The organism is Bradyrhizobium sp. 76 (assembly GCF_023073025.1).
Classification (GTDB): Bacteria; Pseudomonadota; Alphaproteobacteria; order Rhizobiales; family Xanthobacteraceae; genus Bradyrhizobium.
Genome location: NZ_JADPIS010000103.1, coordinates 227,718 through 455,504, shown reverse-complemented (window position 1 = coordinate 455,504; position 227,787 = coordinate 227,718). Strand labels below are relative to the sequence as shown.

General features: G+C 64.5%; 203 protein-coding genes, 3 tRNA genes and 1 pseudogene (2 of these 207 running past the window's edge). 87 read left to right on the top strand and 120 right to left on the bottom strand.

What is annotated here, in order from left to right; genetic code table 11:
- Positions 1-170, bottom strand: partial view of a sulfate transporter family protein gene (locus IVB48_RS28440; RefSeq protein WP_247405117.1) — the 5' end (the start) only. Its footprint begins 571 nt before the window's first position; only the first 170 of its 741 coding nucleotides appear in the window; it begins with the start codon at positions 168-170; its stop codon lies beyond the left edge, outside the window.
- 192 nt (positions 171-362) lie between these two features.
- Between IVB48_RS28440 and IVB48_RS28435 the strand changes: the two genes are divergently transcribed.
- Both IVB48_RS28435 and IVB48_RS28430 read left to right on the top strand, forming a co-directional pair.
- Positions 363-1,556 (top strand): CoA transferase, encoded by a 1,194-nt coding sequence (locus IVB48_RS28435; protein WP_247405114.1) that lies wholly within the window; start codon positions 363-365, stop codon positions 1,554-1,556.
- Entirely contained in the window at positions 1,553-2,497 is a 945-nt protein-coding gene (locus IVB48_RS28430) for a hydroxymethylglutaryl-CoA lyase (protein ID WP_247285068.1), read from the top strand. Before IVB48_RS28435 ends, IVB48_RS28430 begins: the two co-directional genes overlap by 4 nt.
- 192 nt (positions 2,498-2,689) lie before the next feature.
- Here IVB48_RS28430 and nikR read toward each other — a convergent pair whose 3' ends face one another.
- Together nikR and IVB48_RS28420 are read right to left on the bottom strand one after the other, a co-directional pair.
- Positions 2,690-3,127: a nickel-responsive transcriptional regulator NikR gene (nikR, locus tag IVB48_RS28425; protein ID WP_247405467.1), complete on the bottom strand. Its 438-nt coding sequence runs from the start codon at positions 3,125-3,127 to the stop codon at positions 2,690-2,692.
- Between the two features lie 60 nt (positions 3,128-3,187).
- Entirely contained in the window at positions 3,188-5,623 is a 2,436-nt protein-coding gene (locus IVB48_RS28420) for a heavy metal translocating P-type ATPase (protein ID WP_247405111.1), read from the bottom strand.
- A 50-nt stretch (positions 5,624-5,673) separates the two neighbouring features.
- Between IVB48_RS28420 and IVB48_RS28415 the strand changes: the two genes are divergently transcribed.
- Positions 5,674-5,949, top strand: a complete 276-nt coding sequence (locus IVB48_RS28415; protein WP_007598521.1) for a metal-sensitive transcriptional regulator — start codon at positions 5,674-5,676, stop codon at positions 5,947-5,949.
- A 106-nt stretch (positions 5,950-6,055) separates the two neighbouring features.
- Here IVB48_RS28415 and IVB48_RS28410 read toward each other — a convergent pair whose 3' ends face one another.
- A complete protein-coding gene (locus IVB48_RS28410; RefSeq protein WP_247405110.1) occupies positions 6,056-7,024 on the bottom strand; it encodes a YiiX/YebB-like N1pC/P60 family cysteine hydrolase in 969 nt (322 codons plus the stop codon).
- A 192-nt stretch (positions 7,025-7,216) separates the two neighbouring features.
- On the opposite strand from IVB48_RS28410, the gene IVB48_RS28405 reads away from it, so the two are divergent.
- Positions 7,217-8,605 carry an FAD-dependent oxidoreductase gene (locus IVB48_RS28405; protein ID WP_247405107.1) on the top strand — a complete coding sequence of 463 codons (1,389 nt, stop codon included), beginning with the start codon at positions 7,217-7,219 and terminating at the stop codon, positions 8,603-8,605.
- A gap of 143 nt (positions 8,606-8,748) precedes the next feature.
- Here IVB48_RS28405 and IVB48_RS28400 read toward each other — a convergent pair whose 3' ends face one another.
- The 3 genes from IVB48_RS28400 to pheS are packed head-to-tail and all read right to left on the bottom strand — an operon-like array spanning position 8,749 to position 13,029.
- On the bottom strand, positions 8,749-9,519 hold the full coding sequence (locus IVB48_RS28400; RefSeq protein ID WP_247405104.1) for a sulfite exporter TauE/SafE family protein: 771 nt from the start codon (positions 9,517-9,519) through the stop codon (positions 8,749-8,751).
- A gap of 22 nt (positions 9,520-9,541) precedes the next feature.
- Positions 9,542-11,950 (bottom strand): phenylalanine--tRNA ligase subunit beta, encoded by a 2,409-nt coding sequence (gene pheT, locus IVB48_RS28395; RefSeq protein ID WP_247405101.1) that lies wholly within the window; start codon positions 11,948-11,950, stop codon positions 9,542-9,544.
- Complete coding sequence (pheS, locus tag IVB48_RS28390; RefSeq protein WP_106944075.1) at positions 11,947-13,029, bottom strand: phenylalanine--tRNA ligase subunit alpha; 1,083 nt, start codon at positions 13,027-13,029, stop codon at positions 11,947-11,949. Before pheS ends, pheT begins: the two co-directional genes overlap by 4 nt.
- A gap of 150 nt (positions 13,030-13,179) precedes the next feature.
- Here pheS and IVB48_RS28385 point away from each other — a divergent pair, with 150 nt between their 5' ends.
- A complete protein-coding gene (locus IVB48_RS28385; RefSeq protein ID WP_247405098.1) occupies positions 13,180-13,590 on the top strand; it encodes a hypothetical protein in 411 nt (136 codons plus the stop codon).
- A 1-nt stretch (position 13,591) separates the two neighbouring features.
- Here IVB48_RS28385 and rplT read toward each other — a convergent pair whose 3' ends face one another.
- Entirely contained in the window at positions 13,592-13,951 is a 360-nt protein-coding gene (rplT, locus tag IVB48_RS28380; RefSeq protein ID WP_247405095.1) for a 50S ribosomal protein L20, read from the bottom strand.
- Between the two features lie 80 nt (positions 13,952-14,031).
- A complete protein-coding gene (rpmI, locus tag IVB48_RS28375) occupies positions 14,032-14,232 on the bottom strand; it encodes a 50S ribosomal protein L35 (RefSeq protein WP_007598540.1) in 201 nt (66 codons plus the stop codon).
- A 270-nt stretch (positions 14,233-14,502) separates the two neighbouring features.
- Between rpmI and IVB48_RS28370 the strand changes: the two genes are divergently transcribed.
- Positions 14,503-14,907: a hypothetical protein gene (locus IVB48_RS28370; RefSeq protein WP_027566193.1), complete on the top strand. Its 405-nt coding sequence runs from the start codon at positions 14,503-14,505 to the stop codon at positions 14,905-14,907.
- A gap of 156 nt (positions 14,908-15,063) precedes the next feature.
- Here IVB48_RS28370 and infC read toward each other — a convergent pair whose 3' ends face one another.
- The gene (gene infC / locus IVB48_RS28365; RefSeq protein ID WP_155809540.1) at positions 15,064-15,603 is read right to left on the bottom strand and encodes a translation initiation factor IF-3; all 540 of its coding nucleotides are present in this window, start codon (positions 15,601-15,603) and stop codon (positions 15,064-15,066) included.
- A 249-nt stretch (positions 15,604-15,852) separates the two neighbouring features.
- Between infC and IVB48_RS28360 the strand changes: the two genes are divergently transcribed.
- Both IVB48_RS28360 and IVB48_RS28355 read left to right on the top strand, forming a co-directional pair.
- Entirely contained in the window at positions 15,853-16,689 is an 837-nt protein-coding gene (locus IVB48_RS28360) for an alpha/beta hydrolase (protein ID WP_247405093.1), read from the top strand.
- A 149-nt stretch (positions 16,690-16,838) separates the two neighbouring features.
- A complete protein-coding gene (locus IVB48_RS28355; RefSeq protein ID WP_247357395.1) occupies positions 16,839-17,306 on the top strand; it encodes a nuclear transport factor 2 family protein in 468 nt (155 codons plus the stop codon).
- Between the two features lie 17 nt (positions 17,307-17,323).
- On the opposite strand, the gene IVB48_RS28350 is transcribed toward IVB48_RS28355, so the two are convergent.
- From IVB48_RS28350 to IVB48_RS28340, 3 genes are all read right to left on the bottom strand, one after another.
- Positions 17,324-18,121, bottom strand: coding sequence for an acyl-CoA thioesterase domain-containing protein (locus IVB48_RS28350; RefSeq protein ID WP_247405090.1), 798 nt, complete (start codon positions 18,119-18,121; stop codon positions 17,324-17,326).
- A 184-nt stretch (positions 18,122-18,305) separates the two neighbouring features.
- On the bottom strand, positions 18,306-19,496 hold the full coding sequence (queG, locus tag IVB48_RS28345; protein ID WP_247405087.1) for a tRNA epoxyqueuosine(34) reductase QueG: 1,191 nt from the start codon (positions 19,494-19,496) through the stop codon (positions 18,306-18,308).
- Positions 19,445-20,137: a glutathione S-transferase family protein gene (locus tag IVB48_RS28340; protein ID WP_007598553.1), complete on the bottom strand. Its 693-nt coding sequence runs from the start codon at positions 20,135-20,137 to the stop codon at positions 19,445-19,447. The genes queG and IVB48_RS28340 overlap by 52 nt, the downstream gene beginning before the upstream one ends.
- 169 nt (positions 20,138-20,306) lie before the next feature.
- On the opposite strand from IVB48_RS28340, the gene IVB48_RS28335 reads away from it, so the two are divergent.
- Positions 20,307-21,113, top strand: coding sequence for an undecaprenyl-diphosphate phosphatase (locus tag IVB48_RS28335; RefSeq protein WP_027566187.1), 807 nt, complete (start codon positions 20,307-20,309; stop codon positions 21,111-21,113).
- A gap of 67 nt (positions 21,114-21,180) precedes the next feature.
- Here the strand turns inward: IVB48_RS28335 and IVB48_RS28330 are convergent, their stop codons facing one another.
- Complete coding sequence (locus IVB48_RS28330; RefSeq protein WP_247405084.1) at positions 21,181-22,146, bottom strand: complex I NDUFA9 subunit family protein; 966 nt, start codon at positions 22,144-22,146, stop codon at positions 21,181-21,183.
- Positions 22,147-22,306: 160 nt separating this feature from the next.
- Between IVB48_RS28330 and IVB48_RS28325 the strand changes: the two genes are divergently transcribed.
- Positions 22,307-22,393, top strand: a tRNA-Leu gene (locus IVB48_RS28325).
- Between the two features lie 301 nt (positions 22,394-22,694).
- On the opposite strand, the gene IVB48_RS28320 is transcribed toward IVB48_RS28325, so the two are convergent.
- Positions 22,695-23,156, bottom strand: a complete 462-nt coding sequence (locus IVB48_RS28320) for a lysozyme inhibitor LprI family protein (RefSeq protein WP_247405081.1) — start codon at positions 23,154-23,156, stop codon at positions 22,695-22,697.
- A 563-nt stretch (positions 23,157-23,719) separates the two neighbouring features.
- Between IVB48_RS28320 and IVB48_RS28315 the strand changes: the two genes are divergently transcribed.
- From IVB48_RS28315 to IVB48_RS28270, 10 genes are all read left to right on the top strand, one after another.
- On the top strand, positions 23,720-25,243 hold the full coding sequence (locus IVB48_RS28315) for a hypothetical protein (RefSeq protein WP_247405078.1): 1,524 nt from the start codon (positions 23,720-23,722) through the stop codon (positions 25,241-25,243).
- Positions 25,240-26,754, top strand: a complete 1,515-nt coding sequence (locus IVB48_RS28310) for a 4-amino-4-deoxy-L-arabinose transferase (RefSeq protein WP_247405075.1) — start codon at positions 25,240-25,242, stop codon at positions 26,752-26,754. Before IVB48_RS28315 ends, IVB48_RS28310 begins: the two co-directional genes overlap by 4 nt.
- Positions 26,755-26,873: 119 nt before the next feature.
- Positions 26,874-27,488 (top strand): ribonuclease D, encoded by a 615-nt coding sequence (locus tag IVB48_RS28305; protein WP_007598566.1) that lies wholly within the window; start codon positions 26,874-26,876, stop codon positions 27,486-27,488.
- Between the two features lie 144 nt (positions 27,489-27,632).
- On the top strand, positions 27,633-28,361 hold the full coding sequence (lptC, locus tag IVB48_RS28300; protein WP_027566182.1) for an LPS export ABC transporter periplasmic protein LptC: 729 nt from the start codon (positions 27,633-27,635) through the stop codon (positions 28,359-28,361).
- Positions 28,362-28,366: 5 nt separating this feature from the next.
- A complete protein-coding gene (locus tag IVB48_RS28295; RefSeq protein WP_247405072.1) occupies positions 28,367-29,077 on the top strand; it encodes an LptA/OstA family protein in 711 nt (236 codons plus the stop codon).
- A 279-nt stretch (positions 29,078-29,356) separates the two neighbouring features.
- Positions 29,357-30,355, top strand: a complete 999-nt coding sequence (lptB, locus tag IVB48_RS28290) for an LPS export ABC transporter ATP-binding protein (RefSeq protein WP_027514739.1) — start codon at positions 29,357-29,359, stop codon at positions 30,353-30,355.
- A gap of 91 nt (positions 30,356-30,446) precedes the next feature.
- Positions 30,447-32,060 (top strand): RNA polymerase factor sigma-54, encoded by a 1,614-nt coding sequence (rpoN, locus tag IVB48_RS28285; RefSeq protein WP_247405068.1) that lies wholly within the window; start codon positions 30,447-30,449, stop codon positions 32,058-32,060.
- An 80-nt stretch (positions 32,061-32,140) separates the two neighbouring features.
- A complete protein-coding gene (gene raiA / locus IVB48_RS28280) occupies positions 32,141-32,746 on the top strand; it encodes a ribosome-associated translation inhibitor RaiA (protein WP_027566178.1) in 606 nt (201 codons plus the stop codon).
- A 238-nt stretch (positions 32,747-32,984) separates the two neighbouring features.
- Positions 32,985-33,446 carry a PTS IIA-like nitrogen regulatory protein PtsN gene (ptsN, locus tag IVB48_RS28275; protein WP_027514736.1) on the top strand — a complete coding sequence of 154 codons (462 nt, stop codon included), beginning with the start codon at positions 32,985-32,987 and terminating at the stop codon, positions 33,444-33,446.
- Positions 33,447-33,548: 102 nt separating this feature from the next.
- Positions 33,549-34,661 carry a tetratricopeptide repeat protein gene (locus IVB48_RS28270; RefSeq protein WP_247405065.1) on the top strand — a complete coding sequence of 371 codons (1,113 nt, stop codon included), beginning with the start codon at positions 33,549-33,551 and terminating at the stop codon, positions 34,659-34,661.
- 202 nt (positions 34,662-34,863) lie between these two features.
- On the opposite strand, the gene IVB48_RS28265 is transcribed toward IVB48_RS28270, so the two are convergent.
- The 8 genes from IVB48_RS28265 to IVB48_RS28230 all read right to left on the bottom strand — a co-directional run bounded on the left by IVB48_RS28265 (position 34,864) and on the right by IVB48_RS28230 (position 42,126).
- Positions 34,864-35,136: a DUF1150 domain-containing protein gene (locus tag IVB48_RS28265; protein ID WP_007598581.1), complete on the bottom strand. Its 273-nt coding sequence runs from the start codon at positions 35,134-35,136 to the stop codon at positions 34,864-34,866.
- 51 nt (positions 35,137-35,187) lie between these two features.
- Positions 35,188-35,613: an Hsp20 family protein gene (locus IVB48_RS28260; protein ID WP_007598583.1), complete on the bottom strand. Its 426-nt coding sequence runs from the start codon at positions 35,611-35,613 to the stop codon at positions 35,188-35,190.
- Positions 35,614-35,910: 297 nt separating this feature from the next.
- On the bottom strand, positions 35,911-36,990 hold the full coding sequence (locus tag IVB48_RS28255) for a sn-glycerol-3-phosphate import ATP-binding protein UgpC (protein WP_247405062.1): 1,080 nt from the start codon (positions 36,988-36,990) through the stop codon (positions 35,911-35,913).
- A gap of 5 nt (positions 36,991-36,995) precedes the next feature.
- Complete coding sequence (gene ugpE, locus IVB48_RS28250) at positions 36,996-37,844, bottom strand: sn-glycerol-3-phosphate ABC transporter permease UgpE (protein WP_027514732.1); 849 nt, start codon at positions 37,842-37,844, stop codon at positions 36,996-36,998.
- A complete protein-coding gene (gene ugpA / locus IVB48_RS28245) occupies positions 37,844-38,725 on the bottom strand; it encodes a sn-glycerol-3-phosphate ABC transporter permease UgpA (RefSeq protein ID WP_027566174.1) in 882 nt (293 codons plus the stop codon). Before ugpA ends, ugpE begins: the two co-directional genes overlap by 1 nt.
- 47 nt (positions 38,726-38,772) lie before the next feature.
- Entirely contained in the window at positions 38,773-40,089 is a 1,317-nt protein-coding gene (gene ugpB / locus IVB48_RS28240; RefSeq protein ID WP_027566173.1) for a sn-glycerol-3-phosphate ABC transporter substrate-binding protein UgpB, read from the bottom strand.
- A gap of 219 nt (positions 40,090-40,308) precedes the next feature.
- A complete protein-coding gene (locus IVB48_RS28235; RefSeq protein WP_247405059.1) occupies positions 40,309-41,526 on the bottom strand; it encodes a CaiB/BaiF CoA-transferase family protein in 1,218 nt (405 codons plus the stop codon).
- Positions 41,527-41,700: 174 nt separating this feature from the next.
- Positions 41,701-42,126, bottom strand: a complete 426-nt coding sequence (locus IVB48_RS28230; RefSeq protein WP_247405056.1) for an organic hydroperoxide resistance protein — start codon at positions 42,124-42,126, stop codon at positions 41,701-41,703.
- A gap of 154 nt (positions 42,127-42,280) precedes the next feature.
- Here IVB48_RS28230 and IVB48_RS28225 point away from each other — a divergent pair, with 154 nt between their 5' ends.
- A complete protein-coding gene (locus IVB48_RS28225) occupies positions 42,281-42,742 on the top strand; it encodes a MarR family transcriptional regulator (RefSeq protein WP_247285089.1) in 462 nt (153 codons plus the stop codon).
- A 17-nt stretch (positions 42,743-42,759) separates the two neighbouring features.
- On the opposite strand, the gene IVB48_RS28220 is transcribed toward IVB48_RS28225, so the two are convergent.
- From IVB48_RS28220 to IVB48_RS28210, 3 genes are all read right to left on the bottom strand, one after another.
- Positions 42,760-43,002 carry a GIY-YIG nuclease family protein gene (locus IVB48_RS28220; RefSeq protein WP_247405054.1) on the bottom strand — a complete coding sequence of 81 codons (243 nt, stop codon included), beginning with the start codon at positions 43,000-43,002 and terminating at the stop codon, positions 42,760-42,762.
- 135 nt (positions 43,003-43,137) lie between these two features.
- A tRNA-Ala gene (locus tag IVB48_RS28215) sits at positions 43,138-43,213 on the bottom strand.
- A gap of 66 nt (positions 43,214-43,279) precedes the next feature.
- Complete coding sequence (locus tag IVB48_RS28210; RefSeq protein WP_007598417.1) at positions 43,280-43,690, bottom strand: TIGR02300 family protein; 411 nt, start codon at positions 43,688-43,690, stop codon at positions 43,280-43,282.
- Between the two features lie 172 nt (positions 43,691-43,862).
- Between IVB48_RS28210 and aroA the strand changes: the two genes are divergently transcribed.
- The 12 genes from aroA (at position 43,863) to IVB48_RS28150 (ending at position 56,055) form a co-directional block, all read left to right on the top strand.
- Positions 43,863-45,200: a 3-phosphoshikimate 1-carboxyvinyltransferase gene (aroA, locus tag IVB48_RS28205; protein WP_027566168.1), complete on the top strand. Its 1,338-nt coding sequence runs from the start codon at positions 43,863-43,865 to the stop codon at positions 45,198-45,200.
- The gene (gene cmk, locus IVB48_RS28200; RefSeq protein ID WP_027514724.1) at positions 45,197-45,835 is read left to right on the top strand and encodes a (d)CMP kinase; all 639 of its coding nucleotides are present in this window, start codon (positions 45,197-45,199) and stop codon (positions 45,833-45,835) included. The genes aroA and cmk overlap by 4 nt, the downstream gene beginning before the upstream one ends.
- A 267-nt stretch (positions 45,836-46,102) precedes the next feature.
- On the top strand, positions 46,103-47,809 hold the full coding sequence (gene rpsA / locus IVB48_RS28195; protein ID WP_027566167.1) for a 30S ribosomal protein S1: 1,707 nt from the start codon (positions 46,103-46,105) through the stop codon (positions 47,807-47,809).
- A 332-nt stretch (positions 47,810-48,141) separates the two neighbouring features.
- Positions 48,142-49,122: a signal peptide peptidase SppA gene (sppA, locus tag IVB48_RS28190; protein ID WP_247405051.1), complete on the top strand. Its 981-nt coding sequence runs from the start codon at positions 48,142-48,144 to the stop codon at positions 49,120-49,122.
- A gap of 172 nt (positions 49,123-49,294) precedes the next feature.
- Positions 49,295-49,600: an integration host factor subunit beta gene (locus IVB48_RS28185; protein ID WP_007598410.1), complete on the top strand. Its 306-nt coding sequence runs from the start codon at positions 49,295-49,297 to the stop codon at positions 49,598-49,600.
- A 71-nt stretch (positions 49,601-49,671) separates the two neighbouring features.
- Positions 49,672-50,064 carry a lipopolysaccharide assembly protein LapA domain-containing protein gene (locus IVB48_RS28180; protein ID WP_247405046.1) on the top strand — a complete coding sequence of 131 codons (393 nt, stop codon included), beginning with the start codon at positions 49,672-49,674 and terminating at the stop codon, positions 50,062-50,064.
- A gap of 81 nt (positions 50,065-50,145) precedes the next feature.
- Entirely contained in the window at positions 50,146-50,817 is a 672-nt protein-coding gene (locus IVB48_RS28175; protein WP_027566164.1) for a phosphoribosylanthranilate isomerase, read from the top strand.
- Complete coding sequence (trpB, locus tag IVB48_RS28170) at positions 50,814-52,031, top strand: tryptophan synthase subunit beta (RefSeq protein ID WP_027514720.1); 1,218 nt, start codon at positions 50,814-50,816, stop codon at positions 52,029-52,031. Before IVB48_RS28175 ends, trpB begins: the two co-directional genes overlap by 4 nt.
- Positions 52,028-52,864 (top strand): tryptophan synthase subunit alpha, encoded by an 837-nt coding sequence (gene trpA, locus IVB48_RS28165; protein ID WP_247405043.1) that lies wholly within the window; start codon positions 52,028-52,030, stop codon positions 52,862-52,864. Before trpB ends, trpA begins: the two co-directional genes overlap by 4 nt.
- Before the next feature lie 137 nt (positions 52,865-53,001).
- Positions 53,002-53,943, top strand: a complete 942-nt coding sequence (accD, locus tag IVB48_RS28160) for an acetyl-CoA carboxylase, carboxyltransferase subunit beta (protein WP_247285096.1) — start codon at positions 53,002-53,004, stop codon at positions 53,941-53,943.
- A complete protein-coding gene (locus tag IVB48_RS28155) occupies positions 53,940-55,283 on the top strand; it encodes a folylpolyglutamate synthase/dihydrofolate synthase family protein (RefSeq protein WP_247405040.1) in 1,344 nt (447 codons plus the stop codon). The genes accD and IVB48_RS28155 overlap by 4 nt, the downstream gene beginning before the upstream one ends.
- 31 nt (positions 55,284-55,314) lie before the next feature.
- A complete protein-coding gene (locus IVB48_RS28150; RefSeq protein ID WP_247405037.1) occupies positions 55,315-56,055 on the top strand; it encodes a metallophosphoesterase family protein in 741 nt (246 codons plus the stop codon).
- A gap of 24 nt (positions 56,056-56,079) precedes the next feature.
- Here the strand turns inward: IVB48_RS28150 and IVB48_RS28145 are convergent, their stop codons facing one another.
- The 12 genes from IVB48_RS28145 to ubiE form a co-directional block, all read right to left on the bottom strand.
- Entirely contained in the window at positions 56,080-57,093 is a 1,014-nt protein-coding gene (locus IVB48_RS28145) for an ATP-dependent DNA ligase (RefSeq protein ID WP_247405464.1), read from the bottom strand.
- 141 nt (positions 57,094-57,234) lie between these two features.
- Positions 57,235-57,555, bottom strand: coding sequence for a thioredoxin (gene trxA, locus IVB48_RS28140; RefSeq protein WP_007598398.1), 321 nt, complete (start codon positions 57,553-57,555; stop codon positions 57,235-57,237).
- Positions 57,556-57,618: 63 nt separating this feature from the next.
- Positions 57,619-61,128 carry a double-strand break repair helicase AddA gene (gene addA / locus IVB48_RS28135; protein ID WP_247405034.1) on the bottom strand — a complete coding sequence of 1,170 codons (3,510 nt, stop codon included), beginning with the start codon at positions 61,126-61,128 and terminating at the stop codon, positions 57,619-57,621.
- Positions 61,122-64,268 carry a double-strand break repair protein AddB gene (gene addB / locus IVB48_RS28130; RefSeq protein WP_247405031.1) on the bottom strand — a complete coding sequence of 1,049 codons (3,147 nt, stop codon included), beginning with the start codon at positions 64,266-64,268 and terminating at the stop codon, positions 61,122-61,124. The genes addA and addB overlap by 7 nt, the downstream gene beginning before the upstream one ends.
- Positions 64,269-64,492: 224 nt before the next feature.
- Positions 64,493-65,215, bottom strand: coding sequence for a nucleotidyltransferase family protein (locus tag IVB48_RS28125; protein ID WP_247405028.1), 723 nt, complete (start codon positions 65,213-65,215; stop codon positions 64,493-64,495).
- A 124-nt stretch (positions 65,216-65,339) separates the two neighbouring features.
- Positions 65,340-65,657, bottom strand: coding sequence for a PilZ domain-containing protein (locus IVB48_RS28120; protein WP_018455771.1), 318 nt, complete (start codon positions 65,655-65,657; stop codon positions 65,340-65,342).
- Between the two features lie 115 nt (positions 65,658-65,772).
- Entirely contained in the window at positions 65,773-67,305 is a 1,533-nt protein-coding gene (tsaE, locus tag IVB48_RS28115; protein WP_247405025.1) for a tRNA (adenosine(37)-N6)-threonylcarbamoyltransferase complex ATPase subunit type 1 TsaE, read from the bottom strand.
- Entirely contained in the window at positions 67,302-69,806 is a 2,505-nt protein-coding gene (locus IVB48_RS28110) for a PAS domain-containing sensor histidine kinase (protein WP_027566152.1), read from the bottom strand. The genes tsaE and IVB48_RS28110 overlap by 4 nt, the downstream gene beginning before the upstream one ends.
- A gap of 189 nt (positions 69,807-69,995) precedes the next feature.
- Positions 69,996-70,454 (bottom strand): dUTP diphosphatase, encoded by a 459-nt coding sequence (dut, locus tag IVB48_RS28105; RefSeq protein ID WP_247405021.1) that lies wholly within the window; start codon positions 70,452-70,454, stop codon positions 69,996-69,998.
- Positions 70,375-71,913: a bifunctional phosphopantothenoylcysteine decarboxylase/phosphopantothenate--cysteine ligase CoaBC gene (gene coaBC / locus IVB48_RS28100; RefSeq protein ID WP_247405017.1), complete on the bottom strand. Its 1,539-nt coding sequence runs from the start codon at positions 71,911-71,913 to the stop codon at positions 70,375-70,377. Before coaBC ends, dut begins: the two co-directional genes overlap by 80 nt.
- Positions 71,914-71,969: 56 nt before the next feature.
- Positions 71,970-73,544: a 2-polyprenylphenol 6-hydroxylase gene (gene ubiB / locus IVB48_RS28095; protein WP_247405014.1), complete on the bottom strand. Its 1,575-nt coding sequence runs from the start codon at positions 73,542-73,544 to the stop codon at positions 71,970-71,972.
- Positions 73,541-74,302 carry a bifunctional demethylmenaquinone methyltransferase/2-methoxy-6-polyprenyl-1,4-benzoquinol methylase UbiE gene (ubiE, locus tag IVB48_RS28090; RefSeq protein ID WP_027566148.1) on the bottom strand — a complete coding sequence of 254 codons (762 nt, stop codon included), beginning with the start codon at positions 74,300-74,302 and terminating at the stop codon, positions 73,541-73,543. Before ubiE ends, ubiB begins: the two co-directional genes overlap by 4 nt.
- A gap of 81 nt (positions 74,303-74,383) precedes the next feature.
- Here ubiE and mutM point away from each other — a divergent pair, with 81 nt between their 5' ends.
- Both mutM and IVB48_RS28080 read left to right on the top strand, forming a co-directional pair.
- Positions 74,384-75,265, top strand: coding sequence for a bifunctional DNA-formamidopyrimidine glycosylase/DNA-(apurinic or apyrimidinic site) lyase (gene mutM, locus IVB48_RS28085; RefSeq protein WP_247405012.1), 882 nt, complete (start codon positions 74,384-74,386; stop codon positions 75,263-75,265).
- 6 nt (positions 75,266-75,271) lie between these two features.
- Positions 75,272-75,838 carry a GNAT family N-acetyltransferase gene (locus tag IVB48_RS28080; RefSeq protein WP_247405011.1) on the top strand — a complete coding sequence of 189 codons (567 nt, stop codon included), beginning with the start codon at positions 75,272-75,274 and terminating at the stop codon, positions 75,836-75,838.
- A 106-nt stretch (positions 75,839-75,944) separates the two neighbouring features.
- On the opposite strand, the gene IVB48_RS28075 is transcribed toward IVB48_RS28080, so the two are convergent.
- The gene (locus IVB48_RS28075; RefSeq protein ID WP_247405008.1) at positions 75,945-76,688 is read right to left on the bottom strand and encodes a ParA family protein; all 744 of its coding nucleotides are present in this window, start codon (positions 76,686-76,688) and stop codon (positions 75,945-75,947) included.
- Positions 76,689-76,926: 238 nt separating this feature from the next.
- On the opposite strand from IVB48_RS28075, the gene ggt reads away from it, so the two are divergent.
- On the top strand, positions 76,927-78,606 hold the full coding sequence (gene ggt / locus IVB48_RS28070) for a gamma-glutamyltransferase (RefSeq protein ID WP_247405005.1): 1,680 nt from the start codon (positions 76,927-76,929) through the stop codon (positions 78,604-78,606).
- Between the two features lie 67 nt (positions 78,607-78,673).
- On the opposite strand, the gene IVB48_RS28065 is transcribed toward ggt, so the two are convergent.
- Positions 78,674-80,032 (bottom strand): serine protease, encoded by a 1,359-nt coding sequence (locus IVB48_RS28065; RefSeq protein WP_247405003.1) that lies wholly within the window; start codon positions 80,030-80,032, stop codon positions 78,674-78,676.
- Positions 80,033-80,266: 234 nt separating this feature from the next.
- Between IVB48_RS28065 and moeB the strand changes: the two genes are divergently transcribed.
- Positions 80,267-81,070, top strand: coding sequence for a molybdopterin-synthase adenylyltransferase MoeB (moeB, locus tag IVB48_RS28060; RefSeq protein ID WP_247405001.1), 804 nt, complete (start codon positions 80,267-80,269; stop codon positions 81,068-81,070).
- 9 nt (positions 81,071-81,079) lie between these two features.
- Here the strand turns inward: moeB and IVB48_RS28055 are convergent, their stop codons facing one another.
- Entirely contained in the window at positions 81,080-82,087 is a 1,008-nt protein-coding gene (locus IVB48_RS28055) for an aldo/keto reductase (RefSeq protein ID WP_247404999.1), read from the bottom strand.
- 115 nt (positions 82,088-82,202) lie between these two features.
- On the opposite strand from IVB48_RS28055, the pseudogene IVB48_RS28050 reads away from it, so the two are divergent.
- A pseudogene (locus IVB48_RS28050) lies at positions 82,203-83,110 on the top strand (LysR family transcriptional regulator).
- Between the two features lie 140 nt (positions 83,111-83,250).
- Here the strand turns inward: IVB48_RS28050 and IVB48_RS28045 are convergent.
- Positions 83,251-84,252, bottom strand: coding sequence for a D-glycerate dehydrogenase (locus tag IVB48_RS28045; protein ID WP_027514698.1), 1,002 nt, complete (start codon positions 84,250-84,252; stop codon positions 83,251-83,253).
- Positions 84,253-84,578: 326 nt separating this feature from the next.
- On the opposite strand from IVB48_RS28045, the gene IVB48_RS28040 reads away from it, so the two are divergent.
- Positions 84,579-85,109 (top strand): SH3 domain-containing protein, encoded by a 531-nt coding sequence (locus IVB48_RS28040; protein ID WP_007603917.1) that lies wholly within the window; start codon positions 84,579-84,581, stop codon positions 85,107-85,109.
- Positions 85,110-85,252: 143 nt separating this feature from the next.
- Here the strand turns inward: IVB48_RS28040 and irrA are convergent, their stop codons facing one another.
- On the bottom strand, positions 85,253-85,744 hold the full coding sequence (gene irrA / locus IVB48_RS28035) for an iron response transcriptional regulator IrrA (RefSeq protein ID WP_018455787.1): 492 nt from the start codon (positions 85,742-85,744) through the stop codon (positions 85,253-85,255).
- A 354-nt stretch (positions 85,745-86,098) separates the two neighbouring features.
- Between irrA and fabA the strand changes: the two genes are divergently transcribed.
- The 3 genes from fabA to fabI all read left to right on the top strand — a co-directional run bounded on the left by fabA (position 86,099) and on the right by fabI (position 88,861).
- Complete coding sequence (gene fabA / locus IVB48_RS28030) at positions 86,099-86,620, top strand: bifunctional 3-hydroxydecanoyl-ACP dehydratase/trans-2-decenoyl-ACP isomerase (RefSeq protein WP_007603915.1); 522 nt, start codon at positions 86,099-86,101, stop codon at positions 86,618-86,620.
- Between the two features lie 39 nt (positions 86,621-86,659).
- On the top strand, positions 86,660-87,883 hold the full coding sequence (gene fabB / locus IVB48_RS28025; RefSeq protein ID WP_026233025.1) for a beta-ketoacyl-ACP synthase I: 1,224 nt from the start codon (positions 86,660-86,662) through the stop codon (positions 87,881-87,883).
- 177 nt (positions 87,884-88,060) lie between these two features.
- Positions 88,061-88,861: an enoyl-ACP reductase FabI gene (fabI, locus tag IVB48_RS28020; protein ID WP_247404996.1), complete on the top strand. Its 801-nt coding sequence runs from the start codon at positions 88,061-88,063 to the stop codon at positions 88,859-88,861.
- Here fabI and IVB48_RS28015 read toward each other — a convergent pair.
- The 4 genes from IVB48_RS28015 to IVB48_RS28000 all read right to left on the bottom strand — a co-directional run bounded on the left by IVB48_RS28015 (position 88,858) and on the right by IVB48_RS28000 (position 91,897).
- Positions 88,858-89,454, bottom strand: a complete 597-nt coding sequence (locus IVB48_RS28015; protein WP_247404993.1) for a glutathione S-transferase family protein — start codon at positions 89,452-89,454, stop codon at positions 88,858-88,860. The genes fabI and IVB48_RS28015 overlap by 4 nt on opposite strands.
- A 101-nt stretch (positions 89,455-89,555) precedes the next feature.
- Positions 89,556-90,392, bottom strand: coding sequence for a hypothetical protein (locus IVB48_RS28010; protein ID WP_247404991.1), 837 nt, complete (start codon positions 90,390-90,392; stop codon positions 89,556-89,558).
- Between the two features lie 106 nt (positions 90,393-90,498).
- Positions 90,499-90,963 (bottom strand): GNAT family N-acetyltransferase, encoded by a 465-nt coding sequence (locus IVB48_RS28005; protein WP_247404988.1) that lies wholly within the window; start codon positions 90,961-90,963, stop codon positions 90,499-90,501.
- Positions 90,964-90,970: 7 nt separating this feature from the next.
- Complete coding sequence (locus IVB48_RS28000; RefSeq protein WP_247404985.1) at positions 90,971-91,897, bottom strand: hydrogen peroxide-inducible genes activator; 927 nt, start codon at positions 91,895-91,897, stop codon at positions 90,971-90,973.
- A 114-nt stretch (positions 91,898-92,011) separates the two neighbouring features.
- Here IVB48_RS28000 and katG point away from each other — a divergent pair, with 114 nt between their 5' ends.
- The gene (katG, locus tag IVB48_RS27995; protein ID WP_247404982.1) at positions 92,012-94,180 is read left to right on the top strand and encodes a catalase/peroxidase HPI; all 2,169 of its coding nucleotides are present in this window, start codon (positions 92,012-92,014) and stop codon (positions 94,178-94,180) included.
- A 76-nt stretch (positions 94,181-94,256) separates the two neighbouring features.
- Here katG and pnp read toward each other — a convergent pair whose 3' ends face one another.
- From pnp to rimP, 8 genes are all read right to left on the bottom strand, one after another.
- Positions 94,257-96,410 (bottom strand): polyribonucleotide nucleotidyltransferase, encoded by a 2,154-nt coding sequence (pnp, locus tag IVB48_RS27990; RefSeq protein ID WP_247404980.1) that lies wholly within the window; start codon positions 96,408-96,410, stop codon positions 94,257-94,259.
- A gap of 377 nt (positions 96,411-96,787) precedes the next feature.
- Positions 96,788-97,057 carry a 30S ribosomal protein S15 gene (rpsO, locus tag IVB48_RS27985; protein WP_094976105.1) on the bottom strand — a complete coding sequence of 90 codons (270 nt, stop codon included), beginning with the start codon at positions 97,055-97,057 and terminating at the stop codon, positions 96,788-96,790.
- 2 nt (positions 97,058-97,059) lie between these two features.
- A complete protein-coding gene (gene truB / locus IVB48_RS27980; RefSeq protein ID WP_247404977.1) occupies positions 97,060-98,178 on the bottom strand; it encodes a tRNA pseudouridine(55) synthase TruB in 1,119 nt (372 codons plus the stop codon).
- Entirely contained in the window at positions 98,175-98,606 is a 432-nt protein-coding gene (gene rbfA / locus IVB48_RS27975) for a 30S ribosome-binding factor RbfA (protein WP_027514691.1), read from the bottom strand. Before rbfA ends, truB begins: the two co-directional genes overlap by 4 nt.
- A 156-nt stretch (positions 98,607-98,762) precedes the next feature.
- On the bottom strand, positions 98,763-101,462 hold the full coding sequence (gene infB, locus IVB48_RS27970) for a translation initiation factor IF-2 (protein ID WP_247404974.1): 2,700 nt from the start codon (positions 101,460-101,462) through the stop codon (positions 98,763-98,765).
- Positions 101,463-101,542: 80 nt separating this feature from the next.
- On the bottom strand, positions 101,543-102,217 hold the full coding sequence (locus IVB48_RS27965) for an RNA-binding protein (RefSeq protein WP_247404971.1): 675 nt from the start codon (positions 102,215-102,217) through the stop codon (positions 101,543-101,545).
- 22 nt (positions 102,218-102,239) lie between these two features.
- The gene (gene nusA, locus IVB48_RS27960) at positions 102,240-103,850 is read right to left on the bottom strand and encodes a transcription termination factor NusA (RefSeq protein ID WP_106943804.1); all 1,611 of its coding nucleotides are present in this window, start codon (positions 103,848-103,850) and stop codon (positions 102,240-102,242) included.
- A 2-nt stretch (positions 103,851-103,852) separates the two neighbouring features.
- Positions 103,853-104,632, bottom strand: coding sequence for a ribosome maturation factor RimP (gene rimP, locus IVB48_RS27955; RefSeq protein WP_247405461.1), 780 nt, complete (start codon positions 104,630-104,632; stop codon positions 103,853-103,855).
- A gap of 363 nt (positions 104,633-104,995) precedes the next feature.
- On the opposite strand from rimP, the gene IVB48_RS27950 reads away from it, so the two are divergent.
- On the top strand, positions 104,996-106,078 hold the full coding sequence (locus IVB48_RS27950; protein WP_247285123.1) for a DUF2336 domain-containing protein: 1,083 nt from the start codon (positions 104,996-104,998) through the stop codon (positions 106,076-106,078).
- Here the strand turns inward: IVB48_RS27950 and IVB48_RS27945 are convergent.
- From IVB48_RS27945 to murJ, 16 genes are all read right to left on the bottom strand, one after another.
- Entirely contained in the window at positions 106,075-106,785 is a 711-nt protein-coding gene (locus tag IVB48_RS27945) for a tRNA (guanine(46)-N(7))-methyltransferase TrmB (protein WP_247404967.1), read from the bottom strand. The genes IVB48_RS27950 and IVB48_RS27945 overlap by 4 nt on opposite strands.
- On the bottom strand, positions 106,782-107,939 hold the full coding sequence (locus IVB48_RS27940; protein WP_247404964.1) for a M20 family metallopeptidase: 1,158 nt from the start codon (positions 107,937-107,939) through the stop codon (positions 106,782-106,784). The genes IVB48_RS27945 and IVB48_RS27940 overlap by 4 nt, the downstream gene beginning before the upstream one ends.
- Before the next feature lie 85 nt (positions 107,940-108,024).
- Positions 108,025-108,438, bottom strand: a complete 414-nt coding sequence (locus IVB48_RS27935; protein ID WP_007598327.1) for a helix-turn-helix transcriptional regulator — start codon at positions 108,436-108,438, stop codon at positions 108,025-108,027.
- A gap of 210 nt (positions 108,439-108,648) precedes the next feature.
- The gene (lnt, locus tag IVB48_RS27930; RefSeq protein WP_247285126.1) at positions 108,649-110,262 is read right to left on the bottom strand and encodes an apolipoprotein N-acyltransferase; all 1,614 of its coding nucleotides are present in this window, start codon (positions 110,260-110,262) and stop codon (positions 108,649-108,651) included.
- On the bottom strand, positions 110,259-111,377 hold the full coding sequence (locus IVB48_RS27925) for a hemolysin family protein (protein WP_027514682.1): 1,119 nt from the start codon (positions 111,375-111,377) through the stop codon (positions 110,259-110,261). The genes lnt and IVB48_RS27925 overlap by 4 nt, the downstream gene beginning before the upstream one ends.
- 1 nt (position 111,378) lies before the next feature.
- Positions 111,379-111,888 carry an rRNA maturation RNase YbeY gene (gene ybeY / locus IVB48_RS27920; protein ID WP_018455806.1) on the bottom strand — a complete coding sequence of 170 codons (510 nt, stop codon included), beginning with the start codon at positions 111,886-111,888 and terminating at the stop codon, positions 111,379-111,381.
- A 61-nt stretch (positions 111,889-111,949) separates the two neighbouring features.
- The gene (locus tag IVB48_RS27915; RefSeq protein WP_081747794.1) at positions 111,950-113,008 is read right to left on the bottom strand and encodes a PhoH family protein; all 1,059 of its coding nucleotides are present in this window, start codon (positions 113,006-113,008) and stop codon (positions 111,950-111,952) included.
- A 4-nt stretch (positions 113,009-113,012) separates the two neighbouring features.
- The gene (gene miaB / locus IVB48_RS27910) at positions 113,013-114,401 is read right to left on the bottom strand and encodes a tRNA (N6-isopentenyl adenosine(37)-C2)-methylthiotransferase MiaB (RefSeq protein ID WP_247404961.1); all 1,389 of its coding nucleotides are present in this window, start codon (positions 114,399-114,401) and stop codon (positions 113,013-113,015) included.
- Positions 114,402-114,590: 189 nt separating this feature from the next.
- A complete protein-coding gene (locus IVB48_RS27905; protein ID WP_247404957.1) occupies positions 114,591-115,271 on the bottom strand; it encodes an HAD family hydrolase in 681 nt (226 codons plus the stop codon).
- Entirely contained in the window at positions 115,271-115,726 is a 456-nt protein-coding gene (locus tag IVB48_RS27900; RefSeq protein ID WP_007598312.1) for a Fur family transcriptional regulator, read from the bottom strand. The genes IVB48_RS27905 and IVB48_RS27900 overlap by 1 nt, the downstream gene beginning before the upstream one ends.
- A gap of 38 nt (positions 115,727-115,764) precedes the next feature.
- Positions 115,765-116,250 carry a ribosomal protein S18-alanine N-acetyltransferase gene (gene rimI, locus IVB48_RS27895; protein ID WP_247357440.1) on the bottom strand — a complete coding sequence of 162 codons (486 nt, stop codon included), beginning with the start codon at positions 116,248-116,250 and terminating at the stop codon, positions 115,765-115,767.
- Positions 116,247-116,942: a tRNA (adenosine(37)-N6)-threonylcarbamoyltransferase complex dimerization subunit type 1 TsaB gene (gene tsaB, locus IVB48_RS27890; RefSeq protein ID WP_247285131.1), complete on the bottom strand. Its 696-nt coding sequence runs from the start codon at positions 116,940-116,942 to the stop codon at positions 116,247-116,249. The genes rimI and tsaB overlap by 4 nt, the downstream gene beginning before the upstream one ends.
- Positions 116,943-117,115: 173 nt before the next feature.
- Positions 117,116-117,685: a NifU family protein gene (locus tag IVB48_RS27885; protein ID WP_247404955.1), complete on the bottom strand. Its 570-nt coding sequence runs from the start codon at positions 117,683-117,685 to the stop codon at positions 117,116-117,118.
- A gap of 173 nt (positions 117,686-117,858) precedes the next feature.
- Positions 117,859-118,353: a universal stress protein gene (locus tag IVB48_RS27880; protein WP_247404952.1), complete on the bottom strand. Its 495-nt coding sequence runs from the start codon at positions 118,351-118,353 to the stop codon at positions 117,859-117,861.
- A gap of 107 nt (positions 118,354-118,460) precedes the next feature.
- Complete coding sequence (gene trpS, locus IVB48_RS27875; protein ID WP_247404949.1) at positions 118,461-119,513, bottom strand: tryptophan--tRNA ligase; 1,053 nt, start codon at positions 119,511-119,513, stop codon at positions 118,461-118,463.
- A 73-nt stretch (positions 119,514-119,586) separates the two neighbouring features.
- A complete protein-coding gene (gene murJ, locus IVB48_RS27870; protein ID WP_247404945.1) occupies positions 119,587-121,137 on the bottom strand; it encodes a murein biosynthesis integral membrane protein MurJ in 1,551 nt (516 codons plus the stop codon).
- A 125-nt stretch (positions 121,138-121,262) separates the two neighbouring features.
- Between murJ and IVB48_RS27865 the strand changes: the two genes are divergently transcribed.
- On the top strand, positions 121,263-122,264 hold the full coding sequence (locus IVB48_RS27865; RefSeq protein WP_247404941.1) for an adenosine kinase: 1,002 nt from the start codon (positions 121,263-121,265) through the stop codon (positions 122,262-122,264).
- 149 nt (positions 122,265-122,413) lie between these two features.
- Here the strand turns inward: IVB48_RS27865 and IVB48_RS27860 are convergent, their stop codons facing one another.
- Together IVB48_RS27860 and IVB48_RS27855 are read right to left on the bottom strand one after the other, a co-directional pair.
- Positions 122,414-124,108 carry an AMP-binding protein gene (locus IVB48_RS27860; RefSeq protein ID WP_247404936.1) on the bottom strand — a complete coding sequence of 565 codons (1,695 nt, stop codon included), beginning with the start codon at positions 124,106-124,108 and terminating at the stop codon, positions 122,414-122,416.
- A gap of 78 nt (positions 124,109-124,186) precedes the next feature.
- The gene (locus tag IVB48_RS27855) at positions 124,187-125,380 is read right to left on the bottom strand and encodes a serine hydrolase domain-containing protein (RefSeq protein ID WP_247404933.1); all 1,194 of its coding nucleotides are present in this window, start codon (positions 125,378-125,380) and stop codon (positions 124,187-124,189) included.
- 347 nt (positions 125,381-125,727) lie between these two features.
- On the opposite strand from IVB48_RS27855, the gene IVB48_RS27850 reads away from it, so the two are divergent.
- Both IVB48_RS27850 and IVB48_RS27845 read left to right on the top strand, forming a co-directional pair.
- Positions 125,728-126,048 (top strand): hypothetical protein, encoded by a 321-nt coding sequence (locus IVB48_RS27850; protein WP_027566114.1) that lies wholly within the window; start codon positions 125,728-125,730, stop codon positions 126,046-126,048.
- Between the two features lie 122 nt (positions 126,049-126,170).
- On the top strand, positions 126,171-127,664 hold the full coding sequence (locus tag IVB48_RS27845; protein ID WP_247404930.1) for an NAD-dependent succinate-semialdehyde dehydrogenase: 1,494 nt from the start codon (positions 126,171-126,173) through the stop codon (positions 127,662-127,664).
- 119 nt (positions 127,665-127,783) lie between these two features.
- Here IVB48_RS27845 and IVB48_RS27840 read toward each other — a convergent pair whose 3' ends face one another.
- From IVB48_RS27840 to IVB48_RS27830, 3 genes are all read right to left on the bottom strand, one after another.
- On the bottom strand, positions 127,784-130,000 hold the full coding sequence (locus tag IVB48_RS27840; protein WP_247404927.1) for a SulP family inorganic anion transporter: 2,217 nt from the start codon (positions 129,998-130,000) through the stop codon (positions 127,784-127,786).
- 295 nt (positions 130,001-130,295) lie between these two features.
- Positions 130,296-131,210, bottom strand: coding sequence for a phosphoribosylaminoimidazolesuccinocarboxamide synthase (locus IVB48_RS27835; protein ID WP_247404925.1), 915 nt, complete (start codon positions 131,208-131,210; stop codon positions 130,296-130,298).
- A gap of 77 nt (positions 131,211-131,287) precedes the next feature.
- Positions 131,288-132,205 (bottom strand): pirin family protein, encoded by a 918-nt coding sequence (locus IVB48_RS27830; protein ID WP_247404922.1) that lies wholly within the window; start codon positions 132,203-132,205, stop codon positions 131,288-131,290.
- A gap of 269 nt (positions 132,206-132,474) precedes the next feature.
- Here IVB48_RS27830 and IVB48_RS27825 point away from each other — a divergent pair, with 269 nt between their 5' ends.
- Complete coding sequence (locus IVB48_RS27825) at positions 132,475-133,536, top strand: helix-turn-helix domain-containing protein (protein ID WP_247404919.1); 1,062 nt, start codon at positions 132,475-132,477, stop codon at positions 133,534-133,536.
- Positions 133,537-133,681: 145 nt separating this feature from the next.
- Positions 133,682-135,103, top strand: a complete 1,422-nt coding sequence (locus IVB48_RS27820; RefSeq protein WP_247404915.1) for a serine hydrolase — start codon at positions 133,682-133,684, stop codon at positions 135,101-135,103.
- A gap of 3 nt (positions 135,104-135,106) precedes the next feature.
- Here IVB48_RS27820 and IVB48_RS27815 read toward each other — a convergent pair whose 3' ends face one another.
- On the bottom strand, positions 135,107-136,474 hold the full coding sequence (locus IVB48_RS27815) for an MmgE/PrpD family protein (protein ID WP_247404912.1): 1,368 nt from the start codon (positions 136,472-136,474) through the stop codon (positions 135,107-135,109).
- Between the two features lie 122 nt (positions 136,475-136,596).
- On the opposite strand from IVB48_RS27815, the gene IVB48_RS27810 reads away from it, so the two are divergent.
- A complete protein-coding gene (locus IVB48_RS27810) occupies positions 136,597-137,712 on the top strand; it encodes an FUSC family protein (protein ID WP_247404909.1) in 1,116 nt (371 codons plus the stop codon).
- 1 nt (position 137,713) lies between these two features.
- Here IVB48_RS27810 and IVB48_RS27805 read toward each other — a convergent pair whose 3' ends face one another.
- The 11 genes from IVB48_RS27805 to rpsT form a co-directional block, all read right to left on the bottom strand.
- Positions 137,714-138,364 (bottom strand): 2-hydroxychromene-2-carboxylate isomerase, encoded by a 651-nt coding sequence (locus tag IVB48_RS27805; RefSeq protein ID WP_247404906.1) that lies wholly within the window; start codon positions 138,362-138,364, stop codon positions 137,714-137,716.
- On the bottom strand, positions 138,361-138,849 hold the full coding sequence (locus tag IVB48_RS27800) for a DUF2867 domain-containing protein (protein ID WP_247404903.1): 489 nt from the start codon (positions 138,847-138,849) through the stop codon (positions 138,361-138,363). The genes IVB48_RS27805 and IVB48_RS27800 overlap by 4 nt, the downstream gene beginning before the upstream one ends.
- Positions 138,846-140,240 (bottom strand): MATE family efflux transporter, encoded by a 1,395-nt coding sequence (locus tag IVB48_RS27795; protein WP_247404899.1) that lies wholly within the window; start codon positions 140,238-140,240, stop codon positions 138,846-138,848. Before IVB48_RS27795 ends, IVB48_RS27800 begins: the two co-directional genes overlap by 4 nt.
- 250 nt (positions 140,241-140,490) lie before the next feature.
- The gene (gene murA, locus IVB48_RS27790; protein WP_247404896.1) at positions 140,491-141,786 is read right to left on the bottom strand and encodes a UDP-N-acetylglucosamine 1-carboxyvinyltransferase; all 1,296 of its coding nucleotides are present in this window, start codon (positions 141,784-141,786) and stop codon (positions 140,491-140,493) included.
- A gap of 271 nt (positions 141,787-142,057) precedes the next feature.
- Positions 142,058-144,493, bottom strand: a complete 2,436-nt coding sequence (gene gyrB, locus IVB48_RS27785) for a DNA topoisomerase (ATP-hydrolyzing) subunit B (RefSeq protein WP_247404892.1) — start codon at positions 144,491-144,493, stop codon at positions 142,058-142,060.
- Positions 144,494-144,774: 281 nt separating this feature from the next.
- Positions 144,775-146,943: a hypothetical protein gene (locus IVB48_RS27780; protein ID WP_247404890.1), complete on the bottom strand. Its 2,169-nt coding sequence runs from the start codon at positions 146,941-146,943 to the stop codon at positions 144,775-144,777.
- Between the two features lie 125 nt (positions 146,944-147,068).
- Positions 147,069-147,806 (bottom strand): hypothetical protein, encoded by a 738-nt coding sequence (locus IVB48_RS27775; protein WP_247404887.1) that lies wholly within the window; start codon positions 147,804-147,806, stop codon positions 147,069-147,071.
- Positions 147,807-147,924: 118 nt separating this feature from the next.
- Positions 147,925-149,061, bottom strand: coding sequence for a DNA replication/repair protein RecF (recF, locus tag IVB48_RS27770; RefSeq protein ID WP_247405457.1), 1,137 nt, complete (start codon positions 149,059-149,061; stop codon positions 147,925-147,927).
- 109 nt (positions 149,062-149,170) lie between these two features.
- On the bottom strand, positions 149,171-150,289 hold the full coding sequence (gene dnaN, locus IVB48_RS27765) for a DNA polymerase III subunit beta (RefSeq protein WP_007598262.1): 1,119 nt from the start codon (positions 150,287-150,289) through the stop codon (positions 149,171-149,173).
- Positions 150,290-150,570: 281 nt separating this feature from the next.
- Positions 150,571-151,983 (bottom strand): chromosomal replication initiator protein DnaA, encoded by a 1,413-nt coding sequence (gene dnaA / locus IVB48_RS27760; RefSeq protein WP_026233035.1) that lies wholly within the window; start codon positions 151,981-151,983, stop codon positions 150,571-150,573.
- A gap of 1,264 nt (positions 151,984-153,247) precedes the next feature.
- Positions 153,248-153,514, bottom strand: a complete 267-nt coding sequence (gene rpsT, locus IVB48_RS27755) for a 30S ribosomal protein S20 (RefSeq protein WP_007598259.1) — start codon at positions 153,512-153,514, stop codon at positions 153,248-153,250.
- Positions 153,515-153,953: 439 nt separating this feature from the next.
- Here rpsT and IVB48_RS27750 point away from each other — a divergent pair, with 439 nt between their 5' ends.
- The 3 genes from IVB48_RS27750 to IVB48_RS27740 all read left to right on the top strand — a co-directional run bounded on the left by IVB48_RS27750 (position 153,954) and on the right by IVB48_RS27740 (position 156,106).
- Positions 153,954-154,271 (top strand): hypothetical protein, encoded by a 318-nt coding sequence (locus IVB48_RS27750; RefSeq protein ID WP_007616084.1) that lies wholly within the window; start codon positions 153,954-153,956, stop codon positions 154,269-154,271.
- Positions 154,272-154,434: 163 nt separating this feature from the next.
- Complete coding sequence (gene msrA, locus IVB48_RS27745) at positions 154,435-155,091, top strand: peptide-methionine (S)-S-oxide reductase MsrA (protein WP_247404884.1); 657 nt, start codon at positions 154,435-154,437, stop codon at positions 155,089-155,091.
- Positions 155,092-155,362: 271 nt separating this feature from the next.
- Positions 155,363-156,106: a polysaccharide biosynthesis/export family protein gene (locus IVB48_RS27740; RefSeq protein ID WP_027566096.1), complete on the top strand. Its 744-nt coding sequence runs from the start codon at positions 155,363-155,365 to the stop codon at positions 156,104-156,106.
- Positions 156,107-156,130: 24 nt separating this feature from the next.
- Here IVB48_RS27740 and IVB48_RS27735 read toward each other — a convergent pair whose 3' ends face one another.
- The 4 genes from IVB48_RS27735 to IVB48_RS27720 all read right to left on the bottom strand — a co-directional run bounded on the left by IVB48_RS27735 (position 156,131) and on the right by IVB48_RS27720 (position 158,712).
- Positions 156,131-156,613 (bottom strand): hypothetical protein, encoded by a 483-nt coding sequence (locus tag IVB48_RS27735; RefSeq protein ID WP_247405454.1) that lies wholly within the window; start codon positions 156,611-156,613, stop codon positions 156,131-156,133.
- Between the two features lie 140 nt (positions 156,614-156,753).
- Positions 156,754-157,428 carry a dienelactone hydrolase family protein gene (locus IVB48_RS27730; protein WP_247404881.1) on the bottom strand — a complete coding sequence of 225 codons (675 nt, stop codon included), beginning with the start codon at positions 157,426-157,428 and terminating at the stop codon, positions 156,754-156,756.
- 159 nt (positions 157,429-157,587) lie between these two features.
- Positions 157,588-157,923, bottom strand: a complete 336-nt coding sequence (locus IVB48_RS27725) for a hypothetical protein (protein ID WP_247285157.1) — start codon at positions 157,921-157,923, stop codon at positions 157,588-157,590.
- A gap of 24 nt (positions 157,924-157,947) precedes the next feature.
- Positions 157,948-158,712 carry an alpha/beta fold hydrolase gene (locus IVB48_RS27720; protein ID WP_247404880.1) on the bottom strand — a complete coding sequence of 255 codons (765 nt, stop codon included), beginning with the start codon at positions 158,710-158,712 and terminating at the stop codon, positions 157,948-157,950.
- 306 nt (positions 158,713-159,018) lie between these two features.
- Here IVB48_RS27720 and IVB48_RS27715 point away from each other — a divergent pair, with 306 nt between their 5' ends.
- The 3 genes from IVB48_RS27715 (at position 159,019) to IVB48_RS27705 (ending at position 163,148) form a co-directional block, all read left to right on the top strand.
- Positions 159,019-159,510: a (2Fe-2S)-binding protein gene (locus IVB48_RS27715; protein ID WP_007616069.1), complete on the top strand. Its 492-nt coding sequence runs from the start codon at positions 159,019-159,021 to the stop codon at positions 159,508-159,510.
- Positions 159,507-161,789, top strand: coding sequence for a molybdopterin cofactor-binding domain-containing protein (locus IVB48_RS27710; RefSeq protein WP_247404877.1), 2,283 nt, complete (start codon positions 159,507-159,509; stop codon positions 161,787-161,789). The genes IVB48_RS27715 and IVB48_RS27710 overlap by 4 nt, the downstream gene beginning before the upstream one ends.
- Before the next feature lie 264 nt (positions 161,790-162,053).
- A complete protein-coding gene (locus IVB48_RS27705; RefSeq protein WP_027566090.1) occupies positions 162,054-163,148 on the top strand; it encodes an HD domain-containing phosphohydrolase in 1,095 nt (364 codons plus the stop codon).
- Positions 163,149-163,328: 180 nt separating this feature from the next.
- Here IVB48_RS27705 and IVB48_RS27700 read toward each other — a convergent pair whose 3' ends face one another.
- The gene (locus IVB48_RS27700; protein ID WP_247404874.1) at positions 163,329-164,909 is read right to left on the bottom strand and encodes an ATP-dependent acyl-CoA ligase; all 1,581 of its coding nucleotides are present in this window, start codon (positions 164,907-164,909) and stop codon (positions 163,329-163,331) included.
- A 181-nt stretch (positions 164,910-165,090) separates the two neighbouring features.
- Positions 165,091-165,510 carry a VOC family protein gene (locus tag IVB48_RS27695; RefSeq protein ID WP_204513070.1) on the bottom strand — a complete coding sequence of 140 codons (420 nt, stop codon included), beginning with the start codon at positions 165,508-165,510 and terminating at the stop codon, positions 165,091-165,093.
- 125 nt (positions 165,511-165,635) lie between these two features.
- Here IVB48_RS27695 and IVB48_RS27690 point away from each other — a divergent pair, with 125 nt between their 5' ends.
- A complete protein-coding gene (locus tag IVB48_RS27690; protein WP_247404870.1) occupies positions 165,636-166,610 on the top strand; it encodes a tripartite tricarboxylate transporter substrate binding protein in 975 nt (324 codons plus the stop codon).
- Between the two features lie 166 nt (positions 166,611-166,776).
- On the top strand, positions 166,777-167,055 hold the full coding sequence (locus tag IVB48_RS27685; protein WP_247404867.1) for a DUF3551 domain-containing protein: 279 nt from the start codon (positions 166,777-166,779) through the stop codon (positions 167,053-167,055).
- Between the two features lie 76 nt (positions 167,056-167,131).
- Here IVB48_RS27685 and IVB48_RS27680 read toward each other — a convergent pair whose 3' ends face one another.
- A complete protein-coding gene (locus IVB48_RS27680) occupies positions 167,132-168,376 on the bottom strand; it encodes a serine protease (RefSeq protein WP_247404864.1) in 1,245 nt (414 codons plus the stop codon).
- Between the two features lie 201 nt (positions 168,377-168,577).
- On the opposite strand from IVB48_RS27680, the gene IVB48_RS27675 reads away from it, so the two are divergent.
- The 5 genes from IVB48_RS27675 to IVB48_RS27655 all read left to right on the top strand — a co-directional run bounded on the left by IVB48_RS27675 (position 168,578) and on the right by IVB48_RS27655 (position 171,544).
- Entirely contained in the window at positions 168,578-169,195 is a 618-nt protein-coding gene (locus tag IVB48_RS27675; protein ID WP_027566084.1) for a hypothetical protein, read from the top strand.
- The gene (locus IVB48_RS27670) at positions 169,182-169,556 is read left to right on the top strand and encodes a transcriptional regulator (protein WP_007616058.1); all 375 of its coding nucleotides are present in this window, start codon (positions 169,182-169,184) and stop codon (positions 169,554-169,556) included. The genes IVB48_RS27675 and IVB48_RS27670 overlap by 14 nt, the downstream gene beginning before the upstream one ends.
- 30 nt (positions 169,557-169,586) lie before the next feature.
- Positions 169,587-170,330, top strand: coding sequence for a di-trans,poly-cis-decaprenylcistransferase (locus IVB48_RS27665; RefSeq protein ID WP_027566083.1), 744 nt, complete (start codon positions 169,587-169,589; stop codon positions 170,328-170,330).
- A gap of 122 nt (positions 170,331-170,452) precedes the next feature.
- Positions 170,453-171,001: a GNAT family N-acetyltransferase gene (locus tag IVB48_RS27660; protein ID WP_247404861.1), complete on the top strand. Its 549-nt coding sequence runs from the start codon at positions 170,453-170,455 to the stop codon at positions 170,999-171,001.
- A gap of 57 nt (positions 171,002-171,058) precedes the next feature.
- Entirely contained in the window at positions 171,059-171,544 is a 486-nt protein-coding gene (locus IVB48_RS27655; protein WP_247404858.1) for a cyclic nucleotide-binding domain-containing protein, read from the top strand.
- Here IVB48_RS27655 and IVB48_RS27650 read toward each other — a convergent pair.
- A complete protein-coding gene (locus tag IVB48_RS27650; protein ID WP_247404856.1) occupies positions 171,483-172,310 on the bottom strand; it encodes a metallophosphoesterase family protein in 828 nt (275 codons plus the stop codon). The genes IVB48_RS27655 and IVB48_RS27650 overlap by 62 nt on opposite strands.
- Before the next feature lie 219 nt (positions 172,311-172,529).
- Between IVB48_RS27650 and IVB48_RS27645 the strand changes: the two genes are divergently transcribed.
- Together IVB48_RS27645 and IVB48_RS27640 are read left to right on the top strand one after the other, a co-directional pair.
- Positions 172,530-173,216 (top strand): DNA-3-methyladenine glycosylase I, encoded by a 687-nt coding sequence (locus tag IVB48_RS27645; protein WP_247404853.1) that lies wholly within the window; start codon positions 172,530-172,532, stop codon positions 173,214-173,216.
- Positions 173,217-173,470: 254 nt separating this feature from the next.
- Complete coding sequence (locus IVB48_RS27640; protein WP_007598221.1) at positions 173,471-173,764, top strand: hypothetical protein; 294 nt, start codon at positions 173,471-173,473, stop codon at positions 173,762-173,764.
- 113 nt (positions 173,765-173,877) lie between these two features.
- Here IVB48_RS27640 and dinB read toward each other — a convergent pair whose 3' ends face one another.
- A complete protein-coding gene (gene dinB / locus IVB48_RS27635; protein WP_247404849.1) occupies positions 173,878-174,981 on the bottom strand; it encodes a DNA polymerase IV in 1,104 nt (367 codons plus the stop codon).
- Between the two features lie 122 nt (positions 174,982-175,103).
- Between dinB and IVB48_RS27630 the strand changes: the two genes are divergently transcribed.
- Positions 175,104-175,313: a hypothetical protein gene (locus IVB48_RS27630; RefSeq protein ID WP_007616043.1), complete on the top strand. Its 210-nt coding sequence runs from the start codon at positions 175,104-175,106 to the stop codon at positions 175,311-175,313.
- A 51-nt stretch (positions 175,314-175,364) separates the two neighbouring features.
- Here IVB48_RS27630 and IVB48_RS27625 read toward each other — a convergent pair.
- From IVB48_RS27625 to IVB48_RS27580, 10 genes are all read right to left on the bottom strand, one after another.
- Positions 175,365-175,441: transfer RNA gene (locus IVB48_RS27625), tRNA-Arg, on the bottom strand.
- Positions 175,442-175,515: 74 nt separating this feature from the next.
- The gene (locus tag IVB48_RS27620) at positions 175,516-176,571 is read right to left on the bottom strand and encodes a diguanylate cyclase (RefSeq protein ID WP_247404845.1); all 1,056 of its coding nucleotides are present in this window, start codon (positions 176,569-176,571) and stop codon (positions 175,516-175,518) included.
- A gap of 1 nt (position 176,572) precedes the next feature.
- Complete coding sequence (locus IVB48_RS27615; protein ID WP_247404842.1) at positions 176,573-179,683, bottom strand: EAL domain-containing protein; 3,111 nt, start codon at positions 179,681-179,683, stop codon at positions 176,573-176,575.
- Between the two features lie 136 nt (positions 179,684-179,819).
- Complete coding sequence (locus IVB48_RS27610) at positions 179,820-180,905, bottom strand: branched-chain amino acid ABC transporter permease (RefSeq protein ID WP_247357479.1); 1,086 nt, start codon at positions 180,903-180,905, stop codon at positions 179,820-179,822.
- Positions 180,902-181,912: a branched-chain amino acid ABC transporter permease gene (locus IVB48_RS27605; RefSeq protein WP_247404839.1), complete on the bottom strand. Its 1,011-nt coding sequence runs from the start codon at positions 181,910-181,912 to the stop codon at positions 180,902-180,904. Before IVB48_RS27605 ends, IVB48_RS27610 begins: the two co-directional genes overlap by 4 nt.
- Positions 181,909-182,631 carry an ABC transporter ATP-binding protein gene (locus tag IVB48_RS27600; RefSeq protein WP_247404837.1) on the bottom strand — a complete coding sequence of 241 codons (723 nt, stop codon included), beginning with the start codon at positions 182,629-182,631 and terminating at the stop codon, positions 181,909-181,911. The genes IVB48_RS27605 and IVB48_RS27600 overlap by 4 nt, the downstream gene beginning before the upstream one ends.
- Entirely contained in the window at positions 182,628-183,419 is a 792-nt protein-coding gene (locus IVB48_RS27595) for an ABC transporter ATP-binding protein (RefSeq protein WP_247404834.1), read from the bottom strand. The genes IVB48_RS27600 and IVB48_RS27595 overlap by 4 nt, the downstream gene beginning before the upstream one ends.
- A gap of 214 nt (positions 183,420-183,633) precedes the next feature.
- Entirely contained in the window at positions 183,634-184,818 is a 1,185-nt protein-coding gene (locus IVB48_RS27590) for a substrate-binding domain-containing protein (protein ID WP_247404831.1), read from the bottom strand.
- 218 nt (positions 184,819-185,036) lie between these two features.
- Entirely contained in the window at positions 185,037-186,773 is a 1,737-nt protein-coding gene (locus tag IVB48_RS27585) for an EAL domain-containing protein (protein ID WP_247405449.1), read from the bottom strand.
- Positions 186,774-186,981: 208 nt separating this feature from the next.
- Entirely contained in the window at positions 186,982-187,947 is a 966-nt protein-coding gene (locus tag IVB48_RS27580) for a sensor histidine kinase (protein ID WP_027566067.1), read from the bottom strand.
- Between the two features lie 195 nt (positions 187,948-188,142).
- Between IVB48_RS27580 and IVB48_RS27575 the strand changes: the two genes are divergently transcribed.
- Positions 188,143-188,985: a glucose 1-dehydrogenase gene (locus IVB48_RS27575; protein WP_247404828.1), complete on the top strand. Its 843-nt coding sequence runs from the start codon at positions 188,143-188,145 to the stop codon at positions 188,983-188,985.
- Positions 188,986-189,034: 49 nt separating this feature from the next.
- Here the strand turns inward: IVB48_RS27575 and IVB48_RS27570 are convergent, their stop codons facing one another.
- Both IVB48_RS27570 and IVB48_RS27565 read right to left on the bottom strand, forming a co-directional pair.
- Positions 189,035-190,411 (bottom strand): cytochrome P450, encoded by a 1,377-nt coding sequence (locus tag IVB48_RS27570; protein WP_247404825.1) that lies wholly within the window; start codon positions 190,409-190,411, stop codon positions 189,035-189,037.
- Positions 190,412-190,473: 62 nt separating this feature from the next.
- A complete protein-coding gene (locus IVB48_RS27565) occupies positions 190,474-191,709 on the bottom strand; it encodes an LLM class flavin-dependent oxidoreductase (RefSeq protein ID WP_247404822.1) in 1,236 nt (411 codons plus the stop codon).
- A 234-nt stretch (positions 191,710-191,943) separates the two neighbouring features.
- Here IVB48_RS27565 and IVB48_RS27560 point away from each other — a divergent pair, with 234 nt between their 5' ends.
- A complete protein-coding gene (locus IVB48_RS27560; protein WP_247404819.1) occupies positions 191,944-193,356 on the top strand; it encodes an MFS transporter in 1,413 nt (470 codons plus the stop codon).
- 141 nt (positions 193,357-193,497) lie between these two features.
- A complete protein-coding gene (locus IVB48_RS27555) occupies positions 193,498-194,658 on the top strand; it encodes a PHB depolymerase family esterase (protein WP_247404815.1) in 1,161 nt (386 codons plus the stop codon).
- 1 nt (position 194,659) lies between these two features.
- Here IVB48_RS27555 and IVB48_RS27550 read toward each other — a convergent pair whose 3' ends face one another.
- On the bottom strand, positions 194,660-194,962 hold the full coding sequence (locus IVB48_RS27550) for a hypothetical protein (protein WP_245286135.1): 303 nt from the start codon (positions 194,960-194,962) through the stop codon (positions 194,660-194,662).
- A gap of 195 nt (positions 194,963-195,157) precedes the next feature.
- Here IVB48_RS27550 and IVB48_RS27545 point away from each other — a divergent pair, with 195 nt between their 5' ends.
- Complete coding sequence (locus IVB48_RS27545) at positions 195,158-195,538, top strand: helix-turn-helix domain-containing protein (RefSeq protein WP_247285180.1); 381 nt, start codon at positions 195,158-195,160, stop codon at positions 195,536-195,538.
- A gap of 4 nt (positions 195,539-195,542) precedes the next feature.
- On the opposite strand, the gene IVB48_RS27540 is transcribed toward IVB48_RS27545, so the two are convergent.
- On the bottom strand, positions 195,543-196,223 hold the full coding sequence (locus IVB48_RS27540) for an MBL fold metallo-hydrolase (RefSeq protein WP_247404813.1): 681 nt from the start codon (positions 196,221-196,223) through the stop codon (positions 195,543-195,545).
- Positions 196,224-196,394: 171 nt separating this feature from the next.
- On the opposite strand from IVB48_RS27540, the gene IVB48_RS27535 reads away from it, so the two are divergent.
- Positions 196,395-197,996: an alpha-amylase family glycosyl hydrolase gene (locus IVB48_RS27535; RefSeq protein WP_247404810.1), complete on the top strand. Its 1,602-nt coding sequence runs from the start codon at positions 196,395-196,397 to the stop codon at positions 197,994-197,996.
- 26 nt (positions 197,997-198,022) lie between these two features.
- On the opposite strand, the gene IVB48_RS27530 is transcribed toward IVB48_RS27535, so the two are convergent.
- Positions 198,023-199,720: an alpha-amylase family protein gene (locus IVB48_RS27530; RefSeq protein ID WP_247404806.1), complete on the bottom strand. Its 1,698-nt coding sequence runs from the start codon at positions 199,718-199,720 to the stop codon at positions 198,023-198,025.
- A 239-nt stretch (positions 199,721-199,959) separates the two neighbouring features.
- Here IVB48_RS27530 and IVB48_RS27525 point away from each other — a divergent pair, with 239 nt between their 5' ends.
- Positions 199,960-200,448, top strand: coding sequence for an MmcB family DNA repair protein (locus IVB48_RS27525; RefSeq protein ID WP_247404803.1), 489 nt, complete (start codon positions 199,960-199,962; stop codon positions 200,446-200,448).
- 263 nt (positions 200,449-200,711) lie between these two features.
- Positions 200,712-200,966 (top strand): hypothetical protein, encoded by a 255-nt coding sequence (locus IVB48_RS27520; RefSeq protein ID WP_027566055.1) that lies wholly within the window; start codon positions 200,712-200,714, stop codon positions 200,964-200,966.
- A gap of 169 nt (positions 200,967-201,135) precedes the next feature.
- Here IVB48_RS27520 and IVB48_RS27515 read toward each other — a convergent pair whose 3' ends face one another.
- A complete protein-coding gene (locus IVB48_RS27515) occupies positions 201,136-201,690 on the bottom strand; it encodes an ActR/PrrA/RegA family redox response regulator transcription factor (RefSeq protein WP_007598178.1) in 555 nt (184 codons plus the stop codon).
- Positions 201,691-201,793: 103 nt separating this feature from the next.
- Complete coding sequence (locus IVB48_RS27510; RefSeq protein ID WP_247285183.1) at positions 201,794-203,104, bottom strand: ActS/PrrB/RegB family redox-sensitive histidine kinase; 1,311 nt, start codon at positions 203,102-203,104, stop codon at positions 201,794-201,796.
- A gap of 105 nt (positions 203,105-203,209) precedes the next feature.
- Between IVB48_RS27510 and IVB48_RS27505 the strand changes: the two genes are divergently transcribed.
- The 4 genes from IVB48_RS27505 to IVB48_RS27490 all read left to right on the top strand — a co-directional run bounded on the left by IVB48_RS27505 (position 203,210) and on the right by IVB48_RS27490 (position 207,336).
- On the top strand, positions 203,210-204,013 hold the full coding sequence (locus IVB48_RS27505; RefSeq protein ID WP_007616003.1) for an ABC transporter ATP-binding protein: 804 nt from the start codon (positions 203,210-203,212) through the stop codon (positions 204,011-204,013).
- On the top strand, positions 204,010-204,828 hold the full coding sequence (locus IVB48_RS27500) for an ABC transporter permease (protein ID WP_247404800.1): 819 nt from the start codon (positions 204,010-204,012) through the stop codon (positions 204,826-204,828). The genes IVB48_RS27505 and IVB48_RS27500 overlap by 4 nt, the downstream gene beginning before the upstream one ends.
- Before the next feature lie 121 nt (positions 204,829-204,949).
- On the top strand, positions 204,950-206,278 hold the full coding sequence (gene phaZ / locus IVB48_RS27495; RefSeq protein ID WP_027566053.1) for a polyhydroxyalkanoate depolymerase: 1,329 nt from the start codon (positions 204,950-204,952) through the stop codon (positions 206,276-206,278).
- Positions 206,279-206,496: 218 nt separating this feature from the next.
- The gene (locus IVB48_RS27490; RefSeq protein WP_247404797.1) at positions 206,497-207,336 is read left to right on the top strand and encodes a SprT family zinc-dependent metalloprotease; all 840 of its coding nucleotides are present in this window, start codon (positions 206,497-206,499) and stop codon (positions 207,334-207,336) included.
- 253 nt (positions 207,337-207,589) lie between these two features.
- On the opposite strand, the gene IVB48_RS27485 is transcribed toward IVB48_RS27490, so the two are convergent.
- A complete protein-coding gene (locus IVB48_RS27485; RefSeq protein WP_247404794.1) occupies positions 207,590-209,803 on the bottom strand; it encodes a penicillin-binding protein 1A in 2,214 nt (737 codons plus the stop codon).
- 167 nt (positions 209,804-209,970) lie between these two features.
- Between IVB48_RS27485 and IVB48_RS27480 the strand changes: the two genes are divergently transcribed.
- Positions 209,971-210,396, top strand: a complete 426-nt coding sequence (locus IVB48_RS27480) for a DUF1330 domain-containing protein (RefSeq protein ID WP_219679800.1) — start codon at positions 209,971-209,973, stop codon at positions 210,394-210,396.
- Positions 210,397-210,512: 116 nt separating this feature from the next.
- Here the strand turns inward: IVB48_RS27480 and IVB48_RS27475 are convergent, their stop codons facing one another.
- The 3 genes from IVB48_RS27475 to IVB48_RS27465 all read right to left on the bottom strand — a co-directional run bounded on the left by IVB48_RS27475 (position 210,513) and on the right by IVB48_RS27465 (position 213,777).
- Positions 210,513-211,739 carry an ABC transporter substrate-binding protein gene (locus IVB48_RS27475; RefSeq protein WP_007615994.1) on the bottom strand — a complete coding sequence of 409 codons (1,227 nt, stop codon included), beginning with the start codon at positions 211,737-211,739 and terminating at the stop codon, positions 210,513-210,515.
- Between the two features lie 232 nt (positions 211,740-211,971).
- The gene (locus IVB48_RS27470; RefSeq protein WP_247404791.1) at positions 211,972-213,198 is read right to left on the bottom strand and encodes an ABC transporter substrate-binding protein; all 1,227 of its coding nucleotides are present in this window, start codon (positions 213,196-213,198) and stop codon (positions 211,972-211,974) included.
- Between the two features lie 135 nt (positions 213,199-213,333).
- A complete protein-coding gene (locus tag IVB48_RS27465) occupies positions 213,334-213,777 on the bottom strand; it encodes a DUF1304 domain-containing protein (RefSeq protein WP_247404788.1) in 444 nt (147 codons plus the stop codon).
- A 9-nt stretch (positions 213,778-213,786) separates the two neighbouring features.
- On the opposite strand from IVB48_RS27465, the gene IVB48_RS27460 reads away from it, so the two are divergent.
- Positions 213,787-214,317: a methylated-DNA--[protein]-cysteine S-methyltransferase gene (locus IVB48_RS27460; protein ID WP_247404785.1), complete on the top strand. Its 531-nt coding sequence runs from the start codon at positions 213,787-213,789 to the stop codon at positions 214,315-214,317.
- 132 nt (positions 214,318-214,449) lie between these two features.
- On the opposite strand, the gene IVB48_RS27455 is transcribed toward IVB48_RS27460, so the two are convergent.
- The gene (locus IVB48_RS27455; RefSeq protein ID WP_027566047.1) at positions 214,450-217,239 is read right to left on the bottom strand and encodes a [protein-PII] uridylyltransferase; all 2,790 of its coding nucleotides are present in this window, start codon (positions 217,237-217,239) and stop codon (positions 214,450-214,452) included.
- Positions 217,240-217,426: 187 nt separating this feature from the next.
- Here IVB48_RS27455 and IVB48_RS27450 point away from each other — a divergent pair, with 187 nt between their 5' ends.
- From IVB48_RS27450 to IVB48_RS27430, 5 genes are all read left to right on the top strand, one after another.
- Complete coding sequence (locus tag IVB48_RS27450) at positions 217,427-218,398, top strand: aliphatic sulfonate ABC transporter substrate-binding protein (RefSeq protein ID WP_247404783.1); 972 nt, start codon at positions 217,427-217,429, stop codon at positions 218,396-218,398.
- Positions 218,399-218,662: 264 nt separating this feature from the next.
- Positions 218,663-219,508 carry an ABC transporter permease gene (locus IVB48_RS27445; RefSeq protein WP_247404779.1) on the top strand — a complete coding sequence of 282 codons (846 nt, stop codon included), beginning with the start codon at positions 218,663-218,665 and terminating at the stop codon, positions 219,506-219,508.
- Between the two features lie 4 nt (positions 219,509-219,512).
- Positions 219,513-220,298, top strand: a complete 786-nt coding sequence (locus IVB48_RS27440; RefSeq protein ID WP_247404777.1) for an ABC transporter ATP-binding protein — start codon at positions 219,513-219,515, stop codon at positions 220,296-220,298.
- Positions 220,299-220,367: 69 nt separating this feature from the next.
- Complete coding sequence (locus IVB48_RS27435) at positions 220,368-220,877, top strand: OsmC family protein (protein ID WP_027566043.1); 510 nt, start codon at positions 220,368-220,370, stop codon at positions 220,875-220,877.
- A 71-nt stretch (positions 220,878-220,948) separates the two neighbouring features.
- Positions 220,949-221,746 (top strand): hypothetical protein, encoded by a 798-nt coding sequence (locus IVB48_RS27430; RefSeq protein WP_247404774.1) that lies wholly within the window; start codon positions 220,949-220,951, stop codon positions 221,744-221,746.
- Positions 221,747-221,851: 105 nt separating this feature from the next.
- Here the strand turns inward: IVB48_RS27430 and mutS are convergent, their stop codons facing one another.
- Positions 221,852-224,590, bottom strand: coding sequence for a DNA mismatch repair protein MutS (mutS, locus tag IVB48_RS27425; protein WP_247404771.1), 2,739 nt, complete (start codon positions 224,588-224,590; stop codon positions 221,852-221,854).
- A gap of 216 nt (positions 224,591-224,806) precedes the next feature.
- On the opposite strand from mutS, the gene pcaF reads away from it, so the two are divergent.
- The 3 genes from pcaF to pcaH all read left to right on the top strand — a co-directional run.
- Positions 224,807-226,015 (top strand): 3-oxoadipyl-CoA thiolase, encoded by a 1,209-nt coding sequence (gene pcaF, locus IVB48_RS27420; RefSeq protein ID WP_247404768.1) that lies wholly within the window; start codon positions 224,807-224,809, stop codon positions 226,013-226,015.
- Positions 226,016-226,152: 137 nt separating this feature from the next.
- The gene (locus tag IVB48_RS27415; protein ID WP_247404765.1) at positions 226,153-227,085 is read left to right on the top strand and encodes a dioxygenase; all 933 of its coding nucleotides are present in this window, start codon (positions 226,153-226,155) and stop codon (positions 227,083-227,085) included.
- Positions 227,086-227,138: 53 nt separating this feature from the next.
- Positions 227,139-227,787: the 5' portion of a protocatechuate 3,4-dioxygenase subunit beta gene (gene pcaH, locus IVB48_RS27410; RefSeq protein ID WP_247404763.1), read on the top strand. Its footprint extends 53 nt past the window's final position; only the first 649 of its 702 coding nucleotides appear in the window; the start codon lies at positions 227,139-227,141; its stop codon lies beyond the right edge, outside the window.

The window sequence follows — 227,787 nt, the reverse complement described above, 5'->3', positions numbered from 1 at the left end:
AGGCCTTCCAGCCAGGCCTCGCCATAGGTCGCAAACCAGCTCAGGAGCCGCTGCAAGCCGATCGCCAGCACGATGATCAGCACCAGTGCGACGCCGATCGACCGCCACAGGATCGAGCGCATCGGCGGCGAAATCATTTGCGACAGCGCCTTGACGGCGGCATCCAGCATGGGAGTTCCTCTCACGACATCACCCGCGAGAGGTAGACACCCCGGGCCACTTCGGCAAGGGAGATCGACGGCACCGCTTATGGCCGGATTGACCGCTGGCATCAACGAAGCCACGATGAATTCGGCAAGACCGTTGCTTCACCAACCCGCTTGACAACACGCGGAACCAGCCGCGCAAAGGAACAGGCTCATATGGCGATGGAAGAATCGGCGGCCGGATTGCCGCTCGCAGGCGTGCGCGTCGTCGAGATGACCCACATGGTCATGGGCCCGACCTGCGGCATGATCCTGGCGCAGCTCGGAGCCGATGTGATCAAGGTCGAGCCGCCCGCGGGCGACAAGACCCGAAGCCTGGGGGGCATGGGCACGGCCTTCTTCCCGTTGTTCAACCGCGGCAAGCGCAGCGTGGTGCTGGATTTCGAGAAGCCTGAGGATCACGACACCATGCACCGGCTGCTGGCGACGGCCGACGTGTTCCTGGAAAATTTTCGCGACGGCCAGCTTGAGAAGCAGGGGCTTGGCGCCGACGAACTGCGCCGCCGGCATCCAGAGCTGATCATCGCCGGCCACAAGGGTTTTCTCTCGGGTCCCTACGAGCACCGCCCCGCGCTCGACGAGGTCGTGCAGATGATGGCGGGCCTTGCCGCCATGACCGGCACCAGCGAAAAGCCGCAGCGCGTCGGCTCGTCCGCCAACGACATCATGGGCGGCATGTTCGGCGTGATCGCGATCCTCGCGGCGCTCTATCAGAAGCGCGGTGGAAAACGCGATGGCGCCGACATCCGCATCGGCCTGTTCGAGAACTGCCTGTTCCTGGTTGCCCAGCACATGGTCGAATACGAGATGACCGGCAACAAGCCGCGCTCGATGCCGGAGCGCGAGCATGCCTGGCCGATCTACGACATCTTCGAGACCGCCGGCGGCGAGCGCATCTTCATCGGCGTCGTCACTGAAGGCCATTGGCAGAGCTTTTGCCGCGAGTTCGGCCTGACTGAATTCCTCGATGATCCCACCTTGCGCACCACGACCGATCGCATCCTGGCGCGCGGGCGGATCATTCCGCGCGCCGCCGGGATCATCAGGCAATGGGACGTGGCAAAACTGTCGCAGAGGCTCGATGCGCTCAACATCTGCTTCTCGCCGATCAACCGTCCCGAGGATCTCTTCACCGACCCGCATGTGCTGCGGCCGGGTGGGCTCGTCAACAATGTCACCGCCGACGGCAAGCCGTTCCGGGTGCCGGCGCTGCCGATCGAATGGAACGGCAGCCATATCGGCGAAGGCCTGAACGTCGCGCCGCTCGGCGCCGACACTGCGGCCGTTCGCGCCGAGATCGACACCGAAAGCAAAGACGTCACGTCAAAAACAACAGGGAGGCGCGGATGAGCCGGATTCAGGAGATTTACCCCGCAGAGCGCGTCAGCCTGCGCGAAGTCGGCCTGCGCGACGGGCTCCAGCTCGTGAAGAAAATTCCGTCGACCGACGCCAAGCAGCGCTGGGTGCGCGAGGAATATGCCGCCGGCGTGCGGCATTTCGAGGTCGGCTCGTTCCTGCCGGCAAAGACGTTTCCGCAATTCGTCGATGTTCGTAATGTCGTCGCGACCGTCGCTTCATTGCCCGGCGCGCATGGCATCGCGCTTGCGCTCAACGAGCGCGGCGTCAACGAGGCGCTGGAATCCGGCGTCGGCGAGATCGCCTCGGTGGTCTCGGCAACGGAAGAGCACAGCCAGGCCAATGCGCACCGCTCGCGCGAGTCCGCCATCGCCAATCTGAAACGCCTGTGCGAGCTGCGCGATGCCACCAGCCACAAGCCGCTCGTCAACGCGGCGATCTCGATGGCGCTGGGCTGCTCGATCACCGGGGCGGTTGACCCTGCGGAAGTGCTGCGGCTGGTCGACAAATGCCTGGAGGCTGGTGTCGATTTCGTCGGCATCGCCGACACCGTCGGCTATGCCGGGCCGAAGCAGGTGGCGGAGCTGACGCGCGCCGTGGTGAAGCTTGCAGGGTCAAAGCCGATCTGCATCCATCTCCACGACACCCGCGGCATGGGCATCGCGAACGCGGCCGCCGCGCTCGACGAAGGCGCGCGTATCCTCGACGGCTCGCTCGGCGGCCTCGGCGGCTGCCCCTTCGCGCCCGGCGCGACCGGCAATGTCGTGTTCGAGGATCTCGTCTTCCTATGCGAGAGCAAGGGTTTTCCGACCGGCATCGATTTGGAGAAACTGATCACGGTGCGCAGGATCCTGCGCGAGGAGATGCCGAACGAAACGCTGTATGGCGGCATCGCGCGGGCCGGGTTGCCGGGTGGGAATGCGAAGGCAGCTTAAATCCGCAAGCGGAATGCTCTTCCCTTCTCTCCTTGTGGGAGAAGGTGGCGCGAAGCGCCGGATGAGGGGTTTCTCTCCGCGAGCTCGAAGAGGAGTAGTCGCGGAGACATACCCCTCACCCGTCTCGCCGCTTCGCGGCGAGCCACCCTCTCCCACAAGGGGAGAGGGGAACGCACCGTCTATTCGGCAAATCTACTCATGCCGGTGCGCCTGCTTCCGCGCCTTCGCCTGCTTACCGTCCCCCGTCGGAATCATCACCACACGGCCATAACGCACGCCGCGTTCGGCGATGATGTGGTCGGCGAAATGTCTGACCTCGGAGGCGTCGCCGCGCAGTGCCGTCATCTCCATGCAATTGGTGTCGTCGAGATGGACGTGCAGCGTCGCCAGCGCGAGGTCGTGGTGACCATGGAATTCCTGCACCAGGCGTTTTGAGAGATCGCGGGCGGCGTGGTCGTAGACATAGACGAGACCGGCGACGCAGGGCCCGGCCTGTGCGGTGTCCTCGCTGCTCTGTTGCAAGCCGGCGCGCGCGAGATCGCGGATGATCTCGGAGCGGTTCTGGTAGCCGCGCGCTTCCGCCGCAGCGTCGATCTCTGCCAGCAGATCGTCTTCGATCGTGATCGTAATTCACTGCATCAAGATGCTCCCTCCCAAGCTCGATGCCATTTTACACGGATTCCGCGACGCTCACAGCCGCGTTGCCCGCAGCCGCAGCGCGTTCCCGACCACGCTGACCGAGGACAGCGCCATCGCGGCCGCGGCGATGATCGGCGACAGCAGCACGCCGAAAGTTGGATAGAGGATGCCGGCCGCGATCGGAATGCCTGCGGCGTTGTAGATGAAGGCGAAGAACAGGTTTTGCCGGATGTTGCTCATCGTCGCCTGCGACAGTTTTCGCGCCCGCACGATGCCGGTGAGATCGCCCTTCAGCAGCGTGACGCCGGCGCTCTCCATCGCCACATCAGTGCCGGTGCCCATGGCGATGCCGACTTCGGCAGCGGCCAGCGCCGGCGCGTCGTTGACGCCGTCACCGGCCATCGCGACGCTGCGGCCGGCCTTCTGCAGCTTCGTCACCACCGCGCTCTTCTGGTCCGGCAGCACCTCGGCCTCGACATCGGCGATGCCGAGCCTGCGCGCCACGGCTTCCGCCGTGGTGCGGTTGTCGCCGGTCAGCATGATGACCTTGATGCCCTCGGCCGCCAGTGCCTTCAGCGCCTCCGGGGTCGAAGCCTTGACCGGATCGGCGATCGCGAACAGGCCGGCAAGCCGGCCGTCGACGGCCATGTTGATCACGGTCGCACCATCGCCGCGCAGCCGTTCGGCCTCGCCATCGAGGGTTTTGGTGTCGACGCCGATCGACGTCAGATATCGGGCATTGCCGAGCACGATGGTTTTGCCATCGACCTTGCCGGTCGCGCCCTTGCCGGTCGGCGAATCGAATTGTTCGACCTGGCCCAGCGCGAGTTGCTTCTCCTTCGCCGCGCGCATGATCGCGTCGGCCAGAGGATGCTCGCTGGCGCGCTCGACGCTGGCGGCCATGCGGAGGATATCATCTTCCGCAAAACCGGCAGCCGGCACGATCGCGACCACCTTCGGCTTGCCCTCGGTCAGCGTGCCGGTCTTGTCGACCACCAGCGTGTCGATCTTCTCCATCCGCTCCAGCGCCTCGGCGTTCTTGATCAGGACGCCTGCTTGCGCGCCGCGGCCGACGCCGACCATGATCGACATCGGGGTCGCCAGGCCAAGCGCGCAGGGGCAGGCGATGATCAGCACGCTGACGGCGGCGACGAGGCCGAAGGCCAGCCGCGGCTCCGGCCCGAACCAGGCCCAGGCCGCGAAGGCAGCGACCGCGACCGCAATCACCGTCGGCACGAACCAGCCCGCGACCTGGTCGGCGAGGCGCTGGATCGGCGCCCGCGAGCGCTGTGCGTCCGCGACCATCTGCACGATCTGCGACAGCAGCGTCTCACGCCCGACCTTGTCCGCGCGCATGATGAAGCTGCCGGACTGGTTGAGCGTGCCGGCGATCACCTTCGCGCCGGTCTCCTTGGTGACCGGCATGGATTCGCCTGTGACGAGCGACTCGTCGAGCGAGGAACGGCCTTCCAGAATGATGCCGTCGACCGGCACTTTCTCGCCCGGACGCACGCGCAGGCGGTCACCGGCATGAAGTGCGTCGATCTCGACCTCGTGCTCGCTGCCGTCAGCATCGACGCGGCGCGCGGTCTTCGGGGCGAGCTGCAGCAGCGCCTTGATCGCACCCGAGGTCGCGTCGCGTGCGCGCAGCTCCAGCACCTGCCCGAGCAGCACCAGCACAGTGATGACCGCCGCGGCCTCAAAATAAACCGCGACCGCGCCTTCATGGCCGCGGAAGGTGGCCGGAAAAATCTGCGGCGCGATGGTGCCGATCAGGCTGTAGACATAGGCAACGCCCGTGCCCATCGCGACCAGCGTGAACATGTTGAGGTTGCGCGTCAGCAGCGACTGCCAGCCGCGGACGAAGAACGGCCAACCGGCCCACAGCACCACGGGCGTGGCGAAGACGAGCTGGATCCAGTTCGACAGCGTCGCATCGATCCAGTTGTGCGGGCCCGCGAGATGGCCGCCCATCTCCAGCACCACTGCCGGCAAAGCCAGCGCGCCGCCGATCCAGAACCGCCGCGTCATGTCGGCAAGCTCGGGATTGGGGCCGGTCTCCAGGCTCGCCACTTCCGGCTCCAGCGCCATGCCGCAGATCGGACAGCTTCCGGGCCCGGCCTGGCGGATCTGCGGATGCATCGGGCAGGTGTAGATCGTGCCCGCCGGCATCTCGGGCTCGGGCGTCTTGTCCTTGGCGAGGTACTTTGCGGGATCCTCGGCGAATTTGGTGCGGCAGCCGGCCGAGCAGAAATGGAAGGTCGCGCCGTGATGGTCGAAGCGGTGCTTGGACGTCGCGGGATCGACGGTCATGCCGCAGACGGGATCGCGGACTTTTGCCGCGGCGCCGTGGTCATGCGCGTGATCGCCGTGCGCGCCGCAGCAGGAGGCAGCGGCGGGCTTGTCAACCGGGTCAACTTTACTGGAACAGCCGCATCCGGAATGTGTTTCCGGCTTGTGATGGTGTTCGTGTTCGGCGTCGTTCATTGCCACGCTCCGGCCTTGCAAGTTATACCCTGGGGGGGTATATAGTCCGCATGCGCAAGGACATCAAGGCATCCGTCGGAAAACGGCTCGGCCGGATCGAGGGGCAGGTTCGCGGCCTCTCGAAAATGGTCGAGGAAGACCGCTATTGCATCGACATCGTCACGCAGATCTCGGCGGTGCGCGCCGCGCTGCGCCGGGTCGAGGAAGAGGTTTTGAAAGATCACGTCGCCCATTGCGTCGAGCATGCGATCGCGAGCGGCGACAAGGCCGATCAGCGCGAGAAGATCGCAGAGCTGATGGCGGTGATTGGGCGGGCGGAGCGGTAGGTCGCCGTCATTGCGAGGAGCGTAGCGACGAAGCAATCCAGACTGTTCGGGCAGAGACGGTCTGGATTGCTTCGCGCCGCTCGCAATGACGATGTTGGAGGGACGGCTAGGCCGCCATCTCCAACGCGTATCCTTGCGCGCGGTACTTTGCGAGATCGTTCAGCAGCACAAAATGCTCGGAGAAGGCAACGCTCATCTCCGCGGCCGCCTCACGCATCACTTCTTCAGCCGGAACCGGCGCCTCTTCGTCAATCGCTTCAGGAACGAGCGGCGGCGCACTGAACGTTTCTGGAAACACACCGAAGGTGCCGGCTACCTCCTCGAGCGGCTTCTGCTTGTCGGCCCAGTGCAAGGCGGTGTAGTCGAAGCCGTGCACGATGGTGGGTTTGACGACTTCGAAATAGGGCGAGATGTCGAAGTCGCGGGGCATGTAGAGCGAGGAATCGCGGATGTGCAGGATCTCGCGGCGGGCAGCACGGCTGCCGGCCTTGGTGATCTTGGGCAGGATCGGGTAACGCACGGCGTCGAACGCCTGCGCGATCAGGGCCGAGCAGATGATCTTGGTGGGATCGCCCGAGCCGATCGAGATCATGCGGCGCCGCCAGCGCTGCGGGATCGGCAGCGGAAACAGAAAGCGCATCAGGTCGACGATGTTCTTTGTGTCGTAGCCGAAGCCGATGCGGTTGATCGCATAGCGGCAGACCGTGGTGCGGTCCTCATAGGACAGCCCGACCGGGCGGCAGACGCGGGTGTGATAGGGGAAATATTTCGACAGCGGCGCGGAGGTGACGCCTTCGCCGATATTGGCCTCGATCAGCACGTGCGGCTCGCCGTCGGGCTCTTCCGCGCCCTCGATCGGGCCGACATAGAGTGCGCCGTGGGACCAGGTCGACTGCGTCAGATATTTGATGATGCCCGAGATGCGGTTGTTGCCCTCGACCAGCAGCACGTCGCCCGGCTCGATGACGCCGCGCAGATGCTCGGGGTCGCTCGGCGTGAACGGCTCATAGCCCGGCACCTCCTTCGAGAGGTACGCGGCAATCAGCTTGCCGACTGAATCAAGGACCGTCCCCATTTCAAAACTCCCCCACGGCCTTTTCCGGCCGTCTTTTTCTCTTCTCTACCATGGTCTGAACGTGTTGCAATTCGGTTCATCGCTCTGTGACATCAAGCACGATTGATTCACCATGATGGTTGCCGCGCAACATCAGATACGGCAAGGTTCGCTAGCTGTTCCCGTTTGCTGCAAGTCTCCGGAAACCATGCCATGACAATCACGCGCCGCAGCTTCCTATCGGCATCGGCGGGCCTTGCCGCGACGCCGGTCCTGCGCGCAACCGCCGCAACCCTGCCGCGGGAGGCTGACATCGTCGTGATCGGTGCGGGCGCGGCCGGAATTGCCGCGGCGCGGCGCATCATGGCGGCCAATCGCAAGGTCGTGGTGGTGGAAGCTGCGTCGCAGATCGGCGGCCGCTGCATCACGGATACGATCACCTTCGACACGCCGTTCGATCGCGGCGCGCGCTGGATGCACAATCCCGACACCAATCCGATGATCCGGCTGGCGCGCAGCGCCGGGCTCGACGTTCTGCCGGCGCCGTCAGGCCAGAAGATGCGCATCGGTCGCCGCAACGCACGCGCCGGCGAGACCGAGGAGTTCCTGGCGGCGCTGGTGCGCGCCAACCGCGCCATCGACGAGGCCGCGCGCGGCAAGCTTGATACCGCCTGCGCCTCGGTGCTGCCGAAGGACCTCGGCGATTGGGCCGGCGCGGCCGAGTTCATGCTGGGCGCGAGCTTCGCCGGCAAGGACCTGAAGGAGTTGTCTGCGATCGACAAGGCGCGGGCACAGGATCGCAACGCCGCGATCGCCTGCCGCCAGGGCTTGGGGACCCTGATCACCAAACTCGGTGAGCAGGCGCCGGTCGCGCTGTCGACGCCGGCGAGTCGGATCGTCTGGAGCAATCGCGACGTCAGCGTGGAGACACAGGCCGGCAGGATCGCCGCCCGCGCCGCCATCATCACGGTCTCGACCAATGTGCTGATTTCGGGCGCGATCAAGTTTGGGCCTGACATTCCCAAGCGTACGCTCGATGCCGCGTCAAAGCTTACGCTCGGAAGTTATGATCACATCGTGCTGCAACTGCCGGGCAATCCGCTCGGCCTGTCGCGCGACGACATCCTGATCGAGCAGAGCAATTCGACGCGCACGGCGCTGATGTTCGCCAATATCGGCGGTTCCTCGCTATGTTCGATCGATGTCGGCGGCTCGTTCGGCCGCGATCTCACCCAGCAAGGCGAGAAGGCGATGACGGCCTTCGCCAGAGAATGGATCACGAAGCTGTTCGGCAGCGAGGTAGCCGCCGCCGTGCAGAAAGCCAGCGTGACGCGCTGGAACGCCTCGCCGTTCGTGATGGGTGCGATGTCGGCGGCCTCGCCCGGCGGTCAGCTCTCGCGAAGAATCCTTGCCGAGCCGATCGGCAACATGTTCCTCGCCGGCGAAGCCACGCACGAGACGCTGTGGGGCACCGTCGACGGCGCCTGGGAAAGCGGCGAGCGGGCCGCGGACGCGGCCTTGCGCAAGATCGGCGCGCTCAAGGACGAGCCGGCCGATGTCCCGACGCAGTCGACGAAGAAGCGCAGAGCGCCGCGGCAATAGGGCAATTGAGTCATCGTCGTCCTGGACAAGCGCAGCGCAGATCCAGGACCCATGACCCCAGGAAGTGGTTTGGCGAAAGCCTGGGGTTATAAACGCTGACCGGGGTAATGGGTCCTGGCTTTCGCCAGGACGACAATTGATGGCTACCGCAACACCCCATCCAGCACCGGCAGTCCTGCAATCACGGCCACCGCGATCAGCGCGTAGCAAATGGCGCGAAACACTTTCTCGCTGGCACGGCCGAACAGCGACGCACCGAAGGCGACGCCGATCGCATAGACCGGACCGACGATGAGCGAAAGCACGAGCGACTCGCGGCTGATCAGGCCGGTGGTCGCGTAACTGATCATCGAGAAGAAGTCCGACGCGCCGAAAAACAGCAGGATGTTGGCGCGCGCGATGATCGGGGCGATGGGGCGGCCGAGCCAATAGCCGACGATCGGCGGGCCGCCGGTCTGGGCGAGGCCGCTGCAGAAGCCGGAGAGGCTGCCGATGCCGACCGAAAGCCAAGCGTGGTCCTTGCCGCGATAGCGCCAGCCCGACAGCAACAGAAGCAGCAGCGCGGCGACGAAGCAGGAGATGATCCATCTCGTCGTGACGGGTTCGAGCACGCTGAGGAAATAGGTGCCGACGGGGACGCCGACCAGCGCGCCCAGCACGATCACGGCGGTGGCCTTGCGGTCGGCCTTGCGCCAGGCGTCGGGCAGCAGCGGCGCGGCCGCGACGAAGTCGATCACGAGGAGCAGTGCGGCAACCAGACGCGGCGCCGCGATGCTGCTCGCCAGCGGCATGAAGATCAGGGCCGAGCCGAAGCCCGAGAAGCCGCGCGCGGTGCCCGAAACGAAAGCGACGGCGCAGAGCGCCATCGCAACGGTGAGGCTGACGTCCTTTGGAAGAAAGTCAGTGAGACTCATGCTCTAGATTTCTCGAGCATGATCATGCTCTCAAAGTGCCGCCGGTCTTCTTCGTCACCTCCGCCACGATCTTCGCGGCGACGGCCTCGATCTCCTGGTCGGTCAGGGTCTTTTCGCGCGGCTGGATCGTTACCGCGATGGCGATCGACTTCTTGCCATCGTCGATGCCCTTGCCTTCGTAGACGTCGAACACGTTCACGGCGGTGATCAGCTTCTTGTCGACGCCCTGAGCCGCGCGCACGATCTCGCCGCTCTTCACGGTGCGATCGACGATGAAGGCGAAATCGCGTGAGACCGGCTGGAATGCCGACAGCTCGATCACGGGCTTGGCACGGGTCGGCTTCTTCTTCGCCTCGGGGATGCGGTCGAGGATCACCTCGAATACCATCAGCGGGCCGCCGGCACCGAGCGCCTCGAGTGCGCGCGGATGCATCTCTCCGAAATAACCCAGCACGTTCTGCGGCCCGATCTGGATCGTACCGGATCGCCCGGGATGCAGCCAGGACGGGCCGCCCGCGACGATCTGAAGCGCCTGCATCGGTGCCCCTGCGGCGGCGAGCACCGCGAGCGCATCGGCCTTGGCGTCGAACAAGTCAGCCTGCGCCGAACCCGACCAATGCCGTCCCAGACCTTGCGACGACGCAAAGCCGCGGCGGGCGCCGCTTGCCGCCATGAATTGATCCTGCGGCCGATCGCCCTTGAACACCTGCCCGACCTCGAACAGCGCGACATCGCCAAAGCCGCGATCGGCATTGGCCTGCGCCGCCGCGATCAGGCCCGCCAACAGGGTCGGGCGCATGTCGGACAGATCCGACGCGATCGGGTTGGCGACCTCGAGTTCGCGCTGGCCGCCGCCGAACAGCTTTGCGGCGGACTTGGTGATGAAGGACCAGGTCACCGCTTCGATGATGCCGCGGCTCGCCAGCGCGCGCCTGGCGCGGCGGGTGCGGAGCTGGAGCGGGGTCAGCACGGGTTTGCGTGCGTCCTCGCCGCGCTCGAACGGCGTCATCGGCACCTTGTCGACGCCGTGGATGCGGACGACTTCCTCGACGATGTCGGCCTTGCCGTGCACGTCGGTGCGCCACGACGGCACCGCGACCTTCACGACCGGGCCCGGGCCCGCCATCATGAAGCCGAGATGGGTCAGGATGCGCTTCATCTCCGGCATCGGCACTTCGATGCCCGAGAGCCGCTTGACCTCGGTGACCGGAAAATCGATCACGCGGTCGTCGCCGAAGGTCTTGCCGACAACGACGTTCTCCGACGGAGTGCCGCCGCACATCTCCATCACCAGTTTCGTCGCGAGCTCCAGCCCCGGCACCATGAAGGCCGGATCTACACCGCGCTCGAAACGATAACGCGCGTCCGAATTGATGCCGAGCTTGCGGCCGGTCTGGGCGATGTTGATCTCGTTCCACAGCGCCGATTCGATCAGCACGTCGGTGGTGGTCTCGTCGCAGCCCGAGGCCTCGCCGCCCATGATGCCGGCGAGCGATTCGACGCCGTGCTCGTCCGCGATCACGCAAATCGCGGGATCGAGATTGTAGCTGCGGCCGTCGAGCGCGAGCAGCGTCTCGCCGTCACGGGCGCGGCGCACCACGAGATTGCCCTTCACTTTCTTCGCGTCGAACACGTGCAGCGGCCGCGCGCGGTCGTAGGTCATGAAGTTGGTGATGTCGACCAGCGCGTTGATCGGGCGCAGGCCGATCGCGGTCAGCCGCTTCTGCAGCCATTCCGGCGACGGTCCGTTCTTCACGCCACGCACGAGCCGTAGTGCAAAGCCCGGGCACAGCGCGGCGTCCTCAACCGTGACCTTCACCGGGCAGGGGAATTCGCCCTTGATCGGCTTGATGGTGGGGTCCTTGAACTTGCCCATGTCGGCGGCGGCAAGATCGCGCGCGATGCCGTGCACGCCGGTGCAGTCCTGCCGGTTCGGGGTCAGATTGATCTCGACCACGGGATCGCCGAGGCCGGCCCATGCGGCGTAAGCAGCGCCGATCGGCGCATCCGCGGGCAATTCCATGATGCCGTCATGGTCGTTGGAAATCTGCAGTTCGGCCGCCGAGCACAGCATGCCGCGGCTCTCGACGCCGCGGATGGTGCCGACCCCGAGCGTGATGTCCTTGCCGGGAATGTAGGTGCCGGGCGGCGAAAACACGCTGACGAGACCCGTCCGCGCATTCGGCGCGCCGCACACCACCTGCACGGGCGCTCCACCGTCGCCGGTGTCGACCATGCACACGCGCAGCCGATCCGCATTCGGATGCTGCTCGGCGGATATCACCTTCGCGATGGTGAAGGGCTTCAGCGCCTTCGCCTTGTCCTCGATGTTCTCGACCTCGAGCCCGATCATGGTGAGCTTCTCGGCGAGCTTGTCCAAGGGCTCGTCGGTGTCGAGATGTTCCTTCAGCCAGGCGAGGGTGAATTTCACGAGCTCAGCCCTCCCGCGAGCGTGGGTACTTCCAGCGGCTTGAAGCCGTAATGGGACAGCCAGCGGACGTCGCTGTCGAACAGCTGGCGCAGGTCGGCGATGCCGTATTTCAGCATGGCGATGCGGTCGATGCCCATGCCCCAGGCGAAGCCTTGGTACTCGTCGGGATCGATGCCGCAGGCGCGCAGCACGTTCGGATGCACCATGCCGCAGCCGAGAATCTCGAGCCAGTCCTCGCCCTCACCGAAGCGGATCTCGCCCTTGTCGCGGCGGCACTGGATGTCGACTTCCAGCGACGGCTCGGTGAACGGGAAGAACGAGGGCCGGAAGCGCATGTTGATGTGATCGACCTCGAAGAACGCCTTGCAGAACTCGTGCAGGATCCATTTGAGGTGGCCGAGATGGGAGTGCTTGTCGATGACGAGGCCTTCGACCTGGTGGAATTGCGGCGTGTGGGTCGCATCCGAATCGATGCGATAGGTACGGCCCGGGCAGATCACGCGGATCGGCGGCTTCTGGCTCAGCATGGTGCGCACCTGCACCGGCGAGGTGTGGGTGCGCAACAGCATGCGGGAGCCGTCCTCCTTCGGATGGAAGAAGAAGGTGTCGTGCATCTCGCGCGCGGGATGGCCTTCCGGAAAATTCAGCTTGGTGAAGTTGTAGTCGTCGGTCTCGATATCCGGGCCTTCGGCGACCGAGAATCCCATGTCGGCAAAGATCGTGGTAAGCTCGTCCCAGACTTGGCTCAGCGGATGGATGCGGCCGGCCTCGGCCGGCGCATCGCGCAACGGCAGGGTGACGTCGATGGTTTCCGACGCAAGCCGCGCGTCGAGCGCCGCCGATTTCAAGACGTCGCGCCGCGCGGCGAGCGCTTCGGTGACCTTGTCCTTGGCCTGGTTGATCGCAGCGCCCTGGGTCTTGCGCTCGTCCGGCGACATTTTTCCGAGCGTGGCAAGCAGCGCCGAGATCGAGCCCTTCTTGCCGAGGGCTGCGACGCGTACCGCTTCGAGGGCGGCCTCGTCGCCGGCGGCGGCGATCTGGTCGAGGATGGATGTTTCGAGCGTTGCGAGGTCGGACACGGTCAAATCCCTGCTGCCAAATTCGGCTGGGTTGTCGCCGCCCGAAGGCCGTAACGTCAAGCGAAAAGCCGGTCATTCGGGCTGACGAGCGGCTGGGTTGAACCTCGCGCGGGAGGCTGGCACCAAGGGGGATACGAGGAGGCTTTCGCGATGCTCTCAAGATCCGGTCTGGCTGCTCTCGCCGTCGTTCTCTTGGTCGCGAGCACCCCGGCGCGCGCCATGGTCTGCATGGAGAAATCCATGACGCTGGACGAGGTCGTCGACACCATCGCTGCCCAGAAGGGCTGCGAAAGTGCGATGAAGGTGTTTCAGGATTGCCAATTGACCGCGAGCGGCGATGTCCAGCTCGGCGCCGCCGTCGAGAAGAAATGCGAGGCGGACTTCATGCCCGGCCTCAACATTGCGCGGAAACGGGCTTACCAACGCGAGCTGCGCGTGTGCGACCGCAAGTACCGGAATAAATCCGGCACCATGTATCTGTCGTTCACAGCATTCTGCCGGGCGGAGATCGCCCAGCGCTATTCGCAACGCGCGCTGAAGGCCGGCGGAGCCGGCCGTTAGCTCAGGCCGCCAGAGCGGCCTTGGCCTTCTCGGCGATCGCCTGGAACGCTGCGGGCTCGCTGATCGCGAGATCCGACAGCACCTTGCGGTCCACGGTGATCCCGGACTTGGCCATGCCGTCGATAAAGCGGCTGTAGGTCAGGCCGAACGGACGCACGGCAGCGTTGATGCGCTGGATCCAGAGCGCGCGGAACGTCCGCTTCTTGCGCTTGCGATCACGGAAGGCATACACGAGAGCTTTCTCGACCGCCGGCTTGGCGGTGCGGATCGTGTTCTTGCGGCGGCCACGGAAACCCTTGGCGGCCTTGTAGACTTTCTTGTGCTTGGCGTGGGCGGTCACACCGCGTTTGACGCGAGCCATGACAAAAATCCTTCAGAAGTGACTTGATGTTCGGATCGCCGCGAAAGCTGCGGCGCGGGTGGCAATGATCGTGGACGCGATCAGGCGTTCGGCAAGAAGTACTTCTTGACGTTGTCGCCGTCGGTCTTGAACAGCACGGCGGTGCCGCGCAGCTGCCGGATCTGCTTCTTCGTCCGCTTGATCATGCCGTGACGCTTGCTGCGATGAGCGAACATCACTTTGCCGGTGGCAGTCACCTTGAAGCGCTTTTTAGCGCCCGATTTGGTCTTCAGCTTGGGCATTTGGCTCTCCTAATGGCCATAGAAATCCGCCCGCGAAGGCGGCTGGCCGTCAAAATGCTCGTTAGAGCGTTGATTGTGCTCAGGTTTTACGAACAAGCGCGAAACCCGCACGGACACCGCCACGGCAGCCCTTAATCAGCCGGGCAATGAAGGCTGGGCTTATGACAGAGGACGGGCGAATTGGCAACGATGAACCGGTGGAACCTAGCCGCCGACTATCCGGAATTGCTAACCTCATGTCCGAGCCGTGTCGCCCGGAGCAGGATTAAAATGCCCTATTTTTCCCAATCGCTTCCGTCTTTGACGGATGTCGCTCGTCCGCGCCGCCTGGCGCTGTTGGCTGTGCTCGCCATGGCTGCGTTTCCGTCGACTGCCGATGCTCGCATCCGCGGCTATGACGGCGTCTGGAACGTCACCTTCGCCACCACCCGTGGCAATTGCAGCTCCGGCTACAGCGTTCCCTTCACCGTCGCCGGCAGTCGGGTGTCGTCCGCCGGCGGTGGCCGGGTCTCCGGCAAGGTCAATCGCAGCGGTGGCGTCGCGGTCGAGGTTTCGGTCGGGGCGTCCCATGCCAGCGGCGGCGGCCGGCTCGCCGGCGCGGCCGGGACCGGCTCCTGGCACGGCATCATCTCCGGCGACCGCTGCAGCGGCATCTGGCAGGCGACAAGGACGTAATTCGAGCGAGCCATCTCCGCGATGGAGGTGCGCTCCCTCTCCCGCAAGCCGGAGAGGTCGCAGCGGTGCTCGCGGCTCGAATATCCGACAAAAAAACAAAACGGCCCGCCGGAGATCCGGACGGGCCATTGAATTCTTCAGCCTAAAGAACCGGCGTCAGCGCGGCGCCAGAACCATGACGACCTGACGGCCCTCGAACCGCGCGTCCTGCTCCACCTTGGCGAGCTCGGCGACGTCGGTCTTGATCTTGTCGAGCAGCTTGGTGCCGATCTCCTGGTGCGCCATTTCGCGGCCGCGATAGCGCAGGGTGATCTTGACCTTGTCGCCTTCTTCGAAGAACCGCTGCATGGCGCGCATCTTCACTTCGTAATCGTGGTCGTCGATCATCGGGCGGAGCTTGATCTCCTTGATCTCGACGATCTTCTGCCGCTTGCGGGCTTCAGTGGCTTTTTTCTGCGCGGCGTACTTATACTTCCCGTAGTCCATGATCTTGCAGACGGGAGGGCTGACGTTCGGCGAGATCTCGACCAGATCCATGCCGGCTTCCTGGGCCAAGCGGATAGCCGCGACGGTCTCGATGGTGCCCTTGTTGTCACCGGTCTGATCGATCAGCTGGATCTGCGCATTGCGAATATCGTCATTGATGCGCGGCCCGTCTTTGGCGGCAGTGGGCGGGGCTTTATTTGGACGGCGAATGGGTGGTTCTCCAAAGTTATGAAAAGAGGCGGCTATTTTGCAGGAAGATACGGTTGCCGGCAAGCAATCGCTCGTGCGGCGGTCGAAAAAGCCTCAAATGCGAGGCATTTTGGCCACGGCGGGGCACGCAGAGGGACATAGACACCTTGCTTCTGTTCCGCAAGCGTCCCAAAGGGCCAATGACGACGTCCAGCTGCGCTGCGGAGCACGTCCGGACAGCTCAAACCGCACAGCCAGAGTAAACGTTCCATGAATCACCCAATTCCCGATGCCGTGCTCGACTTCATCGATGTGGGCGAAGGCCCCTCCGCACGCCGGATCGCGGTGCGCCGCCGCGCGGCCCAAAAATCTGGTCAAGAATCTGATCAAGAATCTGGTCCAGAACCTGGTCAAGGACCGGGACTGGTCTGGCTCGGCGGGTTCAAATCGGACATGCGGGGCAGCAAGGCCGTGGCGCTGGACGAATGGGCCCGGGACCACGGCCGCGCCGTGGTCCGTTTCGATTATTCCGGCCACGGCGAATCCGGCGGCGATTTCGCCGACGGAACCATCGGGCGCTGGCTCGAGGAAAGCGTCGCGGTATTCGAGCGATTCTGCGACGGCCCGCAAGTCCTGATCGGCTCGTCGATGGGCGGCTGGATGGCGCTGCTGCTCGCGCGCGAGATCAAAAAGCGTTCTGGCAAGGCCTCGCTGGCGGGCCTGGTGCTGATCGCGCCGGCGCCGGACTTCACCGAGGAACTGATGTGGAAGAATTTTCCGGCCGCGGTGAAGAAAGAAATCGAGACCAAAGGCGTCTGGCTGAGACCATCGGATTATGGCGACGGCTCGCCCTATCCGATCACGCGAAATCTGATCGAGGAGGGGCGCAACCACCTCGTGCTCGGCAGCGCCATCGATCTCGGCTGTCCCGTCCGCATCCTGCAAGGTGCGCAGGATCCTGACGTGCCCTGGCAGCACGCGTTCGCGCTGACCCATCGCCTGCCGGCCGACGACGTCGTGCTGACCATGATCCAGGACGGCGATCACCGCCTCTCGCGCCCGCAGGACATCGCCCGCATTCTTGCCGCCGTGGCCGAGATCGGGTGAAATCGCCACCTAGCACTCGGTGTCATCGCCCGACTCGATCGGGCGATCCAGTATTCCAGAGGCGCTCGTGCTCAAGCCGAGAAGCCGCGGCGTACTGGATGCCCCGGTCAAGCCGGGGCATGACTGAGAATGGGAGGGGAGAATCGCCGATGACCACCACCGCCATGCTGCGCGCGTTCTGCGACGCCGTCGAACAACGCAACGGAAAAGCCTTCGCGGATCTCTTCACCGAGGACGGCGTCTATCACGACGTGTTCTATGGCGCCTTCGCCGGCCGCGAGAAGATCGCCGCGATGATCGACGACTGGTTCTATCGCACGGCGACCGACTTCCGCTGGGACATGCACGACCCGGTGTCAAACGGCACCACGCTCTATACGCGCTACACGTTCAGCTATCGCTCCACCTTGCCGGAGACTAATGGCGCGCGGGCGATGTTCGAGGGCGTGGCGATCATGACGCTTCGCGACGGCAGGATCGTCAGCTATCACGAGGTCGCCAACACGGCGCCGGCGTTTGTCGATCTGAAGTTTGCGCCGGAACGGATTGCGAAGATCGTCGCCAGGCAAGGCGCGGAGCTCAAGGCGCGGCCTGAGATGAAGCGGCATCTCGCCTAGCCGTCGTTCTTGCGCACCTACCGTTTCGACGGATTTACCATCGGCTTGCGCTGCGCCAGCGCGGCGACCGTGGCGGTGCCGATCGGGCCCTGCTCGTCATAGAGCCAGCATTCGCCGATCGCGACACCGTCGGTGGCCTGGTGGTTCACCACCTCGAAGCCGATCCAGCTCGTCACCGGCAGGCGGTGCAGATAGATTGTGACGTCGCTGTTGATGTAGCCGAGCCCCTTGTCGCCGGCGTTCGCGAACGGACTGGCGAAGTCGGCGCCGGTGGCGACATGGACGAACGGCGTCATCGGCACGCCCGCGACCAGCTCGCGCACCTCGCTCATCCAGAGTTTTCTCGGCCCGAGCGAGCCCATCTGGCCGACAATCGGTCGCGTGGTCCATTTGCCGTTCATGCCGAGCCTGGGATCGGTCGGCTTGGGAATGTCGGCCGGCTTCGGCACGTCCCAGTTCGGCGGCGACCAGACATTGCCGTCCGGATCCTGCGTTCGCCGCAACAGCTGGCACGAGGCGCGCGCCATGCCGATGCCGCCGGAAAAGAACTCCGCTTCCACGACGCGGATGCGCATCCCGTCGCGCACCAGCCGTGTCGTCACCTCGATCGGCTTGTCGATGGTCGGCAGCCGAAACATATCCACGGTCAGCCGCGCCGGCACGAATTCGGGGCCGGAATGGCGCTCCTCGATGGCGAAGCCGAGAAGGCCGACGATGACGCGTCCGTGCAGCGATTTCGGATCCCACGGGCCGTTGGCGACTTCCGTCGGGTGGAATGTGTCGCCGTCGCGGGTGAAGAAAGGCATGTTTGTCATGATGCGCGAGCTTGAAGGAACGTGTGGGGAAATCAAGGGTGGCGAGAGCGTGCCTGCTCGCCACAACAACAGGTGTCATCGCCCGGCTTGACCGGGCGATCCAGTACTCCGAGCTGGCAGTGATTGAATCGATGGGCCGCGGCGTACTGGATGCCCCGCTTTCGCGGAGCATGACAGCGGAGGATTAGGGGGCGGTGCGCCACTCCTCACGCACGCTTTCGTCGCTCTCGCCAGCAATCGCATTCGTCCTGATCGCCTCGAACTCATCCCGTGGCATCAACTGCCCCAGCGCCCACACCGCAGCCCCGCGCACCAGCGCGCTCTCATCGCCCAGCAATCGCCGCGCCTCGTCCGCCAGCGCGATATCACCGGAGTTGCCGATCGCGATCAGCACGTTGCGCAAAAAGCGGTCGCGGCCGATGCGCTTCACCGGAGACTTCGTGAACAGCGCACGGAACGACGCGTCGTCGAGCCGCGCGAGCTCGGCAAGACCTGGCGCGCGCAAAGCGTCACGTGCGGCGAGCTTGGCCTCACGGCCTTCCTGCGCGAACTTGTTCCAGGGACAGGCGGCGAGGCAATCGTCGCAGCCATAGATGCGGTTGCCGATGCTTTTGCGAAATTCGCGCGGGATAGGTCCCTTGTTCTCGATGGTGAGATACGAGATGCAGCGCCGCGCATCGAGCTTGTAGGGCGCGGGGAAGGCCGCGGTCGGACAGATGTCGAGGCACGCCCGGCACGAGCCGCAATGATCGATCTCGGCGTCGTCGCGCGGCAGTTCCAGCGTGGTGTAGATCGCGCCGAGAAACAGCCATGAGCCGAATTCGCGCGAGACCAGATTGGTATGCTTGCCCTGCCAGCCCAGACGCGCGGCTTGCGCCAAGGGTTTCTCCATCACGGCCGCGGTGTCGACGAACACTTTCACTTCGCAAGGCGTCACCTCACGAGTTGCGGTCGCGACCAGCCATCGCGCCAGTGCCTTCAGGCGCTTCTTGATGAGGTCGTGATAGTCGTCGCCTTGCGCATAGACCGAGATCGCCGCGCGCGTGCGCTGTTGCAGGATCGCGAGCGGATCCTGATCGGGGCCGTAATTGACGCCGAGCATGATGACGCTGCGCACGTCCTCCCACAGCCCGCGCGGATCGACCCGGCGCTCCGGCTGCGCGGCGAGCCAGTCCATGTCGCCATGGCCGCCGGATGCGATGAATTCGAGAAAATGTTGTCCGGCGCTCTCGATCGTGCCGGGCTCTGTGATGCCGATGCAGTCGAAGCCGAGCGCGCGGGCCTCGTTTGCCAGCGCCGTCTTCAGTTCGGTCGGATCGGAGTTCAGAAGTCGAGGTCCACGTAGGTCCGCGACGCCGGCACTCCGGCCAGCCATTCGCTCAAGAGCGGACGGAACGACGGGCGGGATTTCACCCGTGCGTACCACGCCTTTGCCGCGTCGTCCTCGCTCCATGGCACGTCGCCCAGATAGTCGATCGCCGAGAGGTGCGCCGCGGCGGCGAGATCCGCGTAGCTGAGCCGGTCGCCGGCGAGGAAATTACGCGTCTGCGCCAGCCAGCCGATATAAGCCAGATGATAGCGCACGTTGGCCTTGGCGGCGCGCATCACGTCGGCCGAGGGCGGGCCGCCACCATTGTCCTCGCTCATGAAGCGCTTGTAGATGCGCTCCGTGACGAGCGGGTGGGAGACTTCCTCGAAGAACTTTTCGTTGAACCAGGCCATCAGCCGGCGGACCTCGACGCGCTCGCCGATCGTGTCCGGCATCAGGCGCTTCAGTCCCATCTCGGAGCCATAGGCCTCGTCGACATATTCGGCGACGATCGCCGCGCCCGGGATCGGCGGCTGCTCGTCGTCCACCAGAACGGGCGTCGTGCCCGCCGCATTGAGCAGCAGAAACGCTTCGCGCCGCTCCCAGCTGCGCTCTTCGATCAGCTTCAGCTCAAGCCCGTATTCTCCCGCGATCAGGCGGATGAACCGCGAATGCGGGCAGAACGGATGATGAAACAGCGTAAACATGAAGCCTTTGACTATGTGATGGTGCTTAAGAATCCATCAATGTTTGTGCGGCGCCACACTAGTCATTCAAAACCGCGAAGCAAGGGCGCGCCGCCGCATTTTGCGATTGCAGCAAGGGAGCGGATGGGCGAGAAGAGCCCCGCTTTTCCAGCCGAAATGGACCGTAAATATGTCAGATGCAATACGGGCAGTGATCCTCGGCATCATCGAGGGTGTGACCGAGTTCCTTCCCGTGTCCTCGACCGGCCATTTGCTGCTCGCGGAGCGCTTCTTCCATCTCGGCGAGGGCGCGTTCTGGGATTCGTTTACGGTCCTGATCCAGCTCGGCGCGATCCTCGCGATCGTCGTGTTGTACTTCAAGAAATTGTGGGACGTCGCGATCGGCATGTTCACGGGCGACGCCTACGCACGCCGCTTCGTGATCGGCGTGCTGGTGGCGTTCCTGCCCGCTGTCGTCGTCGGTCTCGTCGCCGGCAAGTACATCAAGAGCATGCTGTTCAATCCGTGGGTGGTGTGCTTTTCGCTGATCGTCGGCGGCGCCATCCTGCTCTGGGTCGACAAGCTCGATCTCAAGGCGCGCGAGCACGACGCCACCCGGTTTCCGCTGCTGATGTATCTCTACATCGGCATCGCGCAGTGCATCGCGATGATCCCGGGCGTGTCGCGCTCCGGTGCCAGCATCGTCGCGGCTATGTTCCTCGGGGCCGACAAGCGCGCGGCGGCGGAGTTCTCGTTCTTCCTCGCCATTCCCACCATGATCGGCGCGTTCGCCTACGATTTCTACAAGAACCGCTCCGAGATGACGATGGACCACATGGGCATCGTCGCCATCGGCTTCGTGGTGTCGTTCGTCACCGCGATCATCGTGGTGAAGACGTTCCTGGAATACGTCACCCGCCACGGCTTCGTGGTGTTCGCGTGGTGGCGCGTGATCGTCGGCACGCTGGGCCTGATCGCGCTGGCGCTGGGGCGGTAGACCCGAACGTCAAACAACGGCAGTCCGGACGCTGAAGTTCGTCATGCCCGGATGACGGCGGGGATGGTTACGCGCTCTTGCGCTGGAATTGCCCGGCGGCGCGGAAGCGCCAGAGATATTGCGGGGCGATCGCTTCAAGCGAGTCGGGCGTGATGCCCAGGCCTTCCAGTGTCAGGCCTGCGGACTTCGCCGCGTCCGACACGACATTGTCGCGCGCGAGCAGCGTGACCTGGTCCGGCGTCAGCTTCAGCGCGCCCGGCGCGAATTGCAGGAAGTTGGCCTTGAAGCGGGCGAGGCCAAACGGCAGCGGCATCAGCATCGGCTTGCGATCGGCAATCTCGAGAATGGCCTCGATGATCTCGCGCATGGTCAGCACTTCCGGGCCGCCGAGCTCGTAGGTTGCGCCCGCCTTGGCCTTGCCGTCGACGGCATCCGCGACCGCGGTGGCGACGTCGCCGACATAGACCGGCTGCATCTTGGTGTCGGCGCCGATCAGCGGCAGCACCGGTAACATCCGCGCCAGCGCCGCGAAGCGATTGGTGAACTGGTCCTCGGGGCCGAACATCACGGAGGGGCGGAAGATCGTCGCCGACGGCACCGCGGCCAGGACCGCGGCTTCGCCGGCCGCCTTGGCTCTGGCATAACGCGAGGGCGATTCCGCGTCGGCGCCGATCGCCGAGACATGGATCAGCTGTGCCCCCGCGGCCGCGGCCGCCTTGGCGATGGTCTCGGCGCCCTTGGCCTGGACGGCGTCAAAACTCTGCGCGCCACCCTCGGCGAGGATGCCGACCAGATTGACCACGACATGCGAATCACGCAGTGCCGCCTCGATCGAGGCCGGATAGCGCACGTTCGCCTGCACGGTGTGGACCTGCCCGACCTTGCCGGAGGGCTGGAGGTATCCGGCCAGCTCCGGCCGCCGCACCGCGACCCGGACCCGGTAGTCGCGCCGGCACAGTGCGCGGACCACATTCCGGCCCAAAAACCCCGATCCGCCGAAAACCGTGACGAGCGTGTCCAGATTCGATGCCATGGGATCCATTCCTGGGTCATTCCTGCGGGAAGAGTGCGTCTCGTCAGGCTTGTATCGGGCCGGTTTGCGATGCGCAATCCGCATCCCGAAGCGGGGTTCAAGCATGAATTGACAACCGCGTCACCGAACCGTAGTAACCGCCTCCGTGCCTAACCGGCATGCCCAGGTGGTGGAATTGGTAGACGCGCTGGCTTCAGGTGCCAGTGGCTTAACGGCCGTGAAGGTTCGAGTCCTTTCCTGGGCACCACCTCCTACTCAAGCGATTGAAATCGCTTTTGCAGGGAATTTGAGCTGCTGACCGGTACACAAAACCGAGGCACGGCGCTCATGGCTTACCGAATGGCCTACATCGCTTGTCGGGTCGGCTCGGATCGCAGGCGATCTGGAGGCGGCTGGCTTCAGTCGTTCAGGCAAGCGCTCCGTGCCGAAAGCCATTGCCCGGATGCTAGGTGAGCTATGAACGACGTCCACCGCGCTCGCGGCCGAAGCCGTCGTCGCTATGTGGGAAAAGGTCGGCAAAGCTGATGACCCCAACCGCCTAAGAGGTCTCAGTGCTCGTTGACCGCAGCGCCGAGCTTGATCAGGCTCAGCGAGCGGTTCGCGGTCTCGCGCAGGCGGCAGTAGCTCGCGCTGCCCCGGTACATGCCGGGATCGACTTTGTCGAAGACCGCGCAGAAGCCATCACGCGACGCGGCGAAAGTTTTCTGCGACTCATTGACCGCCTTGATCACGTCGGCGAACCCGCCGGCCTGAACCTTCTTTAGCGCCTCATTGGTTTTCTGCGTCCAAATGGCGAGTTCGCGCGCCGCGCAGGCTTTCCATTTGGCGACATCGTCATTCGCGCCCTCTGCCGCTTTGATGCAGGGGTCGGCGACGAGCCCGACGCACGCGCCGCCGAAACCGTCGGTTTTCTCCGCGGTCTTCAGGCAGCCATCGATCACCGCAAGTTCGGCTGGCGCGATGCCTTGGGCGAAAGCCATCGATGCGAGCGGGAGGCTTGCGGCGAGCATCGCGGCGGCAAGTTTGAGCTTCATTGGAGATCTCCGTTCGGCGCATCGAAAATATGGAACACAATACCACTGCGAGCACATGAAGCTCAGCGAGACGGTAGACCGGCGGCTGTGGCGGAAGGGCCGGACGGCGAGGACGAAGGGAAAACGAGGGGGTATGCGGCTTCGGCTACGCCCTCTCCAATCAATGCCTTTGAATGCGCCTTGACCTGACTTACGAGATTTTCGACCAATAGGTGATGCATGCAACTTTGGTCATCGAAGGCCCAGCGTTGGTTCACCTGAATGTGGAACAGGAGCTACGCTGACGAATAATGACGGCGCGACCGGTTACGGCACGCACGGGCTCTGCCTCTTGGGTGTTAAAATTTTCAAGTCGGAACAGCCGCTTGGAGGTTTTCGAAGCCGGCCGTCGGGCCGATTTTCATTCCGCAAAACCCCATCGATTGCACCGTCCGAATTTACCCGACTTTAGACAAACTGGCCCTAAGTCAGCGGGCAGGCTCGCATCCGGCCGTCGGCGAGCACGGAGCCATCGGGCTCGCTTTGTCGTGAGGGAAACGGTGGATCAGCACCAGGTCTGGCACGAGCCGGCATTCGACAAGGTTGCGAACGCGATCAGCCCGTTCTTCCTGAGATCGGGAATTTATCTGTTCCTGATCTCGTTCATTTGCCTGTTCTACGTCTTGAACGCACCGCTTCTGCTCGGTCATTACGATCTGGGCTGGCATCTCGCGGCCGGAGATCTCATCCGGGAACGCAACGCCATCCCGCTCCACGACCCCTGGTCGTTCACCCACGGCGACAAGCCGTGGCTCAATCTGTCCTGGCTCTGGGACGCGCTTGCCAGTGCGTCGCTTCAATACGCGGGCTTCGGCGGCCTCGTCCTGTCGACGGTGGCCTGTGGTGCAGCGATTGCCGGCATCCTGACTGCGATCTCTCTCGGCTACGGTGCGTCGGCGATTGCGGTTTGCGTGGCAGTCTTCCTGGCCTGCCTGCTCTATCCCGCCTACGAAGTTGCGCCGAACATGTATCTCGCGGTCGCGCCGAATACATGCACGATGCTGTTCTGCGTTGTCTTCTATCGCGAATGCCTGCGACGTACGCGATGGTTCGTGCTTCCCGTGTTGATGGCGTTTTGGGCCAATCTGCACGGCGGTTTTCTGCTCGGGTTTTTCGTGATTGGCGTCTTCTGCGGCGCCGCCTTGCTCAGAGCGTCCTGGGCCGATCTCAGGGTCCTTGCTCTCGCCGGGATCGGGTGCCTCGCTGCGACATTCGTCAATCCGCTCGGCTGGAATATCTATGCCGGTGCCGCCGCGACGATGGGGCACTTCGTCCAGGGTAATATTACCGAATGGCGGTCCTACTACGACAACATTGAAATACCCGGCAGCATTCCGGGCATCCTGTACATGCTGGCCTTCGTCGCGCTCGAGCTTCGCTACAGAAACTCCAGGCCAGTCCCGCTCGAACCGAGATTGATGTCCTGGCTGTTCCTGATTCTGGGACTGTGTCAGTTCAGGTACATCGCGTTCTTCTTCATCTTCTCGACTGTGCCGATGGCGCTTCACCTTAGCCGCTTGCTGCCTCGGCGTCTCACCGCTGTTGACGTGCGTGGAGCGTTGCTGGCCGCCGGCATCGTCGGTCTCGGCAGCCTGCCGCTGGCCTATTTGCGCGTTGCGCCCGCGCTCGCACTTCCGACGATGCTGTCGAGCGAAGATGCCGGCTATCTGCAAAACAATTTCGCCAATGCGCGGGTCCTGAACCATTGGAACGTCGGCGGCTACCTGATTTTCGCCACGCACGGCACCGTTCGCCCGTTCGTCGATGGCCGCGCCGCGACCGCCTATCCGGACGATTTGCTGCACGACTATTTCAAGCTGGTGAGCTGGGAGATCGACGAAGCGGCGTGGGACATGGTGCTCGATAAATACCGGATCGACGCCGTGCTGTGGGTCAAGGCGCACGAACAGCTGCGGCAGTTCCTGGTGGAGCGGCGAGGCTGGCGCGAGCAATACACCGGCGCTTACGTGACCGTTTACGTCAGGCCCCAATCCAGTTTGGCTGGCGAAGCCAAAACACAATGACGACCAGCGCCGCAGCTCTGCCCGCGATCGCGCCCGCCGCCAAAGCCGAAAGCTTCGCGACGCGGTACGGCGCCTTGTGCGCATTGCTGCTACTGGCTGCGGCAGTCCGGCTGCCGCTCGCCTTTTGGCCGAACATCGTTCACGTCGACGAGCTCTATCAATATCTGGAGCCGGCCTGGCGCCTGCTTGGCCACCAGGGTGTCGTCACCTGGGAATGGCGCGACGGCATCCGGAGCTGGTTTCTGCCGACCTTGTTCGCAGGGCCGGTCGCTCTCGGCGACTGGCTTGCGCCGGGCGGGTGGGGTGCCTTCGTCGTCCCTCGCCTGGTGGTCGGGCTTGCCTCGCTGTCGATCGTCGTCACGGCCTGGCATTTCGGCGAACGCATCTCCAGGTCGCATGCCATCGTTGCGGCGTTTGCCGCCGCGGTCTGGTTCGAGTTGGTCTATTACGCGCCCCACACGCTGAGCGAACCGCTGGCGACGGCCGTGATCCTGCCGGCGGCCTATCTGCTGACGGGCGAGCTCGCGCGCAACCGGCTCTTCACCGCAGGCGCATTGCTCGCTCTCGCCTGCGTCTGGCGCTTTCAATATGTGCCGGCTTGCGCGGTGTTTGCGTTGGCGGCGTGCTGGCGCGACCCGCGAAACGCGATCGCCCTGGTCGCGGGTGGATGCGTGGTCCTGGTGCTGTCCGGCGCCATCGACCTGGCCCACGGCTCAGCGCCGTTTGCGTGGCTCGTCCGGAATATTCAGCAAAACCTCCTGCATGACCGCGCATCGGAATTCGGTGACGCGCCGGCGGCCGCCTACGTTCTGCAGGCTTCAATTCTGTGGTCGGGCACGACGCTGCTGATGCTGGTGGCGCTCTGGCGGGGCTGGCGACATGCCCCCCTTTTGATCGTCGCGGCCGTCGTCAACGTCGCGTTTCACAGCATGATCGTGCACAAGGAATACCGCTTCATTTTCCTGTCGATCGCCCTGCTGATCATCGCGGCGGGGCTTGGCTCCGCCGATTGGGTCCAGATGATGCGCCGGCAGAACCCGTGGCGCTCACTTGCCGTCGTATGTGGCGGCTGGCTGCTGCTCTCGCTCGGTCTGTCGGGCGCAACGCTCATCATGCGTGACAACTGGATGCGCGGCATCGGCGTGGCCCAGCTGATGGCGGAGCTCGAGGCCGATCCTGAATTTTGCGGTCTGGCCCTGTACGCGATCAACTATCCCTTTGTGCCCGGACGCGGGCAGCTCGCGGCCCGCCGACCGATCTATTCCCTTTATCGGGACGACCCCCTGGCCAAGGGGCGACTTCCGGCTGTGGTGAAGACGCACCAGGCCGGGTTCAACCGCATCATCGGCCCGGCGAGCCTGGCCAGCGAATTGCCGGCGGATTTCTCGCCACGAAGTTGCGCAATGATGAGCGATGACAAGCCGGCCTGCGTCTTCGCGCGACGCGGGGCTTGCGATACGCCCGCCAGCCCGTTCGGCGTCAACGACGTACTCGTGCGCCTGAACTACTAGCCGCGCCTGATGCTTGCGCCGGCGGCTGCCAGCGGATACATCGCGGCCGGCCCTCGCCAGCGTCTGTCCCGGGGATTAGCCTGCAAAAGCGCACCGATTCGATTGAGGTTTGAAACGCCATGACCGTACGCCTGCACCGCGGCGACCTGCCCGATCTGTCCCGCTACACCGGAGCGGTCGCGATCGATACCGAAACCATGGGCCTGAACCCGCATCGCGACCGGCTCTGCGTGGTGCAGCTCTCGCCCGGCGACGGCAGCGCGGACGTGGTGCAGATCCCCAAAGGTCATACCGACGCACCGAACCTGAAGGCGCTGCTGGCCAATCCCGCGAACACGAAAATCTTCCACTTTGCGCGGTTCGACGTCGCGGTGCTGTATCAGACGTTTGGTGTCATGACCGGGCCGATCTACTGCACCAAGATCGCCTCCCGCCTGATCCGCACCTATACCGACCGCCATGGTCTCAAGGACCTCGTGCGCGAGGTGCTCAATGTCGATCTCTCCAAGCAGCAGCAATCGAGCGATTGGGGTTCCGACAGCCTGACCGAGCCGCAGCTCGCCTACGCCGCCTCCGACGTGCTGCATCTGCACGGCTTGCGCGAGCGGCTCGATGCCATGCTGGCGCGGGAAGGCCGCACGGCGCTGGCCAAAGCCTGTTTCGACTTCCTGCCGACCCGCGCCTTGCTCGATCTCCAGGGCTGGGCCGAAGAGGACATTTTCGCGCATTCCTAGCGTTTCGCGTAGCAGCCGGGTGGGGCGGTCGCCCCGTTTCAGACACTTTCGTAACAGCCTGTCGCTGGCTGCATATTTTGGCGTTGCCGGCTACAATGGGGCGCCCGCCAGCCGGACAAGGCGGGCGACACCTCAGGAGCCCAGGTGAATTCGGCCCATAATGTCACCTACGATGCCGCGCTTGCGGCGAAGTTCGCCAGCGCGGCGCGCCACAGCCGCTTGGTGCGGATTCTGCGCGTCGCGGTGCCGGCGACGGTGGCTGCGGCGATGGGTCTGCTCGTCCTCATCTCGACCATCTTCAACCCGTTCCAGATCCCCGTGAAGCTCGACTCCGGAAATCTCGTGGTGACAGGCACCAAGATCACGATGGAATCGCCGCATATGTCCGGCTTCACCCCGGACCAGCGGCCCTATGAGCTCTGGGCCAAGACCGCGACCCAGGACATCACCGATCCCGATCATGTCGATCTCCATGATTTGCGCGCGAAGGTGCTGATGGAAGACCAATCGACCCTGTTCCTCGATGCCCGCACCGGAAGGTTCGACAACAAGCAACAGCAGCTCGACCTGCACAAGGACATCTTCCTGCGCACCTCGACCGGCTACGAGGCGCGGCTGAACTCGGCCTTCGTCGACATGGGCAAGGGTACGGTTTCCTCGGATGAGCATGTCGACGTCAAGCTGACCAACGGAACGCTGACCGCTGATCGGCTGCGGATCACGGAGGGCGGCGACGTCATCCGCTTCGAAGGCAATGTGGTGATGCACCTCGACAAGCTGGACGATCCCGCCGCCGCTCAGCCTGCGCCGGCCGAACCCGCGCCGGCGGCGAAGACACGTACGCCCCAGAACAAGTCCGCCAATTCAAAGTGATTTTCATGATCAGGTTTTTCCCGCGCAACGACGACAAGCGGCGCGTCATCCCCGGTGCGGCCGCGCTCGCCGTCGGCATCGCACTGATTGCAACGGGTGGGGCAAGCGCGCAGAGCACGATGCAAGGCGTGCCCAACGCGATGCAGGGCTTCTCGCAGAACCGCGATCAGCCGATCCAGATCGAAGCCGCCTCGCTGGAGATGCGCGACAAGAAAAAGGAAGCGACCTTCTCCGGCAATGTGAAGGTCATCCAGGGCGACACCACCATGACCTCGAAGACGCTGGTGGTGTTTTACGATTCGGGCGGCGACAAGCCCGCCACGCCACAGCCTGCGGCAAAGGCGGCAAAGGGGGCGCCGATGCAGTCGGCGACGCCGGGGCCGGGCGGGAACTCCTCGATCAAGCGGCTGGAGGCGCGCGGCAATGTCGTCGTCACCCAGAAGGACCAGGTGGTGACGGGCGAGACCGCCGTGTTCGACACCCGCACCAACCTCATCACCATGCTTGGCGGCGTCGTCTTGACGCAGTGCAAGAACGTGCTGCGCGGCGACCGGCTGGCGGTCGACATGACCACGGGCGTGTCGCGTGTGGAATCCGACAGCGGCCGGGTGCAGGCGCTGCTGCCGCAGGGCGGCGGCAATGATTGCGGATCCGGAGGCGCGGGCAAGCCCGGCGCGGGACCTCTGCAATTGCCTGGCGCAAATAAGCCCAAATAAGTCCAGTTAAGTCCAAGCCAGGCAAAGTAAATTTGAAGAATGATTTCAGATGTTTGGCTCGATCACTCCCGATCCGAGGTTGAAGCTTGCCCGTCGAGACTGTATCTAGCGCAAAGGGCTTTCGAAGCGGGGTTCGCCGCTTTTCGGGCGTGTTTCACTGGGCATGAGACATCCCTTCATTCATGCTGCGTCGGCGAATCCTGAGGCCGGCGCGGCAGATCGCGCGAATACCGGGCAGGATCGTCGCGCAGAATCGTCGCGAAAGGCTAGAAGGCGGGGATGGTCGATCTCTTCAGCATGTTCCGTCGGCGCCCCGCCAAACGCGGCCGGCCAGGATTTGCGCGCCAGGACATCACCGCGCTCGGTGACAGCGTCGGCGGTCTCGTGGCCAGCCCGGTCAGGGACGCGCCGCCGATCGCCCGTAACCAACCGATGCATGCACCCGATCAATTCCAGGGCGACTATCAGGCCGAGCCGCCCCGGGCCCAGGCGGTTCACCCCGTGAGGGCTGCCGGCAGACCTAACGGTTCCGGCGGGCCTCAGCTCTTGAAGCGCCCGGGCTTTCTGGCTGTGCATAGCGTGGAAAAGAGTTTTGGCAGCCGCCAGGTCGTGCGCGGCGTCAGCATCTATGTGCGCCGCGGCGAAGCGGTCGGCCTGCTCGGGCCCAACGGCGCCGGCAAGACCACCGTGTTCTACATGATCACCGGCCTGATCAAGGCCGATCGCGGTGCGATCGAGCTCGACGGCCACGACGTCACCAAGCTCCCGATGTATCAGCGTGCGCGGCTCGGCATCGGCTATCTGCCGCAGGAAGCCTCGATCTTCCGCGGTCTCACCGTCGAGCAGAACATCCGCGCCGTGCTCGAAGTAGTCGAGCCCTCGCGCAAGAAGCGCGAGCAGCAGCTCGACTCGCTCCTCGACGAATTCAACATCACGCGCCTGCGGAAATCGCCGTCGATCGCGCTGTCCGGCGGTGAGCGGCGCCGCGTCGAGATCGCGCGTGCGCTGGCGACGCGTCCGAACTACATGCTGCTCGACGAGCCCTTTGCCGGCATCGATCCGATCGCGGTCGGCGACATCCAGGACCTCGTCCGCCACCTCACCAACCGCGGCATCGGCGTGCTGATCACCGACCACAATGTGCGTGAGACGCTCGGCCTCACCGATCGCGCCTACATCGTCTATGCCGGTGAGATCCTGACCGAGGGGAGCCCGGATGAGATCGTGGCCGATCCGGACGTGCGCCGCCTTTACCTTGGCGAGGAATTCCGCCTCTAGCCCGTTTTTCCAATTCGTCAAGACGTGTACATCGGGCTTGGACTAGGATAAGCAAAAATCGGACCAACTTCTTGGGATCGGTTCTTGCTTCATGGCGCTTTCGCAGAGATTAGAGTTCCGGCAATCGCAGTCGCTGGTCATGACGCCGCAGTTGATGCAGGCGATCAAGCTGCTGCAATTGTCCAATCTCGATCTCACGACCTTCGTCGAGGAGGAACTCGAGCGTAACCCCCTGCTGGAACGGGCCAATGACGAGCCGCCCGCGGGCGAGGGCCCGGCCGAGACCGGCCAGTTCAACGACAGCGACGGCGGCCACAACGACGAGCCGGGCGGCGGCCCGGGCGAAGCGTTCGAGCCCGGCCAGGAAGAGTGGATGTGCAAGGATCTCGGCACCCGCGCCGAGATCGAGCAGACCATGGACACCGGGCTGGACAACGTCTTCTCCGAGGAACCGGCCGAGGCGGCCGCCCGCACTGCCCAGGATGCGGCGCCGACCACCTATACCGAATGGGGCGGCGGCGCCTCCGGTGACGAGGACTACAATCTCGAAGCCTTCGTCGCCGCGGAGATGACGCTCGGCGACCATCTCGCCGAGCAGCTCTCGGTTGCCTTCACCGGGGCCGCGCAGCGCATGATCGGCCAGTATCTGATCGACCTCGTCGACGAGGCCGGCTATCTGCCCCCGGATCTCGGCCAGGCCGCCGAACGGCTCGGCGCATCGCAACAGGACGTCGAGAACGTTCTTGCCGTCCTGCAAAAATTCGATCCGCCCGGCGTCTGCGCGCGCAGTTTGAGCGAATGCCTGGCGATCCAGCTCCGCGAGCTCGACCGGTACGATCCCGCGATGCAGGCCCTGGTCGAGCATCTCGATCTCCTCGCCAAGCGCGACGTCGCGGCCTTGCGCAAGCTCTGCGGCGTCGACGATGAGGACATCGCCGACATGATCGGCGAGATCCGCCGGCTCAATCCCAAGCCCGGCATGAAGTTCGGCACGGCCCGGCTCCAGACCATGGTGCCCGATGTCTATGTCCGTCCGGGTCCCGACGGCGGCTGGCATGTCGAGCTCAACAGCGACACCTTGCCGCGCGTGCTGGTCAACCAGACCTACTATTCGCAGCTCTCGAAGAAGATCGGCAAGGACGGCGACAAATCGTATTTCACCGACGCGCTTCAGAACGCGACCTGGCTGGTGCGCGCGCTCGACCAGCGCGCCCGCACCATCCTGAAAGTCGCAACCGAGATCGTGCGCCAGCAGGACGGCTTCTTCACCCATGGCGTGGCGCATCTGCGACCGCTGAATCTGAAGGCCGTCGCCGACGCCATCCAGATGCATGAATCCACGGTGTCGCGCGTCACCGCCAACAAATACATGGCGACCAATCGCGGCACGTTCGAGCTGAAATATTTCTTCACGGCCTCGATCGCCTCGGCCGATGGCGGCGAGGCACATTCGGCCGAAGCCGTGCGTCACCACATCAAGCTGCTGATCGATGCGGAGGCGCCGTCCGCGATCCTGTCCGACGACACCATCGTGGAACGCTTGCGCGGCTCGGGCATTGATATCGCCCGCCGCACGGTCGCGAAGTACCGCGAAGCCATGCGCATTCCTTCCTCGGTGCAACGCCGTCGCGACAAGCAGAGCGCTCTTGGTAACGTCCTCTCCACCGCCATGGCCGATCGCTCCCGCAATCCCGAACCGGCCTGATTGCGCCGGCGCCAAATCGCGCTACTCTCGATCTGCTATCGGGCCCGATCCTGGCCAGGCACGAACCAAGTGAGGTTCACATGACTCTCCGCATCTCGGGAAAGAGCGTCAACGTCGGCGAGGCCCTGCGCGGCCGTGTCACCGACCGTACTGAAGAGGTCCTGCGCAAATATTTCGACGGCAATTATTCCGGCCACATCACGCTGAGCAAGGACGGCTTCGGCTTCCGCACCGACTGTGCGCTGCATCTCGATTCGGGAATCACGCTCGAGGCCGATTCGAACGCACCGGATGCCTATGCCAGTGCCGACCAGGCGCTGGTGATGATCGAGAAGCGGCTCAAGCGCTACAAGAGCCGGCTCAAGGATCGCTCCGCCCGCAAGGCCCATGTCGCCTCCGCGGCGCTGGCCGCGATGGATGCCACCAGCTACGTGCTGGAAGCCCCGGGCGAGGGTGAGGACGAGGACGAGATCACCGGCTACAGCCCCGTCATCATTGCCGAGGCCACGACCTCGCTGAAGCCGCTGTCCGTCAGCGAAGCGGTCATGGAACTCGACCTCAGCGGGGCGCCCTGCCTGGTGTTTCAGCACGGCTCCTCGGGCCGAGTGAACATCATTTACCGCCGGGCCGACGGCAATGTCGGCTGGATCGATCCCCCGGGGGCCAAGGCGGATGGCAAGGCCTGAGGCCGCGGGCGACGCCCTGGGGCCCCCGCGCCGGGGGCCCCTTTCCGCCTTAACAATGACCGGGGCAAAGCTGCACGCGGGAGTTGGCACCGGGATTGCGTTGGAGTAGAAGCCCCCCACATCAGGGGCGAGCTAAGTCCGCCTCCTGCTTCAACTTCTTGACGTCGGCCCGCCCAGGTTCTTTGTCCAGGCTGGCCAATTCGGAACCTGACGTTTTCATTCACCTCGGAAGACTTCCATGCCGATTACCGATCTGGTCGCGCCCGAGGCGATTCTCCCGGCATTGAAGGTCAACAGCAAGAAGCAGGCGCTTCAGGAACTGGCGGCCAAGGCCGCCGAGTTGACCGGGCAGAACGAGCGTTCCGTGTTCGAGGTGCTCCTGCAGCGCGAGAAGCTCGGCACCACCGCGGTCGGCTACGGCGTCGCCATTCCCCACGGCAAGCTGCCCAAGCTGGAAAAGATCTTCGGCCTGTTCGCGCGCCTCGATCGTCCGATCGATTTCGAATCGATGGACGGCCAGCCGGTCGACCTCGTCTTCCTGCTGCTCGCCCCCGAAGGCGCCGGCGCCGATCACCTCAAGGCGCTTGCCCGCATCGCCCGCCTTTTGCGCGACCAGGACATCGCCAAAAAGCTCCGCGCCTCGCGCGACGCCCAGGCGATCTATTCCGTGCTGGCGCTGCCGCCGGCAACTGCGGCGTAACCCTTCTCCCTCGAACCGACGCAGCGCCGTCCGCGACTTATTGGGCAGCCGGGCGTTGCGATATGTCGTCTCCGGCACGTTTCGGCGCGGGGATTTTGCAAGATGATTTGCGGTTCGATCGGGCGGGTTTTTGGTCTGCTTTGCTCCATCACCATTGTCGCCACCGCCATGGCCCGCGCCGACGAGGCGTCCAACGACCGCGTCATCGCGGAGAAGACCGAGATCATCGCAGCCGACGCAACCAATGCGGTTGCTTACGAGCTGCGCGGCGAAGCCTACTACATCAAGCACGACTGGAATCGCGCCTTCGAGGATTGCAGCGCCGCGATCCGGATCGATCCGAATTTCGGGCGGGCCTATCACTGCCGCGGTCGCGCCTATTCTGCCAAAGGCGATCGCGAGCACGCCATGATCGATTACAACGAGGCCATTCGCCTCGACCCAAATTATGGGGCGTCCTACACCTCGCGCGCCGAGGCGTATTTCAGCAGGGGCGATTTCGATCGCGCGATCGCCGGCTTCACCGAGGCCATCGAACGCAGCCCCAAGCAGGCTTACCGTGCGCTCGTCATGCGAGGGGAGGTGTATGCGGCGAAGGGCGACACCGATCACGCCGTCGCCGATTACAGCGAGGCGATGCAGCGCAATCCGGTCGCCGCTTGGCCCTACGAGTTGCGAAGCACCGTCCGCCTCAACAAGGGTGAGATCGATGCAGCTCTGGACGACTGCGACAGCGCCGTCCGCCTGGAGCCCGGAAGTGCCGGCGGCCACTATTGCCGGGCCATGGTGTTCCTGAAGAAGGACGACGCCGACAGCACTATCCGGGAGCTGGATGACGTTACCAGGATTAGGCCGTCTTTCGAAAAGGCCTATCTGGTTCGCGGCGTCGTCCTGCACGGGAAGGGCGACGACAAACGCGCCCTTGCCGATTTCGACGAAGTGATCCGATTACGGCCGGGGAATTCGGAAGCCTACAGCAGTCGCGCCGGTCTGTTTCGGGACATGGGACAGCACGATCGCGCGCTCGCCGACTACAACGAGGCGATCAGGCTCGATCCGAAAAGTCAGCTCGCCCTGGTCAACCGCGCTCTCCTCTACATGATGATGTCCGACGCCAAACATGCGCGCGCGGATTTCAACAGCGTGCTCGCGCTGCCACTGAGCGACAAATGGGCCGTGGATACGGCGCGCGAAGGACTTGGCTTTGTGAAGTGACGGCGCGCTCTCGGTTCCGTCATTGCGAGGAGCTCTTGCGACGAAGCAATCCAGGCTGCCTCCGCGGAAAGATTCTGGATTGCTTCGCTGCGCTCGCAATGACGACGTGGAAACTTCATCAGCCGAAATAAAACGGGCACGCCTTCCTGCGAAGGCATGCCCGCTTGAAACTCTATTCGTGCGACGTGCGACGTGCGCGTGCTCAGTGCACGCTCACCGCTTGCAGCTCGTTGCTCCAGGCATTTGCGATCGCGGCTTCGCGGCTGTCGGTCAGCATGATCGGCGTGCCGTCGGCGGCGTGGAGCGCGAAGAGCTTGAGGCCCGGCGCGATCTTCGGCGCTTCGGGAAACAGGCCCGGCACATCCTCGGAGCGGATCTGCTTCACATAGGCGATATGGCCTTCGCCGAGGGTTGCCAGCGTCTCCGGCGAGACGTTCTTGGCTTCGTATTCGAACGCAACGTGACCTTCACTCATGGTCTCGACTCCTTCACAGAAACTAAGCGGTCGAGTCCGCTACTCGTTCCATTATTCGTGCTCATTGATAGCGATTGTCTTAACGATCCTCTCCGGTTCCGGCCGGGCAAGATCGATCGCCAGTAATCCGTTCTTCAGATCCGCACCCAGCACCAGCATCCCCTCCGCCAGCACGAAAGTGCGCTGGAAGTGGCGCGCGGCGATGCCGCGATGGATGTATTGCCGGGTCTTGTCGTCCTGCTGCCGCCCGCGAATGACGAGCTGGTTTTCCTCAATGGTTACATCGAGTTGGTCGCGGGTGAATCCGGCGACCGCCAGCGTGATTCGCAACCGCTCGGGCTGGCCCTCCGACCGGTCGCACCTCTCGATATTATAGGGAGGGTAACCGTCGGCACCTTTGACGACCCGATCGAGCACGCGCTCGATCTCGTCGAAGCCCAGAAGGAACGGACTGGAAAGCGTGGGAACACGAGACATAGTTTACAAAGTCCTCTCGAAGCGACTTTGGTGCATCAGGGCCCGTACAGGCACCCCTTGATCAGCAATATGGGCATATCCGCGTGTGGGTTCAAGGACGTAGCCGGGGGCTGTGGATTGGCAGCTGACCCGCTCTGCCATGCAGAAAGGCTGACTTGCCGTCATGGCGCGAAACGCCTGCGACAAGCCCGGCACGACGAAATTGCGGCGCGATTTTTCTCAACGAAAACAAACCCCCTTCTACTGTGCATGGGGTTGTTTTCGCGTTTTTTTAATCGACGGCTCCGCGGAACCCGGTCAGGCCTCGATCCGCGTCCGGCCGTCGCCGCTGAACAGATGCAACTTTTGGCGCATTGCCGCGACGCGGATCTTCGCGCCGATCGGGGGCGCCTCGGAGCCGGGAATGCGGACGATGACCTCGCCGGGCGGCAGCTCGCCGGGGTTGGCGGCGATGCGCTGCTCGTCCTGAGCCCGCGTGCCGTAGACGAAGGTTTCGGCGCCGACGCGCTCGATCGCTTCAACGGTGAGCGGGAGCGCGACGCCGCCGGCCGGGGTCTGGTCGGTGATGACGAAATCTTCCGGGCGAATGCCGAGGATGCCGGCGTCGGTGCTGCCGAGCTGCGACTTGATCTCGTCGGCGCGGATCGACATCAGATTCATCGGCGGTGCCCCGATGAAGGAGGCGACGAAAGTCGTCGCCGGCTTCTCGTAGATCGCCAAGGGATTGCCGACCTGCTCGACCTGACCACCATTCATGACCACGAGAACGTCGGCGAGCGTCATTGCTTCCAGCTGGTCGTGGGTGACGTAGATCGACGTCGTGCTGAGCCGGCGCTGCAATTTGCGGATCTCGACGCGCATCGCGATGCGCAGCTTGGCATCGAGGTTCGACAGCGGCTCGTCGAACAGGAACACCTTTGGCTGGCGCACGATGGCGCGGCCCATGGCGACGCGCTGGCGCTGGCCGCCGGAGAGCTGGCGCGGCTTGCGCTCCAGCATCGAGGTGAGCTCGAGCACGCGCGCGGCTTCGTCGACGCGGGTCTTGACCTCGGCCTCCTTCATGCCGCGGTTGCGCAGGCCGTAAGCCATGTTGTTGAAGACGCTCATATGCGGATAGAGCGCGTAGTTCTGGAACACCATCGCGATGTCGCGATCGGCAGGCTCGATCTGGTTGACGATGCGGCCGCCGATGTCGATCTCGCCGCCGGTGACGGTTTCGAGCCCTGCGACCATGCGCAGCAATGTCGACTTGCCGCAGCCGGAGGGACCGACCAGCACGCAGAACTGGCCGTCGCCGACGTCGACGTTGACGCCCTTGATGGCCTCGAAGCCGCCGGGATAGGTCTTGCGGACGTTGCGCAGGGTGACGTTAGCCATGGGATCTACTTTTCCGTCTCCACGAGTCCGCGCACGAACAATTTCTGCATCACGACGACGACGAAAACCGGCGGCAGCATCGCAAGCACGGCGGTCGCCATCACGATCGGCCATTCGGTCAGCGCGTCGGTGGTGGTGATCATCTTGCGGATGCCGACCTGGATGGTCTGCATGTCGTCGCGGGTGGTGATCAGCAGCGGCCAGAGGTATTGATTCCAGCCGAGGATGAAGAGGATCACGAACAGCGCCGCCATGTTGGTGCGCGACAGCGGCAGCAGCGTGTCCCAGAAGAAGCGCAAGGGGCCGGCGCCGTCGATGCGGGAGGCCTCCAGCAGCTCGTCGGGCACGGTCATGAAGAACTGGCGGAACAGCAGCGTCGCGGTGGCCGAGGCGATCAGCGGCAGTGAGAGGCCCGCATAGCTGTCGAGCATGTGCAGATCTGCGACGATCTTGTAGGTCGGATAGATGCGGACCTCGACCGGCAGCATCAGGGTGATGAAGATGATCCAGAAGATCGGCATCCGGAACGGAAAGCGGAAATAGACGATCGCATAGGCCGAGATGATCGAGATCGCGATCTTGCCGACCGCGATCAGCAGCGCCATCACCAGCGAGTTCAGCATCATGTTGCCGACGGGCTCGCGGGTCGATCCGCTCGTGCCGACGAAAATGGTCTGGTAGTAGACCTCGAAGAAATGACCGCCCGGCAGCAGCGACATCTGCCCGTTGGCGATCAGCGCGTTGTCCTGGGTCGAGGCGACGAACGCGATGTAGACCGGGAAGGCGACGACCGCGATCCCGATCCAGAGGATGATGTGGGCGATGTAGCGCCGGAAGCCCTCTTCCTCGACCATCAGTAGGTCACCTTGCGTTCGACGAAGCGGAACTGGATTCCGGTCAGCACGATCACCATGACCATCAGGATCACCGACTGCGCCGCCGAGCTGCCGAGATTGCCGCCGAGCAAGCCGTCGGAATAGACCTTGTAGACCAGCGTGACCGTCGACGTTCCGGGACCGCCGCGGGTCATGGTGTCGATGATGCCGAACGTGTCGAAGAAGGCGTAGACGATGTTGACCACCAGCAGGAAGAAGATGGTCGGCGACAGCAGCGGGAAGGTCACGGTCCAGAACCGCCGCATCGGACGGGCGCCGTCGATCGCGGCGGCCTCGAACACGCTCTTCGGGATCGCCTGCAGGCCGGCGAGGAAGAACAGGAAATTATAGGAGATCTGCTTCCACGCGGCGGCGAGGATGATCAGCGCGGCGGCCTGGTCGCCATCGAGCAGCGGATTCCAGTCGATGCCCATGTTGCGCAGGTAGCGCGAGAGCACGCCGAGCGAGGGATGCAGCATGAAGATCCAGAGCACGCCGACCACGGGCGGCGCCACCGCATAGGGCCAGATCAGGAGCGTGCGGTAGAGCATCGAGCCACGCAGCGGCTTGTCCGCCATCACGGCGAGCAGCAGCGCGAAGGACAGCGACGAGACGGCGATGGCGAACGAGAACAAGAAGGTTCGGACGATCGCCTCGAAATAGGCCGCGTCCTTGAACAGCTCGACGTAATTCTCGAACCAGACAAAGGTGGTCGACAGCCCGAACGCATCCTGGAGCAGGAAGGACTGGATCACCGCCTGCAGGGCCGGCCAATAGAAGAAGATCAGGACGATCGCGAGCTGCGGCGCAACCAGCGCGTACGGTAACAGCCTTGACTGGAAAATGGCTTGCTTTTGCATGATGCCAGCAGAGCGGCAGGCCGGGTCGCGGCCTGCCGCTCATTGCCTCACTTGACGGCGGTCTTTTCGAACTGCCGCAGCATCGTGTTGCCGCGCTCGACGGCGGCATCGAGCGCCTGCTTGGCGGTCTTCTTGCCGGCCAGCGCCTGCTCGATCTCTTCCGACCAGACGTCACGCAGCTGCACCATGTTGCCGAGGCGCAGGCCGCGCGAGTTCTCGGTCGGCTCCTTGTTGGTCAGCTCGAGCAGCGGGGTCTCGAGATAGGGCTGATCCTTGTAGAAGCCCTCTTCCTTCGCCTTGGCATAGGCCGCCTTGGTGATCGGCAGGTAGCCCGAGGCCTTGTGGATATAGACCTGGCGGTCGGTGTCCGAGAGGAAGGTCAGGAACTTTGCGACGCCCTTGTATTCCTCGGCCGACTTGCCGCCCATCACCCAGAGCGAAGCGCCGCCGATGATCGAGTTCTGCGGTGCGCCCTTGACGTCGGGATAATACGGCATCGGCACGGCGGTGAAGGCGAACTTGGCCTGCGCCTTGACGTTGCCGAAGAACGCCGACGATGTCAGGTAGATCGGGCACTCGCCGGAAGTGAAGCGACCCTCGCCGGTGTTGGTGCGGCCGGCGTAGTCATAGGTCTTGGTCTTCTGCAGCTCGACCAGGGTTTCGAGATGCTTGACCTGAAGCGGTCCGTTGAACTCGAGCACGGTGTCGAAGCCGTCGAGGCCGTTGGCCTTGCTGGCGAGCGGCACGTTGTGCCACGCCGAGAGCTGCTCGAGATTGACCCAGGTGATCCAGGAGCCCGAGAAGCCGCAGGTGTCGTGACCGGCAGCCTTCAGCTTCTTGGCGGCCTCGAACGTTTCGGGCCAGGTCTTCGGAATCTCGACGTTCGCCTTCTTCAGCTCGTCGAGGTTGACCCACATCACGGTCGAGGACGAGTTGAAGGGGAAGGACAGCATCTCGCCCTTCGACGTCGAATAATAGCCGGTGATGGCGGGCAGGTAGATCTTGGGGTCGAATTTCTCGCCGGCGTCGGCCATCAGCTTGTAGACGGGCTTCACGGCGCCGGTCGCGGCCATCATGGTCGCGGTGCCGACTTCGAACACCTGCATGATATGCGGGGCGTTGCCGGCGCGGAACGCCGCGATGCCGGCGTTCATCGTATCGGGATAGTTGCCCTTGTAGGTCGGGATCACCTTGTAGTCGCTCTGCGACGCGTTGAAGTCGGTGGCGAGCTTGACGATAACGTCGTTGTTGGCGCCGGTCATCGCGTGCCACCACTGGATTTCGGTCACGGCCAAGGCCGGTGAGGCCGATAGTCCAACCGTGAGTGCAATAGCGGCAGCCGCTCCAAAGTGTCGAAGAGCCATCAAGTAAACCTCCCTTGGGCCGTCAAAAATGATCGCTTGCGCTAGCAGCGCCATATGACGTTCACATGACTGTGTAAGCGGCCGAAACGAAAGCGGCAAGCGCTGGAAAAGGGAAGCTGTCAAATAGGCGAATGCCGCGCGCGCAGCGTCCTCCGTTCGCGATGCACAGAGCGCCCGCACCGCAGTGCGGCATTGCCGTCGGATGAGGAAGGCGAGGCGCTAGCGCTTGCGCTCGGGTCCGCAGACCGTGCCCTGCTCGACCATCGCGTCGATCTCGGACCTGGAGTAGCCGAATTCGCCCAGCACCTCGGCCGCGTGCTGGCTGAATTTCGGCGGCAGGCGCCGCAGGCTCGGCTTGCTGCGATCGAGCCGGATCGGGGATGCCACGCCCTTGTACCAATCCTTCTCGATGATATCGCCGCGCGCGATCGTGTGCGGGTTGGTCAACGCCTGGTCGATCTTCTGCACGGGGCCTGCGGGCAGGCCCGCGGCGAGCAGGCGATTGCACAGCGGCTCGGCCTCGTGCTGGCAGAACACCGCGGCGAGCTCGGCCCGCAGTGCCTCGCGATTGGCGATGCGGTCCTTGTTGCGCGCAAAGCGCGGATCGGTGCCGAGCTCGGGCTTGCCGATCTCCTTGGCGAGCTTGCGGAAGGTGCCGTCATTGCCGACGCCGATGAAGATGTTGTCGGTCTTGGTCGGGAAGATCGCATAGGGCACGAGGTTGGGATGCTCGTTGCCGGTGAGCGACGGCGGCTTGCCATGCATGAAATAATTCGCGGTGTGCGGATGCATGATGGCGAGACCGGTCTCGTACAGCGTGGTCTCCAGGAACTGGCCCTGGCCCGAGCGCTGCCGCTCCGACAGTGCCATCAGGATGCCGATCGCCGCATAGAGGCCGGTGCCGATGTCGACCAGCGGCACGCCGATCCGCATCGGTCCGCTCTCGGGCGAGCCGGTCGCCGCGATCATGCCGGTCATGGCCTGGATGATGGCGTCATAGCCGGGATTGCCGCCGCGCGGGCCGTCGGCGCCGAAGCCGCAGATCCGGCAATGCACGAGCCGCGGAAATTTTTCCCGCAACACCTCGTTGCCGATGCCCCATTTCTCCAGCGTGCCCGGCTTGAAGTTCTCGATCAGGACGTCGGCGCTCTCCAGCATCTTGAGCAGCACGGCCCGGCCGCCCTCGGAGGCGAGGTCGAGGCCGATCGAGCGCTTGTTGCGGTTGATGCCGATGAAATAGGCCGCGTCTTCTTCGTGGAAAGGAGGGCCCCAGTCGCGCACCTCGTCGCCGGCGGGCGGCTCGACCTTGATCACGTCGGCGCCATGGTCGGCGAGGATCTGGGTGCAATAGGGACCCCCGAGCACGCGCGTGAGATCGATGACGCGCAGGCCGCTCATTGCGCCCGTGGCAGCTCCAGAACTGGCGGCTTCAGTCATCCCTTCGCGTCCCCTGTGTCGATGTGATCACAGGCCTAACGAGGTTCGTCCGGACCGGCAATGGCTTCCCGCGTAGGGCGTCATGCAGGCCGCTCGCCGCAATCCCGCGGGATGGCAAATCATGGGAAGCGGCCGGTCCGAGAGGATCCCGGGCCAGCCGCTTCAGCTACCCGATCAGACGACCGTCAGGCGAACGTCGACATTGCCGCGCGTCGCGTTGGAATACGGGCACACCTGGTGCGCCTTCTCGACCAGCGCCTCGGCTTCCGCGCGGGCGAGGCCCGGCAGCGAGACGGCAAGGTCGATGTCGAGACCGAAGCCGCCGGCCGCGCGCGGGCCGATGCCGACGGTCGAGGTCACGGAGGCGTCGGCCGGAACCTTGGGTCCTCCCTGCGAGGAGACGAACTTCATCGCGCCGATGAAGCAGGCGGCATAGCCCGCCGCAAACAGCTGCTCGGGATTGTTGCCGGCGCCGCCGCCGCCGCCGAGTTCCTTCGGCGTGGTGAGCTTGACGTCGAGCGCGCCGTCGAGGGTCGCGGCATGGCCGTCGCGGCCGCCGGTGGCCTTTGCGCTGGTCTTGTAGAAAACGTTCACTGACATTTTCGTCTCCCTGTGTTTCTCGGGTGGGGTGCGATCCTTATCGCAAACAATTAGATTGTGCGCAATTGAAATTATAAGGCCTCACATTTAATTGTTCGCAATTGAATATGCCGCCGGCCGGCTCCAGAATGGAGCAAGTCCCGTGAGATTCTCGATGCCCCGGAAACATTCGGCAGCGGACGCGCCGCTTCGCCTCGATAACCAGATCTGCTTCGCGGTCTATTCGGCCGCGCATGCCTTCAACCGCGTCTACAAGCCGCTGCTGGACCGGCTCGGCCTGACCTATCCGCAATACCTGGTGATGCTGGTGCTGTGGGAGCGCGACGACGTGCCGGTGAAGAGCATCGGCGAAAAGCTGCACCTGGATTCGGGCACGCTGACGCCGCTGCTCAAGCGGCTCGAGGCGGCCCATCTCGTCAAGCGCACGCGCTCGAGCGAGGACGAACGTCAGGTGCTGATCGCGTTGACGCCGCAGGGCCAAGCCTTGAAGGACAAGGCGCGGGCCGTGCCGCAATCGATCCTGGCGGCGACGGACTGCTCAGTCTCGGAACTGGTCGCGATGAAGGACGAGATCGTGGCGCTGCGCGATCGGTTGAATGCGGTGATTGGGGAGTAGGGGTTAGGTTTGCGTGCTTAGGACAGCCGCTTCTTTGTGAACGCCCGGCCGGAGTGAGACTTCAGGTACGCTTCAAAGGCGAGCGCTTTGTGCTTGTCAGGGAAGGCGCAGTACCAGATCAGCTTCCAAGGCTTGAACTTGGCGGTGTGGGTGGATTTGCCAGCATTGTGCTCTGGAATCCGGCGCTTCAGATCTTCCGTAGCCCCAACGTATTCCTGCTCAGGAAATTCGATGCTGCGGAGGATGTAGACGTGCCACATTGACGATTATCGCCTGGGCAGCCGCTGTGTCGAAGTCTCACCAGTCCGTCTTCGCCCTTCGGGCTTCGCCGGACACCACGCTTCGCCCTTCAGGCTGTGCGCGGCTGCGCCACGCGTAGCCTGAAGGGCGAAGCGTGGTGGAGCCAGGCGGGATCGAACCGCCGACCTCTTGCATGCCATGCAAGCGCTCTCCCAGCTGAGCTATGGCCCCTTAACCGTCCGACGCGCCTTGGGCGACGCGTCGGGAAAGACCCAGAACCACAGTTCTGGAATTATCTCAAGTCTCTTCGTCACCGCCGACATCACCAATGATGTCGGTCACGTCCTCGTCGCCTTCTTCGTCGTCGGCGATAAAGGTCGAATCGTCGTCGTCATCGTCCTCGATGGTCTCATCGACTTCGATGTCGTCCTCGGATTCGGGTACGACGGCCTTGACCTTGCCGGTGTTCTCCTCGGCATCGGCCTCCTCGAGCGAGACCTCCTCGACCTCCGCCGGCTCCGGCGTGGCGTCGGCGGCAGCGGCTGCGTGGCGGGCTTCGGCGCCGCGGGGAGCGCGAGCCGGCGCGATGGGCGCGATCGGCACGACTTCACCGGTATAGGGCGAGATCACCGGATTCTTGTTGAGGTCATAGAACTTTTTGCCCGTGGTCGGGCAAATACGTTTAGTTCCGAGTTCGGACTTGGCCACGGCAGAGGAATCCTGGAAATGTCTGAAAAGCGGTGCTTCACTTGGCTAGTTGGCGGCCCGCTGTCAATAGCGCATTGCGGGAGAACGACATGCCCGTGACGGCGGGGAGACCATGTGATACCTGCCCCGCGAGTCCCGCAGGGATGTTCCGGGCCTATCCAAGGACACAAACTTGACCGATTCCGACAAGCCGACGCCGCTCCAGTCGCGCGCCAGCGGTCCCCTGACCGGGAAAGTACGGGTGCCCGGAGACAAGTCGATCTCCCACCGTGCCCTCATCCTCGGCGCGCTCGCGGTCGGAGAGACGCGGATTTCGGGCCTCCTGGAGGGCGAGGACGTCCTCAACACCGCCAAATCCATGCAGGCGCTTGGCGCCAGGGTCGAGCGCACCGGAGATTTCGCCTGGAAGGTGAACGGTGTGGGTGTCGCGGGCTTCGCGGAGCCCAAAGTGCCGCTGGATTTCGGCAACTCCGGCACCGGCTGCCGGCTCGTCATGGGCGCCGTCGCCGGCTGCCCGATCTCTGCGATTTTCGACGGCGATGCCTCGCTGCGCACCCGGCCCATGCGCCGGATTCTGGACCCGCTGGAAAAGATGGGTGCGAAGGTCGTCTCCGGCGGCGAGGGCGGCCGCCTGCCGCTGACCGTCCAGGGTGCGCGCGATCCGCTGCCGATCACCTACAAGACCCCGGTCGCCTCGGCCCAGATCAAATCCGCCGTGCTGCTCGCGGGTCTGGCCGCGCCGGGCACCACGACCGTCATCGAGACCGAGGCCAGTCGCGACCACACCGAACTGATGCTCAAGCATTTCGGCGCCGAGATCACCTCGGTGCAGGAAGGTCAGCACGGCCGCCGTATCACGCTCGTGGGGCAGCCTGAGCTGCATGGCGCCAATGTCGTCGTGCCCGCCGATCCCTCATCGGCGGCGTTCCCCATCGTTGCTGCGCTGATCGTCGAAGGTTCCGACCTCGTCCTGTCCGATGTCATGACCAATCCGCTGCGCACCGGTCTTTTCACCACCCTGCGCGAAATGGGTGCCTCGATCGAGGAAAGCGAAGTTCGCGGCGACGCCGGCGAGCCGATGGCGAAGCTGCGCGTACGCGCCTCGAAATTGCGCGGTGTCGAAGTGCCGCCGGAGCGCGCACCGTCGATGATCGACGAATATCTGGTGCTGGCGGTAGCGGCCGCCTTTGCCGAGGGCACGACCATCATGCGCGGCCTCCAGGAGCTGCGCGTCAAGGAATCCGACCGTCTCGAAGCCACTGCCGCCATGCTCCGCGTCAACGGCGTCAAGGTCGAGGTCTCCGGCGACGATTTGATCGTCGAAGGCCGCGGCCACGTTCCCGGCGGCGGCGTTGTGGCCACCCACATGGACCATCGCATCGCGATGTCCGCGCTGGTGATGGGCTGCGCGTCGGACCAGCCGGTGACCGTCGACGACACGGCCTTCATCGCCACCAGTTTTCCGGATTTCATCCCGATGATGCGTTCGCTTGGGGCCGAGTTTTCATGATCATCGCCATCGACGGGCCCGCGGCGTCGGGCAAGGGCACGCTCGGCAAGCGCCTCGCCCACCATTACGGCTACCGTCATCTTGATACCGGCGTGATCTATCGCGCGGTGGCCTATTCCCTGATGCAGTCCGGGCATGATCTCCGGGACGAGGCAGCCGCGGTCGCTGCGGCGCTGGAACTCGATCCCGAGAAGTTCGGCAATCCCGCCCTGAAGACCCAGAAGGCCGGCGAGGGCGCCTCCATCGTCTCGGCGATCCCAAGGGTGCGCGAGGCCCTGGTCAGCTTTCAGCGGCAATTCGCCGCCGATCCGCCCGGCGCCGTGCTCGACGGTCGGGATATTGGAACCGTGATCTGCCCCCATGCCGACGTGAAGATCTTCGTCGTGGCCGACCCCAAGGTCCGCGCCCGCCGCCGGACCATGGAGGCCAAGGCGCGGGGCGAGGAGGCCGACGAGGCGGCCGTGCTCGCCGACATCATCCAGCGCGACGAACGCGACAAAAACCGGGCGATCGCGCCCCTGAAGCCGGCCGCGGATGCTTACTTGCTAGATAACTCCCAACTGGATATAGAAGGCGGCGTCCGGGCCGCCATCGACATTATCGAGGCCGTCCGAGCGGGCCGGTCGCGGGGTTAAGCCGCTGCCGTCATTGGAGGAAGCGCCCGCTCCCGCTCTTTGAGGTCGATACTCTCGGTCCCTGCTTGGGGCCGACGCGATCCAGGTTCCGGACAAAAGATTTCCACGTATCGAATGCGCGGGCCTCAGCCGGCCCGCTTCCGCTGTTCCGCCCTCCAGGTCGGAGCAGCGAGCGGTCGCTCGAAGGTTCTGCGGACCTTCCGACACTGCGCGTACGGTGCGCCCAAGAACCCAACGGCCGGCATGACATCCGCAACTGGAGAACAAATGGCTTCGACTTCTGCTGATACCTATAGCCCGTCGCGCGACGATTTCGCCGCGATGCTCGACGAGTCCTTCGCAGGCGGCAACCTGCAGGAAAGCTCAGTCATCAAGGGCAAGGTTGTTGCAATCGAAAAGGACATGGCCGTCATCGACGTCGGCCTGAAGACCGAGGGCCGCGTTGCCCTGCGCGAATTTTCCGGCCCCGGCCGCGACAGCGAGCTCAAGGTCGGCGACGAGGTGGAAGTGTTCCTCGACCGGATCGAGAACGCCCTCGGCGAAGCCGTGCTGTCGCGCGACAAGGCGCGCCGCGAAGAGAGCTGGGGCAAGCTCGAGAAGGCCTTCCAGAACAACGAGAAGGTCAACGGCGTCATCTTCAACCAGGTCAAGGGCGGCTTCACTGTCGACCTCGACGGTGCCGTGGCCTTCCTGCCGCGTTCGCAGGTCGACATCCGTCCGATCCGCGACGTTGCGCCGCTGATGAACAACTCGCAGCCGTTCCAGATCCTCAAGATGGACCGTCGCCGCGGCAACATCGTCGTGTCGCGCCGCACGGTTCTCGAAGAGACTCGCGCCGAGCAGCGTCAGGAGCTGGTGCAGAACCTCGAAGAGGGTCAGGTCATCGACGGCGTGGTCAAGAACATCACCGATTACGGTGCGTTCGTTGATCTCGGCGGCATCGACGGTCTGCTGCACGTCACCGATATCGCGTGGCGCCGCGTCAACCATCCGACCGAAGTGCTCTCGATCGGCCAGACCGTGAAGGTCAAGATCATCAAGATCAACCACGAGACGCACCGCATCTCGCTGGGCATGAAGCAGCTGTTGGACGATCCGTGGCAGGGCATCGAAGCCAAGTACCCGCTGGGTGCCCGCTTCACCGGTCGCGTCACCAACATCACCGACTACGGCGCGTTCGTCGAGCTCGAGCCGGGCATCGAAGGCCTGATCCACGTCTCCGAGATGTCGTGGACCAAGAAGAACATGCACCCCGGCAAGATCGTTTCGACCTCGCAGGAAGTCGAAGTGCAGGTGCTGGAAGTGGATTCCGTCAAGCGCCGCATCTCGCTCGGCCTCAAGCAGACCATGCGCAACCCGTGGGAGGTCTTCGTCGAAGGTCACCCGACCGGTTCGACGGTCGAGGGCGAAGTCAAGAACAAGACCGAGTTCGGTCTGTTTCTGGGCCTCGAGGGCGACGTCGACGGCATGGTCCATCTCTCCGACCTCGACTGGAAGCAGCCGGGCGAGCAGGTGATCGACAACTACAAGAAGGGCGACATGGTGAAGGCCGTGGTGCTCGATGTGGACGTCGAGAAGGAGCGTATTTCGCTCGGCATCAAGCAGCTCGAAGGCGACCCCTTCGCCGAGCCGGGCGATGTCAAGAAGGGCGCGGTCGTGACCTGCGAAGTGATCGAAGTGAAGGAGAGCGGCATCGAGGTGAAGATCACCGGTACCGACTTCACCACTTTCGTGAAGCGCTCGGAGCTCGCCCGTGACCGCAACGATCAGCGCGCCGAACGCTTCGCCGTCGGCGAGAAGGTCGATGCCCGCGTGATCCAGTTCGACAAGAAGGCCCGCAAGGTCCAGGTGTCGATCAAGGCGCTCGAAGTCGCCGAAGAGAAGGAAGCCATCGCGCAGTACGGCTCCTCCGATTCGGGGGCGACGCTCGGCGACATCCTTGGCACCGCGCTCAAGAACCGCGACACCAAGTAAGCGAAACGCAGGTTTCGTTGCATCAAAGCCCCGGCGCAAGCCGGGGCTTTTTTGTTGCTATCGTCGTCCCGGCGAAGGCCGGGACTCATACCGCGTGACCTATCGATGATGGGCGTTAGGAGTGCCGAGGCCACGGGTCTTCGCCAAACTACTCCCTGTGGTTATGGGTCCCGGCCTTCGCCGGGACGACAATGAGTGTGTCGCTACGTCGTGGCCCATGCCGCAGCCGGCCTTGTTTTCTTCTAATTGCGCCGCAATTGATGTATCCAGATAAGCCAATGCTGACGCTGCGACGGCACAACGCGCTTGGCCTTTCATTTGGAGATATTGAGATGTCGCTCGATTCGGACATCATCGTCGATCGCCGCAGGATCCGCCGCAAGCTGACGTTCTGGCGCGTATTGGCCGCGCTGATCGCGGTCGCGGCGATCGCAGGTTTCGCGCTGGTCGCGACGCCGGGTGCGCGCGGCACGTTCGCGTCCGCCGGCTCGATCGCGCGGGTCCAGATCGACGGCCTGATCCGCAGCGATTCCGATCGCACGCAGGCGCTGGAACGGCTGGAGAATTCGCAGGCTGCCGCCGTCATCGTTCACGTCAATTCGCCGGGCGGCACCACCGCCGGCTCCGAGCAACTCTATGATTCGCTTGTACGGCTGAAGGCAAAGAAGCCGCTCGTCGTGGTCGTCGAAGGCCTCGCCGCCTCCGGCGGCTACATCACCGCGATCGCGAGCGATCACATCATCGCCCAGCAGAGCTCGCTGGTCGGCTCGATCGGCGTGCTGTTCCAATTCCCGAACGTCTCGGAGCTGTTGAAGACCGTCGGCGTCAAGGTGGAGGAGGTAAAATCCACGCCGCTGAAGGCCGCGCCCAACGGTTTCGAGCCGACCAGCCCCGAGGCACGGGCGGCGCTCGATGCGCTGGTGAAGGATTCCTATGCCTGGTTCAAGGGATTGGTGAAGGAGCGGCGTGGCATGGATGACACGCAGCTCGAGAAAGTGGTTGATGGCCGTGTCTTCACCGGACGCCAGGCCATCGATCTCAAGCTGATCGATCAGATCGGCGACGAGAAGACCGCGGTGACCTGGCTGGTCGAGCAGAAGGGCGTCAAGAAGGGGCTCTCCGTGCGCGATTACAAGCTGCAGCCGCGCTTCAGCGATCTGCCGTTCCTCAAGACGGCGGCCGCAGTGACGCTGGAAGCACTGGGTTTAGGCTCGATTGCGCATCAAATCGCGCAAACCGGCGTCGTGCAGGCGGTTGATCGGCTCGGAATGGATGGAATGCTCGCCTTGTGGCAGCCGGCGGCGTCGAACTGACCGGAACCGGGCGAGCCCCAGAGGTTTTTCCCGTTCGGCGCGTGCAGGGCCAGCCTGCTTTTTCGGCATTTGTCACGTATTTTCACGACGCTCAACCTTCATTTAGCGTCTTGACAGATCACGGTATTTTCACGGAAATGGTCGTCCGCACGCTCCCGGGTCCTATCTCTCGATGATCAAATCCGAACTTGTTCAGCGTATCGCCGAGCACAACCCGCATCTGTACCAGCGGGATGTCGAGAACATTGTGAATGCGATTCTCGAAGAGATCGTAGCGGCTCTCGCGCGCGGTGATCGCGTCGAGTTGCGCGGCTTCGGTGCCTTCTCGGTCAAGCATCGCCCTGCACGCGCAGGGCGCAATCCGCGCACGGGCGCCCATGTGCCTGTCGATCAGAAGAGCGTTCCGTTCTTCAAGACCGGCAAGGAAATGCGCGAACGGCTGAATCGCGACCATCCGGATCCAGGCGCGCCAGACTGAGGTCCACCTCAGGGTTTCCCGCGGTCGCGAGCGATGCGGCCGCAACCTTGATTCAAGGCGAGCGAGCCGTGATGCGAAAATTCCTGACCGCGCTGGTCGTGATTCCGCTGGGCCTGATCCTGATGGTCTTTGCCGTGGCCAACCGGCATTTCGTCACGGTCTCGTTCGATCCCTTCGTTTCCAACGACCCGTCATTCTCTGTCACGCTGCCGCTGTTCCTGCTCCTGATCGTGGTGGCAGCGCTCGGAGTGGTCGCGGGTGGTTGTGCCGTCTGGTTGGGCCAGCGGCACTGGCGGCGTGCGGCGCGCCGGCATGACGCGGATGCCCGGGCCGCGCGAGGCGAACTGGCTGATCTGCGGGCCCAGTCTGCCGCAGTAAGGCCTGAGTCCCAGCGCCTCCCCGTTCCCTCCGGGGTGGGGCTTTACGGGTCCGTCGGGCGAGACAAGCAGCGCGCGACGTTGTAGAAGCGGCCGCAACCGAAAAGCCCGTTTTCCGGCCGCGGACCTGCGGCCTCCATTTGCTTTGAGCCCATATCCGTCGAGAACATGTCCTTGCTCGTCAAAATCTGCGGCCTGTCCACGCCCGAGACGCTCGAAACGGCGCTCGAGGCGGGTGCCGACATGGTGGGGTTCGTGTTCTTCCCGCCGTCGCCGCGACATTTGTCGCTGGAAGCCGGCCGGGAGCTCGGCCGGCAGGTGAAGCGGCGCGCGCTCAAGGTCGCGCTCACCGTCGATGCCGACGATGCCACGCTCGACAACATCATGGACGCGCTGTCGCCGGACATGTTCCAGCTTCATGGCACGGAGAGCGTGGCCCGGCTGCGCGACATCAGGCAACGGTTCGGTCGTCCGGTGATGAAGGTCGTGCCGGTCGCAACGTCGGCCGATCTCGCCGTGCTGCCCGGTTACGCAGAGGTTGCCGAACGCATCCTGTTCGATGCGCGCGCACCGAAGGACGCAACGCGGCCGGGCGGCCTCGGTGCACCGTTTGATTGGCATCTGCTCGGAAACCTGGAGCTCGCGGTGCCGTATATGGTCTCGGGCGGCCTCAGCGCCGACAACGTCGCCGAAGCCGTTCGCGTCACCCGGGCCGGTGGCGTCGACGTCTCCTCCGGTGTCGAGAGCGCCCCAGGCGTGAAAGACCCCGAGATGATCAAGGCCTTCATTCGCGCCGCGCGCGCAAGCCAAGATGCAAGTCAAGAGTTGAGCGTCCGATGAATGTTGTAAAACCCAATTCCTATCGCAGCGGCCCCGACGAGCGCGGCCATTTCGGCATTTTCGGCGGACGCTTCGTTGCCGAAACCCTGATGCCGCTAATCCTCGATCTGGAGAAAGCCTACACCGAGGCCAAGGCCGACCCGGCCTTCCAGACCGAGATGAACGGCTATCTCAAGAATTATGTCGGCCGGCCCTCGCCGCTCTATTTCGCCGAGCGTCTGACCGAGCATCTCGGCGGCGCGAAAATCTACCTCAAGCGCGAAGAGCTCAACCACACCGGCTCGCACAAGGTGAACAACGTGCTCGGCCAGATCATGCTGGCGCGACGCATGGGCAAGAAGCGCATCATCGCCGAGACCGGCGCCGGCCAGCACGGTGTCGCCACCGCGACGCTGTGCGCGCGCTTCGGCCTGGAATGCATCGTGTACATGGGCGCCGTCGACGTCGAGCGGCAGCAGCCCAACGTCATCCGCATGGAGATGCTGGGCGCGACGGTCATTCCAGTGCAGTCGGGCACGCGCACGCTGAAGGATGCCATGAACGAGGCGCTGCGCGACTGGGTCACCAACGTGCACAACACGTTTTACTGCATCGGGACGGTCGCGGGTCCGCATCCCTATCCGACGCTGGTGCGCGACTTCCAGTCGATCATCGGCAACGAGACCAAGGCGCAGATGCAGGAGATCGAAGGCCGGCTGCCGGATTCGCTGGTCGCCTGCATCGGCGGCGGCTCCAACGCCATGGGCCTGTTCCATCCGTTCCTCGACGATTCCACCGTCGAGATCTTCGGCGTCGAAGCTGCGGGCCACGGACTGACGCAACTGCATGCGGCATCGATCGCCGGCGGCCGGCCGGGCGTGCTGCACGGCAACCGCACTTATCTGCTGATGGATGCGGACGGCCAGATCCAGGACGCGCATTCGATCTCCGCCGGCCTCGACTATCCCGGCATCGGCCCCGAGCACTCCTGGCTGCACGAGATCGGCCGCGTGAACTATCTCTCCGCGACCGACGACGAGGCGCTCGCAGCGTTCCAGTTGCTGTCAAAGCTGGAAGGCATCATCCCCGCGCTCGAGCCGGCACATGCCATCGCCAAGGTGATGGAGCTCGCGCCGAAGCGGACAAAAGATCACCTGATGGTCGTCAACCTCTCCGGCCGCGGCGACAAGGACGTCCCGCAGGTCGGCGACATCCTGCGGGGCAAGAGCAAGTGACCACGCGTATCGACACCCGTTTCGCCGAGCTGAAGAAAGCCGGCCGCGCGGCCTTCGTCACCTTCGTGATGGCCGGCGATCCCGATCCGGCGACCTCGCTCGAGATCATCAAGGCGCTGCCGAAAGCGGGCGCCGATGTGATCGAGCTCGGCATGCCCTTCACCGATCCGATGGCTGACGGCCCGTCGATCCAGGCGGCAGGCCTGCGCGCGCTCAAGGCCGGCATGACGCTGAAGAAGACGCTCGATCTCGTGCGCAGCTTCCGCAAGGACGACAACACCACGCCGATCGTGCTGATGGGCTACTACAACCCGATCTACATCTATGGCGTCGACAAGTTCTTAGGTGATGCGAAGAGTGCCGGCATCGACGGCCTCATCATCGTCGACCTGCCGCCGGAAGAGGACGACGAGCTCTGCCTGCCCGCGATGAAGGCCGGCCTCAATTTCATTCGGCTTGCAACGCCGACGACCGACGACAAGCGTCTGCCGGCGGTGCTCGCCAACACCTCGGGCTTTGTCTACTACGTTTCGATCACCGGCATCACCGGCGCTGCGGCCGCGGACTCCACGGCCGTCGGCGAGGCAGTTGCCCGTATCAAGCGGCACACAAAACTGCCGGTCTGCGTCGGCTTTGGCATCCGTACACCGGAGACCGCCCGCGCGATTGCCTCGCATGCCAATGGCGCCGTGGTCGGCACCGCGCTGGTCGATGCCCTCAAGAACAGCCTCGATGCGGACGGGCACGCCACCGGCAAAACCGTCAACGCCGTCGCCGAGCTGACCGCGGCACTGGCCCAGGGCGTCAAAGGCGCGCAACAGGCGGCGGAATAGGCCATAATTCCGCTGCCAAGTCCGACGAGCAAGTCCGAAGAGCAAGGCGGACGATCCGGCGGCTTGCCGGGCCGGGTCCCGGCCGCCATATATCCCTTCAGGTGGTCCCCAGGCGGGATCGCACATCGGAGCAAACCATGAACTGGCTTACCAATGTGGTCCGGCCGAAGATCCGCAACATGCTGCGGCGGGAGACGCCGGAGAATCTGTGGATCAAGTGCCCGGATTCCGGACAGCTCGTGTTCTACAAGGACGTCGAAGCCAACCAGTTCGTCATTCCCGGCTCGAACTACCATATGCGCATGAACGCGGTGGCGCGTCTGAAGTCGGTTTTCGACAATGAGACCTGGTACGACGTCGCGCTGCCTGACGTCACGCCCGATCCGCTCAAGTTCCGTGACGAGAAGAAGTACGTCGATCGCATCAAGGATGCCCGCGCGCGGACCAATCTGAACGACGCGATCAAGGTCGGCTACGGCAAGCTCGAAGGTGCCGCCGTCGTTGTCGCCGTGCAGGATTTCGACTTCATGGGCGGCTCGCTCGGCATGGCCGCGGGCGAAGCCATCGTGCGCGGGCTCGAGCTCGCGGTCGAGAAGAAGTCACCCTTCATCGTGTTCGCCGCCAGTGGTGGCGCGCGCATGCAGGAAGGCATCCTGTCGCTGATGCAGATGCCGCGCACCACGGTCGCGGTGCAGATGCTGCGTGAAGCAAAACAGCCCTACATCGTCGTGCTGACCAATCCGACCACCGGCGGGGTCACCGCATCCTATGCGATGCTCGGCGACGTGCAGATCGCCGAACCGGGCGCGCTGATCGGTTTTGCCGGCGCGCGCGTGATCGAGCAGACCATTCGCGAAAAGCTCCCCGAGGGTTTTCAGCGCGCCGAATACCTCAAGGAGCACGGCATGATCGACATGGTCGTGCACCGCCACGAATTGCGTCCGACCCTGGCGCGGCTCTGCCGACTGTTGACCAGGGCGCCGGCGCTTGAGACCGCGTCAAAGCCGGTGCAGCCGGTCGTCAGTCCGGCGCAGATCGTATCGGCTCCCGAAACGGCGCCGGCCGCGCCGCACGCGTGAACGCTTCCTCCGACCGCGCAAAGCCGCCGCTCGACGAATTGATCGGGCGGCTGTCGGCCCTGCACCAGAAACGCATCGATCTCGGGCTGGAGCGGATGCACCGCCTGCTCGAGCGGCTCGGTCACCCTGAGCGCAAGCTGCCGCCGGTGATCCACATCGCCGGTACCAACGGCAAGGGCTCGACGCTCGCTTATCTGCGCGCGACGCTGGAGGCCGCCGGCCTGCGCGTCCACGCCTACACGTCGCCCTATCTCGTTCGCATCAACGAATGTTTCCGGCTCGGCCGCGTCGGTGGCGGTGTGCTGGTCAGCGACGACGAATTGCGCGCGGCGCTGGAACAGGTCGAGCGTGTCAACGCCGGTGAGCCGGCCACCGTGTTCGAGCTCAAGACGGCGGCGGCATTTCACCTGTTCGCGCAGAACCCGGCCGATGTGGTTCTGCTGGAGGTCGGCCTTGGCGGCCGGCTCGATTCCACCAACGTGGTTGACGCGCCGGCGGCCTGCGTGATCACGCCTGTCAGCATGGACCACATGGATTTCCTCGGCGACACCTTGACCTCGATCGCCGGCGAAAAGGCGGCGATCATCAAGCGCGGCGTGCCGGTCGTTTGCGCGGAGCAGTCGGCTGAGGCGATGGCCGTGATCGAGGCGCAGGCCAAGCGCATGCGCGCCCCATTGTTTGCCGCGGGCGAGAGCTGGCACGTCAACGTCGAAAACGGGCGGCTGGTTTATTCCGATGAGCGCGGCTTGATGGATCTCACCGCGCCGCGCCTGTTCGGGCGCCACCAGTTCGACAATGCCGGCCTCGCCATCGCGACGTTGCGGGCCACCAACGCCTTCAAGGTCAACCAGGCGGCGTTCGAGGCCGGGATCGTCGGTGCGGAATGGCCGGCGCGGATGCAGCGCATTGCGTCTGGAGAGCTGCTCGCTTGGGGGCCGCAGGGATCGGAGATCTGGCTCGACGGCGGCCACAATGCGGAAGGCGGCCGCGTCGCGGCGGCCGCACTCGGCGATCTCGAAGAGCGGGTGTCGCGGCCGCTGGTCGTGATCGCCGGCATGATGGCCAACAAGGACGCGCAGAGTTTTCTCGCCAATTTCGCCGGTCTGACCCGCCACATCATCGCGGTGCCGATTCCCGACACCGACAACGCCATGCCGGTCGACCGCCTCACGGATGCCGCCCGCAGCCTCGGCATGCGCGTCGAGCCCGCGCCCGGCGTCGAGGCCGCACTGCGCGCCCTGGCGAAGCTCGCCTACGAAGTGCCGCCGCGCATCCTGATCACCGGCTCGCTCTATCTCGCCGGCCACGTGCTCGCCATCAACGGCACACCTCCTTTATAGTCTTCGCTCCATCCGGGCTACAGGAAGACCCATGCGTTTTGCCGCGATTGCCGACGTCCACGGAAACTACCTTGCGCTGGAAGCTGTGCTCGCCGACATCCGCGCGCAGGGCGTCTCCGACATCGTCAATCTCGGCGATATGCTCAGCGGCCCGCTCGATGCGCGCCGCACCATCGAGATCCTGATGAAGCTCGACGCCGTGCACGTGCTCGGCAATCATGACCGCTATCTGCTCGACCGTCCTCCGGAGAAGATGGGCTCGTGGGATCGTCCGGCCCATGCAGCGGTCAATGCCGCGCAACTCGACTGGCTGCGCGCGCAGCCAATGACGCGCGTGTTTCGCGAGCAAGTTTTCATGTGTCATGCGACGCCCGACAATGACGAAGTCTATTGGCTCGATACCGTGCATCCCGACGGCGCGGTGGCGCTGTCGCCGCTCGATCGCATCGAAGAGTTTGCGCAAGGTATCGCGCAATCGCTGATCCTGTGCGCTCACACCCATCTCGCCCGTGCCGTACGACTTCGCGACGGAAGGCTGATCGTCAATCCCGGCAGCGTCGGCGGCCCGGGCTTCCGTGACAAGCATCCGTTCCCGCATGTCGTCGAGGCCGGCACGCCGCACGCGCGCTATGCGATTCTCGAGCTGACCGATGGCGCCTGGCAGGTCACGTTCCGCCATGTCGTCTACGATCACGAGATGATGGCCGCGCTCGCTCGCCGCAACGGCCAGCCAGAGTTGGCAAACGCGCTGGCGACGGGATGGCTCGGATAGTTGTCGCTCCATCTGGGCTACCGGCTACAGCTGTTTCAACAGCTTTATCGGGTCCACCACCTTCTGCTTCAGCTGCTCGAAGCTGCATTGCCGCGGGGCCTTGTCGGGGCGCCAGCGCAGGATCGAGGTACCGTGGCGAAAGCGGTCGCCGCTGAAATGGTCGTAGCAGACCTCGATCACGAGCTTCGGCTTGAGCGGACACCACTTCGCAGACCGCTCGGTGGACCAGCGGCTCGGCCCGCCCGGCGCGTTGCCGGTGAAGCCCGGCTCGCCGATCAGCGCCTCTAACCGATCGGTCAGGTCAGGCTTTTCCGTCGCCTTGATTGCCGAGGTGAAACCGACATGGTGCAGGAGACCTCCGTCGTCATAGAGTCCGAGCAGCAGCGACCCGACCACCTTGCGGCCGGCGATCTTGTTGGTGGCATAGCGGAAGCCGCCGACCACGCAATCGGCGCTGCGGAATTTCTTGATCTTCTGCATGCCGTCGCGATTTCCCGCCTGGTAGGGCAGGTCGACGCGCTTGGCGATGACGCCGTCCGAGCCGCCACCGGATTGCGCCAGCCACTTTTTCGCAATGGCGTAGCTCGTCGTCGCCGGTGAGAGGCGGAAGATGCTGCCTTTCAGATTGGCTTTGGCAAACGCTTCCAGCGCCGGCCGTCGTTCGCTCAGCGGCTGCTCGGCAAGCTGTTTCTCCCTGGTCGTCGCAAGCAGATCGAAGCCGAGATACAGCGCTGGCGTTTCCTGCGAGAGCTTTTTCACGCGGCTCGCGGCAGGGTGAATGCGTTGCAGCAGCGCGTCGAAGGAAAACCCCTTGCCGTGCGGCACGACGATCTCGCCGTCCAGCGTGAAGCGATCCGCCTTCAGCTTCAGCGCCGCGGCGACGATCTCGGGGAAATAGCGCGCGAGGTCTTCGCCGGATTTCGAGCGCAGGTCAATGCTGCCGCCGTTGCGCGACAGCAGGCAGCGGAAGCCATCCCATTTCGGCTCGTATTGCCACTCCTTGCCGCGCGGGATCGCATCGACCGAGCGCGCCTCCATCGCCACGAGAGATGTCGATTTTCGCGCGCGTCTTGCAGGGGGAGGCACAGGCAGGACTCGTCTTACGCTGGAACTGTCCCATCAACGCAAAACGGCCGGCTTTCGCCGGCCGTTTCCAAAAATAATTTCGTGCGAGGCGGATCAGACCGCGGAGGTGATCCACTGCTGCAGCTTCGCCTTCGGCGCAGCGCCGACCTGACGAGAGGCCATCTCGCCGCCCTTGAAGATCATCAGGGTCGGGATCGACATCACGCCATATTTCGACGCGGTCTTCGGGCTCTCGTCGACGTTGAGCTTCACGATCTTGACCTTGTCGCCCATCGCGCCGGCGATCTCGTCGAGCGCGGGTGCGATCATGCGGCAGGGGCCGCACCACTCGGCCCAGAAATCGACGACCACGGGGCCGTTTGCCTTGAGCACTTCGGCTTCGAAATCGGTGTCAGAAACCTTACCAACGGCCATGGGAGTACCTCGTACCTGAGAGAAGGGCGCGACGGGAATCGCGCCCGAGATCATGGCGTCAACCTATGAATGGCTCCTTGCCGGGTCAAGGACGCTCACACCGAGATGAAGAGATGCCAGCGCCGCGTCCAGCGCGGGAGCCGAAATCTCCATATATTCAAGGGCCTCGGTCCAGAGTAGGACGGCGCGGACCGGCTTTTGGGGATAAAGCCGCGATAGCACCGCCCGATATAGCGCCAGCTGCCGGACATAGGCGGCGGGAGCCGCGGCGGCGCTCTTGGGAGCCGCCTGATTGGTCTTGAAATCGACGATCAGGACCTCATCCGGTCGAACGACCAGCCGGTCGATCTGGCCGGACACCAGCGCCGGGGCGTGGCCCGGCCGTTCCAGCCGGCCGACGATCGCGACCTCCGCCCGGCTGCCGGCGGCAAACACCGGCGCAAACCGCGGCTCGGCGATCAAGGCGAGCACCTTATCGGCCAGCGCGGTCCGGTCGGCCTCCGCCCAGTCCGCGGCATTGCGCGCCAGGAAGCCGAGCGCGGCCTCGCGCCGGCGCTCAGTGGCGATGTCGGGGAGCGATTGCAGCAGCCGATGCACCAGCGTGCCGCGTTGCAGCGCGAGCGCGCGGGACTGCACTGATTCGCCCGACAGCACGGCGCGGCCTTCACCGGACGGCTGGCCGGAGGGGCGCACCGGATCGTCGTCGATGGTCTCGCGCGGTGCTGGCGTCCGCAGCCAGTCCGGAAGCGCCGTCCCCTGGTCCAAGGACGCCGCGGGCGTGCCCAGCGCCACGACATCCTCCGGTCGGGAGAAGCGCGTCACCTTTCCCAGCGGCGTCTCGATCGTCTCTTTCGCCAGACCCGAGCCGGCGAGCCCGGTGTCGACGAGATCGTACCAGCTCAGCTTGCGGACCGTCTTCATGTTGCCGGGCATGCAGCCGCCGACGATGAGCCGGTCGGCGGCGCGCGTCATCGCAACGTAGAGCAGGCGGCGATATTCGTCCTCGGTCTCCTCGAGCATCGCCTTGCGGGCGTCGGCGACGGGCTTGGGATCGTCCGCCTTGCGTCCGGCCCAGACCACCACCTCGCCGCCATTGCCGCGCGGGACCTGGATCAGCCGGAGCCGCTGCGAATCCGCGGGCGACGATGTGGTGTCGACCATGAACACGACCGAGGCCTCCAGGCCCTTGGCGCCGTGCACGGTCATCACCCGCACCTCGTCGCGCGAGATCTCCATGTCGCGCTTCACCTCGGTATCGGCCGAGCGCAGCCAGGCCATGAAACCCTGCAGCGAGGCCGGCGCCTTGCGCTCGTAGTTCAGCGCCAGCTCAAGGAATTCGTCGAGCGCATCATTGGCCTCATGACCGAGCCGGCGCAGCATGCGCGCGCGTCCGCCGTCGCCCCCGAGCAGCCAGGCGTAAAAGGCGAACGGCGTCTCCTCGCGGGCTCGGGTTTCGCAGGCTTCGAGGCGTCGCGACGCGGCAGCGAATTTCTCGCTTGTCGCGGCATGCTCGCCAAGCGCGCGGCGCAGCGATCCCTTGCGATCCCAGGCCAGCTGGAACAGATCGTCGTCATCGAGCCCGAACAGCGGGCTCTTCAGCGCCACGGCGAGCGCGAGATCGTCCTGCGGCAGCAGCAGCGCATCGGCGAGGTTCATCAGGTCGATGATTCCGATGTGCTCGGTGAGCTTCAGCCGGTCGGCGCCCGCGACCGGAACATTGGCGTGCTTCAGGGCCTGGATCACCGCATCGAACGCATTGCCTCGCCGGCGCACCAGGATCAGCATGTCGCCATAGCGCAGGGGACGCCGCTCGCCCTCGTGTCCCGTCAGCGTTCCGCTCTCGACCAGCCGCTTGATTTCGGTCTGGATGCGGCGCGCAAGCTTGACCTCGGGGCTGGTGGCGGCGACGCCGTCGAACGGCGCGCGCCAGCCCTCGATCTCCTGCCTGTCGTCGGCCTCCGCAAGGTCCCACAGCTCGATTACGCTGGGGCCGGCATCGCCGAGTGCATTGTGCAGGGGATGACCGGTCTCGACCGAATGGATGCTCTTGTAGATCGCGGGCTCGCGGAAGACGTGGTCGACCGAATGCAGGATCGCGGCGCCGGAGCGGAAGGAATAGGTGAAGGCGACCGGATCGAATTTCAGTCCGGCGGCCGTGAACTTGCGGTGCAGCTCGCGCCGGCGCGCGTCGAATTCTCGGGGCTGAGCCCCCTGAAACGAGAAAATCGACTGCTTCTCGTCGCCGACAGCGAAGACGGTGCGGTTCAGGCCCTCGCGCGCACCTTCGCCGGCGGTGAACTCCGAGATGATGTGCGCGACGATGTCCCATTGCCGCGGACTGGTGTCCTGGGCTTCGTCGATCAGCACGTGATCGACGCCGCGGTCGAGCTTGTAATGCACCCAGCCGGAGGAAACGCGGTCGAGCATCGCGAGCGTCTTGTCGATGAGATCGTCATAGTCAAGCAGACCGCGCTCCTGCTTTTCGCGGCGGTAGTTTGCGGCAGCCGCCGTCGCGATATGCAGCAGGGCGGCGGTGCGGTCCCGCATGGTCACCGCACGGCGCTTCTCGACCAACCCGCTGACGCGCTGCGCCTCGTTCTCGAACAGGCGGGCGACGGACGGGTTGTGATCGCAGAACTTCTTGGTCAGCACCGCCTTGCGCGGCAGCTTTTCGTCGGTCAGGAAAACGCTGAGATAGGCATCGACCTGCGCGCCGCCGGAAAACACCTTTGCCTCGCGGAGCCGGCAGGCCTGGTCGTTGTCGGACTTGCTGCCGTCCTCCAGCGCAAAGGCGATGTCATCCCAGCGCGATCGCGGCAGGAACGGACCGTCGACAATCTCGGTCTCGACGTCCTCGATCCGATCGTTTGCGTCCACGCCCAGCGCGGCCGCCATCTGCGCCGCAGCCAGCTCCGCGCTGCCGGCTTCGTCGGTCCAAGCCATGAAGTGATCGCGGCTCAGGCAAGCCTCGCGCACCACCTCCTTGAAGGTGACATCGGCGGCGCTCGCCATCGCGGTCAGCAGCGCGCGGCCGGTGATGCTGTCGGGGTCGCGCGCGGCCTCCAGCAGCACCTTCAGATTGGCGCGTTCCATCATGTCGGTCTGGTCGCGCTCGTCGATCACGGCGAAGCGCGCCGGCACGTTGGCCTCGAACGGAAACTGCTGAAGCAGGCGGGTGCACAGCGCGTGGATGGTCTGCACCTTCAGCCCGCCCGGCGTCTCCAGGGCACAGGCGAACAGCTTTCGTGCGTCGCGCCGCAATTTTGCAGTGGGGTGCGGGATGCCGACCGCGCGGATTGCTGCATCGAGTGCCGTATCGTCGAGTGTCACCCAATGCCCGAGCGTGGTGAACACGCGCTCGGCCATGTTGGCGGCGGCCGCCTTGGTGAAGGTGATGCAGAGAATCTTTTCCGGCGGCACACCCGCGAGCAGCAGGCGGATCACCCGCTGCACCAGCACATGGGTCTTGCCCGAGCCGGCATTGGCCGAGACGAAGGCCGATGCGGTCGGGTCCGATGCGCGCGCTTGCCTGGCGCGCACCTCATCCGGGATGGGGCGCGGTGCCTTCACCATTCCTCGATCCCCAATCCGCCGGCCGCGGACCATTCCTTGATCCGGGCAAGATCGTCATAGGCGCCGTAGCGGTTGGTCCACATCGGCAGGTTCAACGAGGTGTAGGGCTGGTTCTCGTCCTCAAAGGCGCGAATCAGCGCCTCGAGCTTGGCCCTGGCCTCGGCAGCCGCGGTGTCCGGCGGCTGCGGCTCGTCGCCTTGCCTATACCTAAGCTCGAGAATGCGTTCTTCGCCCGGCGGATTGTTGCCGCTCAGGCGAACATAGACGAGCTGGCTCACGGACGCGCCGGCGTCGATGTCGGGAAAACCGCCCTCACGCAGGATTGCGGCTTCCAGCGTGAGCTGCGGCGACAGGCCCATGCGGACCTGCTTGCCGGTCGGTGGCTGGCCGGTCTTGTAGTCGAGGATGGCGTAGCCACCGCCCCGGCGCCGCTCGATGCGGTCGGCGCGCGCGGAAAGGATAAAGCTGCGCTCACTGTCGAGCTGAATTGAGATCTTGCCCTCGGTCTCCGCGGCGATCGCCTCGATCGCGTCGCGCCGCGCCGTTTCCCATTCGCCGAACCAGCGCGCGATGCGCTGGAAGCGCGGCCACCACAGCGCCCGCGCCTCGGGTCGCTCCATCAGCGGCGCGAAGTATTTTTCGCCGATCGCGCGCAGCACCCGCGCGGGATCGTCGGGCAGATTCGTGGCGTAGCGTTCCGTGAACTCCCCGAGCGCATCGTGGATCGCCGAGCCGCGGTCGGCGGCCGACAGCGGCATGTCGACGGGATCGAGCGCGTCGAGCCGCAAAATGTGTTTTGCGTAGATCGTATAGGGATCGCGCAGCCAGTCCTCGATCCCAGTCACAGACATCCTGAGCGGGCGGGTCGCGCGCGGCGGTCGCGGCTCGGGCTGCTTGATCGGCCTCACCTCGTCGGGCTGGTCCAGCGCGGCTGCGAACTGCACGTATTTCTCGCCCGCGCGAATCGCGGCCTTCCAGTGCGCATCGCCCGCGACGGCCTCTAGCCGGTGCAGGAAGCGCGAGGCGACCGCCGGAGCACCGCCAGCCTTCGCGGAGTGGGTGAGGATGACCTCGTCGCCGCCGAGCAGTTGCGCAAAATCATGCGCGGAGAGGCCGATACGGCGTTCCGGCAGATCGAGGCCCAGCTCGTGCCGCATCGGCCGGCTCAGCCACGGATCGATGCGCGGCGCCGGTGGCCAGACCCCCTCGATCAGCCCGCCGACGATGATGCGGTCGGCCTGCATCAGGCGTGATTCCAGCGGGCCGTAGATCTGAAGCCGCGCGCCCGGCCTGTCCTGCCGCCGCACCGCGCGATCGCTGAATGCGGTCTGGAACACGTCCGCGTAGTCGGGCAGCGTGACCATCAATCCGCTGGTCGTGCCGCCGCGCAGGAGATCGTCGAAGGCGCTCGCGAGCGCGAGGCCTTCGCGCTCCTCGAACGCCAGCGGGATGCCCTGCTCATCGCGCGACAGCTCGATTATGATCTCGCGATGCCGATGCGCGAGCTCGGCGAAGTCATACGGCTTTGATGAAGCAAGACTCTCGATCGGCGCCAAGGCTTGTCGCAAACCATCGATCAGCGCCTGAATACGATCGAGGTCTTCCGCCTTGAGACGTGCACGCGGCTCGGCCTTGTGCAGTGCGGAGACCTCGCTGCGCCACAGCTTTGCCAGCTCCTCGCGGAATCGATTGAACTCGCGCAGCAGGCCGGCGGTGCCCGCAGGCGGCCGCGTTCCGCGCAACAAAGCGAGCTCCAGGCCTTCGATCGCCGCCTTCCATGCACCAGGTGCCCGGCCGAGCCGGCACAGCGGATGCTTCAGCATCGCCAGCAGCGTCGGCGGCTCCAATCCCTTGGTCGCCGCCTCCGCTGTCAATCGCGCAAAGACGCCGGCGGAGGTTTCCATCAGGACGTCGCCGCCGGAATCATCGAATGCGAGATCCCATCGGCTCAGCGCGGCCATCACGCGCCGCGCCAGCGCGCGATCGGGCGTGACAAGCGCCGCGGATTTGTCGAGGTGCCGCGCCTCGCGCATCGCGATCGCGATGGCGAGCGCTTCCATTTCAGGGTTGGGAGCTTCGACAACCGCGAGGTTCTTCATGCCGCCGGTGATCTTTAAGGCCACATCCGGCTGCTTCAACCGGTCGTGCCAGATCTCGGTCTTGGCCGACGGTCGCATCGATTCCGAGGCGAGCAGATCGCGGCCGTCTTCCGCCGGAGGCTTGAGGATATCGACGTCGCTGCGCTTGATGCCAAAACGATCCAGCAGCGCGTGCATGGCGTATTGCGGATGGTTCGAGACCGGATGCTCCGCGAACTTGCCGAGCGAGTCGCGGACGCCGCCGATGCTGCGCCAGGCATCGTCGTCGAGATCGGTGTCGAGGCCGGGCAGCACCACGGCGCCATGCGGCAGCGAGGCGACTGCGTGGAGAAATCTTGCCGTGGCTGGCATCGAGCCGGTCGAGCCGGCCGCGATCACGGGGCCATGGTGATGCGCGGTCAGCCGCTTGGCTTCGGCATCGATCAGAAGGTCGCGGCGGGCAGCGGGCTCGATCCGGTTGATCTCGGCGAGATGACCGGGCCAGGCGATGCGCGCGATGCGCAAAAATTCAAGCGAGTGCTGCCAATACCGATCGAGCATATCGGGCACGAGGCCGTCGAGCGCGCTCCAGTCGACGCCGCGCGTGACTATGTCGTCGATCAGCCGCGCGAGATCGGACGCCAGTGCCAGCGTCGAGGCGGGGCCGCCGACGACGAGCGGAGACAGCACCGGGCCCTTGGCCCAGGCCGCGACGAGCTGCGCCAGTGTCAGCCGCCGTTCGAGCTCGCCGAGCCGCGGCGGAATATCGAGCGGCGTTGCGCCGGAAAACTGTTCGCCCTCATCGGCGAATGCGAGCTCATCCTCGTCGATGTCGCCGAGCGCGACGATGCGCGGCAGCACGACGGCGTCCGCCTTCATCTCGTCGAGGAAAATCTCGCGGACGACGCGCATGGCGCGTCGTGTCGGCAGGTACAGCGTGGCATCCGCCAGCCGTGCCGGCTCCTTGCGCGCCTCAAAGCCGTCGACCAGCCGACCGTCGAGCAAGCTTGCGACGACGGTGCGCAGAAACGGAACTGAGACTGGAACGCTGAAAACGCGCATGAGCTGCCTGATTCGGGAATCAGGCGCCAATATAGGGAGGCGGACTCAAATGGATATGGGCGGAAGGGAGATAGTCCCCGCTGTTCGCCGGACCAATACAGGTGAGGTAGGGTGGGCAAAGGCGCGACGCGCCGTGCCCACCATGTTTCCGCGAGCAGCTTAGATGGTGGGCACGCTTCGCTTTGCCCGCCCTACGGCACCGCGTCCGGGACAATAGCGCAGCCCTACGCCACGCTCTCCAGAAACGCCTCTTCCGCCGCGTGCACGGCATCGGGCGTGCCGACATGCATCCAGACGCCGTCGAGGCGAAGGCCGAACAGCCGCTCCTGCTCGTTGGTACGGTCGAACATCTTGGTCAGCGAGAACTCGCCCGTGGGGGCATCGGCGAAGATCGACGGCGACAGGATCGCTGCGCCGGCATAGACGAACGGAACGACTTCTTTTTCCTTGCGCTTGCGCAGGGCGCCGTCGGCCAGCATGCCGTAATCGCCGCGGCCGCTATAGCCGATGCTGGTCGCCGTCGGCGCCATCAGGAGCAAAATGTCCATCCGCGCGGGATCGAAGTTTTCGGCGAGCCGCGTCAGGTTCGAGCGCACGCCGTCGATCCATAGCGTGTCGGAATTGACGTGAAAGAACGGTGCGTCCCCGAGCAGCGGCAGTGCCTTGGCCACCCCGCCGCCGGTGCCGAGCACCTGGTCGCGCTCGTCCGAGATGGTCACGCGCGGATGCTGGCGGGATGCGGTGTGATCGATGATCTGGTCCGGCAGGTAGTGCACGTTGACCACCGCCTCGCTCACGCCGGCCTGGCCGAGCTTGTCGAGCACGTGGTCGAGCAGCGGCTGGCCGGCCACCGGAACCATCGGTTTCGGCATCTTGTCCGTCAACGGACGCATGCGCAGGCCGAACCCTGCGGCGAGCACCATGGCTTTGGTCGGTTTGACGGACATCCTTCGCTTTCTCAGATCTACTGATTTCGCGTTCGCAGCAATCCTAACACGAGGTTCGACTGACCGCACCGCGTCTTAACCGCCTTAACCACCTGCCATGACGCTTGTACGACGGGTGTTGCCGTTACGCCCCGATGGATGTGGAACGCGCCTTTTTCTTCTTGTCGCCGAGCTTGAGAAAGTTGACGCCGATCTGGTCGCCATTGACCCAGGCAAGCTCGCAGCGTCGGTACGCAAGTCCGGTGGACGACAGCAGCAGAAAAAACTCCTTCAGATGCAAGCCTTCGACCGAGCCGTCGATGGTCAATTTGGCGCCGCTGTCGGAGACGTCCTCCATGGTGCAGTCGCGCCGCCAGGTGCCGTCGATACCCATCATCTGGGCCGCGATCCCGCGCTCGAAAACAACCCGGCTGTTGCCGCGCTGGTCCGTCTTCACCGCCATCTGCCCTGCTCCAGCCCCGTAATCATCCGGCTGCTCCGCCGCCAGATTACCGGCGTCTTGGCTAACAGTCGGTAAATCGGGTTCCAAATCAGCCGTTTCAGCCTTTACTAGCCTTTCAGCCTTGGGCCGGGCCTTGGGGCGGCGGGACGTTGGCGACATACCAGTCGCGCAGATGGGCCAGCGCGGGATGCGCCAGGGAGCGCTGGAGATAGGTCCAGATCCGCGGCTGGTGACGCAGATAATGCGGCTTGCCGTCGCGGCGGTTGAGGCGGGCGAAGGTGCCGAGCAAGCGCGTGTTCCGCTGCGCCGACATGATGGCGTAGAGCTCGGCGAAGCCGGCCGCGTCGAAGCTCGCGTCGCTCGCGCGGCGAGCCTTGATGTAGCGCGACAGCAGTGTCAGTTCGATCGCCTCAGGCACGTCGATGCGCGCGTCCTGGAGCAGCGACACCACGTCGTAGGATTGCGGCCCCAGCACGGTGTCCTGGAAGTCGATCACGCCGACGCGTTCGATGCCGGTGCGATTCCCGAGCCAGATCAGGTTCGGCGAGTGATAGTCGCGGATGATCCAGGTCTTCGGCGAGGCCTGCGGTTTCTTCAGCAGCTCGCGCCACATCGCGAAAAATGCGGCGCGCTTCTCGTCGTCGAGCGGCGCATTGCGATCGGGCAGGTACCATTCCGGCATCAAGCTGATTTCGATCAGCAGCGCTTCGGTATCGAAGACGGGAATGGCGTAGGTCTGCCCGCCGAGCGGCAGCGTTTCCGGCAGCGTCTTGCCGTGCAGCACGGCTAGTAAATCGGCCGCGGCTTCGTAGCGTTCGACGATCGGGCGCGGCGGATCGCCCTCGATCACGCCTTCGCTGCCGAAGTCTTCGCTGATCAGGAATCCATGGTCGAGGTCGGAATGATGGATCGCGGGCGCGGAGATTCCTTGCGCGCGCAGGCCCTCGTCGATGGCGACGAAGGGTTTGATGTTTTCGGCGAGATGCACCGCGGCGCTGTAGGATTTTCCGTTGTACATCGCGGCACCATCCGGGCGCTGCGGAGAATTCATGAGGATGACGATTTGGTCGTCGCGCAGCAGCCGCGCATAGGAGCGGGTCGAGGCGTCGCCCGCCATGCGCTTGCGCGTTGCCTCCATGTAGCCGGATGCATCGAGGAATTCGCGCAGCGCCTGCAGCCGCGCGACGGTGGCGGCAGCCTTGCCATGGCCGGTGATGTCGGCGGCGCGTGCATTCGAGCCCAATGCCGGCCGGTGCGTCAGCGCGATGTCGATGCGGTCTTGAGGCATCGCCGACGGTGCGCGCTCCGGCCATTCGATCAGGACGAGGGTTGCTTCCGGCAGCGGCGCCAGCCCTATCTCTTCGAGCTCGCTCTCGTCCTCGACGCGGTAGAGGTCGGCATGCATCACCGGGAATGGCGGCAGCTCGTAGCCCTGCACCAGCGTGAAGGTCGGGCTCGGCACTTCCAGTGCATCGTCGCCGGCGAGGTAGCGGATCATGGCACGCGCCGCCGCGGTCTTGCCGGCCCCGAGATCGCCGGTGAGCGTGATGACATCGCCGGGGCCGACCAGCAGCGCGAGGTCGGCCATCAGCTGCGCGGTGGCCGTCTCGTTGTGGAGCGCGACGGAGAATGTGGTTGGCGCAGTCATTCGGCGGCGTCGCGATGCGCCGCCTGGTCGGTCGGGAAGTCACAGATCACGACCGTGCCCCTGCCCACGATCGAATCGACCCGGATATTGCCGCCATGCAGCTCGACGAAGGAGCGCACCAGCGACAGGCCGAGCCCGGCGCCGCGGTGACGCGAGCCTTGCGAGCGGCTTTCGAACCAGTTGAACACCTTGTCCTTCATGTCGGCAGGTATTCCAGGCCCGGAATCTGTCACAGTGAAGACCACACTGCGTTCGGTGCGGCGGGCGCTGATGCCGACGGTGGAATCCGGTGGAGAAAACCCGACGGCGTTGGCGAGGAGGTTATAGAGCACCTGCACCACGCGCTTCTCGTCGCCGGTGAAGTTGCCGACATCGGGCGCGATCTCGACCTTGAGGCGGATGCGGTCGGTGGCGAGCCGGTCCTGGAGACCCTCGGCCGCGAGCTCGATGGTCTTGCTGACGTCGACCGGGCCGAGTTCCAGCTTCATGGCGCCGGCGTCGATGGTGGCGAGATCCAGGATGTTGTTGGTCAGCGCCAGCAGCGCATTGGTCGATTTGGTGACGTAGTCGAGATATTCGGCCTGTTTCGGCGTCAGCGGCCCGGTCGAGGGATCGCTGAGGAAATGCGCGAAGCCGATGATGGTGGTGAGCGGCGAGCGCAGCTCGTAGGAGACGTGGTGGACGAAATCCACCTTCATCTGGTCGGCCGCCTCCAGCGCCTCGTTGCGCTCGCGCAGCGCGCGCTCGACATTCTCGGTGTCGGTAATGTCCTGGAACGTCAGCATCGTGGCGCCGTCGTGCAGGGGCCGGATCATGCCGTCGAGCACGCTGCCGTCCTTGCGCTCCAGCTTCAGCGGAATGTCGGCGCGGCTCTCGATCGAGGTGACGGCCTCGCGGATCTGTCGCCAGACGACCGCGTCGTCGAATAGCTGATGGCACCAGCCCTCGACCGTCTGGATGTGCGGCTCGTCGCGCATGGCGTCAACGGACAGCTTCCACATCCGAACGAAGGCCGGGTTGAACAGCTGCGCCTTGCCGTTGCTGCCGAACACCGCGACGCCCTCGGCCAGGCTGTCCAGCGTTTCGCGCTGGACCCGGATCATGCCGTCGAAGCGGCGGGCGAGCTCGAGGCTCTCGGTGACGTCGTCGAACAGATAGGTGACGCCGCCTTCGGGGTTCGGCGTGGTAACGACGGAGAGCGCGCGGCCGTCGGGCAGGTACCAGGTGTCCTTGGCAGCCTCGACCGCGCGATAGGCCTCGTGCAGCTTGGCCTTCCAGGCGCGGAAGTCCGGCTGTTCCGGCAATTTGCGCGCGGCGCGGAGCTTGTCGAGCACGCTGGAATCATCGGGGTTGGCGTCGAGAAAGGTACGGTCGAGGTCCCACAGCTGGCGGTAGGAATCATTGTAGAAGGCGAGCCGGCGCTGGCCGTCGAACACGGCGACGCCGGAGGAGAGCTGGTCGAGCGTGCGGCGATGCGCTTCCGCCATCCGCACCAGCGCTGAGCTCAACGCATCCGCCTCGCTGGCATCGATGGCAACGCCGACATTGCCGCCGCCGACATTGACGGCGCGCACGTCATAGATGCGCCGCTCGCCGCCGATCACGATCGGCAGGCGCGAGGTGAAATTGGCCGCTTCCTTCAGCCCCCGCTCCATCGCGCTCCGGTCGGCGCTGTCGAGCAGCTCGAGCTTGCGCTCCTGGGCGTCGGTGATGCTGGCCGCCTCGGTCGCGCGGACATAGGCGGGGTTGGCGTAAGCCAGCGCGCCGTTCTCGCCCTTGGCCCAGATCGGCCAGGGTGCGGCGGTCGCGAAGCCGCGCAGCATCTCCGTCTCGTCGGAGAGGGCCTTGTAACGCAGATTGGTCTCGGCCAGATCGCGGCGGAGCCCTGAGAGTTCGCGAATCCTGACGATGGCCTGGCCGCCGATGGCGCGGCCGATGGCCTCCAGCGTGTGGCCATGCGCGGTGGTGAGCGTCAGCTGGAACCCGTCGCCGCGGTCGCGCAGCGCGTCGACGGCGTGGTCCATCCGGAGCGCCGGTTCCGGCGGCAACCAGGTTCCAAACGCCAGCACGCGCTGTGGAGAGGAGTCGCGCGGCAGCACCATGGAGGTGTCACCGGAGATCTGCGCGCGATTGTCGCCGGCCGGCCAGGAGATCAGGATCTGCGGCTCGGCAAACAGCAATGCGCCGAATCGGTCGGCCTGGAGCTGGAGTTCCCCGATCCGTGCGCGCAGCCGCGCCTCGTTTTTCGCCGTGCGAACGCGCGTGCGCATCAGGAGGATCGCGGCCACCACCGAGAAGCCGAGCAAGGCCAGCGCGGTAGCCAGCACCGCGAGCTCCTGCCGGTTGAAATCCAGCAGCGTTGAGAGTGTGTCGACGAGGTCGGCGGCCTCAGCCGGCGCAGCCGGCAGCAGCGCTGCGAGAGCGCTTCCCAACAAGCCGTTGCGCACGAGCGATGTGCACGACAGCAGCGTCCGACGCATCGACACGATCACGCCTGACATAGTTGCCCCAAGATCGCACGAATTTGCGCGCGGCGACCCCCGTCGCGCGCGAATCAAACGACAATACCCTCACCGTGACTCCACCGGTAAGAGTCCAGATCGTGAACGCAAAGGCGGTCCCAAAAAAATGCGGGGCGCGGTGTTCCAATTCACGTAGTTCCTCGGGTGATTCGGCCGGATGTGCCGCGCCTAGCGGCCGGTCGAGCCGAATCCGCCGGCGCCGCGGTCGGTCGCCGACAATGTCGCCACGGGAATGAGCGTAGCCTGCACCATTGGCGCGATCACCATCTGCGCGATGCGCTCGCCGCGCTTGACCACGAAGGCGGTCTGGCCGTGATTGATCAGGATCACCCTGATCTCGCCGCGATAGTCCGCGTCGATCGTGCCCGGCGAGTTCAGCACGGTGACGCCGTGCTTGGCGGCAAGGCCCGAACGCGGCCGCACCTGCGCCTCGTACCCGGGCGGCAACGCGATCGCGAGTCCCGTCGGCACCAGCGTGTATTGGCCGGGCGCGAGCGTCAGGGGCTCGTTCTCGGCTACCGCCGCCATCAGGTCGAGACCGGCGGCATCATTGGTCTGATAGGCCGGCAGCGGCAGCCCCTCCGCATGGGGCAGGCGTTGCAGTTCGACGGTGACTTTGGTGCTCAAGATGCGGGCTCCCGGATTTGCCGGTCACGCTTTTTGCGATATGCGCGACCAGTTCAATGGCGACCTGTTCCTTGGTCATCACCGGCCAGGAATCAACTGCAATCTCGCGATCCTTCTCATCGTTCTTCTCACTGTTCCTGCGACTGATGAGGTGCACGGTGTTGCGGTCCCCGCCCATCACCCCGGTTGCGGGGGAGACGTCGTTGGCGACAATCCAGTCGCAGCCCTTGCGGGCAAGCTTCGACTTGGCGTTGTCGATGAGGTGCTCGGTCTCGGCGGCAAAGCCGATCACCAGCGGCGGCCGCTTGTCGGTCAGTTTCGAGATCGTCGCGAGGATATCGGGGTTCTCGACCAGCTGGAGCGGCGGCATGCCGGCCGAAGTCTTCTTCAGCTTCTGCTCGCCTTCGTTGACGACCCGCCAGTCGGCTACGGCGGCGGCGAAGATCGCGATGTCAGCGGGCAGCGCGGCCTGCACCTGCTCCAGCATCTGCCGTGCCGATTCCACATGCTTGACCGTCACGCCCTGGGGATCGCTGAGATCGACCGGGCCGCTGACCAGGATCACCTCGGCGCCTGCGGCTTGTGCGGCGGCGGCGATCGCAAAGCCCTGTTTGCCGGAGGACCGGTTGGCGATGTAGCGCACCGGATCGATCGGCTCGTGGGTCGGACCAGCCGTGATCAGCACGCGCTTGCCGGCGAGGGGGCGCGGCACTGGCGGCCGCAGCAGGCGCTCGGCGGCGGCCGCAATTTCGATCGCCTCGGACATGCGGCCAATACCGGCTTCACCTGCTTCCGCCATCTCGCCGGAATTCGGCCCGATCAGCATCACGCCGTCGCGTTGAAGCTGCGCGACGTTGCGCCGCGTCGCCGCGTTGTTCCACATCAGCGGGTTCATCGCCGGCGCCAGCAGGACCTTGCGGTTGGTCGCGAGCAGGATGGCGCTGGCGAGATCGTCGGCATGACCGTTGGCGATCTTGGCCATCAAATCCGCGGTCGCGGGCGCCACCACGATCAGGTCGCACTCGCGCGCGAGGCGGATATGACCGGCGTCGAACTCGCTCTGGGGATCGAACAGGTCGGTGTAGACGCGCTCATGCGAGAGCGCGCTCACGGCCAGCGGCGTGATGAATTGCTGCGCCGCCTTGGTCAGCACGCAACGCACCTCGATCCGCCGCTCCTTGAGCCTTCGGATCAGGTCGAGCGATTTGTAGGCCGCGATCCCGCCGCCGATGATCAGGGTGACGCTGGCTTCTGGAGCGGCGCCGGTGCGTTGGGGCAGCGGCGTGGCCGAGGCCGCGGGCGGCGCCGTGAATGGCGTCAGGGGCTCCTCGCGGCCCTCGATCAGCTCCCCGAGGATGACCCGGACCTCTTCCTCGACCGACCTGCGGTTCTTGGCCGAGCGCAGGCGGAGGAAGGTTTTGACGTTCTCGTCGAGCTTGCGGATGGTCAGACTTGCCATGGCACTCTCCGGCGCGAAATGATGGCGATGCTATCATTCGCATGATTGCACTGCAATCAAAGATTCCGGACGGCGATCAGGATGCCGATGAAGGTCGCGGCGATGATCCAGAGCGCCACGGTGCGCCAACGGTTCTTGCGGCCCTCGCTGCGGCCCATCGCCGCGATGCTCTCCGGCGACAGCCGGATGCCCTCCCGGGTCATCGTCTCCAGCTGTTCGAGCACCGCAACCGAGCGCGCGGCGATATCAGGCAGACGCATCAGGATGCGCGCGAGATCACCGGTGCCGGAGATCGCGCCCTGAACCCGGCCGATCGGACCGAGATTGCGCTCGATCCATTCCCGCACCACGGGGTCGGCGACCTTCCAGATGTCGAGCTTGGGATCGAAGCCGCGTGCCACGCCCTCGACCACCACCATGGTCTTCTGCAGCAGGATCAGCTCGGGCCGCGTGGTCATGTCGAATAGGCCGGTGACCTCGAGCAACAGCGTCAGCAGCCGCGCCATCGAGATCTCTTCCGCCGTGCGGTTGTGAATGGGCTCGCCAATGGCGCGGATCGCTTGCGCGAAGTTCTCGACCGAGTGATGCGCGGGCACATAGCCTGCCTCGAAATGCACTTCCGCCACACGACGATAGTCGCGGGTGATGAAGCCGAGCAGGATTTCGGCGAGGAAGCGCCGCTCCTTCATGCCGAGCCGGCCCATGATGCCGAAATCAACCGCGACGAGGCGACCCGCGTCATCCAGGAACAGATTGCCCGGATGCATGTCGGCGTGGAAGAAGCCGTCGCGCAGCGCGTGGCGCAGGAAGCTCTGGATCACCTTGCGGCCGAGATCGGGCAGGTCGACCTGCGACTCGGCCAGGCGCTTGTGATCGTTCAGCGCGATGCCGTCGATCCACTCCATCGTCAGCACGTTGTGCGTGGTACGGTCCCAGTCCACGGTCGGCACCCGGAAATCAGGATCGTCGCGCGTGTTCTCCGCCATCTCCGACAGCGCCGCGGCCTCGAGGCGCAGGTCCATCTCCATCGCGACCGAGCGCGACATGGTGTTGATGACTTCGATGAGGCGCAGGCGCCGCGCCTCGGACGAATAGGATTCGGCCTTGTAAGCGACGAAGAAGAAGTCGGAGAGGTCGCGGCGGAAGCGAGCGGCCACGTTGGGGCGCAGCACTTTCACGGCGACCGCCTTGCGGATGCCGTCGCGCAGGACTTCGCCGCGATGCACCTGTGCGATCGAGGCCGCTGCGACCGGCGCGCTGAGGCTCACGAACACATCGGTCAGCGGCCGTTCCAGCGAAGTCGCGATCGCAGCCTCCGCTTCGGCTTGCGAAAACGGCGGCAAGCGGTCCTGGAGGCTTTCGAGGTCGCGCGCCATGATGACGCCGACGACGTCGGGACGGGTCGCCAGAAATTGACCGAGCTTGAGATAGGCCGGGCCCATCCGGGTCAACGCGCGCGACAGCCGCGGGCCCTGCTTCGGACCGCGCCGCTCGATGATGCGCGCAAGTTTCAGCGTGAGCTGTCCGTGCGGCGGTACCAGACTCGGATCGACGGCGCCGAACACGCCCTCGCGCGCGAATACGAACGCGGCGCGCATCAGGCGCGCACTATGGGTTATGGCAGAGATCACAAACGCCAGCCCGAATGCAGTGCGACGATGCCGCCGGACAACATCTGCCAGTTCACGCGGGCGAAGCCGGCGTTGCGGATCATGTCGGCGAAGGCGTTGGGTCTTGGAAACTTGCGGATCGACTCGACCAGATATTGGTAGGACTCGGCGTCACCCGTGATCATGCGGCCGAGCGGCGGGATCACCTTGAACGAGAACAGGTCATAAAGGCGATCGAGCCCGGGCATCTCGACGGTGGAGAATTCCAGACAGAGGAAGCGGCTGCCTGGCTTGAGCACGCGATAGGCTTCGGCCAGCGCAAGGTCGATCCGCGGCACGTTGCGAATGCCGAAAGCGATCGTGTATGCGTCGAAGCTGCGGTCGGCGAAGGCGAGCGCTTCGGCATTGCCCTCGACGAAATCGACCTGGGTCTCGAGATGCCGCTTCGCGGCGCGCTCGCGGCCGACCTCCAGCATCCCGGAATTGATGTCGCAGACGGTGGCATGGAAGCCCGCGCCTGCGGCCTTGGCGGCGCGGAACGAGATGTCGCCTGTGCCGCCGGCAACGTCGAGCAGCGCGAACGGCCGGTCGCCTCTGGGCGGGTCGAGCGCGGTGATCATGATGTCCTTCCAGACCCGGTGCAGGCCACCGGACATCAAATCGTTCATCAAATCATAGCGCGACGCCACACTGTGAAACACATCGTTCACCAGCGTCTGCTTGTCGCCCAGGGGAACGTCCCTGAAGCCAAAATGCGTGGTTTCGCCCGGCCGATCCATTACTCTACTCCACGAGGCGGACCATAGCGCGCCCGCCGCAATGGCGCTATCACACCGCCCTCATAAGGTGAATGCCTGACCATGCCCGAATTGCCCGAAGTCGAGACCGTCCGCCGCGGCCTTCAGCCTGTCATGGAGGGTGCGAAAATCCTGGTCGCGGAGGCCCGCAGGCCCGATTTGCGCTTTCCCTTCCAGCCCGACTTCGTGGCCCGACTGAAGGGGCAGGTCGTCACTGGGCTCGGCCGCCGTGCAAAATATCTCCTGGCCGATCTCGCCTCCGGCGACGTGCTGTTGATGCATCTGGGCATGTCGGGCTCGTTTCGCGTCATCAAGCCGGACAACGAGGTAGCGCCCGGCGAGTTTCACTATCCGCGAGCGAAGGACTCCACGCACGATCACGTGCTGTTTCGGATGTCCTCCGGGGCCGACATCATCTTCAACGATCCGCGCCGCTTCGGTTACATGAAAGTGATCGCGCGCAGTGCCCTCGACGACGAGCCGCTGTTGCGCGGGCTCGGCCCCGAGCCGCTCGGCAACGAATTCGACGCAGCGATGCTGGCGCGGTCCTGCGCTGGCAAGACCACGAGCCTGAAAGCCGCGCTGCTCGATCAGCGCGTGGTCGCCGGGCTCGGCAATATCTATGTCTGCGAAGCCCTGCATCGCTCGCATCTGTCGCCGCGCCGGATCGCCGCGACGCTGTCGACCAAGAAGGGCGAGACCACCGACCATGCGAAGCGACTGGTCGGCGCGATCCATACCGTGCTGAACGACGCCATCAAGGCCGGCGGCTCCAGCTTGCGCGATCATCGCCAGACCTCGGGCGAGCTCGGCTATTTCCAGCACTCGTTCAAGGTCTATGACCGCGAGTGCGAAAAATGCACGACGCCGCGATGCGGCGGCACCGTGAAGCGTTTTACGCAGAACGGCCGGTCGACCTTCTGGTGTCCGAAATGTCAGAAATAGTCGGCCATGCAGACGCCGCAGCTTGAAACCGAACGGCTTATCCTGCGGCCTCTGGCACTATCCGATGTGCCGGCGATCCAGCGCCATTTCGACAACTGGAACATCATCCGGCATCTCTCCACCATCGTGCCCTGGCCATATCCGGCCGATGGCGCGGAGAGCTTCGTCAGGATGCAGCTCGACAAGATCTTAGCCGGCGAGGAGATCCATCTCTGGGTGCTGGTGCTGAAGGGCGGCGACGGCGAGGCAATTGGAAACATTCATCTCCGTCCCCGCGCGGAGGGCCTGAAAGGCAATCGCGGCTTCTGGCTGGCGGAGCCCTACTGGCGGCGCGGGTTGATGACGGAGGCGATCACCGCGGTAAACAACTTTGCGTTTCTCACGCTCGGCCTCGATCATTTCTACGTCTGCAACGCCGCCACCAACGAAGCCTCACGGAGGGTGAAGCAGAAGACCGGCGCCGAGTTCGTCGGGTTCATCGAGCTAGCCCATCACGGCGGACAGTCGAAGGCCGAGAAGTGGATCGTGCGGCGTGAGGCCTGGTTGCGCGAGAGGGCTGCCGTGGAACGATAAAAACGCGAAGCGAAACAATCCGGCCGGGCTGGTGGCCGGATTGCTTCGTCGCTGAGGCCCTTCCGGATGGCGAAGAGCCCGGCTGACGTCTGAGCGATTGCCCCGCTCAGGACGCCAGTGTCGTGGTCTCGTCCGCCGCGAGTTCGGCGGCGACGTACAGCACGCCGTCCGCGGCCGAGATGACCTGGTCGATCAGGACATTGGTCGTGGCGGCGAGTTCGAGCCGGGTCTCGATCCAGCGCCAGAGGCCGCGGATCTCGTCGGCCGATTTGCCGTTCGGCGCGAACTCGCTGACGGCGAGGCCGCTCGCAAGCGAGTCCTGATGATCGTTGCGCATCACGATGAGGGGGCGTGCGAGCACGTCGGCAAGATCGAGAGCTGCTTCCTCGGCGAGCGCGTTGGCCGCGTTGTCGATGCGCTGGCCGCGGATCGGCGTCTGGTTCAGGATGAAGCTGTAAGGCCGCTTCCAGGCGCGCGCGACGCTGAGTGTCGAAATGGTCGCCTCGATGTCGGCGACGCTCGGGCGCGCCGGAATCAGGCAGAGGTCGGAATGGCGGATCGCGGCGGTGGTGGCGGCGCTGAGGCCGGCGGCGGTATCGACGATCGCGAGCTGGAGGCCGCTGTCGGCCAGCATCCTCAGGCGCGGCTCGATTTCGGCGGCGTGATAGATCGGCTCGACGACGAGATCATCTGTAGTGCGGCGGCGCTGCCAGTTGGACAGTGTGCCCTGCGGGTCGGTTTCGATCAGGCGAACGGTGAAGCCGGCCTGCTTGGCTGCCAGCGCGAGGCCGATGGCGAGCGTGCTCTTGCCGCTGCCACCCTTTTGGGTGGCCAGTGCGATCGTGTGCATTGAAGATCAATCCTTTGGAGTGCTTGGGCCAGGGAAACGCCACGCGAACGTGCATCGATCTCGATGCTGAGCTCTTCTCGCTCAGGACGTGCCGGCCCGATCCAAAGGGGATCGCGGAGGTCCGAATCAGCAGGAACGATGATGGCGGAAGCGGGAATGCCAGCGAATCCGTACCATTACTGGACCCGTACTCGTACGTGTGCTGTGCTTGATACCGTGAGTAAGAAGGACAAGAGGCATGGGCGGAAACTGGCGCGACCGGACGGCGACGAATTTCGAATGCCAGAAGATGCCTGCGGTATCGAGCCGCGGCATGGTGGTCAGCAACCATCCACTGGCCTCGAGCGCCGGCGCGGAAATGCTGGCCGCCGGCGGCAACGCCGTCGACGCCGCGATAGCGACCCTGTTCACGCTGACCGTGGTCGAGCCGATGATGGTGGGCATCATCGGCGGTGGCATGGCGCACATCCGGCTCGCCGACGGCAGCCACCGTTTCATCGACGGGCAGAGCACCGTGCCCGCGGCGGTGCTTGACACCAGCTACACCCCGACGCCGGGTTCCGCGCATGACGTGTTCGACACCGTCGGCAATGAAAATCTCAACGGCCCAAAGGCGGTCGCCACACCGGGTTCGCTGAAAGCCTGGTGCGAGACGCTGCGCCGCTTCGGCACCATGAGCCTCGCCGACGTCATGCAGCCCGCGATCAAGCACGCCGCGCGGGGCTATGCGGCGACACCCTATCTGCACGAATGCATCAGCGAGAGCGCCGCCGAGATGCGCAAGGACAAGCCGATCGCGGCGATTTACTTGCCTGATGGAGAGCCGTTGAAGGTCGGCGAGCGCGTGGTACAGGCCGAATATGCCGAGACGTTGCGGCATATCGCCGACCACGGTGAAAAGGCGCTCTATGAGGGACCGCTTGGCGACATCCTGGTCGATTATATGGAAAAGGCCGGCGGCTTCATCCGGCGCAACGACCTCACCAGCTACAAGACCGTCGAACGGCAGCCGATCCGCGCCGATTACCGAGGCTGGACCATCTTTGGCCCGCCGCCGCCCGCGGCCTCGGGCGTGCATATCGCGCAGATGCTGAACATCCTGGAGGGTTACGACATCGGCAGCCTCGGCTTCGGTACGCCCGAGACCATCCACTATCTTGCCGAGGTCCTGAAGATCGCATTCGCCGATCGCGCCGCTGCCAGCGGCGATCCTGATTATGTCGGCGTCCCCGTGGAGCGGCTGACTTCGAAGGCGTATGCCGAGGAGCGCCGCGCTGCGATCGATCCGGCACGGGCGCAGAGCTGGGGCGCCGGCGTGTCGCAGCTTGAAGGCGCTCACACCACGCACATGACGGCGGCTGATGCGTTCGGCAACGTGGTTGCGACCACGCAGACCATCAACAATCTGTTCGGCGCCAAGATCATGATCCCGGGCCTCGGCGCCATCGCCAACAACTACATGAACCTGTTTGATCCGCGTCCAGGCCACGCCCTGTCGCTGGCGCCGGGCAAGCGGGTGACGACCTCGATGTCGCCGATGATGGCGCTCCGTGACGGAAAGCTGCGCTACGCGCTGGGCCTGCCCGGGGGAAAACGAATCTTCCCGAGCGCGATGCAGGCACTGGTCAATTTGATCGACCACGGCATGAGCTTGCAGGAAGCGGTCGAGGCGCCGCGGGTCTGGACCGAAGGCAATGCGCTCGAAGTCGAACAGAACGTACCGGAGAGCGTGCGCGCGAAGCTCGACCGCCTCGGCCACAAGGTGCAGCCTGTCGCGACAGTCGCCGGCGGCATGAACGGTATCGCCTTCCACGACGACGGCACCATGATCGGCGCCGCCTGCTGGCGTGCGGACGGCACGCCGGTCGGGATTTCCGGCGGTCTCGCGAAGGCCGGGATCAGATTCAGGCTGAGCTAATGGCGCGCTGGGTCGCGAGCTCGGTCAGCTCTTCCGCTCGTGGAGAGGTTGCGCACCTTCGGCGAGCTTACTTCCGCACGCAGATCACGCGCACGACGGCGGCTTTCGCATCCGTCGAGGTGCCGTTCGCGGTGACACCGTTTGTCTTCAGGAAATCGCGCACCGTCTCCGCGGAGACCATCACCGCCTGCGACGCCGGTACCGACGTCGCGGCGCCCGCAACCATCGCCGGCTTCAACAGCGCGATGCCGGCGAACTTGCCGTCGCCGTCGATGGCGGCGCTGCCGGAAAATCCGACCGCGGGCGGTGGTGACAGCGCTGAATCACTGCCACCGACAGATGCCAGCGCAGCCTTGAGGCTCGACGCAACGGCGGCTCCGCCCTGGCTCTGCGGATCCGCGATACCGATGATATCGACGCTCGTCTTCGCCGCGCCACTGCCGAGGCTGAACGGCTTCAGGCCGCGGGCGCCGTAGATGTGGAGCAGCGCCAGATCGTGCTCCTTGTCCTCGGCGAGACGGTCGGCGCTGCCATAGCCGGCGACCGTGATCGCGAGACAGGAATCGGTGACGAGGCGGTCGGTGACGATCGCGCCATCGTCGCTGACGACGAGGCCGGTGCCATATTCGACCGTCTTGCGCGGCGGCGGCCCGACCTGTGGCCCCGACGGGAATGCATTGAACGCGCTCGACATCGCGATCACGACCGGCTCGACCGTGTTCTCGGTCGCCTGGTCGTAGAGGATCGTCATGATGCGAACTTCATCACCCCTGGAGGTGCCGCGCATGTAAAATTTCTTCAGACCCTGCAGACCCGACAGCACGAAGAAGTCGGGCTTCACCACGGTGTAGTCGACCTTGCGACCCGGCTCTTTCTTCTCCGCTTCGGCAAGCTTGGCCGTGGTCGGGTTCGCCTCCTTGCGGCGGCTGAGCAGCACCTGCACCGTTCCAGTGGGAGAGGTCCATTTCGAGCCGTTGGCGTCGGTCGCCTGCTGCGGCACCAGTTTTGAGGGAATGCCAAGCCGCGCGCCGCTGGTCATCTCCGTTACAATCTTCCAGCCGACGCTCTCCTGTTTGCGGCGCGCGGTCTCGGCGAGCGCGGCGCGTTCCTGCGGATTGAGCACGCCGGTCGGCTTGCCGCCCTTCGCCTTCTGATACTCCTTGATCGCCTCGACCAGGCGCGCGCTGACGTCGCCGGTGATGGCGCCGTTATATTGGCCGACCCAGGCAAGGTCGGACTGCAGCGATAGCCGCTCCGCCTGCGCCATGGCATCGGCCGTCGCAGCCGGCGTCTGCAAAGCAGGAGGCCGGATCGGAACGGTCTGGACCGGCTTCGGCTTGGTGCCGGGGATCTGCGGTGTCGTCATCTGGGCGCGTGCGCCTGTCGCAGCCGCAAACATCAGTGTTGCCGCAAGCATCGATCTCATAACAAATCCAGCCAGCCCATTGAACGCAATGCCATTGAAGCACATCTCGTTGGTCGCGAACAATCTCGGGGTGGTTCAGCCGGGCGATAGAGGCCACGGACTCAGGCCCTCATCCTGAGGAGCGGCCTCAAGGCCGCGTCTCGAAGGATGGCTCCGGGCGATATGGGGCCAGCATGGTTCGAGACGCGCGTTCCGCGCTCCTCACCATGAGGGTTGAGAGAACGAAGGATAACGATGCTGAGCCCGGACGAACTCGAACGTTATGCCCGCCATATCGTGCTGCGCGATGTCGGGGGTCCCGGCCAGGCAGCGCTGAAGCGGGCCTCCGTGCTGGTGATCGGCGCTGGCGGGCTTGGTGCGCCCGCCTTGATGTACCTTGCGGCCGCCGGCGTCGGTACGCTCGGCGTGGTCGATGACGACGTGGTATCGCTGTCGAACCTCCAGCGCCAGGTCATTCACACCACGCCCGATATCGGCCGGCACAAGGTCGAGAGCGCGGCCGAACGGATCTCGGCGCTTAATCCGCATGTCCGCTTCGTCGGTCACGCCACCTGGCTCAATGCCGACAATGCGCTGGCGCTGATCGGCGACTATGACCTGGTGCTCGACGGCTCCGACAATTTCTCGACCCGCTATCTGGCCTCGGACGCCTGCTTCTTCGCCAAGAGGCCGCTGATCACGGCGGCGCTCGGCACCTTCGATGGCTCGCTGACCACCATCCGCGCGCATGAGAAGAACGAGCAGGGCGAATTCAATCCGACCTATCGCTGCCTGTTCCCGGAGGCGCCACCGCCCGGGACCGTGCCGGCCTGCGCCGAAGCCGGCGTCATGGGCGCGCTGGCGGGCGTGATGGGCTCCATGATGGCGCTGGAGGCGATCCGCGAGATAGTCGGCTTCGGCGACGGCTTGGTTGGCCGCCTCCTGATGATCGATGCGCGCGCGATGCGCTTCGAGACGCTGCGTTACGCGCGCGATCCAGCCAATCCGCTCAATGGCGATGGGCCTGTGATCACTGACCTCAGCGCCCATCGCACCTGATCGCAGCCGCTACGCCGTGGCCGGCTTCTCGCTGTCGAGATGCGCCATCTGCTCGGCCGCGTAACGCGTACCGGCGGCGACATCGGGCGGGAAGGCCTTTGCCAGCACCGCGAGATGAGCTGGCGTCAGCGTGACCTTGGCCGCACCAAGTGCCTCGCTGAGGCGGTTGCGGGTGCGGGCGCCGACCAGCGGCACGATCTCCTTCCCTTGCGCCGCCACCCAGGCGATCGCGACTTGTGCCGGCGTCGCGCCAATCTCGGTGGCGATGGCGCGCAGCTGCTCCACCAGTGCGAGATTGGCATCGAGATTCGATCCCTGGAAGCGCGGCGTCATCAGCCGGTAGTCCTTGCCTGTGTTGCCGGAGTCCTTCGACCAATGGCCGCTGATCAGGCCGCGTGCCAACACGCCGTAAGCAGTGATGCCGATGCCGAGCTCGCGGCAGGTCGTCAGGATGTCGCGCTCGATGCCGCGCTCGATCAGCGAATATTCGATCTGGAGATCGGCGATCGGGTGCACGGCATGCGCGCGGCGGATGGTGTCGGAGCCGACCTCGGACAGGCCGATATGTTTGATGTAGCCGGCCTTCACGAGATCGGCGATGCCGCCGATAGTCTCCTCGATCGGAATGTTGGGATCGAGCCGCGCCGGGCGGTAGACGTCGATGTAGTCGGTGCCGAGCCGCTGCAGCGAATAGGCCAGGAAGTTCCTCGTTGCAGCCGGCCTCGTGTCCATGCCGGTGAATTCGCCGGCAGGACCGCGCAGCGCACCGAATTTGACGCTGATCTGCACCTTCTCGCGCGGCACGTCCTTGAGCGCTTCGCGCACCAGCATTTCATTGTGGCCCATGGCGTAGAAATCGCCGGTGTCGACCAGGGTGATGCCGGCATCCAACGCGGCGTGGATCGTGGCGATGCTCTCGCCGCGATCGGCGGGGCCGTAGACTTCGGACATGCCCATGCAGCCGAGACCGAGAGCGGAGACGGTGAGGCCGGTTGAACCGAGTTTGCGCTGTTCCATGATGGCTCTCCTCGAAAAGGCGCTGACTGCGCCGCGTGACGAGGCCTGATATGCACCTGATCGATTGCGCCGATAAGCTGGACAATCGAGAATGGCTTGTTCACATTAGCGAACAATGGCTGAGCCCGACCTGCGTGATCTCGACGTCTTCGTGGCGGTCGCCCGCACCCGCAATTTCCGGCGCGCGGCGATCGATATTCGCGTGTCGGTGTCAAGCCTTAGCCAACGATTGCGGGACCTCGAAGAGCGCCTCGGCGTCCGCCTGATGAACCGCACCACCCGCAGCGTCGCCCTGACCGAGGCGGGCGAGCTGCTACTGTCGTGCGTGGCGCCGGCGCTGCGCGATGTCGGCGACGCCCTCGATCAAGTCCGCGGCCTGCGCGAGGTGGCCTCGGGCCGGCTACGCATCAACGCACCGCCGCCCGCGGTCGATCTCGTGCTGGCGCCGATGATCGGGCCGTTCCTCAAGGCTATCCCCAGGTCGACCTCGACGTCGTCTCCGAGAGCGGGTTCGTCGACATCGTCAGCGCGGGCTTCGATGCCGGCGTGCGCTATGGCGAGCATCTGGCGCAGGACATGGTGGCGATCTCGCTCAGCGGCCCGCAGAGCTATGTCGTGGTCGCTTCGCCCGATTACCTCGCGCGCCGCGGCAAGCCTGAGCATCCGAAGGATCTGCTCGACCACGATTGCATCCGCGCCCGCTACTCCAGCGGTGTCATGCATGATCTGGAGTTCGAGAAGGCGGGACAGCTGGTGAAAGTCGATCCGCCGGCAAAGCTGATCTCGACCAACATGGGCCTTTCCATGCGCGCTGCGCTCGACGGCGCCGGTGTCTGGGCGACGCTCGATGGATATGTCGGCGAAGCCCTGAAGTCGGGCGCGCTGGTCAGGCTGCTCCAGGACTGGTGCGAGCCGTTTCCGGGCCCGTTCCTGTATTATCCAAGCCGGCGCCAGACGCCGCCGGCACTGCGGGCCTTCATCGATTTCGTTGCCGACTGGCGCAAGCGCAACGCCCGGGGATAGCAGACCCTCATGGTGAGGAGCGCGGAACGCGCGTCTCGAACCATGAAGGCCCGGATCTCGCCTGCGGCCATCCTTCGAGACGATCGCTACGCGGTCTCCTCAGGAGGAGGCAGGAGAGCTTATCGCGCAGTCAGTTGAACTCAGAGCATGCTCGGCAGCACGCGATCCGGCGGCTTGTGGGCGTCGAGGAAGGTGCGGATGTTGATGATCACCTTCTCGCCCATCTCGACGCGGCCCTCGATCGTGGCCGAGCCCATATGCGGCAGCAACGTCACCTTGCCGGCCTTGGCGAGCCGCACCAGCTTCGGGTTCACCGCGGGCTCGTGCTCATAGACATCGAGGCCGGCGCCGCCGATCTCGCCGCCTTCGATCAGCTTGATCAGCGTGTCCTCGTCGGTGACCCCGCCGCGCGCGGTGTTGACGATGTAGGCGTCCTTGCGGATCAGCTTCAGCCGGCGCGCCGACAGCAGATGGTAGGTCGCCGGCGTGTGCGGACAGTTCACGGAGATGATGTCCATCCGCGCCAGCATCTGGTCGAGGCTTTCCCAATAGGTCGCGCCCAGCTCTTCGGCGATCTTCGGCGCCACCGGCCGGCGGTTGTGGTAGTGGATCTGCAAGCCGAAGGCGCGGGCGCGGCGTGCGACCGCTTGGCCGATGCGGCCCATGCCGATGATGCCGAGGCGCTTTCCGCCGATGCGATGGCCAAGCATCCAGGTCGGCGACCAGCCGGGCCAGGGTTTTCCTTCCGTCAGGATCGAGGCGCCTTCGATCATCCGCCTGGGCACGGCGAGGATCAGTGCCATGGTCATGTCGGCGGTGTCTTCTGTAAGGACTTTCGGCGTGTTGGTGACGGTGATGCCGCGGGCATGCGCGGCCTCGACATCGATGTTGTCGACGCCGTTGCCGAAATTCGCGATCAGTTTCAGCCTGCAGTCGGGCTGGTTGACGATATCGGCGGAGATGTGATCGGTCACGGTCGGAACCAGTACGTCGGCGGTACGGGCGGCTTCCGCGATCTGCTCGGCCGACATCGGCGCGTCGTCGAGGTTGATCCGCGCGTCGAACAGCTCGCGCATCCGGGTCTCGATCGAGTCCGGAAGCTTGCGCGTCACGACGACGAGGGGCTTTTTCTTCACCGACATGTCCTGCCCTCATGAGGCATTGCGAGCCGCCTCTGTCGCCAAAGGCCGGCCGTTGAGGCCTCATTAACCCGGTTGTTCGACACTGCCTTTGCCGTGTCGTCCCCGGCGTTTCCTTCAAGCTCTCCCGACATTTCCGGCCGGAAAATCGGGACAAACCGGTTGTTCAGACGTCCGTCCTCTCTAGCAGAAGGCCGGGCCAAGACAAGAACCACGGGCAAAGGGCTCGGGAACACCCGCGTGGGGCGGGTCAGGGGCGACAGCGGCCTGGTTTTGGAATTTTGGGGTGAGGGCCCGGCTCGGCCGGACCTTCGACAGGAGACGGGTTGATGGCGTTGGGGCGTTTTTGTTCGGTGATGGCGCTCGTTTGCACCTGGTTGAGCGCTTCGGTCAGTCCCGGGCATTCGGCAAAGGACAGCACACCCCAGACGGCCTCGGGCCTCCCGGTGCCGCGCTACGTCAGCCTGAAATCGGATCACGTCAACGTCCGCGCCGGACCGACCAAGGACAATGACGTCGCCTGGGTCTACACCCGCTCCGGCCTGCCGGTCGAAATCACCGCGGAGTTCGAGAACTGGCGCCGGGTACGCGATTCCGAGGGCGCCGAGGGCTGGGTCTATCACTCGCTGCTGTCGGGCCGCCGCACCGCGGTCGTCACGATGAAGCACAAGGACGAGCTCGCGCCGATATACGATCGCGCCGATCCCGACAGCGCGGTCGCGGCCAGGCTCCAGGCCGGTGTCGTCACCCAGGTGAAGAAGTGCAGTGCAAACTGGTGCCGCGTCAGCGGAAACGGCTTTGACGGCTGGATCCAGCAGGAACGCCTCTGGGGCGTTTATTCAGACGAGCAGGTGAACTGACGTTGGGCGGGAGCGGAGCTGTTGCTCCACCGTCATGCCCGGGCTCGTCCCGGGCATCCGCGTATTTTGACGCCTGACCGAGTAACGTGGATGGCCGGGACAGGCCCGGCCATGACGATCAAATCAGCAATTCAGGATAGATCTCAGCGCTTCTTGCGCAGCCGTACGACCATGTCGATGCGGGCGATCTCGTAACCCGCGGGCACCTCCGGCATCTTGGACAGCGCCAGATGCGGATCCTCGATATCGACCAGCTCATGGCTGTTCTCGAGGTAGTAGTGATGGTGGGTCGTGACGTTGGTGTCGAAATAGGTCTTGGTGCCGTCGACGCTGACCTGACGCAGCAGACCGGCGTCGGTGAGCTGGTTCAGCGTGTTGTAGACGGTCGCCAGCGAGACCGGCACCTTGGCCAGCGTCGCTTCTTCGTAAAGCATTTCAGCCGTGAGATGACGTGCACCCTTGCCGAACAGGAGCCAGCCGAGCGCCATGCGCTGGCGGGTCGGGCGAAGGCCGGCGGACTGGAGCATTTCGTTGACGTCGTGCCACGGGCAACCGGTCAAAGCCGGCTGGCGGCCGGACATAAGAGCCGCCGCATGGGCCTCTTCGTCGCGATGGGGCGCGTTATTTTCGTTCATTTCCAGCTTCGGGCACGCGTGAACACTGTCGTTCTCCAACATATATGGAGAGATAGATGCAGATGCAAGTTTCTCGCAACTAGAGTGGTTCTAATCAAGCAGGGAACCGGCGTGGCGGCCCGTCATTTTACCTTCATGAGAGCGCTTTGCTACCCGAAATGGCCTGTGTTAGAGAGCCCGCGGTTCCGCTTAACCGATTTTGGCGCGACCCGGCATTGAAGCCGCTCGCTATCCATCCGGGGTCCTTCGGTATTCTCGTCTGACAATGGCAACAGATGTTGCTTTTCGAACAGGATGGGGCCCATTTTCGCCGGAAACGCCGCTCAGTCGGGGTTAGAACACAAAGGCTTCCGCATGCTGAACAGGCGCAACGGTTACGAATATGAAGATCTGCTGGCGTGTGCCCGCGGCGAGATGTTCGGCCCTGGCAATGCGCAATTGCCGTTGCCGCCGATGCTCATGTTCGACCGCATTACGGACATCAGCGAGACCGGCGGTGAATTCGGCAAGGGGGTGGTGCGCGCCGAGCTCGATGTGAAGCCCGACCTCTGGTTCTTCGGCTGCCACTTCAAGAACGATCCGGTTATGCCCGGCTGCCTCGGGCTCGATGCGCTGTGGCAAATGGTCGGCTTTTATCTGGGCTGGAGCGGCGGTGAAGGTCGCGGTCGCGCGCTTGGCCTGAACGAGCTGAAGTTCAGCGGCCAGGTGCTGCCGGAGGCCCGCAAGGTTGTGTACAACATCGACATCAAGCGCGTGATGCGCTCAAAGCTGGTGCTCGGTATCGCCGACGGATGGCTTTCGGTCGATGACCAGATTATCTATCGCGCGAAGGATTTGAAGGTCGGCCTGTTCAAGCAGGGCACGAGCCTGGGCTGAGCGCATCACCACGAAGACAACGATTGAGGCGAGGCTGTCATGAGGCGGGTTGTGGTCACCGGGATGGGCATTGTCTCCTCCATCGGAAACAACACCCAGGAAGTGCTTGCGAGCCTTCACGAGGCGAAGTCGGGCATTTCGCGGGCTGAGAAATATGCCGAGCTCGGCTTCCGTTCGCAGGTGCAGGGTGCGCCGACGCTCGATCCTTCGACGGTGGTCGACCGCCGTGCCATGCGTTTCCTCGGTCAGGGTGCGGCGTGGAATCACGTCGCGATGGAACAGGCGATCCAGGATTCCGGCCTCTCGCCTGACGAAATTTCCAACATTCGCACCGGCATCATCATGGGCTCCGGCGGCCCGTCGGCGCGCACCATCGTCGAGGCCGCCGACATCACCCGCACCAAGGGACCGAAGCGCGTCGGGCCGTTTGCAGTGCCGAAGGCGATGTCCTCCACGGCCTCCGCGACGCTTGCGACCTGGTTCAAGATCAAGGGCGTGAACTATTCGATCTCGTCGGCCTGCGCCACGTCGAACCATTGCGTCGGCAACGCCTATGAGACGATCCAGATCGGCAAGCAGGACGTCATCTTCGCCGGCGGCTGCGAGGAGCTGGACTGGTCGCTGTCGGTGCTGTTCGACGCCATGGGCGCGATGTCCTCGAAGTACAACGACACACCTGCCACGGCCTCGCGTCCCTACGACGTCAACCGCGACGGCTTCGTGATTGCCGGCGGCGCCGGCGTGCTGGTGCTGGAAGAGCTCGAGCACGCCAAGGCGCGCGGCGCGCGCATTTACGGCGAGATCGTCGGCTATGGCGCGACGTCCGACGGCTACGACATGGTCGCACCATCAGGCGAGGGCGCCGAGCGCTGCATGCGCATGGCGATGTCGACTGTGAAGACCAAGGTCGACTACATCAATCCGCACGCGACATCGACCCCGGCCGGCGATCCGCCGGAGATCGACGCGCTCCGCAGGGTGTTCGGAAGTGGCGAGAAGTGCCCGCCGATCTCGGCGACCAAGGCGCTGACCGGTCACTCCCTGGGCGCAACCGGCGTGCAGGAAGCGATATATTCGCTACTGATGATGAACAATGGTTTCATCTGCGAGAGCGCCCACATCCAGGAGCTCGACCCCGTGTTCGCCGACATGCCGATCGTGCGCAAGCGCATCGACAACGTCAAGATCGGCACCGTGCTGTCGAACTCCTTCGGCTTCGGCGGCACCAACGCCACGCTGGTGTTCAGCCGGCTGGATGCGTGATCTTGGGACGCTGTCATGCCCCGCCTAGTGCGCAATTGCGCCCGGGGGACGGGGCATCCAGTACGCCGCGGCTTCTCAATTTATCACGAACGTCTCTGGAATCCTGGATCGCCCGCCCCAGTGCGCAAGCGCGCACAAGGCGGGCGATGACCCCGGAATAGTGGGAGCAAAGAGCCAATGGAAGGTTTGATGAAAGGCAAGCGCGGTCTGATCATGGGCATCGCCAATGATCATTCGATCGCCTGGGGCATGGCGAAGACGCTGCATGCCCATGGCGCCGAGCTCGCCTTCACCTTCCAGGGCGAGGCATTGGGCAAGCGCGTCAAGCCGCTGGCGGAGCAGCTTGGCGTCGACATGGTGCTGCCCTGCGACGTCGAGGACATCGCGAGCGTCGACGCTACATTCACGGCCTTGCGCGAAAAGTGGGGCCGGCTGGATTTCGTGATCCACGCGATCGGCTTCGCCGACAAGAACGAGCTCAAGGGCCGTTACGCCGACACCAGCCGCGAGAATTTTTCGCGCACCATGGTGATCTCCTGCTTCTCCTTCACGGAAGTGGCAAAACGCGCCGCCGAGCTGATGACGGAGGGCGGCAGCATGATCACGCTGACCTTCGGCGCCTCGGAACGCGCGATGCCGAACTACAACGTGATGGGCGTGGCCAAGGCGGCGCTGGAAGCCTCGGTGCGCTATCTCGCCTCGGACTTCGGACCGCGCGGCATCCGCGTCAACGCGATTTCCGCAGGCCCCATCCGCACGCTCGCCGGCTCCGGCATCGGCGAGGCGCGCGCGATGTTCGCCTTCATGCAAAAACATTCGCCGCTTCGCCGCGGCGTCACGCTCGACGAACTCGGCGGCTCGGCGCTGTATCTGTTGTCGGATCTCTCCGGCGGCGTGACCGGCGAGATCCACTATGTCGATTCCGGCTACAACATCGTCCTGATGCCGAGGCCGGACGATATGGAGACGGAAGACTAGCCTGCCGCGATCTTCTCCGCGCGCTGGAACGCCGGCCTCGCCATGCAGCGCGCGAGATAGGCATCGAAGGCCGGGCGCGACGGCACCATCTTGAACAGGCGCACCGCAAAGTTCAGGCCCGATCCGATCGTGATGTCGGCGGCGGAAAATTCCTCCCCGAGGATCCACGGTCCCCTCGCGAGTGCGGCTTCCAGCACGTCGAAGACCTGCGTCGCGCTGCCCCAGGCCGCGGTCGAGGTCGGGATCTCGATCTTGGTGAAGATCTGGATGATGGCGGGTTCGATGCAGCCCGGCGAGAAGAACAGCCATTGCAGGTAACGCGCGCGGCGCGGATCGGTCACGGCTGGCGCCAGCTTGGTCTCGCGATAGCGATCGGCAATGTAGGCGCAGATCGCGGCGGCTTCGCCGAGCGCGGCATCGCCGTCGGTCAGCGCCGGAACCTTGCCCATCGGATTGACCTTCAAATAGTCCGGCGCCTTCTGCGCGCCGGTCGAGATGTCGGTCAGCAAGCGCTCATAAGGCAGACCGCTTTCTTCCATCAGCCAGAGCGTCGTGAATGAGCGCGAACGGGGCGACCAATAGAGCTTGATCATGGGAGCGGACCTTTCATCGCTGGGAGCCGAACGGCACACAGTTCATGGAGCGTTTGCCGCGCACTCGCAACGTACACCGCTCAGGCCCAGAATGCTCCGGCTCAGTCTTCCTTGAGATAGCCGGGGAGGCCGCGGTCGAGCCTGTCTGCGACGAGTGTTCGTGTCCTCTCGCGCAGCGCCGCGTTGGCTGAAGCTGCCGCGGGCGGGTCGGGGAATAGCGAGTTGTCGAGCTTGGTGAGCGGGTCTTCGGTCAATCGCATACTTGCAGCGAAGTTCGCGCTGAAATTCACAAAGGGGCGCTTGATCTCCTCATAGCTTCGGCCGTCGATCAGGTTAATCGAGATGTTGGCGAACAAATGCGAATGCCGGATCAGATTTCCGAGCCCCTGATTGAATGTGCCGATGCCGTTTAACATCAGGCGGGTGCCCGGCAATTCTCCCTTGTACGTGGTCGCAACCAGATAGCGATCGCAGCTCCCGTTCGGAGTGATGCCGCGCACGATCGCTGGCAGGCGTTCGTTGGGATCGGGAATGAATCGCGATTTCGGATTGTAGAAGGGTTCGAAGGTTCCCTTGGGGTAGGCGATCCTGCGAACACCGGGATCGCCACCCGTTGCGGCTTTAACCCGCGCAAACACGAGATCGTCGAGACCCCAGTCGATGGAAACTTCGGTCTCCTCGTTCTCGAAAATGGTCAGCCCGAATTTCTGGACGGAATAGCGCTCGCCGATCACCGAGATCACGCCAAGCCGGCACGGGCCGCTCTCGATCGCGACCGGCTGCTTCGCCACCGGTTTGGCCTTCGGCGCGGCCTTCTTGGCGGCTGGTTTTGCAGGTGCGGCGGCTGCGGGAGATGCGGTGGTTGCGGAAGGGGTTTGCGCTGTTGCCGGAGCCAGAAAGGACAGCAGGACGAGCACTGAGGCAGCAAATCGAAACATGGATTCCAGAGGATTAGCGGCAGGGGGCCATCAGACAGGTGGACATCGGACGCGCCACATTAGATTGGGACCATGACAACCGCAAGCTGCAGCCGGAGAACCCCGCCTACCCGACGCGTCCCGGCCGCTTCCACCGATAATACTTCATCACAAACCCGTTCGACGGCTCGATCTCTTCCTTCTCGAACAAAAAACCCTCGCGCTCGTACCAGCGCCAGGCTTTTTCGTTCTCGCGGACGCAGCGCAGATACATCTCGTCCGGCATTTGCGTGCGCGTGAAGGTGAGCAATTGGCGGCCGAGCGATTGGCTCTGATAGGCGGGCGCGACAAACAGCATGTCGAGATAGAGTTTTGGCAAATGCAGCGCCAGCATTGCGGCGATCGTGCCGTTGTCGTCGGCGACGAAGAGGCTCCAGCCGTCCTCGATCTCGCGCCGGATGCGTGCACGCAGGTTTGCCAGCAGGAAGTCGCTCGTCTCGCCGAGCCCGGTCGAGACCCAGCTCTCCATCCAGACACGGCCGATCTCGTCGTACTCGTCTGTGCGGGCCGGGCGGATGATGGGATGCGACATCGAGGCCTCAGGTCGGCTTGCTGCGCACGGATGGACGCGCGCGCACCTGGCCCGCCGACAGGCACACCACCTCGGAGATTTGCAGGAGCTGCCGCGCCAGCGGGCTGGTCTTGCGCCAGACCATGCCAATGGTGCGCGACGGCTGCGGGTCGCGGAAGCGCGTCAGCGAGACCGAGGCCGATCGCGTCTCCACCGACACGGCCATCTCCGGGATCAAGGTGACGCCGATGCCGGCGCTGACCATCTGGACCAGCGTCGACAGCGAATTGGCATCCAGCATCTCGCGCGGCGGCGCCGATTGCATGTTGCAGAATGACAGCGCCTGATCGCGGAAGCAGTGCCCCTCCTCCAGCAGCAGCAGCCGCATTTCGCGCATCATCTCCCGCGATGGTGCCGGCGTTCCCTCATCCGCGCTCGGCCGCACTAGCAGGAATTTTTCCTCGAACAGGGCGACCTCGGTGAGCGAGGGCTCGGACACCGGCAACGCGACGATGGCGGTATCGAGCCGACCTTCCACCAGTTCCTGGATCAGCCGCGGCGTCATCGTCTCGCGCACGCGGATGTCGAGCTGCGGATGCATGCGCGTCAGATTCTTGGTGATCGTCGGCAGCAGATAGGGCGCGATCGTCGGAATCATGCCGATGCGAAGCCGTCCGGAGAACCGGTCCTGCGAGGCGCGGGCGAAATCGCCAAGCTCGTCGACCGAGCGCAAGATGTCGCGGACGCGCTGCGCGAGCTCCTCGCCAAACCGGGTCAACGCCACCTGCCGGGCGCTGCGCTCCAGCAACAGGCCGCCGAGCGCCTCCTCCAGCTCCTTGATTTGCATCGACAGGGCGGGCTGCGAGATCGAGCAAGACTCAGCCGCGCGGCCGAAATGACTGTGACGCGCCAGGGCGTCGAAATACCGGAGCTGGCGCAGCGTGAGGTTTAGCATCAGAAAATCTTATCGCTGCGATCATTAAAGTCAACTTCCCCTGATCGAACGTGAAGCTTAGAGTGCTTTTACCTGGTCAAAGGCGCGAGTTCGACGCCACCAGAGGAGGTATTCATGGACGACACTTCAAAGTGCCCGTTTTCGGGTGGAAAACGTGTGCCGGCGAACCGCGATTGGTGGCCGACCCAGCTCAGCATCGAGATGCTGCACAAGAATTCCCCCAAGTCCGACCCGATGGACAAGGACTTCGACTACGCCAAGGAATTCAAGTCGCTCGACCTGAATGCGGTCATCAAGGACCTGACGGCTTTGATGACAGACTCGCAGGAATGGTGGCCCGCCGACTTCGGTCACTACGGCGGCCTCATGATCCGCATGGCCTGGCATAGCGCGGGCACCTATCGCACCACCGACGGTCGCGGTGGCGCCGGCGCCGGGCAGCAGCGTTTCGCGCCGCTCAACAGCTGGCCCGACAACGCCAACCTGGACAAGGCCCGCCGTCTGCTCTGGCCGATCAAGCAGAAATACGGCCGCAAGATCTCCTGGGCCGATCTGATGGTGCTGGCCGGCAACGTCGCGCTGGAGTCGATGGGCTTCAAGACCTTTGGCTTTGCCGGCGGCCGCGTCGACGTCTGGGAGCCGGAAGAGCTGTATTGGGGTCCGGAAGGGACGTGGCTGGGCGATGAGCGCTACAGCGGCGAACGCCAACTCGCCGAGCCGCTCGGCGCGGTGCAGATGGGCCTGATCTACGTCAATCCGGAAGGCCCGAACGGCAAGCCGGATCCGGTAGCCGCGGCCAAGGACATTCGCGAGACCTTCGCCCGCATGGCGATGAACGACGAAGAGACCGTCGCGCTGATCGCCGGCGGCCACAGCTTCGGCAAGACCCATGGTGCCGGCGATCCGTCGCTGGTCGGACCGGAGCCGGAAGCGGGCGCGCTCGAGGATCAGGGCCTCGGCTGGAAGAGCAAGCACGCGTCGGGTCACTCGGGCGATTCCATCACCAGCGGACTCGAGGTGACATGGACGACGACACCGACCAAGTGGAGCAACAACTTTTTCGAGAACCTGTTCAATTTCGAATGGGAGCTGACGAAGAGCCCGGCCGGTGCGCAGCAGTGGACGGCCAAGAACGCCGATGCCATCATTCCCGACGCCTTCGACAAGTCGAAGAAGCACCGGCCGACGATGCTGACGACCGATCTCTCGCTGCGTATGGATCCGGCCTATGAGAAGATCTCGCGCCGCTTCCTGGAGAATCCCGATCAGTTCGCGGACGCCTTCGCCCGTGCCTGGTTCAAGCTCACCCATCGCGACATGGGTCCGGTCGTGCGCTATCTCGGCCCGCTGGTGCCGAAGGAAACGCTGATCTGGCAGGACCCGATCCCCGCCGTGAATCACGAGCTGGCCAGCGAGCAGGATATCGCCTCGCTGAAGACCAAGATCCTGGCCTCGGGTCTGTCGGTCTCGGAGCTGGTCTCGACCGCATGGGCGTCGGCCTCGACGTTCCGCGGCTCGGACAAGCGCGGCGGCGCCAACGGCGCACGCATTCGCCTCGCCCCGCAGAAGGACTGGGAGGTGAACGAGCCGGCTCAGCTCTCGAAAGTCCTGGGCAAGCTCGAAGCGATCCAGAAGGACTTCAACGCGTCATCCGGTGCGAAGAAGGTCTCGCTGGCGGACCTGATCGTGCTCGGCGGCACCGCCGCGGTCGAGAAGGCGGCGAAGGATGCGGGCGTCGACGTCAAGGTCGGCTTCACGCCGGGCCGCATGGATGCCTCGCAGGAGCAGACCGACGCCGCTTCGTTTGCTCCGCTGGAGCCGCGGGCCGACGGCTTCCGCAACTTCATCGGGAAGCGGCAGCAATTCATGATGCCCGAGGAGGCTCTGGTCGATCGTGCGCAGCTGCTCCGCCTTACCGGCCCGGAGATGACGGCGCTCGTCGGCGGTCTGCGCGTGCTCGGCGCCAATGCGAACGGTTCGAAGAACGGCGTCCTCACCTCGAAGGTGGGAACGCTTAGCAACGACTTCTTCGTCAACCTGCTCGACATGAGCACGCAGTGGACGCCGGCCGGCACCGACGGCACCTATGAGGCCCGCGACCGCAAGACCAACGCGGTGAAGTGGACCGGCACGCGCGTCGACCTGATCTTCGGCGCGCACTCGCAGCTTCGCGCCTACGCCGAGGTCTATGCCACGTCGGATTCCAAGGAGCAGTTCGTCAAGGACTTCGCCAAGGCCTGGACCAAGGTGATGAACCTTGACCGGTTCGACATCGCGGCCTGATTCCAAAGCTCGGCAAGCGACAAACAAAAAGGGCGGCCGCGAGGCCGCCCTTCGTGTTTCTGGCAGGTGGCGAGATTTACTCGCCGGCCGCTTCGCGCGCGGGCTGCTGGCTCTCGCCCTTGCCCTCGAGGTCTTCGCCGGTCTCCTGGTCGACGACCTTCATCGACAGGCGGGTCTTGCCGCGGTCGTCGAAGCCGAGCAGCTTGACCTTGACCTTGTCGCCTTCCTTGACGACGTCGGAGGTCTTCTGCACGCGCGCCGAGGCGAGCTGGCTGATGTGGACGAGACCGTCCTTGGAGCCGAAGAAGTTCACGAAAGCGCCGAACTCCATCACCTTGACGACGGTGCCGTCATAGATCTGGCCGACTTCCGGATCGGAGGCGATCGACTTGATCCACTTGATCGCGGCCTTCATGGCCTCGCCGTCGTTGGAGGCGACCTTCACGGTACCGTCGTCCTCGATATTGACCTTGGCGCCGGTCTTCTCGACGATCTCACGGATCACCTTGCCGCCGGTGCCGATCACTTCGCGGATCTTGTCGGTGGCGATCTTGAAGGTCTCGATGCGCGGCGCGTATTCGCCGAGCTCGGCACGGGCGTTGGTGAGCGCCTTCGACATCTCGCCGAGGATGTAGATACGTCCATCCTTGGCCTGGCCGAGCGCGACCTTCATGATCTCCTCGGTGATGCCCTCGATCTTGATGTCCATCTGGAGCGAGGTGATGCCCTGCTCGGTACCGGCGACCTTGAAGTCCATGTCGCCGAGATGGTCCTCGTCACCGAGGATGTCCGAGAGAACCGCGAAGCGCTTGTCTTCGAGGATCAGGCCCATCGCGATGCCCGCGGTCGGCCGCTTCAACGGCACGCCGGCGTCCATCAGCGCGAGCGAGGCGCCGCAGACCGATGCCATCGACGAGGAGCCGTTGGATTCGGTGATCTCCGACACCACGCGCGTGGTGTAGGGGAATTCGTGATGCGGCGGCAGCACCGGATGGATCGCGCGCCAGGCGAGCTTGCCGTGGCCGATCTCGCGGCGCTTGGTGCCGCCGAGGCGGCCGGTCTCACCGACCGAGTAGGGAGGGAAGTTGTAGTGCAGCAGGAACGTCTCTTTGTACGTTCCCGACAGCGCGTCGATGTACTGCTCGTCCTCGCCGGTGCCGAGCGTGGTCACGACCAGCGCCTGGGTCTCGCCGCGGGTGAACAGCGCCGAGCCGTGGGCGCGAGGCAGCACGCCGACTTCGGCGACGATGTTGCGCACGGTCTTGGAATCGCGGCCGTCGATGCGCTTGCCGGTGTCGAGAATGTTCCAGCGAACGATCTTGGCTTCGAGCTCCTTGAACACGCCGCCGATGCGCAGCTTGTCGTATTTCGGCTCCTGCCCTTCCGGGAAGTAGTGAGCGATCACCTTTTCCTTGACCTTGCCGACCGCGGCGTAGCGATCCTGCTTGACCGGAATGGCGTAGGCGGCGCGCAGTTCCTGCTCGACCATGCCGAGCATTTCCTTTTCGAGCGCCGAATTGTCGATCGTGGTGACCTCGCGCGGCTCCTTCGCTGCCTTTTCGGCCAGCTCGATGATCGCGTTGATCACCGGCTGGAAGTGGCGGTGACCGAACATCACGGCGCCGAGCATGATCTCTTCGTTCAGCTCCTTGGCTTCCGATTCCACCATCAGCACGGCGTCTGCGGTGCCGGCGACGACGAGGTCGAGCTGGGTGTCGACCATCTCGTCGAGTGTCGGGTTGAGGATGAACTCGTCATTGGCGAAGCCGACGCGCGCGGCGCCGATCGGGCCCTTGAAGGGGGCGCCCGACAGAGTGAGCGCAGCCGATGAGGCCACCAGCGCGACGATATCGGGATCGTTCTCCATGTCGTGCGAGAGCACGGTGATGATCACCTGGGTCTCGTTGCGCCAGCCGTCGACGAACAGCGGACGAATCGGACGGTCGATCAGGCGGGAGACCAGCGTCTCCTTCTCGGTCGGACGTCCCTCGCGCTTGAAATAGCCGCCGGGAATGCGGCCGGCTGCGTAGGTCTTCTCCTGGTAGTCGACGGTCAGCGGCAGGAAGTCGACGCCTTCGCGCGGCGACTTCGCGGCAACGACGGTGGCGAGCACCACGGTCTCGCCGTAGGTCGCGACAACGGCGCCGTCGGCCTGGCGGGCGATCTTGCCGGTTTCGAGCTTGAGAGGGCGCCCACCCCAGTCGATCTCGACTGAATGCTTATTGAACATAGAGGTCTTCTTTCATGGGTTCTCGAAAGAAGGACGGGTCGAAAAACAAAAACCATGCGCAAGATTGCGGGACGTTGATCGAAGCGGGCGATCAGCGTCCTGCGATCCTGCCATGGTTTTTGGATTTCGGATGGCGTCCATCCCTTCGGGTCATACGGGCGCCTTGCCCGTTGTGCCCAGCCGCCGGATTGCTGCTGGACTGTCAGTCGGCACGAACGCGAACGCCGAAGCTCGGTGCTCGCCTATCATGCCCCGGATGCTCGCCGTCAACGGCTTGCATCCGACGCGCACGCAGCATCGACGAAAAACCTTTAAACAAACGCTTTCGTTCGAAATCACGCGCGAAAACGCGCGCCGTTTGGCGCGCGCAGGAACTCTTAACGACGAATGTTGTGCTTCTCGAGCAGCGACTTGTAGCGCGCCTCGTCCTTCTTCTTCACATAGTCGAGGAGCGAGCGGCGGGTCGAGACCAGCTTCAAGAGGCCGCGACGCGAATGGTTGTCCTTCACGTGGGTCTTGAAATGGTTGGTGAGGTTGGCGATGCGTTCCGACAGGATCGCGACCTGAACCTCTGGCGAGCCGGTATCGCCGGCCTTGTTGGCATTCGTCTTGATGACTTCCGCTTTGCGTTCTGCGGCAATCGACATCGTCAATTTCTCTCGTTGCGATCGGCGCTGGCAGTCAGGCCGGTCAGGTTGAACACACGCTTGGGGATGATTTCGCCATTGCCGACTTCGGCAAGCGCGAGAAGCCGGCCTGCCACCGTGACATAGACTGTGCCGCTACAAGTGGGCGCATCCCGTCCGCGCAACAAAACGGCCTGGCCCCGATGGAGCCTTGCCGCATCAGCCCGAGTGACGGCCAGTGCCGGGATGTCGTCCAGCGCGGTCTCAACGGGCATAAGCGCGTCGGCGAGGCTACCCTCGCCGGACGCGGCTCTATCGCACAAAGCCTCCAACTGATCCAGCGGAATCATGTCGTTCTCGCCAAATGGGCCGACCAGGGTCCGCCGCAGCGCGCAGATATGGCCGTAAGTGCCGAGAATCCGGCCCATATCGCGGGCCAGCGCGCGGACATAGGTGCCCTTGCCGCACTCGGCCTCGAACACGGCCCGGTCGCTATCCGGTTGATCTACAAGGCTTAAACGGTGAATCTCGACCGGACGGGGGGCCAATTCCACGACCTCGCCGTCGCGGGCCAGGTCGTAGGCGCGCTCGCCCTGGACCTTGATCGCGGAATAGCGCGGCGGGATCTGCTGGATCACCCCGGTGAAACGGGGCAGCAGGGCCTCGATGGCCTCCCGGGTCGGGCGCTGGTCCGAGGTTGCGGTCGCCCGGCCCTCGATGTCGTCGGTGTCGCGCTCCTCGCCCCAGCATACCGTGAACCGGTAGCGCTTGCGGCCGTCCATGACGAAGGGGACGGTCTTGGTGGCCTCGCCAAGCGCGATCGGCAGGCCGCCGGAGGCCAGCGGATCGAGCGTGCCGGCATGGCCGGCGCGTTTGGCATTGAACAGGCGCTTGAGCACGGCAACGGCCTGCGTCGAGGTCATGCCGATCGGCTTGTCGAGCACGACCCAGCCGTGGACGTCGCGGCGGTCGCGGCGCGGCTGGTTGCCCTTCTGCTTGTTGGCGCGGGGATCGTTGTTGACGCGGCGCGGCTCCTGAGGCGGCTGAGAATTGCCGCTCATGTCCGCAAAATTATTTTTCTGCACGTCGAGCTGATCGGCCTCTTCGCCGCCGATCGTGCCGTGAGCCGGGTCCATCGTCATCGTTCTTCTTCCCGATCCGAATCCGGATCCTGTTCCAGGTCCTTCTGCACCGCGGGTGTTCGCAAAAGCTTCTCGATCCGTTCCGCTTCGTCGAATCGTTCGTCGACGCGGAAGCGAAGGTCAGGTGCAAATTTCAGGTTAACGCGCCGCGCGACCTCGCCGCGCAGGAATTTCTTGTTGCGCTCGAGCGCAGCGAGGACGATCTCGGTGTCGCGGCCACCGAGCGGCATCACGTAGACTGTTGCGAGCTTCAGGTCGGGCGACATCCGCACCTCCGGCACGGTGATGATGTGACCTTCGAGGTCAGCATCATGCACGCTGCCTTGCGCCAGAATCTCGGCTATCGCATGGCGAACCTGCTCGCCGACGCGCAACTGACGTTGCGAGCCGCCGGACGCGGAACTCTTCTTCTGATGATGGCGGGGCATGCTCTGAAAATCACCTCGTCATGCCCGCGTTTGGGACACGGGCATTGTCATTTGTCCTGCTGAAACGAAGAGGGGTGGATGGCCGGAAAAAATCCGGCCATCGCACTCCCGCAATTCAGTTCAAATAAGATCCAGGCGCTTCGGTAAGATTTGGACTTACAGGGAGCGCTGGATCGTCTCCACGCGGTAACACTCGATGACGTCACCGGCGCGCATGTCGTGATAGTTCTCGAAGGCCATGCCGCATTCCTGACCAGCCTGGACTTCCTTCACTTCGTCCTTGAAGCGCTTCAGCGTCGACAGCTTGCCTTCGTGCACGACGACGTTGTCGCGGATCAGGCGCACGTTGGCGCCGCGTTCCACGGTGCCGTCGGTGACGCGGCAGCCGGCGACCTTGCCGATCTTGGAGATGTTGAAGATCTCCAGGATCGCGGCATTGCCGAGCATGGTTTCGCGCAAGGTCGGCGCCAGCAGGCCGCTCATGGCCTTCTTCACGTCGTCCACGAGGTCGTAGATGATGTTGTAGTAGCGGATCTCGATGCCGTTGCGCTTGGCGGCCGCAGCGGCCTCCTTGTTCGCACGAACCGAGAAGCCGATGATCGCGGCGTTAAAACCTTCCGCGAGCGTCACGTCCGATTCCGAGATGCCGCCGACACCGGCATGCAGGATACGCGCGGCGACCTCGTCGGTGCCGAGCTTCTCCAGCGAGCCGAGAATGGCTTCCAGCGATCCCTGCACGTCAGCCTTGATGATCAGCGGGAAGTCCTTGCGGCCCGACGTCTTGAGCTGCGACATCATCTGTTCGAGCGAGCCGCGCATGCCGGAGATCGAGGCAGCGGCGTTCTCGCGCTTCTGGTGGGCGCGATAGCTCGTGACCTGACGGGCGCGGGCTTCGTTCTCGACCACGGCAAGACGATCGCCGGCTTCCGGCGGACCGTTGAAGCCGAGCACTTCGACCGGCACTGATGGACCGGCCTCGTCGATGGTGACGCCCTGATCGTTGATGAGGGCACGGACGCGGCCCATTTCGGCGCCGGCGACGATGATGTCGCCGACCCGCAGCGTGCCGCGTTGTACCAGCACGGTCGCCACCGGACCGCGGCCGCGATCGAGCTTGGCTTCGATCACGGTGCCTTCCGCCGGACGATCCGAATTGGTCTTCAGGTCGAGGATGTCGGCCTGCAGCGCGATCATCTCGAGCAGCCTGTCGAGATTGGTCTTGTTCTTGGCGGACACCTCGACGTCGACGACTTCGCCGCCGAGCGATTCGACCTGAACCTCGTATTGCAGCAGTTCGGTGCGCACGCGCTCGGGCTTGGCGTCGGGCTTGTCGATCTTGTTGATCGCCACGATCATCGGCACATTGGCCGCCTTGGCGTGATTGATCGCCTCGATGGTCTGCGGCATCACGCCGTCATCGGCCGCAACCACCAGAATCACGATGTCGGTGACCTTGGCGCCGCGGGCACGCATTGCGGTGAAGGCGGCGTGGCCGGGCGTATCGATGAAGGTGATCTTCTTGCCGCTTTCCGGCGATGTCACCTGATAGGCACCGATATGCTGGGTGATGCCGCCGGCTTCGCCGGAGACCACGTTGGCATGGCGGAGCGCGTCGAGCAGCGAGGTCTTGCCGTGGTCGACGTGGCCCATCACGGTCACCACCGGCGAGCGCGGCTCGGTGTCGGTGGAATCGTCGATGGCGTCGAACAGGCCTTCTTCAACGTCGGACGCGGCAACGCGCTTGACGGTGTGACCCAGCTCTTCGGCGATCAGCTGCGCGGTGTCGGCGTCGATCACGTCGGTGATCTTGTGAATCGCGCCCTGCTTCATCAGCATACGGATGATTTCGACCGCCCGCTCGGCCATGCGGTTGGCGAGTTCCTGGATCGTGATCGCTTCCGGAATGATCACCTCGCGGATGAGCTTTTCCTTCGGCTCGTTCGCGGCATGGCCCTTCAGGCGCTGGGTGCGGCGGCGGAACGAGGCGATCGAGCGCTCGCGCACGTCGTCGGCATTGAAGGCGGTGACGACCGTCAGGCGGCCGCGCTCCTTCTGCGGGCCGGGCTTGTGGGTGGGCTTGGGGGCTACCACAGGCCGCGCAGCGCCACCGGGGCCGCGACGGATCTGGCGCGGACCCTCGTCCTCGTCCGGTCCGGCCGCGACAGCGGGGGTGCGACCCACCGGGCCTCCCGGCCGCGTGGTCGTTCCAGGCCGCGCGGTCGTTGTTCCCGGGCGTGCCGTGGTGGTCGTCCCGGGCCGCGCCGTGGGCGCTCCGGGTCGCGGTGCAGGAGCGGCCGAGGTCGCCGTGGCAGGGCGCGCCGCAGATTGCGGCTGCTCGCCTTCGCCAAAACGCTTTTTGGCCTCGGTTTCGGCCTTCCGCTTGGCTTCCTCTTCGTGACGGTGACGCTCCTCCTCGGCCTTGCGGCGGGCTTCGGCGGCCTCGCGATCAGCACGCTCTGCGCTTTCGCGGACCGCGCGGCGCTGGGCCTCTTCCTCGGCATGGCGGCGCTCTTCGACTTCGCGCACCTTGGCATCGGCCAGCGCGCTGGCGCGGGCGGAACGTTCGTCCTCGGTCAGCGTGCGCAGCACCACGCCGGAGCCGGCGTTGCGCGGCGGCGCGGGGCGGGCCGGAGCAGGCTTGGGCGCGGCGGCCGGCGCGGGTTTCGCCACCTCGGCCACCTGTGGCTCGGGGCTGCCGTCGATGCGGCGCTTGCCCCGCTTCTCGACCACGACCTGCTTGCTACGGCCATGACTGAAGCTCTGGCGCACGGTGCCCGTTTCGACGCGCGGCTTGAGCGATAGCGTCTTGCTCGGAACGCTCAGCTTCTTGTCGCCAGGGGTCTTGGTATCAACCATTAAGCAGTCCTAATCCTGATCTTGTTGTCGTTGTGCGTTGCCGCACCGTGCTATCGGGTGGTCGTTGTCTCTCAGAAATCCTAGCCGGGCTTTTCGGCAGTCCTGTCAGCGTCCGCCATCCGGTATCGGACCAGCATCTGGCTACGTGACAGGAATGACTTGCTCGCCGGGCCCGCGAGCAGGGCAGCATGTATCACATTTGACCGGGTAAGTGCCAAATCCAATTCTGTCGATTTTAGTGCGGTGACGACGGGAATCTGGGGCTTGGCGCCGCGATTTCCCTCATTTTGACGCGCCAGCATGTCCAATTTGCGGATTCCGTCCGCGGCCCCGTCGCTGGCATGGATCAGGACCTCGACCGTACCTTCCCGAAGCGCGCTTTCGACCTTGCCGAAACCGGCGACGATCTGGCGCGCCTTGGCCGCAATCCCAAGGGCTTCGACCACGCTCCGGACCAGGAGCGCCTCGAGGTCGGCGGGAAGCGTCTGAGGGATTCGCAGCTCGCGCTTGAAGGCTTTCGTAAAATGGTGACGCCGAACAGCTTCCGCAACCACCTCGCGCGAGGCGGTGACCCACATGCCGCGTCCGGGCAGCTTGCGCTTGAGATCGGGAACTATGTGCCCTTGGGGAGAGACGACGAAGCGGATCAGCTCGTCGATCGGCCGGACCTCGCGGCTGACCGCACACATCCGCACGGTCGCGGACCTTTCGGTCCGCGGTCCATGGTCGAGTTCGGGGTCAGTATCGGCGAGCATCCGGGTGACATCCTCCTTCGCCCTAAGCCGGCTGATCTTCGGTCGCCTCGGCCTCTTCAGCGGGCTTGGCGAGGTCGGCCTCGGTGATCCAGCCGGCCTTGACGCGGGCCTGCATGATCATCGCTTCAGCATCGTCACGGGAGATATCGAGGCCATCGAGCGCGCCCGGATATTTGGTCTGCTCGCCGCCTTCCTTGCGCTCGGTCCAGCCGACCAGATCGTCGGTGGCGCAGCCGGCGAGGTCGTCGACCGTCTTGATGTCGTTCTCGCCGAACTTCACCAGCATCTTCGAGGTGACGCCGGGCACGTCCTTGACGGCGTCCTCGACGCCGAGCTCCTTGCGCCTGGCCTCGATCTCGGCTTCCAGCTGTTCGAGATATTCACGAGCGCGGTTCTGGAGTTCCTGCGCGGTCTCCTCGTCGAAACCCTCGATGCCGGCAAGTTCCTTGATGTCCACCATCGCGAGTTCCTCGACCGAGGTGAAGCCTTCGGACGCCAGCAATTGGCCGACAACTTCGTCGACATTGAGCGATTCCATGAAGACGCGGGTTGAGTTCTCGAAATCGGCCTGGCGGCGCTCCGATTCCTCCTGCTCGGTCAGGATGTCGATGTCCCAGCCGGTGAGCTGCGAGGCCAGACGCACATTCTGGCCGCGGCGGCCGATCGCCAGCGAGAGCTGGTTGTTGGTGTCGGGCACGACGACCTCGATGCGCTCGCGGTCTTCGTCGATGACGACCTTGGAGACCTCGGCCGGCGCCAGCGCGTTGACGACGAAGGTCGCGATGTCGGGCGACCAGGGGATGATGTCGATCTTCTCACCCTGCAATTCGTTCACCACCGCCTGCACGCGCGAACCGCGCATACCGACGCAGGCGCCGACCGGATCGACCGAGGAATCGCGGGAAATCACGCCGATTTTTGCGCGCGAGCCGGGATCGCGGGCGACCGCCTTGATCTCGACGATGCCATCATAGATCTCGGGCACTTCCTGCGCGAACAGCTTCGCCATGAACTGCGGATGGGTGCGGGAGAGGAAGATCTGCGGGCCGCGGGTCTCGCGGCGGACGTCGAAGATGTAGGCGCGGACGCGGTCGCCGTTCCGGAACACTTCGCGCGGCAGCATCTCGTCGCGGCGGATGATGGCCTCGCCGCGGCCGAGATCGACGATCACGCTGCCATATTCGACGCGTTTGACGACGCCGTTGACGATGTCGCCGATGCGGTCCTTGAATTCCATATATTGCCGGTCGCGCTCGGCTTCGCGCACCTTCTGCACGATCACCTGCTTGGCGGATTGCGCGGCGATGCGGCCATATTCCAGCGGCGGCAGGGTGTCGGCAATGGTGTCGCCGACCTGGGCACCGGGATTGGCGCGCTGTGCATCCACCAGCGAGATCTGGTTGGAATGATTTTCGACCGTCTCGACCACCAGCATGTGGCGCGACAGCCGAAGCTCGCCCTTCTTCGGGTCGATCTCGGCGTGAACGTCGGTCTCGCTGCCGTAGCGGGCCCGCGCCGCCTTGGCGATGGCATCCTCCATCGCCGCGATGACGATGCCGCGGTCGATCGATTTCTCGCGCGCAACGGCGTCGGCGATCTGAAGCAATTCAAGTCGATTGGCGCTGACTGCCATGGCTAGTCTCCTTCGTCAGGATCGATCTCGCCCCGTCGCGCGCGTTCGGCGGCCAGGCGATGTTTCTTGGTATTGGTCGGAGCCGGCTTCTTTGTAGGGGTCGGCGCCGGCTTCTTTATCGGCTTCGTGTTCTTGGTCGTTTTTTCGCTGATGCTGGCGTGCGGTGCCGCCGGCGGCTCCAGGCCGAGATTGCGGCGCATTTCGCGTGCCTGGGCCTTGCCGCGGCGCATGGATTCCGCGATCAGCTCGTCGGTCAGCACCAGCCGTGCCTCGGCGATGTCTTCCATCGTCAGGAGAACGTCGGCAGCCTCGCTCGCCTTGATGTCGTCGCGGTGCAGATGCACGCGGTCGCCTTCGACGGGGCCGATCGTGCCGCGGAACCGCTTCCGCCCTTCATGGGCGACCGCCATCTCGATCTTCACCAGATGCCCGGCATAACGCTCGAAATCGGAGCGGCGCACCAGCGGGCGGTCGATCCCCGGTGAGGAGATTTCCAGGCGATAGGCGCGATCGACGGGATCGGCGACGTCGAGCACGGGCGACAGCGCCCGCGAGATCGCCTCGCAATCCTCGATCTGCATCGAGCCGTCCGGCCGCTCGGCCATAACCTGCACGGTGCAGCCGGATTCGCCGGAAATGCGGATCCGCACCAGGCGGTAGCCCATGCCTTCGAGCACTGGCCCCGCGACCGCGGACACCCGTGCCGCGACGCCCGGCTCGACTACGAGCCTCGGCTCGGCCAGCAATTCGGCATCCGTGGAACCAGGGTTCGGTTCGGTCATGTCAGAGGTCAAGGCGCTCGATATGGTTAAGGCTTGGTTTAAGATCTCAAAGCTCGCTTCGGAACTCGCCCGACAGATCGCCGGGCCGCACATCTTCCACCAAGCCGCGTTCAGGTAATAAAAAAGAGCGGGTCCTTTCGGGCCCACTCTCACTACGCGGATCGTATGAGAAGATGAATTGGCGCTGATATAGCCCTTTCCGTCTTCCCGGACAAGGCCCATACAGGGCAGGCCGGGCTTTTTGCGCCCGGCCTGCGGCCCCACGCAACGCTTCCTTCACCTCCGAGGCCTAAATTCCCTGCTTGTGGGGCGGCTTGGACCAAGGGCGCACCCGCGGCGTGCCCCGTACGAGTTTGCGTTTTCATGACCGTTGCCACGTCGCTCATTCCTGGACTGGACGATATCGTCAAACGCGGCGACCCGCGGCGTCGCGGCGAGATCGCGCACGCCATCTCCCAATTGTTCTTTCAGGACGCCGAGAACCTCCGTCCCGATGTCATCGATCTCTTCGATAACCTGCTGATTGATCTCGTCCCGCATGCCGAGCTCGCCTCGCGCGTCGATCTCGCCGAACGCTTCTCGCGCCTGAACAACGCGCCCCGGCATCTCGTGAGTCAGCTCGCGCGCGAAAACGAAATCGCGGTGGCGGGCCCCGTGCTGCGCCATTCGCCCGTGCTCGACGACGCCGCTCTCCTCGAGATCGCGCGACTGAAGGGCCAGGGCCATCTGCTGGCGATGAGCGAGCGCCCCACGCTGTCGGCTGTCATCACCGACGTGCTGGTCGAGCGCGGCGATCGCGACGTGGTACGCCGCGCCGCGGGCAATTCCGGCGCGGAGTTCTCGCCTGGCAGCTATTCGGAGCTGATCAAGCGTGCCGCGCAGGATGGCGTGCTGACGCTCAGGATCGGACAGCGCAGCGATCTTTCGGGTGAGAACCTGAAACAACTTCTCGACGGCACGCTCGACGTCATCCGCCGTCGCCTCTCGAGCGTGGTCAATCCCGTGCGCCAGGTCGAGATCAAGCGCGCCATGGCGGCCATCGAGGAAGCCACGCTGCCGCCAGGCCCGCGTCGCGATTTCTCGGGAGCGCAACGTACGGTTCTGGCCTTGCATCGCGGGGGCCATCTTGGCGAGAGCGCGCTGCTTGGCTTTGCGAAGGCCCACAAATACGAGGAGGCGATCGCTTCGCTCTCGGCGATGTCCGGCGTCCGCCTCTCGGTCCTCGATCGCCTGATCACGGGTGACCGCTACGATCCAATTTTGGTCCTGGGACGGGTGCTGAATCTCGGCTGGCCGACAGTGCGTGCACTGATCCTGATGTGGTACGGCCCGAATCGCACGCCAGCCGATGCCGATCTCGAGCAGGCGCGCGCGAATTTCACGCGGCTGATGCCTACGACTGCGGAGCGCGTCGTGAATTTCTGGCGCAACCGGCAGACGATCTAGACCCGTCGAAACCGCAGATACGCCGCCTTGCGGCCTTCGCGCGTGGCCTTTCGGCCGTAGCGCGTCATCGTGTATCCGTCCCACGGCAGGCGAAAATCATCGGCGCGCTCCGCGAGCCAGACAAAGTCCTGCGAGCGCGACAGATGCGACAGCGTCCAGGCGCAGTAATCGTCGATGTCGCAGACGAAGCGAAATTCGCCGCCGGCTTTCAACACGCGCGCCATCGCGGCGATGGTCCGGTCCTGGACGAAGCGCCGCTTCCAGTGCCGCCGTTTCGGCCAGGGATCGGGATGGATCAGGTCGATCCGCGACAGCGAAGCCTTCGGCAGCCAGGCCAGGAGCTCGGCGGCATCGCCTGCGAACAGGCGCACGTTGCCGATGTCGGCGGCCTCGATCTGCGCGAGGATCTTCGCCATGCCGTTGACGTAAGGCTCGCAGCCGATGAAGCCGGTTGTGGCGAAGCTTTGCGCTTCCGCCGCAAGATGCTCGCCGCCGCCGAAGCCGATCTCGAGCCGCAAATCGTCGACTGCGGGGGCGAAGATCTCGCGGGCATCCGCCGGTGCTTCGCGGTCGATCGCGAGCGCAAGACGCGGCAGCAGATGATCGATCAGCTCGGCCTGGTGCTGCCTGAGCTTGTGGCCCTTGCGGCGTCCGAAGAAGGCGCGCTCGCTGTCCTCGCGATCGGGATCTGATTTGCGCTCACTCATCGTAGCGTCTGGTACAGGCGATGGAGCAGCCGCGCGCGCGGTTCGAGCGACGAGACATAGAGCTGCTCATAATGAGTGTGTGCGCCCTTGCCGTCAACGCCGAGCCCGTCGAGCGTCGCGGTGTGGGCGGCGGTGAAATTACCGTCCGAGCCGCCGCCGGTGTGAACGTCGAGCAGCTCGAAGCCGATCTCCGTGGCAACCGTCTTTGCATGCTCGTACAGCGAGGCGCCGGCATTGCTCTTCTCGTAAGGCGGACGATTGAGTCCGCCCGTGACCTTGACCGTAACGCCATCCGTCCTCGATGTCAGGGCGAGGATCTTGCCGACGAATTCATCCGCGTCCTTGAAGCTCAGCACGCGCAGATCGACTTCGGCGTGGGCTTCTTCCGGCGTCACGTTGGGCCGCGTGCCGCCGCGCACCACGCCGACATTGACGGTAACGCCGCGCGCCAGATCGTTCATCGCTTCCAGCGCCAGGATGACATTGGCGAGCTCGCGGATCGCGCTGCGGCCATCCTGGGGCCGCGTGCCGGCATGCGCGGGCACGCCCTTGATGAACACTTCGAATCGCCCGACGCCCTTGCGGCCGGTGACGATCTTGCCGCCATCGCGGGCCGGCTCCGTCACCAGGACGTACTTCGCCTTGCGCCCTTCGGTCTCGATGAGTGCGCGAGAGGTGGGGCTGCCGATCTCCTCGTCGGAGGTGAATAGGTGGGTGATGCCGAGCGGCGAGCGAGCGGCCGTGGCACAAAGTGCGCAAAAGGCGTGGTGGGCGATGTAGGCGCCGCCCTTCATGTCGTAGATGCCGGGACCGAACGCGCTGTCGCCTTCGACCTTGAACGGCAGGCGCTCGATAAATCCCATGGGGTGAACGGTATCGAGGTGGCTCAGCACCAGGATGCCCGGCCGGTCCTGGCCCCAGGTCGAGCGCGCCACGAGATGATCGCCGCAACCATCGACGCCGGCGATGCGCTCAAGCGTGACAGGGAGATCGCGGTATTGCTCCGCGACCATCGAGACCAGCTTGTTGACCTGTTCAGGCGCGTCCGTTGGCGTCTCGACCTCCACCCAGCGGCGGATGCCATCGAGAATAGTTTGAGAATCGAACCAATTGGAGCCGGTCATGAGCGCATCTGTGCCTTTGAATCGCATCATCGAGGAAGACGCGCATCAAAGCGCGACCGCAAATGACGACATAGGCCAGATTTGACGCAGCCTCAAATCGGATTGAGATGGCGCGTCAGCGCTTGTCGGGGCCTTCGCGGGCCGCGATCTGCTCGACGAGATCGACGATCGAGCGGCGCATCTTCGAATCGGTGATTCGGGTGAACGCCTTGGTCAAGGCGAGTCCTTCGGAAGTCGCGAGGAAATCCGAGACGTAAGACGGCGATGCGCCTTCTGCGAAGCCGTCCGGCCCCGCCACGCCGCTCGGACCGCCCTCGAACAGGAACGACACAGGCACCTGGAGAATTTCGGCAATTTGCTGGATGCGGCTCGCGCCGACCCGATTTGTGCCCTTCTCGTATTTCTGAACTTGTTGGAAGGTCAGGCCCAAAGCTTCACCGAGCTTTTCCTGGCTCATGCCCAACATGATGCGGCGCATCCGCACGCGACTGCCGACATATTTGTCAACAGGGTTGGGCGCTTTCGACATTTCCTCAGCCCTCCAAACATCACCTTCGGCGCAATCAGGAATGCCTCAGGTGTAAGCAACGTCAAAATCAGACCCTGTTATTGGAAAACATTGCGGAGAAATTTAGCAATGCCCACTGTCTTTTGCAGCCGGTGCAGAATGAGGAGGCCGCGTGCAGTCTGTCAACCGTGGGACTACGGTTGTCAAAAGTTATCGGCCGAGGCTGCGTGATCAGGGATGCCGTTTGGCAACACGTCGGCGGACCGCCCAAAACACGGCGAGCGCGACAAGCATGGCCGCGGGTACATCGCCCACGCGCGCATAGATGGTCGGCGGGATCGCGGCGGGCAGATTTGCATCCAAAATGCCTTCGATCCCGAGACCGAGGCTGGCGACGATGCGTCCCACCGGATCGATCACTGCGGAAACGCCGGTATTGGCGGAGCGAACCAGCGGCAATCCGAGCTCGATCGCGCGCATCCGCGCCTGTTCGAGGTGTTGGTAGGGGCCGGTCGAGATTCCGAACCAGCCGTCATTGGTGAGATTCACGATCCAGCCCGGACGTTCATTGCGTCCAGCCACCTCGCCGGGAAAGATTGCCTCGTAGCAGATCAGCGGCAGCGCGGAGGGCGCGCCGGGGACCGCCAGCGCATGCCGCACGGTGCCGGGAATGAAGCCACCGCGCACACGCGTGAGTTGCTCGAAACCGAGCTTCTCCATCAGGCCCTGGTAGGGAAGAAATTCGCCGAACGGCACCAAATGCAGCTTGTCGTACACAGAGAGCACGCTGCCGTCGTGGTCGATCACGTAGATCGAATTATAGGCGCGGGTGATCGGCGTGCCCCGCGGCAGGTCGGGCGCGCGGACCGAGCCCGTGATCAGCACCGTGCCCTTGGGCAGAAGCTCCGCGATTTGCGCCATCGCATCGGCTTCGCGCGTCAGGAAGAACGGAAAGGCGGATTCCGGCCAGATCAGGATGGTGGCATCGCGCACGCCGGTCGATTGCGGTCCGGAGGCGCGGTCCGACAAGGCCAGATATTTCTTCATCACCTCCGCCTTGGCGGCGTAGTTGAATTTCGCGTCCTGCTGGAGATTCGGCTGCATCAGGCGCAATTTGGTGCCGGCGACCATCGTGGTCGGATGGAGCGACAGGCGGATCGCGCCGAAGATACCCATGACCAGCAGGAGCGCCAGGGCCGCGGCCGGTGCGCGCCACGCCAGGCGGCGATCGGGCGTGCGGTCGATCAGCGCCGCGGGGCTTGCGAAGATCGCAACCGTCAGGAACGTCATGCCCCACAGGCCGATCAGCGACGCCGTTTGTGCCAGCGGCAGCGGCTCGGACAGCGCATAGCCGAACGCGTTCCAGGGGAAGCCGGTCAGCGCATGGCCGCGCAGCCATTCGGTGATGGTGAGACTTGCCGCGAGCGCAAGCACGCGCGTGGCGTTCTTGGTCCAGAGCAGACGGGCGAGCGCAAAGCCCATTGCCGTGAAGATGGACAGATAGGCCGGCAGGCCCAGCACGGCGAACGGCGTCAGCCAGGCGAACACATCGGCATCGACGAAGAAGGCGTAGCCGATCCAGTAGAGGCCGGGCACGAAATAGCCGAGCCCAAACCAGTAACCGGTCAGCGCCGCGGCGGGGACGCCGCGATATCGTCCGGCGCCGGCGCCGTCGATCAGCCAGACCAGCACCGGGAAAGTGATGAACAGCACCGGGAAGGCGTTGAACGGCGCCAGCGCGAGCACCGAGAGCGCACCGGCAGCCATCGCGACGAGCGCGCGCTTCCATCCCCAGGTCAGGATGATGGCAAGCGCGATCTGGCGAAATCGCTGGAAAGCGCTCACTGCGGACCGGTCCCGTCGCTGGGCGGCGGGGTGGGCGTGTCGCTGGCCGTCGGCTGGCTGCCATCCGGCGCAGCCTCGCGGCGCCGGCTCTCGCGCTGGGTGCGCGGCGCGGGGCGCTCCTTCCGTGTCGAGATCCGCAGCCGCTTGACCCGGCGTGGATCGGCATCGAGCACCTCGATCTCGTAATGGCCGGGGCCCGAGATCACCTCGCCGCGCACCGGCAGGCGCCCGACGAAGCTGACGAGATAGCCGCCCAGCGTCTCCACTTCCTCGCCGGCCTCCCCGGTGACGAAGTCCTCGCCGATCACGGTGCGGACGTCGTCGAGGCTGGCGCGGGCGTCGGCGATGAAGGCGTTGTCGGGCAGCCGCACGATCGAGGGCGGCTCGTCGCTGTCATGCTCGTCGTCGATCTCGCCGACGATCTGCTCGACGATGTCCTCGAGCGAGACCAGCCCGTCGCTGCCGCCATATTCGTCGACCACCAGCGCCAGATGGATGCGAGTGGCCTGCATCTGCGCGAGCAGGTCGATCGCCCGCATCGACGGCGGCACGTAGAGCAGCTTGCGGATGATGCGCGCTTCTTCGAGCGGCAGCGCGAGATCGACCGTACGCAGATCGAGCCCGGCCGGCAGCGGTTTCTTGCGCTTGGTTTTCGTGACCCCCGACACGCGCGCACGCGCGGTCATGAAGGCGAGCAGATCGCGGATATGGACGATGCCGACGGGATCGTCGAGCGTCTCGTTGTAGACCACAAGGCGCGAATGGCCGGCGCTCTCGAAACGGTCCATCAACTCGCCGAGCGGGATGTCGCGCTTCACCGCGACAATGTCGGCGCGATGCACCATGACGTCGGCGATGCGACGCTCGTGCAGGCCGAGGATGTTGCGCAGCATGGTGCGCTCGACCGTCGAGAAGCCGGTGTCGTCGGGCGTCGTGGCGTCGAGCACGACCTGGAGGTCGTCGCGCACCGAACCCGCCTTCCAGCCGAACAACGTCCGGATGGCGCGCAGCAGCCAGCCATCGGCGGTCGGGCGCATCACCTCGCCTGAGGTCACCACGACCGGTAAATTGGCCGTGTTGCGCGGATTGTCCTGAATCGGGTCGGAATCCGGCATCTCAATGCGTCCCTGGGCGGTCGGCATAGGGGTCGGGAATGCCGAGATGAGCCAGGATCTCTCGTTCGAGCGCTTCCATTTCCTCGGCGTCGTCTTCGTTTTCGTGGTCGTAGCCGACCAGATGCAGGAAACCGTGCACGGCGAGATGGCTCAAATGATGATCGAACGGTTTTTGTTCCTCGTCCGCCTCACGCCGCATGGTCTCGTAGGCGATCGCAATGTCGCCCAGCATGCGCGGCGCATCGCCCGGCTTCCAGTCGCCTTCCGGCTGCAGCGCGGGAAACGACAGCACGTTGGTCGGCTTGTCGATGCCGCGCCAGTTGCTGTTCAGCGTGCGGATGCCGGCATCATCGGTCAGCATTACCGCCACTTCCGCCTCCGCAACGTCTTCGTCGACATTCTCGGCGGCGGCCGCCACGGCGCGCTGGATCACGGCTTCGGATTCGGGCTCCCGCTGCCAGCAATCGGCGACGACGAGGACCTCGGTGATGGGAAGGTTGGGGTGTGACATTGTCCTTGTTCCGAACGAAGGGGCGCCGTGTCCGCGCCCATATGGTCCGGTTGCTGCCTCGTCAGGATTTACCGGCGGCCGGCCGCTGCGGCGACCCTTCGTAGGCGGAGACGATCCGCGCCACGAGCTCGTGGCGGATCACGTCTTCGGCCTTGAAATGAACTTGCGCAATACCTTCGACGCCGCTCAGCAGGCGCGTCGCCTCGGCGAGGCCCGAGGTCTGGCCGTTCGGCAAGTCGATCTGCGAGGGATCGCCGGTGACGATCATGCGGCTGTTTTCGCCAAGGCGGGTCAAAAACATCTTCATCTGCATCGACGTGGTGTTCTGCGCCTCGTCCAGGATGATGGCCGCGTTGGTGAGCGTGCGACCGCGCATGAAGGCGAGTGGCGCGATCTCGATCTCGCCGGTCTGCAGCGCGCGCTCGACAATGCGCGCGTCCATCAGGTCATAGAGCGCGTCGTAAATCGGGCGAAGATAAGGATCGACCTTCTCGCGGAGATCGCCGGGCAAAAAGCCGAGCCGCTCGCCGGCTTCCACCGCCGGGCGCGACAGGATGATCTTGTCGACTTCCTTGCGCTCGAACAGCTGCGCGGCATGCGCGACCGCGAGCCAGGTCTTGCCCGTGCCGGCGGGGCCGATGCCGAACACCAGCTCGTGGCGCTTCAGCGCGCGGATGTAGGAATCCTGCGCCGCCGTGCGCGCACGCACCGGGCGCTTGCGCAGATTGATGCTGTCGAAGGTGGATTTGGCCGATTTGGCATCGAACTCGAACAGCGAGCCCTGCGCGATCACGGCACGGATCGCGCCCTCGACCTCGCCCTGGTCGAGATCCTGTCCCTTCACGGCCTGGGCGTAGAGCGTCTCCAGCACCCGGCGCGCGGCGTCGCAGCCGTCGCGCGAGCCGCCAATCGTGATGTGGTTGCCCTTGGAATCGACGACGACGCCGAGCCGCCGTTCGATCTGTGCCAAATGCTGGCCATAAGGGCCAACTAGCGCGGACGCGGCGCGGTTGTCGTCGAAATCGATGACGACCTGGGTCTCGGGCGGAACCTGCATGTCGCGGTCAAATTTGCGGCTGGGAGCGATGGAAGAAGACGAATCCGATGCGCTTTTGGGCAAGGGTTCAGGCTCCAGTGGCGATGGGTGATAAAGCGGGCTCGTGCGCCATGGCGAGCTCACCGAGGAAGCTGTAGCGTTCAAGGCTGTCGATCCGGACCGGCAGGATTTGTCCGATGATGTCGGGCGAGGCCATCACATGCGCGGGCTGGAGGAATGCGGTGCGGCCGACGATCTGGCCGTCCTTGCGGGCCGGACGCTCGAACAGCACATCGACCGTTGAGCCAATCGCAGCCTTGTTGAAGGCCGATTGCTGGCTGTCGATCAGTTCCTGGAGCCGCTCCAATCGCTGGTCCATCTCGGAAGGGGACACCGTCTCCTGCATGTCCGCGGCCGGCGTTCCCGGCCGGGCGGAGTATTTGAACGAATATGCCGCAGCGTAGCCGATTTGCGTGACGAGCGCGAGGGTGGCGAGAAAATCTTGCTCGCTCTCGCCCGGGAAGCCGACGATAAAATCTGATGAAAAAGCAATGTCTTGGCGTGCGGACCGGAAACGGTCGACGACACGCCGATAATCATCGGCGGTATGTTTCCGGTTCATGGCGGCCAGAATCCGGTCCGAGCCCGACTGCACCGGCAGGTGCACGAAGGGCATCAGCGCGCCGAGATCGCGATGGGCTGCAATCAAGCTGTCATCGACATCGCGCGGATGGCTGGTCGAATAACGCAGCCGCGCGACGCCCGGGAGCGCCGCGAGGTGCTCCAGCAGCCTGCCGAGCGGCCAGCTTTTTCCGTCCGGTCCCTCGCCGTGATAGGCGTTGACGTTCTGTCCGATCAGCGTGAGCTCGCGCACGCCGTTCTCGGTGAGCCGCTTCACGTCGTCGACGATCTTTGTCACCGGCCGCGAGACTTCCGAGCCACGCGTGTAAGGCACGACGCAGAAGGTGCAGAACTTGTCGCAGCCTTCCTGCACCGTGACGAAAGCGGAAATGCCGCGGGCGCGGATCGTGCCGGGCTTGGGCTGGGCGAGGAAGCCGAACTTGTCCTGAGCCGGGAATTCGGTCTCGATGGCGCGGCCCTCATTGCCGGCGCGCTTCAACAGCTGCGGCAAATGATGATAGCTCTGCGGACCGACGACGACATCGACTGCGGGTGCACGGCGCACGATCTCCTCGCCCTCGGCCTGTGCCACGCAGCCCGCGACCGCGATCTGCATGGTGCGCCCATCGCGCGCGGCGGCGTCCTTGGCGACGCGCAGGCGGCCGAGCTCCGAATAGACCTTTTCCGAGGCCTTCTCGCGGATATGACAGGTGTTGAGGATGACGAGATCGGCGTCATCAGCGCTGGCCGTCTCCACGAATCCTTCCGGGGCCAGCGTGTCCACCATGCGCTGGGCATCGTAGACGTTCATCTGGCAGCCATATGATTTTATGTGCAGCTTGCGCGGCGGCGTCATGGAACCCGGAATTGAGGTGGGAGGACCGCCCTCAGATATAGGCTGGCGCCGCGGAAATCCAGCGATTGGGGGTCTTTGGGCTGTCAATCCGGGGCGACCGCCGGCGGGAGCCTGGAATCCCGCCAAAATCTATGGATTCGGGGCGCACGTGCGCCCCGGTCGCCAAGTGCCCTGAGAAAGTGCCCTGAATCAGCCCGCCAGGGTATCCGCCGCGACCCGCCGGACCAGCTCCGGTAATTGCCGCATATCGTCGAACGTCAATCCGGCCCCGGCGGCCCGGAGCCTTTCAACATGGCCCGGCGGGCAATGGCTGCCACCGTGAAAGCCGAGCACGGTCATCCCGGCGGCATGCGCGCCGGTCACCCCGGGGACGCTGTCCTCGATCACGAGGCACCGCTCCGGCGCGACTTTCATCTGCGCGGCGGCGAACAGAAAAAGATCGGGCGCGGGCTTGCCGCGCGCGACCTGGCTTGCGGAAAAGATGTTCGGAGCAAGCAGATCGTAGAGACCGGCGCAGGTCAGGCCATGATGGATCTTCTCCGGCGTGCCGCTCGACGCGACGCATTTGGGCAAATCGATTGCGCCAATCGCTGCGGCCACATGGGTGATCGGCTGCAAATCGCTGGCATAGAATTGCAGCGTCGCCGCATTCACTTGGCTCTCGAGATCGTCGGGAAGGTTGCGGCCGATCTCCTGTTCGACCATTCGCCGTGCGTCTTTCTCGGATACGCCGAGAAAGCGGACCAGCACCTGCTCCGATGTGATCGGATAGCCGTGCCTCGACAGCACATCCGCATGCGCGCGACAGGAGATCACCTCGCTGTCCACGAGCACGCCATCGCAATCGAAGATGACGAGATCGATGGCCACTAACTTGTGGGTTTGTCGTCGTCGAGCGGGACGCAATAGAGTTCGAGCCGATGATCGACCAGCTTGTAACCGAGCTTGCGGGCGATCTCCGCCTGGAGCTTCTCGATCTCCTCGGAGGTGAACTCTATCACCTTGCCGTCGCGCAGGTTGATGAGGTGGTCGTGATGGCTGTCGCGCATCTGCTCGTAGCGCGCGCGGCCTTCGCGGAAGTCATGGCGCTCGATGATGCCCGCATCCTCGAACAGTTTGACGGTGCGATACACGGTCGAGATCGAGATCTTGTCGTCGACGGCGACGCAACGGCGATACAGTTCCTCGACATCGGGATGATCGACCGCCTCCGCGAGCACGCGGGCGATGACACGGCGCTGCTCGGTCATGCGCATGCCGGTGGCGGCACAGCGCGCCTCGATGCCGGATGCCTTGGAAGCGGGAGAAGGTTTAAGACCAGTCATGTGATGTCCGCCTGACGGGGCGCTTTCTGCCATCAATGTTACGACAAGTCACGTCGCATCAGAAGTGCGTTCAATTGTTCCCCGTTCGGCTGCTTATAGTAGCGTTCGCGGCGTCCGACCACCATGAATCCGGTTCGGTCGTAGAGCCGCCGCGCCGGCTGGTTATTTTCCTCGACTTCGAGAAATATTGTGCGCACGCCGCGGCCTGCCAGATGGCCGAGATGGGTCATCAGCAACGTGCGAGAGAGGCCGCGTCCGCGATGGGCCTGGTCGACCGCGATCGAGAGGATCTCCGCTTCGTCCGCGCCGATCCGCGACACCGCGAAGCCCACGGTCTTGCGGCCGAGGCGCAACCGATGCACCAGCGTGTTGCGCTCGCTGAGCATGCTCTCGAACTCGCCTTCGCCCCAACCGCGTGCGAACGAGGCGCCGTGGAGTTGCGCGAGCCGTGCGACGTCGCGCGCGACAGCCGGCTCGACGACGGCCGTATCGCCGCGCCACCATTCCGAGAACCATCTCATCATGAGCTTGCGGCTTGTGCTGCAAGCGGCAGTTGTGTGGACGGCTTTGCGTCGGGCGCTCGCAGGTAGAACGGCCGCGCCGGATTTGTCGCGGGATCGGCCGCGGCGCCAAGCCATGCGACCCAGCCGATGTCAGGCGCGGGCTGCGCGTCGACCGCGACCGGCTGCGGCACATCTTTCGGCCAGCGCTCGGCGAGGATCTTCGCGGCATTGCCGACCAGATGCGGCGCGCCGAATTGCGACGCCGCGATCGCTTCGTCGATGGGAGCGACGGCTGGCCGTACCAGCTGGCTGCCGTCACCAGCCACGATCTGGAAGTAGACGTGATCATGCCGCGCGTCGATCGCCGAGATCACCGGCGCCGCTCCGCTCTGGCCGACGACGGCGGCGGCATAGGCCGACAAGGTGGTCAGGCCGACGGCGGGCCGCTTCGCAGCAAGCGCCAGGCCCCGGGCCGCCGAAATGCCGACACGCAGGCCGGTGAAACTTCCGGGGCCCATGGTGACCGCGACGCGGTCCAGCGCGGTGAAGGCGAGATTGGCTGACTGCATCACGCGCGCGATCATCGGCATCAGCGCTTCGGCGTGGCCGCGCTTCATCAGAAGCTGCTCCTGTGCGAGGAGCTGGCCGGAATCGGTGTCGAGAACGGCGACCGCGCACGCTTCCAGCGCGGTATCGATGGCAAGGATCAGCATAAGGCGATCATAGCATTGGCAATCGCATGATGCCCAATGTTCTTGCCATCATGGCCGGGCTTGTCCCGGCCATCCACGCCTTTGCGCTACAACAACGTGAATACCGCGTGCCCGGTCAGACCTCGTCGGACATGGTGGGCACGCTCGCTTTTGGCCGCCCTAAGGCAGCTCGCTTACATCGGCCGGACTTCGACCACGTCGGGGACGAAGTGCTTGAGCAGGTTCTGGATGCCGTGCTGGAGCGTCGCGGTCGACGACGGGCAGCCGGCGCAGGAGCCCTTCATGTTGAGATAGACGATACCGTCCTTGAAGCCGCGGAAAGTGATGTCGCCGCCGTCATTGGCGACCGCGGGCCGCACGCGGGTCTCGATCAGATCCTTGATCATGTCGACCGTCTCGGCATCGGCCTCGTCGAAGAATTCGTCCTCGTCGTCGAGATCGACATCGCTCGCGGCGGCACCGTCGGCGAGCAGCGGCGCGCCGGACATGTAGTGCTCCATGATGGCGCCGAGGATCGCGGGCTTGAGCTGCTGCCATTCACCGTCCGCCTTGGTCACGGTGATGAAGTCCGATCCGTAGAACACGCCGGTGACGCCGGGGACCTCGAACAGCTTTTCGGCGAGCGGCGAGCGTGCGGCCGATTCGCGATTGGCAAATTCCATCGGACCGCCGTCGACCACGACGCGGCCGGGAATGAACTTCAGCGTGGCGGGATTGGGGGTGGCTTCGGTTTGAATGAACATCGTTTTCTCCAGACGTCGCCGGTTCAAGGCCGGCGCGTGCTCTATCCACTAGCAGATGGCGACGGCGAACGCACGGTCAAGGGGTAAGTTCGCCGTTCACCTGTTAAATCAGCGGGTTAGGGTGCCCGCTTATCCCTCTCCCGGCCAACGAGGCGAGGCGAAAGAGCAGCAGTCTAGGACAGCGAATCCACGCTCTGGTCGCTCAGCGCGCCGGAAATGACCGTCACCGGCACCGGGAACGTGCCCAGCGCGTGCGCGAGCAGCGAGACCAATGGCCCCGGGCCTTCCGCGCCCGGATTCGCGGCGAGCACCAGCATGGCGATGTCGGGGTCCTCGTCGATCAGCGCCAGCAGCTGTTCCATTGCGGCGCCTTCGCGGATCACCCGTTCCGGCGTGATCGCGGCGATGCCGTTGGCGCGGCCGGCGGCACGGTCGAGCGCGGCTTCTGCCGCCTCCTGCGCCTCGGCGCGCATGATGTCCGCAACTCCAAGCCATTCCTGGCTCTGCTGTTCGGGCTCGATGATGCGGAGCATCACAACGCCGCCACCGGCGCGGATCGCCCAGCGGCTGGCGTAATAGACCGCGCGATCCCATTCGGCGGTGTCGTCGACGATGACGAGGTATTTGGGCTTGTGACCCGGCTCGAAGCAAAGTCGCTTGCTGGTCATGCATGTCCCGGAATGTGCACGGCTGACATGCTGCCACACTCCGTCTCGCTTGGGGAGAGCAGAAGCGGCCGGCGCCGTGGCGTCGGCCGCGGTTTCGCGAACGCGCCTCAGCGCCGGCGAATGAAGCCGACGATGTCCTTCGAGAGCTTCATGGTCTCGTCGGCGATCGCACGCGCGCGGTCGGCGCCGTCGTTCAGGACAGCGTCGATATGGCCGGGGTCGGCGACGAGGCGCTTCATCTCGCCGGCGATCGGCGCGAGTTTGGTGACGCACAAATCCACCAGCGCGTTCTTGAAGCTGGAGAACTGGCCGCCGCCGAAATCCCTGAGCACGTCAGCCTTGGAGCGGCCGGAGAGCGCGGCGAAGATGCCGACGAGATTGTCGGCCTCGGGGCGCGCTTCCAGACCCTTCTCTTCGGTCGGCAGCGGCTCCGGATCGGTCTTGGCCTTGCGCACCTTCTGCGCGATGGTGTCGGCGTCGTCGGTCAGATTGATGCGCGAATTATCCGACGCGTCCGATTTCGACATCTTCTTGGTGCCGTCGCGCAAGCTCATGACGCGCGTCGCGGGGCCCGTGATCAAGGGTTCCGGGAGCGGGAAGAACAGGCCGTCATTGGCGCCGAGGTTGCGGATCGAGTCGCCGAAGTCATTGTTGAACTTCTGCGCAATGTCGCGCGACAGCTCGAGATGCTGCTTCTGGTCCTCGCCGACCGGCACGTGGGTGGCGCGGTAGAGCAGAATGTCGGCCGCCATCAGCACGGGATAGTCGAACAGACCGACGGACGCGTTCTCGCGGTCCTTGCCGGCCTTCTCCTTGAACTGGGTCATGCGGCCGAGCCAGCCCATGCGCGCGACGCAGTTGAAGATCCAGGCGAGCTCGGCGTGGCCCGAGACCTGGCTCTGGTTGAACACGATGTGCTTGCTCGGATCGATGCCGCTGGCGATGAACGCCGCGGTGACCTCGCGGGTGTTGCGCGCGAGCTCGACCGGTCCACCCCAGACGTCCACGCCCTGCGTGATCGCGTGCATGTCGACGACGCAATAGATGCAGTTGTGGGTTTCCTGCATCTTCACGAAGTTGACGATCGCGCCGAGATAATTGCCGAGGTGCAGATTGCCCGTCGGCTGGACGCCCGAAAAAACCCGTTCAACGAATGCCATGGCAGCTTCCCTGCAAGATACGGGGCGTCGTTTCCAACAGCGACGCTGCCCCGTCAAGGGAATTTCGCTAAACTCAGGCGCCGGGATCGGGCTGGGCGGGTCGCTTCAAGGCACCGGCGGCCTCGCGCCAGGATGCGACGCGGAGGATTTGCAGGAGCAAGCCATAGACGACGATTCCGGTGGCGATCTGTGAGCCCAGCGCAATGAAGCGGATGAGCCCATGGGCCTGTGCAGGCAAGAGACCCGCGGTCAGCCATAGCAGGCCGCCCATGGCGAGCGCGGCGAGCACGATTCGCGGCAGCCGGTTGCGGGCGCTGGCATCGACCGAGAAGCCGAATTCACTGTTGCCTTTCCGGAGCAGCGAGATCGCACTGCTCCAGGCGCCGGCGGCAATGCTGGCGGCGATCCCGCTCGCGCCGAAGAAGTGACCGAGCAGGATCGCGAGCGCGACCGCGACCACGAACCCTTTCGCGGTCGCCAGCAGCGGCGTCATCGTGTCGCTGCGGGCAAAATAGGCCGGGGACAGCGCCTTGATCAGCACATGCGCCGGCAGTCCCAGCGCCAGCCACACCAGTGCATGCGCCGTGGCCGCGCTGTCCTCCGCGCCAAAGGCGCCGTGTTCAAACAGCAGCCGCACGATCGGCTCGGCCAGCACGATCAGGCCGAGCGTCGCCGGCAATGCCAGCCCGGTCGCGAGTTCCAGCGCACGCGATTCCGCATAGGCAACCGCGTCGCGGTCACCGCTCCTCACCGCGCGCGTCAGCTCCGGCACCAGCACCGTGCCCATGGCGACCCCGACAATACCGAGCGGCAGCTCGATCAGGCGGTTGGCGAAATAGAGCCAGGAGACCGCGGCGGGCGTGGCGGAGGCGATGATCGCGCCGGCAACCATCAGCCATTGCGGGCCGGAGCTCGCGATCATGCCCGGGATCGCCTTGGCGAAGAAGCCGCGCATGTCCTTGTCGAAGCTCACGCGCAACGGTGTCGCCAGACGCGCGCTTCGCTGCGACAGCAGCATCAGGAGCTGTAACAGGCCGGCGATGCCGACGGTGGCCGCCAGCATCCACGCGGCGACGGTTGGATCGGCGTGCCACAGCAGGAGGGCCGTGATCGCGGCGATCAGGGCGATGTTGAACAGCAGCGGCGAGAACGCGGTGAGTGCAAAGCGCCCCTGCGCGTTGAGCAGGCCCATCAGCACCGTGACGGGTCCCGCGAAGGCGAGATAAGGCAGCATCAGCCGCGCATTCTGGACGGCGAGATCGAGCGATGCGCTTCCGACGAAGCCCGGCGCGATAATCATGACGGTCAGCGGCATCAGAAGCGCAATCACGATCGAGCTCGCGATCAGGCCCGCGCTGACCGTACCCAGCACGCGTCCCGCGAACGCCGACGCAGCCGCCTCGCCTTCGCGGTCACGAACGCGCAGCCAGGCCGGGATCAACGCCGCATTCAGGGCGCCCTCGCTGAGCAGGCGCCGCACCACATTGACGAGCTGAAATGCCGCCAGAAACGCGTCCGCCACGGCGCCGGTGCCGAGCAGCGCCGCGATCAGCGAATCGCGTGCGAAGCCCAGCAGCCGTGAAGCCAGTGTCCCCGTCGAGACGGTCAGGAAGGAGCGGATCATCGGAACTGCATAATACCGTTGCTTGCCCGCGAAGGGCCGGTCGTGATAGGCCGCGAACCAGATTTCAGACCGACAGGAAGCGGATTTCCGCGGGTATCGCAATCCGCCAAACAGGATCAGGGTGAATGGCTGACGTGAAATATGACGTTCTCGGCATCGGCAACGCGCTGTTCGACGTGCTGGTCAAGACCGACGAAGCCTTTCTGGGCAAGCACGGCATGACCAAGGGCAGCATGTCCCTGATCGACGAGGCACGGGCCGCCGCCATCTACAGGGACATGGGTCCGGCGACGGAAGTTTCCGGCGGTTCGGCTGCCAACACCATCGTCGGCATCGGCAGCCTCGGGGCGCGCGCCGCCTATGTCGGCAAGGTCAAGGACGACCAGATCGGCAAGCTCTACGTCCACGACATCCGCGCGGCCGGCGTCGCTTTCAACACGCCCGCGGCGAAGGACGGCCCTGCCACCGGCTGCTCCTACATCCTGGTGACCGATGACGGCGAGCGCACCATGAACACCTATCTCGGCGCCGCGCAGGATTTGTCGCCCGCCGACATCGACCCGGCCGAGATCGCCGCGGCCGGCATCGTTTACCTCGAGGGCTATCTCTGGGACCCCAAGAACGCCAAGGACGCCTTCGTCAAGGCGGCCAACATCGCCCATGATGCCAAGCGCAAGGTGGCGCTGACATTGTCGGATTCCTTCTGCGTCGATCGTTATCGCGACGAGTTCCTGGGGCTGATGCGCAACGGCACCGTCGATATCGTGTTCGCCAACGAGTCCGAGTTGCATTCGCTCTACCAGACCTCCGATTTCGACACCGCACTCAAGCAGTTGCGCAACGACGTCAATCTCGGCGTGGTGACCCGCAGCGAAAAGGGCTGCGTGGTGGTCACGCCAACTGATGCAGTCGCAGCGCCGGCGTCTCCGATCGCGAAACTCGTGGACACCACCGGCGCCGGCGACCTCTTCGCTGCCGGCTTCCTGTATGGCCTGGCGCGCAACCTGTCCCACAAGCAGTGCGGCGAGCTCGGCGCGCTCGCAGCCGCCGAAGTGATCCAGCACATCGGCGCGCGTCCGCAGGTGTCGCTGAAGGAACTCGCAGGGCAGCGCGGACTGACCGTGTAACGCGGTCTCTCTCCCCGTGATAGCGAGCGGCACTCTCCGCTGTCGTCACCCGGCTTGACCGGGTGACCCAGTATTCCAGAGCCGTTAGTGGGCTACGGAGAAGCCGCGGCGTACTGGATGCCCCGCCTTCGCGGGGAATGACAGGCAACCTACGCAGTCTTCGCGGCCTTCAGCCCAAGCCGTTGCTCCACCTGGTCGCGCATCAGGAATTTCTGGATCTTTCCGGTCACGGTCATCGGAAACTCGTCGACGAATTCCACGTAACGCGGAATCTTGTTGTGGGCGATCTGGCCGTCGCAGAAGGCGCGCACCTCTTCCAGCGTCAGCGTCTCGCCGGACCTGACGCGGATCCAGGCGCAGAGTTCCTCGCCGTAGCGGGTATCGGCAACGCCAAAGATCTGCACATCCTGGATCTTGGGATGGCGGTACAGAAATTCCTCGATCTCGCGGGGATAGAGGTTCTCGCCGCCGCGGATCACCATGTCCTTGATGCGGCCGACGATGTTGCAATAACCCTGGTCGTCGATGACGGCGATGTCGCCGGTATGCATCCAGCCGTTGGCGTCGAGCACATCGGCGGTCTTCTCCGTTTCCTCCCAATAGCCCAGCATCACGCTGTAGCCGCGGGTGCAGAGCTCGCCCCGTTCGCCGCGTTTGACGATTCTGCCGTCGAGATCGACGACCTTGACCTCGACATGCGGATGGATTCGCCCGACCGTCGAGACGCGGCGATCGAGCGGATCGTCGACGGCGCTCTGGAAGCTGACCGGGCTTGTCTCCGTCATGCCATAGGCGATCGTGACCTCGCCCATGTTCATCTCGCTGTTGACACGCTTCATCACTTCGATCGGGCAGGGTGCACCGGCCATGATGCCGGTGCGCAGCGACTTCAGATTGAAATTTGAGAATTCACAGTGGTCGAGTTCGGCGATGAACATCGTCGGCACACCGTATAGCGCGGTGCATTTTTCCTGCTCGATCGTTCGCAGCGTCGCGAGCGGATCAAACCCCTCGCCGGGATAGACCATCGTCGTGCCGAGCGTGACGGAGGCGAGGTTGCCCATCACCATCCCGAAGCAATGATAGAGCGGCACCGGAATGCAGATGCGGTCCTGTTCGGTCAGGCGCATGGCGCGGCCGACGAAATAGCCGTTGTTGAGAATGTTGTGATGGGTCAGCGTCACGCCCTTGGGCGATCCCGTCGTTCCGCTGGTGAACTGGATGTTGACGGCATCGTCGAATTGCAGGGAGGCACCGAGCGCGGCGAGCTGCTCGCGGTGCAAGGGTCCGCCCATGACGGCGGCCTCCTCGAACGGAATCGTGCCCGGACAGGCGGGGCCGCCGATCTGCATCACGATGCGCAAGGCCGGTAGCCGCGCGGCGCGCAATTGCCCGGGCTTGGCGATCGCAAGCTCCGGCAACAGCGTGTTGAGCATGTCCATGTAGTTGCTGCTCTTGAACGCCGTCGCGGTGACGATGGCGCTGCATCCGACCTTGTGAAGCGCGAATTCCAGCTCGCTCAACCGGTAGGCGGGATTGATCGTCACCAGGATGAGGCCGGCCTTGGCTGCGGCAAACTGGGTCAGCGTCCATTCCGGCCGGTTCAGCGACCAGATGCCGATCCGTTCGCCGCGTTCGAGGCCGAGCGCGACAAAGCCGGCCGCGAGCGCATCGACCCGCTCGGCGAGCTCTTTCCATGTCCACCGCACGCCGTGGCTGGGCGAGACCAGCGCCTCGCGACCGCTCCAGCGCCGCGCACCCTGATCGAGGCTGCGCCCGATGGTGTCGCCGAGCAGCGGCGTGTCGGAGATGCCGCAAACGTAACTGTCGGCCTTGTCTGCCAAGATCGTGTCCTCCAGTCAGGTGCGTGGACGGCCGGACAACAAGCCCGGCCGTCACGCGTCGTGAGTGCTAGGCGCGCCTCAGGCCGCTTTCCGCCCGCTGCCGGCATCGAGCCCGGCATAAACGCCGCGCTCGAAGCCGGCAAAAGCCTCGAGACACTTTGCATCGGCGAACGGCAGCAGCTGCATCAGGATCACGCCGGTGACGTCGCGCGCCGGGTCGATCCAGTAGTAGGTGTTGGCGAGGCCGGCCCAGGCGAGGCTGCCCGCGCTACGCCCCTCGGCGGTCTTGGCGGTGTTGATCATGAAGCTGAGGCCCCACTTCTTCACCTGCTCGGGATAGAGATCGACGTCATTGGTGTACATCGGCGCCGCCGTGGTCATCTTGCCCATGGCGAGATCGCCGATGTGATTCTGCCCCATCGTCGCGATGGTCTCGGCCTTCAGCACCTGATTGCCGTTGCCGCGGCCCTTGTTCAGGATCATTTGGGTAAACCTGATATAGTCGGCCGCGGTCGAATAAAGGCCGCCGCCGCCCATGTGGAATTCCGGCTCCTGCTCGAGCTCGAACGGGATCGCGGCGAGCTTGCCGTCCTCGCCGCGCGCATGCATGCCGACCAGGCGCTTGCGCATGTCGTCGGTGATCTTGAAGGCGGTGTCGCTCATGCCAAGCGGTGCGAACAGATTGTCGCGCAGATAGGCATCGAGGCGCTTGCCGCTGGCGGCTTCCACGGCCTTGCCGACGAAATCGATATTGGTGCCGTATTCCCAGCGCGTGCCGGGGTCGGTCATGATAGGCGTCTTCAATGCCGCGTTCTGGCAGGTGGTGATGGCGGGGATGCCGTTCTTGTCCAGATAGACCGCGAGATCGCCGTTCCACATGTTGTAGCAGAAGCCTGCCGTGTGGGTCATGAGCTGGCGCAGCGTGATCGGCCCCTTGGCCGGCCGCAGCTTGGCTTCGCCCTTGGCGTCAGAGCCTTCGAGCACCTGCGGCTTGGCGAGATCGGGCAACACCTCGCCGATCGGTGCATCCAGCGACAGCTTGCCCTGCTCGACGAGCTGCATCGCGCCCGCTGATGTCACCGCCTTCGTCATCGATGCGATCCAGAACACGCTGTCGGCGGTCATCGCGTCCGGCTTGGACAGGTCGCGTTTGCCGAACGCGCCCTGATACAGCACGTCGGTACCGCTGGCGGCGAGGGCGACGACGCCGGGAATTTCCCCGGCCTCGCTCTTCTGGCGCAGAATCTGGTCGATCTCAGCTTTGCCTTGCATCCGCGTTTCCTCCGGTTTGATTATTGTTGGAAGCGATCGATTGTCCTCCCGCGTGCGCCGCGCGGCAAGCGCATCCGCGTACCTGCCGCGGTCGCGATGTCGTGACTTGACGGTCGGCTCCCCGCGCACGACGACAAGGCGCTGAACTGCAATACCCCGTCACAATCTGCGGTGGATGGCCGCAACCAGCTGTGACCGTGGATGGCTGCTGGCGCTATGTTTCGACTGTTTTGACGCACTTGAAACATTTTGTGAGCTGCGGCGTTCAGCTCTCGGCCGATCGACGGCCAACGTTAAGACTTGATGCAAATTTAGCGGCCGCCCACCGGCCGCGAGGGGGACCTCAGATGATTTCGACCTGGAGCGAATGGAAGCGCTATCCCCGTCCCGGACGGGGCGAGAATCTCGAGGCGCCGATCTCGCCCGGCATCTATGAGGTTCGCATCGCCGGCACCGGCGCGCTCTATTCATTTGGCGCGGTCGACAATCTGGCGCAGGCGCTGGCGCTACTGCCGGTCGGTTCAAAGTCCTGGTTCGGCCGCCGCAACGCGTCCGACGTCCCTGATCTCGAATATCGGACCTGCGCGACCTCCTCGAAGGCCGACGCCAAGGCCGCCGCCGAGCGCATGATCGGGCGGCGCGAGACCTATCTGAGCGGCGCGGCGTAAGTCCGCCGCTCCGAGCCTGGCTCCCAGCAGATGTGCGTTGCGGGACGGTGCATTGCGCGCCGCTTCTCCCTATATTCCGGCCGAACCGGAACAGCCCGCAAAAGCCCCGCAGGAGCAACGCCATGACCCCGACCGCCGCCGCACGTGCTCAGCACGCCACGTCCAATCTGCGCGACCGGTTGAAGGACCCGTCGCTTCTGAAGGAGGCTTGCTACATCGATGGCGCCTGGGTCGGCTCGCCGGTCTTCGCCGTCAACAATCCCGCGACCGGCGTCGAGCTCGCAAAGGTTCCGCAGCTTTCGGCCGATGACGCCACCAGGGCGGTCGAGGCCGCCGAGCGCGCCTTTCCGGGCTGGGCCAAGCACACCGCCAAGCAGCGCTCCAATATCTTGCGCAAATGGTTCGAGCTGATCATCGCCAACCGCGAGGACCTCGCGCTGATCCTCACCTCCGAGCAGGGCAAGCCGCTTGCCGAAGCCCTCGGCGAAGTCGACATCGGCGGCGCCTATGTCGAATTTTTCGCCGAGGAGGCCCGCCGCGTCTATGGCGAGACGATTCCGACGCAGCGGCCGGATGCGCGCTTGCTCGCGATCAAGCAGCCGATCGGGGTCTGCGGCGCAATCACGCCGTGGAATTTCCCGAACTCGATGATCACGCGAAAGGTTTCGCCGGCGCTTGCGGCCGGGTGCACCGTGGTGCTGAAGCCCGCCAATGAAACGCCGCTGTCGGCGCTGGCGCTGGCCGCGCTCGCGGAGAAGGCCGGCGTGCCCAAGGGCGTGTTCAACATCATCACCGGCGATGCAGCGCCGATCGGCAAGGTGCTGTGCGAGCATCCGGCCGTGCGTTTCGTCGGCTTCACCGGCTCGACCGCGGTCGGCAAGATTCTCTACCGGCAGGCCTCCGTCGGAGTGAAGCGGCTCGGGCTCGAGCTCGGCGGCAACGCGCCGTTCGTGGTGTTCGACGACGCCGATATCGATGCGGCGGTCGAAGGCGCGATCGTCTCGAAATACCGCAACATGGGCCAGACCTGCGTCTGCGCCAACCGCATCTATGCCCAGGACAAGATCTACGACGAGTTCGTGCAGAAGCTGTCGAAGAAGGTCGCGGCGATGAAGATCGGCGACGGCACGGAAACCGGCGTCACGCAGGGCCCGTTGATCAATTTGAAAGCGGTCGACAAGGTCGAGCGCCACATTGCGGACGCCGTCAAGCGGGGTGCCAAGGTCGTCACCGGCGGCAAGCGCAGCGAACTCGGGCGCTCGTTCTTCGAGCCGACGGTGCTTGCCGACGTCAAGCCGGACTCGCTGGTGGCGCAGGAGGAAACCTTCGGCCCGCTCGCACCGGTGATCCGCTTCAAGGACGAGGCCGACGTCATCGCGATGTGCAACGCTTCGCCGTTCGGTTTGGCGTCGTATTTCTACTCCCGCGATCTCGGCCGCGTCTGGCGTGTCGCCGAGGCGCTTGAGTCGGGCATGGTCGGCGTCAACACCGGCCTGATCACCACCGAAGTCGCACCCTTCGGCGGCGTCAAGGAGAGCGGCCTCGGCCGCGAAGGCTCGCATCACGGCATGGAAGAATATGTCGAGATCAAATACGTGATGATGGCGGGGGTTTAGGTCGCCGTCATTCCTCCACGTCATTGCGAGCGAAGCGAAGCAATCCAGAGTCTTTCCACCGAGACAGTCTGGATTGCTTCGTCGCAATAGCTCCTCGCAATGACGAAGCTACGCGCCAATCAACGTCGCAACACCGCGATCGTGCGGTTCGCAAAGGTCAGCCGCTCCGCCATCACAGACACGAAATAGGTCAGCAGCTTGTGGCTGAGTGCGGGATCCTCGGTCTTGATGGCGTCGAATTGGTGCGTGTTCAGCACGTAGAGCACGCTGTCGACCTCGGCCTGGATGGTGGCGCTGCGCGGTGTCTGTGATACCAGCCCCATCTCGCCGATCGTGGTGTAACGGCCGAGGCTGCGCACGCGCGTGCTGCGGTCGTCGTCGGCCGGGATCATGATGCCGACGCGGCCGTCGAGGATGAAGTGCATGGAATCGGCGGGGTCGCCGGCTTGCACGATGACCTCGCCGGCTTCGACCTCGATGCGCTGGCAGCGGCGGATCAGCTCGTCGGCGCCGTCCTCACTGCCGAGCATTCGCGTGAACCAGTCGCGCAGGCTGGCTTCTTCCTGCGCCAGCTCCTGATGCTGCGAGATGAGCTCGTTCTCGCACCATTCCAGCGCGCGATCGAGCTCGGGGACGATGGTGACGCCCTCGCCGACGAAGTCGCTGGAGCGCAGCACCTTCTCGGCTGTGGCCGACAGATGCACCAGGATCAGCTCGACGCCGAGTTCGCCGGCGCTGCGCTTGATCTGGGCAAAGCTATAGGCGGCCGATGAATCGACGCCAGTGACGAGCTTGAAGTCGAACAGCAGATAGCGGCATTCGGGGCGTTCCTGCAGCAGCTGCTTGACGTGCTGATAGAGCCGGTTGGCGGAGCCGAAGAACAGATAGCTCTGGAGATTGAGGCCGCGGATCTTGCCGCCATGGGCCAGCAGCACCTCCTGGTCGTCGCGCGAGCGATCGAGCGAGGAGCGGTACTCCGAGCCGTCGAAACTGTACTTGATCGACTCGACCCGCGCGGCGCTGAACGCAAAGGTCGTGCAGCCGATGATGACGCCGATCAGGATGCCCGGCACGAAACCCCAGGCGACGATGATCGCGATGATGGCGATCAGCGAGAGATATTCCAGCTTCGACAGCCGCTTGCGCGACTCGATGATCCATTTGTGCAACTGGTCGGCGCCGAGATAGAGCAACAGGCCGCCGAGCACGAATTTGGGGATGAAGCCGAGCAGCTCGGGTGCAACGGCGAGCACCAGCAGCGACAGCGCCGCGGCCGTGAGGCCGGACAGGCGCCCGCGGCCGCCGCTGGAGAAATTGAGCATCGAGCGGCTGGTCGAGCTGCAGCCGGGGTAGCCGCCCAGCATGCCGGTCAGGATATTGGCGGCGCCGGTGACGTTCAGCTCACACTCCAGGTTGGCTTCGCGATGCGTGGCCACCTCGATGCCGGTGGTGTTGAACAGCGTGCTGGAGGCCGTGACGAAGATGACCGCGACGACGTTGCCGAGCAGGTCCGGTATGGCAAACCAGGGATAGCGGGCGAGATCGTCGGTGTGCCAGGGCAGCACGAAGACCGCTTGCGGTGGGGACTGAAAGGTCCAGCCCAATGTGCGCGCCTCATCGGAGGAAACGCCGGTGATCCAGAACGCCAGATGCGCGGTGAGCACGCCGCCGACCAGGATGATCGGCAGTCCGAACGGGCTGCGCGAGCGGTGCCAGGTGAGATACAGCACCAGCGCCATCGCGCAGGCGGCACCCAGCTCCAGCAGGATGGTGCGGTTGGCGAAGTGCGACAGTGTCGCCAGTTGCAGCGGGTGGTCGGTGATCACCCGGACCGCACCCATGACGATGAGAAGTCCGGTTGCGCCCAGGAAGCCGCCGACCACCGGATAAGGCACGTAGCGGATGGCGCGGCCAAGCCGCGTCAGGCCCAGCCCACACAGCACCAATCCCGTCAGCATCGTCGACAGGCCGAGCGTGATCAGGATTGGTGACAGCAACGGCGCCGACAGGTGCGCCGTCTCGATGCGTTCGACCACCGAGGCTGCCAGGATACCCGTCACCGCGGCGGTCGAGCTGTCAGGGGCTGCAATCGCGAAGGGCAGGGAGCTACCGAGCCCGACGACGGCCGCGAGCACCGCAGAGCTGACGAAAGTGGCCGTGATGCCGTAGGACAGATAGGGCGACAACGGCCCCGCGAAGATCAGCAGCGAGTAGGACAGTCCGAATGTGACGGTCAGGACGCTGGCGGCGCTCCCGCCCAATATATCAGTCAGCGCACGCTTGAGGGCCGGAGTGAGCCGGGCCGACGGAGTGAAGCCAATTGCTGGATCTGTCACGCCGTAACACTCGCTCGTGAATATTTCCCTCCGAGAGGTAGACGACTGCGAGGCTAGTGCAACAGGATTCTTGCAAGCCGGATGGAAGAAACCGAAGCGCCCGCCATTCGTCGTCGTCCTGGCGAAAGCCAGGACCCATTACCCCAATGGAGCAGTTTGGCGAAGTCTGCGCATTCGGGATTTGCACCGAACGCACGCGATAAACCTCGCGGTATGGGTCCTGGCTTTCGCCAGGACGACGCCGGGGAGGCATCGAGCCGGCCGGCAATGACGGAGCGAGAGGTGCCGAGTGGGGCTAGATCTTCAAATCCTGCCCCGTCACGCGGCGATATGCTTCCAGATACCGCTTGCTGGTCGCGTCCACCACGCTTGCGGGTAAAGGCGGCGGCGGGGCGTCGCCATTCCAGCGGCCGGCGCGGCGCTCGACGTCGAGATAGTCGCGCAAGGGCTGCTTGTCGAAGCTCGCCTGCGGCTGGCCCGGCTTGTAGGTGTCGACGGCCCAGAAACGCGAGGAGTCCGGCGTCATGACTTCGTCGATCAGGATGATGCGGCCGTTCTTGTCGCGGCCGAATTCGAACTTGGTGTCGGCGATGATGATGCCCTGCTCGCGGGCGAGCTCCTCGCCGAGCGTGTAGATCGCGCGCGTCATGCTCTCGAGCGTGTAAGCCGTCTCGTCGCCGACGACCTGGCGCATCTTCGCGATGGTGATGTTCTCATCATGGCCGGTCTCGGCCTTGGTCGCGGGGCTGAAGATCGAAGGCTCCAGCTTCTCGCTCTCGACCAGACCTGCTTTCAGCTTCTCGCCGGCCAGTGTGCCGCTGGCTGCATATTCCTTCCAGGCCGAGCCCGAGAGGTAGCCGCGGATGACGCATTCGATCGGAAACACCGTGGTGCGGCGGCAGAGCATGGCGCGGCCGAGAATTTCGGCGCGATGCGGCTTCAAGGCCGGCACGGCGGCGATGATCTCGTCGGTGTCGGCGCTGATCATGTGATGCGGCACCACGCCTTCAAGCTCGTTGAACCAGAACGCGCTGATTTGCGTCAGCACCGCGCCCTTCATCGGAATGGTCTCGCCCATCACAACGTCGAAGGCGCTGATGCGGTCGGTGGTGACGAGCAGCAGGCGGTCGTCGTCGACGGCGTAGATATCGCGTACCTTGCCGCGCCCGATCTTGGGCAGCGGCAGGTCGCTGGAGAGCATCGTGGTCATCGGCAGAACTTTCGGAGCAAGGCCTTGCGACAGGACATCCGGCCGCGCCTGTTCGCGCGACCGGAAACCGGGATAGCCTATTCCGGCAGCGGAATGAACTCATGTTCCTGCGGAACCGCGGCGAAGCGGCCGGTTTTCCAGTCCTGCTTAGCCTGCTCGATCCGCTCCTTGCTGGAGGAGACGAAATTCCACCAGATGTGGCGCGGGCCTTCCAGGGCGTCGCCGCCCAGAAACATCATCCGCGTGGCTTTGAGCGCCTTCACCGTGATGCGGTCGCCCGGCCGGAAGATCAGCAGCCGCGGCCCTTCGTAGCGCTCGTTCGCGATCTCGACCTCGCCGTCGACGACGTAGATGGCACGCTCTTCGTGATCGGGATCGAGCGGCACGGTCGCGCCCGCGACCGCCGTGACCTCGGTATAGAACCAGGGCGAGACCATCGAAACAGGCGAGGTGACGCCGAAGGCCGAGCCCGCGATCACCTTCGCGGTGAAGTCGCGCTCGGAGACCATCGGCAGGTCACCCGCCCCGTAGTGCTGAAACGAAGGGGCGATTTCTTCCGATCCTGCCGGCAGCGCGATCCAGCTTTGCAGGCCCAGCATCTTCTGCCCCGAGGCGCGCTGCACATCCGGCGTGCGCTCGGAATGCGCGATGCCGCGGCCGGCCGTCATCAAATTCATCGCGCCGGGCTGGATCTCCTGGATGTTGCCCTCGCTGTCGCGATGCATGATCGCGCCGTCGAACAGATAGGTGACGGTCGCAAGCCCGATATGCGGGTGTGGCCGCACGTCCATGCCCTTGCCTGAGACGAATTGCACCGGCCCGAAATGGTCGAAGAAGATGAAGGGTCCGACCATCTGCCGCTTGCCGTGCGGCAACGCGCGGCGTACCGCGAAGCCGTCGCCGAGATCGCGCGTGCGCGGCACGATGACGAGATCGAGCGCATCGCAGGACATGGGATCGCCGAGCACGGGATCGTTCGAGGGTTGCCAGCTCATGGTGGACTCCTTTTGGTTTTTTCGAGCTAAATCGTAGCAGGATTTCGTGCGGCCGTCGCGGCTAAGCCTGGACCACATACTCCGCCGTCATCGCCCCGCGAAAGCGGGCGATCCAGTACGCCGCGGCCACTCGGTTCGATCACCGCCGTCTCGGAGTCCTGGATCGTCCGGTCAAGCCGGACGATGACAGCTGTGGTGCGGATGGTGCTTGAAAAAACCAATTGGACGGACGATGTTCGGCTCGCCCATACCGATGGCCACAGCATCTGATGACGTCAGCCGCCCTTGAACTCGCATTCCGCGCCGCTTCTGTGGCGTTGCTATTAGTGCTGGCAGCATCGCTTGTCAGCGATTTCCGCAATGTGCTGGCAGCCCGGCTCGGTGCGGCCTTTGCGCTCGGCTCGGCCGCGCATGCTGTGAGCTATTCTGTCGGAACATCATCGCTGGTCCCGGCATGGCATGCGCCGCTGATCGCGCTCTCAACCGGCAATATCGTGGTGTTCTGGCAGTTCACGCGCGCGCTGTTCGACGACGAGTTTCGCCTGCGCCGGTGGCACGGATTGACCTGGGGGCTGGTGACAGCCTTCAGCTTCGTCAGCTGTCTCTGGATCGCGCCGAGCGGACATTTCCGGGTCGCCCTCACCGCGGTGAACCTGATTGTGCTCGGCTTCATTGCGCTCGCGATCATGCAGACGATCGGCTCATGGTCAGCCGATCTGGTCGAGCGCCGCCGCCGTGTTCGCGTCTTCATCGTCTGTGCCGCCGCGCTCTATGGCGGATTGAACGCGCTGCTCCAGATCCTTGTCGGCGGCAGTGACGTCGGCGATGTCGCCAACACCGTCAATACAGGCGTGCTCGCCGGCATCGTCGCGGCCATCGCCTATGCGATGATGCGGGTCGATGGCGCCGACCTGTTTCCAGCCGCCGCGGAGGCTGCGCCCGCGATCGCGGCGAGCCAGCCTGTCGGCGAGGATGCCGCCGACCAAAAGCTGATCGACGCCCTGATGCGGCTGATGGCGGACGAACGGATCTATCGCCAGGAGAACATCAGCATCGGCGTGCTGGCGGGCCGGCTGAAGATCCCCGAATACCGGCTGCGCCGGCTGATTAACCAGGGGCTCGGCTACCGCAATTTCAATGTGTTCCTGAACAACCACCGGATCGAGGAGGCCAAGGCCGCGCTGGCCGATCCTGCCCAAGCCGAGGTCCCCGTCATCACCATCGCGATGGATTCCGGCTTCCAGTCGCTCGGCCCGTTCAACCGCGCCTTCAAGGCCGTGACCGGGGTGACGCCGACGGAATACCGGCGGCTCAAGGTCAATGCTGCCTAAGCTTTAGGGTGCTGTAATATCTAGGTTATTTTGGAATCGGCGAGCGTCTCGCGGCTTTCGGCTATGCCGTTTTCCAAATCCGGCGAGCGGGCATCGCGTGAATGCCGCTTCGTCTCCGGCACGCGCCTCAAGCCGGAGCAAGCCCGTGACCCGCCGCCGCAAGATCGTCCTTCTCACCACCGCCATCGCTTCTGCCGGCCTCGCGCTCGGCGCGGTTCGCGCCCATGACGTGCCCAAGGTCGCCACCGGCTTCATCGCCGACGTGCTCTGCTCGGAGACGTTTGTCTCGGGCCTCGATGTCAGGCGTAGTTTGACCGAGACCATTGATGCGATGCCGGGCGCCGGTTTGCTCACCTGGGCGATGGACTATCAGGTCGATCGCATGCGCAAGGACGTCACGGTGACGCTGTTCGGCATCGGCCGCAGCCACGCCGTCTATCGCGAGGGACTCGGCTGCACGCTTGAGCACGGCGGAAGGATCACCGACGTGCCGCCGGATGACAGGCAGCCGGCGTTGCTGCCCGAGATCGCCGGCCCCGCGGTCGTGTCGCCGCAGAGCCCGGAGCTGTCAGCCGCGCTCGATCACGCCTTCGCTGAGCCGATATCCCCGCCATTCCGCCGCACCCGCGCAATCGTCGTCATGAAGTCGGGCCGCATCATCGCCGAGCGCTATGCGGACGGCATCGGACCGGAGACGCCGCTGCTCGGCTTCTCCATGACGAAGTCCGTGATCTCTGCTCTCACCGGGATCCTCGTGCGTCAGGGCAGACTGAAACTCGACGGGCCCGCACCGGTCGCCGCCTGGACAAATCCGGACGATCCCCGTCACGCGATCACCGTCGATCAATTGCTGCGCCACACCGCCGGCCTGGCGCTCGGCAGCTCGCTTCAGGCCTCGCTCGGCTCCGCGTTCGAGCCGGTCAATCGCATGAAATTCGTAGAGGCCGACATGGCCGCCTATGCCGCGAGCATGCCGCTTGCGACGTCGCCGGGCGCCGTGTGGAATTATCACGATGGCAACACCATCATGCTCGCGCATCTGATCCGGAACGCTGCCGGCGGCAATCCGGCGGATGCGCTTGCCTTCGCGCGCCGCGAATTGTTCGCGCCGCTCGGCATGCGCCACGTCACGCTCCAGCTCGACGGCGCGGGGACGATCAAGGGATCGAGCGAGATGCTCGCATCCGCGCGCGACTGGGCGCGCTTCGGCCAGCTCTATCTCAACGACGGCGTCGCCGGCGGCAGGCGCATCCTGCCCGAGGGCTGGGTGAATTACTCGGCGTCGGCGACGTCCAATGCGTGGGTCGGCATCGGCGCCGGCTTCTGGACCAACCAGGGCGACAGCTTTGGTGCGACCTTCCGCATCGGTCACGGCTGGCCGCGCGATGCCTTCTTCGCCAAGGGCACGATCGGGCAATACACGATCGTGATTCCGTCGGAGCGTCTGGTGATCGTGCGGATGGGCCGCTCGCCGAACCGGCCGCCGGAAGCGGATGGCGTGTTCGGTCTGGTGCGGGATGTCGTGGCAGCAACGCGCGACAAAGGGAAAGTCGCGAGGGTGGATTAGGAGTTACCTTCCCAGCTCCGTCGCCTTCGCCACGCGATCGAACCGCTCCAGCGTCATGATCGCGTCCGCGAATTTCTCCGCGCGCGCATTCAGCACCGGACGGGCCAGCGTCAAGAACTTCTGCTGCATCGCCTGCGCGTCGGGGAAGGAGGTCGGCTCTCCCGAGGGATCGGCATACAGCCGCTCATGCACGCCGTCGTCCGTCGTGATGCTCACGCGGGCGCCGAAGGGGTGGGTGCGGCCGACTTCGAGCCGATCGTCCTGCACCACGTCGAACTTGTCGGCGAGCGCGTCGATGGCGGCGTCGCCGAGGCGGGTGTAGTCGTCCCAGCCAAATGAGCCCTGGTCGAGCGCGAGCGCGCCGGTGAAGAACATCGAGAACTGGCCGCCGACGATCGAGGTCGGGTGCCGCTTGGTCGCGGCGTCGCCCGTGAGCGTGATGCCGTTGCGATGCAGTCCGATCTCGACGCGCTTGACCTGATCGGGCGTCAGATTGTGCTCGCGCCGCATCGCGATCAGTGCGTCGATCGCGGCGTGGGTATAGCGGCAGCTCGGATACGGTTTGACGCCGATCTTCATGGTCTCGTAGGTCTTGCCGAGCTCGGCGACCGCCTTTTCGGGATGCGCGTCGTCGGTGTAGCCGGCGAGCAGGCCGTGCTTGCCCTCGACCGATTCCGTCGCGCCGACGAAGTCGTTGCGCGCCAGCGTCGCGGCGATCACGCCGTTCATCGCGGCGGCGCCGACCTGATAGCGCTTGTTCCAGGCGCCATTGACCAGGAATTGCAGCGAGCCCGCGGCCTGGCTGCCGGCGACGCCGAAGGCGGCGATGAGCTGTTGCTCGGAGAGGCCGAACAATTTGCCGGCGGCCGAGGCTGCGCCATAGGTGCCGGCGGTGGCGGTCGGATGAAAGCCGCGGGCGTAATGCGAGGTCGGGTCGAGTGCGTTGCCGAGCCGGCAGCAGACCTCATAGCCCGCAACGATCGCGGTCAGCACGTCGCGGCCCGACGCGGCGACCATCTCGCCGATGGCGAAGGCGGCCGGAACCACCGGCGCGCTCGGATGCAGCGAGGAGTCCGCATGGGTGTCGTCGAAGTCGAGGGAATGGCCGAGCGCGCCGTTGAGCAGCGCCGCGACCGCCGGCGTCCAGGTCTTGCTGTCGCCGAACACGGTGGATTCGCCCTTGGTATCGAGCGCAAGGGCCTCCAGCATCTTCAGGATCGAGGGGGTCGATTCCGCTTCGCTGCGGGCCCGGATGGCGCTTCCGAGGAAGTCCAGCGTCAGCACTTTTGCCCGATCCAGCACTTCCGCCGGAATATCCTGAAATTTCAGGTTGGCGACATAGGCGGCGAGCGTTGCGGTTTCGTGAGCCATCGTGTTTCCTCGTTTTGGCGCGCAAGTTAGGCGGGCTGATTTGGCCTTTCAAGCGGCCTCGGGGCCGCGGGCATCAGCTATGCTTTTGGCTGGCTTTACCAGAATTGGATCGGGATAGGACGATGGCATTCGCAGGAGAGCTGTTCGACCGGGTCTGGTCGCGAAAGACCCAATTGGGGTTGGCGATCCGGGTCACGGTGGCGGCCACCGGCGCCTACGCGCTCGCCACCGCGCTGCATCTCTTGTTACCGCTCTGGGCCGTCCTCACCTCCATCATCGTCACCCAGATGAGCGTCGGGCGCTCGCTGAAGGCGACGCGCGACTACATGCTCGGCACCATCGGCGGCGCGATCTATGGCGGCGCCATCGCGATCCTGATCCCCTATTCCGGTGAACTGGGCCTGCTGGGCCTGCTGGTGCTGGCCGTGGCGCCGCTTGCCTTTGTCGCATCGATCTATCCGAATCTGAGCTCTGCAACGGTGACGGCCGTGATCGTGCTCGTGCTTCCCTCGATGCATCATGCCGATCCCATGGCCTCGGCGATCGATCGCGTCAGCGAAGTCGCGGTCGGCGCGGTGACGGGGCTGCTGGTCTCGTTCCTGGTGCTGCCCTCGCGCGCGGTGCGGCAAATCCGCGCCAGCGCGGCGAAGCTGCTCGAATTGATCGCGGAGGCCTTCACCGAATTGCTCGCGGGCCTGACGCGCGGCCGGGACAACGACGCGCTGCACCGGATTCAGGACGGTATCGGCACCGCAATGGTCGGCATGAATACCATCGGCGCCGAAGCCGAGCGCGAGCGCTCTGCGCGATTGTCGAGCGGGCCGGACACCGGCCCGTTGTTGCGCACGATCTTGCGCTTGCGCCATGACGTCGTGATGATCGGCCGCTCCACGGTGGTGCCGTTGCCGGCCGAGGTGCAGACGCGGCTTGCCGCGCCGCTGACGGAAGTCTCGACCGTGATCGCACGCTTCCTGCGTTCGGCCGCCGCGGCGTTGCGCGAAGGCGCCGGCGCCCCGCCGATCCACCCCGTGCATGTCGCGCTCCAACATTATGCCGAGGCGGTCGCCGCCGTGCGCCAGGACGGCCTGATCCGGGGCCAGCCCAGCGACACCGCGGAGCGCTTCTTCGCGCTCGGCTTCTCGCTGGAGCAGATGCACCAGAATCTCTGCGATCTCGATCGCGTCGTCGGCGAATGGTCCGAGGCCGCGACCGACAAGCCCGCGCGCGTGGCGGAGTGAGCTAGCGCCGCATCAGGCCCTTGCTCTCCATGCGCCAGACCAGCAAATCGATGCGGTCCTGACCGAAGAACGGCTCGTTGTCGAACACGAAGGTCGGCACGCCCCAATGGCCGGAGGCGGCGTGGTCCTTCTCGTTCTCAGTGATTACCTGCTCGTAGCGATCCGGGTCCGCGGTGATCGCGGCATCCATCGCGACGAGATCGAAGCCGGCCTTGGCGGCGGCGCGCGCGAGATGATCGCCTTCGTTCCAGCCCGCCACCGAGCCGTCCCACAGCACGCGGGCGATCGCATCGGTGAATGCGAGCGGGCGTCCCTCAAGCTGCGCCATGGCACCAAGCCGGGTCAGACGGTGGATGTAGGGCTGCTCCGCCGCGACGTCGAACGTCACCTTGTCCTGCACGATCGGATCGGGCCTGGGAAAGCGGAACGGAATGCCCTCGTGCTGCGCGACGCGCGTGCTGTCGAGCACCACATAGCGAATGAAGTTCGGGCTCGCCTTCTTGAAAAACCCGGGCACGCGGACTGCGAGCGGATAGACCGGCCGCACATTGACCGCCAGATCGTAGGTTTCGACCAGCTTGAGCGTCTTGGGCAGGGCCAGATAGCTGAACGGACTGCGAAAGGAGTAGAAGAGGTCGACGGAGAGCGTCATCGGGCCGGCTCCGCGAGCCGCCCCATCATGCTGCGGGCCACAAGCTTGTGGAAGGGCGTGATGAGCGCGAGATAGGTGCGGCCCAGCAGATTGTTGGTCCGCACCAGCGTGGTCAAGGTGACGTGGCGCAGCACCGCTTCGCCGGCAACCTCGACCACGATGCGGAAGTCGAGATGGGAATCGTCGAAGCCCGCGACCAGCCGTTCCGGCGTTTCGCTGAGCACCGGAAACAGGCCGATCAGGCCGCCCGGCGCCGGTGCGCCTTCACCCGATTTCTTCAATCCAAAGGGCGTCACCAGGATGTTGCGCAGGCGTGTCAGCGCATCGATCCAGCGCGGACCGTGCAGCACCATCCTCGTGCAGGCCTCGCGGGCATTCACCGTCGCCGCGCCGATCTCGACGCGAAACGTGTCGATGAATTGCGCACCTGCCAGCACGGCTTCGGCGTCGACCTCAGGGGTGACTTCGCGGACGGTCCCGTTCATCCGGCCAGTTTGCGCGTCAGCATCCGGAAGCGCAAGATCAGAAGTCCGGCATAGACGAACGATCCGATCGACAGTCCGATCCAGACCCCGACCGCGCCGAGATCGGCGTGAAAAGCCAGCCACCAGGCGATGGGAAAGCCCACGCACCAATAGCCGATCGCGGCGAATACCAGCGTCATCCTGGTGTCATTGATGCCGCGCAACGCGCCGCCCATGATGGTCTGGATCGCATCCGCGATGAAGAAGGTTGCGCCGACCAGCAGCAGCGTCGCGGTCAGTTCGACGGTCGCCATACTGGCCTCGCCGCTGCCGAAGAACAACCGTCCCAGCTCATAGCGGCCGAAGATGATCGCGACGGTCAGAGCCGAGACGAACGCGATCCCGATCACGGCTGCGGCGAGACCTGCGCGCTTCACCGCAAGCGGCTCGCCCCGGCCGAAGGCGTGACCTACCCGCACGGTGGCCGCCATGCCGATGCCGAGCGGGACCATGAACAGCACGGCGGTGACCTGGAGCGCGATCTGATGCGCCGCGAGCGCCGTGGTCGAGATCAATCCCATCAGCAGCGCGGCCGAAGAGAACAGGCCATATTCCAGCAGCAGCGAGAACGAGATCGGCGCGCCGATCGCGATGAGCTTGCGCATCAGGGGCCAGTCGATCCGCCAGAGATGGGCAAGCGGACGATAGTCCGCGAACGGCTTGCGCAGCCCCGCAATGGCGAGCGTGGCGGCGAACGAGCCGAGATTGACCAGCGTGGTCGCAAGCCCCGCGCCGAACAGGCCGAGCTCCGGCAGGCCGAACAGGCCGTGGATCAGGACATAGACCAGCGCGGCATTGACGGGGATCGCCGCGAGCGTGATCCACAGCGGCGCCTGCGGCCGGTTCACCGCGCTCATCATGCTGCGCAGCGCGATGAAGCCGAGCGCCGGCGCGATGCCCCAGGCCAGCCCATTCAGATAGCGCTGGGCGAGTGCGGCCGAGTGCGGCGCCTGACCGAGTACAACCAGGATGTGCTCGCCATAGAGCGGCGAGGCCATCATCGGCAGCGAGATCAGCAGCGCGACCGACAGGCCGACGCGTAAGGAGCGGCGGATGCGCCTGACATCGCCGGCGCCGAACGCCTGCGCGACCAGCGGTGATACCGCCGCCATCAATCCGAGCCCGAACGTGAAGCTGACGAAATAGACCGTATGCGCCAGTGCCGCTGCTGCCACCGCGCTCTCGCCGAGCCGGCCGATCAGCGCAAGATCGGTCGTGATCATCGCGATCTGCCCGAGTTGCGTCAGCGTCATCGGCACGGCCAGCCGCAGCGTCTCGACGAATTCGTCGGCGAGAGGGTTTAGCGGCGCGCCGGCTTGCGGCTGCGAACGAGGCTGGACGGTGTCGAGCATGGCGGATCAATAGCACGGCCGGGCGACGAAAACATGGCTTGGTCTTCCCCTTGCGGGAGAGGGTGGCTCGCCGCCTAGCGGCGAGACGGGTGAGGGGTATCTCTCCGCGTACGGCCCTCAAGCAGCAGGACTCGCTGAAGCAACCCCTCATCCGGCGCCATAGCCGATGCGAAGCTTCGGCGTTCTTAAAAACGGCGGCCGAAGGCCGCTTATGCCACCTTCTCCCACAAGGGGAGAAGGGAAGAAACTCTCAGCCCTTCCGTTCCGGCACGCGCCTGATCTTCGCGCCGAGTGCATTCAGCCGTTCGTCGATGCGCTCGTAGCCGCGCTCGATCTGGTCGGCGTTGTTGATCGTGGAGGTGCCCTCGGCGCAGACGGCCGCGAGCAGCATGGCCATTCCGGCGCGAATGTCGGGTGAGGTCATCGTCGCGCCGTGCAGCCGGCTTGGACCGGCGATGATGGCGCGATGCGGGTCGCACAGCACGATGCGCGCACCCATCGCGATCAGCTTGTCGACGAAGAACATCCGCGATTCGAACATCTTCTCGAACATTAGGATCACGCCCTCGCATTGCGTGGCCGTGACGATCGCGATCGACATCAGATCGGCGGGAAAGGCCGGCCAGGGCTGGTCCTCCAGCTTCGGCACGTGGCCGCCAAAATCGTCCTGGATCTTCAGCGTCTGGTTCGAGGGCACGATGAGATCGTCGCCCTCGATGCGGCAGACGATGCCGAGCCGCTCGAATCCCATGCGGATCGAGCGCAGATGCTCGACGCCCGCGCGTACGATGCGAAGCGGCGAACGCGTCACGGCGGCAAGCCCGATCAGCGAGCCGACCTCGATATGGTCGGGCTGGATCCGGTAGGTCGCGCCACCCAGCGTCGCCGGACCGTGCACGATCATGGTGTTGGTGCCGATGCCCTCGATCCCAGCGCCGAGCGCGACCAGGAAGTTGGCGAGGTCCTGCACATGCGGCTCGGACGCGGCGTTGCGCAAATACGTGGTGCCTTCGGCGGCGACGGCTGCGACCAGCGCGTTCTCGGTCGCGGTCACGCTGGGCTCGTCCAGGAACACGTCGGCGCCGGTCAGTTTCGAAGCGCGGAATTCGAGCCGGTCGGTCGCGGTGACCTTGGCTCCCAATTGCTCGAGCGCGAGCACATGCGTGTCGAGCCTGCGGCGGCCGATGACGTCGCCGCCGGGCGGCGGCAGCATCACTTCGCCGCAGCGGGCGAGCAGGGGGCCCGCGAGCAGGATCGAGGCGCGGATGCGGACGCACAAGTCCGGATCGAGATCGGCGGCGCGGATGCTCTTGGCGTGAATGTGAAGCGTGTTGCGGGCGGTCCATTCCGCCGCCGCGCCGACCGAGCGGATCAGCTCGACCAGCGTCTCGGTGTCGCGGATCCGCGGCACGTTTTCCAAGGTCACCGACTGCTCGGTGAGCAGGGCTGCCGCGATGATCGGCAGGGCCGCATTCTTGTTGCCGGAAGGCTCGATCGAGCCCGAGAGCCGGTGACCGCCCTCGACGATGTACTGGATGGGCGCCACGGGGTCTCTCGCTGTCGTATTGAGTGGGGGGCGGGTTTTCGAGGCGGAAGCTACCGAGAATTGAGCGCGGGAGCAATTCTGCACTTGTTGCGAGGGCGGGGGGAGGTTCAGCCGAGGTGTCTCTACGTCATGGCCGGGCTTGTCCTAGCCATCCACGCCTTTGCCAGATGCACGGAGAACGTAGATGCCCGGGCCTTCGCCTCGCCGAAGCGGCTTCGGCCGCGCAGGCGGGACAAGCCCGGGCATGACGACCGTCCAAAGCCATCCGATCTCAGATATCGATCGTCGCGCTCAGCGAATGTTCCTGGATGAAGTCGCGGCGCGGCTCGACCACGTCGCCCATCAGCTTGGTGAAGATGTCGTCGGCCTCGTCGACCTCCTTGACCTTCACCTGGAGCAGTGATCGCGCATTGACGTCCAGCGTCGTCTGCCAGAGCTGCTCCGGATTCATCTCGCCCAGCCCTTTGTAGCGCTGCAGCGAGACGCCCTTGCGGCCGGCGTCTGTGACGGCTTCGAACAGATCGACCGGGCCGTAGACCATGTGCTCGGTATCCTTGCGCCGCAGCTTGCCGGGGCGGGCGTAAACGTCCTGGAGCTTGACCGTGTACTCGTCGAGCTTGCGGGCTTCGACCGAGCCCAGGAACGCGTCGTCGATGAGGGCGACGTCCTTGACGCCGCGCACCGTGCGCTCGAACTGGAAACCATGGCCTTCGACGTATTGACCGATCCAGCCGCGCTCGACCTCGTCGGTGAGCGTGTCGAGGCGGGCGGCGATGTATTGCGCGGCCGCGGCGGCTTTCTCCCGATCGCCGTAGATCGCCTTGTTGAGCACGCCGGTGATGGCAGCCTGCTCGATCACCTTGCGATTGTAGCGGGTGTGCAGGCTGCGCAGGACGCCGCGAACGGCACGGGCGTCGTCGACCAGCGAGCGCAGGTCGCGGCCGGTGCGATCGCCGCCGGTGCCGGGAATGTAGACGCAGTCGTCGAGTCCGGTATCGATCAGATAATCTTCCAGCGCCCGCTCGTCCTTCAGATATTGCTCGGACTTGCCGCGGTTGACCTTATAGAGCGGCGGCTGGGCGATGTAGAGATAGCCGCCGTCGATGATCTCGCGCATCTGCCGGTAGAAGAAAGTCAGCAGCAGCGTGCGGATGTGGGCGCCGTCGACGTCGGCGTCCGTCATCACGATGATCTTGTGATAGCGCAGCTTCTCGATCGAGAATTCGTCGCTGATGCCGGTGCCGAGCGCGGTGATCAGCGTGCCGATCTGCTCGCTGTGCAGCATCTTGTCGGGACGCACGCGTTCGACATTGAGGATCTTGCCGCGCAGCGGCAGCACGGCCTGGAATTCGCGGTTGCGGCCCTGCTTGGCGCTGCCGCCTGCCGAGTCACCCTCGACGATGAAGAGCTCGGATTTCGCCGGGTCCTTTTCCTGGCAGTCGGCGAGCTTGCCGGGCAGCGAGGAGACCGAGAGCGGGCTCTTGCGCGTCAGCTCGCGCGCTTTTCGCGCGGCTTCGCGGGCCGCGGCCGCCTGGATCACCTTGCCGACGATCATCTTGGCTTCGGAGGGATGCTCCTCGAACCAGGCCTGCAGCGCCTCGTTGAGCACGTTCTCGACCACGGGGCGCACTTCCGAGGACACCAGCTTGTCCTTGGTCTGCGACGAGAATTTTGGATCCGGCACCTTCACCGACAGCACAGCGGTGAGGCCTTCGCGGCAATCATCGCCGGTGAGCGCGATTTTCTCTTTTTTCGCGTTGGCCTCGGCATAGCCGTTGACCTGGCGCGTCAGCGCGCCGCGGAAACCGGCGAGATGGGTGCCGCCGTCGCGCTGCGGGATGTTGTTGGTGAAGCACAGCACGTTCTCGTGGTAGCTGTCGTTCCACCACAGCGCGGCCTCGACGCCGATGCCGTTGGCTTCCGCGCGCACCATGATCGGCGCTGGCACGATCGCCTTCTTGTTGCGGTCGAGATATTTGACGAATTCCTCGACGCCGCCGGAATAGTGCATCTCCTCGCGCTTCTCGACGGCGTGACGCATGTCGGAGAGAGCGATGTTGACGCCGGAGTTGAGGAAGGCGAGCTCGCGCAGCCGGTGCTCCAGCGTGGCGAAATCATACTCGATGTTCTTGAAGGTTTCCGTCGAGGCCTGGAACGTCACCTCGGTGCCACGCCTGCCGGGCGCATCGCCGACCACCTTGAGCGGCGCGACCGCATCGCCATGGGCGAATTCGATGTAGTGTTCCTTGTTGTCGCGCCAGATGCGCAAGCCGAGCTTGCTCGACAGCGCGTTGACGACGGAGACGCCGACGCCGTGCAGGCCGCCGGAAACCTTGTAGGAATTCTGGTCGAACTTACCGCCGGCATGGAGCTGGGTCATGATGACCTCGGCCGCCGAAATACCTTCGCCCTTATGGATGTCGACGGGAATGCCGCGGCCGTCGTCGCGCACGGTGACGGAATTGTCGGAATTGAGGATCACGTCGACGCGAGTGGCATGGCCCGCGAGCGCTTCGTCGATCGCATTGTCGACGACCTCGTAGACCATATGATGCAGGCCTGAGCCGTCATCGGTGTCGCCGATATACATGCCCGGGCGCTTGCGTACGGCGTCGAGACCCTTGAGCACGCGGATCGATTCCGCCCCGTAATCGCTCGGATTTGAGGGTTCGTTTTCGGCAGGCGTCTGCCGAGCAGGTTCTGTCATGAGAGGCCTTCGAGATGTCGCCCGAATCAGCGGCGCAAAAGGCGCTGATATGCGGGCTATTTGTGCCACGAAAGACGGATTGCGCCTAGCGCAAAGTATCTCCTTGCAAGTCTTTGATTAGATGGGATTTTTCGGCCGATTTTCAAGGCCTTCGAAGGCCGATTCGGCGGCTTGGAAAAAGCGCGATTCGAGACGCGGTTTCGGGCTCTGGAAGGCGTGGATTTTTCGGGGAGGAGAGGCGTTCCGAGGCGCGTGGAACGCCCCCGGAACGGCCTTGCAGCTCAATACATCTGAAGCGGCAGCACGTCTCCGCTTGGCCCCACCAGGAGGCCCCAGGCATCGCCGGCGGCCACGGTGAGGGTCTCGGTGCGAGCTGGGCGTCCCGGCAGACGCAGCGCGTACTGGTACTTGCCGGGCGGCAGATCGAGCATCGGGCCTTTCGGCGATTGCGGACCGCCGGCGCCGGCCGCGATCTTCACGGTTTGATTGTTGATCGTCAGCGATGCTTCCTTCGGTCCCATATTGCCGAGCATCAGCCTCGCCTGTCCCGCCTTCGGCATGATGTCGGCCTTGGCCGCGGCCTGCGGATTCCGCTGCATCAGGCTGACCGTGGTCTCGTCCCTGGCGCGGCCAAGCTTCAGCACGGCCGGTCCCTCCGGCGAGGTAAACGCGAGCTCCGCGCGCTCGGCCGTGACGATCGCGCCGTCGGCCTTCTCCTGCCAGCCCCGCTTGGTCAGCTCCGCGCGATAGAACGCGAGGACCTCGCCAAGCTCGGCGGGGATGCTCGCTTCGAGCTCGGTCCGGAACGACTGGTCGCTGCCGGGAAATTTCGTGGAGCTGATGCCGGTCGAGCTGTGCTGCGTCGGCACGGGCAGGGCGACATCGGGATCGAGCGTGAGTGGCTCCTTCGATTTGGCCTGGACCGCCTTGGCTTGGTTCGATTTGGCCTCGACGGGCTTCGCCGCGACGATAACAAGACCGGAGCCGTTGGCGCTAACGTTTACCTTCGGCCCCATCTGCATCACTGTCATCGAGATCGACTTGCCGCTCTTGGAGAATTCCATCACCGCCATGTTGGGCTGGTTGATGACGGAAGGTTGCTCCTTCCAGCCCGCTGGCTTGAGCGATGCGCGATAGAACGCGGCAAGCGCCTTCACGGTCGATGACGAGGAGAATTCGAGCCTGCCGTCGTCGCCCTCGAATTTCACGCCTTCGGCGTTTTCGGGCAGCGGCACCGGCGTCTTGCTGTCGGCCAGCGCATTCAGCGGCGCGTCGGACAACGCGGCCGCCTGCACCTTGCGCCTTGCTTCGTCGGCAGTGATGAGCTGCTTGGCCGCACCTAACGCATCCCCAAGGAACTTCTCGTCCGCCTCTTTCTTCGCCTTGGCACGGGCGGCAAGCGCGGAGTCCTTCACCTGCGCGGTCAGGCTGACCATGGTGAAATCATATTTGCGGCCAAGCCGCAGCACGCCGGTTTCCTCCGCCGAAGAGATCTTGATCGCGACCTCGTCACCGGGTGCGAGCGGCGCGCTGCCGTCCTCCTGCCAGCCGCGCGCGGCGAGCTCGCGGTGATAGAAGGCGAGCACGGCCGGCAACTCGGCCATCGCGGCGGCCGACATTTCGCGCTTGTTGTCGCTCGCGCCGCCGAGGCCCCTGGCCGTTTTGGTCGGGCTCGGCCGTGGCAGGCCGGCCAGATCACTATCGGCCTTGAGCTCGCTGGGCAGCGCAAAGGGTGCGACCCGGATATCGACATGGGTGCGGCCGTCGTCGCGGCGCGTCAGTGTCAGCATCACCGGCTTCTGCTGATAGAAGCCGGTCTCCTTGCTATCGGCGTGCGCGTAGAACGCGCGCAGGCCGTTGGGAACGGTTTCGTCCAGGCTGGTCGCCCAGCGCGCGGCGGTTTCCGGCGTGAGCTTCTGCCAGCCGATCGCAGCCATCTGGCTGGCATAGAAATCCGACGTCGCATCGAGCGTCGTCGGTGCGACGCAGCCGAGATAGGGCCTCGTCCCGTCGAACACGATGTCGCTTGCACCTTCCGGAAACGGCACGTTGCCGTAGATCCGGTCGGTCGTGTAGTAAACCACGGACTGGTCGGGCCGGCCGGGCGCCTGCGTGAAATGAACCGAAAGGCCCTGTCGTCCCTTCCTGAACTTCAGCAGGCTGCTTTTCTCCTCAAGCGGCATCACATAGGGCACCCAGCCGTTGTCGCTCAGGAGCTTTTGGACCGCGGGCAGTGTCACCGCCTGCCGCGTCGGTACGCGATATTCGACGCGATAGGGATCGGGGCGCGAAATGTCTTCCACCGCACCTTCGAGCTGCGGCAGCGCGTGGACGTCGACGACACCCTCATCGGCGCCGGCCGCGATCGAGCAGCTCGCCATCAGGAAGAGACCGCATGCAAGCAGCCGCCATCGTGCCGGGATTTGCATCCCGCGCGGGATCATCGCCATCGTTACGTCTCCAGGATGCCGCGCGGCGCTTTGGCGCGCGCGATTGCAACGGCTGCAACGCCGTCGGCGGGCCTCAGACGAGAAGTCGCGGCAGGAACCGGGCAGGTTCAAAGATCCCGAACTGGTCAATACAGCTGGAGCGGCGACCATGCCTCGCCGTCGCGCCCGACGGTGAGCTCCCAGGCGTCGCCGGCTGCGACAGTGAGGATGTGGGTGTAGGCTGGACGGCCGGGTACGCTCAGTTCGTAGGGATATTTGCCGGGCGCCAGATCCAGCGATACGGCGTTGGCGCCGCCGGCGCGCTTGATGATCCGCGCGTCGATCCCGAGCACGGCTTCCGTCTCGCCGATATTGCTGAACACCAGCTTCGCGTGGCCCCGTTCGGGCATGACGTTCGCCCGGGTTGCAGTATCCGAGTTCTTCTGCACGAGATGAACCAAGGTGCTGCTGTCCTTGCGGCCGAGCTCCAGCATGGCCGGCCCGAGCGGAGAGACGAACGCGAGCCGGACGTGATCGGCGGAAACGACGGCGCCATCATGCTGCTCCTGCCAGCCGAGCTTTCCGAACTCCCTGCGATAGAAAGCGAGAACGTCGCTGAGCTCGGCGGGCACGGTGGCTTCGAGCTTGACGCGAAGCGGCGCTTCGACGCCCCGCATCAGTGTGGTGTGGATTCCCCTAAAGCTGTAGCGGGTCGGTGCGGGTAGCTTGGCATCGGGATCGGGTATGAGATCGGCCGAAAATAGCGGCTGCGGCATCCAAGCGCCGGCGCTTGCCGCGAGCATGCACGTCGCGAGCAAGACGAGGCCGCACGCAAACGCCTGCCATCGTGCCGGGACTCGCGCCCCGGACCTTGCCGCCCGCATCTCACTCTCCAGGGTTCGCGCGTGATGTCATTGCGCGATTGCAAATCGGCCGCGACGCCGTCGGCGCCGCCTCCGGCAACTAGTCGCGGCGGAAATGGGGCCGGTTCAACGGCTGCGACTACCGCCGAGCCGATACCTGTCCGCTTTCGACGTCAAAGATCTCGCCCCCGGCGCCGATCTCGGCGAAGGCGGCGGGGTCTGCGCCGGTCAGCCACACCTGCGCGCCGAGCTTGCGCAGCTCGTCGAACAGCGCGGCGCGCCTGCCAGGATCGAGATGCGCGACGACCTCGTCGAGCAGTAGCAGCGGCACGATGCCCGTCATCTCGGCGACCAGGCTCGCATGCGCCAGCACCAGCCCGATCAGCAACGCCTTCTGCTCGCCGGTCGAGGCATCGCGCGCCGGCATGCTTTTCGGCGCGTAGATCACCTGCAGATCGGTGAGATGCGGACCATCCGTGGTGCGACCCGCGATGGCGTCACGCGGACGGTTGTCGCGCAGGATCTGGCGGTAGCGATCCTCGACCGACGTCGCGGTCTCCGTCAGCAGCGCGTTCTCCATCCAGCCGTCGAGCGCGATCTGCGCCGAGGGGAAGGCGGAGGCTTGCGCGCGCGCGTTGAGCATGCCGATCAGCCGCGCCGCGGTCTGGCCGCGGGTTGCGGCGACCGCGACCGCAAGCTCTGCGGTCTCGCGCTCGATCGCGTCACACCAATGGTCGTCGTAATTGCGGGTCTCGAGCAGGCGGTTGCGCGAGCGCAGCGAACGTTCGAGCGCGGAGATGCGGCTGGAATGGTCGCTGTCGATGGCAAGCACCAGGCGGTCGAAGAAGCGCCGGCGCTCGGACGCCGCTCCCATGAACAGCCCGTCCATCGCCGGCGTCAGCCACACCATGCGGATGTGGTCGCCGAACGACGCCGCCGAATTAACCGGTTCGCGGTCGATGCGGCAGCGCCGGCTGACCGCGGCGTCTGCGCGCGGCGGATCGATGCCGGTGCCGAGCGTGGCAAGGCCCAGCGCGCCTTCGACCTGTGCCGACACCGCCCAGGAGCCGTCGCCCTGGTTGTCGGCGACGTCGTCCAGCGTCGCGCGCCGCAAGCCGCGTCCCGGCGACAGGAACGAGATTGCCTCGATGCAATTGGTCTTGCCCGCTCCGTTCGGCCCGACCAGCGCCACCATGTCAGCCTTCGCCTCGAGCCCCGCCGCCCGGTAATTACGAAAATGCGTCAGCGTCAGGCGATGAATGCGGGAGGGGGTCATGTTGTCTTTGTCATTGCCGGGCATCCACGTTTTGTCTCCAAAGACGTGGATGGCCGGGACAAGCCCGGCCATGACGGATGTAGTCGATGCGAAGGGGCGCCGGTAGCCCTCACACCCGCATCGGCATCAGCACGTAGAGCGCGCTCTTGTCGTCGCGGTCTTGCACGAGGGTCGGCGAGCCCGGGTCGGCGAGCCGGAGCGTTGCGACGTCGCCTTCGATCTGGGCGGCGATGTCGAGCAGATAGCGGGAGTTGAAGCCGATATCGAGCGCGTCGGAAGCGTATTCGACTTCGAGCTCTTCGGTCGCGCTGCCGGAATCCGGATTGGTCACCGACAGCACCAGCTTGCCCGGCGACAGCGAGAGTTTCACGGCGCGGCCGCGCTCGCTGGAAATCGTCGAGACGCGGTCGACCGCGTTCTCAAAATCCTTCTTGTCGACGACGAGCTCCTTGTCGTTGCCCTGCGGGATCACGCGGCCGTAATCGGGGAATGTGCCGTCGATCAGCTTCGAGGTCAGCACCACATTGCCGATGGTGAAGCGGATCTTGGCCTGCGACAGCTCGATCGTGACCTCGGCCTCGTTGTCCTCGATCAGGCGCTGCACCTCGCCGACCGTCTTGCGCGGCACGATCACGCCGGGCATGCCCTCGGCGCCCTTGGGCTGGACCAGGTCGAGCTGGGCGAGGCGGTGGCCGTCGGTGGCGACGCCGCGCAGGGTGGCGGCTTTGGCCGAGCCCGCGGCATGCAGATAGATGCCGTTGAGATAATAGCGGGTCTCCTCGGTGGAGATCGCGAACTGGGTGCGGTCGATCAGCCGCTTGACGTCCTTGGCGGCGAGGCTGAACGAATGCGACATGTCGCCGGCCGCGAGATCCGGAAAATCATTCTCCGGCAAGGTCTGCAGCGTGAAGCGGGAGCGGCCGGCGCGGATCGCCAGCACGGCGCGGTCGCCGTCGGCTTCGAGCACGATCTGCGAACCGTCCGGCAGCTTGCGCACGATGTCGTAGAACATGTGCGCCGGCACGGTGGTGGAGCCCGCGGTCGCGGTTTCCGCCGCGAGCGTTTCCGTGACCTCGAGATCGAGGTCGGTCGCCTTCAGCGACAATTTCGCGTTCTCGGCCCTAACAAGCACGTTGCCGAGGATCGGAATCGTGTTGCGGCGCTCGACCACGCGATGGACGTGGCCCAGCGACTTCAGGAGTTGCGCGCGTTCGACCGTAACCTTCATTGCACTACTCGCCCGATCCCCAAGGAAACACAAATCTGGAAAAGCCGGGCGGCGGGACGCGCGCCACGGCACCGAAATCCCCGGAAGGCCGGGTCATCCAGCCGATATGACCAAAGCCGTCAGGGTCGCGCAAGGTGGCGCGTAAAGTCATCCGTTTCAAGGGATTGCGCGACAGTTCCCCACGATTTACCGGCAAAGACGGGGCCGGCGCCCAGCTGGACCAAGACCGCCGCCCCAGGCATGGCCGGGGCGGCGCGAGGAAAGGGGAAAGACCTAGGCGTTTATTCCTGAAGCTGGCGCTTGAGCGATTCGACCTCGTCCGACAGCGCCGTGTCCTTGGAAACCAGGGCCTCGATCTTGCGAACGGCGTGCAGCACCGTGGTGTGATCGCGCCCGCCGAAGCGGCGGCCGATCTCCGGCAGCGATCGCAGGGTCAGCGTCTTGGCGAGATACATCGCCACCTGGCGCGGACGGACCACGTTGGCGGTCCGGCGCGAGGACAGGAGGTCGGAGCGGCTGACATTATATTGCCGCGCCACCACGCGCTGGATGTCCTCGATCTTGATCCGCTTCGGTTCCTGCGGCCGGATCAGGTCGCGCACCTCGTGCTCCGCCATCTCCAGCGTCACCGGCCGGTTGTTGAGCTTCGAATGCGCGAGCAGGCGGTTGATCGCGCCTTCGAGATCCCGGCCGTTATGGGTGATGGCGCGGGCCAGATAGGTCAGCACCTCCTCCGGCACCTCGAAGGTCGCATGATGGGCGCGGGCTGCGGCGACGCGCGACTTGAGAATGCCGTGTCGCAGCTCCTCGCCGAGCGAGGCCATCTCGACCACGAGGCCGCCGGCCAGCCGCGAGCGCACGCGGTCGTCGAGGCTTTCGAGATCGGACGGCGGACGGTCGGCCGCGATCACGACCTGGCGGCCGGCATCGATCAGCGCGTTCAGCGTGTGACAGAACTCGGCCTGGGTCGACTTGCCCTGCAGGAACTGGAGATCGTCGATCACGAGCACGTCGATGCCGCGCAACGCTTCCTTGAAGGCGAGCGCCGTCTGCGTCTTCAGCGCGGCGACGAAGCCGTACATGAATTTCTCGGCGGTGAGATAAAGCACCTTGCGCTCGTTGCCGGAATTGCCGGCCCAGGTCACCGCCTGCAAGAGATGGGTCTTGCCGAGGCCGACCCCCGCATGGATGTAGAGCGGATTGAACATGACGGGATCGCCGCGACGACCCTCGGCGACCTGACGCGCAGCCGCATGCGCCAGCGTGTTGGAACGGCCGACGACGAAGCTTGCGAAGGTCAGGCGCGGATCGAGCGGCGAACCGCCGAGCGCATCATGATTGGCCGAGACCGGCGCGGTCGCGGTCGAGCGCAGCTCCGGCGCAGGCGAGCGGCGCGTTTCGACCGGCGCGGGCGCTTCCTTCTGCTGCACCACGGGGCGCACGGCCGAGCGCACGGTGAGATCGATGCGATGCACTTCCGGCATCTCGGCCTGCCAGCACGACAGCACGCGCTCGGCATAATGGGCCTGGATCCAGCTCTTCAGGAAGCGGGTCGGCACCGACAGACGCACGCTCTCGTCCTGGACGCCTTCCAGATCCATGCGCGCAAACCAGCTCGTATAGACGTCTTCGCCAACGTTCGAGCGGAGCCGACTCTTCACGCGTGACCAGCGATCCTGTTCCGGGGTTGTCATCATTTGAGAACTTTTCTTGAGAGATAAGGTTGCGTGGTGAGCGCCATGCAGAGTTCCTGCCAGCAATACCTGCCCAGGATTATTTGCAATGGCGGGACCTCAAGCGATTTCACCTGCAGGCATGGCTCGACCGCTCGGCGGAAACGCCGCGTCCGATCAGCAATGTCTAGAGATGGAGGGGTCGCGAGGTCAGCGCGTACTCGGCGCTCCGTGACACGCGGGAGGCTTGGTGTCCGACGAATCTAAAACGGCATCGCTGGAAGTCGAAATGCTGGAAGTCGAAATGTGTTTCAATACCGCGTTGAGTTCGTAAGACATGATACCTCCCCGTCCTGCCGTGATTGCTCGCGACAAGGTCCTGCGTGTCCAAACGACACCCGCTTCGTCATCGGATGCCTGCCCGTGTACTAGTCCGCTCGGCCTCGCCATCATGCCTGTCGGGGCAGCTTTCAAGATGTCTCTTAAGCGCGAGAGAAAGATCCCGCTTGGAGACATTCAGACAAAGAGCTACCGTTCCCACATTGCTGTGGGTTTTGATCCGACAATCGCTTGTTGAAGCGCCGCCTACGTGCACATCGCCGCCGATTTGCACGCTCGCCCCGTTTCCGATACCGCGCTGGTCTCAAGATCGTGGGCGCCGCTGACGTCTTAAGGAATACACTATGCGGAAAGACTCGCAACGGAATTGATTCACACTTGAGGCATCAAAAATCTTGATCTGCGTTAACGCCACGCGGACTTGTGCACAGGCTTCAGAGCAAGTTTTTGGATTCGTGCACAGAATCGAAGACGCCACGTTTCATGTGACAATTCTCCGCCACCGCCAAAAATTTTTTACAAAAGCGTCACGCGCGCGACGCGCGGACGAGTTTTCCAAATGCTTGGCCTCACTATGTCGATAAGTGGTTAGCGAGCCATCGCTTTTTGAGTCTCGTTTCACAGGGTAACTCCACCGGTCAATTCGATCCGGGGAATCTACGGTGTGCAAAACTCAAGGCGCCGCGAATTCAAGTTGTGCCCGCTTTGCAACGACTTTTTGCACCGCGGTGGAAGTTTCCGCTGTTGCAAAATCATTCGCAGGTAGAACTACGGGACATCATGGTGCAAACGCCGCAATCCTCCGATCGAAGGTCGCTCGGCGCGTGACTGCTTGCGTGGATATGGCAGGCAACAAAAAAGCCCGGCGTGATGCCGGGCTGTTTGACGTATGCGATGTGCGACCGGATCGTCCGATCGAACGAATGCTGCTAGATCACTCGCGAGCTTACTTGGCGAGCTTGGCGATCTGCGCGGTGAGCCGCGAGACTTTGCGGCTGGCATTGTTCTTATGAATGATGTTTCGCTGCGCGGCGCGCATCAAGGCGGGCTCGGCGTTCGCCAGCGCCGTCACGGCTGCGGCGCGGTCGCCGGTCTTGATCGCTTCTTCGACGTTACGCACGGCACCGCGCATCTGGGTGCGGCGCGACTTGTTGACGGCGGTGCGGCGGGCGATCTTGCGCGTCGCTTTCTTGGCGGAAGTGGTATTGGCCATAGTCTCAATGTCCTTTGCGGGTACCGGTCGCGTCTTGGTCGGGTAGCGCCGGCTTGCTTGACCGCGTAATCGACGCTCGGAATTAGGGTGTTCGGTTGCTAGGCTGTTCCTGGAACAAGAGCGACGGCCTTGCGGCTGTCTCTGAGGCCCAAAGAGCCTCTCAGCTCAAGGAGCCTCTAAGCCCCAAAGAGCCTCTAAGCCCAAAAGAGCCTGCAACTGCTCAAAGAACAGCGGCGGCAGGATTGCGCCCGCCGCCAGTTGGCGCCCTTATAGAGAGGGTCTTTGGCACCGTCAACGCTTTCCCGGGCTGGACAACCAGCCTCTTGGGGTGGGGATGAATGCCGTAACGCCCTGAAGAGGTTGAATTTCTGCCGTCTCCCTTGTATTGGCTGGCGGCGTTCCGAGGGTCGTCCGATCGGACGACTATAGAGGGTGAGGCATGATCCGCGGCTTTTTCCGACTGATTGGGCTGCTGCTGCTCGCCGGCGGGTTCATCTTCATGGTCTACGACGGCGCCCGCTGGGTCGCCGACCAGACCCTTCGGTTCACCCGCTTCGGCCAGTTCTGGAACGACATCAATCAGGCCAGCCAGACGGCATTCCGGACCTGGGTCGAGGCCAAGGCGCCCTGGCTCTGGACCTCGGTGATCCGCCTGGTGCTGGATCAGCCGGTTTTCGCCGTCCTCGGCATTCTCGGCATCCTCCTGATGATCCTGTTCCGCCCGCGCAAGCCGCTGATCGGCTATTCCCGGGATTGAGCTTTCAATTCGCGCGCCTCGAACCGGCGTGCGGACGGCGTAACAGGGCTGCCCCTTTGCGCGTAAAGACCTATATTCCCAACTGATCGCGAGCACGCCGCCTGAGCGCTTGGCTCATCGCCTTGGCCCAGGCGAGGCACAGCTCGTTCCCGGAGATCCGTCCATGCTGTTCATGCGCAAGACCACCGCATTGCCGAGCGCCACGGAAGCGCTGCCCGGCCGTGCGCAAGCCATTCCGACCGCGACCACCCATTTCGTCAACGGCACGAAGTTGCAGCCGCCTTATCCCGCCGGCCTCGAGCAGGCGGTGTTCGGGCTCGGCTGCTTCTGGGGCGCCGAGCGCAAGTTCTGGGAGCTAGGCGAGGGCGTTTACACAACTGCCGTCGGCTATGCCGGCGGCCACACGCCGAACCCGACTTATGAAGAGACCTGCTCGGGCCGCACCGGTCACACCGAAGTGGTGCTGGTCGTGTTCGATCCGAACAAGGTGTCGTACGAGAAGCTGTTGAAGACGTTCTGGGAGAGCCACAACCCAACGCAGGGCATGCGTCAGGGCAACGACGTCGGCACGCAATATCGAAGCGCGATCTACACCTATTCAGACACGCAGAAGAAAGCGGCCGATCAATCGAAGGCGCTCTATCAGAAGGCGCTTGCTGCAAAAGGTCTCGGCACCATCACCACCGAGATCGCATCCGCCGGCGAATTCTACTTTGCCGAGGACTATCATCAGCAATATCTGGCCAAGAATCCCGCCGGTTATTGCGGACTGGGCGGCACCGGCGTGTCCTGCCCGATCGGCGTCGGCGTGAGCGCGTAAGTCAGCCGCGAAGGTGGTGCACCTCTCCCGCTTGCGGGAGAGGTCGACGCGTCCCGGGCGATGCGAAGCATCGTCCCGCGCGCCGGGTGAGGGTTCTATCCTCTGGGGGATTGTCCCGTCGTGGATACACCCTCTCCCCAACCCTCTCCCGCAAGCGGGAGAGGGAGCGCACTGCGCCCGTAGCCGCATCGTCGCGCCACCCGGCCCTCAACGCTTTATTAACCATAACCGGTGCATCACTGGATCTGTCTCGTTTCGAGGGATAAGTCCGGTGCCGGTTGCACGCGCGTTTCGATTGTCGATCTCGGCAGCGTCCCTGGCAGCGTCCGCCGCGCTGACCCTTGGCGGCTGCATGCAAACCGCTGGTCCCGTCGCCTATGTGCAGCCGCGCGCCGATCTCGATTCGATGGCCTATGGCCAGCCGTACAACGCGCCGCAGCCGGTCGTCGTCGGCAGTGGCGGCGGTGCCATTGCAGCACTCAGCAATTCCTTTGCCTCGCCTGCGCCCATGCCGGTTGGTTATGCCGCACCGATGGCGGCGCCGGTCCGGTACGATTCCTCCTACCATCTCGACGCCGGCGACAGGCTGCGCGTCGTGGTCTATGGCCAGGAAGGTCTCACCAACAGCTACGCGATCGACGCCGGCGGCTCCATCACGATGCCGCTGATCGGCGGCGTGCCGGCACGCGGCCGTACCCCGGCGGGCCTTGCCGGCGAGATCGCCGCGCGGCTGCGCAACGGCTACATCCGCGAACCTTCGGTTGCCGTCGAGATCGAGGCCTATCGCCCGTTCTTCATTCTCGGCGAAGTCTCCGCGCCCGGCCAGTATCCGTATGTGCCGAACATGACGGTCGAAAGCGCCGTCGCGATTGCCGGCGGCTTCTCGCCCCGCGCCAAGCGCGACGTGGTCACCGTCACACACACTGAAGCCGGCGGCGCCATGCGCGCCGTGGTGCCGCTTGGCACCCCCTTGAGCCCCGGCGACACCGTGTTCGTCGGCGAGCGCTGGTTCTAGAGCGCTTTCGAGCGAAGCTCTAGCTCACCGCCTGAAATCCAGCCGCCCGTTCGGAAAACATCCGTCGATCCTGGTGGCGTCGACCACCAGCCCAACCCATGGCCGTGTAATCACCGGATTGGTTAGGTTGATATATTTCCCGACCAGGTGATCCCCGCCGTCGCGCGCCGCATCGATCAGCCCGTGCCGGCGGCCATGGTCCCAGTCGAAGCGCAGGAAGATGCGCTCGCCTGTGACCCGCACCTCAGCGCGTCCTTCTTTCCAGTCTTGCGGCGTATCGCCGGCGATGGTCGGATCTGCGCCGCCATTCCAGCGGCTGGCCCAGATGCCGTCGAGCGGGTCTGACTGTGCCGCGATTTTTGCCCACGCCGCCGCGTTGACGTCGGCGGCGTCGCCGCCAAGCGTGGCGATTGCGGCATAATCCATGACGTCGCGATCATCAGGCGCGGGCACGTCCATGGTGCCGAACGGATTGCGGATGACGATGTTCGTATTGGCTTGCTGCATCACGATCTCCCGGCGTGGGTTGGCTTGATCAGCCAGCTCTATCGCCGTGCGGCAGGATGCAGCCACCCGATTCCTGCTCTCTTCATCATTCCGGGCGTGCGCCCGTCGGCGCATCGCGGAATGACAGAGAGCCGCGCGCGCTACGATTTCAAATGCTTGGCGAAAAATTCCATGCTGCGCGGCCAGGCGATGTCGGCGCTGGCCTTGTCGTAACTCGCCCGCTCGTCGCAGTGAAAGCCGTGCTGCGCGCCCGGATAGACGAAGACCTCGACGTCCGGCCGCTTCGTCTTGATGGTCTCGACGTCGGTCAGGGGAATGCCGGCATCCTTCTCGCCAAAATGCAGCTGCGTCGGCACTTTGGGTGTCTCGTCGGCAAAGCGCACGACGGCGCCGCCGTAATAGCCGATCGCGGCCTTCAGGCCCGACAGCCGTGTCGCCGCGACGAAGGCGACGCTGCCGCCCAAGCAAAAGCCGATGATGCCGACCGGGCCGATGCTCTTCACCGCATCGATCGCCGCCTGGGTGTCGCGCAGCATCGCGTCCCAATCCGGACTGGCGACGAACTTGCGCGCCTCCGCGATCTCATCGGGCGTGTAGCCGGACTGGAAGCCCGGCGAGGTCCGGTCGAAGATCGACGGGGCGATCGCGACATAGCCTTCCCCGGCGAGGCGATCGCAGACCGAGCGGATGTGATGGTTGACCCCGAAAATTTCCTGGATCACCACCACCGCGCCCTTCGCCGTGCCCGCGGGGTCAGCGCGATAGGCACTGAGCTGGAAATTGTCGGAGGCCGTCAGCTTGATGTCTTGTCCCACGCGGGTTGTCCTTGTTGGTTGTCACGAATTCACTCTTTCTCCTCATCCTGAGGAGCGCGCTCTTGCGCGCGTCTCGAAGGATGAAAGGCCGAGATGCGAGAGGCGGGCCTGCATGGTTCGAGACGGCGCTTCGCGCCTCCTCACCATGAGGAGAACCACCTATTCCCACATCCAGTTCTCGCCGTAATCCTCCTTCCATCCTGCCAACCGGCCATGACGGAACTGCAGGAAAAGGCGGTGACGGTAGGGGATCAGTCCGCTGCCGCCGATGTTGCGAAGCGCGAGATAGATCTCGTTGCCGGGACGCCCGCGCACATATTGCAGCGGTTGCCCCAGCGCCCGCGCGGTCTGCCCGGCATCCATGCCGAAGGCGAGCGGCGTGTTGTTCGACAAGGTCGCGACGAAGGGCAGGCGGGGTGGTGTCCCGCCGAACTGCTCGGCTTGCGCGGATACCGACAGCAACACCGCGCCTGCAGCCAACATCGCTCGCTTCATTGCCTGTGTTCCCGTCCGATCGTCCTATTCCGGCAAGTTCTTCAGGAAAGGCAGCACCGCGTCAACAAAAGCCTGCGGCTGGTCGATGTTGACGGCATGTCCGGCGGCGGGGATCACGACCTTTTGCGCGCCGGGAATTTTCGCGGCCATGTAGTCCGACGCGGCGAGGAACGGCGTGTCGTCGGCACCGACCACGATCAGGCTGGGCACCTTGATCTCCGGCAGCAGCTCGATCACCTTCGCATCGCGCTGGGTCAGCATGCCGCGTGCGGCGAGCGCCAATCCCGTGGCATTGCGATGGCGCGCGGTGGCGCGCTCGCGCGTCGCCGCCTTCAGCACGTCGAGCCCTTCGCGGTCGAACTTGTCGGCAGTGGCGAGCGCCCGCGCATTCCAGGCCTCGCGTGCATCGTCCTTCTTGAAGCCCGGGCCGGTGTCGATGATCAGCAGCGCGCGGACGCGCTTTGGATGCGCGCGAGCAAAGGCAAGCGACATGTAGCCGCCGAGCGAGAGCCCGCCGATGATGGCGCGCTCAGTGCCGACCGCATCGAGGATCGCCGCGATGTCGCCGACCGTGAGCGCTTCGCTGTAGGCGGCGGGATCGTCGGGATAATCCGACTGGCCGTGACCGCGCATGTCCCACGGGATCAGCTTGTGATCCCTGGCAAGCGCCTCGACCTGCCCATGCCACATCGCCGAGGTCGATGAGTAGCCGTGGGTCAGCAGCAGCGGCGGCCCGTCGCCATGGACCTCGTAGTAGATTTTGACGCCGTCCCGATCGATCCCAGCCATTGCATGCCTCTTGTTATCTCGTTTCTTCACCCATCCTAACGCGCCAGGTTACTCGGGGGAAACCGCCTGAACGCGATGGCCTGCATGTTTGGCGTGCACTCTGTTGCGTCCAGTCGCTGCATCATCGCTGTTCTCGCAACGCACAAGATGCGCGCGCCGCGTTTGTTCGATCGATTCCAAATTGCATTTGCCTCCGCGCCTGAACGCGATCATTCTTGCGGCCAAGGCTGGCGCCGGCCCGGTGGGCGTCCGCCAAGACAAGTTGCCGCCGTAAGCGGCTTCATGCACCGGCAGGGGAAGACGCCTATGCCAACTCTCACCATCAACGGGCGGAGTCTGTCCGTGGATGCGGCGAACGACACGCCGCTCCTCTGGGCGATCCGCGAGCAATTGCAGATGACCGGCACCAAGTTCGGCTGCGGTGCCGGCCTGTGCGGGGCCTGCACCGTGCACGTCAACGGCGAAGCCGTGCGTTCGTGCCAGACCATGGTCGGCGATGTCGCCGGCAAGAAGATCACCACCATCGAAGGCCTCGCCGCCAAGGGCGACCATCCCTTGCAGAAGGCATGGATCGCCGAGCAGGTGCCGCAATGCGGCTACTGCCAGTCCGGGCAGATCATGCAGGCGGCGTCGCTGCTGGCGAAAAATCCCAACCCGACCAAGGAAGAGGTCGTGGCACATATGGACGGCAATCTCTGCCGTTGCATGACCTATTCGCGGATCCAGAAGGCAATCATGCGCGCCGCAACCGAGATGCGCACCGCATCCGCCTCCGGCAACGAGCGGAGGCCCACATGAATAAGCACATCAAGAGCGTCACAGCCGAAACGACAGATCTCAGCCGCCGCTCCTTCCTTGTCGGCACCGCGGCAACCGGCCTCGTGCTCGGTTATGCCGGCGTGCCCGGCATCGGTGAGGCGCTCGCGGCGCCCCAGAACTTCGAGCCCAGTGTCTGGTACGCGATCGCGCCCGATGGTCTCGTCACCGTCACCTGCGGCAAGGCCGACATGGGCCAGCACATCGCCTCCACCATGGCGCAGATCGTGGCCGAAGAGCTGGGCGCCAAATGGAGCGACATGCGGGTTCAGCTCGCCTCCAATGATCCGAAGTTCAACGATCCCGTGCTCGGCGCGCAGATCACCGGCGGCAGCTGGTCGACCATGATGAACTTCGAGGCCATGAGCCGCGCCGGCGCCGCCGGACGGATGGCGTTGACGGAAGGCGCGGCCGCCGCGATGGGCGTGCCTGCGTCGGAACTGGTGGTGCGCGATTCCATGATCTCGCATCCGAAGTCGAAGAAGGCGATGTCGTTCGCCGATGTCGTCAAGAGCGGCAAGGCGACCAAGTCCTTCACGCCGGACGAGCTAAAGGCGATCAAGCTGAAGACGCCGGATCAATACACCATGATCGGCGTGTCGGTGCCGCAACTCGACATCCCCGCCAAGACCAATGGCACGGCCAAATACGGCATCGACGTGATGATTCCGGGCATGGCCTATGGCGCGGTGGTGACGCCGCCGGTGCGCTTCGGCGCCACGGTCAAGTCGGTCGACGATAGCGCCGCCAAGAAAGTGCCGGGCTTCATCAAGGCCGTCACCCTCGACGACAAGACCGGAACGACCTCGGGCTGGGTCGTCGCGGTCGCCAGCACCTATGCCAATGCCAAGAAGGCGGCGCAGGCGCTCAAGATCGCCTATGACGGCGGTCCGAACGCGAAAGTGTCGAGCCAGTCGCTGCTCGACGAGGCCATGCGGCTTCAGAAGCAGGAGGATTCCGGCCAGTTCTTCGTCAAGGACGGCGATCCCGCGGCGGCGTTCGGCACGGCGGCCAAGGTGCTGGAGGCGGAGTACACCACCAGCATCAATATCCATGCGCCGATGGAGCCAATGAACGCCACGGCGGAGTTCAAGGGTGAGATCCTGCACATCTATTCCGGCAACCAGTTCGCGACGCGCTCCGGTGCGATCGCGGCGGGAGCGGCCGGGATCGATCCGAAGTTCGTGGTCATGCACCAGATGTGGCTCGGCGGCGGCTTTGGCCGCAGGCTCGATGCCGATATGATGATTCCGGCGGTGCAGGCGGCGAAGGCCATCGGCAAGCCGGTAAAGGTGATCTACACGCGCGAGAACGACATGACGATGGATTTCTCGCGTCCGCTCACCTATCAAAAAGTAAAGGCGGGCGTGGACGGCGACGGCAAGCTCGTCGCGCTCAGCCACGACGTGGTTTCGGCTTGGCCGACCGCGCGCTGGGGAATCCCTGATTTCCTGACGCCGTCGGTGGACAAGAAGGGTCCGCTCGACTCTTTCACGGTGAACGGGGCCGACTTCTTCTACACCGTGCCCAACCATCATGTGCGCGCGATCAAGAACGAGATGGCGCACAACGCGACGCCGTCCGGCCAGCTCCGCTCGGTCGCGCCGGGTTGGACCTTCTGGGCGGTCGAGAGCATGATCGACGAGATCGCGGCGGCGGCGGGCAAGGACCCCGCACAGTTCCGCATCTCGCTGCTCGACGGCGCCGGCAAGAACGACGGCGGCGCGCAGCGGCTGCGCAACACGTTGCTCGCCGCGATGGGCCTTGCCGGCTACGGCAGCAGGAAGCTGCCGAAGGGTGAGGGCATGGGCGTAGCCTGCGTCTCGTCGCAGGAACGCGCGACCGCAAGCTGGACGGCCTGCGTTGCCCATGTCGCCGTCGCGCCGTCGGGCGAGGTCACCGTGAAGAAGCTCACGGTCGCCACCGACGTCGGCACGCAGGTGCATCCCGACAACATCCGTGCCCAGGTCGAGGGCGCGGCGCTGTGGGGCCTGTCGCTGGCGATGTATGAGAAGGCGACACTGAAGGACGGTGGCATCGAACAGACCAATTTCGACAGCTACACGCCCTTGCGCATGAGCCAGGTGCCCGAGGTCGCGATCGCCGTGATCGCCAATGGCGAAAAGGCCACCGGTGTCGGCGAACCCGCGGTGACAGTGATCGCACCCGCGATCGGCAACGCCATCTTCAACGCCTCGGGCGCTCGCGTCCGGGCCCTGCCGATCACCGCCGAAGCCGTGAAGAGCGCGATGAAGGCGTAAGGCTGGTTGCGATTGTGACCCGACATGATCCGCCGGGGGGCAGCCCCCGGCGGATTTGTCGTTAAAAAAGCTCTGCGTTTGCAAGCACATCCCTACTGTGCATGGGGTTGTTTTCGAGGTTTTGATTGGAACCGCTCGGAGAGGCGAACTCCGTAAAATTGTCCCTGATTTCGCAGGGTTCCATTGAGCACGCCTCTTAAGGGCCGGAGAACCTGATCCGGCTTAGGCTTTGGCCCGAAACACGCCCGTGCTCTTGGGGAAGCCATGAACGCCTCAGCCAAACCCGCCGCCAAACGCCGGCTTCTACTCGCCTCCGACCGGAGCGACGAGAGCACCGAGCTCGCCAGCATCCTCAAGGCGGTTGGCGACGTCGCGACAGTGACGACGCAGGAGATACCCGAGCAGCCCTCGCGCGATCTCTCCGGCCTCGTGGTCGACATCAATCTGCGCTCGCCCGAGAGCGTGCAGCGGGTGCGCAACAAGCTGCGCGGCGATGCCTATCGCGCGATGCCTCGTCTGTTCGTGCTTGCCGACGCCCTGCATCACGGCACCATGCAGGCCTGGGCCTTGGGCGCCACCGACACCATCTCGCGGCCGCTTCAGCCCGAGGACATCCTGCAGCGCATCCGTGCGGCGTTCCCCGACACCGCCGTCTACGACGCGACCGATCGCGGCAAGACGCTCAATCGCGGCGTCGAGGCCGCGCACGCGGTGCTGAAGAAGATGTTCGAGAAGCTGCCGCTTGGCGTGCCCCTGACCTTCGACGACGTCATCGCCGCCGAGAGCAAGATCCTGAAGGCGATCAAGCACTCCTCGCTGCGCGAGTGGCTCACCACGGTGGGCTGCCACCATGTCGGCAGCTACCGCCACTGCCTGTTCGTGACCGGATTTGCGGTCTCCTTCGCCCAGCATCTCGGCATGCGCGAGGACGACCAGCGCCGGCTGACCCGTGCCGCGCTGCTGCACGACGTCGGCAAGGCCTTCGTTCCCTCCGCGCTGCTCGACAAGCCCGGCAAGCTCACCGATGAGGAAATGGCCGAAGTCCGCCAGCACCCGCGCCGCGGCTATGACGCGCTCGCAGCCCAAGGCGGCTTCCCGCCGGAGATGCTGGACGTCGTGCTGCATCACCACGAATTCCTCGACGGCTCCGGCTATCCCAACAATCTCTCGTCGAACCAGATCAGTGATATCGTGCGGGTCACGACGATCGTCGACATCTACGCGGCACTCGTGGAGAAGCGCGCCTATCGCATGCCCTTCACCCACTCGCGCGCGTTTACGATGATGGAAGGCATGGGCGGCAAGCTTGACCAGCAGCTGTTGCAGGCCTTCCGCCCGGTGGCGCTGGGATCGTTCTGAAGTCGGTGTCGCGAATCTTGCGGCGCTAGCACAACACGCTCGGTGTCGTCCCGGCGAAGGCCGGGACCCGTAACCACAGGGAGTGGTTTGGCGACGACTCGTCGTTTGGTACAGGCACTGCCCGTCCTTGTTAGATCACGCGGTATGGGTCCCGGCCTTCGCCGGGACGACGATGTGCCCTCACCCCACCATCTTTCTCAGCTCCGCCTTCGCGACCTTCTCCAGCGTCGAGCGCGGCATGTCGTCGACGAAGCGGATCTCACGCGGCACCTTGAAGTCGGCGAGGCCGGCGCGGCAGGCGGCCATCACGGCCTCGTGCAGATCAGGCCGCGCACCGGCGACGCCACCCTGCGGGATGATGAAGACGACCGGCACCTCGTCCAGCATCGGATGCGTCTTCGCCACCACGGCGGCCTCGCGCACGCCGGGGACCAGTGCGACCACCTGCTCGATCTCGGACGCGGCGACGTTCTCGCCGCCGACCTTGAGCATGTCCTTGCTGCGGTCTGCGAAGCGGATGTAGCCGTTCTCCAGCCGCACCACGCGGTCACCGGTGAGAAAGAAGCCGTGCTCGTCGAAGCTCTCGCGCGTCGCCTTCTCGTTGTGCAGATATTCGGCGAACAGCGACAGGCCGACAATGCCCTTGATCGAGAGATTTCCGGTGCCGCCGATTTCGGTCGGCCGCCCGTCGTCGTCGGTGATGCGGATTTCATATTCCGGCGCGGCGCGGCCGATCGACATCGGGATGTTGGGCTGGTCGATGTCGCCGACGATGCCGTGGGTGATGGTCTCGGTCATGCCCCACCAGCCGATGATCTTGACGCCGAAGGCGGCGAAGGCCGGCGGCTCGTTGATCGCGGTGCCCCACAGACGGAATTTGTGATCGCGCGGGATGTCCTGCTCGAGCAGCGCCTTCATGCAGAACGGGATCGTCGAGGTCCAGGTCGAGCCGTGCTCGCGCGCAGCGCCCCAGAACCGGCTGGCGGAAAAGCGCGGCTGGATCACGCAGGTGGCACCGACCCATAGCGTCGCCAGCATCGAATAGGCCAGCGCGTTGGTGTGGAACAGCGGCAGATAGGCCTGATGCACGTCGCTTGCGTGCAGGTCTTCGTGCGCGGCGTTGATCTTGGCGCCCCACAGCGCGTTGGCGTGGGTCCACAGCACCGCCTTGGGGCGCGATGTCGTGCCCGAGGTGTATTGCACGCTGCACGGCGCGCGCGGATCGATCGCGCGCCTGGGACGGTCGGCGCTGTCGGCGAACAGCTCCTCAAAGCTGTCGCCGCGTGAGACCGGGTTCGCGGGCGCCGCGCCCGAATCGTGCGAGGTCACCGCCATCCATCGGATGTTGCGGCAATTCTGCGCGACGATCTCGGCATAGGCCGGCTGCGTGATCGCGGCAACCGCGCCGCAATGATCGGCAAAATAGTCGAGCTCGGCCGGTGCCGAGCGCGTGTTGGTGGTCACCGCGATGGCGCCGAGTTCGACACAGGCAAACCAGGCCAGCAGCGCCTCGATGCAATTGTCGAGATGAATGAGCACATATTCGCCCGGCTTCACGCCGCGCTTGGCCAGTCCCGCCGCGAGCGCGCCGACCCGCTCGTGAAACTCGCCATAGCTCCAGCGCCGCGCGGGCGCGTCGAACGGCGCCCAGATCAGGAACGGATGTGAGCTGCGCACCTCAGCCCGCATCTTCAGCAGCCAGGGCACGTCGAGCCCGTCGAACGGGCCCACGATTCCGGCGGCGGCTTGCGAATTCGGCATATGTCCTCCCGTGCAGCCTGCATCTTGCTGGCGGCCGCGTTTTGATTATTGCGTCTTCCTGCTCTCTCCGCCGTCATTGCGAGCGGAGCGAAGCAATCCAGAATCCCCCCGCGGGGGCAGTCTGGATTGCTTCGTCGCAAGGGCTCCTCGCAATGACGGTGTGGGGGCAGGCGGCTTGGCCTTACCGGCCGCCGTCCTCATACGACGAAATCTCGATCAGGCTGCCATCCGGATCCCTGCAATAGACCGAGCGCAGGGTGCCGCGGGCGCCCTGCTTGGGAACCGGGCCCTCTTCGATCGCGACGCCATGTGCCTTCAAATGCGCCACCACCTCGTCGGGGCTGGCGGAGGTGAGGAAGCACAGATCCTCGCTGCCGGCGGTCTGGTGGTCTGCGGTGAACCACTCCACCTTGTCGGCATCGCGCGGCCGGACGTTGATCTTCTGGTTACCGAATTGCAACGAAGTCCGCGGCGCTTTGCCGCCGCCGGGGTCGAACACCTTGACTTCCATGCCGAGAATCTTGCCGTACCACTCGGCGGTCACTGCGACGTCCGCGACGTTGATCACGAGATGATCGAGGGCTTCGACCTTGACCGCCATGCCTTATCCTTTCGTCGTGATGCGCCCCGTGCACTTTCCGCCTGCGGCAAGCTTTGTTACAACCGCGCCGACGCCATTTTCAAGCGATCTGGCTTCAAGAACAACACGTTGGGAGAACCCTTGAGATGATCACTCGCCGTACCGCGCTGAGCCTGCTCGCCGCCAGTCCGCTTGCAGCCAGCCCGCTGTCGAAGGCCCTTGCCGCCGATTACCCGACCCATCCGGTGAAATGGGTGGTCGGTTATCCGCCGGGCGGAGCCACCGACATCCTTGCGCGGCTGATCGGTCAGCGACTGTCGGAGAAGTTCGGCCAGCAATTCGTGATCGAGAACAAGCCGGGTGCCGGCAACAATATCGCCACCGAATCGGTCGTCAACGCCGAGCCCGACGGCTACACGCTGCAACTGGTCAATCCGGCCAACTACATCAACGCCTCGCTCTACACCAACCTGAAGTTCAACTTCGTGCGCGACATCGCGCCGGTCGCCTCGTTCCAGCGTGTACCGAACGTGATGACCGTCAACAAGGACGTGCCGGCCAGGACCGTCGCCGAGTTCATCGAATACGTGAAGGCCAATCCCGGCAAGGTCAACATGGCCTCCTCCGGCAACGGCACCTCGGTGCATCTGTCCGGCGAGATGTTCATGGCGCTGACGGGCTGCAAGATGCAGCACGTGCCCTATCGCGGCGCCGCGCCCGCGATCACCGACATGCTCGGCGGCCAGGTGCAGGTGATCTTCGACAACATGCCCTCGATCATCCAGCATATCCGGTCCGGCTCGCTCCGCGCCATCGGCGTCACCACGGCGGAGCGTTCGCCGCAGCTGCCCGACGTGCCGGCGATCGGCGAGACCGTGAAGGGCTACGAGGCGAGCGCGCTGTTCGGCATGGGTGCGCCGAAGAACACGCCCAAGGAGATCATCGCCAAGCTCAACAGCGAGATCAACACGCTGATAAAGGAGCCGGACATGGCCAAGCGCCTGGTCGAGCTCGGCGGCGAGCCGCGGGCGCAGACGCCCGAGGCGTTCGGCGAGGAGATCAAGGCCGAGACCGAGAAATGGAAGAAGGTCGTCGAGTTCGCCGGCCTGAAGGTCGAGTAGCGATCTCGTGATGTCCGTGATGGAGCCCTGCCCGTTTGGCAGGGCTTTTTTCTTGCGCATCAAGGTTTCTTGCGTGTCAGCGCCCGTCGATCTGGAATAAAACGGCGTGGCGAAACCTGATGTTATATGGCGCGTATCTCGCGCTGTGAGGATAGGAGTTGGGATCATGCGCAAGACGCAATTGGCTCTGCTGGGCCTCGGCGCGACACTCCTTGCCGGCTTCTCCGCCGTCACCCCCGCCGCGGCGCACGACTATCCCTGGTGTGCCCAGGGCGGTGGGTACGAGTATCCCGGCGATTGCACCTACAGCACCTATGGACAATGTCAGGCCAGTGTGTCCGGCCGGCTCATGGCCTGCGGGCCCAATCCGCTCGTTGCCTACGGTCAATCGTCCCTGCCGCAACCGCGGCAGCCGCGGCGCACGCGTCCCGTCGCGCCGTATTGAGGAACTCGCGGTTTGACTGGCAGCCCGGATCGCCTTCGCGCCATCCGCGGCCGCGCAGACGCCGTGCGCGTTGCCGCTACCGCTTCGCCTCAGCCTGCTCCGTGCCATTGCACGAGATCAGCATCGTATACGGCCGCGCATTGCCGGCGATGTCGGTGGTCTTGATCTCGCCCTTCGGTTCGGCAGTCTGGTAGGGCACCACGGAGTTGTCGAGGAAGTCGCGCAGCGCGCCGGTCTTGATCGCGAAGTTGATGTTCTCGGGGATGTTGCCGGTCGCAGCGGCGACCCGTAATCCGTCCAGCTTTCCCGTAACGACGCCGACGATCTGCCCGGTGGTGTCGAACAGCGGGCCGCCGCTATTGCCGGGCTGCACCGGCGCACTGATTTGCAGGAAACGCGAATCGTTGCGCATGCCGCTGAGCGAGCTGACGATGCCAGTCGTCACGGTGAAATCCGAAGTCAGCAATCCATGGAAAGGAAAGCCGATCGCGACGACGGAATCGCCGGAGCGAATCGAGCGGTCGCGGATCCGGGCGAACTCCTTGAACGTGGTCGTCGACGGCGCCTGCAGCAACGCGAGATCGTTGTTGGCGTCGCTCGACACCACGCGCAAAACCATCCCGGCTTCACCCGTGAGATTGCCCCTGATGTCGCCGACGCAGCCATTGATCACATGATTATTGGTGACGACATGTCCGCTGGCACTCACGACAAAGCCCGTACCGCTTTTGGCTTTGGCGGACTTGCTGGCCGGCGGTGATGCCTGCTTGTCCGGCGCGGCCTGCGGCTTTGCCGCGATCTTCGTAAAGTCTCCGGCCTTGTTCAGGCCGTCGGCCTTCACCTTGGTGACGCAATTGGCCAATGCCGCAATCACGGGCCCGGCCGAGGTCAGGTCGAAATTCAGCACGGTGCGGCCGCTCGTCGCGACCATCAGGCTTGCCTTCTGAAACGCTCGTACCACGTTGGCAGGCATGACGGAGCTGAGCATGTTCGTCTGGTTGGCCGTGGCGAACAGTCTGGCCTGCTCCTGTCCGTCAAAGATGACGTCGATCGCGGCGTTCTCGCCCTGCTTGAAGTGGTAGCTGGGACTCGCAAAGCTCAATATCCACGAGCCCCCAGTATTCTGGCCGACGACGAGTATGACGCCGTTGGCATAAGGCGCCGTCGCGGCACAATGCGAGAAGGCTCCCGTTTCGTCATTGCTGAACGCGCCGCCAACCCAGTTGCCGATTTTGACGCTGCCGAATGGCCCGGCCGCTTGCGCAACGCTGCCAACGCTCAGCTGCAATAATGGCGCAACGATGAATGACTTAAGCCACATACTTTCCCCCGGAGCGCATTCGCGCGCATCTTATCTGTGGGAGCAGGTGTCGCGCAACCGGCAGTTGTCCGGCGAGGACCGGTGTCAAGAGGCGACGTTCGGGACTTGCCTTTACTTTGCAATCCGATATACTTTGCGATACAAAGTAGCGGGATCGATAGTCCCGGCAAGCATGGGCGGAACGAGGTTTTGGCGTTGCCAATGCGCGATCTCGACAAGGCGCTGGCTGACATCGTGGCGATCCGCAGCCAGATTGCGGCCGGCACGGCGTTCCGCGGCTACGGCCCGGCGACGATGGCGGCGACCGGTGCAGTCGCGCTTCTCACCGCAATCCTGCAATTCTGGTTGCTCGATGATCCCACCGGCGAGCCGCTCGGTTTCTTCTTCGGCTGGTTCATTGCCGCCGCGCTCTCCGGCTTGACGATCGGTATCGAGATGCGCGCACGTTCGCGCCGCCATCATTCGGGTCTCGCCGATGCGATGATCCACCAGGCCGTCGAGCAGTTCCTGCCCGCAGGCGTTGCCGGTGTTCTGCTTGCGGTAGTGATGTGGAAGTTCGCGGGCGAAACGCTGTGGTTGCTGCCCGGTCTGTGGCAGATCCTGGTGTCGCTCGGCATTTTCGCCTCCGTCCGCTCGCTGCCGCGCACCGTGGCGCTCGCCGGCGCCTGGTATTTCATGTCCGGCTTTGCGGTGGTGGTGCTCGCGAGCCAAACCCACACGCTGTCGCCCTGGACCATGGGCCTCCCCTTCGTGATCGGGCAGTCGGTGATGGCGGGCATTCTGTATTTCGCATCCGGAGACCATGATGTCGAAGATTGACAGCGCACCCTTCTCTTATGAAGGACTGGACCGCGTGATCCACGAGAAGGCGAGGCTCGGACTGCTGACCTCGCTGATGGCGCATCCGAAGGGTCTGGCGTTCGCCGATCTCAAGCAACTCTGCGGCCTCACCGACGGCAATCTCAGCCGGCATCTCGCCGTGCTCCAGGAAGCCGGCCTCGTCGAGGTGACCAAGGGCTACGAGGGCAATCGCCCGCACACGACCTGCCGCCTGACCAAGGCCGGCCGCCGCCGCTTCCTCGACTATCTCGCCGTGCTCGAACGCCTGGTGCGCGACGCCGCCAAGGCCGCCGGCCGCGAGGCGGCGCCGCTCGGCCGCCTCGGTATCGTCTCGACCTGATCCTCCCCTTTTTTGACCGGAGACTTTGCAATGCAAAGTGAACTTGTGTCCTCGCGCAACGAAAAGCTTCACGTCGGCATCATCATGGACGGCAACGGCAGATGGGCAACGCGGCGCGGCCTGTCGCGCATGCGCGGCCATGAGGCCGGCGTCGAGACGATCCGCCGCATCGTCGAAGCCGCGCCCAAGCAGGGCATCGGCACGCTGACGCTCTACGCCTTCTCGACCGACAATTGGCGAAGGCCGAAGGCCGAGGTCGCGGCGCTGATGACGCTTCTGCGGTTTTACCTCGCCAACGAGGTGCAGAGCCTGGTCAAGAACGGCGTGCGCCTCACCGTGATCGGCCGCCGCGACCGTCTGCCCGACGGCATTGCCAATGCGATTGCGCGAGCGGAAGACGCCACCGCGCACGGCAGCACGCTTCATCTGCGCATTGCGGTCGACTATTCCGCGCGCGACGCCATCCTCAACGCGGCGGCAAAGGCAGCGGCGCTGACGAGTCTCACCCGCGAGGCGTTCTCGCAGCTCGTCACCGGGGAAGCTGGTTTGCGCGACGTCGACCTCATCATCCGCACCTCGGGTGAGAAGCGGCTGTCGGACTTCCTGCTCTGGGAAGGCGCCTACGCCGAGTTGCACTTCACCGAGCGGATGTGGCCCGAATTCGACGCGGGCGATCTCGCCGCGGCCCTGGTCTCCTTCCACGGCCGCGAGCGCCGCTTTGGCGGCCTCCAGGCGATCGTGCCCGAGGAGGTGCCTTCACTCTCGCGCGTGTGACGCACGGCACCGAGGAACGAAACTGTTAGTTTTCGGCCGCAAGATTGGCAGCACCGTCCAAGCGTTAAGCGCGCGGTCTCGGCTAGGTCTGCATTCGATGCAACCTGCCGAAAGCCTCGCGGATGTCACAGTCATTGCTGGATGCCATTGTCGAGTCAGCCGAAGCCCAAGCCACGGTCCGTATCAGGCCCGCCAGCGCGTCCGACGTCGAGAGCCTCTCGATCTATTTCACGAGCCTCTCCGCGACATCGCGCAACAAGCGCTTCATGGGCGCGCGGGCGGACATTGCCGTGGTCGCGGCCGAGTGCGTCGCCAGGACCAGCCATCCCGGTCATTTCACTCTGCTCGCCGAGATCAGGCAGGAGGGGCAAGGCACGATCATCGGCGAAACCAGATACGCCTACGATGCGGCTGCGCGGCATGGTGATTTCGCCATCTCTGTTGCCGATGGCTTTCAGCGCCAGGGCGTCGGTCTCCAGATGATGACGGCGATGGAGAGGCACGCGAGCGATCTCGGTCACGAGATGATTGCAGCCGAGACCGCGCGCGCGAACGCCGAGATGCGCGGCCTTGCGAAGAAGGCCGGGTTCGAGGACACCGGTCTCGGAGACTGGCAGTCAGTCCATCTCGCCAAGCGTCTATCGCGGGTGCGCGGCTTGCCACAAATTTGAGCAAGCGCGCGACGCCGATCGTGCCCTAGTATCCCCCTGCGACGGAGCTTTGGTCGGATGCGCGCAGTTCTGAATTATTGCACCGGTGGGACGGAGCGGCAGGTTGCGGCCGGCACGCTGATCGTCGCCGAAGGCGGCACCACCGGTCATCTCTATGTGCTGATGCAGGGCAAGCTCGAAGTGCTCAAGGGCGAGATGGTGGTCGCCACGGTAACCGAGCCCGGTGCGGTGCTGGGTGAAATGTCTGTGCTGCTGGGGCAGCCGCACACTGCGACCGTACGGGCCTGCTCCGATTCCGTCGTCTACGAATTCGAGGACGCCGCCTCGTTCCTCAGGCAGGAGGCGGGCGTGGCAATTCTGATCGCCAAGATGCTGGCGCAGCGGCTCAATGTTGCCAACACCTATCTCGCCGATCTCAAGCAGCAATATGCCGGCCATGGCACGCATCTGGCCATGGTCGGCGAGGTGCTCCAGAGCATGATCAACCTGCCGCCGCTCGAGGTCTCGCCAGGTTCGGATCGGCAATCCGATCCAAGAATGTGAGCCAGTCGGGCGGCGCCTCGATCGGAGCGGCGGGCCGCTGCAGCGGCGCGCCAAGATCGATCCATTGCGCCTCGCCGGCCGCAAGCCAGAACGCCCTGTCGGCATCGAGGTCCAGCACGATGTATGTCGGCGGGCGGCCGGGTTGCAAACCGGTGTTGAAGACCCAGGTCTGGCCGAGCCGGTCGAACCACGAGCCATCGGTAATGAACGGCGATTGATGCACATGGCCCGAGATCACCATCGAGGGCTGGTACTGCATGATCCATTGCACCAGCTCGACGTCGCCGAAGAAACGCTTGCCGCCCCAGCTCGTCGGTGAATTCGCCGGCGGCGCGTGATGGATCCAGATCCAGCGCTGCGGCCGGCCGGCCGCGGCGGCGGCGAGCTGCGCGACGAGGCGTTGCTTGACCAGCGGCCCATCCCACCATGGGCACACCGTGAACAGCGTCTCGCCGACGGTGAGGCTGTCACCGTCGCAGGCAATCCCCAACTCGCGCACCTCCGAGATCCAGCGCGAGATCTTTTCGCCTTCCGCATTGCGCTCGTCGAGGTCGTGATTGCCGGAGCAGAGGATCACGCGGGTCTTCGCGGCGAGCAGGGCGAGGTACTTCTTCACCACCACGATCTGCGCGCGAAAATCCACCATCGAGCCGATGTCGAGCGCATCGCCGGCGAAGATCACGAGGTCGAATTGCGGAGCGGCGCTGACGAGCCAGTCGAGCTGAGGCAGCGAATAGTGCAGGTCGGCCACGACCAGGCAGCGCATCGGAAATCCAGGGGTGAGACGTCAAAATGCTCAGGGATTGCAAAATATCTGAACGCAAGAAGCAGACCAGCCGCATCTCTCGCCAATTCAATGCGGGCAGTATGCTGCGGCGCATCCGCGGGTGCAAGTATCGAAGCGTCGCCGGGCTGGACCGGATCATCGAATGCTGATGTCGTGGCGTATCCTCAACAACTCCTGTCCCCAACAGCTCGTCTTCCCATGACCGCCTTCAAGACCATTCGTGCGCGCGCCGAAAAACGCAAGGGCGGGCCCAAGGCGCTCGAAAAGCTGATGCCCGGAAAGCCCGACCTGAAGGGCCTCGCCAAACGCGGCGACGACCGTATCCTCGCGGAGATGACGAAGCGTGTGTTTTGTGCCGGCTTTGCCTGGAGCGTGATCGAGACGAAATGGGAGGGGTTCGAAGACGCCTTCCTGCGTTTCCAGCCGGCCAAGCTCACCTTCCAGCCCGAGGATTATTGGGAGGGCCTGATGCGCGACGCGCGCATCGTGCGCAACGGTGCCAAGATCATGTCGGTGCGCGACAACGCGGCCTTCGTCCAGGAGATCGCAAAAGGCCACGGCAGCTTCGGCAGGTTTCTGACGAAGTGGCCGCCGTCGGACCAGATCGGCCTGCTCGATCTCCTGAGCAAGCGCGGCAGCCGGTTGGGTGGCAATACCGGCCAGATGCTGCTGCGGTTCGTCGGCTGGGACGGCTTTGGGACGTCCAGGGACGTCGTGGCGTGCCTGCGCGATGCCGGTCTCGATATCGCCGAAGAGGTCAAGTCGAAGGGCGATCTGGCAAAAGTGCAGGCGCAGTTCAACGCCTGGGCCGAGGAGACCGGACTGTCCTACACATATCTGTCACGCATCTGCGCGCTGTCGGTTGGCGAGAACAGAAGCGAGTAGCGAATTCGGCTCTTGGAATTCAGCTCTTGGAATTCAGCTTGGAATTCGGCTCTTGGGATGTCGAATCATGTGCATCTCGTGGCGATCTGGTGCCGCAAGCGCGGCAGACGCGTCGCGCGATCACGAAATGCATTTCTCCGGAACATTTGTGCGCAGCACCTGTTCGGGAGATTGGGCCAGGCGAACATAGGCGCAGGGAACGCTCGCTTTGGCTCAGCTCAATGAAACCGACGTGACAAAAAACGGAGCAGCTCATGAAGCTCACATCCGAACAGGTGAAGCAGACCGTCAACCAGCTCGGCGCTCAGGTGCTGCCCGACGAGCATCCCGCCATGCCGCAGCTCAACAGCATGTTCGGCGAGCACACTTTCTTCGTCGATGAGACCGGGCTGAAGGTCGTCGAGCCTACGGCGCCCCCCGGCACCGAGCGCCAGAGCGGCGAAGTCGTCAGCCTCGCCGATTGGGGCGATTCCGAGCTGACACGCCTGATGGCGCACGAGCCCGAGCCGACCGGCGTGATCGTGGTGTTCGAACACGTGAGGCATTGATCGGGCCCAGCGGATCGACCTTCGGCGGCGAGTCTGAAAATCAGCCACCGTAGATTCGCGTGGCGAGCGCTCTACGTGGCTGTCTGCGTCCGCCGAAAGCCCGTCAGTTTGGTTCAGATTGCGAGAGTCAGCTGCGGCGGCTCCGCATCGTTCCCGGCCTGGAGGGACGACAGCGAGACCCCCAGCAGCCTGACGCTCTTGGGCAGCGGCATCTCGACTTCGAGCAGGCCGCAAGCCAGCCGCTCAAGATCGTCCCGGCCTGCAATCGGCGAAAGAGCGGACCTGCTGCGCGTGATGATCTCGAAGTCGGCAAACTTGATCTTCAAGGTGACGGTGCGGCCACGGCTGCCCGTCGCCTCGCAATGGCGCCACACCTTGTCGACCAGCGGCTTGAGCTCGAGGACCAGCGCGTCGAATTCGGTGAGGTCGCTTGAGAACGTCGTCTCCGCGCCGATGGACTTGCGGACCCGGTTGGCCCGGACCGGCCGTTCGTCGACACCGCGCGAGATCCAGTAGTAATAGGCGCCCGACTTGCCGAAATTGGCATTCATGAACTCCAGCGTCTGACGACGAATATCGAGACCGGTGAACATGCCGAGCGCGTTCATCTTCGCGCCCGTGGCCGGGCCTATCCCATGGAATTTTCCGACGGGCAGGGTCTCGACGAAGGCGGGTCCCATCTCCGGTGAGATCACGAACTGACCGTTGGGCTTGCGGTGATCGGAGGCGAGCTTGGCCAGAAATTTATTGTAGGAGATGCCGGCCGAAGCGTTGAGGCCCGTCTCGGCCTTGATCCTCTCGCGGATCTTGAGTGCGATGTCGCGCGCCAGCGGGATGCCTTGCAGGTTTTCGGTCACGTCGAGATAGGCCTCATCGAGCGACAAGGGCTCGACGATCGGGGTATGCTCCGCGAAGATGTCGCGGATCTGCCTAGAGATTGCCTTGTAGACCTCGAAGCGCGGTTTGACGAAGACCAGATCGGGACATTGCCGCTTCGCCGTCACCGATGGCATGGCGGAGCGAACGCCGAACTGGCGGGCCTCATAGCTGGCGGCCGCGACGACGCCACGTTCCGCGGAGCCTCCGACCGCGACGGGCTTGCCGCGCAGGTCCGGATTGTCGCGCTGTTCCACGGACGCGTAGAAGGCATCCATGTCGATATGGATGATCTTGCGGACGGGCGAGGCCTCGCCGGCCACCGTGTCGGATTCGCTCATGGAAAGATGATACAATTGAGGGATTAGAAGCGCGAGGTGATGTGTGATTCACCGAGCAATCTCAGGCTTGTGAGTAGCAAGCATGGGCATGCGATCTAATATGAGGTCGCGGAGGACAGCCCATGCAATACAGCTCCGAACTCATTCGAACGATGCGTCAGGCGCTGGAGGCCGTGATGGCCAGCGTGCCGCCCGATCAGTCGGTCTTCGGCCTGAAGGCGGCCGTCGCCGAATGCATCCTGAAGGCGGCCGCACACGGCCAGACGTCGTACGATGGCCTGGTCACGTCGGCTTCCGACCAGGTCCAGGCGATCATCTCGATGCTGACTTGAGCGTAGGCGCGCGCTGAGCAGGCGATGACCCCAGCCTGCATTGGAAGAGACTGGCGCACCCGACACGATTCGAACGTGTGACCTTTGCCTTCGGAGGGCAACGCTCTATCCAGCTGAGCTACGGGTGCTAGTCGAGGTTCATTTAGCCGATTGGCGGGGGGCGGGCAACCGCTTCCGCCGTCTCCTGCCAGGCTGATTTGGGCTAGGCTGATTTACGGCCCGCGCTGCCAGGAACCGGGACGCCGTCCCGCCCGAGCTTGGCGAACTCGGCGAGCAGCCGTTCGGCACACATGATGCGGTTGCGGCCGAGCCGTTTGGCCGCATAGAGCGCCTCGTCCGCCGCGCCCAGCAGCCGGTCGGGGCTGTCGTCGGTTTCGTCCGGAATGTGGCTGGCGACGCCGACACTCAGGGTGACATGGTCACCGGCCCCGATGGCGCCGTGGGTGACCCGCAAGGCCATCACGGCGCAGCGGATCTCGTCGGCGATGACGCAGGCGGCATCGCAATCCATGTCCGGCAGGATCAGCGCGAATTCCTCGCCTCCATACCGGCTGGCGAGATCGAGCGGGCGCACGGCATGCCGGCTGACGACGGACGCGACCGCGCGCAGGCATTCGTCGCCGCTCTGGTGCCCGTGGCGGTCGTTGAACAGCTTGAAATGATCGACGTCGACGAACAGCAGCGCCATCGGCTTCTGCGTCCGCTGGGCGCGGGCCCATTCGCTCATCAGCATCTGGTCGAACGCGCGACGGTTCGACAGGCCGGTCAGCCCGTCCTTGGTGGCAAGCTCCTTCAGGGCCATCTCGGCGCGCTTCTGGTCGGTGAGGTCGCGCAGCGTCTCCACCACCGCAATCAGATGGCCGGCTTCGTCGTGGATCGGGCCGGCGTCGATGGCGAGATAGAGCTGGCTGCCGAGCTTCGGCATCACGCACCAGTTCTCGGCACTGAAGCCGAGCCCGTTATGGCCGCGCGCGCCATACTCCGAATAGAACTCCGGAAGCTGTTCAGGGCGGTCGAGCGCGACAAGGTCGGCGAGGCAAGGGCGCCTGGTCTCGTAGAACGCCTGCCAGTGCTTATTGGTGCCGATCACCTCGGAGGCGGCAACGCCGGTCAGCCGCTCGCAGGCTCTGTTCCAGATCACGACGCGGCGCTTGGGGTCGATCACGAAGGTCGGCACCACCAGATGCTGCATCAGCCGCACGGCATAGGAATCCGCAACGTCGACTGTCTTGGTTGACGTTTTCCCCGGCTTCGCCATGTCAGGCCACCGCCGCCACCGGCAAGGTATGGCTCGGGCCGAACAGCTTCCGCACTTCGCTGGCCGGCTTCGGTCTGCTGAAAAGATAACCCTGCATCTCCGTGCAGCCGAGCGCGCGCAGCATCTCGCGCTGCGCCTCGGTCTCCACGCCCTCCGCGACCGTGGTCATGTTGCTGGCGGCGGCGATGTTCACCACCGCCTGCACGATCACGGGCGCGCCGCTCGTCTCGGCGATATCGGCGACGAAGCAGCGGTCGATCTTGATCTTGTCGAACGGAAAGCGCTTCAGATAGCTGAGCGAGGAGTAGCCGGTGCCGAAATCGTCGAGCGCGATGCGCACGCCGATGGCGCGGAGCTGGTGCAAGATCGAGAGCGCCGCCTCGTCGTCGCGGATCAGCACGGCCTCGGTGATCTCGAGCTCGAGCCGGCACGGGGCAAGTCCGGAATCCGCGAGCGCGCCGGCGATCCGCAGTGCCAGCGTGTCGCATTTGAGCTGTACCGGCGAGACATTGACCGCGACGCGCACATGCGCCGGCCAGGTCGCGGCCTCGTTGCAGGCCATGCGCAGCACCCAGTCGCCGAGCTCGTTGATCAGGCCGGTGTCCTCGGCAATCGGGATGAACTCCGCCGGCGACACCATGCCGCGCTCGGGATGCCGCCAGCGCAGCAGCGCCTCGCAACCCGTGACATCGTTAGTGCGCAGGTCGACCAGCGGCTGATAGTGGATATCGAAGCCGCCGTTCACCAGGGCCTGGCGCAGATCCTGCTCCAGGCTCAGGCGCGCCTTGGCGCTCGCATCCATCTCCGGCTCGAAGAAGCGGTGGGTGCGGCGTCCCTCGGCCTTGGCGCCGTACATCGCGAGGTCGGCATTCTTGATGAGCTGGTCGAGATCGGTGCCGTCCTGCGGCGCCATCGCGATGCCGATGCTGGCGTCGGTCGAGAGCTGATGACCGAAGCAATGATAGGGCCGGCGGATCGCCTCGAAGATTCGCGTCACGAATGACACCACGTTGGCGGACGACTCGATCCCGGTCTGGATCACCGCGAATTCGTCGCCGCCGAGCCGCGCGATCAGGTCGCCCTGTCCGAGGCAGCCGCGGATGCGGGCCGCGATTCCCTTCAACAGTTCGTCGCCGACGTGATGACCGAGCGAATCGTTGATGCCTTTGAATTCGTCGACGTCGATATAGAGTAGCGCGAACTGGCTGCCGCCGCCGACCTTCTCAAGTTCGCGCTCGATCTGCTCGCGGAATAGCGTCCGGTTCGGCAGGTCGGTGAGCGCATCGTAATGCGCCATATGCGCGATCTTCTCGTCGGCGCGCCGCCGTTCGGTGACATCCTCGACGACGTTGATGAGGTAACGCGGCTCGCCGGATTCGTCGCGGATTCGGATCCGGGTCGAGGTGATGTAGCGTAGCCCCTTGGCCTGGCTCTGCCAGGCATGTTCGTCCTTGAACAATCCCTCGGCCGCCTTCAGCGCCTTGCTGTCGTCGTCGGTGACGACCCTGGCGGTAGCTTCCGGGTACATGTCGAACGGAGTCTTGCCGACGATGTGATCACCTGATTGGCCGAATTGCTCTTCGGCGGTCCGGTTGACCAGCAGATATCGCCGCGTTTGAGCATCCTTCACCGTGATCTGCGACGGGATGTGATCGATGATCTCGCGCAGGAACATGTAATTGCGGTCGCGTTCCTGCTCCAGCTTGCGGCGCTCGGTGATATCTTCGATCGTGGCCACCCATCCGCCCTGCGCGAGCGGAGTGTTGATGACCTGAAAGGCGCGGCCACTCGGCAAGTGATGGCTTCTGGTGGAGACCGTGCCTTCCGCGACGATCCTCATGACTTCGGCGCAAAATGCCTCGACATCGCCGTCGAACGCGCCGCGCTCCTTGCGATGATACATCGCCTCGCGGATGTGACAGCCGGGCTTGATGACATCGTGAGAGAGGCCGAACATGTCGGCGTAGCGGCGGTTGCAGGTGACGATGTAGCCGGCGGCGTCGTACAGGATCAGCCCCTGCGACATGTTGTTCAGGGCGGTGTCGAGCCGGCCCCGCTCCGCTTCCAGCCGCTGCTGCGCCTCGCGGTTCTGCCGGTTGATCTGGCGAACGATCAGGAACAGGATCAGCGCAATCACTGAGGCCGAAAGCGCGGCGGTGGTGACCATGAAACCGGTCTGCTGCCGCCAGTCGGCCAGCGCGGAGCTCGTGGTGTTGGTCGCGACGATGACCAGCGGGAAATGCGAAAGCGAGGCCCCGGAGCCGAGGCGATCCTCGCCGTCGATCGGGCCCTTGACGCGCAGGGTGTGCCGGCCGCCTTCGGCCAGCATCTTGCGCATCAGCGGCGCGTCCTTGAAGTCCCTGCCGATCAGCTCTTCGACATGCGGATAGCGCGACAGCATCTTGCCATTGCGGTCGAACAGCGAAATCGCCGTGCCCTCCGCAAGCGCAACGGATGCGAAATAGTTCTGATAGCTGTCCGGATCGATCCGGCGGACCATCGTGCCGAAGAAGCTGCCGTCCACGCCGTTCAGCCGGCGCGCGACGACCGTGGTCCATTTGCCGATGATGAAGCTGCGAACCGACTCCAGAATCACTGGTTCGGCCATCGGATTCGATTTGAAGGTCTGAAAATAGGCGCGCGAGGAGACGTTGATCTTGGGCAGCGGCTGGGCCCGCGACCAGTTGATCAGTTCGCCGTCGGCATCGTAGATCGCGATGTCGCCGAGGTAAGACACGGAGCTGATCTTGCTCCGCAGCATCTGGTTCGTCGCAGGTCCGGACATGCGCTCGCGGAACATCGCGGCCGAACTGATCTCCGGCAAATTCATCTGCCCGATCACGTCGGCGGCGACGACGTCGGAATCTTCAAATTGCTGATCGAAGTGCCGCGCGATCAGCTGCACCGTATTTTCCAGCTCGCGCTCGCGGTTGGCCAGGGTACGTTCGCGAAATTCGCCGACGGCCATGGCGGTCACCGCGAAGATCCCCGCGACCAGCAACACGCCGCACAAAGTGAGCCACAGCACCGGTCCGCGCCGAATCGCTGCCTCCCAGCCGTGCTTCGCGGCTAGGAACATTCCGGCTGCAATCCTTGCAAAGACCTGGCGCATTCCCCCTCCCTGAAGGGACAGGGATACACCACACAAATGGCGTAAAGCTTAGGAAAGCCAGTTACCTGAGCGTTAATCTCGTTGCGTGATCGCAGTCGCGTCCAGCGAGTTGCCGCGCTGCATCATGAATCGTGCGTTAATGCGAGCTGCCCGCGCTCTTGTCGCCGCCGAGATTGCGCAGCCGTCCGACCACGCCGGTCGGAAAGAAGTAGACGCTGGCGATGAAGAGCAGCCCGAGCCACAGCAGCCAGCGGTCCGGATGCAACAGCCCCGGCAGCAGCGGCAGACCGGCTTCCGACGCCGCCTTGGAGGCGACGCCCATCAGCGCCTGCAGATAGTTCTGGGCGAGAATGAAGATGGTGGCGCCGATGATCGCGCCGTAGATCGTGCCCATGCCGCCGATCACGACCATCAGGAGAATGTCCAGCATGATCGAGAAGCTGAGCGAGGTATCGGGGCCGGCATAACGCAGCCACAATGCATTGAGAATGCCGGCGCCGGCGGCGACCAGTGCGGCGATGCAGTTGGCGTAGCTCAGGTGGAAGACGGTGCGGAAGCCGAGCGCCTCGGCGCGGAAGCGGTTTTCGCGGATCGCCTGCAGCACGCGCCCGAACGGCGAATTCACCACCCGCAGCAATGCGAGGATCATCAGGGCCGAGACGGCGAACACCAGATAGTAGGTCAGGATGCGGCCGTTGACTTCGAATCCCAGCACGTTCCTGGAGATCAGCACCGTGCCGGGCCTGAGCAGCTCGGGCAGTTGAAAGCTGCGCCCGTCTTCGCCGCCGGTCAGCCAGGACAGCTGCGAGGCCAGCACCTGGAAGGCGGATGCAACCGCGAGCGTGATCATGGCGAAAAAGATCGCGGCGACCCGCAGCGAGAACAGTCCGATCGCAAGCGCAAGCAGCGCGGCAAGCGGCAGGCCGATCACGATGCCGGTTGCAACCGCGCCCCAATTCGGGCCCATCCCGTACAGCGCGATCGCGATCGCGTAGCTGCCGATCCCGTAGAACATGGTGTGTGCGAACGACACCGAGCCGGTATAGCCCAGCAGCAAATCGTAGGAGGCGACCAGCGCGGCGAAGACGCAGATCTTGGCCGCGACGTTCAGCGCCTTCGCCCCGGGGAACAGGAACGGCGTCGCCACCAGCGCCAGGATGATGAGGACGAGAACGAGCGTGAGTACGCGGCTCTTCGGCGGATCGCCTGACAGGATCATCATCGGCTGGTCACCGCATAAAGGCCGCGCGGCCGCCACATCAGAATGGCGACCATCAGCAGGATGTTGGAGACGAGGGCGAGCTTCGGCACCAGGAAGCCACCGTAATTGGCAATCATCGCCACCAGGATCGCGCCGATGAAGCAGCCGCCGATCGAGCCGAGGCCGCCGATGATGACGACGATGAAGATCAGGACGGTGAGGTCGTCGCTCATGGAGGCGTGAACCTGCTCGCGATACAGCGCCCACATCACGCCGCCGAGGCCGGCCAGCGCCGACCCCGTCATGAACACGCCGAGGAACAGGCGGCGAATGCGATAGCCGAGCGCCTCGACCATCTCGCGGTTCTCGACGCCGGCGCGGATCAGAAGCCCGAGCTTGGTCCGGTTGAGCACGAGCTGGATCACGATGAAGACGGCAAGGCCGATCAGCGTCGCCAGCACGCGGTATTTCGCGATCGCGACGTCCCCGAGGATGAAGGAGCCGCGCAACGACGTCGGCAGGGGCGTCGGGATGATCTGCGGCCCCCACACCGCATACAGCGTCTGCTCGGCGACGATCAGGCCGCCCGTCGTCATCAGGATCTGCTTTAGATGCTGGCCGTAGACGGGCAGGATGAGCACCCGCTCGACAATCAGGCCGAGCGCGCCGGAGACCGCCATCGACAGCAATGCCGCCGGCGCCAGCACCGCGAGGTTGATCCACAGCGAATCCGCCTGGAGGGAAGCGGCGAACGGCGCCAGCACCAGGGTCGCGACATAGGCCCCGACCGCGATGAAGGCGCCATGGCCGAAATTGAGCACGTCCATCAAGCCGAACACGAGCGTGAGACCGGAGGCCATGATGAAGATCATCATGCCCATCGCGAGGCTCGCGGCTGTCAGCGTCAGCCAGGTGCTGGGGGAGCCGATCAGCGGGATCATCACGAGGGCGACGGCGATCGGCAGCAGGATCGGCGCGATGTCGCGCTTCTGCTTCGGCAGCGGGTCGGTTGCGGCGAGCTCGGTCATTGATGCGTCTCCAGGCTCAGGCCGAGCAGCCGCTCCTGCAGCGGCACGTCGGAGGCCAAGGCCGCCATCTCGCCGCGATGAACGATGGTGCCGTTGTCCATCACCAGCACGTCGTCGCCGAGCTCGCGGGCGGCAAAGAAATTCTGCTCGACCATCAGGATGGTGGCGCCCTTGCGCTTGATCTCCTTGAGGCACTCGATCAGCGCCATCACGATCGCCGGCGCCAGCCCCTTGGTCGGCTCGTCGATCAGCAGGAGCTTGCGCGGTTCGACGATGGCGCGGGCAATCGACAACATCTGCTTCTGTCCGCCCGAGAGACTTCCCGCGCGCGATAGCCAGAACCGGCGCAGCGCCGGGAAGAAGCCAAAAATCCAGTCGAGCTGGGCGTCATCGAGCGGCCCGGCGCGCGCCGCCAACACCAGGTTCTCCTTCACCGTGAGGTCGGAAAACACTGCCATGCTCTCCGGCACGTAGCCGACGCCGAGCCGCGCGATGTCGGGCGTCGCACGGCTCTCGATGCGCTCGCCGGCGAGGCTGATCTCGCCGGAGGAGGCCTGCCAGAGGCCCATGATGGTGCGCAACGTCGTGGTCTTGCCGGCGCCATTGCGGCCGAGCAGCATCGTGGTCTGCCCCTGCGCGACAGCGAGGTCGATGCCCTGGAGGATGTGATAGCGGCCGATATGGGTGTGCACGCCGGAGAGCCTCAACAGATCGGTCATGCTGCGCCCCCTGCAACTTTATTCCCTTCAGATGTCTTGGGCGCGACGCCGAGATAGGCTTCCTGCACGATCGGTGACGCGATCACTTCGGCCGGCGGACCGTCGGCAACAAGCTGCCCGTTATGCAGCACGATGATGCGGTCGGCGAGCGATCGCACCACGTCCATCTTGTGCTCGACGAGCAGAATGATCCTGCTCTTGTCCTGCTTGAGCTGCGCGATCAGGTTCAGCACGACCGGCACCTCGTCGATGCTCATGCCTGCGGTCGGCTCGTCGAACATGAAAACCTTCGGTTCGAGCGCCATCATCAGCGCGACCTCGAGCTTGCGCTGATCGCCATGCGACAGTGCGGTCGCGGCGACGCCACGGCGGCGGCCGAGCGCGACCTGATCCAGGATAGCATTGGCGCGGGCGATCAGATCGCGGCGGACCATCCAGGGCCGCAGCATGTCGTAGTGAGTGCCGTTGGCGGCCTGCACGGCAAGGCGCACGTTCTCCTCCACCGAGAGGTTCGGAAAGAGGTTTGTGAGCTGGAACGCGCGCCCGAGGCCCGCGCGCGTCCGCATCGGCGCGGAATGCTGGGTGATGTCGGTGCCATCGAACAGAATGCTGCCGCTCGACGCGCGGAGCTGGCCGGAGATCAGGTTGAAATAAGTGGTCTTGCCGGCGCCGTTCGGGCCGACGATCGCGGTGAGCTCGCCCGGGCGGAAGCTGCAGGTGACGCTGTTGACCGCGACATGGCCGCCGAAGCGGATGGTGAGGTCGCGGGTTTCGAGGGTCAGCGTCATGGGTCTGGCAATGATGAGAGGAGAACTTGTCCGCGATCACGCTGCGCTGCCTCCCCCGCTTGCGGGAGAGGCACAGGCGGCCTACGGCCGCCGTTCTTGAAAGAACGCGATGCGGAGCATCGGCTACTGAGAGGGTGTCTCCGCAATCGAGAACCCCCAGGAGGACAGAGCCCTCTCCCGGCCTCTCCCGCAAGCGGGAGAGGTGGAGAAGCACCTAGCGCTTGTTCTTGATCGGAACGTCCATGTCCTCGATCTTCAGCTCGCGCACCGGCTCGAGCACGGCCCAGGCGACGTTCGGATCGACCTTGACCTTGAAGTGATACATGCTCTGGAGCGCCTGATGGTCTTCCTTGCGGAACATCATCTTGCCCTTCGGCGTGTCGAACTCCAGGCCTTCCATGGCCGTGATCAGCTTCTCGGTGTCGGTCGACTTCGCCTTGGTGACGGCGGCGACGACGGACATCGCTGCGGCGAACCCGCCCGCGGTGAAGAAGTCCGGCGGCGCGTTGAAGCGCTTCTGGTGCTCGGCGACGAACCAGTCATTCACAGGGTTCTTCGGGATCGCGTAGAAATAATAGGTCGCGCCTTCCATGCCGGGCAGGCCCTTGTAGGCGGCGAGCGCCGGCAGGATGTTGCCGCCGGTGGACAGTTCGATGCCGTAGCGCTTCGGATCCATGTCCTGGAGTTTTGCCAACGGATTGCCGGCGCCGGCCCAGATCACCCAGATCACCTTGCGGCCCGGCTTGTCCTTCAGCGCGTCGAACAGGCGCTGGCCGACCGCGGTGAAGTCGGTGGTGGAGGTCGGGGCATATTCTTCGGCGGCGAGCGTCGCGCCGGTCTTGCCGAGCGCCTCCTTGAAGGCGGCGACGCCGTCACGGCCGAAAGCGTAGTCCTGCGCCAGCGTCGCGACGGTGACGCCCTGCTTGCCGATCGCGACCGCGTTCGAGATCGCGTCCTGCGACGAGTTGCGCGCGGTGCGGAAGATGTAGCGATTCCACTTCTCGCCGGTAATCTGGTCCGCGACCGCGGGCTCGACGATCAGGATCTTCTTGTTTTCCTCGGCGACGGGCAGGATCGCGAGTGCCGCGGCCGACGAGGTCGTGCCGATCGCGATGTCGGCCTTGTCGTCCTGATAGGCTTCCGCGAGCGCGGCCTTGGAGAGATCCGGCTTGCCTTGGTCGTCCTTGGTGATGACAACGATCTTGCGCCCGTCGAGCGTCATGGTGCCCTTGGTGGCGTATTCAAAACCCATCTGCAGGCCGGTCTCGGTCTGCTTGGCATAGGCCTCGAGCGGGCCGGTCTTGCCGTAGATCAGCGCGACCTTGAGATCGTCGGCCTGTGCGGAGGTGCCCGCGGCGAGGGCGAGGATGGTTGTTGCTAAGATGAGCGATCGACGCACGGTGGTCCCTCCTGATGAATTCTTTGGCCATAGCGATTTGCACAACCGTGCGGACATTGCAATTCCACCTTCCGGCAGACCACGCGACGGGCATGTGTGACATTGTCCCGGCCCGGCCGCGCCGGATCGCTTCTGCCGAGGAAATCGGCAGATGCAATTATGACCTCACCCGTGGAACGGGTTGCTCAGGATTTGCAAAGTAACGATCAGGCTCGGGGTTACCGCCGATATCCGTTCGCGCGGGAATAGCCCTGCCGGTTCTGTTGCGTCGAGCGGTTTGTGACGCTGGCGCGTGCTTCGCTGGAGATGGGCGTTGCGAGCTTCAGCTCCTCCAGGAAGATCGGCCGGGAAAAATAATAGCCCTGCGCGTAACGGATCTTGGTCGCAGCCTGGAGGTAGGCGAGCTCCTCGTAGGATTCGATGCCTTCGGCGATCACGGTCATGCCGAGCGCTTCGCTCAGGGATTCGATCGCGCGCAGGATGCCCTGGTTGCGTGGGCGCTTATGGATATCGGTGATGAAGGAGCGGTCGATCTTGATCTCGTCCGCGGTGATGTCGGCCAGCGCCGAGAGCGAGGAATAGCCGGTGCCGAAATCGTCGATCGAGATGGCGACACCGAGCTTGCGGAACATCGGCAGGATCTCGGCCTGGAAATGATTCTTGGCGACGAAGGCGTCTTCCGTCACCTCGATCATGAAGCGCTGCGGAAAGCCGGTGTCGTCGAGCGCCTGGGCAAAGCTGCGCATGAATTCGGGGTTGCCGGCCTGCTTGGCCGCGACGTTGATGCTGATGGTCGCTTCCGCACCGAACGTCTCGTTGATCAGGTCGATCGACTTGACGATCTCGGCGAGCACGAGATGGGTCAGCTCGTCGATCAGCCCGAGTTCGGTGGCAAGATTGATGAACGAGCCCGGCGCCTGGATCACGCCCTCGTCGTCGCGCAGCCGCACCAGGGCCTCGATGCCCTTCACGTCCTGCGTGCGGATGTCGACCTTGGACTGGAAGGCGCAGCAGAAGCGTTTCTCGAGGATGGCCTGCCGCAGCGACTGCTCGATCTTCATCCGCGCCAGCGCCTCGCGCTCCATGCTGGAGTCGAAGAAGGCCGCCGATCCCTTGCCGTCATTCTTGATGCGGTACATCGCGATGTCGGCGTTCTGACGCAGTGTCTCGAAGCTTCGTCCGTGATCGGGGTAGAGGCTGATGCCGACGGAGGTTGAGGCGAACACTTCCGAATTGTCGATGAAGAACGGCGCGGTCAGCCGCTCCAGCGTCGACTGCATGAACTCGGCGACTTCCTCCTGGCTCTGGATCGGTGACAGCAGCAGCAGGAATTCGTCGCCGGAGATGCGCGACAGCATGTCCGAGTCGCGCAAGCCGCGTCCAAGCCGCTTCGACAGCTCGACCAGCAGGGCATCGCCCACCGCGTGGCCGTAATAGTCGTTGATGTGCTTGAAATTGTCGACGTCGAGAAAGGCGAGCGCAAAGCGCTCGCCGGCGCGACCCTGCGCGAGCAGGCTGGTGGCGCGATGTTCGATCACGCGCCGCGAGGGCAGGCCGGTCAGCTCGTCGAAATAGGCCGAGCGGAACAGCTGGTCCTCGAAATTCTTCTGCTCGGTGATGTCGGACGAGGCCGAGATCAGCAGCTCGCGTCCGTCGAAGCGGACCGGACGGTGGGTGGTCAGCAGCACTTGGCGTGCGGCTCCGTCGTGGAGCGCTTCCTCGGCGACGACCGCACGGCCGGAGCTCAGAGCCTGCCGGCAGGCTTCCTGGCGGGGCGCGAGATCGCGCGAGGGGCGGCTGCCGTCCATGCCGAGCTGGGCGGCCGCGACATCGTTGACCAGGAGAAGTTCGCCTTGCGCGTCCTGCACGGTCAGGCCGGCAGGCAGCATTCTAACGATTTCCTTGAGAAATCCGAGTTCGGCTTCGCCCGCGCCGGAATATTTGTTGTCGTTCATAGAAGTCATGAATCTTGTTGTTTCAGCACGCCTTTGCAATGGCCGCGATCTTGCGCGGTTCCCTCTTAAGTTTGGTTAAGGGGTCCGGAGAACTACGGTGGTATTTTGGGGCGATGCGACGCGCGCAGCCCATCGTCATTAACAGGGCGTCAACGCGTCCGGCGAAACCGCGAACGAAGCGCGCGAACGGCTTTCGGTTGCGCCGTGTCTAACCGTCCTTGGGGATGCGGCATTGCATGGTGCAATGAAGTCCGGTCCTGAGATAGGAGACCTCCGTCTTGCCGTCGAAGGCCGACAGCGCGGACTTCAACAGCTTGGTGCCGAAACCCGGCTCGGAGACCTTGTCGACGCTCGGGCCCTCGGTTTCATCCCAGGTCACGGTCAGACGGTCGTCGCTGACGGTCCATGACACCTGCAACAACCCGCGTGGCGCGGAGAACGCGCCATATTTGCCCGCGTTGGTGGCGAGTTCGTGAAACATCAGGGACAGTGTGACCGCAAGCTTCGGCGGCAGGAACAGCCGGTCGCCGTTCAGCGTGAAGCGGACATGGCCATAAGGGCCGAGCTCGGAGATCAGGAGGTCGCGAATGTCGCAGCCGGCCTTGTCGATCCGCGAGATCAAATCGTCGGTCGCGGCAAGCGACCGCAGCCGCGGATCGATCCGGGCCCAGATTTGCGGCTGATCGTGCAACACTTGATGCAGCACCGCATGCACCGTCGACAGCTTGTTCTTCAGCCGGTGCTGGAGCTCGTCGACCAGCAGCTTGCGATAGTCTTCCTCCTCGATCAGGCGTCTGGATATCCGGCGCTGCTCGACAAGGAGCGAGCGATAATGCTCGACGCCCCAGATGGTGAGGGCGCTGACCGCCCAATAGAGCGCCAGCAGGGCGAATCGCGCGTTATCGGCAAGGGCATCGCCAAAATTCACGACGACGCCGAGCACGCCGCCGACCAGCGCCGTGATGATTCCGATGCGGAAGCCGCCGAACGCGGCCGCAAAGAATACGGCCGGGAAATACGGCGTGAAATAGACGTCGGGCCGCACATGGGCGAGAGCCCAGCGCGCCAGCGTCGCAACCAGCAGGCAGGCGACCGCAAACGCGAGGCTCAGGCCGAGCGATGGCGGTGCCACGCCCTGCCAGCCCTTGCGGAATTCGTCGATCAGCTTCCCCATGCGCGATCCGGTGGCGATATGCGTTCGACAATCGAGCGGTCGCCAGGAATGTTACGCATGTCGCCGGCCCCAAGCAAAGCTTGCCTTGTCGGAAGCCGGCAGGAATAGTGCCTGCTGCGGCGCCAACTGTCGCGGCGCCGTCGTAGATCGGTGTCCGCCATTTGGCGTCAAGGGGTTCGAAAACAGGGACATTCCATGGGCAGGTTGGATGGCAAGGTCGCGGTGATCACGGGCGCGACGAGCGGGATCGGGTTGCGCACTGCTGAAGTCTTCGTTGCCGAAGGTGCCAAAATTGTGATCGCGGGCCGGCGCATACCGGAAGGCGAGGCGCTGGCGAAGCAGCTCGGGGCGAATTGCGTCTTCCGCCAGACGGATGTAACGGTCGAAGCGCAGATGCAGGCGCTGATCGCGCTCGCGGTGGACAAATTCGGCCGCATCGACTGCCTGTTCAACAATGCCGGCGGCCCGGCGCAGACCGGCGGCATCGAAGGCCTCGAGGTCGAGCGCTTCGACGCGGCGATGGCGACCCTGCTGCGCAGCGTCATGCTCGGCATGAAGCACGCCGCGCCCCACATGAAGAAGCAGGGCTTTGGCAGCATCATCAACAATGGCAGCATCGCCGGCCGTCTGGCCGGCTTCTCGTCGTCGATGGTCTATGGTGCGGCCAAGGCGGCGGTGATCCACCTCACCAAATGCGTCGCGATGGAGCTCGGCGAATCCAACGTCCGCGTCAACTCGATCTCGCCCGGCGCCATCGCGACCGGCATTTTCGGCAAGGCGCTCGGGCTTTCGACCGACGCGGCGGAGAAGACGCCGGCGGTGATGCGCGAGGTCTACAAGACCGCGCAGCCGATCCCGCGTGCCGGCCTTCCCGATGACATCGCCCACGCAGCGGTGTTCCTGGCCAGCGACGAATCCAGCTTCATCAACGGCCATGACCTCGTCATCGACGGCGCGATGACCGGCGGCCGCAACTGGAGCCAGCAGCAGCAGGGCTACGTGGCCCTGCGCAAGGCGTTCGATCAGGGGGCCGGATAATTTCGTCATTGCGAGGAGCGAAGCGACGAAGCAATGACGACTGCGATGCTCACACCGCCTCCACCCGCACCCGCAATCCGTCGCGCGGTTTCGGGATCGGCCACATCTGCCAGTCCGGCTTGTAGCCGGGCTCGAGCGATACCTCGATGTTCTGCAAGAAGTGCCGCGCGAAGCATTTGGCCTGCATGTAGGCGAAGTGCAGGCCGAGGCACATATGCGCGCCGCCGCCGAACGGGACCCAGGCGAAGCGGTGGCGGTTGCGCTGGGCCTCCTCGGTGAAGCGCAGCGGATCGAAGCGATCCGGCTCCGGCCAGATGTCCTTCATGTGGTGGGTGTAGAGCGGATTGACGCCGATCGCGGTGCCGGCCGGAATCGAAAAACCCTTGAAAGTGAAATCGCGCATAGCGCGGCGCGGCATTGAGGGCACCGGCGGCTTGATCCGCAGCGCTTCCTTGAACGCCATCTCCGACAGCGGCATCTTTTCGAGATCGTCGAAGCTGCTCGGCGCATCGGGGGCGAGCCCCAGCGCCATGACCTCCGCGCGAAGCTTGTCCTGCCAGTCGGGATTTGCCGCGAGCTCGCCGATGAACGAGGTCAGTGACGAGGTCAGCGTGTCGTGCGCCGCCATCATCAGAAAGCTCATGTGGTCGATGATGTCCTGTTCCGAGAGCAGCGCGCCGTCCTCGTGGGTTGCGCGGCAGAGCTGCGAGAACAGGTCATCACCGCCGTGATTGCCGCGTCGCAGCGGAATCTGCTCGCGGAAATAAGCGACGATGCGCTTGCGTCCCCTGACGCCGGCCGCCATCTGCGTGCCGGGCAGCGGTCGGCGGATCGGGGCGACGGCGGCGGCGACCATGTCGACGAAAGCGCGGTTGATCTCGTCGACCTCCGGCCCGATATCGGCGCCGAGAAAAGACGCGGCGGCGAGATCGAGCGTGAGCTGCTTCATCGCCGGATAAAGCTGCATCTCGCCGGGCTTTGCCTTCCACTGCGCGACGCGGGCGGCGATGCCGCGGTCGAGATCGCTCAGATACGATTTCATCGGTCCGGACTTGAATGCGACCGACAGCGCCTTGCGGTGCAGCCGGTGCTCCTCGAAATCCAGCAGCATCAATCCGCGCGGAAACAACAGGCCGAGCACCTTGTTCCAGCCATGGGTCGAGGAGAACAGCTTTTGCTGGTCGAACAGCACGAGTTCGTTGGCCTCGGGGCCAAGCAGCACGACATTGGTCTCGCCGAAGAAATGCGTGCGATAGACCAGGCCGTATTTGGCACCATTCGCCTCGATATGCCCCTTGGGGTCGGCGAGCACCTGGAAGGTCTTGCCGATGATCGGCCAGCCTTCGTCGCCGGGGATGTGGGTCAGCTCGTTGCGCTTGGGCGGAGTGAAGCCGAGCGCAGGCGCGGCCACATTCTGCATCGACATGACGATTGCTCCGGTTGGCGAGACCCGGCCAACATAGCACAATCCGTGACGAGGACTCTGCGCTACCGCTTCGCCGCTTCCTTCTGCAAATCCGGCGCATTGACGGCCGGAATCGCGACGCGGCCGGCGCCGGTCACCTTCAGCGCCTCGGCGGCCTTCTCGTTTTCCATGATCTTGGCCATCACGGCCTGTCCCGCGCGCTCGAAGATCGCGCGGTTCTCGATCACGAATTTTTGCGACTTGCGCAGGCCGTCGATGTAGCCGTTGATCTCGGGCACGACGTAGCGCGCGACAAGGTCCCAGCTCCGGCGCGTGTTCTCCGGGTTGGCCCAGTCGTGCACGAAGCCGATGACGGCACCGACTCCGCCGGAGACCTGCATCACGTTCTTGATCATCTTGACGAGGTCGTCGGGCGTGCCGATGACGGAGGCCGCGCCGTCGACGAAAGCGGTCTTGTCCACGGCCTCGTCGGGTGAGGCGAACGCAGTCAGGCCCGGCCGCTGTAGCGTGCCGACATTATATTCGTTGTGCCAGCGCATCAGCCCGGTGCCGGCCTCGCGGCGCGCCTGCTCGCGGGTCTCGGCGATGTGCCAGGTCAGCAGCACGCGCCAGTTCGCGCGATCGACTTTGGTGCCGTGCTTTTTCGCCGCGTCCTCGGCGAACTGCCATTGCTGCTGCAGCGACATCAGCCCCTGCGTCGTCATCGAACCCAGCGAGATGATACCGATGCCGTATTTGCCGGCGAGCGTCATGCCGGAGGGCGAGATCTGCGAGGCCACCACGAACGGCATTTCCTCCTGCAACGGCAGCAGCTGCAGCGCGGCGTCGTTCATGGTGAACCAGTCACTCTTCGCGGTGACGCGCTCGCCATTGAAGAGGCAGCGGATCACCCCGATCGCCTCGTCCTGGCGGTCGCGCTGCGTCATCGGATCGATGCCGAGCGTATGCGCGTCGGAGGCGAGCGCGCCGGGACCGGAGCCGAAGATGGCGCGGCCGCCGGTCATGTGGTCGAGCTGCACCATGCGCTGCGCGACGTTGTAGGGATGGTGATAGGGCAGCGACACCACGCCGGTGCCGAGCTTGATCCGCTTGGTGCGCTCGCCGGCCGCCGCCAGGAACATCTCCGGCGAGGCGATCATTTCCCAGCCGGAGGAATGATGCTCGCCGCACCAGAACTCGTCATAGCCGAGGCTATCCAACTGCTCGACCAGGTCGAGATCGCGCCGGAACTGGAGCATCGGATGCTCCCCGATCGGATGATGCGGGGCGAGGAAGGCTCCGAACTTCAGGCGCGCCATGGCGTTCTCTCCGGCTTGATTTTTTGCTTGTTTGTGGCGCGAAGCTACGTGCTGGAGACAGCGAACGCAATCGCGCGATGTCCCGCGCGGCGGAATGCAGCCATGCGTGTGTCGTCTCCCTCTCCGTGGCACGCAGAGAGTGGCGGAACGCGCGGGCATCCTACCTTCGAGGTAATCGCGGCACCGCATTAGGCCTGCGATGATCGGCAACGACATCCGAAAGGTCGCGCGCCGATGCATCAAACCGTCACAAAGCCCCTCGATACGTCGCGTCGCTGGTGGGTGCTGGCGATTGTCGTGGCCGCCCAGTTCATGTTCGGCGTCGATGCCTTCGTGGTCAACGTCGCCATTCCGACCATCGCGGTCGAGTTGAAGGCATCGCCTGCGCAGATCGAATCCGTCATCGCGATCTACCTGATCGCCTATGCTACGCTGGTCGTCAACGGCGGCCGGCTTGGCGACATTCACGGCACCAGGAACGTGTTCCTGGCTGGCCTGCTCGGTTTCACCCTGACGTCGCTGTGGTGCGGACTGGCGCAATCCGGTGCGGAATTGATCGTCGCGCGGCTGACACAGGGTGCTTCCGCCGCGCTGATGGTGCCGCAGGTACTGGCGACGCTACATCTCCTGTTCACCGACGAACAGCGCAACCGTGCCTTCGCCATCTACGGCATCGCGCTGGGGCTCGCGGGTGCCGCGGGCTTTCTGCTCGGCGGTCTTCTGGTCACGATCGATCTCGCCGGCACCGGCTGGCGCTCGGTGTTCTTCGTCAATGTGCCGTGCGGTCTCGTCATCGCGGCTGCGGCCTGGCGCATCATGCCCTCGGTGCCGCATCGCGCCGGCACGCGGCTCGATATCACGGGCAGCGTCGTCCTGTTCGCCGGATTGCTGTGCATGATCGGTCCGCTGCTGCTCGGTCACGATGTCGGCTGGGCGCCGTGGCTGTGGCTGGTGATGGCGATCGGCGCCGTAATTCTCCTGGCATTCCCAAAACTGGAGCATGCGGTCGCACGAGCCGGCGGCATGCCGCTGATCGATCTCTCGCTGCTGGCGGACGCCACTTTCCTGCGCGGCCTTGGCGCGGCGTTCTTTTTCTTCTGTGCCAATCTCTCGTTCTATCTGGTCATGACGCTGTTCATGCAGCGAGGGCTGATGATCCCGCCGCTCGCGGCCGGCATGGCCTTCATTCCGCTCGCGCTCGCTTTCGTCGTGGCCTCGCGCCATAGTGGTGCACGGGCGCGCCATCGCGGCACCAGGGTCTTGATCGAAGGTTGCGCGCTTCAGATTGCGGGCCTCGCGGCGCTTGCGCTTGTCGCGTTCTCTGTCGATGCGCCGTCCGCGCTCCTGCTCGCGCTCACTATGATCGTCTTCGGCTACGGTCAGGGCCTGGTGATGGCGCCGCTCTCCGGCGCGGTGCTCTCGACGGTGAAGCCTGCGGCCGCAGGTTCTGCCTCCGGCATTTACGGCACCACGGCGCAGATCGGAAATGCGGCCGGAGTGGCCGCAATCGGCGCCGTGTTTTTTGCCGCCGAAGCCGTGCAATCAGCGCGCGCAGGATTTCTCGTCTCGCTCGCGCTGTTCGTGACATTAATCATGATCTGCGCCGCATTCCTGGCGCGGATGCGCCGCGCATCTGCACGAAGTTGAGGCATCGCGGTTAATACGTGCGGATTTCTGCAGGTTTTCCTGCGATTTAGCGCGTCATCGACAGCACACGGTCTTTTTATTTTGCGCCGCAGCAACTATTTGGTTTGGGTGGACGTTGAACGTCGCCTGCCAGGAGTTGCCGTGTCGTTAACCAGAAATATCGATCTCTTGAGACGTCTGCCAAAGCTGGACGGATTGCGCCTCGCCGAGTTTGGCCGGAGCGCCGATGCGTCCAGTCCGTTGCAAGAGGTCACGGGCTTCGGCGACAATCCCGGCAATCTGCGCCTGTTCGCGTTCGTGCCGCCGCAACTGCAGAAGCCGCGTGCGCTCGTCGTCGTGCTGCACGGCTGCGGCCAGACGGCAGCAAGCTACGACCTCGGTGCCGGATGGTCGACGCTCGCCGAGCACTACGGCTTCGCGCTGTTGATGCCCGAGCAGCAGCGCATCAACAACAGCAACACCTGCTTCAACTGGTTCAATCCGGAAGACACGGCGCGGGATAGCGGCGAGGCGTGTTCGATTCGCGAGATGATCGCGCATATGACCGAAACGCATCGCATCGATCCCCGCCGCATCTTCATCACGGGCCTGTCGGCCGGCGGCGGCATGACGTCGGTGATGCTCGCGACCTATCCCGAAGTCTTCGCGGCCGGTGCGGTCATCGCGGGACTTCCCTACGGCATCGCGACCAATCTGCGCGAGGCGCTCGACGGCATGTTTCATTCCCCGGAGCGGCCGGCGCGCGAACTTGGCGATCTGGTGCGGCGGGCCTCAGATCATCGCGGGCCCTGGCCCAGGATCTCGGTGTGGCACGGCAGCGCCGATCGCACCGTCAACCCCGGCAATGCCAACGAGATAGTCAAGCAATGGCTCGACCTGCACGATCTGCCTGAGGCGCCGATGGCGGAAACTGACATCGACGGCTATCCGCGCCAGGCCTGGTGGAACAAGGACGGCGAGACTCTCGTCGAGTCCTACGCCATCACCGACATGGCCCACGGCACGCCGCTCGGCCTGGCCGACAACGACCAGCGCTATGGCGTGGAAGGCGCGTTCCTGATCGAGGCCGGCATCTCCTCGTCCTATCACATCGCCAAATTCTTCGGCCTCACCGGCTGGATCCCCGACGCAGCCAAGAAGGCCGAGCCGACGCCGGCCCGCTCGTCCGCGCCGCATCTGGCCCGCTCGATCCGCGCCGCTGTCGCCGAAGAGCCGGCCGAGCCGAAGCGCGAGGACGCCCGCGGCTTCGATCTCGGCCAGATCATCACGCGCGCGCTCACCGCCGCGGGATTGATGAAATAAGTCAGGCCGTCGCGCCGATCCATTCGATCGGCGTCGCCGTCACCTCGCCGCCGGCGACCTTGCGCGTCATCTCCTGATAGGCCTTGAAGAAGTCGCGCGATTGCAGCGCCTTTTGCGCGGCTTCGTCGCTGACGCTGGCGAGATGGAAATAGCTGCCATTGTCGCGGTTCTTCAGGACGCGATAGCCGATCCGTCCTTTCAGCTCCGGATCGCCGTCGATCGCCTTGATGAAGCGGCCGACCTCCTGGTGCCAGGCCTCCGTCGTGCCGTTCTTGAATTCGTATCGGATCATGAAGTGCTTCATGTGACGCTCCCTGTTGGCGTTGTGCGTCATCATCTGCGTGCTGGATGCGATCCTGCAAGTATGGACAAAATTGATAGTATGGACTTTTTCGGCGTCGCTCCTATGCTCGGCCAAAGCGTTTTCGAGCGAAGTGGATACCGGTTCGCGTGAAGAAAACGCGTCAAAACAAAAAAGCTCGCACATGGAGGAAACGACATGGCCAGGGAAAGGACAAAGACTGTCCCCGCGCGCAACTGTCCGGTCGCGGCCTTTCAGAAGATGATCAGCGGCAAGTACAAGCTGCGCATCGTCTGGGACCTCAAGGACGGCCCGCGCCGCTATGGTGAAATCCGCAGCGGCCTGCTGCGCGGCACGGAAGGCAGCGCCGAGATCACCCCGCGCGTGCTGAGCCGCGAGTTGAAGGCGCTGACGGCGAGCGGCCTGATCGATCGCAAGGATTTTGGCGAGGTGCCGCCGAAAGTCGAGTATCGCCTCACCCGCAAAGGCAAGAGCTTTGTGCCCGTCGTCGCCGCCATCCGCGACTGGGGCGACCGCAACCTGAGCCAGCCCGCGGCGTTCGCAGACGCCGCGGAATAGACGCTCACATCTCGCCGGTGATGAACGGATTGGTCATCCGCTCCTGGCCGATGCTCGAGCCGGCGCCGTGGCCGCAGATGAAGCCGACATCGTCGCCGAGCGGAAGCAGCTTGGTCTTGATCGAGTCGATCAGGGTCGCATGACTGCCGCCGGGCAGATCGGTGCGGCCGACCGAGCCCGCGAACAGGACGTCGCCGACATGGGCGAAGCGCAAGTCCTTGTTGAAGAACACCACGCTGCCGGGCGAGTGGCCGGGGCAATGATAGATCTCGAACTGGAGATCGCCGATCGCCACGCTGTCGCCTTCGTCGAGCCAGCGGTCCGGCTCGAAATTGCGCACCCCGCTCATGCCGAAGCGCGCGCCGCTCTCGACCACGTTGTCGAGCAGGAATTTGTCCGCGACGTGCGGGCCCTCGATCGGCACCTTCAGCGCGTCGCGCAGTTCAGCCGCGCCGCCGACATGGTCGATATGGCCGTGAGTGAGCCAGATCTTCTCCACGGTGACGCCGGTCTGCTTGATGGCGTCCAGGATCTTCGGCACGTCGCCGCCGGGATCGATCACCACGGCCTTCTTGGAAGGCTCGTCCCAGATGATGGTGCAATTCTGCTCGAACAGCGTCACGGGGACGATGATCGCGCCCGCCTTCGCGCCTGCCTGGGCTTGTGTCTCGTTTTGCTCGGTCATGGCGCCACAATGCCGATTTTTGTCATGCCGCCAAGCAAAAGATTTGTCCCGGGGCTCGGGAACAGCCGCGGACATCGTCACACGGCCGTCCCAATTCGCCTGCTGTTTTGAACCGGGGCGCTCCTTCCGCGTTCTCCCGCGCGAGAAGCAGTTTTTGGATGGATTTCCCGCATGGCTCAGGGCGGCAGCAATTGGTGGCGCGACGGCATCTTCTATCAGGTCTACCCGCGCTCCTTTCAGGATTCAAACGGCGACGGGGTCGGCGATCTCGCCGGCATTTTGCAGCGGCTGCCTTATGTGAAATCGCTCGGCGTCGACGCGATCTGGCTGTCGCCGATCTTCCCCTCGCCAATGGCCGATTTCGGCTACGACATCTCCGACTACACCGGCATCGAGCCGCTGTTCGGCACGATGGCGGATTTCGATGCGCTTCTTGCCGCCGCGCATGACAACGGCCTCAAGCTGATCCTCGACCTCGTGCCGAACCACACCTCGGACCAGCATCCCTGGTTCGTCGAGAGCCGCTCCTCGCGCGACAATCCGAAACGCGATTGGTACATCTGGCGCGATCCGGGCGATGGTGGCGGCGTGCCGAACAATTGGCTGTCCGAGTTCGGCGGCAGCGCGTGGCAGTTCGACGAGACCACCGGTCAATACTACTATCACGCCTTCCTCGCCCAGCAGCCGGACCTCAACTGGCGCAATCCCGATGTCCGCGCGGCGATCTATGACGTGATGCGGTTCTGGCTGGAGAAGGGCGTCGATGGCTTTCGCGTCGACGTGATCTGGCACCTGATCAAGGACGCCAAGTTCCGCGACAACCCGCAAAATCCGCATTATGTCGAGGGCCGGCCGCCCAACGAAACGATCCTCACGCAATATTCCACCGACCAGCCGGAGGTGCACGACGTTATCGCCGAGATGCGCCGCGTCACGGATGCTTATGATGCCCGCGTCCTGATCGGCGAGATCTATCTGCCGCTGCATCGCCTGATGGCCTATTACGGCAACGATCTCACCGGCGCGCAGATGCCGTTCAATTTCGCGCTGCTCCAGACCTTCTGGAGCGCGCGCTCGATCGAGAAGATCGTCGAGGATTACGAGAAGGCGCTGCCGAAGGGCGCCTGGCCGAATTGGGTGCTCGGTAATCACGATCGCCCGCGCGTCGCAAGCCGCGTCGGGCCGGAGCAGGCCCGCGTCGCCGCCATGCTGCTGCTGACGCTGCGCGGCACGCCGACGCTCTATTACGGCGACGAGATCGGCATGCATCAGCTCGCGATCGCGCCTGAGGATGTGCGCGACCCCTTCGAGAAGAACGTGCCCGGCATCGGTGTCGGCCGCGACGGCTGTCGCACGCCGATGCAGTGGGATTCGTCCAACTTCGCCGGTTTCTCGGACGTCAGGCCATGGCTGCCGCTGCCGGAGGATCACATCCTCAACAACGTCGTCGATGTCGAAGCCGATTCACGTTCGATCCTGACGCTCTACAAGCGCCTGATCGCGTTGCGCAAGGGCTGTCCGCCGCTGGTCGCGGGCGACTATCATCCGATCGCGGCGCAAGGCGATCTCCTGGTCTATCGCCGCGAGGCCGAGGGCAGGGCGGTGATCGTGGTGCTCAATCTCGGCCCTGAGCCGATCGTGGTCACCACCAGCGCGATCAGATTTGGCAGCGAGATTCTGCTGTCGACATTTCTGGATCGCGAGGGGGAGCGGATCGAAGGCGTGCTGGATTTGCGTGGCAACGAGGGGGTGGTCGTTACTCCGCCATCTTAGCCTTCGCCGGGACGACGCTGTGGCACCTACCCCGGATGCTTGTTGCCCCGCACCGTCTTGTCGATATCGCTCCGCTTCAACAGATAATCCAATCCGCCGACGCGGTACCAGCGATAACCGTAGGGCTCCAGCACGACGCGATGCTGGCCGCGCTTGTCGGCGTGGCTGTGGTCCTCCGCGAGCAGATTGATCAGGTGCTCGCCGGCCTCGCCCGGCAGCCCCGCCGAGAACGCGATCTCGCGCGGCTTCTCGTCGAGATTGTGCACGAACAGCACGGAATTGTTGCGCCAGTCGTAGCGCATGATGAACACGGCGGGATCGCGCGTCGCGATGATCGAAAAATCGCCCCAGCCGATCTCCGGCACCTCCTTGCGCATGCGGACGATGCGCTCGGTCCAGTTCAGCATCGAGTTGGGATCGCGGCGCTGCTTGGCGACGTTGACGTGCGGATAGCCGTACGGTCCTTCGTCGATGACGGGCAAGGCCGGCTTGTCGCTGGTGGTGAAGCCGCCATGCGGCTCCGTCGACCATTGCATCGGCGTGCGCGCGCAATTGCGTTCCGGCAGCGAAAGATCATCGCCCATCGCGATCTCGTCGCCATAGCGGATGACAGGCGTTCCCGGCAGTGTGCACATCAGGCTGTAGGCGAGCTCGAGCCGCCGGCGGTCGCCACCCAGCATCGGTGCCAGGCGACGGCGAATGCCGCGGTCGTAGAGCTGCATGTCCTTGTCAGGACCGAAGCTTTTGAACACGGTGTCGCGCTGCGCCTTGGTCAATCGCCCGAGATCGAGCTCGTCGTGATTGCGCAGAAACAGGCCCCATTGCGCCGAGGCCGGCCGCGGCTTGGTCGCCTTCAGCGCTTTCCCCAGCGGCCGGGAATCGGACGAGGCCAGCGCATAGAACAAATGCTGGTTGACCTGGAAATTGAACATCATATGCATGCGGTCGGCATCGCGGCCGAAATATTCCATGTCCGTCTTTGGCAGCACGTTGGCCTCGGCGAGGATGATGGCATCGCCCTGCCGCCATTGCAGGAATTCACGAAACGTCCGCAGCATGTCGTACTGCTCGGCCGGCTTTTTCACCTTGGCGCCTTTGGTCGAGATGACGAAAGGCACGGCATCCATGCGAAAGCCTGAGACGCCGAGCTGGATCCAGAAGCCCATGATCTTCAAAATCTCGGCCTGCACGCGCGGGTTCGACGTGTTGAGATCGGGCTGGAAATCGTAGAAGCGGTGGAAGTACCAGGCGCCGGCTTCCTTGTCGCGTGTCCAGGTCGATTTCTGAACGCCGGGAAACACCATGCCCTGATTGGCGTTGGCCGGCTTCTTGTCGGACCAGACATACCAGTCGCGGTAGGGGGAATTCCTGTCGCTCCGCGCCGCCTTGAACCAGGGATGCTGGTCGGAGGTGTGGTTCACGACGAGATCGATGATGACGCGAATGCCGCGCTGCTTGCAGCCATGGGTGAACTCGACGAAATCGCCGAGCGTGCCGTAGCGGGCATCGACGCTGTAATAATCCGCGACATCGTAGCCGTCGTCGCGGCCGGGCGAGGTCTGGAACGGCATCAGCCAGATCGTGGTGATGCCGAGGCCGTGCAGATAATCGAGCCGGCGCAACAGGCCCTTGAAATCGCCGATGCCGTCGCCGTTGGCGTCCATATAGGTGCCGACGGACAGGCAATAGATGATGGCGTTCTTGTACCAGAGATCGTCGATCATGCGCGCGCAGCCTCGGTGGTTCCGCCGAGGTGCGGCGGCTGCGTGATAAGTGCGTAGGGGAGGGGAGGTTCCGCGCCACTGTCGTCCTGGACAAGCGAAGCGCAGATCCAGGACCCATTACCACAGGGCACAGTTTGACGAGGACTGGTGGTGATCCCCTCGTGCACCAACGATCCCTTGAGGTAATGGGTCCTGGCTTTCGCCGGGACGACGAGGGAGGAATCGGCTATCCTCCCGCCATGGACAACACCGCCCGCATTGCCATCGTGCCGCCACCCGACCGCCGTCAATCAGAGACGGCGCTGGCGATCGCGCGCGGCACGGCGCGGTTGTTGCGCTCGCTCGGCTTCACCTGCATCAGCGAATTGCCGCTGCCCTCGGGGCGGCGCGCCGATCTGGTCGCGCTGAACGAGCGGGGCGAGATCTGGATCGTCGAGATCAAATCGTCGGCGGAGGATTTGCGCGCCGATCAGAAATGGCACGAATACCGGGCGCATTGCGACCGGCTGTTCTTCGCCTTCACGCAGGACCTGCCTTGCGAGATCTTTCCGCAAGATACCGGCCTGATCATCGCGGACGCCTATGGCGCGCACCTGCAGTGTGAGGCGCCCGAGCACAAGCTCGCTGCGGCCACGCGCAAGCAGATGACGGTGCGGTTCGCGATGGCGGCGGCATTGCGGATCAACCGGCTGGTCGATCCGCAGGGGCATGCGGAGTTTTGGGAGTAGGCTCCGTCCGGATGTCTTTCCCCAGGTCACATGCCTGGAAGAGGTACCCGGTAAAATTTGAGAAGCTTCGGGACGATTTCGCTCAGACTGGCAACATCAGCGGTGGCTAACACCGAACCCTTGCTCGGCAACATGAAGATCAAGCAGCGACGTGACGCTTCGTTCTTTCATGAGCGGCAGCGGACGTGACGGGCCGCACATACTTCAGACGTACGGCACGGTATCGCTTGTTCCGCAATTAACCAGCCACAAGGAAACGTGCCATGAAAACCTTCCGCACCGCTCTCTTAACCTTTGCCGCACTAGCCGGACTGACGTCGTTCGTGACCTCGACGCAGTCTTCCTATGCTGGCGGACTCGGCCTCGATTGGCTTTCCAACAAGCCCTACGTAGAGTGTCTTAAGAACGTCCGAATGCTCGCCGACGTTGGTAGCATTCTGAAAGGGCCCGCGGACCGAGAGGCGAGTTACGAGCGGGGCCGCCACCAATGCAACCAGCGCTACTATGGTCATGAATAGACCGCCCGCGCTTCCGCCGAACTGCGATGCTGCCAGATTCAGCTCGTAGTCTCGGTCCAGTCACAACGTGCAAAAGCGACGTTGCGGGCTGCTCCGGCAAATGGCTGTCCCGGGTCACCGTCTTAGCCTCGGGGCCGACATCTGCGCGCCATGAGTAAAACGCCAAGGATTACCGCGGCGCGCGTTTGGCCAGAATCCGCTGCAACGTACGCCGGTGCATGTTGAGCCTGCGCGCCGTCTCCGAGACGTTGCGGTTGCACATCTCGTAGATGCGCTGGATGTGTTCCCAGCGCACGCGGTCGGCCGACATCGGGTTCGCCGGCAATTCGGACTTGTCCGAGCCGGTCGACAGCAGCGCCGCGACGACGTCGTCGGCGTCCGCGGGCTTTGAGAGATAATCGACCGCGCCCATCTTCACCGCGGTGACGGCGGTGGCGATGTTGCCATAGCCGGTCAGCACGATCGCGCGGGCGTCGGGGCGCTTCTTCTTCAGCGCCGAGACCACGTCGAGACCGTTGCCGTCACCGAGCCGGAGATCGACCACGGCGAATGCCGGCGCCGCCTTGCCGATCTGCGCCAGACCGTCGGAGACGGTGTCGCATGACGTCACCGCAAAGCCGCGCGTTTCCATGGCGCGCGACAGCCGCTCCAGAAACGGCTTGTCGTCCTCCACGATCAGGAGCGAGCGGTCGGTCTGTTCGTTCAGTTCGGCGATGGCGTTCAAGGTTTCGTCCTCTCTCCAGCGCTTCTACATATGGCGGCGCAATCGCGCGGTGCCAAGGGCGCCAATAGTCGATCGGCCCCGTTGTGCGACGCAAGGTCGCGGCCTATCCTATTGTTTCTTCGAAGGTCTCGATAGCCTCAAAACGCTCTCTCGGCCACGTGATCTGGACCACTGCGCCATGGTCCGGAAAGGTGCGGTTGGTGAACGAGACCTTGGCGCCGGTGCGCTCCAGCAAGGTGCGCGCGATGAACACGCCGAGCCCGAGGCCGCCGCCTTCGTCCTGGCTGCGCCGCCGCGACAAATAGGGCTCGCCGATCCGGTTCAGGATGTCAGGCGGAATACCGGGACCATCGTCGGAAATCACGAGCTCGATCGTGTCCTTGTTCCACCACGCATTCACCTCGACGGTGGTGCGGGCGAAATCGACCGCGTTCTCGACGATGTTGCCGACCCCGTAGAGGATCGCCGGATTGCGCGAGCCGACCGGCTCGGCCACGATGGCGACGGCGATGCGCACCTTGATATCCACGCCGAAATCGCGGTGCGGCGCCACCACCTCCTCGATCAGCTCCGAGAGCTTCATGCGGTCGAACGGCGCCCCGGTGGAGGAGAGCTGGGTGATCTTGCTCAATATGTCGCGGCAACGCTGCGTCTGCTCGCGCAGCGTCTTCAGGTCAGCGGCAAAGTTCGGCTCCTTCACCGTCTTCTCCAGCTCGCGCGAGATCAGGAAGATCGTCGCGAGCGGCGTGCCGAGTTCGTGCGCTGCGGCCGCGGCCAGGCCGTCGAGCTGGGTCAGATGCTGCTCGCGCGTCAGCACCAGCTCGGTCGCGGCCAGCGCGTCGGCGAGCTTGCGCGCCTCTTCGGTGACCTGGAACGAGTAGAGGCTGGTGACCCCGATCGCGAGCGCGATCGAGAGCCAGACGCCGACGAGATAGATCGGCGGCAGCACCAGCGGATCGTCGGAATCCCAGGGCAGCGGCAGATGGAAAAAGAACAGCACCGAGGCGCAGGCTACAGCCAGCACGCCGAGGCCGAAGGTGAAGCGGGCCGGCAGCGCGGTCGCCGAGATCAGCACGGGCGCGAGGAACAGGAACGAGAACGGGTTCTGGAGTCCACCGGTGAAGAACAGGAGACCCGCCAGCTCCACGATATTGAGCGCGAGCAGTCCGGCCGCCTGCATCGGCTCCAGCCGCTGCAGCGGATTGGACACGGTCTGGAGCCCCAGATTGAGCGCTGCCGACAGCGCGATGATGCTGACGCAGGGGACGATCTCGACGTTGAATTCCAGCCCCTGCGCCACGATGAAGATCGCGGCGAGTTGGCCCAGCACCGCGAGCCAGCGCAGGCGCAGGATCGTATCCAGGCGGATATGACGCTGCGCGGGGCGAAAGTCGGAAGCGGCAAGTTCGGTCATTTCGGCCAATGGGGCGGTGCCTTCTCGATCACAAGCGCGCGGCTCACGGAACCACCGGATTACAAGCCTTGCGCTCTCCGCTGCAATAGCAGAAGAACGCCCACCATGACTGAGAATGACAAGGCTTCAAGCTGGCCGACTGTCGCGGATCGCAGCCTCTCCGCGGCAATCGCGGTCGATCACCTCGTCAAGGTGTACAAGCAGACCCGCGCTGTCGACGACATCTCCTTTTCGCTTCCGCGTGGCAGCATCACCGGGCTGCTTGGCGGCAACGGCGCCGGCAAGACCACGACAATCGCGACGATCATGGGCCTGGTGCTACCGACCTCCGGCCGCGTGCAGGTGCTCGGGCATCGAATGCCGGAGGACAGCGCCTCCGTGCTGGGGCGGATGAATTTCGAGAGCCCCTATGTCGACATGCCCATGCGGCTCACGGTGCGTCAGAACCTCACCGTGTTCGGCAAGCTCTATGCGGTGAAGAACCTCTCCGACCGCATCGCTGAGCTCGCCTGCGACCTCGATCTCACCGAGTTCATCGACCGCGCCAACGGCAAGCTCTCCGCAGGACAAAAGACGCGCGTTGCGCTTGCCAAGGCGCTGATCAACCAGCCCGAGCTTCTGTTGCTGGACGAACCGACCGCCTCGCTCGATCCCGACACCGCCGACTGGGTCCGGGGTCATCTGGAGCGCTATCGCAAGGCGAACAACGCCACCATCCTGCTGGCCTCGCACAACATGCTCGAGGTCGAGCGGCTCTGCGACCGCGTCATCATCATGAAGCGCGGCCGGATCGAAGACGACGATACGCCCGAAGCCATCATGGCGCGCTACAACCGCACCACGCTGGAAGAGGTGTTTCTGGACGTCGCGCGCGGCCGGGTGAATGGTGCGCAGGAGGCGGTGCGATGAGTGAGGCCTTCCTCCATCGCGGCATCTCGCTCCATCGCATCGGCGCGATGATCCTGCGCTATTGGTACCTCTTGCTGTCGTCCTGGCCGCGGCTGCTCGAGCTGCTCTACTGGCCGGCGCTGCAGGTCATCACCTGGGGCTTCCTTCAGCTCTATATCGCGCAGAATGCAAATTTCTTCGCGCGCGCCGGCGGCACCCTGATCGGCGCCGTCATCCTCTGGGACATCCTGTTTCGCGGGCAGCTCGGCTTTTCGATCTCGTTTCTGGAAGAGATGTGGGCGCGCAACCTCGGCAATCTCATGATGAGCCCGTTGAAGCCGATCGAATTCCTGCTGTCGCTGATGATCATGAGCCTGATCAGGCTCGCGATCGGCGTCATTCCGATGACGCTGCTCGCGCTGTTCCTGTTTCACTTCAACGTCTATGCGCTCGGCGTCCCGCTGATCGCGTTCTTCTGCAACCTGATCTTCACGAGCTGGTCGGTCGGCATCTTCGTCTCCGGCCTGGTGCTGCGAAACGGCCTCGGCGCCGAGAGCATCGTCTGGACCTTGATGTTCGGCATCATGCCGCTCGCCTGCGTCTACTATCCCGTCAGCGTGCTGCCAGTCTGGTTGCAATATATTGCCTGGACGCTGCCGCCGACCTATGTGTTCGAAGGGATGCGGGCGCTGTTGATCGAAAACACCTTCAGGACCGATCTGATGCTGAGCGCGTTGGCCATCAACGCGGTGCTGTTGGTTGCATCTTTTGGGGCATTCCTTGCCCTTTTGCGCAGCGCCCGGATGCAGGGCTCGCTGCTGTCAGGCGGCGAATAACGTCACTTTCTCGTGGATTCAGCCCGGTTTGGGCACCTGGGCCACGTAGATGTACGGAACCATGCATTGACGCAATATTACGCATTCGGCAGTATGCTGCGATGCGAAGAGGAATATAGCGATGCCGATTGGTGAGTTTGGCGGCGCGCCGCCCCTGGTGGCCGAAGGCAGTCCGGTCCTGACGACGCCGATGTACTGGATGTACGAGATGGGGCAAGCCTCTCTCAATCCGGCGCGCGCGATCACGGACGCAACCAAGCTGCTGTTTCAAAATCCCCTCAATCCATGGGCGCGCACCGAGGTCGGCAAGTCGGTTGCCGCGGCCTGCGAGTTGTTCGAACGCACCACGCGGCGCTACGGCAAGCCGGAATGGGGCCTCAACGACACCGAGGTCAACGGCATCCGTGTCCCCGTCGAGGTCCGCTCGGTCTGGGAAAAGCCGTTCTGCCGTCTGCTCTACTTCGATCGCAAGTTCACCCGTCCGCTGCGCAGCCCGCAGCCGCGCGTGCTGATCGTCGCGCCGATGTCCGGCCATTACGCGACGCTGCTGCGCGGCACGGTCGAGGCTTTCCTGCCTGCGCATGAGGTCTACATCACCGATTGGGCCGATGCCCGCATGGTGCCGCTCAGCGACGGCCGCTTCGATCTCGACGACTACATCGACTACGTCATCGAGATGCTGCATGTCCTCGGCGGCAACACCCATGTGCTGGCGGTGTGCCAGCCCTCGGTTCCCGTCGTCGCTGCCGTTTCGATCATGGAAGCGCTGCGTGATCCCTTCGTGCCGACCTCGATGACGCTGATGGGAGGCCCGATCGACACCCGTCGCAATCCGACTGCGGTGAACAACCTCGCCCAGGAGCGCGGTATCGACTGGTTCCGCAACCACGTCATCACCAAGGTGCCGTTCCCGCATCCGGGCATGATGCGCGACGTCTATCCGGGCTTCCTGCAGCTCAACGGCTTCATCAGCATGAATCTCGACCGGCATATGGACGCCCACAAGCAGCTGTTCGCCAATCTGGTGAAGGGCGACGGCGACCTGGTCGACAAGCATCGCGACTTCTACGACGAATATCTCGCGGTGATGGATCTCTCGGCCGAGTATTACCTGCAGACGGTCGACACCGTGTTCGTGAAGCATTCGCTGCCGAAGGGCGAGATGACCCATCGCGGAACACGCGTCGATCCCTCCAAGGTCACGCGCGTCGCGTTGATGACGGTCGAAGGCGAGAACGACGACATCTCCGGCATCGGTCAGACCGAAGCAACTCACACATTGTGCAGCTCGATTCCCGATCACCGCCGCGTTCATTACGTCCAGAAGGGCGTCGGACATTACGGCGTGTTCAATGGCTCGCGCTTCAAATCGGAAATCGTGCCACGCATCCACGACTTCATGGTCTCGGCGGCGAATCCGAGCTCATTGCAGGCGCTCGCAGCCGAATAATCGCGTTTTTCGGCTTTCCCGCTGAAAATCGATGCCCTGTCGGAGGCTCCGACAGGGGCAAGTTCCCGCCAGATTCGCGGTATCTAGGTAGCTTTGTAGGAGTGAGTCCAACCTCACCCCTTGGGGGGTGCCGCATGCGCCGAACGGGGGCGAAAAAAGCCGGTTCCAACCCCAGTCTGTAGGGTCTCCCGGACGCCAGACCCCTGTATATTGGGCAAATGATTTGTTTTTGCGCCGAGCGCTTTCCCTGGCGGCGGTTATGGCAGAATCCGGGCGCTCTCCTGCCCCCCGGACTGACAGACATGGCCACTCGCGCACTCCTCTATCGTCGGCCCCACGAGCCGAAGACCCTCCTGATCACCCATGGATCGCAATATTTTGCGATTCGGCTGCGCCGGCATCGCCGCGCGCGCCGTTACACGCTCAGAATTCATCCGAGCGATCGCGAAGCCATCCTCACCATGCCGCCGCGCGGCACTCTCGCCGAAGCAAAAGACTTCGCGCAGCGCCACGGCGCGTGGATCGCGGCACGTCTCGGCCGTTTGCCGAAGGCCGCACCGTTCCAGCCTGGCACAGTGATACCGCTTCGCGGTGTTTCTCATCGCATCGTTTATCGCGCCGGCACCCGCGGTACGGTGTGGACGGAAGTGCGCGATAGCGGGGAACGCATTCTCTGCGTCGCCGGCGGCGTCGAACATGCGGACCGTCGCGTCAGCGACTTCCTCAAGCGCGAGGCGCGCCGCGATCTTCAGCGTGCCGCGGAATCCTATGCCGCCGAGCTCGGCGTCAAGGTGAAGCGGCTCTCGATCCGCGATCAATCCAGCCGCTGGGGCTCCTGCACCTCGGCCGGCTCGTTGTCGTTCTCCTGGCGCCTGATCCTCGCGCCGCCCTATGTGCTCGACTATCTCGCCGCCCACGAAGTCGCCCATCTCGTCGAGATGAACCACTCGGCGCGATTCTGGCGCGTCTGCGGCAAGGTCTGCCCGTCGATGGAGCGCGCCAAGAAGTGGCTCGATACATACGGCAACGATTTGCACCGGTACGGGGTCGAGGATTAAGGCTCGTTGATGCCTCATGTGACGCTGTCATCGCCCGCGAAAGCGGGCGATCCAGTATTCCAGAGGCGGCTGTTGTTGAATCGAGAAGCCGCGCCGTATTGGCTTCCCGCCTCCGCGGGGAATGACAGCCGCGCGCGCGATTCAAGCGTCTGTGCTGCCCGCACAAGCCGTTGATTTCGTTATCCTCGGCTACTGTGCATGGGGTTGTTTTCGCGTTTTTTTGTTTTGAGGTCACCAAGACCTCAGGTCTGCGCTAGCGATTCCCGCCGAACAGCCGGTCCATCAACCAGCCATCGAGTCCTGCGGCTGCTTCCGGACGCGCATTGGCACGCGTCGGCGGCGGACGATAGCCGCCGTTGCTGGCCGGTGCGGGTCCGGGCGCGGTCGCTGTCGGCGGCGACACTTGCGACGTCGCCTGCGCCAGGTTCGACAGGCCCCAGCCACCTTGCGAGCTCGGCAGCGCTGCCACCGGCACGCCCTCGTGCGCCGTCTTCATGAAGCGCGACCAGACTTCGACCGGCAGGCCGCCGCCGGTTGCTTTCTTGGTCGGCGAGTTGTCGTCATTGCCGAGCCACACGCCGGTGACGAGGTTGGCGGTGTAGCCGATGAACCAGGCGTCACGGTAGTCCTGGCTGGTGCCGGTCTTGCCGGCCGCCGGCCAGCCCGGGATCTCCGCCTTCTTGGCGGTGCCGCTGATCAGCGTTTCCCGCATCATCGCGTTCATCATGCCGACATAGCGCGGGTCGATCACTTGATTGTGCTCGTCCGCCTGGCGCATGTAGAGCAGCTTGCCACCGAGCGTCCTGATCCGCGTGACGACATGCGGCGTCGCCGTGAAGCCGCCATTGGCAAAGGGTGCATAGGCGCCGACCAGCTCGACCATCGAGACTTCGGAGGTGCCGAGCGCGATCGAGGCGTTGGGCTCGAGCTTCGAGGAGATGCCGAGCCGGTGCGCGGTGCGCACCACATTCTTCGGGCCGACCTCGAGGCCGAGGCGGATGGCGACCGTGTTGAGCGACGTCGCGAGCGCCTGGGTCAGCGACACCGCGCCGAAATATTCGTGGGTGTAGTTCTCAGGTCTCCAGCCCTTGACCTCGATCGGCGCGTCCTGCCGGAGGGTGTCGGGCGTCAGCCCCTGCTCCAGCGCGGTCAAGTACACGAACGGCTTGAACGAGGAGCCCGGCTGGCGCCTGGCGGTGACGGCGCGATTGTACTGGCTCTCGGAATAGTTCCGGCCGCCGACCATGGCGCGCACTGCGCCGTCAGGCGTCATCGCCACCAGCGCGCCCTGGCTGACGTTGAACTTCACGCTCTTGGCTGCCAGCTCGTCGATGATGGCGGCTTCCGCCACGCTCTGGAGCTTCGGATCGATCGTGGTCTCGACCTTGATGCTCTCGTCGATCTGGCCGACCAGATCGTCCAGCACCTCGCCGATCCAGTCGGCGACGTAGTTGATCGTGCCGGCGCCGACCGGCTTCACATTGTAGGAGGGTTGGCCGATCGAGGCCTGCGCCTGCGCCTCAGTGATGAATTTGGCATCGGCCATCGCCGTGAGCACGATTTTCGCGCGTGCTTCCGCGCCCTCGGGGTTGCGGTTCGGCGCCAGCCGCGAAGGCGACTTGACGAGGCCGGCCAGCATCGCTGCTTCCGCGACGGTGACGTTCTTGGCCGACTTGCCGAAATAGCGTTGCGCGGCGGCCTCGACGCCATAGGCGCCGGAGCCGAAATACACGCGGTTGAGATAGAGCTCCAAGATCTCGTTCTTGGAATGTTTGCGCTCCAGCCAGATCGCGAGCTCCGCTTCCTGCAGCTTGCGCGCCATGGTGCGCTCCTGGGTCAGGAACAGGTTTTTCGCCAGTTGCTGCGTCAGCGTCGAGCCGCCCTGCGACACGCCGCGATGGAGTACGTTGGTGACGAGCGCGCGCAGGATGCCGATGGGATCAATGCCGAAATGCGAATAGAAGCGGCGGTCTTCGATGGCGATGAACGCCTTGGGCAGATATTGCGGCAGATCCTTCAGCGAGACGTTGGCGCCGGCCATCTCGCCGCGCTGTGCCAGCATGCTGCCGTCGATGCCGACGATCTGGATCGTCGGTGGCCGCTTGGGGATTTCCAGCGACTGGATCGGCGGCAGATGGGCACCGACATAGATCACGACGCCGATCACGGCGATCGCGCCCCACAGGCCCAGCACCGCGCCCCAATAGACCAGGCGGCCGAGGCTTGCGCCAATGCGCGACTTCGATCGCCGCTTGGCACTGCCGCGGCCGGTCTGCGCCTTCCGCTCGCGCGGCGGCTCGTCGCCGGCATCCTCGCTCTTGCGCTTGGCGGATGATTTCGTTGATTTCTTCGGCTTGTCATCGCCGCCAGGAATCCGGTCGGCGGCGGTCAGGCGCAGATCGGCGAGTGCTGCAGGCAAGCCGAACAGCGGCTCCTTGCGCCCACCCTTTTTCTTTCCCAACCCCATACGCAAACGCCCGGTCAGCCCGCCCCGCCGCACGCTAGCGGTCGCTGTTTAAGGCCCGGTTACCCAGAGCTTAACGCGTGATTAGGAGGTGCGGCATTCGCCGGCCGCAGTTCCGCTGGGAGGTCGGCAGAGCTAGGATCGCCGGCATAAAACAAAAGGAAACTCAGATGGGCCACATCGATCCGACCAAGGAGATTTTCGCGCAGTTCCGGGACAACGACCGTCCCGGCCCGATCCACATGCTCAACCTGGTGCGCTTGCGCAAAGAAGCGGCCTATCCGGATGGCCGCAAGGCGAGCGGCGCGGAAGCCTATGCGGCCTATGGCCGCGAGAGCGGCCCGGTGTTCGAACGCCTCGGCGGCCGCATCGTCTGGCAAGGCAAATTCGAGTTGATGCTGATCGGCCCGGAGACCGAGCGCTGGGACCATTGCTTCATCGCCGAATACCCAAGCGTCGCCGCCTTCGTCGAGATGATCCGCGATCCCGTCTACCGCGAAGCGGTGAAGCACAGGCAGGCCGCGGTGGAGGATTCACGGCTCATTCGGCACGCGGTGCTGCCGGTCGGAAAGAACTTTGGCGAGGTGCCGGATTGATTTTCCGTCACGGCCGGGCTTGACCCGGCCATCCAGGCCTTCCTTTGCTGCCGCAAGAACGTGGATGCCCGGGACAAGCCCGGGCATGACGACGTTGAGGCAGTTGCCTACGAGAACTAACCCGCCGGACTCGCATCCTCAATGATCGGGCCGAACAGCTCCCAGCGTTCGCCGTTGAACTTCATCATCTGAAGCTGCTTGTTGACCCGGTAGTCGGTCGGTGAGGTGTTGGCCTTGATGCCGGGCAACGCGGTGTCGCTGGTCACGTCCTTCAGCGACGCGGCCTGCTTCATCACGTTCTCGCGCGTCAGGTCGTCGCCGCACTGCTTCAGCACATGGACCAGCAGCTGCGCCGTGCTGTAGCCGTAGGTGTTGAAGTTCGAATCCTTGTCGCCATCCGGATAATACTTGGCCATGAAGTCGAAATACCTCTTGAGGCCGGCATCGTCCTTCCAGGTCGGATCGAGCGGTTCCTTGCCGTAATTGACGCTGATCAGGCCCTTGGCGGCGTCGAGGCCGGCCGGCTTCAGCACCGCGCCGACCGAGGTGGCGTTGATGTCGACGATCTGCACCGGATGCCAGCCCATCTCGGCGATCTTCTTGATCGCCTGCGCCGCCTGCTTCGGCGTGGTGGCGCTGAAGAACAAATCGGCGCCGGCATCCTTGATCTTGAGGATCTGCGAGTCGACGGTCGGATCGGAGACTTCGTAGGAAGCTTCAGTCACGATCATCTTGGCAGCCTTGTCGCCGAGGCCGGCCTTGATGCCGTTCAGATAGTCCTTGCCGAGGTCGTCGTTCTGATACAGCACGCCGATCTTGGCGTTCGGATGCTCCTTCAGGATGTACTGTCCGTAGATGCGGCCTTCGACGAAGTAGTTGGGGTTGAAGCCCATCGTCCACGGAAAGTTCTTCGGATCCGTGAACCTCGAGGCTCCGGTCGCCGCGAACAGTTGCGGCACCTTCTTTGAATTGAGATATTTCTGCACGGCTGCGTTCACCGGCGTGCCGATGATCTGGAAGGTCAGCAGAACCTCGTCGCTTTCGACCAGCTTGCGAATCTGCTCCACGGCTTTCGGCGGCGAGTAGGCGTCGTCATACTGGATCAGATTGATCTTGCGGCCGTTGACGCCGCCCTGGTCGTTGATCATCTTGAAATAGGCGGCCTGGGTCTTGCCGATCGACGAATAGGCCGACGCCGGTCCAGAAAACGGCATCGTCTGGCCGACTTTGATCTCGGTATCGCTGGCACCCGGATCATATTTCTTCTGGGCATTGGCCGCCGAGACCGACAGCGCCAGGGTCAGCGCCGTTGCCGTGGCCAGATGCAGAATTCCATTCCTCATTCGCATTTCCTCATTGTTTATTGCCGGTGATCAATCGGGTGCGCTCATGCGCACGGGGCGTCACCGCTGAGGTCGAGTGTGAATGAGGCATTGCTGCAACGCAAGATGGGCGTGCACCCGCAGTTCGTAGGATACGCAACGTCTCAGCAAGTTCGTTAAGGTGGGCCCAGCCCCGGCGGATGCGCGAAGTGCAGTCCGCCGGGCGTAGCCCACCTATGAAATCTCCGAGAGACTAACCCGCTGGACCCGCATCCTCCATGATCGGGCCGAACAGCTCCCAGCGTTCGCCGTTGAACTTCATCATCTGCATCTGCTTGTTGACGCGGTAGTCGTTCGGCCCGGTGTTGATCTTGATGCCGGGCAGCGCGAAGCTCGGGGTGAAGTCCTTGATATTGGCGACCTGCTTCATCACGTTCTCACGCGACAGGTCGTCGCCGCACTGTTTCAGAACTTGCGTCAGCAATTCGGCGACGGAATAAGCATAGGTGTTGACGGTGTTGAGCTTGTCGCCTTCGGGGAAATACTTGTCCATGAAGGCGAAGAACGCTTTCACACCCGGATCGTCCTTCCACTGCGGATCGCCGGGCTCCTTGCCGTATTGGGTCGATATGATGCCCTTGGAGATCTCGAGGCCGGTCGGCTTCAGTGTCGCCGAGATCGGGCTCGCGTTGATGTCGAGAATGTGCACCGGCGTCCAGCCGAGCTCGGCGACCTTCTTGATCGCCTGCGCCGCGAACTTGGGTGTCGAGGCATCATAGAAAAGATCGGCGCCCAACGACTTCAGCTTGACCACCTGCGAGTCCACCGTGGGATCGGTGACCTCGTAGGAGACTTCGCCGACAATCATGCCGGCGGCCTTGTCACCGAGACCGCTCTTGAGGCCGGCGAGATAGTCTCGGCCCATGTCGTCGTTCTGATAGAGCACGCCGATCTTGGCGTTCGGATGCTCTTTGAGGATGTACTTGGCGTAGATGCGCCCCTCGGAAACGTAGTTGGGATTGTAGGCGATGGTCCATGGATAGTTCTGCGGATCGTTGAAGCGCGCGGCGCCGGTCGAGGCCAGCAGTTGCGGGATCTTCTTGCCATTGAGATACTTTTGCACGGCGGCGTTCGCGGCGGTGCCGATGATCTGGAAGGTGAACAGCACCTCGTCACCTTCGACGAGCTTGCGCACCTGCTCGACCGTCTTCGGCGGCGAATAGGCGTCGTCATACTGGATCAGATTGATCTTGCGGCCGTTGATGCCGCCCTGATCGTTGATCATCTTGAAGTAGGCGGCCTGGGTCTTGCCGATATTGGCGTAGACGGAATAGGGCCCGGAGAACGGCACGGTCTGGCCGATCTTGATCTCGGTGTCGCTCGCGCCGGTGTCGTATTTCTTCTGGGCGAGAGCTTGGTTGGCGGAGAACGCGAAGGCGAGCGCCGCCGTGGCAGTGATGAAGGCTCTGCGATTGCTCATGTGGGGTTGTTCCTCCTGACGGAATTTCCGACCGACGGTCTTGTCCCGTTGATTGCCAACGGTCGCCATCGCTGTCGGAGATTGTGGAGGAACGGCAGGCGACGCGCAAGGATCGCGGCGCCGCGCTATGGCGTCTCAGGCCAGGAACAGCGCTAACAGCGCGAGCGCCGCCGGTAGCGCCTGCACCATCAGGATGCGCGTGCTGACGGTCGCTGCGCCATAACCGCCGGCCACGATCACGCAGAGCAGGAAGAATGCCTTGATTTGGAACGCGAAGGCCGGATTGCCGTGCACCAGCCCCCAGACCAGGCCGGCGGACAGAAAGCCGTTATAGAGCCCCTGGTTGGCCGCCAGCACCTTTGTGGTCGCTGCCTTCTCCGGCGTGTTGCGGAAAACCTTCAAGCCCTGCGGCTTGTCCCAGAGAAACATCTCCAGGATCAGGAAGTAAGCGTGCAGTGCGGCGACCAGCGCCACCAGGATATTCGCGATCCAGACCAAGTTGAGCTCCCCCAGCGTCAGCTTTCGGGTGGACGCTAGCACGGCCGGCGTGGCAATTGCGATGGCGTGTTTCGATGCCATGGTGCCGCAATGCCCGCGCGACCGACCAAATCACTTGCAAGCTTCGGCCTCGATCGGCTGGCGACCCCGATCGGGATTGCGCTGCTGGTCACCGACGCTGCGGGCACCTTGCGCGCGCTCGACTGGGCGGATTACGAGCACCGCATGCGCGAGCTCTTGCGCCTGCATTACGGTGTGGTGGAGTTGCGTGACCAGCCCGCGCCCGCAGCCATTCGGACTGCGCTGTCGGATTATTTCGACGGCGATCTCGGCCAGCTCTCAGGCATCGCCTGGCGCATCGCCGGCACGCCGTTCCAGCAGAAGGTCTGGAATGCGTTGGCGCAAATTCCTGCCGGCACCACGATGAGTTACGGCGCGCTCGCCGCCAGGATCGACATGCCCAAGGCCATTCGCGCCGTCGGCCATGCCAACGGCTCCAATCCGATCAGCGTGGTGCTGCCGTGCCACCGTCTGATCGGCGCCGATGGTTCTCTGGTGAAGTACGGCGGCGGCCTCGAGCGCAAGCGCTGGCTGCTGCGGCACGAAGGCGTGGCGGTCTAAGAGCCCGCATAAGAATGTGTTGAGCAATCGGTGGCGCTGTGCCTCAAGCTTCGGATGTGGACCCGGGCGAGCCCTGGCCGACTTTCGACGTCCGGCGCGATGATGATGATTCAGCCCGGAATGACCAGAAAGTCACGCCGCCGGCTGAACCGCCTTGTCGCCGGCCATCACGTGGGTCAGCGCGCTCTTGATCGCGGCCTGGCGTGTCGGCGCGCTGATCTGTGCGCCCAGGAGATCGGTGACGTAGAACACGTCGCGGGCGCGCTCGCCGAAGGTCGCGACATGGGCTGAGGCGATGTTGAGGTTGAGCTTCGAGATCGCGGTGGTCAGCTCGTAGAGCAGGCCGGGCCGGTCGAGGCCGGACATTTCGATCACTGTGTAGCGGTCGGACCATTGGTTGTTGATGGTCACTTCCGGCTCGATCACGAACGGCCGCGCCTTGCCGCGCACGGTGCGCCGCGCCACCACCTCGGGCAGACGCAGCTTACCTTCCAGCACGTCCTCGATCATCTCGCCGATGCGCGTCGCGCGCCGTCCCTCGTCCTCGTCACGGTCGTATTCCCTGGAGATCGAGATCGTGTCGAGCGCGCGGCCATCGGTCGTGGTGTAGATCTGGGCGTCGACGATGTTGGCGCCGGCCGAGGCGCAGGCACCCGCGATGATCGACAGCAGCCAGGGATGGTCGGCGGCGAAGATGGTCAGCTCGGTGACGCCGCGCACCTCGTCGAAGCCGACATTGATCGCGAGCTTGTGGCCGGCCTGCTCGCTGGCACGGACGAAGCGCGCGTGCCGGATCTTGCGCGGCAGCTCGACCTTGAGCCAATAGGCCGGATAGTGCCGGCCGATATAGGCGTCGAGCTCCTCCGCCGGCCATTCCGCGAAGGCGTTACGGAATTCGGCGTATGCGGCCGTGAGGCGCTTGCCGCGGTCAACCTCCGAGAAGCCGCCCGTCAGCACCGGCTCCGTCTCGTAGTACAGCGAGCGCAAAAGCTGCGCCTTCCAGCCATTCCATACGCCTGGACCGACGCCGCGGATGTCGGCGGTGGTCAGGATCGTCAAGAGCTTCATCTGCTCGACCGACTGCACCACGGCGGCGAAATTCTCGATGGTCTTGCGGTCGGAGAGATCGCGCGACTGCGCGACCGTGGACATCGTCAGATGCTCCTCGATCAGCCAGGCCACGAGTTCGGTGTCGGCCGGACTGAAGCCGAGCCGTGGGCAAAGCCGTCGCGCCACCTTGGCGCCGGCGATCGAGTGGTCTTCGGGCCGGCCCTTGGCGACGTCGTGCAGCAGCGTCGCGATGTAGATCACGGAGCGATGCTCCGGCCGGATCTTGCGCATCAGGTCGCTCGCCACCGCGAATTCCTCGATGCCGCCGCGCTCGATGTCCTGGAGGAAGCCGACGCAGCGGATCAAATGCTCGTCGACGGTGTAGTGATGATACATGTTGAACTGCATCATCGAGACGATCTTGCCGAAGGCGCGGATGAAATGGCCGAGCACGCCGGTCTCGTTCATCCGCCGCAGCACGATTTCCGCGTTGTCGGATGTCAGGATCTCCATCAACAGCCGGTTGGCTTCGGGATTCTCGCGCATCTGCGCGTTGATCAGGCCGAGCGAGCGCGTCACGTCACGCATCGCGTCCGGGTGGAAGGCGAGATTGTTCTTCTGCGCCAGGCGGAAGATGCGGATCAAATTGACCGGATCGTGCTTGAAGACGTCGGGCGCGGCGACGTTGATGCGGTTGTTGTCGACGATGAAGTCGTCGCTGTCGGGCACCCGCCGCTTCACCGCGGTGGGGCGAAGCCGCGCCATCATCCGGCTCAGCACCGGCGCGGGCTTGGCCTGCTGGTCCTCGAGCTTGGCGCAGAGGATGGCGGTGAGATTGCCGACTTCCTTGGCGACCAGGAAGTAGTGCTTCATGAAGCGTTCGACGTCCTGCATGCCGGGATGCGAGGTGTAGCCGAGCCGGACCGCGATCTCGCGCTGGAGGTCGAAGGAGAGGCGCTCTTCAGGGCGGCCGGAGTAAAAGTGAAGATTGCAGCGCACCGACCAGAGGAAGTCGGCGCAGCGGCGGAAGGTGCGGTATTCCTGCGCGTCGAACACGCCGCGGTCGACCAGCTCGTCGGTGTCGCTCACGCGGTAGACGTATTTCGCGATCCAGAACAGCGTGTGCAGGTCGCGCAGGGCACCCTTTCCGTCCTTGACGTTGGGTTCGACCAGATATCGCGATTGACCGCCGCGGCGATGCCGCTCCTCACGCTCGGCGAGCTTTGCGGTGACGAACTCGGACGCGGTGCCTTGCACGACCTCCTTGTCGAAGCGGGCGACCAGCTCGTCATAAAGCGGCCGGTCGCCGGTAAGGAAGCGCGTCTCCAGGATCGCGGTGCGGATGGTCATGTCGCCGCGCGCCTGCCGGATCGACTCGTCGACCGAGCGCGTGGCGTGACCGACCTTCAGCCCCATGTCCCAGAGGCAATAGAGAATGGCCTCGGCGACCTGCTCACCCCAGGCGGTCTGCTTGTAGGGCAGGATGAAGAGCAGATCGATGTCGGACTCGGGAGCCATCAGGCCGCGGCCATAGCCGCCGGTCGCCACCACTGCCATGCGCTCGGCACCGCTCGGGATCGGCGAGCGGTAGAGATGACGAGTTGCCGCCGAATACAGGATGCGGATGATCTCGTCCTGCACGTGGCACAGCCGCTCGGCGCAGCGCCGGCCGTGACGGTCCTTCAGCAGGATCGTCTGTGCCGCAGCGCGCGACGCAATCAGCTCGGCCTTGAGCAGTTGCGCCATGGCCGTGCGGAACGCGTCCTCGCGTCCCTGGTGCTTCTCGGCAAGCGCATCGACCGCGGCGGTGATCCGCGCGGTGTCGAAGCGATCGTCCACCTCGGCCTTCTGCTCAGTCGCAACGCTGTCCATGTCTCACCGGATATAAGAGGCGGCCGGCCCTGTCACCCGCCATTCTCTCGCAATAGTCGTTCCATGCTGGAAAGGTGCGGCTTTGGGCAAAGCTGTTCTCAGCCGGCGCGCTTTCGAGGGATGGATTTTCTCGTTGACCTCTAGACATAACTCATTGAAAAACAATGAAGTTTTGAGGAGGCCGGGCATGATCAGGATTACACGACGCATACTGTTGGCGGGAGCGGTCGCTCTCGCAATGTCCCCCGTGGCGCGGGCGGCGGATCCGCTCAAGGAAATCCGTATCGACTGGGCGACCTATAATCCGGTGTCGATGGTCCTGAAGCAGAAGGGGCTCCTGGAAAAAGAGTTCGCCAAGGACGGCATCACCGTCACCTGGGTGCAGTCGGCCGGCTCCAACAAGGCGCTCGAATTCCTCAACGCCGGTTCGATCGACTTCGGCTCGACCGCGGGCTCGGCGGCGCTGGTCGCCCGTATCAACGGCAACCCGATCAAGTCGATCTACGTCTATTCGCGGCCCGAATGGACGGCGTTGGTGACATCAAAGGATTCCAAGATCGCTAATGTTGTCGACCTCAAGGGCAAGCGCGTCGCGGTAACGCGCGGCACCGATCCGCACATCTTCCTGGTGCGCGCGCTGCTTGGCGCAGGTCTCACCGAAAAGGACATCACGCCGGTGCTGCTCCAGCACGCCGACGGCAAGACCGCGCTGATCCGCGGCGACGTCGATGCGTGGGCCGGGCTCGATCCGATGATGGCGCAGGCCGAGGTCGAGGAGGGCGCGAAACTGTTCTACCGCAAGGCCGACGCCAACACTTGGGGCATCCTCAATGTGCGCGAGCAGTTTTTGAAAGACTATCCGGACGCCGCCCGCCGCGTGCTCGCGGTGTACGAAGAGGCGCGCAAATACTCGCTGGCGAATTACGACGAGCTCAAGAAGACCTTCATCGCCGTGACCAAGCTGCCGGAACCTGTCGTCGACAAGCAGCTCAAGGAGCGCACCGAGCTGACCCACAGCCGCATCGGCGCGCCCCAGCGCGAGTCGATCCTCGCCGCAGGCCTCGCCCTGCAACAGGCCGGCGTGGTCGATGCCAAGGTCGATGTGAAGGCGACGCTCGATGCTCTGATCGATGACCAGGTCCCGCTGCCGACGAATTAAGGTGCTCTTTCCCTCCCCCCTTGTGGGGGAGGGTGCCTCGCGAAGCGAGGCGGGTGAGGGGTATCTTTCCTCACGATCGGTATTGCGAGCCGAGAGAACCCCTCATCCGGCGCCATAGCCGACGCGAAGCGTCGGCGTTCTTTTAAGGACGGCGGCTGAAGGTCGCCTATGCCACGTTCTCCCACAAGGGGAGAAGGGAAAAGCAGCGGAGGGCGCGGCAAGAGTAGTGTTGCATTCCCTGACGAGACGCGCTTCCTACCGGCCATGATCTCTGAGGCGCCAGTCCTGCAACAGACCACGGAACCGGCCGAAAGCGCCGCCGCGCCTTCGTGGTTGTCGCGTTATGCGCGTCCATTGCTGGGTGTGTTGCTGCCGCTGACCCTCGCGCTCGGTTGGGAGTTCCTGGTCTGGCGCGGCTGGTCCAATGGCCGGCTGGTGCCGCCGCCCTCGCGCGTGTTTGCCACCATCGTTGATCTTGCCCGCTCCGGCGAGTTGGTCCGTCACATCGCCGCGACACTGTGGCGCGTTGGTCTTGGTTTTGCGTTCGGCGTGGTCGCGGGCACCTTGCTCGGCGCCATATCCGGCTATTGGTCGCTGGCGCGGCGGCTGCTCGATCCGACCGTGCAGGCGCTGCGCGCTATCCCCTCGCTGGCCTGGGTGCCGCTGTTCATTCTCTGGCTCGGCATCTTCGAGACCTCGAAGATCGCGCTGATCGCGGTCGGCGTGTTCTTCCCGGTCTATCTCGGCGTGATGGGCGCGATCCTCATCGTCGATCGCAAGATCGTCGAGGTCGGTCGCACCTTCCGTCTCTCTGGACCTGCCATGATCCGGCGGATCCTGCTGCCTGCGGTGCTGCCGGCCTATGTCGTGTCCTTGCGCGTCGGTCTTGGTCTGGGCTGGATGTTCGTGGTGGCGGCCGAGCTGATCGGCGCGTCCGAAGGCCTCGGCTATCTCCTGCTCGACGGCCAGCAGCTCGGCAAGCCCGCGCAGATCCTCGCCGCCATCGTGATCTTCGCGATCCTCGGCAAGCTCACGGACTGGCTGATCGAGATCGCGGCTGCGCCCTTCCTGCGCTGGCAGGACGCCTTCGGGCGTACGGTGGGAGCATAAGGCGATGCTGGCGCTCGACCGGGTCAGCAAGACCTATCCCAACGGCGTGCAGGCGCTGGCGCGCTTCTCCGCCGAGATCAGGCAAGGCGAGATCGTCGCCATCATCGGCGGCTCGGGCTGCGGCAAGTCCACGCTGCTGCGCGCCATCGCCGGCCTCGACCGCGCAAGCTCGGGCGCGGTGACGCTCGACAACGAGGCGATCGCCGCGCCGCATGCCAAGATCGGCATCATCTTCCAGGAGCCGCGGCTGCTGCCCTGGCTCAGCGTCGCCGATAATATCGGCTTCGGTGTTGCCGATGGGCCCGCGACCGAGCGGCGTGAAAAGGTGGCGCGTGCGCTCGAGCGTGTCGGGCTGGCCGAAAAGGCGCAGGCGTGGCCGCGCGAGCTCTCGGGCGGGCAGGCACAGCGCGTCGCGATCGCCCGCGCGCTGGTGCCGCAGCCCGAGGTGCTCTTGCTCGACGAGCCGTTCTCGGCGCTCGACGCTTTCACCCGCCGCGACCTCCAGGATCATCTGCTCGATCTCTGGGCCGACACGCGGCCGACGCTCATCCTCGTCACGCATGACGTCGACGAGGCCGTGGTGCTGGCCGACCGCGTGCTGGTGATGCGGCCGCGGCCGGGCCGGCTGTTCGACCAGATCGAGATCAATCTCGGCCGGCCGCGCGACCGCAATTCGCCGCTGTTCGAGAATTTCAAGCGGAGTGTGCTGACGTCACTCGACCGTTCGCTCGACCGCAGCGTGCCCGACCGTGACGCAACCCAGGGTCCCGGTCAGGCCATGTGGTGGTGACAATTTCGCTCCGAGCCGGTACATCGCAAGCCGGTACTTCGTAGAGACGATTTTCCCGGGAGAGACAAAATGGACGCCGCAGCACTGCGCCAGATGCAGGCCCCGATCAAGGAGCGCTACAAGACCGACCCCAAGACCGCGATGATCACGTTGAAGGCCAAGGGCTCGACCGACAGCGAGGGCATCGCCTGCAAGGTCGAGACCGGCCGCGCCATCGCAATGGCCGGCCTGCATCCCGCGACCGGCGGCTCCGGCCTGGAGCTTTGCTCCGGCGACATGCTGCTGGAGGCGCTGGTCGCCTGCGCCGGCGTCACGCTGAAATCGGTCGCGACCGCCATCGAGGTGCCCTTGAAGACCGGCAACGTCTACGCCGAGGGCGATCTCGATTTCCGCGGCACGCTCGGCGTCGACAAGGAGACGCCGGTCGGCTTCGCCGAGATACGCCTGCGCTTCGACGTCGACACTGATGCGCCGCAAGACAAGCTCGACCTGCTGCTCAAGCTCACCGAGCGCTATTGCGTGGTCTATCAGACCATCAAGAACGGCCCGAAGGTCTCGGTGTCGATGCAGCGGATGTAGCGAGCGAAGGCCGCTCGCTCGCCCAACAATTCGTGTCGTCTCGGCGAAGCCCGGGACGACAAAAGAAAAAAATGTCCCCCGAGCTCCACTTCATCCTCATCCTCGTTCTGCGCATGATGGTCGCGGCGGTGTTCGTCGTGACGGCTTCGATCATCACCGAGCGCTCAGGGCCGGTGATCGGCGCGCTGGTCGCGACCTTGCCGGTTTCGGCCGGACCATCCTACGTCTTCCTCGCGCTCGACCACGATGCCGCCTTCATCGCGCAGGGCGCACTGTCGAGCTTGCCGGTCAATGTAGCGACGATCTTCATGTGCGTTACCTATGTGGTGCTGGCACAGCGACGCAGCCTTCTGGTGAGTTGCGGAAGCGCGGTCGCGGTCTGGATCGTGTTCGCATCGATCATCAAGCAGTTCGACTGGTCGCTCACCGCCGGGCTCGCCGCCAATCTGATCGCGTTCGGCATCTGCATTCCGCTGCTCGCGGGCTATCGCCACGTGAAGATGCCGCTGGTGACGCGGCGTTGGTATGACGTGCCGATGCGGGCATTGCTGGTGGCGACGCTCGTCGCCATCGTCGTCTCGACATCGAGTTCGGTCGGCCCCCGCATCAGCGGCATCATCGCGCTCTACCCGGTCGTGTTCACCAGCATCATGGTGATCCTGCATCCGCGCGTCGGCGGCCCTCCGACTGCTGCGGTGCTGGCCAACTCCGCCTGGGGTCTGCTCGGATTCGGCATGGCAATCGCGGTGTTGCACGTCGGCGCCGCCCATTTCGGCTCCGCGATCGGGCTCTGCATGGGGCTTGCGACCTGCGTCGTTTGGAATCTGACGCTGTGGTGGAACGGGCGAAGGAAGCGATTGGCGCACTAGGCTCGTCATTGCGAGGAGCGAAGCGACGAAGCTATCCAGACTGCCGCCGCGAAGAGATTCTGGATTGCTCCGCTCCGCTCGCAATCACGATTGCGGAAGGACCGATCACTGCTTCGGCAGCTTGGCCTTCAACGCATAGAGCGCATCGAGCGCTTCGCGCGGCGACATCTCGTCCGGATGCAGTGCCTTCACCGCGTCCATCAGCAGTTCGGCCTCGCTCAGCGGGGCGGCTTCTGCGGCGGCGCGCGAGGGCACTGCGAACAGCGGCAGATCGTCGGCGAGCGCGCGCGCGGTCTGACCGCGATCCTGGGCTTCCAGCTTCGCCAGCACCGATTTCGCGCGCGTGATCACGGCTGGTGGCAGGCCCGCGAGCTTGGCGACCTGGATGCCGTAAGAGCGATCGGCCGAACCCGGCAACACCTCGTGCAGGAACACGACATTGCCCTGCCATTCCTTCACCCGCACGGTCGCGTTGAACATCCGCGGCAGTTTTGCGGAGAGGGCGGTCAGTTCGTGGTAATGCGTCGCGAACAGCGTGCGGCAACGATTGCTCTCGTGCAGGTGCTCGATCGCGGCCCAGGCGATCGAGAGGCCGTCGAAGGTCGCGGTGCCGCGGCCGATTTCATCGAGGATCACGAGCGCACGCTCGCCGGCCTGGTTGAGGATCGCGGCGGTCTCGACCATCTCGACCATGAAGGTGGAACGGCCGCGGGCGAGATCGTCGGCGGCGCCGACACGCGAGAACAGGCGGTCGATGATCCCGATCCGCGCGCGTGTCGCCGGCACGAAGCTGCCGATCTGGGCAAGCAACGCAATCAGCGCGTTCTGGCGCAGGAAGGTCGACTTACCGGCCATGTTCGGACCGGTCAGCAGCCAGAGCTGGCCGGATTTTTGCGCAGGGCCCGGCGAGAGGTCGCAGGCATTGGCGATGAACGGCTCGCCATTGCGCTTCAAGGCCTGCTCGACCACCGGATGACGGCCGGCCTCGATGGCAAAGCCGAGAGACGAGTCCACCTCGGGCCGCACATAGGTCTCGTCGATCGCCAGCTTGGCAAGCGACGTCGCGACGTCGAGCAGCGCAAAGGCGTGGGCGGCGGCGCGCAGCTCCTCGCTGATTGCCAACGCCTTGGTGCAGAGCCGCTCGAAAATTTCGAGCTCGAGCCCGAGTGCGCGGTCGCCGGCATTGGCGATCTTGGCTTCGATCTCCCCCAGTTCCGAGGTGGTGAAGCGGACCTGGCCGGCCAGCGTCTGGCGGTGGATGAAAGTCGCGTTCAGCGGCGCCGACATCAGCTTGTCGCCGTGCTGCGCGGTAACTTCGACGAAATAGCCGAGCACGTTGTTGTGCCGGATCTTGAGACCCTTCACCCCCGTGTCGTCGGCGTAGCGCGCCTGCATCGAGGCCACCACCAGGCGCGAGGCGTCGCGCAAGTTTCGCGTTTCGTCCAGCGCAGGCTCATAGCCCTGGCGAACGAACCCGCCGTCGCGCTTGATGAGCGGCAGTTGATCGTCGAGCGCCCGGGCGAATTCCGCCGCGAGCTCGCGCGATGGCCTTTGCAGCGCCGCCATCACCGCGGCGATCTCCTGCGGTGGCTGGTCGAGTTCGCCAAGCCGCGTCAGCACCTGGTCGGCGGCGATGATGCCGTCGCGCAGGCCGGCGAGGTCGCGCGGCCCGCCGCGGCCGACCGATATACGGGCCAGCGCCCGCGACATGTCGGGGGCGCCGCGCAGGATGCTGCGGATGTCCTCGCGCGCGGCCGAGTCGGCAACGAAGCTGCCGACGGCATCGAGCCGCCGCGCAATCGCCGCCGCATCGGTCAGCGGCGCGGCAAGCCGCTGCGCCAGCAGGCGCGAACCGGCCGAGGTCACCGTGCAGTCGATCGCATCGAGCAGCGAGCCGCGGCGTTCTCCGGCCAGCGTCCGCGTCAGTTCGAGATTGGCGCGAGTGGCGGGATCAATCGCCATGGTCGCACCCGAGGCCTCACGCGCTGGCGGCGACAGCGGCGGATGCTTGCCGACTTGGGTGCGGTCAACATAGGTGACGGCAGCGGCGGCAGCAGTGGCTTCCAGCCGCGTGAGCTGCGACAGTCCGTCCATGGTCGCGACGGCAAAATAGTCGCACAGCCGCTTCTCGGCGGTGGCGCCGTCGAAGACGTCGCGGGTCAGCGGCGTCACCGCCGGCAGCTCGCGCAGGGTCTGTCCGAGCTCGCTATCGTTATAGAGTGCGTCGGTGACGATCACCTCGTTCGGATTGATGCGCGCGAGCGTGGCGGCGAGTTCGCCGCCCGGACATTCCGTCACCATGAATTCGGCGGTCGAGATGTCGATCCAGGCGAGGCCAAAGCGGTCACCGCCCGCCGATGAGCGCGCGCGCGCGAGCGCCAGCAGGTAATTGTTGGCGCGCGCGTCGAGCAGCGTGTCCTCGGTCAGCGTGCCCGGCGTGACCAGGCGCACCACGCCGCGGCGCACGACGCTCTTGTTGCCGCGCGCCCTGGCGGCGGCGGGATCCTCGGTCTGCTCGCACACTGCGACCCGGTGGCCGCCGGCGATCAGCCGATGAAGATAATCCTCGGAGCGCTCGACCGGCACGCCGCACATCGGGATATCGGCGCCTTGATGTTTGCCGCGCTTGGTCAGTACGATGCCGAGTGTCCTGGAGGCGATCTCTGCGTCCTCGAAGAACAGCTCGTAAAAGTCGCCCATCCGGTAGAACAGCAAGAGGCCCTGATGCGCCGCCTTGATTTCAAGGTACTGTTCCATCATCGGCGTGACGCGCGCGGCGGCTTCCGCCTGCGGGGCGGCCGCTTCGTCGGGGGGCGGCACTGGGATCGGTTGTTGCATCGTCATGGGCGGCGCAACCTACAAAATTTCACCCCGCGCTCCTATCGCTTTGCCCGCGGAGGGGAGGTTTTCCACGTTGTCCGCACCGTGGCATGCGCAACTCGCGTGCGCCCCCCTCGGAACACGGGCGTATCGGTCAATTGACCTGCTGCGGGCGCCCTCCTAAAACTCCGTCGACATTGAAGAATTTAGGCCGGATCGCGGCATTCAGGGAGAACAACGATGCGTGACGTCTTTATCTGCGATGCCGTGCGGACCCCCATCGGCCGTTTTGGCGGCTCGCTCGCCAAGGTGCGTGCCGACGACCTTGCGGCGGCCCCGATCAAGGCTCTGATGGCCAAGCACCCCAATCTCGATTGGGCACAGGTTGACGAGGTCTTCTTCGGCTGCGCCAACCAGGCCGGCGAGGACAACCGCAACGTGGCACGCATGGCGCTGCTGCTTGCGGGTCTGCCGGATTCGGTTCCGGGCCAGACCCTGAACCGGCTCTGTGCCTCCGGCCTCGATGCGGTCGGTGCCGCCGGCCGCGCCATCCGTTCCGGCGAGATCGAGCTTGCGATTGCCGGCGGCGTCGAATCCATGACGCGCGCGCCCTTCGTGATGGGCAAGGCGCAGGAAGCGTTCTCGCGCTCGGCTGAGATCTTCGACACCACGATCGGTTGGCGCTTTATCAATCCGCTGCTGAAGGCGCAGTATGGCGTCGACGCGATGCCCGAGACCGGCGAGAACGTCGCCGAGGAATTCCAGGTCTCGCGCGCCGATCAGGACGCCTTCGCGATCCGCTCGCAGCAGCGCGCGGGCGTCGCGATCGCGGCCGGCTATTTCGCGGAGGAAATCACCCCGATCACGATTCCCGGCGGCAAGGCCGGGCCCGTTACCGTCGACAAGGACGAGCATCCGCGCCCCGAGACCACGCTGGAAGCCCTGACGAAGCTCAGGCCGATCGTGCGCAATCCCGGCACGGTGACCGCCGGCAACGCCTCCGGCGTCAATGACGGCGCTGCCGCGATGATCCTGGCGTCCGAGGCTGCCGTGAAGAAGCACGGCCTGACGCCGCGCGCGCGCATCCTCGGCCTCGCCTCGGCCGGCGTGCCGCCGCGCATCATGGGCATCGGCCCGGTGCCGGCCACCCGCAAGCTGATGGAGCGTCTCGGCAAGAAGATCAGCGATTTCGACCTGATCGAGCTCAACGAAGCCTTCGCCTCGCAGGGTATCGCCTGCATGCGCCAGCTCGGCGTGGCGGACGATGCCGACTTCGTCAATCCGCATGGCGGCGCGATCGCACTCGGTCATCCCCTCGGCATGAGCGGCGCGCGCCTTGCGCTCACCGCCGTGCACGGCATGGAAAAGCGCGGCGGCAAGCTGGCGCTCGCCACCATGTGCGTCGGCGTCGGCCAGGGCGTGGCCGTCGCGATTGAGAAGCTGAACTGACCGGACGGGTAGCGTTCCGTCATCCCGGGGCGGTGCATTTGCACCGAACCCGGGATCTCGAGATTCCCCGGTGCGCAATTACGCACCTGAGGTCTGGTCCTTCGGACCATCCCGGAATGACAGGGAGAAAGTAGCCCATGATCATCGCGCGCGAGCAGGACGTCACGGCCGCGGCATTGGCGGTGATGGAGCGGACGTCCGATCCCCGGCTGCGCCAGATCATGGTCTCCCTGGTCAAGCATCTGCACGGCTTTGTTCGCGACGTTCGCCTGACCGAGAAGGAATTCCGCGACGCCACGGCTGTGATCGCCGAACTCGGCAAGCTCTCGACCGACACGCATAACGAGGTCGTGCTGATGGCGGGCTCGCTCGGCGTCTCGCCGCTGGTGTGCCTGCTGAACAATGGCGATGAAGGCAACACGGAAACCGACCAGTCGCTGCTCGGACCGTTCTGGCGGTTGAACTCGCCACGGGTGGAGAATGGCGGATCGATCGTCCGCTCCGAGACAACGGGCGAGCCGCTGTTCGTCAACGGCCGCGTCGTGGACAGGGACGGTCGCCCCGTCGCCGGCGCCGAGGTCGACGTCTGGCACGCGTCGCCGGTTGGTCTGTATGAAAATCAGGACCCCGAGCAGGCCGACATGAACCTGCGCGGCAAGTTTACGACCGACCAGGACGGAGCCTTCTCTTTCCGCTCCGTGATGATGGTCGGCTATCCCATTCCGACCGACGGCGTGGTCGGCCGCCTCCTGGAGGCGCAAGGCCGACATCCCTATCGTCCCGCGCACCTGCACGCCCTGGTCTTCAAGCCCGGATTCAAGGTGCTGATCTCGCAGGTCTACGACCCCGCCGATCCGCATATCGATAGCGACGTGCAGTTCGGCGTGACCAAGGCGCTGATCGGCAAGTTCCTGCGCCATGACACGCCACATCCGACCGAGCGCGACGTCGCGACGCCCTGGTATTCGCTCGACCATGTCTACCGGCTCGAAGCCGGCGAGGCCGTCCTGCCGCGTCCGCCGATCAAATGGGGCGCAAAGCCGCTTCCCCCAATTAGTTATATCCTATAATGATTGGCGGAAGCGTAGACCGGTCGGAAAAGGGCCGGGGGAGGAGTTCGCCAATGACATTCATCTATCCCGTCGACACCAACACGGCGCATCCGTTGCCGCTGTCGCCCGAGTACAAGAGCTCGATCAAGCGCGCTCCGAACAAGCCCTTGATCCCGATGCGCCATACGCTGTCGGAGCTGACCGGCCCGGTCTACGGCCACGAGACCGTGCGCGAGGGCGACAACGACCTCACCACGCAACACACCGGCGAGCCGCTCGGCGAACGCATCATCGTGCACGGCCATGTGCGCGACGAGGACGGCCGCGGCGTGCCGAGTTCGCTGGTCGAGATCTGGCAGGCCAATTCCTGCGGCCGTTACGTTCACGTCCGCGACCAGCATCCGGCGCCGCTCGATCCGAACTTTACGGGCGCCGGTCGTACCGTGAGCGACGCCGCCGGTTACTATCGCTTTGTCACGATCAAGCCTGGCGCCTATCCTTGGGGCAACCATCACAACGCCTGGCGTCCCGCACACATCCATCTCTCGGTGTTCGGCCATTCCTTCGTCACGCGTCTCGTGACGCAGATGTACTTCCCAGCCGATCCGCTGTTCCCGTTCGATCCGATCTTCAATTCGGTGCCGGACGAAAAGGCGCGGGCGCGGATGGTGTCGTCGTTCGATCTCGAGAACACCCAGCCCGAATGGGCGCTGTGCTACC

What these genes read in the sequence shown, in the direction of transcription:
- IVB48_RS27880 (WP_247404952.1), bottom strand. Translation starts at nt 118,353, where the DNA reads ATGACCAGCAAGCGACTTTGCTTCGAGCCGGGTCACAAGCCCAAATAC.
- IVB48_RS28010 (WP_247404991.1), bottom strand. Translation starts at nt 90,392, where the DNA reads ATGTTTCGATTTGCTGCCTCAGTGCTCGTCCTGCTGTCCTTTCTGGCT.
- rpsA (WP_027566167.1), top strand. Translation starts at nt 46,103, where the DNA reads ATGGCTTCGACTTCTGCTGATACCTATAGCCCGTCGCGCGACGATTTC.
- IVB48_RS27825 (WP_247404919.1), top strand. Translation starts at nt 132,475, where the DNA reads ATGACGTCAGCCGCCCTTGAACTCGCATTCCGCGCCGCTTCTGTGGCG.
- IVB48_RS27620 (WP_247404845.1), bottom strand. Translation starts at nt 176,571, where the DNA reads ATGGCGAAGCCGGGGAAAACGTCAACCAAGACAGTCGACGTTGCGGAT.
- IVB48_RS27600 (WP_247404837.1), bottom strand. Translation starts at nt 182,631, where the DNA reads ATGACCGATCTGTTGAGGCTCTCCGGCGTGCACACCCATATCGGCCGC.
- IVB48_RS28175 (WP_027566164.1), top strand. Translation starts at nt 50,146, where the DNA reads ATGTCCTTGCTCGTCAAAATCTGCGGCCTGTCCACGCCCGAGACGCTC.
- IVB48_RS27940 (WP_247404964.1), bottom strand. Translation starts at nt 107,939, where the DNA reads ATGATGCGATTCAAAGGCACAGATGCGCTCATGACCGGCTCCAATTGG.
- IVB48_RS27535 (WP_247404810.1), top strand. Translation starts at nt 196,395, where the DNA reads ATGGCTCAGGGCGGCAGCAATTGGTGGCGCGACGGCATCTTCTATCAG.
- IVB48_RS27775 (WP_247404887.1), bottom strand. Translation starts at nt 147,806, where the DNA reads ATGCGGGCGGCAAGGTCCGGGGCGCGAGTCCCGGCACGATGGCAGGCG.
- fabI (WP_247404996.1), top strand. Translation starts at nt 88,061, where the DNA reads ATGGAAGGTTTGATGAAAGGCAAGCGCGGTCTGATCATGGGCATCGCC.
- IVB48_RS27835 (WP_247404925.1), bottom strand. Translation starts at nt 131,210, where the DNA reads ATGACCACGATGCTCTCCAGCGACCTGCCGCTGCCCAAGATCGGGCGC.
- IVB48_RS27675 (WP_027566084.1), top strand. Translation starts at nt 168,578, where the DNA reads ATGCGCGATCTCGACAAGGCGCTGGCTGACATCGTGGCGATCCGCAGC.
- IVB48_RS28340 (WP_007598553.1), bottom strand. Translation starts at nt 20,137, where the DNA reads ATGTTTACGCTGTTTCATCATCCGTTCTGCCCGCATTCGCGGTTCATC.
- IVB48_RS28265 (WP_007598581.1), bottom strand. Translation starts at nt 35,136, where the DNA reads ATGAGTGAAGGTCACGTTGCGTTCGAATACGAAGCCAAGAACGTCTCG.
- IVB48_RS28220 (WP_247405054.1), bottom strand. Translation starts at nt 43,002, where the DNA reads ATGTGGCACGTCTACATCCTCCGCAGCATCGAATTTCCTGAGCAGGAA.
- IVB48_RS27580 (WP_027566067.1), bottom strand. Translation starts at nt 187,947, where the DNA reads ATGGGGAAGCTGATCGACGAATTCCGCAAGGGCTGGCAGGGCGTGGCA.
- IVB48_RS28310 (WP_247405075.1), top strand. Translation starts at nt 25,240, where the DNA reads ATGACGACCAGCGCCGCAGCTCTGCCCGCGATCGCGCCCGCCGCCAAA.
- cmk (WP_027514724.1), top strand. Translation starts at nt 45,197, where the DNA reads ATGATCATCGCCATCGACGGGCCCGCGGCGTCGGGCAAGGGCACGCTC.
- trpS (WP_247404949.1), bottom strand. Translation starts at nt 119,513, where the DNA reads ATGGCATTCGTTGAACGGGTTTTTTCGGGCGTCCAGCCGACGGGCAAT.
- infB (WP_247404974.1), bottom strand. Translation starts at nt 101,462, where the DNA reads ATGGTTGATACCAAGACCCCTGGCGACAAGAAGCTGAGCGTTCCGAGC.
- IVB48_RS27950 (WP_247285123.1), top strand. Translation starts at nt 104,996, where the DNA reads ATGACCGTTGCCACGTCGCTCATTCCTGGACTGGACGATATCGTCAAA.
- mutS (WP_247404771.1), bottom strand. Translation starts at nt 224,590, where the DNA reads ATGACGATGCAACAACCGATCCCAGTGCCGCCCCCCGACGAAGCGGCC.
- IVB48_RS28230 (WP_247405056.1), bottom strand. Translation starts at nt 42,126, where the DNA reads ATGTCAGTGAACGTTTTCTACAAGACCAGCGCAAAGGCCACCGGCGGC.
- fabA (WP_007603915.1), top strand. Translation starts at nt 86,099, where the DNA reads ATGCTGAACAGGCGCAACGGTTACGAATATGAAGATCTGCTGGCGTGT.
- rpsT (WP_007598259.1), bottom strand. Translation starts at nt 153,514, where the DNA reads ATGGCCAATACCACTTCCGCCAAGAAAGCGACGCGCAAGATCGCCCGC.
- IVB48_RS28430 (WP_247285068.1), top strand. Translation starts at nt 1,553, where the DNA reads ATGAGCCGGATTCAGGAGATTTACCCCGCAGAGCGCGTCAGCCTGCGC.
- IVB48_RS27750 (WP_007616084.1), top strand. Translation starts at nt 153,954, where the DNA reads ATGATCCGCGGCTTTTTCCGACTGATTGGGCTGCTGCTGCTCGCCGGC.
- phaZ (WP_027566053.1), top strand. Translation starts at nt 204,950, where the DNA reads ATGCCGATTGGTGAGTTTGGCGGCGCGCCGCCCCTGGTGGCCGAAGGC.
- IVB48_RS27965 (WP_247404971.1), bottom strand. Translation starts at nt 102,217, where the DNA reads ATGCTCGCCGATACTGACCCCGAACTCGACCATGGACCGCGGACCGAA.
- IVB48_RS27540 (WP_247404813.1), bottom strand. Translation starts at nt 196,223, where the DNA reads ATGACCGAGCAAAACGAGACACAAGCCCAGGCAGGCGCGAAGGCGGGC.
- IVB48_RS28420 (WP_247405111.1), bottom strand. Translation starts at nt 5,623, where the DNA reads ATGAACGACGCCGAACACGAACACCATCACAAGCCGGAAACACATTCC.
- addB (WP_247405031.1), bottom strand. Translation starts at nt 64,268, where the DNA reads ATGCGCGTTTTCAGCGTTCCAGTCTCAGTTCCGTTTCTGCGCACCGTC.
- IVB48_RS28225 (WP_247285089.1), top strand. Translation starts at nt 42,281, where the DNA reads ATGCCCCGGAAACATTCGGCAGCGGACGCGCCGCTTCGCCTCGATAAC.
- coaBC (WP_247405017.1), bottom strand. Translation starts at nt 71,913, where the DNA reads ATGGCAAGTCTGACCATCCGCAAGCTCGACGAGAACGTCAAAACCTTC.
- lptB (WP_027514739.1), top strand. Translation starts at nt 29,357, where the DNA reads ATGGTCGATCTCTTCAGCATGTTCCGTCGGCGCCCCGCCAAACGCGGC.
- IVB48_RS28000 (WP_247404985.1), bottom strand. Translation starts at nt 91,897, where the DNA reads ATGCTAAACCTCACGCTGCGCCAGCTCCGGTATTTCGACGCCCTGGCG.
- IVB48_RS27900 (WP_007598312.1), bottom strand. Translation starts at nt 115,726, where the DNA reads ATGACTGGTCTTAAACCTTCTCCCGCTTCCAAGGCATCCGGCATCGAG.
- IVB48_RS27480 (WP_219679800.1), top strand. Translation starts at nt 209,971, where the DNA reads ATGGGCCACATCGATCCGACCAAGGAGATTTTCGCGCAGTTCCGGGAC.
- IVB48_RS27695 (WP_204513070.1), bottom strand. Translation starts at nt 165,510, where the DNA reads ATGGCGGTCAAGGTCGAAGCCCTCGATCATCTCGTGATCAACGTCGCG.
- IVB48_RS28185 (WP_007598410.1), top strand. Translation starts at nt 49,295, where the DNA reads ATGATCAAATCCGAACTTGTTCAGCGTATCGCCGAGCACAACCCGCAT.
- miaB (WP_247404961.1), bottom strand. Translation starts at nt 114,401, where the DNA reads ATGACGCCGCCGCGCAAGCTGCACATAAAATCATATGGCTGCCAGATG.
- IVB48_RS27550 (WP_245286135.1), bottom strand. Translation starts at nt 194,962, where the DNA reads ATGAAGCACTTCATGATCCGATACGAATTCAAGAACGGCACGACGGAG.
- IVB48_RS27460 (WP_247404785.1), top strand. Translation starts at nt 213,787, where the DNA reads ATGCCCGCGCGACCGACCAAATCACTTGCAAGCTTCGGCCTCGATCGG.
- IVB48_RS27560 (WP_247404819.1), top strand. Translation starts at nt 191,944, where the DNA reads ATGCATCAAACCGTCACAAAGCCCCTCGATACGTCGCGTCGCTGGTGG.
- IVB48_RS27640 (WP_007598221.1), top strand. Translation starts at nt 173,471, where the DNA reads ATGAAGCTCACATCCGAACAGGTGAAGCAGACCGTCAACCAGCTCGGC.
- IVB48_RS27665 (WP_027566083.1), top strand. Translation starts at nt 169,587, where the DNA reads ATGCAAAGTGAACTTGTGTCCTCGCGCAACGAAAAGCTTCACGTCGGC.
- IVB48_RS27575 (WP_247404828.1), top strand. Translation starts at nt 188,143, where the DNA reads ATGGGCAGGTTGGATGGCAAGGTCGCGGTGATCACGGGCGCGACGAGC.
- IVB48_RS28335 (WP_027566187.1), top strand. Translation starts at nt 20,307, where the DNA reads ATGTCAGATGCAATACGGGCAGTGATCCTCGGCATCATCGAGGGTGTG.
- fabB (WP_026233025.1), top strand. Translation starts at nt 86,660, where the DNA reads ATGAGGCGGGTTGTGGTCACCGGGATGGGCATTGTCTCCTCCATCGGA.
- IVB48_RS28255 (WP_247405062.1), bottom strand. Translation starts at nt 36,990, where the DNA reads ATGGCTAACGTCACCCTGCGCAACGTCCGCAAGACCTATCCCGGCGGC.
- IVB48_RS28015 (WP_247404993.1), bottom strand. Translation starts at nt 89,454, where the DNA reads ATGATCAAGCTCTATTGGTCGCCCCGTTCGCGCTCATTCACGACGCTC.
- trxA (WP_007598398.1), bottom strand. Translation starts at nt 57,555, where the DNA reads ATGGCCGTTGGTAAGGTTTCTGACACCGATTTCGAAGCCGAAGTGCTC.
- pcaF (WP_247404768.1), top strand. Translation starts at nt 224,807, where the DNA reads ATGCGTGACGTCTTTATCTGCGATGCCGTGCGGACCCCCATCGGCCGT.
- tsaE (WP_247405025.1), bottom strand. Translation starts at nt 67,305, where the DNA reads ATGACTGCGCCAACCACATTCTCCGTCGCGCTCCACAACGAGACGGCC.
- ugpB (WP_027566173.1), bottom strand. Translation starts at nt 40,089, where the DNA reads ATGGCTCTTCGACACTTTGGAGCGGCTGCCGCTATTGCACTCACGGTT.
- IVB48_RS27815 (WP_247404912.1), bottom strand. Translation starts at nt 136,474, where the DNA reads ATGGCTCACGAAACCGCAACGCTCGCCGCCTATGTCGCCAACCTGAAA.
- IVB48_RS28405 (WP_247405107.1), top strand. Translation starts at nt 7,217, where the DNA reads ATGACAATCACGCGCCGCAGCTTCCTATCGGCATCGGCGGGCCTTGCC.
- IVB48_RS27850 (WP_027566114.1), top strand. Translation starts at nt 125,728, where the DNA reads ATGATTTCGACCTGGAGCGAATGGAAGCGCTATCCCCGTCCCGGACGG.
- IVB48_RS27885 (WP_247404955.1), bottom strand. Translation starts at nt 117,685, where the DNA reads ATGTTCATTCAAACCGAAGCCACCCCCAATCCCGCCACGCTGAAGTTC.
- IVB48_RS28410 (WP_247405110.1), bottom strand. Translation starts at nt 7,024, where the DNA reads ATGGGGACGGTCCTTGATTCAGTCGGCAAGCTGATTGCCGCGTACCTC.
- IVB48_RS27475 (WP_007615994.1), bottom strand. Translation starts at nt 211,739, where the DNA reads ATGAGGAATGGAATTCTGCATCTGGCCACGGCAACGGCGCTGACCCTG.
- IVB48_RS27430 (WP_247404774.1), top strand. Translation starts at nt 220,949, where the DNA reads ATGTCCCCCGAGCTCCACTTCATCCTCATCCTCGTTCTGCGCATGATG.
- ugpA (WP_027566174.1), bottom strand. Translation starts at nt 38,725, where the DNA reads ATGCAAAAGCAAGCCATTTTCCAGTCAAGGCTGTTACCGTACGCGCTG.
- IVB48_RS27545 (WP_247285180.1), top strand. Translation starts at nt 195,158, where the DNA reads ATGGCCAGGGAAAGGACAAAGACTGTCCCCGCGCGCAACTGTCCGGTC.
- rimI (WP_247357440.1), bottom strand. Translation starts at nt 116,250, where the DNA reads ATGATGAGATGGTTCTCGGAATGGTGGCGCGGCGATACGGCCGTCGTC.
- IVB48_RS28080 (WP_247405011.1), top strand. Translation starts at nt 75,272, where the DNA reads ATGCAGACGCCGCAGCTTGAAACCGAACGGCTTATCCTGCGGCCTCTG.
- IVB48_RS27720 (WP_247404880.1), bottom strand. Translation starts at nt 158,712, where the DNA reads ATGGCTGGGATCGATCGGGACGGCGTCAAAATCTACTACGAGGTCCAT.
- IVB48_RS27415 (WP_247404765.1), top strand. Translation starts at nt 226,153, where the DNA reads ATGATCATCGCGCGCGAGCAGGACGTCACGGCCGCGGCATTGGCGGTG.
- IVB48_RS27690 (WP_247404870.1), top strand. Translation starts at nt 165,636, where the DNA reads ATGATCACTCGCCGTACCGCGCTGAGCCTGCTCGCCGCCAGTCCGCTT.
- IVB48_RS27710 (WP_247404877.1), top strand. Translation starts at nt 159,507, where the DNA reads ATGAATAAGCACATCAAGAGCGTCACAGCCGAAACGACAGATCTCAGC.
- IVB48_RS28295 (WP_247405072.1), top strand. Translation starts at nt 28,367, where the DNA reads ATGATCAGGTTTTTCCCGCGCAACGACGACAAGCGGCGCGTCATCCCC.
- IVB48_RS27595 (WP_247404834.1), bottom strand. Translation starts at nt 183,419, where the DNA reads ATGACGCTGACCCTCGAAACCCGCGACCTCACCATCCGCTTCGGCGGC.
- IVB48_RS27655 (WP_247404858.1), top strand. Translation starts at nt 171,059, where the DNA reads ATGCGCGCAGTTCTGAATTATTGCACCGGTGGGACGGAGCGGCAGGTT.
- rimP (WP_247405461.1), bottom strand. Translation starts at nt 104,632, where the DNA reads ATGACCGAACCGAACCCTGGTTCCACGGATGCCGAATTGCTGGCCGAG.
- IVB48_RS28150 (WP_247405037.1), top strand. Translation starts at nt 55,315, where the DNA reads ATGCGTTTTGCCGCGATTGCCGACGTCCACGGAAACTACCTTGCGCTG.
- IVB48_RS27570 (WP_247404825.1), bottom strand. Translation starts at nt 190,411, where the DNA reads ATGTCGATGCAGAATGTGGCCGCGCCTGCGCTCGGCTTCACTCCGCCC.
- IVB48_RS27925 (WP_027514682.1), bottom strand. Translation starts at nt 111,377, where the DNA reads ATGCCGGATTCCGACCCGATTCAGGACAATCCGCGCAACACGGCCAAT.
- ybeY (WP_018455806.1), bottom strand. Translation starts at nt 111,888, where the DNA reads ATGTCACACCCCAACCTTCCCATCACCGAGGTCCTCGTCGTCGCCGAT.
- IVB48_RS28415 (WP_007598521.1), top strand. Translation starts at nt 5,674, where the DNA reads ATGCGCAAGGACATCAAGGCATCCGTCGGAAAACGGCTCGGCCGGATC.
- IVB48_RS28400 (WP_247405104.1), bottom strand. Translation starts at nt 9,519, where the DNA reads ATGAGTCTCACTGACTTTCTTCCAAAGGACGTCAGCCTCACCGTTGCG.
- nusA (WP_106943804.1), bottom strand. Translation starts at nt 103,850, where the DNA reads ATGGCAGTCAGCGCCAATCGACTTGAATTGCTTCAGATCGCCGACGCC.
- IVB48_RS27470 (WP_247404791.1), bottom strand. Translation starts at nt 213,198, where the DNA reads ATGAGCAATCGCAGAGCCTTCATCACTGCCACGGCGGCGCTCGCCTTC.
- ptsN (WP_027514736.1), top strand. Translation starts at nt 32,985, where the DNA reads ATGCCGATTACCGATCTGGTCGCGCCCGAGGCGATTCTCCCGGCATTG.
- raiA (WP_027566178.1), top strand. Translation starts at nt 32,141, where the DNA reads ATGACTCTCCGCATCTCGGGAAAGAGCGTCAACGTCGGCGAGGCCCTG.
- IVB48_RS28305 (WP_007598566.1), top strand. Translation starts at nt 26,874, where the DNA reads ATGACCGTACGCCTGCACCGCGGCGACCTGCCCGATCTGTCCCGCTAC.
- tsaB (WP_247285131.1), bottom strand. Translation starts at nt 116,942, where the DNA reads ATGCTGATCCTTGCCATCGATACCGCGCTGGAAGCGTGCGCGGTCGCC.
- IVB48_RS27680 (WP_247404864.1), bottom strand. Translation starts at nt 168,376, where the DNA reads ATGTGGCTTAAGTCATTCATCGTTGCGCCATTATTGCAGCTGAGCGTT.
- ubiE (WP_027566148.1), bottom strand. Translation starts at nt 74,302, where the DNA reads ATGGATCGGCCGGGCGAAACCACGCATTTTGGCTTCAGGGACGTTCCC.
- IVB48_RS27610 (WP_247357479.1), bottom strand. Translation starts at nt 180,905, where the DNA reads ATGATGATCCTGTCAGGCGATCCGCCGAAGAGCCGCGTACTCACGCTC.
- IVB48_RS28360 (WP_247405093.1), top strand. Translation starts at nt 15,853, where the DNA reads ATGAATCACCCAATTCCCGATGCCGTGCTCGACTTCATCGATGTGGGC.
- ggt (WP_247405005.1), top strand. Translation starts at nt 76,927, where the DNA reads ATGGGCGGAAACTGGCGCGACCGGACGGCGACGAATTTCGAATGCCAG.
- rplT (WP_247405095.1), bottom strand. Translation starts at nt 13,951, where the DNA reads ATGGCTCGCGTCAAACGCGGTGTGACCGCCCACGCCAAGCACAAGAAA.
- IVB48_RS28385 (WP_247405098.1), top strand. Translation starts at nt 13,180, where the DNA reads ATGCTCTCAAGATCCGGTCTGGCTGCTCTCGCCGTCGTTCTCTTGGTC.
- IVB48_RS27800 (WP_247404903.1), bottom strand. Translation starts at nt 138,849, where the DNA reads ATGAACGGGACCGTCCGCGAAGTCACCCCTGAGGTCGACGCCGAAGCC.
- IVB48_RS28120 (WP_018455771.1), bottom strand. Translation starts at nt 65,657, where the DNA reads ATGGCGGTGAAGACGGACCAGCGCGGCAACAGCCGGGTTGTTTTCGAG.
- IVB48_RS27630 (WP_007616043.1), top strand. Translation starts at nt 175,104, where the DNA reads ATGCAATACAGCTCCGAACTCATTCGAACGATGCGTCAGGCGCTGGAG.
- accD (WP_247285096.1), top strand. Translation starts at nt 53,002, where the DNA reads ATGAACTGGCTTACCAATGTGGTCCGGCCGAAGATCCGCAACATGCTG.
- IVB48_RS28125 (WP_247405028.1), bottom strand. Translation starts at nt 65,215, where the DNA reads ATGTCCGTCAAACCGACCAAAGCCATGGTGCTCGCCGCAGGGTTCGGC.
- IVB48_RS28270 (WP_247405065.1), top strand. Translation starts at nt 33,549, where the DNA reads ATGATTTGCGGTTCGATCGGGCGGGTTTTTGGTCTGCTTTGCTCCATC.
- IVB48_RS27530 (WP_247404806.1), bottom strand. Translation starts at nt 199,720, where the DNA reads ATGATCGACGATCTCTGGTACAAGAACGCCATCATCTATTGCCTGTCC.
- IVB48_RS28065 (WP_247405003.1), bottom strand. Translation starts at nt 80,032, where the DNA reads ATGAGATCGATGCTTGCGGCAACACTGATGTTTGCGGCTGCGACAGGC.
- IVB48_RS27605 (WP_247404839.1), bottom strand. Translation starts at nt 181,912, where the DNA reads ATGACCGAGCTCGCCGCAACCGACCCGCTGCCGAAGCAGAAGCGCGAC.
- IVB48_RS27485 (WP_247404794.1), bottom strand. Translation starts at nt 209,803, where the DNA reads ATGGGGTTGGGAAAGAAAAAGGGTGGGCGCAAGGAGCCGCTGTTCGGC.
- mutM (WP_247405012.1), top strand. Translation starts at nt 74,384, where the DNA reads ATGCCCGAATTGCCCGAAGTCGAGACCGTCCGCCGCGGCCTTCAGCCT.
- queG (WP_247405087.1), bottom strand. Translation starts at nt 19,496, where the DNA reads ATGGCTGGCCGGAGTGCCGGCGTCGCGGACCTACGTGGACCTCGACTT.
- IVB48_RS27510 (WP_247285183.1), bottom strand. Translation starts at nt 203,104, where the DNA reads ATGACCGAACTTGCCGCTTCCGACTTTCGCCCCGCGCAGCGTCATATC.
- IVB48_RS27520 (WP_027566055.1), top strand. Translation starts at nt 200,712, where the DNA reads ATGAAAACCTTCCGCACCGCTCTCTTAACCTTTGCCGCACTAGCCGGA.
- IVB48_RS27500 (WP_247404800.1), top strand. Translation starts at nt 204,010, where the DNA reads ATGAGTGAGGCCTTCCTCCATCGCGGCATCTCGCTCCATCGCATCGGC.
- IVB48_RS27855 (WP_247404933.1), bottom strand. Translation starts at nt 125,380, where the DNA reads ATGCAAGGCAAAGCTGAGATCGACCAGATTCTGCGCCAGAAGAGCGAG.
- IVB48_RS28110 (WP_027566152.1), bottom strand. Translation starts at nt 69,806, where the DNA reads ATGTCAGGCGTGATCGTGTCGATGCGTCGGACGCTGCTGTCGTGCACA.
- IVB48_RS27455 (WP_027566047.1), bottom strand. Translation starts at nt 217,239, where the DNA reads ATGGACAGCGTTGCGACTGAGCAGAAGGCCGAGGTGGACGATCGCTTC.
- IVB48_RS27685 (WP_247404867.1), top strand. Translation starts at nt 166,777, where the DNA reads ATGCGCAAGACGCAATTGGCTCTGCTGGGCCTCGGCGCGACACTCCTT.
- IVB48_RS28235 (WP_247405059.1), bottom strand. Translation starts at nt 41,526, where the DNA reads ATGACTGAAGCCGCCAGTTCTGGAGCTGCCACGGGCGCAATGAGCGGC.
- IVB48_RS28355 (WP_247357395.1), top strand. Translation starts at nt 16,839, where the DNA reads ATGACCACCACCGCCATGCTGCGCGCGTTCTGCGACGCCGTCGAACAA.
- IVB48_RS27660 (WP_247404861.1), top strand. Translation starts at nt 170,453, where the DNA reads ATGTCACAGTCATTGCTGGATGCCATTGTCGAGTCAGCCGAAGCCCAA.
- sppA (WP_247405051.1), top strand. Translation starts at nt 48,142, where the DNA reads ATGTCGCTCGATTCGGACATCATCGTCGATCGCCGCAGGATCCGCCGC.
- IVB48_RS28260 (WP_007598583.1), bottom strand. Translation starts at nt 35,613, where the DNA reads ATGTCTCGTGTTCCCACGCTTTCCAGTCCGTTCCTTCTGGGCTTCGAC.
- IVB48_RS27565 (WP_247404822.1), bottom strand. Translation starts at nt 191,709, where the DNA reads ATGGCGCGCCTGAAGTTCGGAGCCTTCCTCGCCCCGCATCATCCGATC.
- IVB48_RS28330 (WP_247405084.1), bottom strand. Translation starts at nt 22,146, where the DNA reads ATGGCATCGAATCTGGACACGCTCGTCACGGTTTTCGGCGGATCGGGG.
- IVB48_RS28370 (WP_027566193.1), top strand. Translation starts at nt 14,503, where the DNA reads ATGCCCTATTTTTCCCAATCGCTTCCGTCTTTGACGGATGTCGCTCGT.
- IVB48_RS27780 (WP_247404890.1), bottom strand. Translation starts at nt 146,943, where the DNA reads ATGGCGATGATCCCGCGCGGGATGCAAATCCCGGCACGATGGCGGCTG.
- IVB48_RS27670 (WP_007616058.1), top strand. Translation starts at nt 169,182, where the DNA reads ATGTCGAAGATTGACAGCGCACCCTTCTCTTATGAAGGACTGGACCGC.
- IVB48_RS27805 (WP_247404906.1), bottom strand. Translation starts at nt 138,364, where the DNA reads ATGACGCTCTCCGTCGACCTCTTCTACTCCTTTCGCAGTCCGTTCAGC.
- addA (WP_247405034.1), bottom strand. Translation starts at nt 61,128, where the DNA reads ATGGTGAAGGCACCGCGCCCCATCCCGGATGAGGTGCGCGCCAGGCAA.
- IVB48_RS27845 (WP_247404930.1), top strand. Translation starts at nt 126,171, where the DNA reads ATGACCCCGACCGCCGCCGCACGTGCTCAGCACGCCACGTCCAATCTG.
- katG (WP_247404982.1), top strand. Translation starts at nt 92,012, where the DNA reads ATGGACGACACTTCAAAGTGCCCGTTTTCGGGTGGAAAACGTGTGCCG.
- rpoN (WP_247405068.1), top strand. Translation starts at nt 30,447, where the DNA reads ATGGCGCTTTCGCAGAGATTAGAGTTCCGGCAATCGCAGTCGCTGGTC.
- IVB48_RS27705 (WP_027566090.1), top strand. Translation starts at nt 162,054, where the DNA reads ATGAACGCCTCAGCCAAACCCGCCGCCAAACGCCGGCTTCTACTCGCC.
- murJ (WP_247404945.1), bottom strand. Translation starts at nt 121,137, where the DNA reads ATGATCCGCTCCTTCCTGACCGTCTCGACGGGGACACTGGCTTCACGG.
- msrA (WP_247404884.1), top strand. Translation starts at nt 154,435, where the DNA reads ATGCTGTTCATGCGCAAGACCACCGCATTGCCGAGCGCCACGGAAGCG.
- dnaN (WP_007598262.1), bottom strand. Translation starts at nt 150,289, where the DNA reads ATGAAGGTTACGGTCGAACGCGCGCAACTCCTGAAGTCGCTGGGCCAC.
- IVB48_RS27525 (WP_247404803.1), top strand. Translation starts at nt 199,960, where the DNA reads ATGGACAACACCGCCCGCATTGCCATCGTGCCGCCACCCGACCGCCGT.
- pnp (WP_247404980.1), bottom strand. Translation starts at nt 96,410, where the DNA reads ATGTTCAATAAGCATTCAGTCGAGATCGACTGGGGTGGGCGCCCTCTC.
- IVB48_RS27830 (WP_247404922.1), bottom strand. Translation starts at nt 132,205, where the DNA reads ATGAGCTGGCAACCCTCGAACGATCCCGTGCTCGGCGATCCCATGTCC.
- IVB48_RS27725 (WP_247285157.1), bottom strand. Translation starts at nt 157,923, where the DNA reads ATGAAGCGAGCGATGTTGGCTGCAGGCGCGGTGTTGCTGTCGGTATCC.
- IVB48_RS27435 (WP_027566043.1), top strand. Translation starts at nt 220,368, where the DNA reads ATGGACGCCGCAGCACTGCGCCAGATGCAGGCCCCGATCAAGGAGCGC.
- IVB48_RS28435 (WP_247405114.1), top strand. Translation starts at nt 363, where the DNA reads ATGGCGATGGAAGAATCGGCGGCCGGATTGCCGCTCGCAGGCGTGCGC.
- rpmI (WP_007598540.1), bottom strand. Translation starts at nt 14,232, where the DNA reads ATGCCCAAGCTGAAGACCAAATCGGGCGCTAAAAAGCGCTTCAAGGTG.
- IVB48_RS28055 (WP_247404999.1), bottom strand. Translation starts at nt 82,087, where the DNA reads ATGGAACAGCGCAAACTCGGTTCAACCGGCCTCACCGTCTCCGCTCTC.
- IVB48_RS27645 (WP_247404853.1), top strand. Translation starts at nt 172,530, where the DNA reads ATGACCGCCTTCAAGACCATTCGTGCGCGCGCCGAAAAACGCAAGGGC.
- IVB48_RS27445 (WP_247404779.1), top strand. Translation starts at nt 218,663, where the DNA reads ATGATCTCTGAGGCGCCAGTCCTGCAACAGACCACGGAACCGGCCGAA.
- rpsO (WP_094976105.1), bottom strand. Translation starts at nt 97,057, where the DNA reads ATGTCGATTGCCGCAGAACGCAAAGCGGAAGTCATCAAGACGAATGCC.
- IVB48_RS27615 (WP_247404842.1), bottom strand. Translation starts at nt 179,683, where the DNA reads ATGCGCCAGGTCTTTGCAAGGATTGCAGCCGGAATGTTCCTAGCCGCG.
- IVB48_RS27450 (WP_247404783.1), top strand. Translation starts at nt 217,427, where the DNA reads ATGATCAGGATTACACGACGCATACTGTTGGCGGGAGCGGTCGCTCTC.
- IVB48_RS28320 (WP_247405081.1), bottom strand. Translation starts at nt 23,156, where the DNA reads ATGCTCGCCGCAAGCCTCCCGCTCGCATCGATGGCTTTCGCCCAAGGC.
- IVB48_RS28350 (WP_247405090.1), bottom strand. Translation starts at nt 18,121, where the DNA reads ATGACAAACATGCCTTTCTTCACCCGCGACGGCGACACATTCCACCCG.
- IVB48_RS27440 (WP_247404777.1), top strand. Translation starts at nt 219,513, where the DNA reads ATGCTGGCGCTCGACCGGGTCAGCAAGACCTATCCCAACGGCGTGCAG.
- IVB48_RS27465 (WP_247404788.1), bottom strand. Translation starts at nt 213,777, where the DNA reads ATGGCATCGAAACACGCCATCGCAATTGCCACGCCGGCCGTGCTAGCG.
- IVB48_RS27490 (WP_247404797.1), top strand. Translation starts at nt 206,497, where the DNA reads ATGATTTGTTTTTGCGCCGAGCGCTTTCCCTGGCGGCGGTTATGGCAG.
- gyrB (WP_247404892.1), bottom strand. Translation starts at nt 144,493, where the DNA reads ATGACAGAACCTGCTCGGCAGACGCCTGCCGAAAACGAACCCTCAAAT.
- dinB (WP_247404849.1), bottom strand. Translation starts at nt 174,981, where the DNA reads ATGAGCGAATCCGACACGGTGGCCGGCGAGGCCTCGCCCGTCCGCAAG.
- IVB48_RS27700 (WP_247404874.1), bottom strand. Translation starts at nt 164,909, where the DNA reads ATGCCGAATTCGCAAGCCGCCGCCGGAATCGTGGGCCCGTTCGACGGG.
- IVB48_RS27715 (WP_007616069.1), top strand. Translation starts at nt 159,019, where the DNA reads ATGCCAACTCTCACCATCAACGGGCGGAGTCTGTCCGTGGATGCGGCG.
- ugpE (WP_027514732.1), bottom strand. Translation starts at nt 37,844, where the DNA reads ATGGTCGAGGAAGAGGGCTTCCGGCGCTACATCGCCCACATCATCCTC.
- IVB48_RS28145 (WP_247405464.1), bottom strand. Translation starts at nt 57,093, where the DNA reads ATGGAGGCGCGCTCGGTCGATGCGATCCCGCGCGGCAAGGAGTGGCAA.
- IVB48_RS27945 (WP_247404967.1), bottom strand. Translation starts at nt 106,785, where the DNA reads ATGAGTGAGCGCAAATCAGATCCCGATCGCGAGGACAGCGAGCGCGCC.
- IVB48_RS27505 (WP_007616003.1), top strand. Translation starts at nt 203,210, where the DNA reads ATGACTGAGAATGACAAGGCTTCAAGCTGGCCGACTGTCGCGGATCGC.
- truB (WP_247404977.1), bottom strand. Translation starts at nt 98,178, where the DNA reads ATGACGATGGACCCGGCTCACGGCACGATCGGCGGCGAAGAGGCCGAT.
- dnaA (WP_026233035.1), bottom strand. Translation starts at nt 151,983, where the DNA reads ATGACAACCCCGGAACAGGATCGCTGGTCACGCGTGAAGAGTCGGCTC.
- moeB (WP_247405001.1), top strand. Translation starts at nt 80,267, where the DNA reads ATGCTGAGCCCGGACGAACTCGAACGTTATGCCCGCCATATCGTGCTG.
- IVB48_RS27935 (WP_007598327.1), bottom strand. Translation starts at nt 108,438, where the DNA reads ATGTCGAAAGCGCCCAACCCTGTTGACAAATATGTCGGCAGTCGCGTG.
- IVB48_RS28040 (WP_007603917.1), top strand. Translation starts at nt 84,579, where the DNA reads ATGGCGTTGGGGCGTTTTTGTTCGGTGATGGCGCTCGTTTGCACCTGG.
- IVB48_RS27585 (WP_247405449.1), bottom strand. Translation starts at nt 186,773, where the DNA reads ATGAACGACAACAAATATTCCGGCGCGGGCGAAGCCGAACTCGGATTT.
- IVB48_RS27865 (WP_247404941.1), top strand. Translation starts at nt 121,263, where the DNA reads ATGGCTGACGTGAAATATGACGTTCTCGGCATCGGCAACGCGCTGTTC.
- irrA (WP_018455787.1), bottom strand. Translation starts at nt 85,744, where the DNA reads ATGAACGAAAATAACGCGCCCCATCGCGACGAAGAGGCCCATGCGGCG.
- IVB48_RS27735 (WP_247405454.1), bottom strand. Translation starts at nt 156,613, where the DNA reads ATGCAGCAAGCCAATACGAACATCGTCATCCGCAATCCGTTCGGCACC.
- IVB48_RS27795 (WP_247404899.1), bottom strand. Translation starts at nt 140,240, where the DNA reads ATGCTCGACACCGTCCAGCCTCGTTCGCAGCCGCAAGCCGGCGCGCCG.
- IVB48_RS28180 (WP_247405046.1), top strand. Translation starts at nt 49,672, where the DNA reads ATGCGAAAATTCCTGACCGCGCTGGTCGTGATTCCGCTGGGCCTGATC.
- IVB48_RS28045 (WP_027514698.1), bottom strand. Translation starts at nt 84,252, where the DNA reads ATGTCGGTGAAGAAAAAGCCCCTCGTCGTCGTGACGCGCAAGCTTCCG.
- IVB48_RS27810 (WP_247404909.1), top strand. Translation starts at nt 136,597, where the DNA reads ATGGCATTCGCAGGAGAGCTGTTCGACCGGGTCTGGTCGCGAAAGACC.
- IVB48_RS28075 (WP_247405008.1), bottom strand. Translation starts at nt 76,688, where the DNA reads ATGCACACGATCGCACTGGCCACCCAAAAGGGTGGCAGCGGCAAGAGC.
- trpB (WP_027514720.1), top strand. Translation starts at nt 50,814, where the DNA reads ATGAATGTTGTAAAACCCAATTCCTATCGCAGCGGCCCCGACGAGCGC.
- IVB48_RS28005 (WP_247404988.1), bottom strand. Translation starts at nt 90,963, where the DNA reads ATGTCGCATCCCATCATCCGCCCGGCCCGCACAGACGAGTACGACGAG.
- recF (WP_247405457.1), bottom strand. Translation starts at nt 149,061, where the DNA reads ATGACCCCCTCCCGCATTCATCGCCTGACGCTGACGCATTTTCGTAAT.
- rbfA (WP_027514691.1), bottom strand. Translation starts at nt 98,606, where the DNA reads ATGCCCCGCCATCATCAGAAGAAGAGTTCCGCGTCCGGCGGCTCGCAA.
- IVB48_RS27650 (WP_247404856.1), bottom strand. Translation starts at nt 172,310, where the DNA reads ATGCGCTGCCTGGTCGTGGCCGACCTGCACTATTCGCTGCCTCAGCTC.